This window comes from Phenylobacterium sp., assembly GCF_013911965.1.
Lineage (GTDB): Bacteria > Pseudomonadota > Alphaproteobacteria > Caulobacterales > Caulobacteraceae > Phenylobacterium.
In genome coordinates this window covers 1-205,976 of sequence record NZ_JACESE010000007.1, presented here as the reverse complement: position 1 = coordinate 205,976, position 205,976 = coordinate 1, and the positions used below count along the sequence as shown (strand labels likewise).

Here is a 205,976-nt window from a genome sequence, read left to right as displayed (position 1 = left end):
AGCGGCTCAATCAGCCGCCACTCCGCTTCACTCAGGTCGTAGCGCGCCATCTCAAGCTCCTTTCGGAAGCCTTGAATCAGCGTCGCCCTCAACCAGCAAGCTTTATGGGTTCAGAACCTAGAGCGCAGCCTTCACCGCCGAAACCACCTCCGGATCCTGCGGTTCGGTCCGGGGGCCGAAGGCGCCGATGAGGGCGCCGTCCTTGCCCACCAGGATCTTGTGGAAGTTCCAGGCCGGATCGGCCGCCTCGCCGAGTTCCGCCTTGGCCCACTTATAGAAGGGGTGGGCGCCCTCGCCCTTCACGTCGGTCTTGGCCGTCAGCGGAAAATCGACGGAGAAGCGCGTCTCGCAGAAGTCCTTGATCTCGGCCTCGGTCCCGGGCTCCTGCCCCATGAACTGGTTGCAGGGTACGCCGAGCACCACGAGCCCCTGGTCGCGGTAATCGGAGTAGAGCTTCTCCAGCCCCTCGTACTGCGGGGTCAGGCCGCATTTCGAGGCCGTATTCACCACCAGCACGACCTTGTCCTTGAAGGTCGCCAGCGGCAGTTCGCCGCCCTCGATGGACTGAAAAGAATAGTCGTAGGCGTTGGTCATGGCGCGCTCCCTCGGTTCAGGTCCAGTCTAGCCCAAGCCTGCGCCCCTCGGGACGCCGAATCCGACCGCGGCGCCGGGCGCTTGGCCCGGCGGCCCGCCAGCTATATCTTGTCACTGACTGACAGTTGTTCCGCATCCCGCCATGCCTTCCGCTCCGAATCCTTCCATCGAGCCCCTGGGCGTCCGCGCCCTGGCCAAGCAGCGGACGGCTGAAGCGATCGTCGACGCTGCGCTGCCGCTCTTCCAGGCCTGCGGCTACGACGCCGTGACCACCGAGCAGATCGCCCGGGCGGCCGGCGTCACCCAGCGCACCCTGTTCCGCTACTTCCCCCGCAAGGAGCTGATCCTTTACGCGCGGCGCTACGACTATGTGGACCGCTACGAGGCCTTCCTGAACGAGGCCATGTCCATCTGGCCGAGGCCCTATGATGCGGTGCGCTCCGCCTTCCAGTCTCTGACCGGCTTCTATGAGGCGAACCGCGCTTCGGTTTCGCAGGTCTACGCCATCATCCAGGGCTCCGATCAGCTGCAGGCCATCGAACGCGGCCACCAGATGCGCATCGACGAGCTGACCGCCTTCGCCCTCGACGGAGCCGAGGCCTATTTCGCGCGGCAAGGGCGGCCGACGCTCGAGTCGCGCATCGTCGCCTCGGTGCTCTTCGGGACCATCCGGCCGATGTTCCGGGAGTGGCTGCGGGGCGAACTCCCCGGCGAACTGCGCCTCTATGCGGAGATCGGCTGGGCGAACGTGGAGCCCACGATCCTGGCCGCCCAGGCCTATGCGGACACCGCCGTCGCCGCCTTTCGACGCGTTCCGCCGCGCTGAGTCCGCCAAGCCGCCGTCCCTTCACCGAACCGTCAGACGAACGTCACTTCCGCCGATTATGACAGCGACTGACGGATTTTTCCGTCGTCGGGGATAGGCCGGCGCGACGCCAGGGCGCGCGCCAGTCCGCTCGCATGCGGACCTCAGATCGGGGATGTTGGAGATGAAGCTGAAGCTGGCGGCGTGCGCGTCCGTGGCCGCCCTTTGCGCGGGCCTGTCCACCGGCGCCGCAGCCCAGGAGGCCGCGGCGACCACGCAGGTGGACGAGATCATCGTCACCGGAGAGAAGTTCGGCCGGAACATGCAGGAGACGGCGACCAGCGTCGGCTACGTCTCCGCCGAGGATATCGAAACCTCCTCCATGATCTCCGGCCGCGACGTGTTCGAGCGGCTGGTGAACGTGAACACCGCCGGGGCGAACGGACGGTTCGCCATCCGCGGCGTGGCCTTCGACAACATCACCGGCGCGGGCTTCGGCGCCCTCGGCACCCTCTATGTCGACAATGTCCGGATGAGCGACAAGTCGACCCGCTTCGGCCCGGACCTGCTGTGGGACGTCCAGTCGATCGAGGTGCTGCGCGGCGCCCAATCGACCCTGCAGGGGCGCAACGCCCTGGCCGGCGCCATCTACATCAAGTCCGTCGACCCCAGCTATGACTGGCAGGCCAAGGGCCGGGTGATCGCATCGGATGGCGGCGGCCAGGACTATGCGGTCGCGCTCGGCGGTCCCCTGATCGCCGACACGCTCGCCTTCCGGCTCTCGGCCGAACGGCGCCTCAGTGACGGCTTCCTCGAGAACCCGGTCCTTGGGACCGACAAGGTGGACTATGCCGACGACCTCCAGGTTCGCGGCAAGCTGCTGTTCGAGCCGACCGACGACCTGACCGTCCGCCTGGCGGTCAACTATGCCGACATCGACCGCCGCGATGCGCCGTCCGACACTCGCATCCTGGGCGCGAACGGCTATCTCGACGCGGGGCAGAAGGGCCCCGGCTTCGAGGCGGGGGTCGCCGGGCAGGACGGCGCCGAGCGCCGCCTGAGCTTCGTCAACGTGCCGGAGTTCGATACGACCGAGACGTGGGCCGGCGCCCTGACGGCGGAGTGGCGCCTCAATCCGGCCCTCACCCTCATTTCCGAGACGGCCGGCCAGCACTCGGAGAACTACAAGCAGCGCGACGGCGACGGCGGCGTCTTCGCCTACGGCTACGCCCAGCCGGTGACGCTGCAGAACCCCTACGGCATCGGCGATTTCGGCTATCTGGGCGACGGAACCCTTCCTGTCGATCCTGTCGAGCTGCAGGAGGAGACGGTCGAGATCTTCAGCCAGGAGCTGCGCCTGAAGTACGACGCCGGCGGCCGGCTGAAGGCGCTGGGCGGCCTCTACTTCACCCGCGAGCACGAGTCGGAGGACAACTTCACCTTCCTCGTCTTCCGCAATGTCCGTCCGCTGGTGGTTCAGACGGCCGCCGGCTTCGGCCTGACCGGCGCCACGGCGAACCTGCTGGCCAGCTTCTATTCCAACGATGCGCCGCTCTACACCTTCAACGCCCAGCCGGTCAGCGTGACCAACTACGCCGCCTATGGCGAGGGCGAGTTCGAGGCCACCGAGCGCCTGACCCTGGCCTTCGGCCTGCGCTACGACCACGAGGAGAACACCTCGCGGATCACCAATTCCGGCCTGGTGTTGGGCTTGGCCAATCCGGCCCAGCTCGCCCCGATCAGCCCGCAGCTTGCGGCGCTCGCGGCGGGCATCAACGCCGCCCTCGACCCCTTCGCCGAGGCCGAGAGAGAGGCCACGCAGACCTTCCACGCCTGGCTGCCCAAGGCCTCCGTCCGCTACGACCTGACCGAGGACGTCTCGGTCGGCGCCGTCGCCCAGCGCGCCTATCGCGCCGGCGGGGTCAGCGTGAACGTCGTGCGCCAGCTGGTGACCCCGCTGAAGCCGGAATACACGTGGAACTACGAGCTCTTCCTGCGCTCGGAGCTGTTCGACAAGCGCGCCCGCTTCAACGCCAATCTCTACTATGTCGACTGGAAGGACCTGCAGGTCACCATCGACCTCTCCGACCAGGAGACCGACAGCATCGGTGCAAACGCCGGCCAGGCGGAGCTCTACGGTTTCGAACTGCAGGGCGACTTCGATGTGAGCCGGAACCTGAAGCTCTATGGCGGCCTGGGCTACAGCCACACCGAGTTCACCGAGTTCGACGTCACCGTGCCGGAGGCCGCCGCGGCGCTCGGCATCACCGTCGACCCCACCCGGCTGGACGGCCTGGAGGGCAACAGCTTCGCCTATGCGCCGGAATGGACCGCCGTGCTGGGCGGCGCCTGGCAGGGCGAGGACGGCTTCTTCGCCAGCGCCAACGCCAACTACCAGAGCACGAGTTTCGCCGACACGGGCAATACGCGGAAGAACGAGGCCCGCACCCTGGTGAACGTGAAGGCGGGCTACGACTTCGGCCGGGTCACGGGCGCTGTCTTCGTGCGCAATCTCTTCGACGTGGACTACGTGAAGGACGCCAACGCCGCCCGGCCGCTGCTGGGCGAACCGCGGGTGTTCGGCGTCTCCCTCGAAGCGCGCTACTAGGACGGGACCTTGGACCCCTACGTGCTCCAGCCGCTGCTGCTCGCCGCCGCCTTCCTGGCCGCGGCGAGCGGTTGCCTGGTCCTCCTGCGGCGGCGGCCGAACGTGCGGCGGGGACGACTGGGCGCGGCCGTTTCGGCAGCCGGCTTCGTCATGCTCGCGGCCGCCTCCGGCTTCGTCGGCCTCTTCCATGCGGTGACCGGATGAAGCTCTCCAGGATCGCCGCCGGCCTCTGCGCCGCCCTCGCCCTGCTTCCAGCGGCGCCGGCCTGCGCCTGGGACGGCGTCACCCACGGCCACATCACCGATCTGGCCGTCGAGCAGGTCCAGACGCCGGAGCTCCGTCGCTTCCTGCAGACGCACCGCGACGCCGTGCAGTCGGGCGTCGCCTTCCCCGACTGGGGCCATGGGCTGAAGCCGCACGGCGAAGCCCTGCACGCCCATTATCTCGACGCCGCCTGGAGCGATCTGCAGCGGCCGCAGACGCAGGCCCAGCCGAACCACGACGAGCTCTTCGCCCACTATCTCGGCGCCTACGCCCACGTGGTGGAGGACCGCGTCCTCGACGCCACGCTGAAGAAGCACGCCAAGGCGGTCGGGGAGCCGGACCGCGACGACATGGAAAACGCGATGCTGGGCATCGCCGGCGAGGGCCTGCTGCGCTGGACCTACCGTCCCTTCGTGCCCGACGCCGACTTCGCACGGATCTATGAGCGTTCGGCCTATTTCGGCGAGACGCGGCTGAACGCCGACAACCTCGCCGAGGTCATGCGCGACACCATGGGGCGAAGCGCCGACCTGGAGCGGCAGCTGAAGCTGCTCTCCTTCCTTTCGGCGGGCTATTCACGGCGCGCCTGGCCGTGGGGTGCGGCCAATCTCGCCAAGGCCCCCGGCGGCTACGAGTCCAACGCCCGGGCGGTGGCGGCCGGCTGGGAGGCGATCTGGGCGCAGGCCCATGGTCGACCCGCGCCCTTCTTCGTCTTCAGCATCCCTGCCGACGGCGGCCGTCTGCCCAGCGCCGAGGCCCTCGACGGCTACGGCCGGATCACGGTGGTGACGGCGCAGCGGTTCGACGTCCGCGACCTCACGCCCGACATGGTGACGCTGACCGGCCCGGCCGGGCCGGCGCCGGTCCGGATCTGGCCCTATATCGACATCCCCGGACACGACGTCGATCTGGCCTTCCAGATCGAGGCGGAGAGGCCCTGGATCGCAGGCGCCGGCTACCGGCTGCGGATCGCCCCGGGTCCCGGCGCCGGCGCGCCCCTGGCCGACGCCCCCGCTTACGAGATCGCCTTCCAGGCTCCGACCGAGCCGCAGTTCCAGGACCGCGCGCACGCGCGCCGCCCCTGGGCCATGGGGTTCTTCCTCTTCGCCATCGTGGGCGGCGCCGCCGGCGTTCTGTTCGGCCTCGGCGACCTCGCCATGCTCGCCGTCGGCGCCGAACGGCGGCCGCCGGCGCTCGAGGCCCTCGACATCGGGCTGAAGGCGGTCGCCGTCCTGATCTTCGCCGGCGGCCTGTGGCTGCTCGTCACCGACGGCGCGGCCTTCATCGAGTTCCTGCGCCGCCACCACTGAGGCGCGGCCGGCTCAGCCGATCTGTTCGAGGCCCTGTTCGACGGCGAGCGCCAGGTCCAGCGCCCGGATCGCCTCCGCGGCGGTGACGATCGGACGCGGCGCCTCGCCGCGCACGGCGGCGAGGAAGCCCTCGATGCTGGCGCCCAGGGTGTCCCTGGCCGCCGGCGTCTCGGCGAAGTCGGGATCGAGGGTGAAGCCCGTGGTGTTGCGGAAGGCCCGCGTCAGGAAATCGATCTCCAGCTCGCCGCTGGGATAGACCACCTTCATCGTCCGCTCGCGGGCCTCGGCCTGGCGGGAGACGTCGAAGATCGCGGTGAAGCCGTCGTCGAAGGTGACTTCCGAACGGGCCGTGTCCCACGACCCGCTGCGCACGATGGTCCCCTCCCCCTCGGCGGTGACCGGCTCGGCGGCCGACAGCGAAAGCGCCAGATCGAGATCGTGGATCATCAGGTCCAGCACCACCGAGACGTCGAGGCTGCGCTCGGACGGCGTGCCATGGCGCACGGCCTCCAGCCGCAGGGGGCGAGCGGGGATGTCGAACAGGCCCATGACCTGGAAGAGGACGCGCTCCTGATGGCCGCAGGCGACCACGGCGCCGCGTCGGGCCGCCTCGTCGGCCACCGCCTGAGCCTTGGCCACGTCGATGGCGATCGGCTTTTCGATATAGACGGACTTGCCGGCCTTCACGGCCGCCAGGGCCTGCTCGGCGTGGAAGGGCGCAGGCGAGGCCACGGTGACCACGTCCACCGCCTCCAGGAACTCGTCCATCTGGGCGAAGGCGCGGCCGCCGAGCGGCATGGCGAGGCCCGCCGCGCGTTCCGGATGCGGGTCGAGGACGCCGATGAAATCGACGCCCTCCAGGCGCGCATACTGCCGGGCGTGGTAGGTCCCGAAGACGCCGGCGCCGATCACGCCGCCGCGCAAGGTCTTGCTCATGTGGCCTCCGCTGTCCGCGCCGCGCCTAGCATGATCCGTGCGCGGCGCGCCACTGCGGCGGAAGGCTCCTAGCGGGCGGACAGCTCGGTCAGGACCGGCATGGGCTCGGCCGCCTGATAGCTGAAGGCCACCCGCGAACCCGGCTCCAGCGGGGCTTCGGCCAGGACGGTCGCGTAGGCGCGGAACTCGTGCCGGCCGGCGGGCAGGCCGCCCTCCACCGCCTCGTGGTCGATGGCCATGGTGCGGCCCTCGAGGCTGGCCACCGTGCCCACGCCGCTGAGGACCGGGCCGGTGGGGACCGGCTCGACGTCGCCGCCGCCGACCGCGGCCGGCGCGGCGCCCTGGGTCTCCGAAGACTGCCCGCAGCTGGCGAGCGCGAGGGTGGAGACCAGGGCGGCGGCGAGGACGAAAGCTCTCATCAGGGATTCTCCGGATCCGAACGAAGGCGCACCATAGCGATCTTGTGTGTCTTGTGAACGACCACGCCATTGGCCCGCGAGGGTCAAAGCGGCTACAACCGGCTCACCCCCACCCCCGGAGTTCAGACCCGTGACGCGCCTCTTCAGCGCCTATGTGATCGTCGACTGGAGCGCGGCCGCCAAGCCCGCCACCGGCGCGGACTCCGTCTGGATCGGCGTGCTCAAGCGCGACGTGCGCTTCCGCATGTCCTTCGAGTCCCACAATCCCGCCACGCGTCAGGAGGCCGAGAAGGTCCTGGCTACGGTGCTGGACGACCTGAAGAAGCGTGGCGAGCGCGCCCTGCTCGGCTTTGATTTTCCTCTGGGATTCCCCCGCGGCTTCGCAGACGCCCTGAAGCTGACGGGCGATCCGCCCTGGCGGGCGGTCTGGGACCAGGTCGACAAGATGGTCAAGGACAAGGCCGACAACACCAACAACCGTTTCGGCGTCGGCTCCGAGCTCAATCGGCGGATCACCGGCGGCCCCTTCCCGTTCTGGGGCTGTCCGCCGAAGGATGCGCTGACCACTCTGCAGCCCAAGCGCACCCGCGCCCACGGGCCGGGCGACCTGCCGGAATTCCGGCACACGGACCTGGCGGCCAAGGGCGCGGCCTCGATCTGGAAGCTCTACTACAATGGCTCGGTCGGCGGTCAGGCCCTGCTCGGCATCCCGGCGATCAAGCGGCTGAAGGCCGCTCGCGGCGAGGCGGTGCGGGTCTGGCCCTTCGAGACGGGGTTCAAGGCGCTGAACGAGGCCGATCTGGAGGGTGTCGAGGCCGTGGTGGCCGAGGTCTACCCTTCGCTTCTGAAGATCAAGGCCGCGCCGGGCGAGGTGAAGGATCTCGTCCAGGTTCGTGAGACCGCCGAGCACTTCGCCCGCCTGGACGAAGCCGGCAAGCTCGCCGAGCAGTTCGGTCCCGCCGCCGACATGGATCCTGCGGTGGTGGTCGACGCCGAGCGCGAGGAAGGCTGGATCCTCGGGGCCGGACGCTAGATCGGCCGTCGCGCCAGGATCCAGAAGCGTCCCGCCAGCAGGCCCGCCGAGATCAGGCTGGCGATGATGACCGCCCAGACGATGCCGGCGACCCCCAGGCCGCGCGGCAGGGCCAGCCACCAGGCGAGCGGCATCATGATCAGGATGTAGCTGGTCAGGTGGGTGAAGGTCGGAAGCCAGATGTCGCCGCGGGCTCGCAGGGCATGGGCGATCACCACCTGCATCCCGTCGGCCAGCAGGAAGAGGCACGACAGGACGAGCGCGCCCGTCGCCACCGCCAGCACTTCGGGATTGGTGGTGTAGGCCGCCGCGATCCATGGCGCTGCGGGCCAGACGATCAGCGAGACCGCGACGCCGAAGACGGCCGTCACCCCGAAGCCGACCAGGCCGGCGCGGACCACGCCCTCCCGCTCGCGGGCGCCATAGGCGCTGCTGACCAGCACGGCGGTCGCCGCGGCGATGCCCAGCGGGGCCATGAAGACGATGGCGACGACGTTGAGGACCACGGTCCAGGCGGCGAGCGCCAGGGCGCCGATCCACCCAGCGACCACGTTCAGCGAGGCGAAGGCCGCCACCTCGAAGAAGTTGGAGGCGCCGGCGCCGTAGCCGACCCTGCGCTGCTCGGCCTCGGCCACGCGGTCACGGACGGGTTTGTCGAAGACGCCGAGGCTGCGCGCCTCAGCCATGTTGGCGATGTAGGCCAGCAGCGCGATCAGCAGGAAGCCGCGCGCGGCGAAGGTCGCCCAGGCCGCCCCCACCGCGCCGAGCGCCGGCAGGCCGAAGGCGCCGGGCACCAGCAGCAGCAGGAAGGCCAGGTTGACGATGTTGGCCAGCCACATGGCGACGGTCGCCGGCCCCGGCCGCGACAGACCCTCCAGCCAGAACGAGGCGACACAGGAGAGCACATAGGTCGGCAGCGACAATGCGAAGACGATGACCGGCACGACGGCGCCGTTCGCCAGGCTCGCCTCCAGGCCCATGCGCGGCAGGCCAAGGGGGCCGAGGATGGCCAGGGCCACGGCCGAGGCGATCCCGATCCAGGCGCCATAGACCATGCCCCGGCGCAGGACCGCCCCGCTCTCCTGGCGCCGTCCTTCGCCGACGGCGCGCGCCGTCATCACCTGCACGCCGGTGAGCAGGCCGATGGCCATGGTCAGCACGACCGAGGTCGGGGCCCAGGCCAGGGCGTGGAATCCCAGCTGCTCGGCCGAGAAGCGCCCGACCACGATGGCGTCCATCAGCCCCATGGTCATGATGCCCAGGCGCGCCAGAACCACCGGCCCCGCGAGCTTCAGGAGCTTGGCGAGGTCGGCGCGAACGAGACTGGGGCGTCCGGCGGGCGCCGGCGCCGTGGGGGCCGACAGACCGGCCATGGGAGCACCTGGAATGAGAAATAGGGCGCGGAAAGTGAGCGCGCTCCCCTCGCCGCGCAAGCCCCCGGCTCCGCCTCCGCGCCGGTTCCGCGGCGGGGGTGGCTGGAAGGGCACAGCGGAGATTGCGCTCCCTCAATGGCGGCCGCCGGGCGGTCGATAGAATTCGCTCGATCCGGAGAGAGAGATGCGCCCCGCCGAAGCCCTGTTCCTGGCCTCTCTCGCGGCGGCCTTCCTGCTCGGGTTCACCTCGCTCGCTGGGCTCGGCCGACTCGCCGCCAGCGTACTGCTCGTCGGCGGGCTGCTTCTCGTCCATCTGACGGTCGACGGCGCGCGGTGGCAGATGATCCCGGCCTACGCCTCCGCCTTCGGGCTCGCAGCCCTCGTGGCGGGGCGCCTCTTCGGTCCCGCGCCGACCCTTTGGCCGTACGGCGCCGCCCTCGGCCTTGTCGGCGTCCTCGCCGCAGCGGCGGCCGGACTGGCCGTCCCAGTGTTTCGTCTTCCAGCCCCGCCTGGACCATATCCGATCGGGACCAGCAGCATCGCCCTGACCGACTGGGACCGGGCCGACCCCTTCACGGGCGAACCGGGCCGGCGGCTGGTCGCTCAGATCTGGTATCCGGCGCAAGCCGGGACGGGCGTCGGCGCGGCGCCTTACATGGAGGACGGCGCAGCCCTCGCGCCCCTTGCGCGGCTCCTCGGCCTGCCGGGCTGGGCGTTGGGCCATCTCGCCCTGGTGCGAACCCATGCCCGCAGCGAGGCGGCTATGGCGGCTTCGTCCGAACGCTGGCCGGTCGTGATCTTCGCCCATGGGCGCGGCGGCTTTCGCCAGCACAACACCGGCCTTGTGGAGGCGCTGGCCTCGCATGGCTATGTCGTCGTCGCTCTCGATCAGCCCGGCGCGGCGGCCGGCGTGCGGTTGCCCGACGGGCGAAGGCTGGACTTCGATCCGCGCATGGCCGACCGCGCCTTCGCGCACGCCATGGCGCCGGCCCTGGCCGAAGACATCACCTTTCTCATCGACGCATTGCAGAGGCTGAATGCTGGCGACCTGCACGAACGGTGGAAGGCGCGCTTCGATCTGACCCGCCTCGGGGCGGCCGGAGTCTCGCTGGGCGGGGCGGTGATCGCCCAGGCCTGCGTTCTTGACCAGCGAATCCGAGCCTGTCTTCCGATCGACGTCTATATGCCGCCGGCGGCGGCCGCGGGCGGCCTTTCGCAGCCGACGCTCTGGATCACGCGGGACGCCGAGACCATGCGGCGCGAGGGCTGGGCGGAAATCGACGTCGCCGAAACGCAGGAGACCATCGCTTCGGCCTGGTCTGGAATGGCGGCGCCGGGATACGTCCTGCGCGCCCCGGGGGCCTACCACGTGGACTTCTCGGACGCCGCCCTGATGGCGCCGGGGCCTGTCGGACGGAGGCTCGGCCTGATCGGTCCGGCGAAGCCGGGCGTCGTGGGCCAGCTCACGACGAGCGCGGCGATCGCCTTCTTCGATCACGCCCTGCGGGGCGCCTCCATCGAGCCGCTCAAGGCTGCGGCCCGCAGGGCCGGGGCAAGCCTCGAACTCAACGCCGCAGCGCGTCTCAGCTCGCCGCCCGCTGGGCCACCTCGGTCCGCTCTTCCTTGAGCTTCTCGGCCACCAGGAAGGCCAGCTCCAGCGCCTGCTCCCCGTTCAGGCGCGGGTCGCAGTGGGTGTGGTAGCGGTCCGCCAGGTCGCCCTCCGTCAGCGCCCGGGCGCCGCCCAGGCACTCGGTGACATTCTGGCCGGTCATCTCCAGGTGGACCCCGCCGGGATGGACGCCCTCGGCCTTGGCGATCTCCACGAAGGACTTCACCTCCGACAGGATGCGGTCGAAGGGCCGAGTCTTGTAGCCCGTGGCCGCCGTCAGCGTGTTGCCGTGCATCGGGTCGATCGCCCAGACCACGTTGCGGCCGCCGGCCTTGGTCGCCTGCATCAGGCGCGGCAGCCGGTCGGCAATCTTGTCGTGGCCGAAGCGCCCGTAGAGGGTCAGGCGGCCGGGCTCGTTGCGGGGGCTCAGCACGTCGATCAGGCGCAGCAGTTCGTCGGGCTCGACGGTCGGGCCCACCTTCACCCCGATGGGATTCTTCACGCCGCGGCAGAACTCCACGTGCGCGCCGTCGAGCTGGCGGGTCCGCTCGCCGATCCAGAGCAGGTGGGCCGAGGTGTCGTACCAGTCGCCGGAGGTGGAATCGACGCGGGTCATGGCCTCCTCGAAGCCCAGCAGCAGGGCCTCGTGAGAGGTGAAGAACTCCACCCGGTGCAGGTCCGGCTGGCTCTCCGGCGTCACGCCGATGGCGGCCATGAAGGTCAGGGCTTCGCTGATCTTCTCCGACAGCTCGCGGTAGCGGGCGCCCTGCGGGCTGTCCTGCACGAAGCCCAGGGTCCAGCGATGGATGTTGTAGAGGTCGGCATAGCCGCCGCCGGCGAAGGCGCGGAGCAGGTTCAGCGTGGCCGAGGACTGGGCGTAGGCCTTCAGCAGGCGCTCCGGATCGGGCGTGCGCGCCTCGGCCGTGAACTCCATGCCGTTGATGTTGTCGCCGCGGTAGGAGGGCAGCTCGACATCGCCCACCTTCTCCACCGGCGAGGAGCGCGGCTTGGCGAACTGGCCGGCCATGCGGCCCACCTTCACCACCGGCTTTCCGCCCGCAAAGGTCAGGACCACCGCCATCTGCAGGATCAGGCGGAAGGTGTCGCGGATGTTGTCGGCGTGGAATTCCTTGAAGCTCTCGGCGCAATCGCCGCCCTGCAGCAGAAAGGCGCGACCCTGCGCCACATCGCCCAGCAGGGTCTTCAGCCGCCGCGCCTCGCCCGCGAAGACCAGGGGCGGCATGCCGCGCAGGGTCTGCTCCACCCGCTCGACCGCCGCGGGGTCCGGATAGTCCTGCGGGATGTGCTTGGCGGGCTTGGCCCGCCAGGCGGAGGGCTTCCAGTTCTCGCTCATGGCTCAACGCTCCGGGCCGCCGGCGACCAGCGGCGGAAGAAAGACGGGGTTTCTACTCCGACAGATGGGGATAGGTCGATGCCTTCGCACGCACGGAAGAGGCCGCGGGGGCGCCCGCGCCCGCCGCCAGCCGCTGCGCGCCGAGGCTCGCCACGACGGCCAGAGCGCCCAGCGCCAGCCACCATTCCTGCCACACGCCGAAGCTGACGGCCGCAAAGGTGAGATAGGCCACGGCCGCGGCGGCGCCGGCCATGGCGCCGGGATCCGGGGCGCGGCGCTCCAGCCGGTGGAACAGGCTCGCCCAGAAGACCGCCGCCGCAGCCGCGCCTATCAGGCCGAGCTCGAGCCAGATCTGCAGGGCGCCGTTGTGCGGGTGCAGGCGGATGCCCGGCCCGAACATGCGGCTGGCGTCCAGGCCCCAGCCGCGGAACGGCTTGTCGCCGATCCAGCCGAGCGCATAGCTCCAGTAGTCCATCCGCATGCTCCAGGAGAGCGACACCGCCGCCTGCAGGCGGGCGTAGAGCCCCGACTGCTGCAGACCCCAGACGATCAGCGGCGCGGCGAGGAAGAAGACCGCCGCGCCGGCGGCCATCACCCGCGGCGCGCCGAGGGGCCAGCGCCATACGGCGGCCGCGGCGGTCACGCCGGCGGCGAGCGCGATGATCGGCGCATCGGCGGCCAGGCCGATGCTGCCCGCGGCGACGGCCGCCGCCAGCAGGACGGCGAGCTGCCACCAGCCCAGCCGGATCGCCGCGAGCGCCGCCGGCGCCCACAGGACGGCGAGGACGAAGACGCCCTGGGCGACGTTCTTCACCGCCAGGTCGGGCCGGATCGGATCGCCGATGGCCGCACGGACGGCCTGGTAGAGCCGTGCGCCTGTCGCCGCTTCGAAGATGACGACGGCCGACAGCAGGCTCATGCCGGCCAGGAAGACCCACAGGGCCTGCCGCAGGATCGCGGGGTCAGCCCGGCGCACGGCGCACCAGGCGGCCCAGTAGAGAAGCCCCTGCGCGGCGAGTTTCGCCGCCGTGCCGCTCCAGATCACGTCCGGCTGGAACGGGCTCCAGATCATCGAGCTCGCCGCCCAGAGCACCGTGACCAGCAGGGCGATGGCCGCCGGCCGGTCGGCTTCGCGCACCTCGAAGGCCGGCAGGGTGAGCAGGCCGACGATCGCCATCAGCGGCGCAAAACCCAGCGGCCCCAGCCAGCCGAGCAGCGGCGTCATCACGGCCGCGAAGACGAGGACCCAGCCGCACCAACGGGCGAAGAAGGGGCCGAACCGGCCCTCGCTCGCCGTCACGCCGCCGCGCCCAGTTCCTGCGGCACGTGCTTCTCCCGCATGGTCACCAGCTCCTCGGCGAGCGTCGGATGGACGGCGCAGGTGGCGTCCCACTGCGGCTTGGTCACGCCCATCTTGAGCGCGATGGCCGCCATCTGGATGATCTCCGGGCCGTCGGGGGCCACCACATGGCAGCCGAGGATGCGCTCGCTCCCCTGCTCCACCACCAGCTTGATCAGCGCCCGCTCGTCGCCGCCGGCGAAGGTGTTCTTCATGGCCCGGAAGCGGGACAGATAGATGTCCACCTTATGGCCGGCGTGGCGCGCCTCGGCCTCGCTCATGCCCACGGCTCCGATCGCCGGCTGCGAAAAGACCGCCGAGGCGACCATCTCGTGGTCGAAGGTGGTGGGGTTGCCGTAGAATTCCGTCTGGGCGAAGGCGGCGCCCTCGCGGATGGCCACCGGCGTCAGGTTGATCCGGTTGGTGACGTCCCCGACGGCCCAGATGTTCGCCACATTCGTGCGGGAATAGGCGTCGACGGCGATGGCTCCGTCCGTCAGCTCCACGCCCGCCTTCTCCAGGCCCAGCCCCTCCACATAGGCCTCCCGACCCAGGGCGAAGAGCACCACGTCGGCCTCCACCCTGGCGCCGCCGGTCAGGTGGCTGACCAAGCCCGAGGCCGTCTTCTCCACCTTCTCGTGCTGGCTGCCCAGCAGGACGTTGATCCCCTTCTTCTCCATCTCCTCGGCGAGGTGGGCGCGCACGTGGTCGTCGAAGCCGCGCAGGATGTTCGGCCCCCGATGCACCAGCGTCACATCCACGCCCAGCCCTTTGAAGATGCAGGCGAATTCCACGGCGATGTAACCCCCGCCGGCGATCACCATGCGTTTGGGCAGGCGCTCCAGATGGAAGGCCTCGTCGGAGGTGATGACGTGCTCGATCCCCTCCAGGCCCCGCGGCAGCCAGGGCCGGCCGCCGGTGGCGATCAGGATCTTTTCGGCCGTCACCGTCCTGTCCTTGCCGACCAGTTCGACGGTGTGGGCGTCGAGAAGCCGCGCCTTGGCGTGGACGAGCTCGGCGCCGGCGTTCTGCAGGTTGGTGACGTAGATCCCCGAGAGGCGGGCGATCTCCTTGTCCTTCTCGGCCAGGAAGGCGCTCCAGTCGAAGCTCGGCTCGCCCAGCGTCCAGCCGTAGGCCTTCGCCGTCTTGAAATGGCTGGCGTACTCCGAGGCGTAGACCATGAACTTCTTGGGGACGCAGCCGCGGATCACGCAGGTCCCGCCGACGCGGTGTTCCTCGGCCACCGCAACGCGGGCGCCGCTGATCGCCGCCAGGCGCGCCGCGCGCACCCCGCCGGAGCCGGCGCCGATGACGAAGAGGTCGTAGTCGTACTCAGCCACGGGGGCGCGCTCCTTACGGTTCCAGGGTGATCACGCCGTCGGGCGTTCCCACCAGGGCCATGTCGGCCAGGTCGAGGAAGAGGCCGTGATCGACCACGCCGGTGACGCTCTTCAGCGCATCGGCCAGCGCCGCGGGTTCCTCGATCCGGCCGCAGGCCGCGTCATAGATGAGGTTTCCGCCGTCGGTCCGCACCGGGGCGCCGTCCTTCATGCGCAGGCGCGGCGCGACGCCGAGGTCGCACTCGGCCAGGGCGTCGCAGATCCGCAGGGCGGTGGTCTCGTGGCCGAAGGCGACCACTTCGATGGGCAGGGGGAACTTGCCGAGCGTCTTCACCTGCTTGGCGGCGTCGGCGATGACGACGCACCGCTTCGAGGCCTCCCAGACCAGTTTCTCGCGCAGCAGGGCCGCGCCGCCCCCCTTGATGAGGGAAAGGGCGGGTCCGATCTCGTCGGCGCCGTCCACGGTCAGGTCGATGGACTTCACCTGGCCCAGTTCGCCCAGCCGCACGCCGAGGCCCTGCGCCAGCTCGGCCGTGGCGAGCGAGGTCGGCACGCCCAGGACGTCGATCCCGCGCGCCGCCAGCGCCTTCACGAACCAGGCGGCCGTGGAGCCGGTGCCCAGGCCCACCGTCATGCCCGGCTCCACCAGGGCGGCGGCGGCCTCGCCCGCGGCTCTCTTCTGTGCGTCAGCGTCCATCGCGCTCTCTCGATGCTCCTGGTCCGGACAAGGGTCCGTTCATAGGCGCCCGCCGCGCCGCCGTCAGCCCTTGGCCTTGGACTTCTTCGCCATCTTGGCGGCGCGGAAGCGGGCGGCCCAGCCGGGCTTCTCGGCCTGAACCGCGCGCTCCAGGGCCAAGGCGTCGGGCTCCACGTCGCGGGTGATCACCGAGCCCGAGCCCGTATAGGCGCCTGCGCCCACGCGCACGGGGGCGACGAGCGCGGTGTTGGAGCCGATGAAGGCCCCCTCGCCCACATGCGTCTCGTGCTTGTCGAAGCCGTCATAGTTGCAGAAGATCGTGCCGGCCCCGATGTTGGCGCCCGCGCCGACCGTGCCGTCGCCCAGATAGGTCAGGTGATTGGCCTTGGCGCCTTCGCCCACCTTGACCTTCTTCACCTCGACGAAGTTGCCGATGTGCGCCTGCGGCCCGATCTCGGCGCCCGGCCGCAGCCGCGCATAGGGACCGACCAGCGCGCCCTCGGCCACGCTTGCGCCCTCCAGGTGGCTGAAGGCGCGGATGACGGCGCCGGTCGCCACCTTCACGCCTGGCGCGAAGACGACGAATTGTTCGACCGTCGCGCCCGGCTCGATCTGCGTGTCCCAGGAAAAGTGCACGGTGTCCGGCGCCGGCATGGCCACGCCGGCGCCGAGGAAGTGGGCGCGGCGGCGCTGCTGGAAGATGGCTTCGGCGGCCGAGAGCTGGGCCTGCGAGTCCGCCCCCATCACGGCCGTCTCGGGGGCGAACACCGCCCGCACCTGCGCCTCCTCGGCCACGGCGTGGGCGACCACCTCGGTCAGGTAGTATTCGCCCTTGGCGTTGTCGTTGCCGACCTTGGCGAGCCAGCCGAACAGCCGGTCGCGGTCGGCGACCATCATGCCCGAATAGCAGGCGCGGACGTTCCGCTCCTCCTGGCTGGCGTCGCGCGCCTCGACGATGCGGATCACGTGGCCGTCGGCGCCGCGGATCAGCCGGCCATAGAGCGCCGGATCGGCCGGTTCGAACCCCAGCAGGGCCAGCGTCGCCCCCTTCTGGCGCAGTTCGAACAGGGGCTCGAGGTCCCTGCCCTCCAGCAGCGGGCAGTCGGCGTTGGTGACCAGCACGTCGCCATGGAAGGCCGCCAGCGCCCCTTGGGCGGCGAGCACCGCATGGCCGGTGCCGAGCGGCGGGTCCTGCACGGCGATGGCGTTTTCGCCGAGGCGGGCGACGGCGGCGGCCCGCACCTGAGCGCCCGTCTCATGCGCGCCCACGACGACCACCACCTTCTCGCAGCCGGCCGCCTGAACCGCATCGATGGCGCGGTCGAGCATGGTGCGCCCGCCGACCTTGTGCAGCACCTTCGGAAGGGGCGACTTCATCCGCGTGCCCTGTCCGGCGGCGAGGATGACGGCGGCGCGTTCGGTCATGGGCGACAGGCTCCCGAGTCGGCGGCGAGGTTTGCAATCTTGCGGCGTTTAGCCGAAACCGCGACAGGTTTCGACGCAGGAGGCGCCTCGCCTTGTCCGCCCATCCGCACTTCGCCGCCCTCGACCTCTCGCCGCTGGCCGGCGCCACGCTCGCCTTCGACCTCGACGGCACCCTGGTCGACACCGCCCCGGACCTGGTCGGCACGCTCAACCACATCCTGCAGGAGGAAGGCCACGCCCCCCTGCCTGTGGACGACGCCCGCCCCTTCATCGGCCGCGGCGCCCGCTTCCTGCTGCAGCGCGGCTTCACCGCCGCCGGCGCGCCGATAGAAGAGACCTTGATGCCCGGCCTCTTCGAACGCTTCATCGCCCGCTACAACGCCCACATCGCCGACGAAAGCCGCCCCTTCGACGGCGTGATCGAGACGCTGGAGGCGCTCTCCGAGGCCGGCGCGCGCCTGGTGGTCTGTACGAACAAGCGCACGGACCTCTCCACCAACCTCCTCGACACCCTGGGCATGACCCGCCACTTCGCCGCCATCGTCGGCGCCGACGCCGCCCCGGCCCAGAAGCCCGACCGCCGCCACCTGGAGACCGCCATCGCCAAGGCCGGCGGGGCGCCCGATCGCGCCCTGATGGTCGGCGACGCCGCCCCGGACGCCGGCGCGGCGCGCAACGCCGGGGTGCCGCTGGTGCTCGTCAGCTTCGGCTACACCGAGATCCCCGTGGCCGAGCTGGAGCCCGACGAACTGATCCACAGCTATCTCGACCTGCCGGCCGCCGCCTTGCGGCTTCTGACCGCTTGCCCTGCGCGAAGCGACGCGTTATAGGCGCACCCCTTCCGGCGGATGCGTAGCTCAGCGGGAGAGCACCTCGTTCACACCGAGGGGGTCACAGGTTCAATCCCTGTCGCATCCACCATTCCTTCCGATTGAATTGGCGTTGCGGGCTGAGCGCCGCCTTGGAATTCGCCTCAGGGCCTGAAGGTCTCGGCGCACGGCGCGAAACCGAGGCGCGGGTGATCCGTTGAACGCCTCCGCATGGATGATCTCAGACGGTACTTCGTTCCGGCGCCCCACGGCGAGGTGAGCCTCGTCTTCGATCGCCTGGCGCGCGCCGAGGTGCTCGCCATCATCCACGGCGCGGCCCGGCGATCGCTGCAGCTCAAGCCGTGGGCGGAGCGGAGCGCTGTGCTCGTCGAGCTGCCGGGGCATGGACAGGCGCCGATGATCGAGGCCAAGGTCGAGGTCTGGGCCGCGGCGTTTCAGGCCGCGTTGCGGCAGCTCTGGGCGGCCCAGCCGATAACTCTCGTCGGCGAGAGCCTGGGCGGCGTCATCGCCCTCCATATGGAAGCCGAGCGCCGGATCCTCCTCGATCCCCCCATGGAACCGACCCCGGCCGTGGCGCACGAGATCCGCTGCGGCAATGTCGCGCCCTGGCTCCAGCCCCTGATCACGAGCGACTACTGGTCCCTGCTCGACAGCCAGGACCAGCGGGTCGAGGCGGTCTGCGCATCGAATGGCATCCTTCCCCAGGCCGCCCGCGACCGCCTGTCCGCCCACCCGAACGTCGACTACGGCGAGATAGCCGGCGGGCACGTCTTGCTGGATGACAATCCGCAGGCGGTGCTCCAATTGATCCAAAAGAGGTCTCCGGGCCGCGATTGACCGGCGAGCCGACCCGCGATCATCGCCCGCAATTTTTCTGATGCCGCCGCACGCCAAGGTGGCGCTGTCGTGGTAAGGCACGCCCGCGATCGGGTTTCGCGCCTCCGGCGAAGGCCGGCGGGGTGTTCAGGAGTGTCTCAGTGGCCAGTGGCGTTGTTGTCGGAGCAAGTGGCTCCTCGTCGATCGATTCCCTGCTTTACGGTACGAAGTGGGACGGGACCGCCCTCACCTACGGCTTCCCTGCCCTGGCGAGCGAGGTCACCGGCTATACGACGCCGCCCGATCCGTCCCACTTCCAGGCTCTGACGGCAACAGAGATAGCCGCCTTCCGGGCGGCCCTGCGGGAATGGGCGGACGTGGCGAACATCACGTTCACCGAGACCACGGCCGAGACGTCGGACCTCCGCCTCTATCGCTATGACGACGGCGGCAACCTGACCGCCCGGGTGGTGAGCTATCCGGGCGCGTCGCCCGAGGGCGGCGACATCCAGATCGGCGCCGCCGTCGCCGGCGACTTCACCCCGGGACGGTTCCAGTTCTTCACGCTCGTCCACGAGATCGGCCACGCGCTGGGCCTGAAGCACCCGAACATGACGGCGAACGGCTTCCCGGCCGCCGACGCCGCCACCGACGGCGTCGAGAACTCCGTCATGAGCTATCGGAGCGTCCTGGGCGGGTCGACCGGAGCCTATACGATCGCGTCCGGCTCCTACCCGACCAGTCCGATGGCCGACGACATCGCCGCGATCCAGTACCTCTACGGGGCCAACTGGACCACCAACGCCGGCGACACGACCTACAGCTTCGATCCTTCGGCGTCGGTCATCTTCCTGACGCTATGGGACGGCGGCGGCGTCGACACCCTCAACTTCGCCAGCTTCACGACGGACCTGGAGATCGACCTTCGGCCCGGCGCATGGAGCGACCTGGGCGGACAGTTCGCCGTTCTCGACAATGTCGCCCCGACCTACGCCAGCGGCAATGTCCGCATGTCCCACCTCTATCAGGACGACGTGCGCTCGCTGATCGAGAACGCCAACGGGGGGAGCGGCGACGACCTGTTGCAGGGCAACCAGGCCGACAACCGGCTGCAAGGCGCCGGCGGCGACGACACGCTGCAGGGCGCGGCCGGAGCCGACACCCTGCTGGGGGGTGCGGGCCAGGACAGCCTCGCGGGCGGGGACGGCGCGGACGAGCTTTCGGGCGGCGACGACGCCGACACCCTGCAGGGCGATGCCGGCGCCGACAGCCTGACCGGCGGCGCCGGCGTCGACAGCCTCAGCGGCGGAGCCGACGCGGACACCCTTGATGGGAGCGCAGGCGCCGACACCCTCAGCGGCGGATCGGGCGCGGACCAGCTGACCGGCGGTCTCGGCGCGGACCGGCTGGAGGGCGGCGACGGCGACGACGACCTGACGGGCGGCGGCGACGCCGACACGCTCGCAGGCGGCGCGGGCGCGGACACCTTGCGCGTCGGCGATGGAGACGTGATCATCGGGTTTGAAGCCGGCGACCGCATCCTCGTGACCGGTCTCGATCCGGCGACCGCCACCGCGACCTACGCCGCCTCGGTCCTGACCATCGACGCCGACGGTCCGGCCGCGGGGGCCGCCATCTCCGTCACCCTGGACGGCGGCGTCCCGGCCGGGCTCCAGGTGAGCCTCAAGGCCGGCGGAGAGATCATTCTGGAGCCGATTCCCAGCCCGCCGGCGCCGCCGGCGCCGACGGCGGGCGCCGACAACCTGACCGCGGGTCCGGAGCCCCTGTCCGCAGGCCCGGGCGGCGACGTCGTGATCGCCTTCAGCGAAGCCAACTGGCTCCACGGCAATCAGGGGAACGACACCCTGCACGGCGGCGGCGGATCGGACACCGTGCTCGGCGGCCAGGACAACGACCGCCTGCTGGGCGAGGACGGCGACGACAACCTGTTCGGCGACCAGGGGGCCGACAGCCTCGAAGGCGGCGGCGGGGTCGATCTGCTGTACGGCGGGATCGGCGACGACTTCCTGCAGGGCAACAGCGGCGACGACTGGGCCTCGGCCGGCGACGGGGCCGACACCGCCCATGGGGGTCAGGGCGATGACTTCGTCCACGGCAACGCCGGCGACGACATCGTGTCCGGCGACCTGGGGGCCGATACGGTTCACGGCGGCCAGGGCGCGGACCGCCTGCTCGGCGGCGAGGGCGCCGACTGGCTCTCCGGCGACATGGGCGACGACGTCCTGACCGGCGGCGCCGAGGCCGACGTCTTCAACTTCGTCGGCGGCCAGGGCCGCGACGTGGTCACCGACTTCGACGTCGCCGGCGGGGACCGCCTGAGGATTGCGATCGCCGACGCGCCGGACTTCGCCGCCCTGATGCAGAACGCCGCCACCGTGGGCGCCGACACGGTCATTACGCTGGACGACCAGACGATCGTCCTCGTCGACGTCCAGTTGGGCAGCCTCACCGCCACCGATTTCGTGTTCGCCTGACGCCGGACGCGAACCGCTGCGGGAGGCGCGCCTCCCGCCTCCTCCGATGGGAAACGCCATGGGCCCCGAAGACGAAGATGCCGAAGACGGCGGCGGGTTCGACGCCGACGACTGGGCGCGGCTGAAGCCGTTCGCCGGGGCGGTGGCGGACCTGGCGGACGTGCAGGCCAGGCGCGCCGTCTTCGCCCTCGCCGACACGCACGACCCGCGTCCGATGGCGCTGCCCCTGCCGCAGCCTGTGATCTGGTGGGAGGATGACGGCGAGCAGGCGGCGGTCGCGGTCCAGGCCGAGGTCCACGTCAATTCCGACGGCGAGGAGATGGAGGTCCTGGGCCTCATCCTGCCGGACGGCGGCGCGGCGGTGGCCCTGATGGAGGACGTCGACCTGGTCGACGACACCGATCCCACCTGGCGGGCGCTGGTCGAAAGCGCGATCGAGCCTGGCGCGGAGGAGGACGGCGTCTGAGGGCGCCGAGGCTCACCCGCCCGCGTCCGGTCCCTCCGCCGGCAGGGCGAAGGCGATGAGCTGGTCGCTGACCTCCGGCTTGAGGATCGAGTTGCCGCCGACGACGAAGGCCACGTACTGGCGGCCGCGATAGGTGTAGACGGCGGGATTGGCGACGGCCGGCGCGTCGACCTGCGCCTTCCACAGGACCTCTCCGTTGCGGATGTCGAGCGCCCTCACCCGGGCGTCCATGGACGCGCCGATGAAGATGAGGCCCGAGGCGGTGACGGCGGGACCGCCGATGGTCACCGAGCCCCACGACTTGGGCATGTAGAAGCCCCACTTCTGGACGACGCCGAAGGGCTTGCGCCACAGAAGCTCGCCCGTATCCATGTCGTAGGCCGAGATCGAGCCGTAGGGCGGCTTCCAGCAGGGCATGCCCAGCGGATTGAGGAAGTTGGTCAGCCGCAGGCCGTAGGGCGACCCTGTCTGGGGGTGATAGCCGGTCAGCTTCTCCTGTCCGCTCGTCTCGCGCTCGTAGTCCTCCCGCGTGAGCAGGCGATAGATCATCGCCACGTGCGAACTGTTGACCACATAGGTGTTGGTGCGCGGGTCGAGCGCTCCGCCGCCCCATTCCACCCCGCCCGGCGTGCCCGGAAAGACGAGGCTCCCCTCCCCCAGGCTCGGCGGCGTGAAAAGGCCGTCATGGCGCAGGGCTTCAGCCTTCCGGCTGCAGTAGCCGAGGCTCAGTATGTCGGCGAGCCTCGAGACGCCCGGCCAGCGGTCGGCGATCACCGGTTCCGGGCGCGGGACGTAGGGCTGGGTCGGATAGGCCCGCTCGCCCGGCACGTCGGAGGCCGGAACCGGGCGCTCCTCGATCGGGTAGATGGGCTCGCCGGTCAGGCGGTTGAGGACGAAGAAATGGCCCTGCTTCGTCGCCTCGATCAGGGCCGGGATCGTCTCCCCGCCGCGGCGGATGTCCACCAGCGTGGGCGCGCTGGTGCCGTCATAGTCCCAGATGTCGTGGTGGACCATCTGGTAGGCCCAGACCTCTTCCCCCGTCTCGGCGTCGAGGGCGGTGATCGAGGTGGCGTGCGGGGCCCGCTCCAGACGGTTTCCGCCATAGAAGTTGGGGCTGGGCGAGGAGACCGGCAGGTAGACGAGCCCGGCCTCCTCGTCGACCGACATGGCGGTCCACACGTTGGCCGTTCCCGACGTCGCCGCCACCTCCGGCGGCAGGGTGTGGAAGGTCCACTTGCGCTCGCCCGTGCGGGCGTCGACCCCGAAGACGCTGCCCGGAGGCGTCTCCTGGCTTTCCCAGTCCTTGCCCGCCCAGCCGAGGATCAGGGTGTCGCGATAGACGGTGGGCGGCTGGAGCTGAGACAGCGGCCACTTGGCGTCGGGGGCGTTCCACTGATTGACGTCGAGGACGCCGTTCACGCCGAACTCGGCGCACGGTCGGCCGGTGTCGGCGTCGACGGCATGCAGTTCGCCCATCATGGTGCCGAGGTAGAGGCGCTTCTGACACGCCGCCCCGGCCACGGGCTCGGCGGCCTGCCAGTAGGCGAGACCGCGGTTCTTGAGCGAGGGCTGGGTGACGGCCTTGAGCTCGGCCTTGGAGTCGTAGATCCACTTCACCTCGCCCGTGTCCGGGGTGACGGCGAAGATGCGGTAGAAGGGCGTGCCCACATAGACCGTGTCATTGACGAAGAGCGGCGTGGCCGACCAGACGGTCGACGGCAGGTCGCCCTCGCCGTCGGAAACGTCGCCGGTGTGCAGTTCCCAGGCGACCTCCAGTTCGTCCACATTGTCGGGCGTGATCTGTGCGGCGGGTGAGTACTTCTGTCCGTTCGGCTGGCCGTTGAAGCTCGCCCAGGCGCCTTCGGGAGTCCGGTTGGCCGCCGATGTGGCAGCCTGCGGCGACGGACCGGACGGGGGCGCCTGCGACTGCGCCAGGGCGGCGACGCCGACGAGGGCCGCCGCCACGGGGGCGGCGATCAGGGCGGCGCGGGCGATCATGCGAAGGCTCCTTCCCGTCGAGCCCCGCCGCCGAAGGCGAGAACCAGCCAAGCCAGGAGCGCCAGGGCCATGGCGGCCAGCAGCACCCAGGCCTGAAGGAAATAGGCCGCCAGGCCCGTGCCCAGCACGTCCAGCAGGCAGAGCGCCAGCAGCGTGACCCAGCCCCAGCCCGGCAGGGCCGCGACGAAGCCGATCAGGAGCGCTGCGCCGGCCAGGAGCGTCGTGGAGACGATCACCAGGAGCGCGCCGGGCGTGCCGTCGATGCCGGTCGCGGGTGTGAAATAGCTGTAGACCGCCGCCGCCAGGCCGACGACCGCCAAGGCCGCCAGCCCGAGGGCGGCGGCCGGGGCCGCGCTGCGCCTCATCTTCCTAGTCCCCTGTCCTCCGGCCCGGCCGTCGGATGCGCCGGGCGCTGAGCAAGCCGGCAACTTGTCAGTCGCCGATGCTGTTCCCAGGGAGGACGGAAGAGATCAGGCCGTCGCTGCGGCGCCCCGCCCCTTGCGGGTGGTCCAGGCGTACCAGAGCAGGCCGATCACCAGCCAGGCGAGCAGCAGGGCGTAGGGCCGCCTGTCCGTCTCCAGCCCAAGGGCGGCGATGCCGACGGCCGCCAGGACGCCGAGGGCGGAGAGGACCTGCACGGTCGCCCGGCTGAACCGCAGGCGCGCCTCGGCGTGAACCTCCGGATGGTTCCGCGCCACGCTGAAGGCGGCCAGGCAGGTGCCCATGTACTTCATCATGGTCGGCACGTTCACCGCCAGCAGCAGGAAGAGCAGGCTCGACGGCAGGAAAACCGCCGCCACGCAGGCGCAGAAGGCGACGATGGTGGCCACGTGCGGCGTGCCGAAGCGCGGGTGCACCGCGCCCAGCGCCGACGGCAGCACGCCGGTCCGGCCCATGGCGAACAGGAAGCGCGCATAGACCAGGAAGACCGCGTTCATCGACTTGGCGAGCGCGAAGACGGCCGCGGTGACGATCAGCGGCGTGGCGAACGGGCCGAGCGCGACCTTGGCGGCGTCGAGCAGGGGCGCGGTGCTGCCGGCCAGCACCTGCGGCCCCACCAGGCTGAGCGCCGCGAAGGTGACGGTCAGATAGACGAAGACGGTCAGCGCCAGGGCGCCCGCCATGCCGAGCGGGACCACGCGCTTGGCGTCGGCCACCTCCTCGCCGACCTCGGTGGCGGTCTCGATGCCGAGGAAGAGCTGGATCATCAGCGGCAGGGCCGCGACGATGGGCAGGAGCCCCCCTTCCGCCGCCTCGACGAACAGGGCTGGCCGGAAGGACGGCGCAGCGGCCGCCACGAAGACGGCGAGCGCCCCGAGCAGCAGGAACATCAGGATGGTCTGAGCGCGGGCGGCGACCGCGACGCCCACATAGTTCAGGGCGAAGATGGCGGCGAACATGGCCAGGATGGCCGGCGTGGCCGGGAAGTCGACGACCATGGAGAGGTAGTTGGTCAGGACCCGGGCCAGCACGATCATCACCACCGCATTGGACAGGACCCGCATCCAGACGATGGCGAAGGCCAGCGACGGGCTGGTGAACTGCCGCTGCCACTCGTAGGAGGCCGCCGTCCGGGGCGCGGTCGAGGAGAGGTAGGCGTAGACGAGCGCGAAGAGCCCCATCGGCACGGCGGCGAGCGCGGTGGCGATGAGGATGCCCGACCCGCCGACCTGGGCCGCCGGGCCCAGCACTGTGAAGATGGCCGCGCCGATCGCGGTGCCGGCCCCCAGCATGATGACGTCGATCAGTCGGACGCCGCGCTTCAGCCCGGCCGCGGTGACGGAGGGTTCGGTCATGGCCCTGCCCTTCCTAGTCGGCCTGCGCCGGACGCACCGGCGGCGGCGGCGCGAAGGGCTCGATGCTGAAATGCTCGTAGATCTCGGCCGGGAAGTAGGCGACGCCGCCCACCATGGTCATGCGCGTCTTGCGGATGTCGCTGATGTCGGCGGTCGGATCGCCGGCGACGAGGATCAGGTCGGCGAGCTTGCCCGCCTCGATGGAGCCGAGCTCGTCCTCACGGCCGAAATAGGCCTCCATGTCGTAGGTGGCCAGCCGCAGGGTCTTGCCCGCCGGAATACCGGCCTTCACGTAGAGCTCCAGCTCGCGCAGCAGGGTGAAGCCGGTGCCGTCGTCGGTGCCCGGAAGCAGCAGCACGCCCTCGTCGTCCAGCAGCTTCAGGGTGTCGAGCACCTTTTGGAATCCCTGACGATAGGCGCGGTCGTCGTCCGGACCGTAGAGCGAGACGAAACCCCGCTTGCGGTAGCGCTGATAGCCGATCGGCACGTGCGACAGGTAGGGCGCGTCGCCGGGGTTCACCTCGCCCGAACGCGACAGCATCAGGCGCTCCAGGATGACCGCGGTGGTGTCGAGCGCGACCTCGTTAGCCTTCATCGCCTCCACCGTCTCGCGCACGCGCGGCGAAGACAGGTCGAGGTTCGCGCCGCGGGCCATACCGGTCAGGCGCAGGGGCGTACGGGTGTCCTCCCCCGCCTCCAGGATCCAGCCCAGCATCAGCTGGTTGACGTGGGCGATGTCGTCATAGCCCTCGAAGATCACCCGGTCGGGGCTGGAGAAGGCCGGCACGTGGCCGGTGACGCCCATGCCCAGGGCGTGCGCCTTCTCGATGACCGGGGCCACCCAGTCGGGATTGAAGGAGTTATAGATCTTGATCTGCCAGTAGCCGTGGTCGTGGTACCACTCCACGTCCTTCAACGCCTCCTCCAGGCTGTCGGCGATGAAGCCGTGCCGCGCGGAGTAAGGGCTGCGCCCCTCCAGGAAGCCGTTGCGGACGATCCGCGGGCCGGCGATCTCGCCCGCCTCCAAGAGCTTCGTCCATTCCAGCAGGGCCTCGTTCTCATTGCCCTGGTCGCGCACGGCGGTGACGCCGGCCGCAAGGTTGAAGAGGGCCGAGGACAGGCTCGTATGGTGGTGCATGTCGTGCAGGCCGGGCAGCAGCGCCCCGCCCTGCCCGTCGATCACCGTCTCGCCGGCGGCGGGCCTGGCCGCGCCGTGGGCGGTGACGGAGACGATCCTGTCGCCTTCGATCAGCACGTCCGAAGGCGCGCCGAGCTTCATGGTCAGGGGATCGAAGACCCGGACATCGGCGATGCGCACCGGCCCGTCGAAGCTGTGGGCCAGCTTGTCGCGCGCGGCCTTGGCGCGGTCCATCGCCAGGTCCCGGTTCATGTCGCGAAGCGCCTGCAGCTCGGCCTCGTAGCCCTCGCGCACGACGCCGGCGCCCGGCAGGGCGAAGAGGTCGCCGTCCGCCTCCAGCACCACATAGCCGGGCTCCAGGTCGATGCCGCTCATCTCGTAGATGGTCAGCGCCTTCGCGCGGCTCCCCTCCCCCAGGGTCACGTCGCGCACCTTCTCGAGCTTCAGCGAGCCGGACGGCAGGACCGGCAGGGTCTGGCCCGGCGCCTTGAGCAGCACGCGGGCGAACTGCCCCTCGATCCAGGGGCTGGCGTCGGCGGGCACGTAGAAGATGGGCGCCGCGGCCTCCACCTCGCCTTCGTCCGGCGCGCTCTTCCAGGCGGCCTCGCCATCCTTCCAGGCGTAGCGTTCGTCCACCGCATTGCCGAACAGAGACGAGCCCTTGATCGACCACTCGACGGGAACGCCGTCCGGACCGAGCGTGATCCTCTCCTGCGCCTTGGGGCCGCGCCCGTTGTTGCTGACCGCGTAGTCGATCTCGACCTGCGAACCTTCGACCTCGGCGGTCAGATGGCCGACGCGCTCGCCATTGGCGATGACGACGTAGCTCTCCGTCTCGGCGGCGGCCGGACCGGCCAGGCTGATCAGGGCGGCGAGGCTCGCGCCCAGGAGGGACATGCGCATGGGATACTCCTTCACGGCCGCACGAAGGCGCGGACGGCGTCGGCCAGGGCTTTTCGGTTGGTCTCCTCCGTGAAGACCGAATGCCCGCCGGGAAACTGGGCGGCGACCAGGCGCTCGGGCGGGACGCCCGACTGGTCGAGGATGTAGCGGCCCCGATAGGAGGGCGTGGTCAGGTCGTAGAGGCCCGAGACCCAGAAGAGGCGCAGGTTCGGATCGGCCTGCATGGCCTGGCCCAGGAAGCCGTTGGCGTCGCCCCCGCCCTCGAAGTCCCAGGCCGAGTTCACGTCCAGGTTCAGGGAGTTGTAGGTCTCGGCGCTCTCGAAACCGAGCGTCTGGCGGTAGTAGGCCTCCAGCGCCGGCGGCTCGTCGCTGGTCGCCGCCACGCCCTCGACCTTCGGCGGCGCCGGCGGTGCGGCCGGCGGCGGTTCCAGGCTGAAGTTGAGGCCGGGGTCGTCATAGGGCGGGCGCTGGGCCGGCGCATCCAGGCGACGCGTGGCGCGGCCGTCGAGCTGGCCCGTGCGCAGCCCCTGGTCGGCCAGAAGCTGGAACATGAAGTCCTCGTTCTTCAGCCGCAGATCCTTGGACTCGATATAGTCGGCGGGCAGGCCGATCAGGTCCGACATGCGCTGCGCGATCCGGCGCTTCTCCGCCGCAGGCAGGCTGGCGCCGCGGATCAGCGCGCTGACATAGTCGGTTCGCGCGAACTCCACCGCCTCGTCATAGATCTGCTGAGCGGTGCGGCCGTCGCGGTCGATCTTCCGGTGCCACCAGGCGACCGCCGCATAGCTCGGCAGGCTGGTGACATAGGGCATCTCCAGTCCCTCGGGGCTCGCCACCAGGGCGAACAGCAGGACGCCGTCGAACTTCACCTCACCCAGCTTCACGATCAGGGCGGCGCGGGTGGTGCCGTAGCTCTGGCCGAGCAGGTAGCGCGGCGAGGCCTCGCGGCCGTTGGCGGCGAGCCAGGTCTCGATGACTTTGGACACCGAGGCCGCGTCGCCTGAGCGGCTCCAGTACGGCTGGCCCTCATGCCCCGGCAGCGGCCGGCTGTAGCCGGTGCCGACGGGATCGATGAAGACGAGGTCGACGGCGTCCAGCGGACTGTCGGGATTGTCGACCATCACCTGGGCCGCCCCCTCGCCCAGCCGCCGTTTCGGGCCGAAGGCGCCGAAGTGCAGCGGCGTGGTCGAGGCGCCGGGACCGCCGTTGAAGATGAACATGATCGGGCGGGAGGCGGCGTCCGCGCCTTCGCGCAGATAGGCCGTCGTCACCACCGAGGCGGCCGGCGCGCCGGCCTCATCGGTCAGGAAGGTCTCCGAGACGAGCGCGCGGTAGCGCACCTCCTTGCCGTTGAAGCGGCCGGTATGACGCGTTTCGGCGACCTGCGGCGCGCGAGCGGCCACGGCGGCCGCGGGCTCGGCGGATGCGATGGCCCCCGGTCCGACCAGGACAAGCGCCGCGGCCAGGGCGAAACTGCGCATCGACATGGTTCGAACTTCCCCCGCCCGAGACGACAACCCACTGCGCATCATCCTACCTTCCAGACCAGGCATTTCTATTCGAACTGCCAGCGGCGCCTCCGATCGGCCGCATGGCTGATGCACGACTGCGCGAGGGTCCGGCATAGGCTATGCGAGCCCCGCCGATGCGACGCGGCTGTTCGAAAAGAAATGCCGGGCCGCCGCCGCTAATCTGGCGCAGACGGACAGAATTGGGGGCGGATATGGCGTTGATCACCAAGCGGCAAGTGCTCACCGCGGCCACGGCGGCCGCAGGCCTGGCGGCGGCGGGAAGGGTCATGGCCCAGCCGGCCGCACCGCCCTTCGTGACGCGTCATCAGGGCGTCTTCAACGGCGAGCGCGTGCGCTACGTCGCCACGGTGGCCGAGACCGTAGTGACGAACCCGGCCGGTGCGCCGGCGGTGCGTTTCGTCACCACCTCCTATGTCCGCGAGGGCGTGGACAAGGCCCGTCGCCCGGTCCTGTTCGCCTTCAACGGCGGGCCCAGCAGTTCCTCGGCCACCCTGCACATGGTCGCGCTCGGACCGAAGCGGATCCTGGTAGCTCAAGACCTCGACGCGCCCGAACCCCCGCCGCAGACGGTGGACAACGCCGAGTGCGTTCTGGACGTGGCGGACATCGTCATGATCGACCCGCCCGAGACGGGCTTCTCCCGCGTCCTGGCCGGCGGCAGCCGGGAAGATGTCTATTCCGTCAATGGCGACGCGCGAGCGGTGTCGGATTTCGTCCTCGCCTGGAGCAGGGCCAACGGCCGCGAGGCCTCGCCGAAATACGTGCTGGGCGAGAGCTACGGCACCATCCGGGCGGCGATGATGGCGGGCCTGCTGGCCGAGACTGCGCCGCTCGACGGCGTCTTCCTGTTCGGCCAGGCGGTCAACATGATCGAGACCAGCCAGCGGGCGAAGAACGCCCTGGCCTACGCCACCAACCTCACCGCGCTCGCCGCCATCGCCGCCTATCACGGCCGGGCCGAACGCAGCGACCGGCCGGTGGGCGAGATCATCGACGAGGCCTGGACCTGGGGCATGGGCCCCTATCTGATGGCCCTGGTGCGCGGCTACGACCTGCCGCAGGCCGAACGGGCGCAGATCGCGGCCCGGCTGCAAGCTCTGACCGGCGTCGGCGCCGACTACTACCTGGCCAACGATCTCGCCATCACCAAGATCGCCTTCGCCCGCGAGCTCCTGAAGGACAAGGGCTTGCGGCTGGGGACATACGACGCCCGCTATGTGGGGCCCGTCCCGGCGGACGGAGAGCGGATCCCAGATCCTTCGGCCAAGCCCATGCAGGCCATCCAGCCGATGATGCTGGAGCACTACGCCCGGTTCCTGAACGTCCCCTGGTCGGCGGCCGAGTATCGCCCCTCGGCCCCGGAGACCGGCGACTGGGAATGGAACGGCACGCTCGGCCCCGGCGGACCGTTCCTCGACTTCGACTATCCGGCCGAGATCTCCAAGGCGTTCGCGGCCAATCCGGACTTCCGGCTCATGATCGGAACCGGCGTCTACGACCTGACCACCACGGTGGGACCGGCCCGCTACATGGTCGCCCGCAGCGACTATCCCCGCGACCGGGTGATCCAGCGCGAATATGTCGGCGGCCACATGGCCTATACCGACGAGCGGACGCTGAAGGCCTTCAACGGCGACATCCGCGTCTTCGTGACCGGCGGCAAGCCGGCCTGAGGCCGGCCCGTCTCACCCCGCCTGAACGAAGGTCCGCAGGTCGGCGCTCGCCTGGCGCCGGCCGACGGGGTCGGAGAAGATGGAGTGGCCCGCCTCGAACAGGCGGTGGGCGAACCGGTCGCTCGGCAGGTCGGCCGCCAGATACTCGTTCAGCGGCCCGGCATAGGGAATGTTGAGGTCGTAGCAGCCCAGCATCAGGCTGACCCGCAGGTCCGGGTCGGCCGCCATCAGCTCCTTGAAGACGAGCGGCATGGCGCGGGGGCCGCCTTCGACCTCGTGGTTCCAGCCGCCGTTGGCCTCGTAGGAGAGCCGCACATAGGGGCCCAGCGGCCTGTAGCCGAAGACCTGACGATAGAGATGCTCCACCGCCTCGGTCAGGTTGTAGGTCAGCGTATAGGGCGAGGTGGACGGATCGTCATAGGGCGGCCGCTGCACGTCGGTGACGAAGTACGGCGCGTGGGCGCGGGCGTCCGACAGGCCGATACGCGCCTCCCGTTCGGCCAGGAGTTCGCGGATGAAGCGGTCCATGGGAATCCGCAGATCTGCGGCGAGGATCTGGGCCTCCGGCAGGCCCAGATAGCCGGAGAGTTCGCGCGCCACCTTGGCGCTCAGAGCCGGGGAGATCGTTTCGCCTTTCGCAAGCGCGCGGGCGTAGTCGCCCTCGGCCCAGCCGCGCGCAGCCTCGGCCAGGACGGCCGGCTCTGCGCCCGCATGGGCCGACTTGCCGTAGTAGAGCGCCGTCGCCGCCTGGCTCGGCAGGGCGCGGACGGCCGGATCGGCGGCGGCGGCGAGATCCTTCGCGCCCCGCGTGCCGGTGGAGGGCGAAACCAGGACGACGCCGTCGAAACGGACCGGTTCCGGCAGCCGCGCCATCCGCTCGGCGACCATGCCGACGCGGATCCCGGCATAGCTCTCGCCCACCAGGTACTTCGGCGAGGCCTCGCGGCCGTTGGCCTTCAGCCAGATGGCGATGAAATCGGCCACGGCGCGGGCGTCCTCGTCGACGCCCCAGTAGCGGGCGGCGACGCCAGGCTTCAGAAAGCGGCTGTAGCCGATGCCGCCGGGATCGACGAAGACGAGGTCGCTGGCGTCGATCAGGGTGTCGGGATTGTCGGCCAGCCGGAAGCCCCGGCCCGCAGCGTTGCGGGTGTGGACCGGCGCCAGGCCCTCGCGCAGGTCGATGGTGGCGGCGCCCGGACCGCCGTTGAAGAAGAAGGTCACCGGCCGCGCCGCCGCATCCTCGCCCTCGGCGAAATAGGCGGTGGAGAAGAGGGTCGCCTCCGGCGCTCCGTCCGGACCGGGCAGCACCGTCTCGGCGGCCACGGCGCGGTAGGCCACCGTCCGGCCGCCGGCCTTCGCCTCGCCTCGGATCACGGCCGGTTCAGGCGCCAGGGGCTCGGCCGACCAGGCGCGCCCGACGGCGAGGCTCGTGGTCGCCAGGCCGAGCGTCAGGCCGCCTGTGAGGGCGCGGCGGGTCAGTCTCATGATGCAGGTCCCTCTAACGTGCGGCGGCGGCTGCGCGCACATCCTCGATGTAGCGGTCACGCAGCAGGCGGCTGCGCGAGGTCAGAGGCTGGACTTCGCCGCCGATGACGACGTGGCGGGCCACCGTGCGGGTCTCCAGCGGATCGCCGCTCCAGACGACGAGGTCGGCGGCCTTGCCCACCTCCAGGGTTCCGGCTTCGTCGGCATAGCCGAACATCTCCGCCGGGTTGCGGGTGATCGCCGCCAGGGCGGCCTCCCACGGCAGGCCGTAGCGGACGGTGCGGCCGGCCAGGAACCGCGGCGTGCGGATCAGGAAGACGATGCGGGCGATGCCGGGCTTGAAGGCGATCTTGACGCCGGCGGCGTGCAGGATGGCGGCGTTCTCGTAGGTCGCGTTGACCGTCTCGAAGGTGAAGGCCTGGTTCTCCTCGGCGTCGAGCACGACGGGAACGCCGGCGGCGGCGATTTCGTCGGCCAGCCGCCAGGCGTCTGCGGCGCCCGACAGGATCACCCGGACCTTCTCGGCGCGCGCCAGGTCCAGCACCATGGCGATGTCCGCCGCGCGGTTGGCCTCCACGAGCAAGGGCGCGCGACCGGCGACGACGGGCCTGAGCGCTTCCAGATCGGCCTGCGAGAGGGAGAGCGCCTCCAGCCTGTCGGGGGTGACGGCGCCCGGCGTGCGGGCGTGGAGCCGGGCGAGCGCGAGCTGTTCGGACACCAGGGTGCGCCAGGCCCCTCGCCCGCCCCCGGCCGCAGCTGCGCCGGCGTCCCCGCCGGAAGCGACGACGGCGACGGCGGCGTCCAGGATCGGCGGCCGCCCCTCGCCCAGGCTGACCAGGGCGGCCTGGCCGGCGAACGCCTTGCGGCCGCCGCTCTTGGAGGCCGGCGGCGGATTTGGCGTGACGACGGCGCGGGTGACGCCCTCCACCCGCGCCTCGGGGATCTGGACGTTGTCGGGGTTGTAGTCGGCCGCAATGCTGAAACCCGCGCTGAGGCGGTCGGCGCTGGAGGTCAGGCCCGGCCAGCCGCTGCCGATCAGGTCGTTCAGGCCGAGCGGCGTGACGGTCGCGACGAGGCCGGGGGTGACGGTCAGACCTGCGCCCTCGATGATCCTCGCCCCCGCCGGCGGCCGCACGTCGCGCCCCAGGGCGGCGATGCGCCCGTCGCGCAGGACGATCGTCCCCTTGGCGATGTCGCCGGCCGGCCCGAGGGTGACGAGGCGCGCATCGACGATGGCCAGGGTCTCGGCGGCGGCCGGCGCCGCGACGGCGAGGATCAGTACAGCCAGCAGGCGGGCGATCACGGCTGGAACTCCGGCGGCTTGCGGACGCCGAGCTCGAAGTCCGAACGCGGCGTCTCGGGCGCGGCGCTGCGGTCGTAGAGCAGAACGCCGTCGATGAAGACCAGATCGGCGCGCGAATAGACGCTGAGCGGATCCTTGTCCCACAGCACGAGGTCCGCCGCCTTGCCGGGTTCCAGCGAGCCGGTTTCGCCGTCGACGCCGAGGATCTTGGCCGGCTGGGAGGTCACCCAGGCGATGGCGTCTTCCTCGGTCACCGGCAGGCCCGCCGCCTGCCCGGCGGCGAGCGCGCGGGCAGCCTCCTGGTTCAGATGCTGCATCAGGGCGACATTGTCGGAGTGCATGGCCACGACCCCGCCCGCGGCCTCGACGAAGGCGGCGTTCTCCACGATGGAGTCGAAGGCCTCCATCTTGTAGCCGAACCAGTCGCCGGCCCAGGTGACGACGGCGATGTCCTCCTCGACCAGCCTGGGCGCGATCTTGAAGGCCTCCAGCGCGTGGTGGAAGGCCGCGATCTTGAAGCCGAACTCGTGGGAGAGCTCGATCATCTGCAGCATCTCGTCGGCGCGGTAGCAGTGGATGTGGACCTTGATATCGCCCTTGAGCGCACCGGCCAGGGTCTCCATCGCCGGATCCTCGGCGCCGGGCTTGGCGGCGTAGGCGCGCGCCGCGGCCCACGTCTTTCGATAGGCCTGCATGGAGCCGGCGCGGGTGCTGGGCTTGCCCGGACCGCCGGTGGGGTTCTCGCCGCAGGCGATCTTCACGCCGTAGGGCGCCCCGGGGAACTTCATCTGCTGGGGCGAAAGCGCCGGCACGTTCTTCACGACCACCGTCCGGCCGTTGAACAGATTGGCCGAGCCCGGGAGAATCTGGATGGTGGTGACGCCCGCCTGCAGGGCGCGTTCGAACATCGGATCCTGCGGCCAGACCGAATGCTCCACCCAGACGCCGCCAGGATTGGGGCCGGACTCGTTGGAGCCGTCGCCATTGGCCTCGGTCGGGCTGGAGCCGACGCCGATATGGGCGTGGGGGTCGACGATGCCCGGCGTCAGAAAGCGTCCGCCGGCGTCGATCACCCGCATGCCGGCCGGCGGCGTCACGTCCGCGCCGACCTCGGCGATGCGCCCGTCGCGCACGATCAGGGCGCCCCTGGCGATCTTCTCACCCGCGCCGGTCAGGATGACGGCGTTGACGATGGCCACCGGCGGCGCGTCGGCCGGCCTGTAGCTGGAGGCGAACGGCGGGTCGCTCTGGGTCAGCGCCTTGGGCGGCTCGCCGGCCGCGGCGGCCGGCGCCGGCGCCGGACCTTGCGTGGCGCAGGCGCAGAGGGACAGGGCGGCCAGCGACAGGGCCAGGGGCGATAGGCGGAGCACTCAGCTCTCCCCGCTGCGATAGAGGGCCTCGGCGGCCGCCAGGTCCTGAACGATGTGGCCGAGTGACTTGTAGACGGTGATCTCCTCCGCCGAACGCCGACCGGCAAGGTCGCCCGCCAGGACCTGACCGATTTCGCCGACGACATGGTCGTCGTCCACCCGGCCGCTCGCCTTGGCGTTCAGGAACTCCGCCCCCTGGGCCAGGACGCCCTCGCGGCTGTCGGCGATGAAGCGCGAGCCCGCCACCAGGTCTTCGTCGGCCTCCGCCGGTCCGGCATAGCTGGAGCCGACGAGATTCACATGCGCGCCGGGCCTCACCCAGCGCCCCATCAGGATCGGCTCGGCGGCGCCGGTGACGGTGCAGATGATGTCGGCGTCCGCGACCGCTTCCTGCGCGGTCACATAGGGCCGCGTACAGACGCCAAGCTCGTGCCAGAGTCGCGCGGCGAAGGCCGAGGCGCGATCGGGCGAGCGCCCCCAGACGGTGATGGACGACAGCGGCCGCACCTTGGCGATGGCGTGGGCGTGGGTGTGGGCCTGCTCGCCATAGCCGAGAATGGCCAGCCGTGTGGCGTCCGGGCGGGCGAGCGCGTCGGTGGCCACGGCGCTGGCGGCCGCGGTGCGGATGGCGGTGATCTCGCCCGCATGGGCGACGCAGACGGGGCGACCGTGCTCGCCGTCGAACAGGACCACCACCCCCTGGTGCGACTGCCGCCCCTTCGCGAAGTTCTCCGGATAGACGCTGACCAGCTTGGCGCCGAAGACGGCGCGCTCCCCGAGCGCGCCCGGCATGACGCCGAAGGCGCGCCCCTCGCCCAGGGGGATGATCGAACGCAGCAGCTGGCGCGTCTGGCCGCGCGAGAAGGCGATCATCGCCTGGCGCACGAGCGGGATGCAGACCTCATAGGTCAGGCGCGCACGCACCTCGTCGCGATCGATGACGCGCATCAGTCCCTCCGCCCGTCGAGCCATGCCACGCAGGCCAGGTCCTGCACGGCGTGACCCAGCGACTTGTAGACCGTGATCTCCTCGGCCGAGGTGCGGCCAGGGAGCCGGCGGGCATAGACCTCGCCGATCTCACCCGCGATGTGGGCGTCGTCCACCCGACCGGCGGCCTTGGCGCGAAGGAACTCGCCGCCATGGACCAGGACGTGCTCGCGATGGTCGACGATGAAGCGGGACATCGCCACCAGCTCGGCATCCGCCTCGGCCTGGGCCGGACCGCTGGAGCCGACCAGGTTGACGTGGGCGCCGGGCGAGACCCAGCCGCCTTCCAGGATCGGATCGGCCGCAGCGCTGACCGTGCAGACGATGTCGGCCCCGGCCACGGCCTCGCGGGCGCCGGCATAGGCGGTCACCGAAAGGCCGGTGCGGCTGCGGACGGCGTCTGCGAAGGCGCCGGCGCGGGCGGCGTCGCGCCCCCAGACGCGCACCTCGCGCAGATCGCGGACCTTGGAGATGGCCTCGATGTGGGCCTCGGCCTGGCGACCGAGCCCGAGAATGGCCAGACGCGCCGCGCCCGTGCGAGCCAGGGCGTCGGTCGCCGCCGCGCTGGCCGCGGCCGTGCGGATGGCGGTCACCTCGCCGGCGTCGGCCAGGCAGAAGAGCACGACCAGCCCCTCATGGCTCTTCCGGCCGCGACCGTCGGCGAAGACGGAGACCAGCTTGGCGCCGAAGACGGCCGGACGGTCGAGGGCGGCAGGCATGATGGCGAAGGTCCGCCCCTCGCCCAGCCCGATGAAGCTGCGCAGAAGCTGGCGCACCTCGCCCGAGGAGAGCGCCGCCATGGCCTGGCGCACAACCGGGATGGCCGCGTCGTAGGTCAGGGCCGAGCGGACCGCCTGGGCGTCCCAGATCCGCAGGCCGGCCGTGGTCACGGCGCCGGTCATCGAGGCCCCCTCTCAAAAAAGACGTGGGCGGCGCCGCCGTGGGGTGGAGGCGCCGCCCTGCGGGAAGCCGGGCGCGAACGGACCCGGCTCCTGCGTTCCTTCTTAGAACCGCGCGGTCACACCCATGAAGTAGTAGCGACCGATGATGTCGCCGTGGGTGCGGGTCGGGTAGGACGGCTCCTCGTCGGTGAAGTTGTTCACCCCGCCGCGCAGCACGTAGGTCCCGAAGTCGTAGGAGGCCGACAGGCTGTGGCGGATGTTGGCGTCGATCAGCCAGTGCTCGCGCTGTTCGATGGTGTCGCCCTGGGCGCTGAGCACCTCGGAGAGGTAGTTCAGCGTGTAGGTCGCCCGCAGCGGACCGCGGCGGTAGCGGGCGTCGAAGCGGCCGCTCCAGTCCGGGATCGCCACCGTATTGTCGGTCCGCGTCAGGTCGAAGCCCGTGACGGAGGTCTCGAGCTTGGCCGTGTGGGTGGCCTCGGCGTTGAGCTCGATCGAGCCCAGGTCGCGATCGCCGAAGAACTGGCCCAGCGGGAAGGCGTAGTTGATGTTGTAGACCTCACCCCGATAGGTGATCTGGCCGGCGTTGAAGGTGGTGTTCAGGGCCGAGATCACATCGCCTTGCGCATTGCGGGTGAAGGTGGCGCAGATCTCGTCCGGACGAACCGTGGAGTCATAGCAGGTCGCCATGAAGTTCTCCGGCGCGAAGGCCGAGAGACCGTCGGTCAGATCCACCTCGACCCGGTCGATGACGATCGTCAGGCCCGGAACGAAGCTCGGCTGGAAGACGACGCCGTAGGTGACCGTGTCGGAGACCTCGTTCTGCAGGTCCCGGTTGCCGCCGGTGGTGACGTTGGCCGAAGAGAAGTTGGTCGAGTCGTTCTGGTGCTGCGTCAGGTCGCCATAGCCGTTCGCCGTCCATTCGGCCTGGCAGTTGGCCTGCCGCACCGAAGGCGCCGGGCCGGCGTTGATATAGCGGAAGTCGCAGGGATCCTGGCCGACGGAGCCCAGGGCCACGCGGGTGGGTGCGAACAGCTGCTCGAGCGTCGGCGCACGGAAGTTGCGGCTCTTCGAGGCGCGGAAGGTCAGGCCGTCGACGACCTCCCACTTCAGGCCCGCGCCCCAGACGGTCTCTTCGCCGGCGATGGAGTGATCGACCCAGCGATAGGCGCCGTTCAGTTCGACCGACTGCGCGAACGGCAGGCTGAAGTCGCCGCCGAGGACGGGCACCAGCACCTCGGCCGACCATTCGTTGGTGTTGTAGCTGGCCGACTGGGCGACCGTGGCCACACCCGAACCCGTGAGGCCGCGCTGCTCGGCTTCCGACGGCGTGAACTTGGCCGACTCTTCGCGGCGCTCGAAGGCCACGCTGAACTGGGCCGGGCCGGCCGGCAGGTCGAACAGTTCGCCGCCCAGGGTGGCGAGATAGTCATCCTGGGTGTTCAGGAACTCTTCGCCGATCGGCGTGGTCACGTAGTTGCGCGCTTCGAAGCTGGCGTTGCCCACCCCGAACGGGTTCAGCGGCGCGCAGGCGGCGTCGTTGTTGGTCGGATCGGCGTCGGCGTTGACCGCGCAGACGATGTTGCCGGCGCTGTCGCGCACGGCGTTGACCGCCTTGTTGAAGTTGGCCGTGATGACGCCCCAGCCTTCTTCCTTGCCCTCGGTCTGGCCGCGGCTGGCCGAGACGCTCCAGTAGAAGTTGCGTTCGCCGATGTCGAAGTCGCCCTCGACGCCGGCCAGGACGCGATAGGTCTCGGTGTTGGTGAGGACTTCCCGCGTCGGCAGCAGGTCATCGCCCCAGACCTTGGAAAGGTACAGCGGCGGACCGCCCGGGCCGAGCGCCGCACGGACCGAGTCGGAGAGGTAGGGGTTGGTGCGGCTGATCGGGATGGCGCCGAAGCCGGTGGCCGCGCCGTTCAAGATCGTGGTGCTGAAGTAGGTCCCGTACGGATTTCGCCCCTCGACCTCGGCGTACATGGCCTCGCCGAAGAGGCGGATGCGGTCGGTCAGGTCGACATGCCCGATGACATTGCCGCTCCAGCGCTCGACGCCCGTGCGCAACGAGGAGATCTCGCGATAGTCCCAGCCCTCTCCGCCGGACGCGAAGGGCACGCCAAACCGCGTCCCGATGTCGTAGGGGATCAGCGACTGGCCATCGGCGCTGAACTGCTGCGGCACGCCGGCCCGGCTGAAGATGAAATCCGGACGGGGCGCCGGCGCGGGCGTGAACAGCAGGCCGTTGTAGTTGAACTCCCAGAAGCGGGCGTTGAACACCTCGGTCACCGCCGGGATGCCGTCGTTCGGCCCCGTGTTCGCCGGATTGGTCGCCGTCAGGCGGCCCAGGTTGGAGATCGGGCGATCGTAGTTCAGCAGGGAGTCGGTCTTCGACCACTCCAGGTTCACCGCGACGTTGGCGCGGTCGTCCAGGAAGTTCTTGCCGCCGGTGACGCGCAGGCTGCCCTGCGGATAGTCCTCACGCGAGGAGATGCCGTAGTAGGCGTCGAGTTCCAGCCCCTCGAAGTTGTCCTTCAGGACGTAGTTGATCACGCCGGCGATGGCGTCGGAGCCGTAGACGGCGGCGCCGCCGGCCTGCACCACGTCGATCCGCTCGATCAGGCCGGTCGGGATGATGTTGGTGTCCACCACCCGGTCGCCCAGCCCTTGCGAGGACGTCACGAAGCGGCGGCCGTTCACCAGGGTCAGCGTCCGGCCCGGGCCGAGGCCGAAGAGGTTGGGGAACTGCTGACCGCTGCCCGAGCTCGCCCCCGAACCGTCAGCCTGCGGATAGGACGGGACGACCGCGGTCATTTCGTTCAGCGCCTGACCCGGGGAGACGAAGCCGCGCTCGGAAATCGACTGGGCGTCGATGACCGTCACCGGAGCCTCGGTGGTCGTCTCGGCGCGCCGGATGCGCGAACCGGTGACGACGATCTCGTCCACCACCTGCGGCTCGGCCGCCGCCGGCGTCTGGGCGCTGGCCGGAGCCGCGGCGAAGGTCGCCATCAGGGCCGCCCCGCCAATCACGCTGGAGGCGAACAGGCGCCCCTTCACTGAACTTCCAACCATCTGATCCCCCAACTGCTCTGTCGATGACTGCCCAAAACCCCAATAGCCGCCCGACTCCGCGGGCTTGGCTTGCCTGAAAGGCTAGTCATGTCCGACCGGCATTTCTTTGCGTAGTCACGCCCTTGGCCTGCCCGACACAGATTGGTCATGCAATGGTCGTGATGCAGACGCATCAGCTATGCGCCGAACGCGGCCGCCGCGAAGCCAGGGCGGCGTGCAACCGGGCAAGGCCGGCATCGAGTTCCCCGGCGTCGCCCCCGAAGCCGACGCGGATGTGGCCCGGAAGGCCGAAGTATTCGCCCGGGGCGACCACCAGTCCGTGCTTGGACCAAAGCTCTTCAGCCAGTGACCGGGTGTCGGAGACGCCGACCACCTGCGGAAAGTACATGCAGCCATAGGGCGGGAGATCGCCGGCCAGCAGGCCGTCGTCGATCATCGCCTGGGCGTGGCGCGCCATGACGGGGCGCGTCTCGGCCAGCACGCCGCGCCAGTGGGCTTCGAACGGCTCGGGCGCCTCCAGCACCAGGGCGGCGACGGCATGGGCCAGCTTGGAGACCCCCAGATCGCCCTGCGGATTGGCCGCCTCGATGCGCGCGACATGCTCCGGCGCGGCCACGAGCCAGCCGCAGCGCAGGGCGAACAGCCCCTGGACCTTGGTCAGGCTGCCGGCGACGATGAATTCCGGCGCCACACGCAGGGCGCTCGCCCCGCCGCCGATGAAGTCGGCATAGACCTCGTCCACCAGGATCGGCGTGCGCGCCTGGCGGGCCACGCGCGCCAGCGCCTCCAGAGCGCCCTCGTCGAGCGCGGCGCCCGAGGGGTTGTGCAACTGGGTCAGGATGATCAGCCGGGTGTCCGGGCCGATGGCCGCGGCCAGCTCGCCAGGGTCGACCCCGAAGGCGGGCGGACGGCGGCTGACATAGGAAATTCGCGCCCCGGCGTCCTGCGCCAGTTGCGGCAGCAGGTCGAAGCATGGCGTCTCGACCACCACGTGGTCGCCTGGCCGCACGAAGGCGCGGATGGCCATGGCCATGGCCGAGGTCGCGCCGGTGGCGGCGATGACCTGGCCCGGCGACACGCCGTGGCGCGACGCGACCGCGCGGGCGACATAGCGGTTGCCGGCCGAGAAGACGCTCTCGTACCGGTCCGTCACCGGACCGGCGAAGGCCTTGCGGACGACCTGCGCCAGGAGCTCGGTGGGCTCGCGAATGGTGGAGTCGAAGAGAAGGGCCGCCTTGGGCTCGGCGGCGACCCGCGCCAGCACCGAGCGCACCCAGCGAGGATAGCTGTCGGCCGGACGGGGGGATGCTTCGCGGCCCTGCGCCGCGCTGGAAAATGTCACGCCGTCCCCCGTCCCTACTGCATGCCTCGCAGCGCAGAACGCCCGCTGGAGAGCATAGGCGATGCTAATCCGGGCTCAGGGTTTTTCTTGTCTTTGTGGTGCTTGACACCGGCGGGGCGCGCATTCGCTATGCATCTCTAAGCTGGGAGGCACATAAGGTATGCCGTTCACTCTCGACGCGATCGACATCAAGATCCTCGACCTGATGCAGCGCGACGCTTCGCTGTCGACCGCCGAGCTCGCCGAGCGCGTCGGCCTGTCGCAATCGCCCTGCTGGCGGCGCATCCAGCGCCTGCGCGAGGAAGGGTACATCAAGGCCGTGGTGGCCATCGTCGACCACCAGAAGCTCGGCTTCACCATGCAGATCTTCGCCCAGGTGAAGATGACGACCCTGACCGAGGAGGAGCGGGAAAACTTCTACAAGGCGATCCACAACATCCCGGAGATCCTGGAATGCTGGACCGTGTTCGGCGAGATGGACGCCATGCTGAAGATCATGGCCCCGGACGTCTCCTGGTATCAGGACTTCATCTTCGCGGTGCTGCTGAAGCTGCCCGGTGTTGTCGACGTGCGCTCGATCGTGACCCTGGCCGAGTCCAAGAGCACGACGGCCGTACCGCTGCGGGCGCGTCAATTCCGATAGACGCCGATCGCCAGATCATACGCCGCGGCGCCTTCCGGGCTGGCGCATAAACAATGCCGGCTGCGGACGCCGCGCGATCCACTCCGCAAGGATAATCCCGTGGCCGGCGGCTAAGCTGCCGCCGTCCGAGGAGGTGTGATGGACTTCACCCGACGCGCCCTGGTCGCCGCTGCGGCCGCCACGCCGGCCCTGGGCGCCGGCGCCGCCCGCGCCGAGACGGCGTCGCCGCCGCCCCTGCCGACGGAGCTTCCCGCCAGGTCGGCCTTCGCCGAGATGCCCTTCGTCTATCTGGATTCCGGCGCCACGCATCCGATGCCATTGGCGGCGAAGGCGGCGCTTTCCGACTACCTCGCCTACAAGACCCGGGCGAAGGGTGCGCCCGACCTCGACATGGGCGAACTCCAAAAGACCATGGTGGAGAACTTCGCCGCCCTGGTGGGCGGGACGGCCGACGAGATCGCCGTCATCCAGTCCACGACCATGGGCGAGAACCTGGTCCTGCAGGCGCTCGGCATCCCGGCCTCGGGCGGTCGGATCGTCACCGACGCCCTGCACTTCTTCGGCTCCTACTACACCTATGGCCGCCTCGGCGAAGCCGGCATGGACGTCGTCACCCTACCCATGACGCCTGAGGGCAAGACCGACATGGACGCCATGGCCGCGGCCATCGACGGCAAGACGAAGCTGGTGGCGATCAGCGCCGTCTCCACGGTCAACGGCTTTCAGCACGACCTCAAGGCGGTCTGCGACCTGGCTCACGCCCACGGGGCCTACGTCTATGTCGACCTGGCCCACGCCGCCGGGACTGTGCCGCTGGACCTGCGGGCGGCGGGCGTCGATTTCGCGGCGACCTCTTCCTACAAGTGGCTGATGGGCGACTTCGGCCTGGGCTTCCTCTATGCGCGCAAGGAGGTGCTCTCCGAAATCGCGCGGCCGTGGTGGGGCTATCATCAGGTCTCGCGCTTCACCTCCCACGTCCTGCCCTACGATCCGCCCGGCGAGACGGTGGCCGACTACGCCGCTTCGGAGACGGCGGAGGGCTACTTCGCCATGGGCACGACCTCGTGGACGGGCGTGGTGCAGCTCGCCACCACCCTGCCCTGGATCCGCCAGCTCGACGTCGCCCGCATCCAGGCCTGGCGGCAGCCCCTGGCGGACGCCGTGCAGACCGAGCTGCGCGGCCGCGGCTACGAACCGCTGACGCCGATGGGAAGCCCAACGCCGCTCGTCGCCTTCGCGCTGAAGGACGCCTACGGCAAGCTCGGCCCGCTCCTGCGCGAGAAGGACGTGCGGATCACCGTCTCGCGCAATCGGTTCCGCGTCTCGCTGTCCGTCTTCAACGACATGAACGACCTCGACCGGCTGTTCGCCGCCCTGCCCAAGGCGCCGCCGGCGTGATGCGCAGGCTCCTTCTCGCCGCAGCCCTCATCTGCGCCGCCCCGCCCTCAGTCGCCCAGGACATGACGCTGGTGACCTCTCCGGACGGCGCGGCGCGATCGCAGGCGCCGGTTCCCGCGCCGCAGCGCTTCGTCACCCGCCACCGCACGACGATCCGCGGAAAGACGATCGACTATGTGGCCACGGCCGGCGAGACGCACCTGTTCAACGCCGCGGGCGATCCCGTCGCCAGCCTCTTCGCCTTCTCCTATGTGAAGGACGGCCCCCGCGAGCCCGACCGCCCGGTGATGTTCGTCTTCAACGGAGGTCCCGGCTCATCGTCCCTCTGGCTGCACATGGGCGCCGTCGGACCGCGCCGCGTCGTGCTGGACCAGGAGGTGAACCCCGCCAACGTCCCGCCGTTCGGCGTGGCGGACAATCCCGACAGCCTGCTGGACGTCGCCGACCTGGTCTTCATCGACCCTGTCGGCACGGGCTACAGCCGCGCCATCGGGGCCGGAAGGCCGGAGGACTTCTGGGGGGTCGATCAGGACGCCGACTCCGTCGCCCAGTTCATCGAGCTCTGGCTGTCCGAAAACGGCCGCTGGACCTCGCCCAAGTTCCTGATGGGCGAGAGCTATGGCAGCGTCCGCGCCGCCCTCCTGCCCCGCGCCCTGATGGGCGGGCCCACCTATGTGGGCGTCATGCGCGGGATCACCGTCAACGGCGTCGTGCTGCTGGGCACGACGCTGGGCGGGCGAGGCGGACCGCCGGATCCGGACCGCGCCGTATCCTCGGCGGCGAGCGATCTGACCGCCCAGGCCGCCACCGCCTGGGCGCACGGGCGAACCGCGCATCAGGCGAGCGCCCTGCCCGCCTTCCAGGCCGAGGTGGAGGCGTTCGCCCGCGGCGCCTATTCGGACGCCCTGCGCGCCGAGCGGTCCGGCGCGCTGAGCCCCGGCGCGCGCGCCGCCGTCGTTCGGACGCTGACCGGCTATACGGGGCTGCCGGCCACCGCCTACGCCGAAAGCCTGGCCGTGCCGAGCGGCGCCTTCGCCCGTACCCTGCTGGCCGACCAGGGGCTGGCGCTCGGCCTCTACGACGGCCGCTACACCCTGCCGCTGGAGCCGACAGGCGGCGAGCCGGTCGCCGACGATCCGGCCATGACCCGCTATGTCCCCGGCTTCGTCGCCGCGTTTCACCAGATGCTCCGCGACGACCTGAAGGTTGTGATGAAGCGGCCCTATGGCGCCATCGTCTGGAAGGACCTGCTGGCCAACTGGAAATGGGACCGCGCCCAGGTCGCGCCGGGCCAGAGCTTCGCCCAGGACCTGGCCATCGCCATGCGCCGCAATCCGGACCTGCGGGTGCTGGTGGCCTCCGGCCACTACGACCTCGTCACCACGCCAGCGGCCGCGCGGCGGCAGATCGAGGAGGCCGGCCTTCCGTCCGACCGCGTGACCTTCAAGGACTACCCGTCGGGCCACATGCTCTATCTGGGCGACACGGCCGCGGCCTTCTCCGACGACGTGCGGGCCCTGATCGCGGCGGCGAAGTAGCGGCTCAGACCGGCAGGGCCGTGGTGTACTTCACCTGGCTCATGGCGAAGTGCGAGGCCGAGGTCGCCACATTCGGGTGGTTCAGCAGCTCGCGCATCAGGAACCGCTCGTAGCCGGCCACATCGGCGACGACGATGCGCATCAGATAGTCCCACTCGCCGGACATGGAGTAGCACTCCATGATCTCCGGCCGGCCGCGCAGATAGGTCTCCAGCTCGCGCCGGGCCTCCGGGTCGTGCGACTTGGCGCGGATCTGCAGCATGACGCTGACGCCCCGGGCCACGGCCTGCGGATCGACCAGCCGCACGGGCTTCATCAGCACACCGGCCTCCTCCAGCGCCTTGATCCGTCGCCAGCAGGAGGTGGGCGAGGCGCCGACCCGCTCGGCCAGGGCCGCGTGGCTGAGAGTCGCGTCCTCCTGCAGGGCGCGCACCAGCTTGCGGTCGATCTCGTCCATGGCGACCATCGTTTCGCCCCTCGCGGAATTTGAGAAATCTCATTCCGAATATCATCGAGTTCGCCTAAAGTCTGAAACCCCTTTTCGCTCGTTTGCGCGCAAACTTGTCGCATGAGCGATGGCAGCGCACATCCTTTGACGACTCCGCCCGCTGGCGCGGCGGCGGACTGGACCATCCCGCAGGGCTGGGCCGACTACACGGCGGATGAACACGCCATGTGGGACCGGCTGTTCGCGCGCCAGTCGCAGATGCTGCCGGGCCGCGCGAGCGAGGCCTTCCTGAAGGGCCTCGACGTCCTTCGCCTGTCCAAGCCCGGCATTCCCGACTTCGACGAGTTGTCGGAGCGCCTGACCAAGGCCACCGGCTGGCGGGTGGTCGCCGTGCCGGGCCTCGTGCCCGACGACGTCTTCTTCCGGCACCTGGCCAATCGCACCTTCGTCGCCGGCCGCTTCATCCGGCGTCCCGACCAGATGGACTATCTGCAGGAGCCGGACGTCTTCCACGACGTCTTCGGCCATGTGCCCCTGCTCGCAGACCCCGTCTTCGCCGACTACATGCAGGCCTATGGCGAGGGCGGCCTGAAGTCCCTGGGCCTGGGGGCCCTGCACCGACTGGCGCGCCTCTACTGGTACACGGTCGAATTCGGCCTCGTGCGCGAGGCCGGGGCCTTGCGCATCTATGGCGCCGGCATCGTCTCCAGCTATGGCGAGTCCGTCTTCGCCCTGGACGATCCCTCGCCCAACCGGGTGGGCTTCGACATCGGCCGTGTGATGCGCACGCCCTACCGCATCGACGACTACCAGCAGACCTATTTCGTCATCGAGAGCTTCGAAGACCTCCTGCGCCAGACGCTGGAGGCCGACCTCGCCCCGCTCTACCGCCAGCTGGAAACCGCCCCGGACCTCGACCTCGCCACGCTGCAGCCGGGCGATGCGGTGCTGACCCGGGGGACCCAGCACTACGCCCGATCCAAACAGGAGACCGCGAGATGACCACCGCTGTCGCGGCCCGTTCCGACGCCCTCTTCGAAGGCCTGACGCCGCAACCGCCGGACGTTGTGCTGTCGCTGATCCGCGCCTTCGCCGAGGACCCGCGCGAAGGCAAGATCGACCTCGGCGTCGGCGTATACAGGGACGCGGCCGGCCGCACCCCCGTCTTCGCCGCCATGAAGGCCGCCGAGGCGCGGCTGCTGGCGACGCAGGAGACCAAGTCTTACCTGGGGCCGGAGGGCGACTTCGGCTTCCTTGAGGCCATCGCTCCGATCGCCTTTGGCCAGAGCCTTTCGGCCGTCTGCATGTTCGGCGTGCAGACGCCCGGCGGCACCGGCGCTCTGCGCCTGGCCGCGGAGCTGGCCAATGCGGGCCGCCCCGGCGCACGCATCTGGCTCGGAACGCCGAGCTGGCCCATCCACAGCCAGATCTTCGCCGAGGCCGGCCTGACCGTCCGCACCTTCGAGCAGTACGACGCCTTCGAGCAGCGTCTGATGTTCGAAGAGATGATGACGGCGCTCGGCCGGGCCGAGGCCGGCGACGTCGTCCTGCTGCACGGCTGCTGCCACAACCCCTCGGGCGCCGATCCCAGCGCCGAACAGTGGCGGCAGATCGCGACCCTGGTCGCCGAGCGCGGCCTCGTCCCCCTGATCGATCTCGCCTACCAGGGGCTGGGCGACGGGCTCGAACCCGACGCCGCAGGCTTGCGCGCCGTGCTGGCCGCCTGCGAGACGGCCATGGTCGCCTATTCCTGCGACAAGAGCTTCGGCCTCTATCGCGAGCGGACCGGCGCCCTCTTCGTCCGCGCCGGCCGTCACCAGGAAGCGGCGCGCACCAATGTGCTGAAGTTCGCCCGATGCGCCTGGTCCATGCCGCCCGACCACGGCGCTGCGGCCGCCCGCATCATCCTGGAGGACGAGGCGCTGTCCGCCGAGTGGCGCGCGGAGCTGGAGACCTGCCGGCGGCGCCTGGCCTCGGTGCGCCAGGCCCTCGCCGAGGCCGAGCCGCGCCTGGCGGCCATCGGCGAGCAGAAGGGCATGTTCTCCATCCTGCCGCTCACGCCCGACCAGGTCGGCCGGATGCGCCAGGACTTCGGCGTCTACATGCTCGGCAACGGCCGCATCAACCTGGCCGGTCTCACCCCTTCCAACATCCCCGCCTTCGTCCGCGCCTTCCGCGCCTGCGCAGAGGAGTAGTCCGTCATGACCATCACCCCTGAGAACCCGCTCGGCCTGGACGGCTTCGAGTTCGTCGAATTCACCAGCCCCGATCCGGCGCGCATGAAGGCGCTGATCGAGCAGATGGGCTTCACCGCCTATTCCAGGCACAAGACCAAGGACGTGGTCCGCTACAAGCAGGGCCGCATCAACCTGCTGGTCAACCAGGAGCAGGCGGGCCAGGTCGCCGAGTTCCGCGCCGCCCACGGCCCCTCAGCCAACGGCATGGCCTTCCGCGTGGCCAATGCGAAGAGCGCCTATGAGACCGCGCTCGCGCGCGGCGCCAAGGCGGCCGATGCCTCCCAGGGCGTCCTGGGCGAGGGTTCCTATGCGCTGGAAGGCATCGGCGGCTCGCTGCTCTATCTGGTCGACGCGGCCGACCTCTACGCCGACTGGGAGGCCGTTCCCGGCGCGGCCGAGGCCGAGCGGGTCAACAGCGTCGGCCTCGACCTGCTCGACCACCTGACCCACAATGTGCGCCGCGGCCAGATGCGCACCTGGTCGAGCTTCTACAATCAGATCTTCGGTTTCGAGGAGCAGAAGTACTTCGACATCAAGGGCCAGGCGACCGGCCTCTTCAGCCAGGCGATGATCGCGCCCGACAAGGCCATCCGCATCCCGCTGAACGAAAGCCAGGACGACAAGAGCCAGATCGAGGAGTTCATCCGCGAGTACAATGGCGAAGGCATCCAGCACCTGGCGCTGACCACCGACGACATCTTCGAGACGGTGGAGAAGCTGCGCGCCCGCGGCGTGAAGCTTCAGGACACCATCGAGACCTATTACGAGCTGGTCGACAAGCGCGTGCCCGGCCATGGCGAGGACCTGGAGCGGCTGAAGAAGAACCGCATCCTGATCGACGGCGACGTGGAGAAGGAGGGCATCCTCCTGCAGATCTTCACCGAGAACCTGTTCGGGCCGATCTTCTTCGAGATCATCCAGCGCAAGGGCAACGAGGGCTTCGGGAACGGCAACTTCCAGGCGCTGTTCGAGTCCATCGAGCTGGACCAGATCCGGCGCGGCGTCATCAAGGTCGAGGCGTAGAGACGAACGTGAGCACCACGCGCGGGGCGAACGCCCCCCTGGCCTACCAGAGCGGCTTCGGGAACAGCTTTTCCACCGAGGCCGTCGCCGGCGCCCTGCCCGAAGGCCGCAACTCGCCCCAGCGGCCGGCCTTCGGCCTCTACGCCGAGCAGCTCTCGGGCGCGGCCTTCACCGCGCCGCGGTGCGAGAACCGCCGTTCGTGGCTCTATCGCCTGCGCCCCTCGGCCGGCCATCCGCCCTATCGCCCCTACCGAGGCGCCGGCCTCCTGCGGTCGGGTCCGTTCGACGAGGTCCCGCCCTCGCCCAACCGGCTGCGGTGGGATCCGCCGGAGATCGCCGAGGGCGTCGATTTCGTGGACGGTCTGGTGACCTATGCCGGCGCGGGCGATCCGGCGGCCCAGGCCGGGATCGCGGTCCACCTCTACGCCGCCGACCGGTCCATGACGGACCGCGTCTTCTATGACGCCGACGGCGAGCTGCTGATCGCGCCGCAGCAAGGGCTGCTCCGGCTGGCGACCGAGCTTGGACGCCTGGAGGTGTCGCCGGGCGAGATCGCCCTGGTCCCCCGCGGCGTCCGCTTCCGCGTCGAGCTCTCCGGCCCCTCGCGCGGCTATGTCTGCGAGAACTACGGCGCGCCCTTCCGCCTGCCGGAGCTCGGCCCCATCGGCGCCAACGGCCTGGCCAATGCGCGGGACTTCCTCTCACCCGTCGCCTGGTACGAGGACCGCGAAGCGCCCGTCGAGGTGGTCCAGAAGTTCCAGGGCGGCCTCTGGACGACCACGCTCGACCATTCGCCGCTCGACGTGGTCGCCTGGCACGGCAACCTGGCGCCGGTGAAGTACGACCTGGCCCGGTTCAACACCATGGGCACGGTCAGCTTCGATCATCCGGACCCGTCCATCTTCACCGTCCTGACCTCGCCGTCCGAGGTTCCGGGCACGGCCAACTGCGACTTCGTCATCTTCCCGCCGCGCTGGATGGTGGCGGAGGACACCTTCCGGCCGCCCTGGTTCCACCGCAACGTCATGAGCGAGTTCATGGGGCTGATCCATGGCCAGTACGACGCCAAGGCCGGCGGCTTCGCGCCCGGCGGGGCCTCCCTGCACAACTGCATGAGCGCGCACGGTCCCGACCGCGAGAGCCACGCCAAGGCCACGGCCGCCGAACTCGCCCCCCACAAGATCACAGACACCATGGCCTTCATGTTCGAGAGCCGCTTCGTCTTCCGCCCGACCCGCTTCGCCATGGAGACGCCCCTGCTGCAGGCCGACTACGACGCCTGCTGGGACGGCTTCGAAAAGGCGGAGGTCCGCCCGTGAGCGTCCAGATCGACGAAACCCACGATCCGTCCCGCCGAAGCTGGGTCGCCTCGGCGCAGGGCTCGGACTTCCCGATCCAGAACCTGCCGTTCGGCGTCTTCAGTCCCAAGGGCGGCCGTCCGCGCGGCGGCGTCGCCATCGGCGACCGCATCCTCGACCTGTCTCTGGCCGCCCGTTCGGGCCTGCTCAGCGGAGAGGCCCGGGCCGCGGCCGAGGCCGCCGCGGGCGAGACGCTGAACGCCCTGCTCGGCCTGGGCGCCGGACCGCGCCGGGCCCTGCGCCGCCGGCTCTCGGACCTGCTGACCGAAGGCGCGCCGGACCGGGCGGAGGTGGAGACCTGGCTCTACGCCGCCGCCGACTGCGAGTTGCGCCTGCCCTGCGCCATCGGCGACTACACCGACTTCTACGCCGGCATCCATCACGCCCTGAACGTCGGCCGGCAGTTCCGCCCCGACAATCCGCTGCTGCCCAACTACAAGCACGTGCCCATCGGCTATCACGGCCGCGCCTCCTCGGTCCGCGTCTCTGGCGCAGCCGTGCGCAGGCCCAACGGCCAGCAGAAGGCGCCCGAGGCCGACGCCCCCGTGTTCGGCCCGGCCAGGCGCCTCGACCTGGAGCTGGAGCTCGGCGTTTGGATCGGCCCCGGCAATGCGCTGGGCGAGCCCGTCCCCATCGGCGAGGCCGACGCCCACATCGCCGGCCTCTGCCTGCTCAACGACTGGTCGGCGCGGGACCTTCAGGCCTGGGAGTACCAGCCTCTCGGCCCCTTCCTGGCCAAGAACTTCATGACCACGGTCTCGCCCTGGATCATCACCGCCGAAGCGCTGGCCCCGTTCCGTACGGCCCAGCCGAAGCGGCCCGAGGGCGATCCGGCGCCCCTGCCCTATCTGATGGACGAGGCCGACCAGGCGAGCGGCGCCTACGCCCTGGAGCTGGAGGCGCTGATCCGCACCCGCGCCATGCGCGAGGCCGGAGTGCCGGCGCATCGGCTGGGCAAGGGACCGGCCACCAACCTCTACTGGACTATGGCCCAGCTCGTGACCCACCACACGGTCGGCGGCTGCGACCTGCGCCCCGGCGACCTCTTCGGCTCGGGCACCATCTCCACGCCCGACGACAGCGGCCTGGGCAGCCTGCTGGAGCTGACCCGCGGCGGCAAGGAACCGCTCACCCTGCCGAACGGCGAGACGCGAACCTTCCTGGAGGACGGCGACGAGCTGATCCTGGCCGGCCGCGCTGTGGCCGAGGGCCTTGTCGCCATCGGCTTTGGTCCCTGCTCAGGCGTGGTCGCGCCGGCCCCGAAGGCGTGAACGCGCCCGCCCGCATCCACAAGACGCCCGCAGGCGTGACGCTCGGCCCCCTCGACCTGATCGCCGAGGGGGCGGCGCGCAACTTCGTCCTGCAGATCGGCGAGGCCTATTTCCACGGCTTCGCCGTGCGCCTGGGCGAGGAGGTTCGCGGCTATGTCGACCGCTGCCCCCACGCCGGCCTGCCGCTGGCCCAGACGCTCGACGAGTATCTGACGCCCTCCGGCGACCTCATCGCCTGCAGCTGGCACGGCGCCCTCTTCGACCCCGAAACCGGCGCCTGCGTCGGTGGGCCGTGCGTGGGCGCCAGGCTCACGCCCTGGCCGCTCGAGGTGCGTGGGGGGATGATCGTCACCGCCTGATCAGGCGCCCTGCAGATCCACCCACTCCAGGGGACGGCGCGCGGCATGCGGCACGGCCTTGAGCGGGCGGCCGAAGCGGAAGGCGAAGGTGAGCCGGCCCCCGCCGCCGGCGAGTTCCGCCACCCGCTTCCCCCAAGGGCCGTCCCGGCCGAGCTGGCGGTCGCGATCCGCCATTTCCGGAACCTGGTTCAGGGGCTGAGCGGCCAGCCCCTCGGCCGTGAAAGCCAGGTGCAGCCGCTGCCAAAGCCGCCCGGCGGCGATCTGCCCCGCACGGTCGTCGAGGTCGTCCACCAGGATCCAGCCGAAGCCGCCCGCGCCGGCCAGCTGGTCCTTCGTCGAGGCCAGCCAGTAGCGCCCGGACGTTGCGGCGTCGACCGGAGGCAGCATCTGGCCAAGCGCCGTCATCACCGGCGAGAGCCCTGCCGTGGCCACCGAGACGCCGTCCCGGTGTTCGGCCACCTCGCGCGCCGTGTTGCGGAACCACACGTGGCCGTCCCGGCTCATCTGCGCGTCGGCGTTGATCGCCTCCGTCGCCTCCAGCGTCATGGCGGCCAGGCGACGCCCCGCCTCGGTCTCCCGCCCGGTCAGCACGATCCGGGCGCCGGCCACAGGCCCGGTCAGGGCCAGAACACGCTCGATCTGATCCGGCGCGACGGGCGCCGGATCGTAGGGCGCGCGGTTGGTCCGCCGCTCCGCCAGGGCCGCCGCCAGCGGGTGCGGGGCCACGGCGGCGCGCGCGATCGACGCCTCGATCCGCCCCGCCCCGGCGGCGCCCGACCAGGCGATCTGCGGCTCGGCCAGCGCAAGGCCCAGCCCGGGCGCGGCGACTTCCGCCGCCCCGAAGGCGCCGCCAAGGCCGATCCACATTTCGCGCCGGAAGGGGTCGAAGGCGCCGAGGTGACGCGCCTCGTCCGCCTCGACGACCAGCGCGGCGTCGGACAGGCCGACGCGCCACGGCTGGGTGTTGTGCGGATTGGAGGCCAGGATCGCCGCGGCGCACAGGCCCTCGCGCTCGCCAGGGCCGTACTGACCCAAGCTGAACCAGGGCGCAAAGGGCGCGGGGTCCTGATAGATCAGACCGGCCTCATGGGCCCGCCACCCCGCACCGGCCGCGCCGATGGCGGCGGCGCCGCCGCCGACGGCCGTGGCCGTCACCAGAAACCGCCTGCGATCCATGGTCGCCTCCCTCGATGGGTCGACGGTATGGCCGCGCGCCAGCCATGCCAATTGACTGTCTGCGGTCTCAATGCATGCATGGATGCATGCAAAGCGCCGAGATCGACGAAGCCGACTGGCGACTCGTTCGCGCCTTCGTCGCCGTCATGGAGACGGGCAGCCTCAGCGCTGCGGCCCATCGCACGGGCGCGACGCAGCCGACGCTGGGCCGACAGATTCGCGAACTCGAGCGTCGGTCCGGCGTGACGCTCTTCTTCCGACGCGGACAAAGGCTCACGCCCACCGAGCGGGCCCTGGCCCTCTTTCCCCGCGCGCTTGACGTCTCGCGCGCCGTCTCGGGCCTGGTGCGCGAGTTCGGCCGTGCGGAGGACCCGGGCGAGGCGCGGCCCGTCCGGCTGACCCTGCCCACACTGCTGGCCGACGAAATGCTGCCGAGCTTGCTGCCGGCCCTGCAGGTCGCGGCGCCGCAGGCGGCGTTGGAGGTCCTGCCCAGCGATGGGGTCCAGGACCTGCTGAGGCGCGACGCCGACATCGCCCTTCGCATGATCGAGCCGCGCCAGCCCGAGCTGGTGGCCCGGCGGATCGGCGAGGTGACGCTGGGCCTCTACGCCGCCCGCGCCTATCTGGCCGAGCATGGGACGCCGCAGACCCGACGCGAGCTTCTCGGCCATCGGTGGATCGCGCCGCTGGACCAGGCGGTCCTGGAGGCCGGCGCCGCCGCAGCCGGCCTGGACGACGCGCTTGCGAACCTCAGGGCGCTTCGCTCGGACGACCTGCGCCACCGCCTGGCCCTGTTGCGGGCGGGGCTCGGCCTCGGCCCGTGCCACACCTGGATCGGCGACCGCGACCCGAACCTTATCCGCCTCCTGCCGCAGGCGGACTTCGGCCGCATGGGCGTGTGGATCGTGGCCAATGACGACCTGCGCCGCAGCCCAACCCTGCGGGCGGTGTTCGACGCCCTGGCGCGGGAGACGTCGCGCCGCCTGCGCGCGGCGGTCTAGAAGCGGCAGGCGCTTTCCGGCGTCGCCGGATCGCGCGCCCATCCGTACGCCTCGACCGCCGCGCCGCGGGGCAGGAAGGTGATCGTCTGGCGCCCGCCCTCGCGCTCGACCACCAGGGTGACCGTCCCGTCCTGCGTCTTTCGGGCGGTGTTCAGGTCCTTCACCTCGGCGATCCGGTCGCCTTCGCGCAGGCCCGCCTTGGCCGCCTCGGAGGCCGGATCGAGCTCACGGACGATACGCTCGTCGTTCAGGGAGGCGCGCGCGAAGCCGAGCTCGAACACCCGCACCGGCCGCTTCACCACCTTCAGGCACGGCGCATAGAGCTCCTCCGGCGGGATCAGCAGGCCGCCGGAGACCATGTGGTCGTACATGGCCTTCGCCTCGTCCTCGCCGAGCCGCGCGCCCACGAGCCGCAGCCAGTCGGCGATCCCGTAGGACTCGCCCGCGACCTGACGCCGGCGCATCTCCTTGACCACGTCGTCCAGGCTCTCGGCGCCGTCGGTGGCCGCGCGGATCGCCGCATCGGTCTGCAGCAGGTACATCCAGCCGCGGCCATAGGGGACCGTCTGGGCCACCGGATCGGTCCAGAAGATCTTGGCGGCCTCCGGATTGGTCAGGCCGCGATAGGGATTGGAATAGTAGGCGTCCGCCCGCTCGTTCATCGTCTCGACGACGCGGTCGAGACCGATGGCGCCGGAGCGCCAGGAGAGCGCCAGCGAGTAGAACTCGGCATTGCCCTCGCTGTACCAGGCGGTGTCGCCGTGCTCGCCCTCCATGGAGGGCCAGGTGTGGGCGATCTCGTGCGACAGCAGGCCCTGCAGGTCATCGACCGTCGGCTCGGACGGCGCGTGGTAGCCGAACATGAAGGACCGGGCGAGGCCCGTGCCGCCCGTGCCCACATAGGGGTTTGAGCGCATGAAGACGCGGTACTGGCCGGCCGCCTCGCCGAAGAAGGCGGACATGGCCTCGTAGAGCTTGCGCACGCCCTCGCCCAGCACCTGGGGATCGAACGGCGGGTCGCTCATCCAGAAGAGGCCGAAGTGCGGATCCGCCTCCGGATACCGCTTCAGCGGGCCGCTGGCGTAATAGCTGAAACCGAGGAGCTGGGACGGCCCGACGGTTTCGACCGTTCCTTCGCCCATGGACCAGACGCCGCGGGCGCCGGCGGGCTCGGCCGAATGGTCCCATTCCAGACGGATGCGCCACGGTCCGGGCGCGACGGGCGTGGCGATGAAGCCGTTGCCGGCGCCCAGGAAGGCCTGCCCCTCGGCGCGGAGGTCGAAGAGCGGGCCATTGTTGGTGGCCGCCGTGACGTGGCGGGGCGTGGCGCGATAGGTGACGATCACATCCCCCCGGGTGGCGCGGCCGACGCTCCAGCGGCGATAGACGCCCTGCGGCGTCGGCGGCTCCTCGTCCTGCGTCAGCGGCAGGGGCCCGGCGTCGTCGCGGGCCTGCAGGGCTTCGCCGTCGTAGCGGGCGCTGGGAATGCCGACGAGCGTCAGCGGCAGGCGGACCAGGCCCTCGCCCTTCGCCAGCCTGGGCGCCTCCATGCGCATCTCGACGGCGATATAGCCTTCGTCCGGCGTGGCGGCCGGATGGGGCGCCAGCTTCAGTTCGAGCCTCGGCGGCGGCCCCTGGGCGGCTGAGGGTGAGGTGATCGCAATGGCGATGGCCGCGATGGCGCAGAGCAAGGTCGTCTTCATGGGCCCCTCCCGTTCGGAGCCCACTCTATCTGCTGGGGGCGGAAAATCCCTTTCGATCGAGGAGGCCTTCGCCCAACTCCTGCATGACTTATGCGCGAGCTGCGGCGGTCGAGGCGCCGGCGTTCGCCGCCACGCCCCCCTTCAGCCCGAACAGGGGGCGCAGCGGCCCCAGCCGCCGAACGATCTCGTAGCTGGCGAAGCAGGCGGCGAAGGTGACGGCGATCAGGACGGCCGCCTCCAGGGCCTGCGGCAGCCCCGCCCTCGCCAGGTGATGGCCCGCGACCACGATCACCGTCTGGTGGACGATGTAGAAGGGGAAGACCCCGACCGTCAGGTAGCGGAGCGCCGGACCGCCCCGGTTCAGATGCCTGGCGCCGAACCCCAGGGCCGCGGCGATGAAGGCCCACTGGTCCAGGCCATAGGCGACGCGGCCCGCCCACCGCAGCGCCTCCGGCGGAACGGCGCCCTCCCCGCGATAGACCCAGGCGTAGCCGGCCCAGCATCCATAGGCGGCGAGCGCCACGGCCAGGGCCGGCCAGCGCCAGGCGACGAAGCCCGCCTTCAGCCGCTCCGACTTGGCGATCAGGAAGCCGAACAGGAAGGCGCTGAACGAGAGCGCGTGGTTGTACCAGTCGTCCACAAGCGCGTGGGTGATCTCGAAGAGCGGGGCCAGGGTGAGCCGCAGCAGGATCAGGAAGGCGGCCGGCCAGATCAGCACGCCCGGCCCCGCCAGCGCCTGCTCCAACCCCTTCTGCACGGCCGCGATCCGTCCGCGCGCCAGGGCCAGAAGACCGCCGAGGGCCAGGCTGTAGACCAGCAGATAGGCCACGAACCACATGTGGTTCCAGGTGGGCGTGATCAGGCAGCCGTCGGCGTCGCACCAGTGGCCGCTGGAGGTCGCATATCTGGGATAGAAGTCGGCGAAGGTCCCCGCATAGCCGATCTGCTCGACGATCTCGTAATAGCTCTGCGGCGGCACGATCACGAACATGGCGAAGACCAGCGGCGGCAGGAGCCGGGCCACGCGCGAGCGGGTGAGCGCGCCTGCGCTCATCTTGTCCGCCATGAATCGGGTGGCCGCGCCCGAGACGAGGAACAGCAGGGTCAGGCGCCAGGGATTGGTGAACACCATCACCGGCTCGAGCCACTCGACCGGCTGCGGCGACTTCACGTGCCAGTCCCAGGGCACGTAGAACATGCCCACGTGATAGAGAATCAGCAGGCCGAAGGCGATGACCCGGATCCAGTCGAGGTCGTAGCGGCGGTCGGTGGAAGCGGCGGCGGGCAAGGTCGGGGTCCCATGGAGATGCGTTTGGCCGTGACGGTGCGCACCGGAGCGTCCGCCGCAAGGCGGCCGGGGCCGTTCGGCCGGCCGCCGGTGACGAACGGCGGGCGGCTGTGACGAACGGCGGCCTGATGGGGACCAGCGGCGAGCGGCGCGTCCTGTGGCAGGGGCTGACGGCGCTCAGCGCCTATGTGCTGCTGCTCAACACCGTGAACATCTTCTCCATCCTGCGGGACGCGCCCGGAACCGATCCGGTCGTGCCGGTGGTGCTGGAGATCACCAGCTTCCTCGCCGCGCCGCCGGCCATACTGGTGGGCTGGTTCGCCTTCCGCCTGGCGCCGCCGGACCGCACCCCGATCTGGCGCAGTCTGCTGGTCCACGCCGTGGGCGCGGTGACCCTGTCGGCGCTCCACGTGAGCCTGTTCGTGATCCTGCGGAAGCTGGTCTTCGGCGCCCTGGGCCGCAGCTACGAGTTCGGCTCCCTGGCCAACTTCCCGTACGAGTTCCGCAAGGACCTGGTCGGCTACGCCGTGGGGGTGGCGACCTTCTGGGCGCTGACCCGCCTGGCCGAGCGGAACGACACCGCCCGGGCGCCGGCGGAGGCGACGCAGGAGCCGCCGCGCTTCGACATCCGCGACGGCGCCAAGCTGATCCGCACGCCGGTTTCGGAGATCCTCGCCGCCACCTCCGCCGGCAACTATGTGGAGTTCCACCTGGCCGACGGCCGGCGACCGATGATGCGAATCTCGCTCTCGGCCCTGGAGGCCGAACTGGGGCCCCACGGCTTCGTCCGCACGCACCGCTCGTGGCTGGTCAACGCCGGCCAGGTGCGCGAACTGCGGCCGGAGTCCTCCGGGGACTACCGGGTCGTGCTGGGCCCGGTCGAGGCGCCGATCTCGCGGCGCTTCCCCGAGGCGCTCAGCCGGTTGCGGGCCGGCCTCTAGCCGGTCGCCGGCGGCCGGTGGGCCAGACGGCGGTCCAGAGCGGACAGGATGTGGTCGGCCAGCGCCTCGGCGGCCGGGGGCACCGCCGAGCGGCTGCGCAGCAGGGCGATCTCGGCGTCGGCCAGGGGCGGCAGGCCCGCCTCCTCCGGCAGGATCTCCAGATCCGGCGGAGTCATGTCCCGCGGCAGGACCGTCGCCCCCAGACCTGCGCGCAGGGCCGCGTGCTGCCCGGCCAGGGACGGACTGGTATAGGCCGCCCGCCAGCCGACATTGCGGCTCTCCAAGGCCGCGATGGCGCGCTTGCGATAGACGCAGGGCGACGGCGCAAGCACCAGCGGCACCTGGGCGGCCTGATCGAGCACGCCGCGGTCGGCCGCCACCCAGACCAGCGGCTCGCGCCAGACCCGCACGCCCATGTCGGGCCCCAGCGGCTCGCGCTTGACCAGCACGAGGTCGAAGGCGCCGTCGCGCAAGCCGTCCAGCAGCCGCAGGGTGAGGTCGCAGGTGACCGTCAGCGCCACGTGCGGGTGGGCGCGCGCGAAGGCGCCGAGAATCTCCGGCAGGTAAAGGGTGGCGAAGTCCTCGGGCGCGCCGAGGCGGACCTCGCCCTGCAGTTCGTCGCCGCGAAGGCCGGCGATGATCTCGTCGTTAAGGCGCAGCAGGCGCCGCGCCTGCGGCAGCAGGGCCTCGCCCTCCGCCGTCAGGACCACCCGCCGCGGATCGCGCAGGAAGAGCGTCGCGCCCAGGCGCTCCTCCAGCCGCCGCAATTGCAGGCTCACCGCCGACTGGGTGCGGCCCAATCGCTCGCCGGCCCGCGTGAAATTCTGCGCCTCGGCGATGGTGACGAAGGTGCGGACGAGGTCGAGGTCGAGATTGTCGAAGCGTTCAGCGGCCGGCATGATTTGAGTTCATTATCTATGAGATGGCGACAATCAAGGAAGCAGATTGTCGAGCGAGACCGGGGCGGGACGATCCGGCTCTTCTGAGCACCTCCACGCCCGCCCTCGCCACCATCCCAGGACCGTCAGGCTCGGCGACGGCGTCGACCCCGGGTTGATGACGGCCAGCCTGCCGGTTTTGGCCGGTTCTGGAAGCCGCCACGACACGCTCCAGGCCAAGAAGCGACGCGGCTATTTCTGAGGGGGGCATGGCGCAGGCCGGGGCGGCGCAAGGCGGCCGCCCCGGACAACCGTCTCAGAAGCGGACGGGCGAAAGCCCGGCCTCGGCCAGGAAGATCTGGTCCCGCAGGTTGAGCTTGCGCCGCTTCAGTTCCTGGATCCGCAGTTCGTCGCGGTTCGGCCGCCTTTCCTCCCGGCGGATCTCGCGATCCAGCCAGCGGTGCTCGTTCCGAAGGCGATAGAGGCGGATGTGATGCATGTGGGCTCCTCCAAGAATGGAGGGCGCGCCCGGCCCGAAACGGAGGGGCTGTTGGGGGAGAGATCTCCGCTCCGCAGCCGGACGCGCCCGCTGCGGTCCGACATCGCGATCACCATGATCGCCAGAGGGGCCCGGCCCGCACTGGAGAATTTCGGGGTCCGGACGCGTCGGTTCAAGGCGAACCGTCATTGGCGGCCGCAATGGCCATGATGAATCGTCCGTGAGACCCGGGCGCATCATCAGCGGCGCTCATGACGACCATGGCCGCCGCGGGGGGCGCGAAAGCCGCGCCCGCCTCCAATCTCGAACCTCACGACACCGCCATCTGAGGCGGAGAAGGGAGGACTGAGATGTTGAACAAGATGTGGAGCCTGACCAGCGCGGTCATCCTGGCCCTGCTGATGGTCTGGGTCTGGGCCTATCCCAAGTTCTGGGCCGGCTACGAGGTGCATCCGGTGTTCGGCTGGAGCGAGCTTCTGAGCGGGTTCTCCGCCATGGACCCCTATGTCCGCTGGGCGGCCGGCGCCGTCACCCTGGCGAGCATCGTGATGCTGTTCATCGCCCGGACCCGGATGCTGGGCGCGTTGCTGGCCGCGGCCCTGTCGGTCTTTTACCTGGCGCTGCACAGCACGCCCTGGCTGGGCCTGGCCATCCCGAGCCATGAGGCCCTCGTCAACGGCCTGGCCGCCGGCCTGAGCGCCGAGCAGATCAGGGCCATGAGCCGCGGCGAGGACCTGCACCTCGTCATGACCCTGGTGAACGGCCTGATGGCCGCCGTGGTCATCGCCGCGGAGTACGCCCTGCGGCACGAGGCGCGCGAGGCCAAGCAGCCGCGCACGACCCTCGTCTTCGGCTGAGGACCGGCGAAGGCGCGCCCCGCCCCCGGACACCCCACGCGCCTTCGCCCGGGCGCCGCGGCTCCCCCCGCGGCGCCCTTTTCCTTCCAGCCGTCCCGCCCATGGCGCCACCGTCTTCTAGAGCCCGCTCGCCCCTTTCCAGGGCCTGGAACCTGCGGCCGGCGGAGCCTCTCCGCCGGCCGTTTGCGTGGTGGCCCGGCCGCGACAGCATCCGGCCCCGCTTGGCGAGCCCGCGTCACAGGACCGTCATAGCCTCCCTGCCTGTGACCGGCGGAAGGTCCGGCACGAGTTGGGACAACCAAAAAGGGGGATTGTCATGACGCGTCTCAAGTCGTTCCGCGGCCTGCTTCTGGCCGGGGCCGCCTGCCTGGTGGCCGTTCCGGCCGCCGCCCAGACCGCGCAGCAGTCGCGCGGCTCCACCCTGGTGGAGGAGATCATCGTCACCGCCACCAAGCGCGAGGAGAGCGTGCGCGAAATCTCCGGCTCGGTCAGCGCCGTCAGCGGCGCGCAGCTGGAGGCGCTCGGCGCCCAGTCCTACGCCGACTACATCGCCCGCACCCCGGGCGTGGTGTTCAACGAGTTCCAGCCCGGCACCTCGCACGTGGTGATCCGCGGCGTCGCCACCAGCTCGGGCAACGTCCAGGGCCAGGGCACGACCGGCTACTACATCAACGAAGTCCCGCTGACCGAACCGGGCTGGACCATCGTCATCCCCGACATCGACGCCTTCGATGTCGATCACGTCGAAATCCTCCGCGGTCCGCAGGGTTCGCTGTTCGGCTCGGCCTCCATGGGCGGCGCCGTCAACTACGTGGCCAACAAGGCCGACGCCTCGGGCTATGACGCCGAGGTCGAGGGCACGCTCTCCCAGACCAAGAACGCCGACCTGGGCGGCGGTCTGAAGGGGATGATCAACATCCCGATCATCGAAGACACCCTGGCGGTGCGTGCGGTCGGGACCTACCGCAACGATCCCGGCTATCTCGACAATGTCGGCATCGGCGAGGACGGGTCGAGCGACATCACCATCTCCGGCGGCCGGCTCTCCGTCGTGTGGACGCCCAGCGACGCCACCGAACTCTCGTGGATGAGCCTCTATCAGAAGACCGAGGCCGACGACGCGCCTTACCGCAACCCGGCGATCGGCGACCTGGCGCGCTCCACGGCGCTCGCCGAGCCCAACGACACCGACGTCACGCTGCACAGCCTTCGCCTCGACCAGGACTTCGGCTTCGCCACCCTGACGGCGCTGGCCGCCTATCAGGAGAAGTCGCAGGACTTCCTGTTCGACTACACGCCCTGGCGCAGCGCCTACAACGCCGACCTGGGCCTCAACCTCACCTCGCCCCTCTATATCGAGAGCGGCGGCGAGTCGGAGGGCAAGAGCCTGGAAGTCCGCCTGGCCTCCAACGGCGAGGGCCGCTTCGAGTGGCTGTTCGGCGGCATGTACTATGAGAGCGACAAGTTCCTCTACGAACAGATCGGCGCGGCCGGCGCGGCCGCGGCCTTCGACGCCTCGCCCCTCTACGGGCCGGGATCGGGCGCGGTGATCTCGCCCGACGGGGAGATCTTCAACGCCTACTTCACGGACCTGAAGGCCAAGGAGACCGCCCTCTTCGGCGAGGCGAGCTTCAACTTCACGCCGGAGCTGAAGCTCATGGTCGGCGGCCGCCTCTTCAAGACCGAGATCGACAGCGTCTCGACCCGGGTCGGCTTCTCCACCTATCCCGGCGCGCCGGTCGTGGAAGCGACCGTCGACGAGCAGGACGGCTTCTCGCCCAAGGTGTCGCTGACCTACGCGCCCAATGACGACTTCATGGTCTACGGCCTCTACTCCGAAGGCTTCCGCTTCGGGACGCCGAACATGCAGGGCCTGTCGTCCTATCCGGTGCCGTCGGGTTCGGAGAGCGACAGCCTGAAGAACTACGAGGTGGGCGTCCGGTCCAACCTGCTGAACGACGCCCTGCTGCTCGATGCGACGGCCTTCTACATCGACTGGTCGGACATCCAGCTGCGCCTGCTGACGCCGGACAACTACAACTACGCGGCCAATGGCGGCGCGGCGAAGATCAAGGGCCTGGAGGTGTCGGCCAGCTACAGCCCGACGCCCCAGCTCGACCTGCAGTCCACCGTCACCTGGATGGAGGCGCGTCTGGACGAGCCGCTGTTCATCCTCTGGTACGGCACGGCGCCCGAGGGCTCGCGCCTGCCAGGGTCGGCGGACTGGTCGGTGTCGAACACGCTCTCCTACCGGTTCGAGACGGCCTACGACCCGACGCTGATCCTGTCGCACCGCTACCTGTCCTCGGGCATCAGCGACCTGAACTCCGCCGTTCCGGGCATCACGCCGAACACCCAGGGCGACTACAACCTGATCGATCTGCGTCTGCGGGCGAACTTCGGCCAGACGACGGTGACCCTGTTCGGCTCCAATCTCGGCGACGAGCGGGGCGTCACGCGGACCCTGCCGGAGGCCAATGGCCTGAGCCAGGGCCTTGTGCGGCCCCGCACCTTCGGCATCACTCTGAACTGGGCCCTGTAAGAGAGCAGGACGGACGGGCGTAAGGGAGGCGTACGGCATGGACCGCAGACGGCTGTTGCTGCTGGCGGGGAGCGCCGCCCTTGCGCCCGGACTTTCCTGGGGCGCCGATCCGGCGGCGCCCCAGCCGCCGATCCCGCCGCGGCGGGACCGTTGGATCGAGCAGCTGGGCCGGCGGCGCAACGACCCCTATGCCTGGCTCCGCGACCCCAACTGGGCCGAGGTCTCCCGCGACACGAGCCTGATGCAGCCGGAGATCCGGGCGCATCTGGAAGCGGAGAACCGCTATGCCGAGGCCCTGCTGGCGCCGGTCCGGCCCCGTCAGGACGCCTATGCCGAGCGGATGATGGCCCTGGCCGCCGGCGACGACGCCGAGCCGCCCGTGCCGGACGGCCCCTGGGCCTACTACACCTATGTCCGCCCCGGCGAAGATCATGCCGTCCATGCGCGCCGTCCGGTCGCCGGCGGGCCGGAAGAGATCCTGCTGGACGAACAGGAACGCGCGGCGGGCCGCGACTACTTCCGCACCGAGGGCGCGGCCCACAGCCCCGACCACAGCCTCTTCGTCTGGGCCGAGGACCTGTCGGGCGGCGACCGCTATCGGGTCTGCGTCCGCGACCTGAAGACCGGCGAGATCCGCACCACCGGCGAGGCCGAGGCCTACGGGTGGGAGGGGCTGACCGTCTCGCCCTGCTCGCAATGGGTGTTCTGGATCTGGCGCGACCCGCTGGGCCGGCCGGCCAAGGTCTATCGCCGGCCCGCACGCGGCGAGACCGACGAGCTGGTCTATGAGGAGCGCGACCCGGCGCTCTTCATGTCGCTGATGCGCATGGCCTCGAACGCCTATGCCGCCATCCATATCCAGGGGCCCGACGTCGACGAATTCCGCCTGATCCCGGCGGAGGCGCCGACCGCCGAACCCATCCTGGTCGAGCCGCGCCAGCCCGGCCTGCACTATCAGGTGCAGGCGTGGAACGGCCAGCTGGTCATCCTGACCAACGCCGACGGCGCGATCGACGGCAAGATCATGACCGCACCGCCGCAGACGCCGGGCCGGGCGAACTGGCAGGACTGGATTCCGCATCAGCCCGGCCGCCACATCCTGGGCCTGCGTCCGTTGCGCGACCATCTGGTCCGGCTGCAGCGGCGGGACGGCCGGCTGGAGGTCGTGGCCGTCGACCGCCAGGGCGCGCAGACCGAAGTCGCCTTCGACGAGCCGGCCTACGCCGTCGCGCTGGAGCCGCAGCAGGAATACGACACCGCCGTGCTGCGACTGACCTATCAGTCGCCGCGCACCCCGACGCAGTGGCTGGCCTGCGACCTGGCGACCGGCGCCCGCGAGGTGGTGAAGCAGCGCCGCATCGGCGGCGGCTATTCGGCGGAGGCCTTCGAGGTCCGCCGCCTTTCCGCCCCGACAGAGGACGGCCAGCAGGTCCCGATCACCCTTCTGATGCGCAAGGGGACCAGGCTCGACGGCTCAAGCCCTCTCCTCCTCTACGCCTACGGCGCCTACGGCGTCTCCAGCGAGGCGGAGTTCTCGATCCCCGCCATCGCGCTCGTCGAGCAAGGCTTCGTCTACGCCATCGCCCATGTGCGCGGCGGTTCGGAGAAGGGGCGGCGCTGGTTCCTGGAGGGGCGGCGCTTCCAGAAGGCCAACACCTTCACCGACTACATCGCCTGCGCCGAGCACCTGATCGCTCAGGGCTATACGGCCAAGACGCGCATCGTCGGCTACGGACTCTCGGCCGGCGGCCTGCTCATGGGCGCGGCGGCCAACATGCGCCCGGACCTGTGGGGCGGGATCATCGCCCAGGTGCCTTTCGTCGACATGCTGAACACGATGAGCGACGCCGACCATCCTCTGGTCCCAGCCTTCCGCCCCGACTGGGGCGATCCGCTGGCCGATCCGCAGGCCTACGACTACATCGCCGCCATCTCGCCCTATGAGAACGTCAAGGCGCAGGCCTATCCGCCGATCCTGGCCACCGCCGGCGTGCGCGACCCGCGCGTCAGCTACTGGGAGCCGGCCAAGTGGGTCTCGGAGATCCGCCACCGCATGACCGGCGGCGGGCCGGTCCTCTTCCTGACCGACATGGCGGCCGGCCACCAGGCGAGCGGCGGGCTGTCGTCGCAGTTCGCCCAGATGGGACTCTTCTGGGCCTTCGCCGAGCAAAGCCTGGCGTGGTCGGCATGAAGCTCTCCGACGCGCTCGCGCTCGGCCGCCTCGACGCCCACGACCAGTCCGCCCTCGCCCGCCGGGGCGAGCTGAGCGCGACCGAACTGGTCGAGGCCGCCATCCTGCGCATCGAGGCGCTGGACCCGGACATCGCCGCCGTGAGCTGGCGCGCCTATGACCTCGCCCGGGCCCGTGCGGCCGGGCCCCTGCCCGATCATCCGCTGGCCGGCGCCCCCTATCTGCTGAAGGATTCGCTGGACTATCCGGGCCTGCCCAGCCGCGGCGGGTCGGCCAGCCGGGACGAGCAGCCGAAGGCTGCGGCCTTCGCCTATGTCGAACGGCTGGACGCCGCGGGCCTGATCCCGCTCGGCAAGTCGGCCATGCCGGAGTTCGGCCTCCTGCCGGTGACGGAGCCGAAGATCGGACCAGTGACCCGGAACCCCTGGAACCTCGCCCGCTCGCCCGGCGGCTCCAGCGGCGGCGCGGGCGCGGCGGTGGCCGCCGGACTTGTGCCGCTGGCCCACGGCAGCGACGGCGCCGGCTCGATCCGCATCCCCTCCTCCGCCTGCGGCCTCCCCGGCCTGAAGCCCGGGCGCGGGACGACGGTGCGGGTCCGCGCCCGTCATGTGGTGGAGGACCTGCTGGTGGGCGACGCCCTGATGGCCCGCAGCGTCCGCGACGTGGCCGCCGGCTTCGCCCTGGCGCGGCCGGATCGGGCCCCGCCGGTGACGGCCGCCAGTCCGCGGCGCCTGCGCATCGCCTACGCCGCCCGCACGCTCGCCGGCGCAGAGCCGCATCCGAGCCTGAAGGCCGCCCTCGAGCAGGCCGTGGCGCTGTGCCGTGGACTGGGCCATGAGGTCGTCGAGGCCTGGCCCGACATCGACGGCCCCGCCGCCGACCGGGCCGAGCGCGTGCTGTGGAGCCATATCGGCGCCGACTGCGTCGACGCCGTGCGCGCCAGCGGCCGCGACCCGGCCGCCTGCCTGGAGCCCTGGACCTGCGCGCTCGGCGACATCGCCGCCGGGCTGACGGGCGCGGATCTGGAAGCCGCGCTGGGCCAGCTCGCCGTCCTGCCGCGCCAGCTCGCCGCCTTCTACGGCAGGTTCGACGTGCTGCTGACGCCAACGCTCTCGGCCCCGCCGCCGCCCATCGGCGAGATGGCGCCCGACCAGCCCGCGGACCTCCTGATGGAGCGCATGTTCGGCTGGTGCGGCTACACGCCCCTGCAGAACCTCTCCGGCACGCCGGCCATAACCCTGCCGCTCGCCTGGGACGCCGACGGGCTGCCGCTGGGGGTCATGTTCGCCGCCGACCGTGGGCAGGAGGACCGGCTGCTGGCCCTGGCCTTCGAACTGGAGGCTGCGGCGCCCTGGCGGGACCGCTGGCCGGCGGCCTCCGTCGCGGGGGGCGCCTGATGGACGCGCCCCCGGAAAAGTTCGCGCCCCGGTCCGAGGCCGACGTGCTCGACCTCGTCCGCCGCCACCCCTTCGCCTGGGTGGTCAGCGCGGGCAAGGCGTTCGGCGCCACGCCCCTGCCCCTGCGCCCTGGCCTGGACGCGGACGGGCGGCTCGTCGCCCTGGTCGGCCATTTCGGCCGTTCCAACCCGCAGATCGCCCGCCTGCGCGCCGATCCGCGGGCGCTCGTGCTGTTCATGGGGGAGCACGGCTATGTCTCCCCCTCCTGGATGGCCGACCGCACCCAGGCGCCGTCCTGGAACTATGCCTGCGCGGCCTTCGACTGCCAGCTCACCTTCACCGAGACGCCTGAGGAGACGGCGGCGCTGCTGACCGACCTGGTCGGGGCCATGGAGGCCGGCCGGCCCAGGGCCTGGACGGTGGCGGAGATGGGGGCCCGTTACGCCGGCCTGTCCCGCGGGGTGGTGGGGTTCCGCGCCGATATTCGCGCCAGCCGGGCCGTCTTCAAGCTCGGCCAGGACGAGCGCGACGACGTCTTCGCCGACATTCTCGAGGGGCTCCGCGGCGAGGGACAGTCTCCGCTCGCCGATCTCATGGCCCGCCACGGCGCGGGGCGCTGAGGTCAGTGCGCGGCGTCGAAATACTGGCTGGGCGCCACGCCGAAGGCGCGATGGAACATGGCGGTGAAGGCGCTGGGGCTGTTGTAGCCCACCTCGAAGGCCACCGTGGTGACCGACCCGCCCAGGGACAGCAGCGAAAGGGCGTGGGCCAGGCGCACCTGCTGGCGCCACTCGCTGAAGCTGATGCCCGTCTCGCGCCGGAAGCTGCGGGTGAAGGTGCGACGCCCCATGCCGGACAGGTCGGCATAGTGGTCGAGGTCTCGCTCCTCGCCCGGCGCGTCCATCACCTCCCGGCAGGTGCGAAGCAGGCGGGCGTCGCGCGGCATGGGCACCTGCAGGGCGGAGACCGGGTGTTCCGTGGCGACGGCGATCTCGTCCAGGATCAGAGCCATGATCCGCGCCTCGCGCCCGTCCAGGGCGTATTCCACCGGCAGCTCCGAGGCCTCCAGGATCAGCTCGCGCAGAAGGTTGCTAACCTTCAGCACCTGGCACCGCTTGGGCAGGCGCGCATCGGCGCCGGGCTCGACATAGAGGGTCCGCAGCGACACGTGGCCCCGGCAAAGCGCCTGGTGGCGCACGCCCGCCGGCATCCAGACCGCACGCTGCGGCGGAATGGTGAAGCTGGTCTCGTCGGTCATCACCGACATCACCCCCGCGCTGCCGTAGAGCAGCTGCGCCCGCTCGTGGCTGTGGGGCGGGTCGATGAAGTGCGGCGGGTACTCGTCGACCAGCACCGCGATGGGTCGCGGCACGTGCTGGTAGTCCTCGCCGCGCGTGCTCCTCTGCATGTGGCCCACGCTAGACAGTCGTGGGCCGATAGTCGATGGCGAGCCACCGCGCATCCGGATAGCAGCGCCGGACGCACGCTTCGCGGGCGCCTTGCCTGCGCCTTGGGCGCCGGTCGCCACCATCTCCTTCTCCAGGACGTCTCATGACCCCGATCCTCAGCCAGGCCGGTCGCGATCTCGATGCGGCGGTGCGCGAATTCATCGCCCGCACCGGGGCGGACCACGCGCGCTACGCGGCAGGCCGGACACTCTCCCCCGCCGAGGCGCGAGAGGTGGCGGAGAAGGTGCGCGCGCCCTGGCGCGCCGGCGGGCCGAAGATGCGCGCCAGCGACGATCGCATGATCCGCACCGCCCAGGGGCCGTTGCGTGTGCGCATCCACGACCCCGACCCCCGGCCGGGCAAGCCGGTCCTGGTCTATATCCATGGCGGCGGCTGGATCCTGTTCAGCCTGGAGACGCACGACCGCGTAATGCGGGAGTACGCGGCGCGGGCGGGCGTGGTGGTGGTCGGCGTCGACTATGACCGCTCGCCCGAAGCTAAGTTTCCCCGCGCCCTCAACCAGTGCGTCGCGGCCATCGAATGGGTGGCGGCCGGCGGCGTCGGCCCGGCGGCCGATCCGGCGCGGATCGCCGTCGGCGGCGACTCGGTCGGCGGGAACATGTCCCTGGCCGCAGCGGTGAAGCTGCGGGACGAGGGGCGGCCCGACGTGATCTCGGCCCTGCTGCTGAACTACGGCGCCTTCGACGTGGACCTGGATCCGCAGGACGTCGCCCGCTACGGCGGCGACGGCTACATGCTGCTGGCCGAGGAGATGCCCGTCTACTGGAACGCCTATCTGGCGCGGCCGGAAGATGCGCAGAACCCCCTCGCCGTTCCGGCTCGGGCCGAACTGGCCGGTCTTCCGCCCGTCTTCCTGACCATCCCGGAGTGCGACGTGCTGGCCGGCCAGAGTCACACGCTGGCCGCCCGCCTCCGCGCCGAGAAGGTAGCAGCGCAGGCGCAGGTCTATGCCGGCGCGTCGCACAGTTTTCTGGAGGCGGTCTCCATATCCGACCTCGCGGCGCGCGCCCTTCAGGACGGCGCCCGGTGGCTTGGCGAGACTCTGAGCCATACGCAGGCCGCCGCCCGCTGAGCGCGGCGGGCGAGGCGTCGCACGGGTCCGCCACCGGAAATTGCGCCACAGAATCGCTCTACCGAAGCCTGCGGAGAACGCACGGAGTAGGCATATGCGGACGGGCTGGCGGAAAGTCGCACATCGGGCGCTCGAGCTCAGCGGTCTGATCGGGCCCCTGCACCGCGCGCAGGAGCGCCGGCTGGCTCAGGCGGACGTCGAGGCCTTCGATGACGGCCGCCCCCTGCCCCCGGCGGAGCTGCGGGTGCTGGTCGGCGGGGCCGCCGATCCGAAATGGTTCTCCCATCGCGGACGCGCCGATGCGGAACGTTTCATGGACCTGGCGCGCCGGCACGGCTCGCCCTTCGAGTCGGGGCTTTCGGTCTGGGATCTCGGCTGCGGCTGCGGCCGGATCGCCCGGTGGACCGCGCCCGTGGTGCTGAACGGCGGCGGCGCGTTCCGAGGCACGGACATAAACCCCCGCCTCGTGGAATGGTGTGCGGCCCATCTGCCCGGGAGCTACCGCCGCAATCCCTTGAAGCCGCCTTCGGACCTGGCGCCGGAATCGATCGAGGTCATCTACGCCTATTCGGTCCTGACCCATCTGCGCGAAGGCGTCGCCCGCGCCTGGCTGGCGGAGATGGCGCGGGTCCTCAAGCCCGGCGGCCTCGCCATGGTCACCTTCCATGACGATGACTATGCCCGCGCCTGGGGGCCGCCCGAAGCGCAGGCGCAGATCGCCCTGGACGGCTACTTCGTTCTCAACGACGCGCTGGAGGGCTCCAACTACATGTCGAGCTGGACCACGCGGCAGGGCTTCCGCGCGCTGCTTCCGGCCCAGCTCGAGGTCTGCGAAATCCGTCCAGGCCAGCTCGACGCGCCCGTCCAGGCCATCGCCGTCCTGCGTCGCCGGACAGTCTGACGTTCAGCCGCCCGCCGAGGCCGCCTCGCCCGTCTCCTGCTCCGCCGCGAACGGGAATGACCGCGGCTCGCGCTGCACGGTGATCCACTGGTCGGTGGTGAAGGCCTCCACCGCCCATGCCCCGTTGAACCGGCCAAGGCCGGAATTCTTCTCGCCGCCGAAGGGGTTGAACGGCAGGTCGTTGACCGGCTGATCGTTCACGTGGGCCATGCCGCTCTCGATCTGTTCGGCGAAGCGGACGCCCCGCTCCACGTCGCGCGTGAAGACCGCCGCCGAGAGGCCGCGATCCGTCGCGTTGGCGATCCGCAGAGCGTCGGCTTCGTCGCGAGCGCGGATGATGGGCGCCACAGGGCCGAAGATCTCCGACTGGGCGAGCTCGCGATGATCCTCCGGCACGTCGGCGAAGACGTGGGGCGGCAGAACGCGGCCCTCGGCGTCCCCGCCGACCACCTCGCGAAGACCGTCGGCCCGGGCCGCTTCGATCGTCTTGCGGATGCTCTCCAGTTGGCTGTCGTTGATGATCGGGCCGATGAAGGTGGAGGATCTGGCCGGATCGCCCACCCCGAGAGTGCGGACCTTGGCGGCGAAACGCTCGACGAAGTCCTCATAGATGGCGTCCTCCACCACCAGCCGGTTGGCGATCATGCAGATCTGGCCCTGGTGCAGGAACTTGCCCCAGGCGGCGGCCTCCACGGCGTAGTCCAGGTCGGCGTCCGCCAGGACCACGAGCGGGCTGTTGCCGCCCAGTTCGAGCTCGAGCTGCTTGATGATCTCGGCGTCGGCCACCTTCCGCGCCACGCCGCGTCCCACCTCGGTCGAGCCGGTGAAGGAGATCACCCGCGGCGCCGGATGGGCGATGAAGGCGTCGCCGATCTCGCTGCCGGGGCCCGGAACCACGTTCAGCACGCCCGCCGGAAGGCCCGCCTCCTCGAAGATGCTGGCGAGCAGCAGGCCGCCGGTCACCGGCGTATCGCTGGCGGGCTTCAGCACCACCGCATTGCCCACGGCGAGCGCCGGGGCGACGGAACGGTTGGAGAGCTGCAGCGGCCAGTTCCAGGGGCTGATGACGCCCACCACGCCGACCGGCTTTCGCAGGACGCGGGCCGCCTTGCCCGGGAAGGTCGGCGGCGGAATGCGACCCTCGACCATGTGCGGCAGGGCGGCGGCCTCGAGCATGCCGCCCTGGACGGCGGTCCATTCCAGGGTCGCCTTCAGCCGGGTGGAGCCGCTTTCCTCGATCAGCCAGTCGATGATCTCCTCGCGGCGGGCTTCCATGACGGCGGCGGCCTTGCTCATGATCGCCGCCCGCTCGCGCGGCAGGCGCGCGGCCCAGTCCTTCTGGGCGCGGCTCGCCGCCGCGTAGGCCGCGTCGAGGTCGGCGGCGTCGGCCTGCGCGATCTCGGCGATCACCTCGCCGTTGTAGGGATTGTGGTCCGGGCGCCGTCTGGCGCGCCCTTCGCGCCATGCGCCGTCCACGAAGATGCGGTCGAGAGGGGATCGGGCGCGCCCGGGGCGGCCGCGGCTGGCGGCGTCGTCCATGTGTGTCTCCTGGCGAAAGGCTCGTCCAGGGAACCCGCAACCCCGCCGACCGGTTCGCGGCCAAAGTCCCGCAAGCCAGGAGCGTCAGATGAAAGCGGTGCGGATCCACGAGTTCGGCGGCCCCGAAGCCCTGAGGATCGAAGACCAGCCCCTGCCCGAACCCGCCGCCGGCGAGATCCTGGTCCGCGTGCAGGCGTCCAGCGTCAATCCGGTCGACTTCAAGATGCGGAACGGCGGCTATGTGGAGAAGGACAAGCTGCCGCTCACCCTGGGGCGGGACATGGCCGGAACGGTCGACCGCGTGGGCCACGGCGTCTCCGACTTCGCACCCGGCGACGCCGTCTACGCCCTCCTGCCCTGGGACCGCGGCGGACATGCCGAGTTCGTCAGCGCGCCTGCGAGAATCTGCGCCCGAAAGCCGGAACGTTGCGACTTCGTGCAGGCCGCCGCGGCGCCGCTGGCCGCGCTCACCGCCTGGCAGGGTCTCTTCGACCACGGCGGCCTGAAGGAAGGGCAGACCGTCCTGATCCACGGCGCCAACGGCGGCGTCGGCCATTTCGCCGTGCAGTTCGCCGCCGTCGCCGGCGCCACGGTGGCGGCGACCTGCCGCGGCGAGGACCGGGACTTCGTCCGCAGTCTCGGCGCAACCCACGTGGTGGACTACAGGGCCGAACGGTTCGAGGCGGCCGTGCCGCGCGTCGACCTGGTGCTGGACCTGGTCGGCGGGGAAACCCAGCGCCGTTCGTTCGAGGTGCTCGGCCCCGGGGGGATGCTCGTCTCCACGCTGGGCGAACCGGACGCGGAGGCCGCCGCCGGCTCCGGAGCCAAGGGCGTCGGCTTCCTCGTCGAACCCAACGGCGAGCAGCTGGCCATGATCGCTCGCCTCATCGATCTCGGGCGCGTCATGCCGACCATCGACCAGGTCTTTCCCCTTGAGCAGGCCGCCGCGGCCGAACGGCGGCTGGAGACCGAGCATGTCCGCGGCAAGATCGTCGTGCGCCTGCCCTGAGCCCGATGGGCTAGGCTCCGCCCATGCCGCAGACGATTCGCCCCCGCCCATGAGCAAGCCCCCCGAACTGAAGTACCGCCAGCTGCCCGACGGCCGGTTCGAGATCTGGCTGCACGCCGTGGTCAGCCAGGACGCCCTGCTCGGCGTCCATGGGGTTCTGGCCCAGTATGGCGCGGAGGGTCCGCCGGAGGACGAGGACGAGGAAGCCGAGGACGGCGGTCTCGCCCACTAGGTCCGCTTCGTCGCCTCCAGGAGTTCGCGCCGGCGGAGCCAGGTGACCGCGAAGTCGTAGGGATAGGCCAGGCGTTCACGCGCCACCATGCGGCGCCACTCGCCAGGGGCCATGCCGCGGCCGGCCGGCATGACCGGCCCGGCCTCCGCCTCCAGGCCCAGCTGGCCAAAGATCATGCGAGCCCGCGGCACGTGATAGGCGTCCGTGCAGACCACGGCGCGAGAGAGTCCGCTGCGGCGCATGAAGGTCGCGGCGGCGACCACGTTCTCCAGGGTGTCGCGGCTGTCTTCGTCCAGGACGATCCGTTCAGACGCAATCCCGCAACGGCCGAGGTGAGCCGCCATGACGGCGGCCTCCGACGGCGGGTGGTCGCCGACTCCGCCGGAGCAGAAGATGGGCGCATCCGGCCAACGGCCGGCCGCCTCCAGGCCATAGCCGATCCGCCGCGCGAGGGCGGGACTTGCCGCTCCGCCCGGCCAGACGGCCGCGCCCAGGATCACGATGGCGACGCTCATCTCACCAGGATGACGCCCGCCGCCGACCGGGCAAGCCTCAGGCTTCCGGCGACGCCAGGCTGTCCTCGCCTTCCGTGCGGCGGCTGGGCTCGGGATTCAGCGGCGGCCGATAGGCTTCCACCAGATCGTTCTGTTCGGCCTCGCGGATGGCGCGGAGCACGTTGAGCCGCAGGAGCATCTCCGCGTTCGACCAGTGCTGGCGGGCCGTCTCCAGCGGATCGCGCCAGTCGGCGTTGATCACGCTTTCGGTCTCCCCGGCATAGAATATGCGGGTCTCGCCGTCCTCGCCGAAACCGGCGATGACATAGTTGGCGCCCGAGGTTGGGAGGATCCGATCCTCCTCCACGGTGGTGTAGCGGTAGACGGTTCCGGACTTGCCGACGAGATCGAGTTGGCGGGCCAAACGCACGCTCCCAGCCTGTTGTACGCACTTGCTGTGTCCGCGCCCGTCGCGGAGACCTCTCTCTACACGGTCAAATCGGGCGAAAGCGAGGCTAGACCATTGTTAAGCTTCCCATTTCGGGGCCGAAGCTGTGGACGGAACAACCTGCGCCATAAGGCGTTCGGCCCAGACGCGCCCTCTGCTAGGGTCTGGCGCAGCGGCGAGTCTGGCCGCCGTTGAAATGGAGCCGGGTCATCCGTACCGCCACCGCACAGGACCAAAGCGCCGCCGAATTCGAGATCGTCGGCGACGGCGCTGAGCGGACCGTCCGCCTGACCGGCGACTGGACCCTCCAGGCCCTGGGCGGGACCGGCCGGCGGCTGCGCCAGATGCTCGAGCGCGAACCGGCGCAGCGCTTCGACCTGACGGGCGTGGAGCGGCTCGACACCGCCGGCGCCTTCGCCCTGGTCCGGGCGGCCGGCGACGGGTTCGACCCCGAGCAGGTGACGGCCCGGCCCGAATCCGAACGCCTGATCGGCCTCGTGACCGAGGCCGCGCGCAAGAAGCCCAAGGTCAAGCGCGAGCCTCGCGGCTGGCACGAGATGACGGTGCGGATCGGCAAGGGCGTGGTGAGCACCGGCTACGACGCCTTCGACACCCTGGTCTTCGCCGGCCACCTGCTGATCGTCTTCGGCAAGAGCCTGGTCAATCCGGCGCGGATCCGCTGGGCGTCCGTCTTCTCCCTGGCCGAACGCGCGGGTCTCGACGCCATTCCCATCGTGGCGACGACCTCCTTCTTCATCGGCGCCGTCGTCGGCCTGCTCGGCGCCAACATGCTGCGGGAGTTCGGGGCTCAGGTCTTCGCCGTCGAGCTGATCGGCATCGCGGTCCTGCGCGAGTTCAACATCCTCATCACGGCCATCCTGCTGGCGGGCCGCTCCGCCTCGGCCTTCGCCGCCGAGATCGGCTCGATGAAGATGAACCAGGAGGTCGACGCCATGCGCGTGCTGGGCGTCGATCCCTTCGAGGCCCTGGTCTTTCCCCGCTTCATGGCCCTTCTGGTGACCATTCCGCTGCTCACCTTCGTGGCCACGCTGGCGGGGCTGGTGGGCGGCCTGGCGGTAACCTGGAGCGTCCTCGACATCGGGCCGAACTTCTTCTTCCAGCGGATCCTGGAATATGTCGGGCCCACCCACTTCTGGGTCGGCCTTTCGAAGGCGCCCGTCATGGCCGCGGTGATCGCCGGCGTCGGCTGCCGCCAGGGCATGGAGGTCGGCGGCGACGTCGAATCCCTGGGCCGGCGCGTCACCGCCGCCGTGGTCCACGCCATCTTCGCCATCATCATGATCGATGCGGCCTTCGCCCTCCTCTACATGGAGCTGGACATTTGACGGGCCAGGCGCAGGAAACCCCCGTCATCGAGGTGCGCGGCCTGAGGTCCCAGTTCGGCGACCACGTGGTCCACGACGACCTCGAGCTGACCGTCCGCCAGGGCGAGATCGTCGGCCTGGTCGGCGGCTCGGGCTCGGGCAAGTCGGTGCTGCTCAACACCATCATCGGCCTGAAGGAGCCCGAGGGCGGAAGCGTCCGGGTCTTCGGCCAGGACGTCACCGAAGCCACGGGGCGCGGCGCCGAGCAGCTCGAGCGCCGCTGGGGCGTGCTGTTCCAGAGCGGCGCCCTGTTCTCCAACCTGACCGTGCGGGAAAACGTCGAAGCGCCGATGCGCGAGCATACGAGCCTGACGCCCAAGGAGATGGAGGAGCTGGCGGACCTGAAGATCGCCCTGGTGGGCTTGCGGCCCGACGCCGGCGCCCTGAAGCCTGCGGAGCTCTCCGGCGGGATGCGAAAGCGCGCGGCCCTGGCCCGGGCGCTTGCGCTGGACCCCGAACTCCTCTTCCTCGACGAGCCCACCGCCGGGCTGGACCCGATCGGCGCCGGCGCCTTCGACGAGCTCATCCGCGACCTGTCCGACAGCCTTCACCTGACCGTGTTCATGATCACCCACGACCTCGACAGCCTGTACGCCATCACCGACCGGGTGGCCGTGATCGCCGACAAGAAGGTTGTCGCCCAGGCTCCGGTCGCCGAACTGGAGCGATCGGAACATCCCTGGATCCGGGAGTATTTCCTGGGACCGAGAGGGCGGGCCGCGGCGAGAACCGCGCGCACGCCGAGCGAGGCCTGACCATGGAGAAGAACGCCAACTACGCCCTCGTGGGGCTCTCGACGCTGATCCTGTTCATCGGCCTTGTGATCTTCAGCGTCTGGCTGGCGCGGGTGGCCTTCGCCCGGGACTTCGACGTCTACGACATCCTCTTCCAGGGCCCCGTCCGGGGCCTGACCGAGGGCGGCGAGGTGCACTTCAACGGCATCAAGGTGGGCGAGGTGACCGAGATCTCGCTCGACCGGACCAATCCCAGCCGGGTCCTGGCGCGCGTCCGCGTCGGTTCCGACGTGCCGATCCGCGTGGATTCCTACGCCACCCTGGAGCCCCAGGGGATCACCGGCCTCAACTATGTGCAGATCACCGCCGGCACGCCGACCAAGCCTCTGCTCAAGGAGGTCGCCCCGGAGGGCAAGATCCCCATCATCCAGAGCCAGCGGAGCACCCTCTCCGACCTGCTCGAAGGCGGCGGCACGGTCCTTTCCCGCACCGTGGAGGCCTTGGATCGCGTCAACCGCGTGCTCTCCGACGAGAATATCCAGACCTTCAGCGCGGCCGTCTCCGACGCTCAGGCGGTTACGGCCGAACTGCGCGAGCGCAAGGAGATCATCGCCGACGCCCAGACGGCTCTGCAGAACATCGGCGCGGCGGCCGAGGAGATCCGCGCCCTGGCCGAGTCCACCAACACCATCGTCGACACCGACGGACGTCAGGCCATGGCCAGCCTGAGCGACGCCGCTTCCGAGGCCGAGGCGGCCGCAGCCGACCTGCGCAAGATGCTGGCGAGCCTGGAAGGCCCCACCGCCGACTTCGCCACCAATGGCCTGCCGCAGATCGCCAACGCTGCGACGGCGCTGCAGGAGGCCGCCACCTCCCTGTCGCGCCTGGCCGACGAGGTGAACACCAATCCGCGAGGCGTTGTCGGCAAGGGCCCCGCCAAGGAAATCGAGGTGCAGCCATGATCGCCCGCCAACTTCTGCGCCTGACGGCCGTCGCCGGGGCCGCCAGCCTGCTGGCGGGCTGCATTTCGGTGTTCCCGGACGCCGATCCGTCCCAGCTCTACAGGTTCGAGGGCGCCTTGCAGGGCGAGCGCGCCACGGCGCGGGCGGGCACCACCTTCGGCGTCTTCCTGCCGAGCAGCGGCTTCACCGAGGCGAGCAGCGGCGACCGCCTCCTCACCACGACAGGGACGGAGGCCGCCTATATCGCCAACGCCCGCTGGGTGGCGCCGGCCGAGGTGCTGTTCCAGGAGGCTGTGGAGCGGGCTTTCGACGCCAATCCCGGCCCTGCGCGTCTGGTCGGCCGCGGCGGCCTGCGCCAATCGGAGCGGACGCTGCGCCTCGACGTCCGGCGTTTCGAGGCGAACTACGACAACGGCCAGAAGGCGCCGCCGGAAATCATCGTCCGGGTGCAGGCGATCCTGGTCAGCCGCAACGACCGCAGCTTCGTGGGCGAACAGACCTTCGAGGCGCGCGTCCGGGCCGACGACAATCGGGTCAGCGAAATCGTCGAGGCCTTCGATGAGGCGACCGCGGAGGTCCTGACCGAACTCGTCGACTGGACGAACCGGACCGCCGCTCCGGCGTCCTAGTCCAGGCCGTTCAACCGCTTGGCGGCGGTGACCGTGTTCTGCAGCAGGCAGGCGACGGTCATCAGCCCGACCCCGCCGGGCACCGGCGTGATCCAGCCGGCCACCTTGCGGGCGGCCTTGTAGTCGACGTCGCCGACCAGCTTGGTCTTGCCCTGGGCGGCCTTTTCCGGATCGCTGAACGGCACCCGGTTGATGCCGACGTCGATGACCGCGGCGCCCGGCTTGATCCAGTCCCCCTTGATCATCTGCGGCCGGCCGACGGCGGCCACCAGGATGTCGGCCTGGCGGCAGACTTCGGGCAGGTCGCGGGTGCGCGAATGGGCGATGGTGACGGTGCAGTCGGCCTGCAGCAGCAGGTTGGCCACCGGCCGGCCCACAAGGACCGAGCGCCCGACCACGACCGCGTTCTTGCCCGACAGGTCGCCCAGGCTCTCGCGCAGCATGATCATGCAGCCGAGCGGCGTGCAGGGCACCATGCCCGGCTCGCCATTGGCCAGGCGTCCGGCGTTGACCACATGCAGCCCGTCCACGTCCTTGTCCGGATGGATGGCCGCCAGCGCCGGCCGCTGATCGAGGTGGGCCGGCAGAGGCAGCTGCAGCAGGATGCCGTGGATGCGCGAGTCCTCGTTCAGGCCGGCGATCAGCAGCAGGAGCTCGTCGAGGCTGGTGTCGGCCGGCAGGCGGTGGGTCACCGAGTGCATGCCTGCGGCCAGCGACTGCTCGCCCTTGGAACGGACATAGACCTGGCTCGCCGGATCCTCGCCCACCAGGATCACCGCCAGACCCGGCTGCAGGTCGTGCTCGGCGCGCAGGCGGGCGACCTCCTGGGCCACCTCGGCGCGGACGCGCTCGGAAAAGACCTTGCCGTCGATGATCTGGGCTTCGGACATGGCGGCTCCTGGCGACTCCGGTCTGGAGCGCCTGCCACTAGCCCCTGCCCGCCCGCGAGGCAACGGAGGCGATGAGGCGGACGCTCAGCGTCGCAGCCAGTTCACCAGGGCCCAGACGTGGCTGTCGCGGCTGAGCAGGCGCAGAGCCTCGTGAGGCTCGCGCCACATCAGCTCGTGGTCGGCCTCGACCTTAGCCTCCGGCCGCTCCTCCAGCACCTCGGCTGCGAAGAAGACGCCACGGGTGTTGAAACGCTCGCCCTTGCCGTTCTCGAAGTAGTGGTCGGCGCGGACCAGTTCGGCGCGGGCGCGCACCACCAGGCCGCTCTCCTCCAGGAATTCCCGGGCCATGGCCTCGCCGGCGCTCTCCCCCGGATCGATGCCGCCGCCGGGGAGGTCGATGCGCGGCGGCCCCTCCGGAGGGTCGACATGAACGAGTGCGATCAGCCCCGCCCGCTCGGCGACGCCGAACGCCACCGGCCGATCGGGATAGGCCAGGCCCGGCTTGGGCTCGCCGAACTGCGGAACGGCGGCGGCCATCAGTCGACCGAGTAGAGGGCGTCGAAGGGATCGACCCGGCCGGCCTCCACGTCGGACACCTTCACCGGCTTCCAGCCGACCTGGGAATCGGCGCTGTCGCGCCAGGCCTCGACGATCAGGTCACGCAGCTCCGAAGCGCCGGCCGCGGCCCGCTCGGTCGCGAAGGCGACGCCGCGGGGATCGGCCGCCTCCAGGCCGCCCGCCTTCTCCAGGGCGTAGAGCGGCTCGATCTGTTCGAAGGTCGTCAGGATGTAGTCCACCGTACGCTCTTCGACGGGGCAGCCGCAGCTCTCGAACGGACGCATCTGCGCCTTCAGCCCCGGCAAGGTGACGTTGGCGCGGGTGAATTCGCTCTCGAACGGGCCGTGGATGCGGGCGGTCGTGTAGCCCTTCGGGTTCGGATAGTCGCCCCAGCCATTGTAGTGCACCGAGACGTGCAGCGGCTGCGAGCCGTCCGCGACGAAATGCGAGAGATAGCCGAGGGTGCGCTTCAGAAGCGCCTCGCGCCGCGCGCGGTCCTCGGCGAACCAGGCGCGCCGGCCGGGATCGGCGGCGTGCTTCTCGGCCGCCTTCAGCACCCGCCAATAGGCGAAGTCGAGCGTCAGCTGCTGGTACTCCTCGACGATGGAGTACTGCAGATAGCCGGCCTTCCAGCTGTCCGTGCCGGCGGCGCGCAGGCCGGTCTCGTAATCGGCGCGAGTCGGCGGCAGCGGCGCCTGGAACACGGGGCCGCCCATGACGCGGCGGGCGTCGTCCAGATCGACGAAGTGGCCCGGATCGCGATTGCTGTCGTGGATCTTGCCGGCGCCCTTGGAGCGGTCCGGCTCCCGCGACAACTCGCCCACGTCGGCGATGACGGTCGGATCGCGCAGGAAGGCCGGGACTTCCTCCGGCAGGGCCTCCATCGCCGCCACGCCGACGATCCGGTGGCCGTGACCGCCCCAGGCGAGCGCCTGGGCCGGCAGGGCGAGGCTGAGCGCCGCTGCGAGGGATAGCCGGATGATCCGCATCTGAACCGAACTCCTAGTCCGTGATGGCCAGCGCCGTCTCCACGCGCGCGACCCACGCCTGAACCCTGGGATAGCGGGCAAGGTCGAACCCGCCCTCGCCCGCCCAGCGGGTATAGGCCACGAGCGCGACGTCGGCGAGGCTGACGCCGGAACTGGCCAGGAAGTCGCGGCCCGCCAGGCCGTCCTCCAGCCGCTGAAGGGCGCCGTAGCCGCGCTCGACCAGCCTGGCCTCGAGTTCCTCGGGCGAGCGGCCCTGGTAGCGGACCAGGAAGCGGGCCACGGCCACATAGGGCTCGTGGCTGTACTGCTCCCAGAACATCCATTCGAGCATCCTGGCCCGCTCATAGGCGTCGGCCGGGACCAGGTCGGATCCCTCCGCCAGATGCAGGATGATGGCGTTGGACTGGGCCAGGGGCCGGCCGTCCGGAAGGACCACGGCGGGGACCTGGCCGGCCGGATTCATGGCCAGGAAATCCGCCGTTCGGGTCTCGCCCTTGAGGATGTCGATTTCGATCCACTCGTAGTCGAGGCCGAGGTGGTCGGCGACCCACTTCACCTTCAGGCAGTTGCCGGAAATCGAATCGCCGAAGATGCGCAGGACCATGATCGCCTCCGATTGATGCCGTCACGCCTCTAGCGGAAGCAGCGCCGCCGCCAAGACAGTTCGTCTGCGGGCGCCCCAAGAAGGCCTAAATTGAACGGGTTGTCGAACGCCGATCGCCCGGTTAGAGGACGGACACACCAGACCCACGACGCAGGATGACGCCGCGATGCGACGCACCCTCGCCGCCCTGGCGGCGCTTCCCATGCTGGCCCTCGCCTCGAGTTCGCAGGCGGCGGCCACCGATCCCATCGGCGATCTGATCGTCTCGGCCCTGACCGGTTCTCCGCTCGGGACCCCGGCCTACAAGCTCAAGGCGACGCTCTATCACGCCGGCGCGGCGGGTGTGGGCGCGCTCGACTCGCTGGGCTGCAAGGTCGTGGCGATGCGCACCGCCGCCATCGACAAGAACGTCATTCCGCGCAGAACGATCCTTTTCATCCAGGAAACGGTCGGCATGCCCCTGCCCGACGGCGGCACGCACGACGGCTACTGGTACGCCTCCGACGTGGGCGGCGCGATCAAGGGCGAGAAGATCGACCTGTTCACCGGCGCCGGCCGTTCGTCCATGAAGCCGATGATGCCGCTGAACCTGTCGGAGCTGACCGTGACCAAGGTCGGCCAGTTCAAGGGCTGCCCGCCGGCCGAGTAAGGCCCTCTCCTGCGTCAGAATCAGAAACGGCCGGGCGTGCGCCCGGCCGTTCTTGTTTGCGCGCCCGCGAGAGGCGCCGATCAGGTCTCGACGAAGGCCTTTTCCAGGACGAAGTCGCCGGGGCTGGCGATCGAGCCCTCTTCGTAGCCCCGCTCCACCAGCATGGCCTTGAGATCGGCCAGGACGGAGGGGCCGCCGCAGAGCATCAGGCGGTCCACCGCCGGGTCCAGCGGCGGCACGCCGAGGTCCTCGAAGATCTTGCCCGAGGCGATCAGGTCGGTGATCCGCCCTTGGGTCTTGAACGGCTCCCGCGTCACCGTCGGATAGTAGCGGAGCTTGCCGCCGATCACTTCCGACAGGATCTCGTCCTTGGGCAGTTCTTCCTCGAACAGCTCGCGGTAGTTCAGGTCGGCGATCTCGCGGACCGTATGGGTGACGATCACCTCGTCGAAGCGCTCATAGACTTCCGGGTCGCGGGCCAGCGACAGCCAGGGCGCCAGACCCGTGCCGGTGCCGATCATGTAGAGCCGCTTGCCCGGCCGCAGGCCGTCCAGCACGAGCGTGCCGGTGGGCTTGCGCCCGACCAGAACCTGATCGCCGACCTTGATCTTCTGCAGGCGCGAGGTCAGCGGACCATCCGGCACCTTGATGGAGTAGAACTCCAGCTCCTCGTGCCAGGCCGGGCTGGCGATGGAATAGGCGCGGACCAGCGGCTTGCCGTCCACCTCCAGCCCCACCATCACGAACTGGCCGCTCTGGAAGCGCAGGCCCGGATCGCGGGTGGTGCGGAAGGAGAACAGACTGTCGGTCCAGTGCTGGACCCAGGTCACGGTCTCGAGGTTGAAGGCGCCGGACGCCTTCTTGGCCGGCGCGGCCACGGTCACGTCAGTCATGATCAGGTCTACTCTTTGCGTTCGCGCGGGTCAGATGTCGCCGCCGACATTGGCCGGCGACCCTGCGACGCCGACGCCGGGCGCCCGCGTCAGATGTATGCCGCATTCGCTCTTTTGCGAGCCCTTCCAACGGCCCGCACGCACATCTTCGCCCTCTTCCACCGGCGAGGTGCACGGCCAGCAGCCGATGGAGGGGAAACCCTGGGCGACCAGCGGATGGGCCGGCAGGGCGTGCTTCGCCGCATAGGCGTCCAGGTCGTCCTTGGTCCAGTTGGCCAGGGGATTGAACTTCACCTGGTGCTCGGCCGCCTCGACCACCGGCAGGGACAGGCGGTCCCCGCCATGGAACCGCTTGCGGCCGGTGATCCAGGCGTCGAAATCGGCCAGGGCGCGGTCCAGCGGCAGCACCTTGCGGATGTGGCAGCAGGCGTCGGTGTCGGTCTGCCACAGCTTGGCGTCCGGGTCCGACACGGCCAGGTCCTGATAGTGCGGACGCAGGTCGCGCACGTCGGTCAGGCCCAGGCGCTGGGCCAGGTTCTTCCGATAGTCCAGGGTCTGGCCGAAGAGCATGCCGGTGTCGAGGAAGAGGACCGGAATGTCCGGCTTCACCTGGGCGGCCAGGTGCAGAAGCACCGCGGACTCCGCCCCGAAGGACGAGACCATGGCCAGCTTGTCCCCGAACGCGCGCACGGCCGCCTCGAGAATGGCGGCGGGCTCGGCGTGGCGCAGTTCGGCGTCGAGCCGGGCGGCCAGGCCCGGCTGGTCCGCCGGCCGATCGGTCTGGTCGTAGGCCATGCTCACCCTCCTTCGCGCTCCAGCCAGGCCGGCGCGCGGACGTCGGCGGCGCGTTGATAGACGTGGCGGTGACGGGCGACGGCGTGAGCCCAGTCCTGCGGGCCCGATCCGTCGGCCGGGGCGAAGGTGTCGATCCCGCAGCGGACCATGAAGCCGGCCTGCTCGCGCAGAACCTCGCCCACGGCGCGGATCTCGCCCTTGAAGCCGAAGCGCTCGCGCAGGAGCCGCGCCGAGGTGTAGCCGCGGCCGTCGCGGTACTTGGGGAAGACCAGCGCGACCAGAGCCAGGCGGGGCAGGTCGTAGGCCAGGGCCTCCACCTCCTCGGCCGGCTCCAGGCGCACGCCCACGGCGCGACCCTCGGAGAGCAGGTGCTCGCCCTCGGACTGGAAGCGGGTGACGGAGATGATCAGGTCGCCCTGCGGCAGCATCTCGTCGTCGGCCACTGAGGTGAACGGATCTTCGGCGAGGACGAAGCCCTCGCCTTCGCGCTTAATGAGCGTCGGCATAGACGGCCTCCTTGAAGGGTTCGACGCCGGTGCGGCGATAGGTGTCGAGGAAGCGCTCCCCGTCCTTGCGTTCCCGCAAATAGACGTCGACCAGGGTGTCGATGGCGGCGGCGACCTTGTCGTAAGGCAGGGCCGGGCCCAGGATCTTGCCCACCGCGGCGTCTTCGGCGCCCGAGCCGCCCAGGGTGAGCTGGTAGAACTCCTCGCCCTTCTTATCGACGCCCAGAATGCCGATGTGGCCGACGTGGTGGTGGCCGCAGGCGTTGATGCAGCCGCTGATCTTGATCTTCAGCTCGCCGATGGCCTCGGCCTTGTCCTGGTCGGCGAAGGTCTCGGCGATCTGCTGGGCGACCGGGATGGCCCGCGCATTGGCCAGAGCGCAGTAGTCCAGGCCCGGGCAGGCGATGATGTCGGAGATCAGGTTGACGTTGGCCGAGGCCAGGCCGGCGGCCTTCAGCCGCTCATAGACGGCCGGGACGTCGTCCAGCTTGATGTGCGGCAGGACGAGGTTCTGCTCGTGCGTCACCCGCACATCGTCCTGGCCGTACTGCTCGGCGAGGTCGGCCATCACGTCCATCTGGTCGGAGGTGGCGTCGCCGGGCGTTTCGCCGACGGTCTTCAGCGAGACCTCGACGATGGCGTAGCCCGGCTTCTTGTGCGGCCGCAGGTTGTTGCGCACGAATCGCGCAAAGCCGGGATCGGCGGCCCTGGCGGCCTCGAAGGCGTCCGAGGTCGCCGGCAGGCTCTCGAAAGCCACCGGCGCGAAGGCGGCGCGGATGCGGGCGAGTTCGGTGTCGGGCAGGTCGCCGGCGGGGCCGATCTTCTCCCACTCCTCCTCGACCTGGCGGGCGAACTCGTCGGCGCCGAGGGCTGCGACCAGGATCTTGATCCGGGCCTTGTAGAGATTGTCCCGCCGTCCGTGGCGGTTATAGACCCGCAGAATCGCCTCCAGATAGGAGAAGAGGCGCGCGGCGGGCAGGAACTCCTTGATCGTCGGGCCGACATAGGGCGTGCGCCCCAGACCGCCGCCGACGATCACCTCGAAGCCCAGCTGGCCGTCGCGGCCGCGGCGGACCATCAGGCCGATGTCGTGCACCTTGGCCGCCGTGCGGTCCTTGGGCGCGGCGGTGACGGCGATCTTGAACTTGCGCGGCAGGAAGGAGAATTCCGGGTGCAGGCTCGACCACTGGCGGATGGCCTCGGACCAGACGCGCGGGTCGTCCAGCTCCTCGGCCGTCGCGCCCGCATAGGGATCCGACGTCACGTTGCGGATGCAGTTGCCGCTGGTCTGGATGGCGTGCATGTCCACCTCGGCCAGATGGTCGAGGATGTCGGGCGCGTCGCGCAGCTTGATCCAGTGGAACTGCAGGTTCTGGCGCGTCGTGAAGTGGCCGTAGCCGCGGTCGTAGGTCCGGCCGATGAAGGCGAGCTTGCGCAGTTGGCGCGAGTTCAGCGAGCCATAGGGGACGGCGATCCGCAGCATATAGGCGTGCAGCTGCAGATAGAGGCCGTTCATCAGGCGCAGCGTCTTGAACTGGTCCTCGCTGAGCTCGCCCGAAAGGCGGCGGGCGACCTGCTCGCGGAACTCCCGCGAACGGTCGGCGACGAACTCCTTGTCGAGGGTGTCGTACTGATACATCCCCGCTCTCCTACTTGCGCTTGATCAGGTTGACCCGGCCGCTGGACCGGGCCGCGCCGGCGGCGTGCTGCAGCGCCTCGACGACCTCGCCGCCCTCGGCCTGCTTGCCGTGGGCCAGATGATTGGTGGGGCCGAGCGCGCGGATGCGTTCGCGATAGCTCAGCGGCGCCCAGATCCCGTCTGCGTCCATCAGCTCGATCAGATAGGGGTCGATCACCACGGTCGGCTGCGACTTGGCGTGGGCCTCGGCCGCTTCGCCGGCGGCGTCGTCCTCGAAGAGGTCGGCGTCGGCGAACCGCTCCACCCACTTGCCGCCCTTCCAGAAGACGACCTCGCCGTCGATCAGGCGATTGGCGGTCAGAGCTTTCATCCTACTTGCCTCCCAGCTCGGCGATGCGAGCCGCAAAAACCTCGACTTCGGCCGGCGCGTCGGCCCGCGCCAGGGCCATGGACTCGCCGACGATCAGCAGGGCCGGGCCGGAAAGCTCGGCGGCGGCGTCCGCCAGGCCGGCGAGCGTGGTGGTCCGCCTGCGTTCGTCCGCGCGGCTGGCGTTCTCCACGATAAGGGCCGGTGTGGCGGGCGAACGGCCGGCCTGAGTCAGCCGTCGGGCGATTTCGGGGGCCATGGACAGGCCCATATAGATGACCACGGTCTGGTTCGGGCGCGCCAGGCTCTCCCAGTCGAGATCGGGCTCAGAACCCTTGGCCGCGTGGCCGGTGACGAAGGTGACCGCCTGGGCCGCCCCGCGGTGGGTGAGCGGCGCGCCGGCGCCGGCGCTGGCCGCCAAGGCCGCCGTCACGCCCGGCACCACCAGGCATTCGACGCCGGCCTCGCGGCAGGCTTCCAGCTCCTCGCCGCCGCGGCCGAAGATGAAGGGGTCGCCGCCCTTCAGGCGCACCACCTCCAGCCCCTGCAGGGCGAAGGCGACCAGCATGCGGTTGATCTCGTCCTGGGCGTAGGAATGACGCGACTTGCGCTTGGCGACGCTGATCCGCTGGGCGGCGGCCGGGGCGAGCGCCAGGATCTCGTCGGACACCAGGCCGTCGTGGACGACGACCTGCGCGCCCTGCAGCGCCCTCAGCGCCTTGAGGGTCAGAAGCTCGGGGTCGCCGGGACCTGCGCCCACCAGCCAGACGCGGCCGGCGGCCGGGCGCGCGCCGGCGCCGTCCAGGACCACCAGCCCTGCAGCCGCCTTGGCGCCGGTCTTGGCCCCCGCCTTCGAATGTCGCGTTTCGCCCGCCATCGGTTTTAGCTTCTCTATACGCCACGGCCCCGGATGGCGATGGGGCGGACTTTCGCCCGCCCCACCGGTTATCCGCCGACGAAAAGGGCCGATACATCGCCGGATGCTTGCAAACTGGGGAAATGAGCCCCACTTCGCAACCCAAGGAGTTCTGCCCGGGGGTTCAGGAATTCTCATGGAACGAAACGCCGAGCGAACCGGCGATCGCCGCCGCCTTCCGCCGCTCAACGCGCTGCGCGCCTTCGAGGCCGCCGCCCGCCACCTGAACTTCAGCCGCGCCGCCGACGAGCTTTCCGTGACGCCCGGCGCGGTCAGCCAGCAGATCCAGAACCTGGAAGACTATGTGGGCGCGGCCCTCTTCAAGCGAACGCCCAAGGGCCTGCTGCTGACCGACGCGGCCCAGACCGCCCTGCCCGCCCTGCGCGAGGCCTTCGACCGCCTGGCCGAGGCCGCCTCCCTGCTGACCGCGGCCGTGGACGGCCGGCGCCTGACCATCACCGCCGCCCCCTCCTTCGCCGCCAAATGGCTGGTGCCGCGCCTGGGCAAGTTCGAAGAGGCCCATCCGCAGGTGGACGTCTGGCTGTCGGCCGGCATCGAGGTCGTCGACCTGACGGCCGGGGAGGTCGACCTCGCCATCCGCTACGGCTCCGGCCGCTATCCGGGGCTGGAGGTGGCGCGGCTGATGAGCGAGGCGGTGCTGCCGGTGGCCAGCCCCGACCTGCTGGCGCGCCAGCCGCTGGCCGAGCCCGCCGACCTGGTGAACCACGTCCTGCTGCACGACGGCTCGCCCGAGCTCGACGATTCCTGCCCCGACTGGTCCATGTGGCTGGCCGCCCGCGGCTTGAAGAATGTCGACGGCGCGCGGGGGCCTCGGTTCAACCAGTCCAGCCTGGTGATCGAGGCCGCCGTCAACGGCCGCGGCGTGGCTCTGGCCAAGCGGACGCTCGCCCAGGCCGACCTCGACGCCGGGCGGCTGGTGGCGCCATTACAGATCGCCACGGCGGTGGACTTCGCCTATTACCTCGTCCATCCCAAGGCCAAGGGACGGCTGCCCCAGGTCAAGGCGTTCGTCGCCTGGATCAAGGCCGAGGCCGAGGCCCACGAGGCCGCCCTTCGCGCCATCGACAATGGGGCCGGCATCTGAGGATCGCCGGCGCCGCCAAGCTTAGAGCGCCGCATGCGAATTGAGATCGACGACCACAAGGATCCCGCCGACTGCACCACCATGGCCGAGGTGCGGCAGGGGGTGGACGCGCTGGACCGGGCGCTGGTCGCCCTGCTGGTCCGCCGCCAGGGCTTCATGGACGCCGCCGCCCGCATCAAGCCGCACCGCGGCGTGGTGCGCGACGAGGCGCGAATCGAGGACGTGGTCGCCAAGGTCCGCGCCGCCGCCCGCGAGGCCGGCCTGTCCGAAGCCATCGCCGAGCCCGTCTGGCGCACCCTGATCGACCGCTGCATCGCCTATGAGTTCGGCTCCTGGGACCGCAGCCGCACGCCCGAGGGTCAGCCCCTGGAAGGGGTCTTGAGGGACTGAAGCGCCAGCTCGTGCAAGTACGCGGCCACGTCGGCGAGGGCGAGGTCGAGGGCGTAGTGCACATCGGCCAGCCGCCCCTCCCCCTCCCGCTCGGCGGCTTCGCAGGCCGCAGCCAGGGCGCCGGCCCCGATCCCGCGGGCGGTTCCCTTGACCGTGTGGACGGCGTCCGGCCAGGTCTCGCCCCCCTCGGCGATCAGGGGCCGCCAGATCTGGGCCTGCTGGCGGAAGAGCTCCAGCACCTCCTGGACGACGGCGAGGTCGCCGGCGGCGTAGGATTCCAGATAGGCGAAGTCCACCGCCCCGGTCAGATCGCGCCTGGCCATAATTCTTTCGCGCCCCCGCTTGCCATCGGCCGAAATCTGGCTATGTTCCGCGCCCTCGCCAAGGCCCCGCATACGAGGCCTGACGCGACGGGTGTATAGCTCAGTTGGTAGAGCAGCTGACTCTTAATCAGCGGGTCCAAGGTTCGAATCCTTGTACACCCACCATTCTTTCAAAGACTTAGATCGACGCTGACGGCCGCTTAGGCGGCCGCCTCGACGTCTGCGCCGACCCAGCGGGCCAGACAGGCCTGCAGGGTCTCCAGGTCGATGGGCTTGCCGACGCTGTCGACCATGCCGGCCTCACGGGTGCGGGCCACCTGTTCGGGCAGGACGTCGGCGCTCATGGCGATGATCGGCACGGCGCCCGCCGGCCCGTCCATGGCGCGGATGGCCCGGGTGGCGGCCAGGCCGTCGACGCCCGGCATGTGGACGTCCATCAGGATCGCGTCATAGACGCCGCTGCGGGCGGCTTCGATGGCTTCCCGGCCGTCGCAGGCCAGGTCCACCTCGCACCCCACCAGCCCCAGCATCAGCTGACCAAGCTCGCGGTTCATCGGGTGGTCGTCGACGAGCAGGATCCGCGCGGCCAGGGCGCCCCCCCGCCCGTCCTGCGGCGCTTGGACAGGGACCGCTTCGGCCCGCGGCAGCCTCAGCTCCAGCCAGAAGGTGGACCCCGCGCCCGGCGCCGAGGTCACGCCGACGCGGCCGCCCATGGTCTCGATCAGGCCCTTGCAGATGGCGAGGCCCAGCCCCGTGCCGCCGTGGGTCCGGCTGACGGAGGAATCGACCTGGCTGAACCGCTCGAAGAGGCCGGGCTGCGCCTCGGGCGCAATGCCCACGCCGGTGTCGGTTACGGCGATCCGGACCTGATCGGCCGCCCCGCCGGGAACGACCTCGAGACTGAGGGTGATCTGGCCGGCGTCGGTGAACTTCACCGCGTTGTTCAGATAGTTCAGCAGGACCTGGCAGAGCCTGTGATCGTCGCAGACATGGCCGCTGGCGACCGGTCCTTCGGTCTGCAGGGCGAGGGAGAGGCCCTTGGCCTCCGCCGCCTCCGCCACGATGGCCAGGGCGTCGCCGCAGACGTTGCGCAGGTCCACGGCCTTGGGGTCCAGCTCGATGCGCCCCGCCTCGACCTTCGAGAAGTCGAGGATGTCGTTGACGACGGTCAGCAGCGCGTCGCCCGAGCGGCGCACCAGGGAGACATGGCCGCGCAGATGGCCGGGCAGGTCGTCGCTGCGTTCCAGGAGCTGGGAAAAGCCGATGATGGAATTGAGCGGCGTGCGGATTTCGTGGCTCATCGTGGCCAGGAAGTCGGTCTTGGCGACCGAGGCCGCCTCGGCGCGCCGCCGGGCCCGTTCATGGCTGACGGCGCGCCGCTGCATGAGATCCTTCAGCCGCTGCTGGTGGGTGGCCGTCAGCGACGAGAGGATGCCGGTGGCGAAGACGAGCCCGAAAAAGGTCTGGAACAGGGCCACCCGCTGCGGCAGTCCGCCGGCCCCGCTGAGCAGCGGCGCCTGCCCCCAGAGGAATCCGGCCGCCAGGATGGTGAGGCAGGCCATGGCCACCGACCAGGTCACCGCCTGGGGGCCGGCCCTCAGGCCGAGCACCGTGACCGCCGGAAACAGCGCCAGGAGCGACATCGCGCCGAGCGGCGAGAAGGCGAGGCCCGTCAGGGCGACGACGGTCAGGAAGCCCAGCACCACCTGCCAGGCGGGCGCCGGAAGGGCGGCGCGGAAACGCCTTTGGCCGAGAAACAGGAGCGCCGGCAGCAGGATTCCCATGCCGAGGAACTTGGCCGAGAGACGGCTGGCGAGCATGGACAGGGCCACCTCGCCCTCGATCAGCCGGATGCCGATCCCCAACAGCACGGTCGCGCCCACCAGGGTCGGCGCCAGGGCGTAGAAGATGAGGCGGGCGAACCGGTCGGGCGTGGTCAGGCGTACGGCGTTGAAGCGGCGGGCCAGGCCGACGACGGCGATCGCCTCGACCACATTGAGCAGGGAATAGCCGACGGCGCCGTAGGCCGGGTGCCCGAAGCCGAGGATCACGGCGCACTGGATGACGAAACCCGCGGCCAGGCATGCGCCCGACCAGCGGCGGGGCAGCAGCAGAATGGCGGCGACGACGAAGGCGTTGGCGGTCCAGATCGTGTCGACGCCGGCCCAGTTGCTGACCACGTTCGTGATCCACAGGTTGGCCGCATAGAGGACCGCCAGGGTCGTGGCGACGATGATGTGGTGCTTACCCAAGGCCAGATTCCCCCACCTCGTTCCCCGCTCGACCTGCGGCAGGCTGACGCTAGGGGCTGCATCTCAAGCAAAGCTTAACCTTGAGACGCGCGCGGCGCCGAAGCGGGCCGGCGCGCTCGAATCGCGACAAGAGTCCGGCATGTCCCGCCCGCCCGCCGCCCCGGTCCTGCACGCGCTGAAGGCGCGCGGCAGCCGGCTTGAGCGCCAGGGCGACCTGCCAGGCGCCCTGGAGGCCTATCGGCAGGCGCTGGCTGCGGCGCCGGGCGACCCTGAGATCCTCGCCAGCCTGGCCGGCGTCGCCGAACGCCTGGACATGGCCGAAGCCGCCGAAGCGCTCTGGCGCCAGGCCCGGGCCTCGGCCCCGGCGAGCGCCGAAGCCGTGGACGGCCACGCCCGCGCGCTGGGGGTCCTCGGGCGGTTCGACGAGGCCGTGAGCCTCCTGCAATCGGTCCTCAGGGCCGATCCGGCGGATGCGCGGCTGTGGAACACCCTGGGCGTCACGCTCACCCGCCAGGGCCGGGCCGACGAAGCCCTGCCCTTCTTCGACGAGGCCCTGCGGCTCGACCCCCGCTCGGCGACCGCCGCCTACAACCGCGCTTCGGCCCATTTCGACCTGGAGGGCTATGAGGCCGCCGAGATCGATTTCGCCGCCGCCCGCAAGCTGGCGCGCCGGCCGGCCGACGCCGCCATGATCGACTTCGCCGCCGCGACCCTGGCCCTGGCCCGCGGCGATCTGGCCGCCGGCTGGGCCGGCTACGAGTCCCGACTGTCGCCCCACGCGCCGCGGCCGGTGAGCTTCGAGGCGCCCGGCCGCAGATGGACGCCGAACCTGCCCCTGGAGGGCCGGCGGCTGCTCGTCTTCGCCGAGCAGGGCCTGGGCGACGAGATCCTGTTCGCCAGCCTCGTTCCCGATCTCCTGGCCACCCTCGGCCCAGACGGGCGGCTGAGCCTGGCGATGGAGCCCAGGCTGGTTCGGCTTCTGGCCCGGAGTTTTCCCGAGGCGGAGGTCGTGGCCCATCACACAGAGACGCGGGACGGCAGGCTCCGCCGCAGCGCGCCGGACCTCGCGGCGCCTCGCGCGGTCGAACTGTGGACCACGCTGGGCTCCCTGCCGCAGCGATTCCGACGGCGGATCGCCGACTTTCCCGCAGCGCCGCCTCCCCTGCGGCCCGACCCGGCGCGGGTGGCTCACTGGCGCGCCTGGCTCGGCGACGGCCCGCCCGCGGTGGGCCTGAGCTGGCGCAGCGGCAAGCTCGGCGGCGACCGGCGCCGGCACTATCCGCCGCTGGAAGCCTGGCGTCCCGTCCTGCGCGAACAGGGCATCCGCCTGGTGAACCTCCAGTACGGCGCGGAGGTCGAGGAAGTTGGCGCCCTGAGCGCGATCGCGGGGCGGGCCCTGATGCAGCCGCCGGGGCTCGATCTCAAGGCCGACATCGACGACCTGGCCGCGCTCTGCGCCGCACTGTCGGGAATCGTCGCCGTCAACAACGCCACGGCGCAACTCGCCGGCGCCTGCGACGCGCCGACCGTGATGCTCTGCGGCGCCGGCGCCTGGCTGACCCTGGGCCAGGACCGCTATCCCTGGCGGCCCAGCGTGCGCCCTGTGGCGCCGAAGCGTTTCGGCGACTGGAGCCAGGCCATGGACGGCGCCCTCGCAAAGCTGCGGGAACTCCTGGCGGCGGACCGGCGCCGCCCCGCTTCCTAGACAAGTGCGACCACCGTCCCGGAAGCTTCACGCTTCAGCCGACAAGCCGTCTTGGAATCATCGCGGAACTGAGGCGCCGAGGCCGTAGCAGACCCTGTCAGGAAGCCGGCCCCAGACGAGGCGCCGGACGGAGACGGGGGTCCTCCAGATGAAGCGTTCCAACATTGGGGTCCGCACGACCCTGCTGCTGTCGTCCAGCGCCGTGGCGCTCGCCATGATCGCCGGACCGGCGATGGCCCAGAGCGCCGACAACGAAGTCTCGGAACTGGTCGTCGTGGGCTATCGCGCCCAGAACGCCCAGGCGATCGAAGAAAAGCGCGAGGATGCGCGCGTCGCCGAATACCTGTCGGCCGACGACATCGGCGCCCAGCCCGACTACAACATCGCCGACGCCCTGCGCCGCCTGCCCGGCGTCCAGACCCAGTTCGACGAGGACGAGGGCCGCTACGTCTCCATCCGCGGCCTGAACCCCAGCTACACCCTGGGCGCCATGGACGGCGCGACGCTCGCCACCGCCGAGCGCCAGAACCGCCAGCTGAACATGGAGGCCATTCCCTCCGGCGCCGTGCGCCAGGTGGTGGTGGCCAAGTCGCGCACGCCCGACATGGACGGCAACGCCATCGGCGGCACGCTGAACCTGGTCACCCGCTCGGCCTTCGATGTGTCCGACTTCTACGCCGCCGGCACGGCCATGATCGGGACCTCGGACTCCCAGGCCGTTCCCGGGGAAGGCTTCAACCGCGACACCGACGACGGCCTGAACTACCGCCTGGACGCCACGGTCTCCAGGCGCTTCGGGGCCGAGGGTCAGTTCGGCGTGCTGTTCGGCGTCAACTTCATGGAGCGTAACCGCGACCAGGAGCGCCTGCTGCCGCAGACCGTTCCGGCCGGGATCAGCGCCACGCCGACCCCGGTCGCGACCCTGGGGACCACCGACCTGCTGTGGTCCAACTACCCCAACACGATCACGCGCTATGGCGGCATCCTGAAGCTGGAATGGGAGCCGATGGCCGACCTGCGCACGGCGCTGACGCTCGCCCACTATAAGCAGGACGACAACGAACTGCGCCACAGCCAGCGGCTGCGCAACCAGACGGGCGGCAACGCCAGCTTCGTGCGCTTCAACGACTTCCCGCTGGAGAAGCCGCTCACCGTCGTCCAGTGGAAGGCCAACTGGGATCTCGACGACAACCAGAGCCTGGAAGCCCGCGCCTCCTATTCCGAGGCGACCTTCCTGGAGCCGTCGAACCAGATCCAGTTCAACCTGACCGGACCGGCGCTCGCCTTCGATCTGGCCCTCAACGGCGACGGCGTGCCGGTGGCCTCGAACATCGATCCGCGGGCCTTCAACCCGGCCAACTATGCGCTGGCGAACAACACCTTCTCGCCCTACGAGGACGACAGCGACGAGTACGTCCAGGAATTCGGTATCGACTACGGCTTCAACATCGGTCCCGGCGATCGCGGCTGGGGCTTCGGCCTGGGCGCCAAGTGGCGCGAGATCACCCGCGACAACGATCGCACCACCTGGAGCTGGACCTATACGGGCGCCCCGCTGACCCTGGACCAGTTCGACGTCGCCCACGGCTACACGCCGATCTATGCCGACTTCAACCAGCTCTTCATCGACTTCGACGCCTTCAACACCTTCTTTGAGCAGAACCGGGCGAGCTTCACCGGCGGCCGTAACGAGGCGGTCACCTCCGACTGGGTGTTCGAGGAGCAGGTCGGCGCCCTCTACGCCCTCGCCCGCCACGCCGGCGAGCGTCACAGCGTGATCTTCGGGGGCCGCTTCGAGGACACCCAGACGACCGTCGAGCGGGCCCGCACCGAGGGCGCCAACGTCACCCGCGTGACCCGCGACGGGTCCTATGACGACTTCCTGCCTTCGATCACCCTGACCTATGATCTGACGGACCGGCTGAAGCTGCGCGCGGCGGCCTTCCAGGCGATCGGCCGCCCGAACCCGAGCCAACTGGCGTCCGGCGAGACCGTCAATCAGACGACCGGCGCCATCAGCCGCGGCAATCCGGACCTGCAGGCCCGCAAGGGCGACAGCTACGAAGCCTCGCTGGAATACTACCTGCCGGGCGACCAGGGCCTCTTCGCCGTGGGCGTCTTCCGCAAGGAGATCGAGAACGAGATCATCACGCGCCTGACGCCGGGCGCCGGCCCCAACGGCGAGGACGTGACCCAGCCGGTCAACGTCACCACGGCCGAGGTCAACGGCCTGGAGCTGAACGCCGTGGTGAACAGCCTTCCCCTGCCCGGCCTTCTGTCCAACTTCGGCGTCTCGGCCAACGCCACCTTCCTGGACGGCAGCTTCGACACCGGCGGGACGCGCGGCACGGTGGACATGCTGCAGGGCCAGTCGGACTTCCTGTTCAACCTGGCGCTCTTCTACGAACAGGGACCATTCCGCGCCCGCGCCAGCTACGCCCGCATCGGCGAGGCGACCACCTCGGTCAGCTCCACCGACGCCACCGGCGCGTCGGACCGGATCGACGAGGCGACCGACACCGTCGACATGCAGGCCCGCTACACCCTGTCGAACGGCGTCGAGCTGATCGCCGAGGTGCGCAACGTGACCGACGAGAACAAGGTCAATACGACGGGCGACGGCGTCTATCGCGACGTCTCCTTCTACGGCCGCCAGTTCTGGATCGGCGCCTCGGCCAAGTTCTGAGGATGAGGACGCGCGCGATGAACCGCAGGTCGACACTCGCTGGCGTCTGTCTCCTGACGCTTGCCCTGACGGCCTGCGCGACGCCGCGTGCGCAACACCCGTCCGACGCCGGCGTCCGCGGGGAAGCCCTGTTCCCGGGCGGGCGCTACTGGCGCGAGAGCCGGACCGATCCGGCGGCGATGCAGGTCCATGTCCTGGAGCTGGACCTGCGGCGGGTGCGTCTGGAGCTCACCGCCGGCGACACCTCCGGCGGGCGTGAGCATGTGGCCCAGACGACGTCCGACTACGCCCGCCGCAACGGCCTCGCCGCAGCGGTGAACGCCAGCTACTTCACCCCCTTCAAGGGCGGCTCGAAGGGCGGCGAGGACTACTATCCCCACGCCGGCGACGGCGCCGACGTGTCCGGCGCGGCCATCGCCTTCGGCCAGGTGGTCTCGCCCGTCGAGCCGGACGAGGATGAACGCGTCAACGCCATCGTCTGCATCCGCGCCGCCGCCGTGACGATCCGCGACGGGCAGGACTGCGGCGGACCGGTCGATCATGCGGTTTCGGCCGGCCCGCGTCTGCTGGCCGACGGCCAGGCCCGCAGCTTCGAGGCCTTCGGCCAGGCCTATGGCGAGAACCGCCACCCGCGCACGGCGCTCGGCCTGGACGACGACGCGCCGCGGGCCTGGCTGGTCGTGGTCGACGGACGGCAGGCGGGCTACAGCGAAGGCGCCTCCCTCGCCGAGCTCATCGCCATCTTCCGAGCCCTGGGCGCCGAGCAGGCGATCAATCTCGACGGCGGCGGCTCGTCCACCCTGGCGGCCCGGCGCGACGGCGAGGTGGTGGTGCTCAACTCGCCCATCCATACGGGCGTGCCCGGGCGGGAAAGGCCGTCCGCCAACCATATCGGCGTCCGCGTGCGCCCCTGACCCTCTCGTGGAGATCGACATGACCCCGCTTGTCCGCGCCGCGCTCGCCGCCGCCCTGTTCGCCGCCGCGGGGTCTGCGCTCGCCCAGCCCGTCGCCTCGGAGCGCCCGCCGGTCTATGCGCCGCCGCCGGTGGTCGAGCTGCAGGCGAAGATGATCCGCGAATACGCCGCGCCGGAGGCCCGGCAGGGCGTGGCCGTCGACGCCGACCACGTCTACGCCATCGTCAACACCGTGATCGGCAAGTACGACAAGGCGACCGGCGCGCGCGTCGGCCGCTGGGCCGCGCCGCGGGAGGGCCTGATCCGCCACATCAATTCCTGCTTCGCCGAGGCGGGGAAGCTGTGGTGCGCCAACTCCAACTTCCCGCTCGTGCCGATGGCGAGTTCGGTCGAGGTGTTCGACACCGCCACCATGACCCATGCCGCGAGCCACAGCCTGGGCATACTCGACGAGGGATCGCTGACCTTCTTCGAGCGCTTCGGCCAGGGCTGGATCGCCGGCTACGCCCACTACAACGAGGACGGCGGCCTGCCATACAAGGACGCCGCCTATGCCGGCGTGGTCTTCTACGACGCCCAGTGGCGGCGGACCGGCGGCTACGCCCTGCCGGCGAGCGTGCTGGCGCGGATGGCGCCGCACGCGGCCTCGGGCGGGGTGCTCGGTCCCGACGGCCTCCTCTACGTCTTCGGCCATGACCGCCCGGAACTCTATGTGCTGGCCAGGCCGGTGATGGGCCCGACCCTCATCCATGTGGCCACGATCGCCATAGACGCCGCGGGCCAGGCCATCGCCTGGGACCGCACCGCACCGGGCCGCGTGATGTACGCCATCAACCGGCCCACCGGCGTGATCCGCGCCTTCGAGCTTCCGCCCGTCAGCCTCGACCACAGCCCGGACGCGCGTCCGCTGAAACCCGAATAGGCTTCCGTCACGTCCGGCTTCCCCTCCCCCGCCCCCCTCCTCTATGTCCGCAAGACAAGCGACGGGAGGCGGCGATGGAGCGGGACCAACTGGACGGCGTACTCGACACGGTGCGCAGGCTCTGCGCCCGCTTCCCCGGCGAGTACTGGCGTGCGCGTGACCGCGAACGCGCCTATCCGGCCGAGTTCGTGCAGGCCCTGACCGAGGCCGGCCTGCTGGGCGTCCTGATCCCCGAAGCCTATGGCGGCAGCGGCCTTGGCCTGTCGGCGGCCGCGGCGATCCTGGAGGAGATCCACGCGAGCGGCTGCAACGCCGCGGCGGTTCACGCCCAGATGTACACCATGGGCACCCTTCTGCGGCATGGGAGCGAAGCGCAAAAGCGCCAGTGGCTGCCGGGGATCGCCTCGGGCGAGCTGCGCCTGCAGGCCTTCGGCGTCACAGAGCCGACGGCGGGCACCGACACCACCTCCATCGCCACACAGGCTGTCCGCAAGGGCGATGTCTATGTCGTCAACGGCCAGAAGGTCTGGACCAGCCGGGCCGAGCATTCCGACCTGATGGTGCTGCTGGCCCGCACGACCCCGAAGGACCAGGCGGCGAAGAAGACGGAGGGCCTTTCCGTTTTCCTGGTGGACATGCGCCAGGCCGTCGGCCGCGGCCTGACGATCAAGCCGATCCGCACCATGTTCAACCACGCCACGACCGAGGTCTTCTTCGACGACCTGGAGATCCCCGCCGCCTCCCTGATCGGCGAGGAAGGCAAGGGCTTCCGCTACATCCTCGACGGCATGAACGCCGAGCGCATCCTGATCGCCGCCGAGTGTGTCGGCGACGGTCGCTGGTTCGTGGAGAAGGCCCGGGACTACGCCAGGGCCCGCGTCGTTTTCGGTCGGCCCATCGGCCAGAACCAGGGCGTCCAGTTCCCCATCGCCCGCGCCTACGCCCAGGTCCGCGCCGCCAAGCTGATGACCTATGAGGCCGCCGCCCGCTACGAGGCCGGCGAGCCGGCCGGGGAAGAGGCCAACATGGCCAAGATGCTGGCCTCGGAGGCGTCCTGGGCGGCGGCCGACATGTGCGTCCAGACCCACGGCGGCTTCGGCTTCGCCGAGGAGTACGATGTCGAGCGCAAGTTTCGCGAGACGCGGCTCTATCAGGTGGCCCCAATCTCGACGAACCTGATCCTGGCCTATCTCGCCGAGCACGTCCTGGGTCTGCCACGGTCGTACTGAGGATCGGCGCAAGACTGTCTCGGAACCTGAGCCGCTCTGCCCGGTTGTGGCCGAGGGTTATTCAGGAGACCGACATGAAATCTATGATCCTCACCGCCTCGGCGACCGCGGCCCTGCTGTTGGCTGGATGTCAGGACAACGAGGACCTCGGCCAGACGCCGCCGGTGAACGCCGTCCAGGACGTCGCCTCGACGGGCGTCGGCATGGCCTCGGCCGTGGTCGGCGGACTGCAGGCCGAGACCTATGTGCCGGCGGCCCACATCGCCGACATGTACGAAATCCGCGCCGCCGAGATCGCTCTGGAGAAGGGGCAGGACGCACGGGTCCGCGAACTGGCCCAGATGATCATCAGCGATCACCGGACCATGGCCTCGCAGATGGAGGCCGCCCTACCTCAGGCTCAGCTGGAGGAGAACGTCACCCTGCCCGAGCAGATGGACGAGCGGCGCCAGGGCATGATCGACAACCTGCAGGCCGCCAGCGCCGACACCTTCGACCTGGCCTATCTTCACCAGCAGCTGGCCGCGCACCTCGAAGCGCTCACCCTGCACAGCGAGTACGCCGAGGCCGGCGACAGCGAGGTGCTGAAGCCGATCGCCGCGCAAGCCGCCGAGAAGATCGAGAAGCACCTGGCCATGGTGCGCGAGGTTGGCGGCGAGGAACTGGAAGCCATGGCCAACTGATCGACCGGCGGCGCGGAGCGGAACCGGCAGGTCGGCTGCGGCATTGCTTGGCTGTAGCAGGAGGACATCCATGACCGATCGACGTCTCAACCGCGCCGCCGCCTTCGCCGCCGTCCTGGCCCTTGGCGGGGCCCTGGCCGCCTGTGGCGGACAGGACCAGACCGAGGCCGGCGACCGGCTGGACGGCGGGGCCGCGCCCACCTATCCCGGCGAAGGCGCCGCGGGTCTGGTCACGACCGATGACGCCGGGGCCGCCGAAACGCCGACGACGCCCGCCCTGCCCGGCGGACCGGCCGGCCAGACGCCCGACTATGACGAGGTGGGCGGCGTCGGCTCTCAGATCGAGACCGACCAGTCGACTCAGCCGAGCGGCGCCGCCCACAACACCTCGACCGACGGCGCGCGCTAGCCTTTCCGGCTACGGCGTGGCGAAGAAGCCGTGTTCGCCGCTGACGCGGACCTGGCAGGGGCGGCCCTGATCCTGGGCCGCTCGGGCCCGCTTGTTGGCGGCGGCCTTGGCTTCTTCCTTGTCGCGGCTGTGGTCCGAATAGGCGCCGTCATGCTCCACGGCCCACTGCCCGTCGTGGCGCGCCACGGTGAAGACCATGCGATCGGGGGTCTCGCGCATATGCTGCTCCCTTGAGTGTCCGCGCGAAGTCGCCGGCGGCGATTTCAGCAGCGGAAATGACGATTGAGCGAACAAAATAGAGGTATTTTCACCGCGCGTCCGGCGCCATCTGGAAATATTTCTTGCATCGTCGACGCGCTTCGTGCGAAAAAGCAGGCATCGAATATCGTTTTGGCTCGCCTAAGCTCCAGCACCGCCTTCGGGCCATATGCCACTGGACATCTCGACCTCTCCGAAAATTTGATCTTTCGCCCATTCGCGGGCGTTTGAATACTCGACCCGGAAAGGGATCAAGACATGGCTACCGGCACCGTTAAGTGGTTCAACGGCCAAAAGGGCTTCGGCTTCATTCAACCCGACGACGGCGGCGCTGATGTGTTCGTGCACATCTCGGCCGTCGAGCGCGCGGGCATGGCCTCGCTCCACGAAGGTCAGAAGATCGACTTCGAGCTGCAGCGCGACGCGCGCAACGGCAAGATGTCGGCTGCGAACCTGCAAGCCGCCTAAGGGCGAGCCTCAGACGCAATGACGAGAAGGGCCGGCGCTTGCGCCGGCCCTTTTTCTTTGGGCGAAGATCGGGCGCTCACCGCCCGTAGATGCGGTCCAGCACCTGGGCGGCGGCCAGCACGTCTTCCATCGCCGGATCGAACCGAGCCCCAGCCGCCAGGCGGCGCGCCCAGTGGGCGGCGGCCCGCCCGCCCCAGGCGTCCGGCGGAAGGGCCAACGTCTCACGCGCGGTGCCGCGAAAGCGTTCGGCGGTGAAGTCGTAGAAGGAGCCGTTCACGTTGCGGAACGCCGCCCCGCCCTCAGGGCCGTAAAACGCGGCGCCGATCACCGCATCCTGGCCCGCCGGCAGCCGCCAGGAACAGGCCAGCCGCACCACCGCCCCGGTGTCGAGCCTCAGGGTGGCCAGCGCGAAATCCTCGGTGCGGCCCTCAGAATCGATGAGCGGACGCCCCTCGGCGAAGAGGTCGGCGGAGACGTCGACCACCCTCGCCGGCGCCAGCGTCCACAGCGCCAGATCCACGAGATGGACGCCCAGATCCATCACGCAGCCGCCGCCTGAGAGCGCCGGATCGTAGAACCACGGCTTGTCCGGGCCATAGGCGTTGTGGAAGGTCAGATCCACGGCGTGAACGGCCCCCAGCTCGCCCGAGCCGACCAGGTCGCGGATCTTGGCCATCCCTTCGGTGAACCGATAGGACATGTCGACGCCCAGCAGGCGGTCGGCCCGACGCGCGGCGGCGAGCACGGCCTCGACCTCGGCGGCCGTGCGTCCCAGCGGCTTCTGACAGAACACCGCCTTGCCGGCCTGCAGCGCGCCGATGGCCTGCTCGGCATGCAGGGCGCTGGGGGTGGCGATGACCACGCCGTCCAGATCCATGGCCAGGAGCTCGTCGAAACCGCCGGCGCGGCGGGCGTCCGGCGCAAGGCGGCAGGCCTCCGCGGCCGTCGCATCGTCGGCGTCGAGTATGGCGACCGCCTCGGCGAGGCCTGTCGCCAGCATGGCCTCCATTCGGTTGCGGCCGATCCAGCCCACGCCGACGAAGCCGAGACGGGCCGTCCGTGCGCCCGCGGCCGGGGGCCGCCGTTCGCGCGGCTCCGGGGGTGCAAGCTCGCTCATGGGAAGGTCACCAGAGCCTTGAGGAAATCGCCGGGCCGGTCGCGCGTGGCGTCCAGCGCCTGGTCCAGCTCCTCGAGGCCGTAGGTGTGGCTGTAGAGCGGACGCGGGTCGAGGCGGCCGGAGACGATGGCCGCCACCGCGTCGCGCACGCCTTGGGCATAGACGGCGGGGTCGCGCTCGTGGGCGTTGACCACGTCGAGGCCGCGCCAGTTCCAGAGCTGCATGTTCACCTGCCGAGGGCCGTCCTGGTGGTAACCTGCGATGATGAGGCGACCCCGTTCCCGCGTGAGTTCGGCGGCGAGGTCGAGCGGCCACTGCTTGCCGACCGCCTCGATCACCCGGTCGCAGAAGAGGCCGCCGGTGAGGTCCTTCACCTGGCCGATGATCCGATAGTGGTCGTCCATGGGGATGGTCTCGGCCGCGCCCATGCGCCGCGCAAGATCGAGAGAGAAGTCCCGGCGCGAGATGGCGATGACCCGCGCCCCGGCCTCCGCCGCCAGCCGCGTGAGGATGGCGCCCAGGAAGCCGATCCCGACGATGGCGACCGTCTGCCCGGCCTCGATCTCACAACGGCGGAAGATGTTCATGGCGCAGCCCAGGGGCTCGCCCGGAAAGGGCTGGCCGTCGAGTTCGGGCGGCAGGCGCACCACGGCGCCCTGATCGGCGACGTCGAACTCGGCATAGGAATTGTGGGAGAGCGCGGCGACGCGGTCGCCGACCTTCAGGCCCTTCACCCTCTGCCCCACCTGGTCGATCACGCCCCAGCCTTCGTGGCCCAGGCCGCCCGGCGGCGTGGGGAACTGCATCCATTCCGGGCCTTCCCAGGGCGTCAGGTTGGAGGCGCAGACACCGCAGCCCTCCAGGCGGATGCGGACCTGGCCGGGCCCGGCCTGCGGCGTCTCGACCTCCCGCACCTCCAGACGGCCCGGTCCGGTCAGGACGGCGGCGCGCATGGTCTTCTGCGTCACGTGGACGGTCATGGCGTCTCCTTCTGCGGTCAGGCGCTGAGCGCGGCGGAGTCTTCGGCTTCCGCGGGCTTGGCCGGCAGGCTGTCGAACCAGGCGATGGTCGCCTTCAGGCCCTGCTCCAGGGGCGTGGTGGGCTTCCAGCCGAGCACATCGGCGGCCTTGGAGATGTCGGGGCGGCGGCGCCTGGGATCGTCCACCGGCAGCGGCCGGAAGACGACTTCGGATTCCGAGCCGGTGATGGCCAGGATCACCTCGACCAGTTCGCGCACGGTCAGCTCGGTGGGATTGCCCAGATTGACCGGACCCGGCTGCGGACCGTCGTGCTCCATCAGGGCGATCAGACCGCCCACCAGGTCGTCGACATAGCAGAAGGAGCGCGTCTGGCTGCCGTCGCCGAAGACGGTGATGTCCGCCTCGGCGAGCGCCTGGCTCACCAGGTTCGACACCACCCGGCCGTCGGCGGCCGAGAGACGCGGGCCATAGGTGTTGAAGATGCGGGCCACCCGCACCTCGCCGCGGCCGGCGCGGTCGAAATCGAAGCTCAGCGTCTCGGCGCAGCGCTTGCCCTCGTCGTAGCAGGCGCGGGGGCCGGTGGAGTTGACGTTGCCCCAGTAGGTCTCCGGCTGCGGGTGGACTTCCGGATCGCCGTAGATCTCGCTGGTGGAGGCCAGCAGGAAGCGGGCGCCGCAGGTCTCGGCCAGTTGCAGCAGGTGGCGCGTGCCGACCACGCTGGTCAGCAGGGTGTGCTCGGGATCGGCCTGATAGAGCGGCGGCGACGCCGCGCAGGCCAGATTGTAGATGCGGTCGAACCTCCGCCTCGCGAGGCGGCTCGGCAGCGGGTCGACGATGTCGGCCTTGACGAACTCGAAGTCAGGATGGGCGAGCGCCCGTTCCAGATTGTCGAGGCTGCCGGTCTGCAGGTTGTCGAGGCAGACGACCTGGGCGCCCTCCGACAGGAGACGGTCGCAGAGGTGCGAACCGAGGAAGCCGGCGCCGCCGGCGACAAGAACCCGTTGCTGCTTCTTCTTCATGGTGGTGAGCGTCTCACTGGTGCTGACGGGGGTGTGGGAAGCCGCGGCGGCGCTGGGTCGGCTCACGCGCCGCTCGATGGCGGCGAGGAGCTCGGTCTCCAGGGTCTCGGCGCGGTGGTGGGAGGTGTGGGCGTCGAGCACGCGTCGTCGGGCGCCTTCAGCCAGGCCGGCGCGGACGTCGTCGCCGGCCCGCAGGGCGGCCAGCGTGTCCTCGGCCGTTTCGGCGAGAACGATCTCCTCCTCCGGCCGGAACAGGGTGTCGAGCCCAGTCCAGACGTCGGAGATGATCGGACAGCCGCAGGCGCCGGCCTCGAACAGGCGCACGCTGGGCGCATAGCCGGCGGCGACCATGTCGGCGCGCGTCACGTTCAGGGTGAAGCGGCTGGCCGAATAGAAGTCGGGGTGATCGGCCGGGGCGACATGCTCCAGCCGCTCGACATTGGCCGGCCAGTCGATGTCGCGGGGATACTGCGGACCGGCGACGCAGAAGTTGAGCTCCGGCGCCGCCCGGGCCGCCTGCAGGAGCAGCCGGTCGAGCACGGGCTGGCGGTCGGGGCTGTAGGTGCCGAGGTAGGACAGATCCCATCGCCTCGCGGCGCCCGTCGGCTGGTAGATCTCGGCGTCGGCCGAGCAGTAGAGGGCCCGTGCGGCCGGCGAGCCGTAGTCCCGCTCCAGCCGCGTGAGCGTCGGGCCGCCCGTGAAGGAGAGATAGAGGTCGTACTGGGCGACCTGCTCGGGCGAGAGATACTCGACATCGCCGCGGAGGAGCTTACCGAGGGTGACGGGCGTGTCGATGTCGTAGAAGGCCACCGGCCCGCTCGCGGCCTCCATGGCCCAGCGGCCGACGGCCACGCCCTCGGGCGTGAAGGAACCGACGATCACCGCATCGGCCGAGGCCACCTCGCGGCGCCACCGCTCCAGACCCGCCAGGTCCTCGTAGAAGGCGAGCCAGCAGTAGTCCGGATTGGTCAGGTCGCGGTTCTCCGCGTACCAGGGGACGTTCCGCTCGAGGAACAGGATCTCGTGCCCGCGGGCGGCCAAGGCCTTGAGAAGGCTCCGATAGGTGGTGGCGTGGCCGTTGCCCCAGGACGAGGAGAGGCTGAGCCCCAGGACCACGATTTTCAGACGGCGGCTCATGCGGCGCTCCTTTCGGCGCGGACGGCGCGCAGTCTTCGCAGCAGGGCGTCGACCTCCACGGCGCGCTGCGCATAGGTGTGGCCGTCGAGGATGCGGGCGCGGGCCGCCTCGCCGATCTGCGCCGCCCGCTCCGCCGTCAGACCGGACAGGTGATCGGCCACGTCCTGCCCGTCGCGGGCGACCAGCACCTCGCGGCCCGGCTCGAGAAAGAGCTCGATCCCTTCCCAGGCGTCGGTGATCAGGCAGGCGCCGGCGCCGGCGGCCTCGAAGACCCGGGTGGCCGGCGAGAAGCCGACCTCGGCCATGCTGTCGCGGGCGACGTTCAGGACCGCGCGCGGCGTGCAGTTGAAGGCGTTGTGGTCGCCCGTCCCCACATGGCCGATGGCGCGTACGTTCGCCGGCAGGGATTTGTCGCCCCAGCCGTTGCCGCCCAGCAGGAACTTCTGCAGCGGCAGGCGGCGGGCGGGCTCCAGGAAGAACTGCTCGATGCGTGTTTCGCGGTCGGGCAGCCGGTTGGCCAGGAGGGCGAGGTCGCTCTCGAACCGGCGATCGGCCGGCGCCGGATGGTGCGTCGCCGGATCCAGCGCGTTGTAGATCGGGCGGCAGAGACGCGCGCCGAGGCTCTCATAGGCGTTCACGACCGGCGGCCCGCCGCCATAGGTGAGCACCGCATCGAGGTCCGGCAGGACCTGGCGCAGCGGGCGCTCCGGGTTCGCCTTGAGGTCCGCCAGGGTCGCGGGCGCGTCCACGTCCCAGAAGATGCGCACGGCATGGGGCGGGGCGATCTGGAAGACCTCCAGCAGTTCGTCGTCGAACACGCCGACGCCGCTCGCCTTCACCACCACATCGGCCTGCGCGGCCTCGGCCATGACCCGGGCGCAGGCCTCGGGCGCGGCGTCGTAGACCACCACCCTCGCCCACTCCGGCGGCTCCATGTCCCGATGGCTCTGACGCTCGAAGGCGTCGGGCTCGTAGAAGGTCACCTCCCAGCCATGCCGGGCCAGTTCCGACAACATGCCGCGGTAGTAGGTGGCCGCGCCGTTCCAGTAGGCCGACAGCAGGCTCGATCCGTAGAAGGCCAGTTTCACAGGGCGTGCTCCAGATCAGGTTGGGGGTTGGCGATGGGACCGCCGAGACGCTCCGCCACCGCCAGCAGCTCATCGACTCTGTGGGCGCAGGTGTGCCGCGCCCGGATGGCGGCGAGGCCCTTGGCGGCGAGCGCCCGGCGCAGGTCGACATCCTCGCGCAGGTCGCGCAGGCGGGCGGTCATCTCCGCGCCGTCCCGGGCCGTCAGGAAATCCTCGCCCGGGCGGAACAGGTCTTCGCTGTCCTCCCAGGGCGCGGAGACCAGCGGAATGCCGCAGGCCAGGGCCTCGAAGACGCGGATGGTGGGAATGCCGGGCAGCTTCGTCGAATAGAACCGACGCGGCACGTGCACGGTCGCCATGTGGCTCGCGAACACCTCCGGCGCGCGCGCATTGGCGATCCAGCCGCGGTGGCGGGCGCCGTAGCGCCGCAGCATGGTCAGCGCCTCGGGCGGATAGCGGACGCCGTGGATGTCGAGCGTGAGGCCCGCTTCGCGCGCCGGCGCGAGCAGGAAGTCCTCGATCTCGCGGGTGCGCTCGCCGTCGCCCCAGTTGCCGATCCAGACGAGGCCCTGGCGCTCGCGCTCGACCTCCGGCGGATGGAACAGCCGAATGTCCGCCGCCTCGTGCCAGACGAAGACGCGGTCGCCCCAGCCCCAGCGGCGGTAGACCTCGGCCAGGGTTTCGCCGAAGGCGAGCACGCCGTCATAGTCGGCGAGGTCGAAGGCCTTGATCCCCTCCGGCTCGCTGACCGCGCGGTGATGGGTGTCGTGGAAGAGCAGCGTGAACCGCGCGCCGCGACGGCGCAGGCGCCCCACGGCCGCAACGAGCGCCGGATCGTTCCACTCGTGCACGATGACGAGGTCGGCGTCCTGGCAGGCCGCGGCGACGTCGAAGCCCTGCGCGGCGTAGCGGCGGGTGTTCAACTCCGGATAGCTGTTGAGCCAGGGTTGCAGGCCCGCCCCGCCGTGATCGGCCAGAAGGTTGGAGAGGCTCCAGGCGTCCTCCGGCTCATAGGCGGCGACCTCATGCCCCCGGGCGATCAGTTCGCGCAGGACGCCGCGCAGGAAGTGGGCGTTGCCGTGGTTCCAGCAGGAGGCGAGCGAATGGGTGAAGTAGACGACCTTCATGCCGCCGCTCCCGCCAATCGCGGCGCCAGCGCCTGGGCGTAGGCGGCGAGCGTCCCCTGGGTCATGGCCTCGACCGTGCAGGCCGCCGCCCGCTCGGCGGCGAGCGCGCCAAGGCGACGGGCTTCGTCCGGATCGGCCAGCAGGGCGTCCATGACGGCGGCGGCCTCGGCGGTGTCGTCCGGACGAACGAAGATCGCAGCCCCGCGCCAGAGTTCACGGAAACTGGGAATGTCCGAAAGCACCAGCGCACAGCCGGCCTGGGCGGCCTCGAGCACGCCGAGGCCGAAGGGCTCGTATCGGGCCAGGGAGGCGAAGACCTGGGCGGCGTTCAGCGCCTCCGTCATCGCCTCGGCGTCGAGCGCGCCCAGCGTGCGGACGGAACCGACCGCCGCGGCGGCCCCGCCCGGCCCGGTCAGCGGACCAGCGGCGCGGACCTCGCCCCGCATGCGCGCGGCCGCCGCGTCCAGGGCGGCGAGGTTCTTCCCCTCGTCCCACAGCCGGCCGGAAGTGAGGACGTGGGCGCGCTTCTGGCCGCCGGCGAGGCGGCCCCCGCGGGAGCGACCGTTGCGGACCGAGGCGACGTCGACGCCATAGCCGGCCGACGTCGCCTCTGCGAAGGCGGCGCTGGGCGCGATCAGCCGGTCGCAGGCGCGGTAGCCCTCGGCCAGGACGCGGGTCCGCCAGCGGAAGTCGTCAGGCATCGCGCCGCCCTTCACGGCCGCCCACCAGGTGGCGAGGCAGGAGTGACAGGCGCCGACCACCGGCAGGTCGAAGGCGCCGGCGGAGGCGAAGGCCGGGCTGTTGAGGTGGACGAGATCGGCGCTGCTGGCCCGCGCCAGTTCGGCCAGGCGGCGACCGCCGGCGGCGATCGCCGTCGGCTCGTCCTCCATCCAGTCCAGCGTCAGTCCCGTCTCGACCAGCGAGAGGCCCGGAACGCCGGCGCACAGGGCGAGCTGGCCGGGCGACGGCGCAGGCCCGATGACGGCGAGCGTGGTGCGAACGCCCGCCTGCGCCAGGCCGGCGGCGAGGTCGGCGACATAGGTCCAGACGCCGCCGACCGCGTCGGCGATCATGAAGACGTGACGGGGCGCCGGGCGACTGGGCGGCGTGCTCATGCCGCCACCCCGGTGCGGGCGCGGGCGGCGCCCTCTTCCGACAGCCAGCGGGCGAGCTCGACCACGCCCTGGCGCCAGCCGAGCGGGTCCGGCAGGCCCAAGGTGCGACGAACGTCCCGGGTGTCGGCCACGAAGTAGCGCTGGTCGCCGGTCCGCCAGTCCTCGAAGACGAGGTCCACCCGGCGGCCGACCACCTCCTCGATATAGGCGAGGATCCGCCGCAGGCTCACCGTATTGGCCGGCCCGCCGCCGAGGTTGAAGGCGCGGCCCTTCACCGCCTCGATCTGCCGCCAGGCGGCCACATAGGCCTCGACGGCGTCGCCGACGTTGAGGATGTCGCGCACCTGCAGGCCGTCTCCGAAGATGGTGATCGGCTGGCCGGCCAGGGCGCGGATCAGGAAGTGGGCGACCCATCCCTGGTCCTCGGTCCCCATCTGGCGCGGACCATAGATGCAGCTCATGCGCAGCACGCAGGTCGGCAGGTCGAAGCTGCGCGCATAGTCCAGCACGTACTGGTCGGCGCCGCCCTTGGAGCAGCCATAGGGCGTGTGGAAGTCGAGGGGCCGGGACTCGCCCACCCCGGTCGCGCGCAGCGCCGGATCGGCCGGCAGATACCCGTCGTCGGTCAGTTCAAGCGGAATGTCGGAAAGATCGCCGTAGACCTTGTTCGTGCTGGCGAAAATCACCGGCGCCTTTTCTTGCCGAGCCGCCTCCAGCACGTTCAGTCCGCCGAGTAGGTTGACCTCGAAATCCTCGCGCGGGTCGACCAGGCTGGAGGTGACCGCCACCTGGGCGGCCATGTGGAAGACGCCGTCGACGCCCTGGGCGGCGCGGCGCACCGCGGCGGCGTCGCGCACGTCCTCGGTCATCCGCACGATCCGGTCGCCGTGCCGGCCTTCCAGCCATTCCAGGTTCTTCGCAACACCCGGACGGGCGAGCGTGTCGAGGATCACCACCTCACAGCCGTCGCGCGCGAGGCGGTCGGCCAGGTTGCTGCCGATGAAGCCGGCGCCGCCGGTGACGAGCACACGCGAGCCGGTCATGCCACCAGTCCCCGCGCCTCGAGCTCGCGCCGCGCCTCGGCGACCCGATCCTTCGACTCCTGCCGGGCCACCCATTCGGCCAGCTCCTCCAGGCCCTCGGCGAAGTCCTGCCGCGCCGCGTAGCCGAGCTGCTCGCGGGCCTTGGTCAGGTCGGGGACGTTGTGGCGGATGTCGCCCGCACGCGCCTTGCCGGTGATTTCGGGCTCGAGATCCGGCCGGCCCATGGCCGCGGCCTGGAGCCGGGCCACCTGCTCCACCGTGCGGTTCTCGCCCGAGCCGATGTTGAACACCTCGCCGTCGGCGGCGTCGTTCTCCAGCGCCAGCATGAAGGCCCGCGCCACGTCGGAGACGTGAACGAAGTCGCGCTGCTGCTGACCGTCCTCGAAAATCATCGGCGGCTGCCCGTTGGCGATCCGCGAGGCGAAGATGGCGAGCACGCCCGTATAGGGGTTCGAAAGCGCCTGGCCCGGACCGTAGATGTTCCACAGCCGAAGGGCGCTGCCCTTCATTCCGTACTGTGCGGTCAGGGTCAGCGTCAGGCGCTCCTGCACGTACTTGTTGATGGCGTAGACGCTGCGCAGGGCCGGCGTCTTGGATTCCGGCGTCGGCGCCGGCGACATGGGCCGGCCGTCCGCGTCCAGCGGGTCCCAGGAGCCATCCGGGTTGCGGCCCTTGCGGACGACGTCGGCGACCAGCTCTCCGTCGGCGGTGCGGTAGAGGCCTTCGCCGTAGATGCTCATGGACGAGGCCACCACGACGCGCTCCACCGGCCGGTCGATCAACTGCTGGAAGAGGACGGCGGTGCCGAGGTCGTTAACCGAGGTGTAGCGGTCGACCGCGTACATGCTCTGGCCGACGCCCACCTCGGCCGCGAGGTGGACCACCTGGTCGACCCCCTTCAGCGCCTGGCGTACGGCGACCTCGTCGCGAATATCCCCCACCTGCAGTTCGACCGCCCCGTCGAGTTCCGCAGGACGGACGCGATCGGGGTGCACCTGCTCGATGAGGCTGTCGAACACGCGAACGCTGCAGCCCTCGTCAAGCAAGGCGCGGGCGAGGTGGCGGCCGACGAAGCCGGCGCCGCCGGTGATCAGTACGGATTTTGTCATGCGGGCTCCGACCGTCAGCGGTCGATGAACTTGGAGAAGCGGCTCGTCTCGCCGCCGGCGGTCTCGTCCTGCTCAAGCAGGGCCAGCTTCCGATCCTCGAAGATGTCGAAGAACTCCTCCCAGGAGATCTCCTCCAGGGACTCGTCGCGCTCGCCGAAGTCGAACCGCAGGATTCCGCCGCCCTGTTCTCCTTGAGTGTCCTTCACCTTCGCCGGGCGACCACCTCGCTCCTCGGCCCAGGTCCGGATCTCATCATGGTTTGTGAGGGTCTTGGCTTCTGACATCTCACCACTCCCGGTTGCCACTTCGCAGCAGCAACATCTTCATCAACCGGTCAGTTCCTGCCCCCCATCAACAATTCTGAACGGAGCCATGAAGTTCCTTTGACTGATAAAGGGAAACCGCTCGCCGAAATGGTGAAGCTTATAACTTGGTTGTATCGGAGTTATTCACATTTGTTTCTAGCTTCGCTGGAACCGCGAGCTTTGTAGATGGCTTTAGGGCCTTGTCGGCCCTCCGTCGGGGGCCACGACGGGAGCTTGCTATGCCTCAGGGAAAAGTTCGGGTCGGGCTCGTCGGGGTGGGAAACTGCGCCTCTTCCTTCGTGCAGGGCGTCAGCCACTATGCCGGCGCCTCGACCAATGAGCCGCCGCCCGGCCTGATGTCCGTCGAGCTCGGCGGCTATCACGTCGGCGACGTGGAGATCGCCTCCGCCTTCGACATCCACGCCGGAAAGGTGGGGCGGGACGTCTCCGAAGCGATCTTCACCCGGCCCAACAACACCATGCGTTTCGCTGAGCCGGAGGCGACGGGCGTGCGTGTGGCGCGCGGGCCGACGCTGGATGGCCTTGGCAAGTACCTGGCCGGAGACATCGAGGAGTCGGATGCGCCGGCGGAGGACGTCGCCGAGGTGCTCCGCCGCACCGGAACGGATGTCCTCGTCTCCTACCTTCCCGTCGGGTCGCAGTGGGCCACGGAGTACTACGCCGAGCAGGCGCTGGCCGCCGGCTGCGCCTTCGTCAACTGCATCCCCGTCTTCATCGCCTCGGACCCGAAGTGGGCGCGTCGGTTCGCCGAGCGCGGCCTGCCCATCGTCGGCGACGACATCAAGAGCCAGGTCGGGGCCACGATCCTGCATCGCACCATCGCCAACCTGATGCGCGAGCGCGGCGTGCGGGTCGACCGCACCTATCAGCTCAACTTCGGGGGCAACACCGACTTCAAGAACATGCTCGAGCGCGAGCGGCTGGAGTCGAAGAAGATCTCCAAGACCCGCGCCGTGACCAGCCAGATGGACCAGTTGCTGGACACCGACCAGGTCCACATCGGCCCGAGCGACTTCGTTCCCTGGCTGGACGACCGCAAGTGGGCGCACATCCGGGTGGAGGCCACCACCTTCGGCGGCGCGCCCCTGAACATCGAGCTGAAGCTGGAGGTCTGGGACAGCCCCAACAGCGCCGGCGTGGTGGTCGACGCCGTCCGCTGCGCCAAGCTCGCCCTGGATCGCGGGGAGTCCGGGCCGCTGGTGGGCCCCTCCTCCTACTTCATGAAGTCGCCGCCCGAGCAGTTCACCGACCAGGAGGCGCGCGAGCGCACCCTGCGCTTCATCGCAGGTCTCGACGCCGTCCCGCCGCGCCTGGTCTCGTGAGGCCCCGCACGGTGAGACTGGTGCGCCACGCCGCTCACGGCGCGCTGGGCCACCGGCTCTGCGGACGCCAGCCCGGCGTGCGGCTGAGCGACCAGGGCCGGGCCGAGGCGCAGGCGCTGGCGCGGCGTCTGGCCGGCCTGGGCGTGACCCGCGTGCTGGCGAGCCCCATGGAGCGGGCCCGCGAGACCGCCGAGCCCATAGCCGAGGCCTGCGGCGCGGCGGTCGAGACCGAGCCGGCGCTGAACGAGATCGACTTCGGCGAGTGGACCGGCGCGGCCTTCGAAGCGCTTGACGCCGATCCGCGCTGGCGCGCCTGGAACGCCGACCGAGGCCGGACCCGCCCGCCCGGCGGCGAGGCCATGACGCAGGCGCAGGCCCGAATGGCCGCCTGGCTCGCCCGCTGCGCGACGGACGAGGACGAGGCCCCCCTCGCGGCGGTGAGCCACGCCGACGTCATCCGCGCCGCCGTCGCCCACGTCCTGGGCCTGCCCCTGCACTTCTACGACCGCTTCGACATCGCCCCGGCCTCCATCACGACGCTGGAGCTGACGGACGCGGGGCCCCGCCTTCTGAGACTGAACGAGGTTGTCCATGACTGACCTGTCCGCCGACCAGATCCGCGCCCGGGTGGCCGAACTGGGCCAGTGGTTCCACAACATGGACCTGAACGGCGTGCAGACGGCGCCGGATCACTTCCTGCACGACTATCCGCGCAACAAGTTCCGCGCCTTCGAGCACGCCATACCGGCCGACCTGGCCGGCAAGAGCGTGCTCGATATCGGCTGCAACGCCGGCTTCTACTCCCTGGAGATGAAGCGTCGCGGCGCCGACCGGGTCCTGGGGATCGACTTCGACGACCGCTATCTCGACCAGGCGCGGCTGGCGGCGGAGGTGGCCGACGTCGAGATCGAGTTCCGCAAGCTATCGGTCTACGACCTCGCCAGGCTGGGCGAGCGCTTCGATCTGGTGATCTTCATGGGCGTGCTCTACCACCTGCGCCACCCTCTGCTGGCGCTCGACCTCATCCACGAGCACGTGGCGGACGATCTGCTGGTCTTCCAGTCGATGCAGCGCGGCTCCGATCAGGTCGAGCCGGTGGCGGCCGACTACGACTTCTTCGAGACCGACCACTTCGACCGGCCCGGCTATCCGAAGATGCACTTCATCGAGCACCAGTACGCCGGCGACTGGACGAACTGGTGGGCGCCGAACGCGGCCTGCTCCGAGGCCATGCTGCGCAGCGCCGGCTTCCGGGTCGTCGATCACCCGGAGGCCGAGGTCTTCATCTGCCGCCGGACTGAGCGCCCCACCGAGGCCGGCGCTGTCTATCCCGCGCGTCCCTGAACAACGAACGGAGGGTCCCGAACATGATCGAAGCCGTGAAGATCTGGAACGAGCCCAACAACAAGTCCCACTGGGATCCGAGCCTCGACCCCGAATGGGACCAGTTCGCCCGGATGACCCGACTGGCCGGCCAGGCCGTCGCCGCGGAGAACAGCGGGCTCGCCCGCGTGCTGGGCGGCATGTCCCCGATCGATCCGAGCTTCCTGCAGCGTCTGGAGGGCAAGGGCGCGCTGGAGGAGATCGACGTCGTCGCGGTCCACGGCTTTCCGCTCGACTGGAACCTCTGGCAGATCGACGAGTGGCCGGCCAAGGTCGCCGAGATCCGCGCCGTCACCGACAAGCCGGTCTGGGTGACCGAGGTGGGCGTCTCCGCCTTCGGGTCCGAGGAGGTGCAGGCCTGGGGCGTGGAAAAGACCGCCCGGCTGCTGATCGGCCAGGCCCCGCGCATCCACTGGTACAGCCTCTACGACCTGCCCAAGGCGTGGGAGGCCACGACCCGGCACAGGGAGGCCGAGGGCTCGTCCTACTACCGCCACTTCCACATGGGGCTCCTGCGCGAGGACGGGTCGCCGAAGCCGGCCCTGGACGCCTTCGCCCCCTTCGCCGGCGAGCTTGGGCTCTGCCAGTGGTTCCACTTCGAGGATCACCGGCTGGACGAGGCGGTCGCCTGGCTGAAGCGCCTGGGCGTGCGCCATGTGCGCACCGGCCTGTCCTGGGCCGACAGCTACCGGCCCGACTATCTTCGCTGGTTCGACCGTCAGATGGAGGCGTTGGAGGACTTCGAAACCACCATCACCTTCTGCTTCACGCCCGAACACAGGGGCATCGAGCCGCACCACACAAGTCCGCCGCAAGTGGCGGAAGAATATGCCGAATTCTGCGCCGCAATGGTGCGGCGGTACGCCCCCGCCCGCGGCGGCGCGGCCGCTGGCCGGCCGATGGCCCTGCCGCAGGGGGTGGCGTGAACGGGGCTCAGCCCCGCCGCTCGCGCGCCTTCTCCTCCGAGGAGGCCTGACCCGCATGCTTCATCCCCGGCGCATGGCCATGATGGACGTCGCGCTCGCCGCCTCCGCCGGAGACCTGGCTGTGCGCCGCCAGGTGATCGGGATCCTCGGCGTCCTTCACCGTCGGGTCCGGCGGCGGCTTGGTGCGGTCTTCGTGACTGGCGCCGGGCCCGCCCCAGCGCAGGGTGTTGGGATGCTTCTCAGGCATGGTGGTTCCTCCGTTGCGTCCCTGGCCAACAGGCGCCCGATGCTGTGGGTTCCGACAGCCAGGCTTGGCGGGGCCGGGAGATGAGCCCCAGCGGTCGGATGCCCAGACCGCCGGCCGGCGCGCTTTCGCCGGCCATCGCAAAGCTTTCGCGCCTGTCGCCCCTCGAGGACGAAGCCGTGAGCCTGCTGAACCGGCTGGACCGCCTGAGCCGCCACCCGGGCGGCGCCGCCCTGGCCCGGGAAGGCGAGGCGCCGCCGCCCGGATTCCTGATCAGCGGCTGGGCCGCCCGTGTGCGCCGCCTGCCGGACGGACGCCGGCAGATCCTGGGCCTGCTGGTGCCGGGCGACGCGCTGGGCCTGTCGGCCCGGATCCGGCCCCTCGACCTGTGCGACGTGGTGGCGTTGACGCCGGCCGAACTGGTCGGGGCGGGAGCGATGATCGCAACGCTGAACGACGAGGCGAGACCCCTGCCCGGCCTCGCCGAAGCCGTGCACCTGAGCCTGGCCCTGGATGAACAGCGCCTGCTGGACCAGATCATGCGGCTGGGACGCCGCAACGCCGCCGAGCGGATCTGCGACCTGCTGCTGGAACTGCGCGACAGGCTGGCGTTCGCCGGCCAGGGAGACGAACGCCGCTTCCCCATGCCGCTCACCCAGGAAGCGGTCGCCGACGTCACGGCCCTGAGCATCGTCCACGTAAACCGCGTCCTCCAGCAGCTTCGCCGGGAAGGATTGCTGGAGCTGCGCAACGGCGAGGCGCAGCTCCGCAGGCCCGAACTGCTGGCCGAACGCGCCGGCCGGCCGCCGCCTCGCGGCGCTCCGGCGCCTCGACGGCCAGAACCTCGGACGCCCTGAGCCGTTGAACCCCCGCCGAGCCTGTGAGGAGCCGATCATGCCGACGCAGTGGGTCATTGAGGTCCGCCTGGGCGAGCGAGCCGACGCCCGCCCGCTGAGACGCGCCGTTGTCACGGCGGCGACGGAGTTGGACGCCCTGCGCCTCGTCCTCGCCCAGGCGGAAGACGAAGCCGCGCCGTCGCGGGACGAACTCGAAATGGACGGCCAGGAGGAGGTCTTCTCCCACGAGGAGGTCGCGCTTGGCCGAGTCGAACACCACAGCGGAGAGGATGACGGCCGCTAGGGCCGGCCCTCGACCGCGAAACAAGAAAGGTCCGTCACATGTCCGATCCCCTGGCCCCCAAGGGCCGAGATGCGAACGCCGCCGAACCGGCCTTCGACCCCGGCGCAGCCTCCGCCTCCGCCGACGCCGAGGCGGCGGGCGCGCCTCGCCAGGCGCCGGAGGGGCGGGCGTCCAACATTCCGCCGGACGGGAACCGCGACCCCAGCTCGCCCGCCCGGCCCGGGGTCAAGCTGCCGCCCGTCTTCTGGGTCGCCGCGGCCGGCGTCCTGCTGCTGGCGCTCATCCTGGCGGGCATGGCGAGCTTCTGAGCGTCCAGGCGGCGAAACGGCCCCGCCGGTCGGAGAACCCGCGGGGCCGCGTCGGGGCGGCGCGCGATCAGGGGTTGGTGCGGCCCCGCTGGTTGGGATCGACCCCGCCCGCCGGATTGGCGTCGTTGCCGACATCGCCTTCGACCGTGTGGTCGCCGGATATGATGTGGGGATCCTCCCCCGCCCGGGTCGTTCCCTTGGAGCGGCCGATCCCCGGATCACAATCCAGATCGTTGGCGGGAAGCGGGTTGGGCTCGCGCCCGGACTGCGGATGCTTGCTGGTCATTCGACCTCTCCTCTGGCGGTGGATGTCTCCCTTCCCAACCGACAGGCCGGCTCTGCCGTTGCCGCCTTTCGGGACGTCCGCGCGATTTCTTTGCGGCCCAGTTCGAACCCACGTCCGTGCGCCGGGTTGTCTGCACGGGGCTGAAAACACATGACGATTCAAGGAGGCGACGACATGAACGTCAGCCAATGCATGAGCACCGACGTGCGGGTCTGCGCGCCGGAGGATACGGTCCGCCAGGCCGCGCAGACCATGGCCGAGATCGACGCCGGCATACTTCCCGTGGGCGAGAACGACCGGCTGATCGGCATGGTCACCGACCGGGACATCGCCGTCCGCGGCGTCGGCGAAGGCCGAGGGCCCGAGACCGAGGTGCGCGAGGTGATGAGCCAGGATGTGCTCTACTGCTACGACGACGCCGACCTCGACGACGTGGCCCTCCAGATGAGCGACCTGCAGGTGCGCCGCTTGCCGGTGGTCAATCGCGACAAGCGGCTGGTCGGCATGATCTCCATCGGCGACATCAGCAAGGCGGGCGACGGCCACGCTCAGCGCGCCTCGGCCGCCCTTTCGGGCATCGCCCAGCCCAGCGAACGGCACAGCCAGCACTGAGGGCTGCGCCGCCCTCAGTCGGCCGCGACGTGCAACGTCCCGGCCGGCGAGGGCGAAAGGAGGGCCTTGCCCGGTCCGTCCAACCGCAGCCAGTCGACAGCCTGCCGGCCGGTCAGGATCACCGGCTGTCTCGGATGGTGGGGGGCCATGTCGGCGCCGGCGGCGCAGGTCGCCAGGGCGAAGCTCTCCAGCGCCCCCTCGTGTCCCGCCGGCCGGGCGCGGTCCCAAAGCCCGGCGAAGAAGAAGATCTCCTCGCCGGCGGCCGTGACCCGCCACCGTGTCTTGGGGCCCTTCGGCCTGGCCGGGTCCAGCGGCGACCACTCGAAGAAGTGGGTGGCCGGCACGAGGCAGCGGCGTCGGCGGTACGGTTCGCGGAAGGTGGCGGTCGTATCGATGGATTCGCTGCGGGCGTTGGTGGTCAGGGCCTTCCAGTCCTTGACGCCGCCCTTGTGGAAGAACGGCACGAGCCACCACCGCATTTCCGAGAAGACGACGCCTTCGCCCGCCGCCGCCGGCGCCAGGGGGCGCAGAACCGGCGCCGGATCGGTCGGACGGATCAGGTCCCGAGGCGGCAGGTTCGGCACGGAGCCCTCAGCCCAGGTCATGGGCAGGTCGAGTTGCCGGAACACGTCGATCAGACGGCTGATCGGCGCATTGAAGCCATAGGCGTTGCACATGCCACGGGCTTAGGCGACGGCGGAGCGACAGCCTAGGGGTGGTCTACGCCGCTTCGCCTCAGCTGCGGGGGCCGGGACGCTCGCCCTCGGTCAGCCGCACAACGGCCGCGCCCGGCCCGTCGAGCTGCGCGACCGGCTCGAGCGACTCGACGAAGGCCACGAGATCCTCGATCTCCGCCGAGGTGATGTAGATCGGCGGCATTTCTCCATGCCCCTCGCGCGCGATGCGTTCGAGCGTCCGCTCCAGAGCGACCTCGTTGTGGCGAAGGCGGATTACGGCGAACGACGGCGCGGCGGTGTTGGGGCTCCGCGCCGGCGCGGCGAAGGCGTGGCATCCGGCGCAGGCGCGTGCGGCGAACTGCTGGCCGCGCTCCGCCGCCGGCGACAGGGGCGCGGGCGCAAGATCTCCGCCGCCGGCGCAGGCGGCCAGGCTCAAGCCGCAGATCAGCATCGCAAGGCTTCTTCGCACCACGTCAGTCCCTCCGCTCCGCCGCTGTGCGGGGCCTGGCCGAAGCCTAAGGCGCCCAGGCCGCCGCACCGACTCCGTAGCCCTACTTAGGCGTCGTTCCGGAATATGCCCCCAGAGCGATTGTGGGAATTCTGCGCCGCAGATCCATCTCTCATGGGGGAATTCTGATGACCGCTCACGACCTCATGCTCGGCCTGATCGTCGCCACGTTCGCCACCTTCGCCGTCGTTCTGCTCGGCGTGAGCCTCTGGGCCGGCGGCTCCAAGAACTGAGGCTCTGCGCCGCCGGTCGCGCCAGACTAGGCTTGCCAATCCGTGGAGTGGCTTCTACCGCATCTATCGATGCAGTGGTTGAGTAGGCTCGCTCAGAACGATCGTGCGCCGGTCTGGCAGGGCTATGCCTGGGCGGCTGCGGCCGTCGCCCTCTGCATCCTCGCCTACATCGCCGCCCTCCCCGTCATCGGCGCCCGGACCCTGTTCGTGGTCCTGCTGCCGGCCGCGGTCGTCGGGGGCCTGGCGGGGGGCTTCGGTCCGGCGATGATGGCGACGCTCGCAGGGCTGGCCGCCGTGGGAGCCCTCAACGGCGCAGCCCTTGTGGCCGATCGCGCCAACCTGCTGGAGGCCGCCCTTTTCCTGTTCGCCGGCCTCGGCATCGCGGCCGCCGGACATTTCCACCAGAAGCGCGCCGAGGACGGCGCCCGGGCCGTCGTCCATCTGGCCGAGAGCGAGGCGCGGCTGCGCTCCATCCTGGAGACCGTCCCCGACGCCATGATCGTCATCGACGAGCGCGGAATCATGCGCTCGTTCAGCGTCGCGGCCGAACGGCTCTTCGGCTGGACGGCGTCCGAGGCGGTCGGACGCAACGTCTCCATCCTGATGCCGAGCCCCTATCGCGAGCAGCACGACGCCTATCTGGAGCGCTACTACCAGACCGGCGAGCGCCGCATCATCGGCATCGGACGCGTGGTGGTCGGCGAGCGGAAGGACGGCTCCACCTTTCCCATGGAACTGGCCGTGGGGGAGATGGAGACCATGGGGCACCGCTTCTTCACCGGCTTCGTGCGCGACCTGACCGAGCGGCAGACGGCCGAGCGGCGGGTTCAGGACCTGCAGTCGGAGCTGGTGCACGTCTCGCGTCTCACCGCGCTTGGCGAAATGGCCTCCGCCCTGGCGCACGAGCTGAACCAGCCGCTCTCGGCGATCGCCAACTACATGAAGGGATCGGAGCGCCTGCTGGAGGCGCCCGAGCCCGATCGCGCCAAGATCAAGGGCGCCCTGTCCAACGCCGCCGAGCAGGCCCTGCGCGCGGGCCAGATCATCCGCCGCCTGCGCGACTTCGTGGCCAAGGGCGAGGCTGACCGGCGCATCGAGAACCTGCCGCAGCTGCTCGAGGAGGCCGGCGCCCTGGCCATGATCGGGGCCAAGGAGCGCGGCGTCCGCCTGCGCTTCAACCTCGACCACAAGCTGGACCTGGTGCTGGCCGACAAGGTGCAGGTCCAGCAGGTGGTCCTGAACCTGATGCGCAACGCCATCGACGCCATGGAGGACGCGCCCCGCCGGGAGCTTGTCGTCTCCACGGCGCCCGCCGAGGGCGACATGGTCGAGGTCGCGGTGGCCGACACGGGCCCCGGCATCGACCCCGGCATGGCTCAGCAGCTCTTCCAGCCTTTCGTCACCACCAAGGCTCACGGTATGGGGGTGGGTCTGTCGATCTCGAGAACGATCGTCGAGGCGCATGGCGGCCGGATCTGGGCCGAGCCGAATGAAGGCGGCGGCACGGTGTTCCGGTTCACCCTGCGCGCGGTTCGAAGGGAGGAGCTGGATGGCTGAACCTGTGGTGCACGTGATCGACGACGACGAGGCCATGCGCCAGTCGCTCGCCTTCCTCCTCGACACCGCCGGCCTCGCCGCCCGCACCTATGAATCGGCGCCGCAGTTTCTGGAGGTCCTCTCGCAGGTCGAAGCCGGCGTTGTGGTCACCGACATCCGCATGCCCGAGATGACGGGGCTGGAGCTCGTCCGGCGCCTCCGGTCCGTCGGCGCGCCGCACCCCGTGATCGTCATCACCGGCCACGGCGACGTGCCGCTGGCGGTGGAGGCGATGAAAGCCGGCGTGGTCGATTTCCTGGAGAAGCCGTTCGAAGAGGACGCCCTGCTGGCGGCCATCCAGAGCGCCCTTGCGAACTCGCCGCAGGCGACGGAGGAGGATCCGGAGCGCGAACGCATCCGCTCGGTGCTGGACGGCCTCTCCCCCCGGGAGACCGAAGTGCTCGAAGGCGTCGTCGAGGGCAAGCTCAACAAGGTCATCGCCCATGAGCTGGGGATCAGCCCCCGGACGGTGGAGGTCTACCGCGCCAATGTCATGTCCAAGACCGGCGCCCGCGGACTGTCGGAACTGATCCGGATGGTGCTTCTCGCCCGCGGTTGAGCCTGCGGCGAGAATTTGCGTTGCATCAAGGATGCCGCCGCGCCGGCCGCTAGCTTCTGCAGCTGTCGACACTGCGCTCAGAAACCGTTGAATGCCCCCCACCCCCGACTACGCCGGCAGGATCGTCCTGGTGGACGATGACGCGGCCCTGCGCCAGGCCCTGAAGTTCTCTCTGGAAATCGAGGGATTCCAGGTGGAAACCTGCGAAACCGGCGAGGAACTGGTCGCCCACAGGCTGCCCGAGGGCGAGGCGTGCCTCGTGCTGGACTACAAGCTGGGCGGGATGAGCGGTCTGGACGCGCTGGAAACCCTGCGCGCCCGCGGCGTGGACCTGCCGGCCATCCTCATCACAAGCAACCCGAAGCCGGGCACGCGGGCTCGCGCCCAGCGCATGGGGGCCGCCATCGTCGAGAAGCCGCTGCTCGGCGACCTGCTGATCGCCAAGATCCGCGCCGCCCTGACCCACTGACGGCTCAGCGGCCGGCCTCGCCCAGGGCCTTCATCCGCGACAGCCACCTGAGCCGGTGGCCGAGATCGCCGCCCTCGACATTGCCGATGATGCTTTCCCGGATGGGGGCCATGCCGGAAATCCAGAGGATGCCGCGGCTCACCGCCTTCAGGCCGTGGGCGAAGAAGACGAAGCGGAAGAAGGCCGCGGGCATGCCCATGGTGACCACCACCCGCGCCGAGCGGCCGGAAAGCAGGCCCTTCACCCCCCGCGCGTCTCCCGGCGCGGCCAGAGCGAAACCGTAGCGGAACACCTGCTCCAGCCAGGCCTTCAGAAGCGCCGGCGGTCCGCCGAGCCAGAGCGGATAGATGATCACCAGATGATCGGCGTCCACGATCACCTTCTGCACGTCGGCGATCGCCGGGTCAGGCGGCGCCATGAAGGCGTCCCGGCTGCGCACCAGCGGCGCGTCGGAGCTGGCGACGTCGATGCGGCGGATGTCGTGCCCCGCCTTGGCCGCCCCCTCCACATAGGCCTGGGCGAGAGCGGCGCAGAAGCGCTCCGGCCGCGGATCCGGATGGCCGTTGATCAGCACGATCCTTTTGCGGACTTGCGGCGCGGCGGTCATGGGCGTCTCCTTGGCGGGCCAGTGGGGCCGCGCTGGGACGAAGGCGCCTTGACCTCCGTCAAGCCGGGGCCGCGACAGCCATGACCGGGGTCAATGCAGGCGCGCCCAGGCCTGACTTTGATCCTCCCAGGAGAGCCCGCCATGAAGCACGCCGTGATCGTCGCCCATCCGAACCGGAACAGCCTGACCTGCGCCGCCGCGGAGGCCTATGCGGCCTGCGCCACGGCCCTCGGGCACCAGACGCAGGTGCGCGATCTCTACCGGCTGAACTTCGACCCCTGCCTGAAGGCGGGCGAGATCCCGGGCCCGGAGGGCTACGAACCCGCTCCGGACGCGGCGGCCGAGCGCCAGAAGCTGCAGGACATCGACGTCTTCGCCTTCGTCTATCCCCTCTGGTTCAACGCCCCGCCGGCGATCCTCAAGGGCTATGTGGACCGCATCTTCAGCGCCGGCTTCGGCTTCGAGCCCGGCTCGGCCGGCGCACGCCCCCTGTTGAGCGGGCGGCGCATGATCAGCTTCACCTTCTCGGGCGCGCCGGACGCCTGGGTGAAGGAGACGGGGGCCCTGGACGCGCTCGCGACGCTCTTCGACCGGCACGTGGCCCAGATGTGCGGGCTTCGGCTCATCGACCACGTGCACGTGGGCGGGATCGTTCCGGGCATCACCCAGGAGGCCTTCGAGGAGGTGATGGACACGGTGCGCCGCTCGGTGCGCGGCCGCTTCGGCGACGCTGCGGCGCACTGACACATCCGTAGGGTTACTTAGGGATACGACCCGAATACCGAGGGCCGGGCGGCTGGGAGAGTATGCCTCATCGGCTCAAGGAACCCCGCCATGACCCTCGCCTACGCCACCGACACTCACCACGCCACGCCCGCGATCGCCGACGTGATGTCGCGCCTGGGTCTGCGAATGACCTTCGCCAAGGACGAGGAGATCTTCTGCCAGGACGAGGACGCCGACCTCATCTACATCGTGGTGTCCGGCGCGGTCCGCACCACCCGCCTGCTGAGCGACGGCCGTCGCCAGGTGGGCAGCTTCTACTACCCCGGCGACCTCGTGGGCCTGGAGACGGGCGACACCCACCGGTTTTCCGCCGAGGCGCTTTCCGAGAGCACGCTGCTGGTGATCAAGCGCTCGGCGCTGAAGGCCTTCGCCGGCGACGAGGAAATCGACCGCGCGATCTGGGAAGCCACCCGCCGCGAGCTGGAGCGGGCTCAGGAACATCTGCTGGTGCTGGGCCGCAAGACGGCCTGCGAAAAGGTCGCCAGCTTCCTCATGGATCTGGCCGAGCGCGAGGGCGCCGACGAAGTCGCCCTGCCGATGGGCCGCCAGGACATGGCCGACTATCTCGGCCTCACGATCGAAACCGTCTCGCGGATGCTGACCCAACTCCAGGGCGCCTCCGTGGTCGAGTTCGAAGGATGCCGCCGCTTCCGTGTGAAGCGGTGGGATGCGCTGGAACGTCTCGCCGAATAACCCCCCGGCGCCAGCGCCTGCCGGCGCGGCTATCCCCCTGCCCAGGACCCCGCCCTCACGGATCCGGGCGTGGCCGCGCCGGCGACCTACTTCTCCTACCCGTGTCACTTGCCGCCCGGCGCTCCCCCGCGCCGGGCGTTTTCTTCGCGCGGATCCGGCTCAGGCGCCGCGCGCGGCGGTCCCGGCCGGATGCGGGTGCGGGCGTTCAGGGCGTGAGGACGGCGGCGCCGGCGAACCGGCCTGCGCGAAGGTCGTCCAGCGCCCGATTGGCCTCGGCCAGGGCGTAGGGCGTGACCTGCGGCCGCACTCCGGCCCGGGCGGCGAGCGGCAGGTACTCGACGGCGTCCTTCCGGGTCAGGTTGGCCACCGAGACGAGGCGGCGCTCCTCCCACAGCCAGGCATAGGGAAAGGACGGAATATCGCTCATGTGGATGCCGCCGCAGACGACCGTTCCCCCCTTCCGCACCGCCCGCAGGGCGACGGGGACGAGGGCGCCGACGGGGGCGAAGATCACCGCGGCGTCGAGGGGCTCGGGCGGGGCCTCGTCCGACCCGCCCGCCCAGCCGCACCCCAGAGCCCGCGCCAGGTCCTGGGCGGCCTGGTCCCCGGGTCGGGTGAAGGCGCAGACGGCCTGCCCCTCGCTCAGCGCCAACTGGGCCAGCAGATGGGCGGCCGCCCCGAATCCGTAGAGGCCGAGACGGCGCACAGGCCGCGCCTCGCAGGCCTTGCGCCAGCTGCGGTAGCCGATCAGGCCGGCGCACATCAGCGGCGCGGCCTCGACGTCGCCATAGAGGTCCGGGATCGGGAAGCAGAAGTCCGCTCGGACCACCACCTTTTCGGCATAGCCTCCGTCCCGCGTCCAGCCGTGGAATTCCGGCGCGTCGCAGAGATTCTCCTCGGCCGTGCGGCAATAGGGGCAGCGGCCGCACACCCCGCCCAGCCAGGCCGCCCCGACCCGCTGGCCGGTCTTCAGGCCGCCGACGCCGGGGCCCAGGGCTTCCACCACCCCGACGATCTCGTGGCCCGGCACTAGGTCCGCCCGCCGCTGCGGCAGATCTCCGTCAGCCACATGGAGGTCGGTGCGGCAGACGCCGCAGGCGCGCACGGCGAGACGGACCTCGCCGGGGCCCGGGCTGGGATCGGGCCGCTCGACCGCCCGCAGGAGCTGGCCCGGCCCAGGAAGGATCATGGCGCGCATCAAAACCTCCTGAACCGGGCCGCGCCGAGCTTACGCAGACTGCACAGGCACAGTCTTCTTCTCGATGTCGGGCCGCTTCGGGGCGACGATCTTCAGGACGCCGTGGCTCATGCTCGCCTTCAGCGCGCTCCCGTCGATGCTGCGCGGCAGGACGAAGGAGCGGGCGAACTCGCCATAGCTGCGCTCGAGGATGCGATAGTCGCTCTCCTTGCGCTCGCTCTCGGACTTCTTCTCGCCGGTGATGGTCAGGACGTCGCCCTCGACGGTGACCTTGACGTCCTCCTCCTTGAGGCCCGGCAGCTCCACGGAGATCTCCAGGCCCGCCTCGGTGTCGACGACGTCCATCCGCGGCGTCAGGCGCGTGTCGGAAAAGGACTCCCAGCCTTCGCCGAGTTCATCGAAGAGGCGGTTCATCTCGCGCTGGAGCGGACCGAAGGCCTGGCGGGTCAGGCGGGGAAACAACGATCTGGATTGCGACTGCGCGTTCATGACGGTTCCCTTTTGTGAAAGGCCGGCCATGCCGGCCGCCCCTACTCCTCGCCTGACGCCGCCGGCGCGCCTTGAGCTGCGTCAACCTGGGGCTGCGCGCCGCCGAGCCGCAGCGTCCGCGCGCAGAGGCGCAGCGGCGCGGGTCGATGGCTGATCAGGATCAGGCCCTGACCGGTGCGTTCGAGTCGGGCCGCCAGGCGGCCCACCACCAGCGCCTCGGCGGCCGGATCGAGCCCCTCGGTCGGCTCGTCCAGCACGAGGAAGGGCGCGGGACGCAGCAGGGCGCGGGCCAGCGACAGCCGACGGCGCTCCCCGCCCGACAGGCGCGCCCCGCCCTCCCCGATCCAGGAGTCGAGGCCCCGCGGCAGGGCCGCCACGCGATCCTCCAGCCCGGCGTCGGCCAGGGCCAGCCAGAACTCGGCGTCCCCGGCGCGCGGCGAGGCGAGCGCGAGGTTCTCGCGAACCGTGCCGGTCAGCAGCCGTGCGTCCTGCGGCGCATAGGCGAACTGGCTGCGGACAAAGGCGACATCCAGGCGGGCGAGCGGGGCGCCGGCGATGGCGAAGCCGTCGAGATCGGCGGTGCGCAGGCCCAGGAGCCGCTCGATCAGCCGCGTCTTGCCCGCCCCCGAGGCGCCCAGGATCGCCAGCCGCTCGCCCGGCCTCAGCTCCTCGCCCCCGGGCAGCCGGATGCGCCGCTCGCCGAACGGGTCGGCCATGGGGCTGGACGATCGTGCGACGTCGAGGATCTCGTCCAGGCGGCGCTCGGCCCCTTCGGCGGCGCCGGAACGCTCGAAGGCCTTGAGCACGCCTGCGGCGCCCTCGAGGGCGACCGAAGCGGCGAGGCCGGCCAGGGCGGCCAGCGGCGCGCCGGCTCCGGCGGCCGCCAGGATGACGGCCGCCACCGTCAAGCCGGTGATCGCCGCCTGCAGCGCGCCGAGCACGGCTTCGGCGTCGAGCGCGGCGAGCTGGGCCTCGCCCAGGGCCTCGTCCCGGTCGAGCACGGCGGCCAGAGCGGCGGCCTCCAGGTCGTAGCAGACGAGCTCCGGCCCTGCGGCCAGGTAGGCCGCCACGGCGTCCTTCAGGCGCCCGACCCCGGCCTGAGCCGCGCGGCCCGGTTCTTCGGCCAGCCGTCGCGCAAGCCCGCGTCCGAGGCCGATCAGGGCGACGAAGGCGGTCAGCAGGACCGCCGCGGCGATCGGGCTGGCCAGCGCCGTCAGGGCCAGGCCCGCAAGCATGGCCGCGCCCGCCGCCCAAGGGGCGGACAGGCGCACGAACATCGTCTCGACCGCATCGACGTCCTGCACCAGCCGCGCCGAGGCCTCCCCGGAGGACAGGGCGAGCGCGGTCTCCGGCCGCCCGGCGGCCAGCGCCCTGAAGAGGGCCGGCCGGATCTCCGCCAGGGCGTTGAGGGCCGCGGCGTGCCCGGCCAGCCGCTCGCCGTAGCGGGCGACCGTGCGCAGGATGGCCAGGAGCCGCACGCCGGCGCTGGGCAGCAGGTAGTTGAAGGCGAGCGCGGCGGCCTTGCCCGCGGCGCCGGCCGCCGCCGCCGCGGCGATGAACCAGCCCGAGAGGCCGAGCAGGAGGACCGAGGCCAGGGCGACGGCCGCCGCCGCCAAAGCCGCCTGGGCCAGCGCCGTTCCCTGGGCGCGGCGCTGCTGGCGGACGAGAGATCTGAGGGAACCCGTCATGCCAGGCGCACCACGTGATCGGCCTGTGCGGCCAGGCGTTCGGAGTGGGTGGCCAAGAGCACGGTGCGCCCCTTGGCCAGGTCGCGCAGGCGGGCGATGACCTCGTGCTCGGCGGCCTCATCCAGGTCTGCGGTGGGCTCGTCCAGCAGCAGGATGGGCGCCGGCTTGAGCCAGGCGCGCGCCAGACCGATCCGCCGCCGCTCGCCCCCCGAGAGCCCCGAGCCGCGCTCGTCGAGTTCCGTCGCCAGGCCGTCGGTCCGCTGGCGCAGCGCCGGCTCCAGGCCGGCCAGGCGCGCCGCCTGCGCCACCTCGCCGGGCGGCGCATCCGTCCGCCCGAGCCCGATGTTGTAGGCGATGGAGCCGGGGGCGAGGGCGGGCGTCTGGCCCGCCCATGCGACCGATCGGGCGACGGAGCGCACCTTCGAGATCGGGTGTTCGCCGACGAAAACCTCGCCGTCCGCCAGCGGCGCGGCGCCCACCAGCAGGGACAGAAGCGAGGTCTTGCCGGACCCGCTCGGCCCCAGGATCGCGGTGACCGCTCCGGCCGGGGCGGTGAAGCTGACGGGGCCGATCAGCGGTCCCTCCGGATGACGCACCGCAGCGCCCTCGAAGCGGATGGCGGGGGCCGCCTCGATGGCCGCGCTCGACGGCTCCGGCGCGCTCGGCCCGTCCAGCACGCCGGCCAGGCGCTCGGCCGCGGCCTGCCCCAGCTGCTTGTCGTGATAGGCCGCCGCCAGGCGCCGAAGCGGCAGATAGAGCTCCGGCGCCAGGGCGAGCACGAAAAGGGCGCGCGGCAGGTCGAGCTGCTCGGGCACGGGAAAGGGCAGCAGGCCCAGCAGGTTGAAGCCGCAATAGACCGCCACCAGCGCCACCGACAGGGCGGCGAAGAACTCCAGCCCCGCCGAGGAGAGGAAGGCGAACTTGAGCACCGCCAGGGTGCGGCGCGCGACGCCGCGCGCGGCGCCTTCGACCTTGGCCGCCTCGGCCTGTTCGGCCTGGAAGGCGAGCACCACCGGCAACGCCCGGACGCGGTCGACGAACAGGCCCGACAGATGGGCGAGCGCATCGAACTGTCGGCGCGAGGCCTCGGCTGCGGCCATGCCGGCCAGAGCCATGACGAGGGCGAAAGGCACGAGGGCGCTGATCAGGATCAGGGCGACGACCGGACTGGCGACGGCGATGGCCCCCAGGATCAGAACGGGCGTCAGGCGCGAGGCGAAGCCCAGCGGCTCGAAGCGGGCGAACCAGCCGTCCAGCGCCTCCACCTCGTCGACGACGGCGGCCACGCGCTCGCCCAGGCTGGCCGCCTGTCCCGGCGGCGTGCGCAGGGCCGCCCGCATCAACCGCTCGCGCAGGAAGCGCTTCAGCCGCCGGGCGCGCACGGCGCCCAGGCGCGAGGCGGCGAAGACCGCGCCGGCCCGGATCAAGGCTCCGCCGACGATGAGGGCGTACCACGGCCACTGCGCCGCGCCGGCCGCCGGCAAGGCGCCGACGGCGAGCGCCAGGCCGAGCGCGAAGGCGACCGCCCCGGCGCCGTCGGCGACCCACAGGAACCCGGCGAAGGCGAGCGGCGGGGCGGTCGCCTCCTTAAGCTGCGCTTTCAAGGGGAAAACCATGATCAGCCGTCCCCTACAGCCTGGCCGTCGGGTTGATTGTGATCTGCATCAAGGCGGGGAAGGCTCCGGAAACATAGCGATCAGCGAATATACAAGGAGTCCCTCCCCATGGACCTCGCCGTCGTCGAGCTCTCGCGGCTCCAGTTCGCCCTGACCGCGATGTATCACTTCCTCTTCGTGCCCCTCACCCTCGGTCTCTCCTTCATGCTGGTCATCATGGAGAGCATCTACGTGATGACCGGCCGCCAGATCTGGCGGACCATCACGCGGTTCTGGGCCACCATCTTCGGCATCAACTTCGTGCTCGGTGTCGCCACCGGCATCACAATGGAGTTCGAGTTCGGGACCAACTGGTCCTACTTCTCGCACTATGTGGGCGACATCTTCGGCGCCCCCCTGGCCATCGAAGGCCTGATGGCCTTCTTCCTCGAAGCCACCTTCGTCGGCCTGATGTTCTTCGGCTGGGACAAGCTTTCGAAGCTCGCCCACCTGGGCGTCACCTTCATGGTGGCCCTGGGCTCGAACCTCTCGGCCCTGTGGATCCTGGTGGCCAACGGCTGGATGCAGAACCCGGTGGGTTCGGCCTTCAATCCTGAGACCATGCGGATGGAGATCGTCAACTTCCAGGAGGTGATCTTCAATCCGGTCGCCCAGGCCAAGTTCGTCCACACGGTCAGCGCCGGCTATGTGCTGGCCTCGGTCGTCGTGCTGGGCATCTCGGCCTTCTACCTGCTGAAGGAACGCCATCGGGCCTTCGCGATCCGCTCGTTCACGGTGGCCGCGGCCTTCGGCCTGGCCTCCTCGCTCTCGGTGGTCGTCCTGGGCGATGAGTCGGGCTACGCCCTTACCGACAACCAGAAGATGAAGCTGGCCGCCCTGGAAGCCATGTGGGAGACCGAGGCTGCGCCGGCCGGCCTGACCCTCTTCGGCCTGCCCAACCTTGAAGACCGCCAGACCCACGCGGAGTTCAAGGTGCCCTATGTCCTGGGCCTGATCGCCACGCGGAGCATCGACCGGCCGGTGGAGGGCATCCTCGACCTGGTGGCGGTGGCCGAAAGCCGCATCGAGTCGGGCGTCATCGCCTATGACGCGGTGGAGACGCTCAAGACCGATCCGACCAACCTGGCCGCGCGCGAGCAGTTCGAGCGCCACAAGCGGGACCTGGGCTACGCCCTGCTGCTGAAGCGCTACACCGACGACCCCCGCGAGGCCGACGCCGCGATGATCTCCACGGCCGCCTGGGACACGGTGCCGGATGTGCCGGTGATGTTCTGGTCGTTCCGCATCATGGCCGGCATCGGCTTCCTGATGATCGCCTTCTTCGCCACGGCCTTCATCCTGGCCTCCATGCGCCGGCACGAGACCCGCTGGTTCCTGCGTCTGGCGGTGGCGATCATCCCCCTGCCCTGGATCGCCGCCGAGCTCGGCTGGGTCCTGGCCGAGGTCGGCCGCCAGCCCTGGGCCATCGAGGGCGTCCTGCCGACCTTCCTGGGCGCCTCCAGCCTGACCGTGCCGCAGCTGTGGACGACGATCGCGGGCTTCACCCTCTTCTACGGCGTGCTCGCCGTCATCGAGGTCGGCCTGATCCTCCACACCGTCAAGAAGGGTCCCTACGCCAGGAGCGAGGACCAGCATCCCGCCGACGAGCCCGTGGGCCCCGTGCCCATGGCCGCCGAGTAAAGGAGCCTCACCATGGATCTTCCGATCGACTACGCGACGCTCCGCGTCATCTGGTGGGGCCTGATGGGCGTCCTGCTCATCGGCTTCGCCCTCACCGACGGCTTCGACCTCGGGGTCGCCGCCCTCCTGCCCTTCGTCGGCCGCAACGACGCCGAGCGCCGGCAGGTGATCAACACCATCGGCCCGACCTGGGAAGGCAACCAGGTGTGGTTCATCCTCGGCGGCGGCGCGATCTTCGCCGCCTGGCCCTTCGTCTACGCCGTCAGCTTCTCGGGCTTCTACCTCGCCATGTTCCTGGTGCTCTCGGCGCTGATCCTGCGCCCGGTGGGCTTCAAGTACCGCTCCAAGCGGCCGAGCCGAGCCTGGCGCGCCTTCTGGGACTGGGGCCTGTTCGTCGGCGGCTTCGTCCCGGCGCTGGTCTTCGGCGTGGCCGTGGGCAACGTGCTGCAGGGCGTGCCCTTCCGGCTCGACGGCGATCTGCGCTCCTTCTACGAGGGCCCCTTCCTCGGCCTCTTCACCCCCTTCACCCTGGTGTGCGGACTCCTGTCGGTCGCCATGCTGCTGACGCACGGCGCGGCCTGGCTGACCATCAAGGCCGACCATGGGCCCGTGCGTGACCGGGCCCGGACCATCGGCTCCGTCACGGCGCTGGCCTCGGTCGCGCTGTTCGCGGTGGGCTTCGCCTTCGTGAAGTTCGGCGGCCTCGGCTTCCGCCTCGAAGGCGCGGCGGACATGGCCGGTCCGTCAAACCCGCTCCGGTCGAACACCGTGGCCGCCGCCGGCGCATGGCTCGACAACTTCGCCGCCTACCCCTGGATGATCGCGGCTCCGGCGCTGGGCTTCCTCGGCGCCTTGGCGGCCTTCCTCGGGATCCGCGCAGGCAAGGAGCCGCTGGCCTTCGGCGGCTCGTCCCTCGCCGCAGTGGGCATCATCTCGACCGTCGGGCTGTCGATGTTCCCCTTCATCCTGCCCTCGAGCATCGATCCCAAGTCGAGCCTGACGGTCTGGAACGCCTCCTCCAGCCACACGACGCTCTTCCTGATGCTGATCGTCACGGCGATCTTCCTGCCGATCGTGCTCGCCTACACGGCCTGGGTCTTCAAGGTGCTGTGGGGCCGGGTCTCGCTTGGCGAACTGCGCACCAATCCCGACCTCTACTGAACCGAAGGAGCCTTCCCATGTGGTACTTCGCCTGGATTCTCGGGGTCGGCCTCGCCGTCGCCTTCGGCATCCTCAACGGACTGTGGCACGAATTCGGACTGCCGATCGACGACGACGCCGAATAGGCCTGATCGGACGCATCGCCACGTTTCGGCCCGGCGCCTCGGAAGGGCGGCGCCGGGCCGCTTCGTCGTTCAAGAGACTGGATCTGTGAGACGCCTCGACCGCCGCGCCCGCCTCTTCGCCATCGTGCTCGCCGCGGCCGCCGGCTATGTGGACGCCGCCGGCTTCCTGATGACGGGCGGCTTCTTCGTCTCCTTCATGAGCGGCAACTCGACGCGGCTGGGCGTGGGGCTTTTCCGGGGCGCCGAGGAGGCCCTGATCGCCGGCGGCCTGATCGCCGCGTTCGTCTCCGGCGTGGTGATCGGGGGCGTCCTGCGCCGCGTCGTCGCCGGCCGCCCGGAAGCCGCGATCCTGTCCGTTCTGGCCGGGGCGCTGGCGGGGGCCGGCGTCCTGGCGGCGCAAGGCTGGCCCCTGCCCGCGGCCCTGCTCCTGGCCTGCGCCATGGGAGCGGAGAACCTGATCTTCGCCCAGGGCGGCGAGGTCCGGGTCGGGCTGACCTATATGACCGGGGCCCTGGTGAAGGTCGGCAAGGGGCTTGCCGCGGCGATCTTCGGCGAGGATCGCGGGCCCTGGCTGCCCGACCTGATGCTCTGGGCCGGGCTGGTGGCGGGCGCCGCCGGCGGAGCGGTCGCCTACGACCGACTCGGCGCGCCGGCCCTGTGGCCCGCAGCGGGCGCGATGGCGGTGCTGGCCGCGCTGTCATTCTCGGTCTTCCCCCGCGGCGCCGCGGCGGAGCCGTCGCGGGTTTGATCTGCGTCACGGCGGCGGCGGGCGGTCCGCGCAATCTGCGCCCATGACCGTCGTCTACAATCCCCAAGCCCCCGCCGACGCGCACCTGATCGCCAAGTACGATGGGCGCGCGCCCCGCTACACCAGCTACCCGACTGCGGTGCAGTTCACGCCGGAGGTCGACGAGAAGACCTATCGCGCCTGGCTGGCGCAGTTGCCGGTCACGGCGCCGGTCTCGGTCTATCTGCACATCCCCTTCTGCACGCGGCTGTGCTGGTACTGCGGCTGCAACACCCGCGCGGTCAGCCGGCATGAGCCGGTGCGCGACTATGTGGACCTGATGATGCGGGAGCTCGCCACGCTCGAGCAGGCCCTGCCCGGCAAGCTCGCGGTCGGTGACATCCACCTGGGCGGCGGCACGCCCAACATGCTGAATGTCGAAGAGCTGGGGATCATCTTCGGCAACCTGCGCCACGTCTTCCACGTGGCCGAGGACGCCGAGATCGCCGCCGAGCTCGACCCGGCCGTCCTGTCGCGGGACTGGATCAAGGCCGCGGCCTGGCACGGCCTGTCGCGCGCCAGCCTGGGGGTGCAGAACCTCAGCCCCGAGGTGCAGCAGGCGGTCAATCGCCAGGAGTCCTTCGAGGACATCGCCGACTGCGTCGCCGCCCTGCGCGAAGCCGGCGTGCGTTCGGTCAATCTCGACCTGATGTATGGCCTGCCGAACCAGACCACGCGCAACACGCTGTCGACCATCGACGCGGTCCTGACCCTGCGGCCGGAGCGGCTGGCCCTCTTCGGCTACGCCCACGTGCCGTGGATGAAGGCTCACCAGCAGCTGATCGACGAGGCCGCCCTGCCCGGGCCGGCCGAACGCCTGGAGCAGAGCGAGGCCGCCGCCGAGCGGCTGCAGGCCGAGGGCTATGTCCGCATCGGCCTCGACCACTTCGCCCTGCCCGAGGACGAGCTGGCCAAGGCCGCCGTGGAGAAGCGGCTGCACCGCAACTTCCAGGGCTACACCACCGATGCGGCCCGCACCCTGCTCGGACTTGGCGCTTCGGCCATCGGCACGACGCCCGGCGGCTTCGTGCAGAACATCGCCCAGGAGCTCGGCTGGCGCCACGCGGTGGCCGACGGCAAGCTGCCCATCGCCCGCGGCGTCGCCGTCACCGACGAGGACCGCTTCCGCGCCGACATCATCGAGCGGCTCATGTGCGACCTCGAAGTCGTGCTGCCGGAGGTGTGCGAACGGCACGGCCGCGGCATGACCGAGCTTCGCGCCGCCATCGCCCGCTTCGAGGACTTCCGCCAGGACGGCCTGCTGGAGTGGGACGGCCGCACCCTGAAGGTGACCCCGCGCGGGCGCCTGCTGGTGCGCTCCATCTGCGCCCTGTTCGACGCCTATCTGGCGCCGGACGCCCAACGACACGCCAAGGCCATCTGAGCCGCTGACATTTCACCGCCGGCGCCCTAGGCCTGCCCGCAGTCGAAGCGGGGGAAGCCATGAGCGTCTGCGTCCTGGGCGGCATCAATCTGGACCATGTGGCCTCGGTGGCCGAACTGCCCCGCTGGGGCGAGACGGTGGCGAGCCATGAACTGGCGCAGTTCCCAGGCGGCAAGGGCGCCAATCAGGCCGTGGCGGCCGCGAAGCTCGGGGCCCAGGTGCGCCTGCTCGGCGCCGTCGGCCAGGATGCGGCCGGCGACTTCATGCTGGGGGTGCTGGAAGAGGCCGGCGTCCAGACCGCAGGCGTCCTGCGCGCCAGGGACCACCCGACGGGCCAGGCCTTCATCACCCTGGATCGTGCCGCGCGGAACATGATCGTGGTGGCGGCCGGCGCCAACGCCCTCTTCGGGCCGGAGCTGGCGGGCGCCGCCGACCTGGGCGGCGCAGGCGTGATCCTCACCCAGTTCGAGGCGACCCTTGACGCCATCGAGGCGGTCTTCGCCCGCGACGAGGCCAGGGGCGCGGTCAAGATCCTCAACACCGCCCCGGCCCTGGCGGAGGGCGCCCGCCTCCTGGCGCTCGCCGACATCCTGATCCTGAACGAGAGCGAGCTCGCCCGCTTCGCCGGCCTGGAGGCCGAACCGGCCGACGCCGACCAGGCCGCTGCGGCGGCCCGGCGGCTGGCGGCGCCGCATCAGACGGTGATCGCCACCCTGGGCGCGGCTGGCGCGGTGGCGGTGCGCGGCGACGAGGTCTTCCGCGCCGCCGGAGTCAAGCAGCCGGCCGTCGACACCACCGGCGCCGGGGACTGCTTCTGCGGGGCGCTCGCCGCCGCCCTGGACGAAGGGGTCGACTTGGCGAAGGCCATGCGGTTCGCCAACGCCGCAGCGGCGCTTTCGGTGACACGGCGGGGCGCGGCGGCCTCGATGCCGACGCGGGCGGAGGTGGAGGCGATTCTAGCCGCCTAAGCCGCTTCCGCCTCGCCGCCCGCCGCCGCGCGACGGTATTCTCGCGGGGTCACCCCGTAGGCGCTGCGGAAGGCGCGGCTGAAATGGGCCGAGCCGTTGAAGCCCCAGCGGAAACAGATCTCTGAGATCGAGAGTTGGGCGCAGGCCGGGCTCGCCAGGTCCGCGCGGCAGCGCTCCAGCCGCCGGGCGCGGACATAGCCGGTGAAGCTCTGCCCTTGGCTGGCGAACAGCTTCTGCAGGTAGCGAGGCGAGACGCCGTCCTCGTCGGCGACGCGGCGCAAGGTCAGGTCCGGTTCGGCGAGCAGGATCTCGATGGTCTGGCGCACCCGCCGCATCTGCACCGCCCGCGCGCCCTCGGCCCCGCCGCGCGCGGCGGGATCGCCGTCCTGGGCCAGGCAGGCGACGAGGAACTCGGTCAGCGCCAGCTCCACGGGGCGCAGCTGGTCGCTGCTCAGTTCGTCCAGAGCCTCGGCCGTGGCCCGCAGCAGGCCGGAGAAGACATGGTTCACCCCCTCGCCCGCCGCCAGGTGGCCGATCCGCAGCGCCGAGGGCGCCAGCAGGCGGTGGTCCAGCGCCAACCTGGGCGCGGTGATGAAGAGCAGCTTGAAGCGCGTCGTCAGGCGCAGGCCCGCCGTCTGGCCCGTCGGGCCATAGACGATGTCCCCCGCCGCGACGGGCATCTCCCGCACGCCGTCGGAGAGGATCGCCTCGCCCTCCAGCAGGACGGCGAGCCAGACCGCGGCCGGCTGGTCGGGATTGCGGCCGGAGATCTCCTGCGGCGTGGAGGCGACGACGGCGAACTCCACCCCCATGGGCGAGGTCAGGCTGGAGACCTGGGCGTGGAAGGCGCCTTCGGCCGGCAGATCGCCGACGGGCAGGCGCAGGCGCTCCATGGCCTCGCGCCAGGCGGCCCGGCGCTCAGGCTTCAGATAGGCGTCGGTGGTGAACTGCCAGGCCTTCAAGCGTCCTCGCTCTAGCTCGGGTCCTTGACGCTCCCCTTGGCCGGGAAGATGCCGCGCGGCATGCGCACGTGGATGCCCTGGGTCCCGTCCACCACCTGGGTGATGGCGAAGTCCGAGGCCACGCTCATCAGCGAATAGGCGTCGTTGCGCGACAGGCCCTGATGCTCGTGGAGCAGGTGGAGCATGTCCAGCGACGCATTCTTCATGGCCTGGTTCAGGTCCGGGTCGAAGCCGTGGACGATCCAGTAGTTGGGGGTCTCCAGCAAGGGCGAAGGGAAGCTGAAGTCCTTGCGCAGGATGATCTGCATCAGGACGTTCAGCGAGGCCTCGATGGCCGTGCCCGAAATCTCCCCGTCGCCCTGGCTGACATGCGGGTCGCCGATGGAGAAGAGCGCGCCTTCGACCTGGACCGGATAGTACATCGTGGCGCCGGCCCCGATGCGCCAGTTGTCGATATTGCCCCCGTGCAGGCCAGGCGGAATGGTGCTGACCCGGCCCTTCACGTCCGGGGCGACGCCGGCGGTGCCCAGGTGCGGACGGACGGGCACGCGCACGCCCGGCAGGGCCGACTGGCGGTCGCAGACGGGGCAGCTGGTGATGGTCCCGGGGACCAGATACTTGCCGGGAAAATCGTAGGCGTAGAGGGCGCTGGCCGTATTGGCGTTGGGGTCCAGCTCGTAGATGGTCACCCGCTCCTTCTGGCCGAACTCCTCGTAGAGGTGGCCCCAATTGGCCGCCAGGTTCGAGCCGTAGTTGCAGCGCGGCGTCATCTTCAGATAGCGCACCTCGAGCATGTCGCCGGGCTGCGCGCCCTCCACGAAGATCGGGCCGGTCATGATGTGGACGCCGGGATTGCGGTCGGCCTCCGGGATCTCGCGGAAGATGGCGGTCACCGCCTCGTCCATCATCAGCTCGGGATCGTCGCCCGCGTGATGGGTGATGGCCTCGGCCTGGACGAGGTCGCCGCTCTTGATCCTTAGGGACGGGCCGCGGGCCGGGTCGAAATAGCCCCAGTGCACCGTCTTGGGCGTCGCATTCAGGGTGTGCAGCGCGGTCGGCAGGGTGTCGGCGCGGGTCTCGGCCGGTTCGCAGATGAAGGCCATCGGGTCCCCCTTGGAATACGGATCAGGCGGCCTGGGCGGCCGGCGCGCGGCTGTCGAGCATGAGGCTGGTCATGCTGAGCGAGCCGTGTTCGATGTGGTCGGGGCCGAAGACCGCCCGGTCGCCGGGCAGGCGCGCGCCCAGCACATAGAGCAGCGGCCAGTAGTGGTCCGGCGTCGGCACGGACTTGGCCGCAGCCTCCCCCAGGGCCTCGAAGCCCACCACCTTTTCCGGCTCGTCATGGGCGATGGCGCTGCGGATCGCGTCGTTGAAGGCTTTGGCCCAGTCATAGGGCGCGCAGTTCCGGTCGCCCCAGTCCATGGCCGGCAGGTTGTGGACGATGTTGCCGGTGCCGACGATCAGGATGCCCTCGTCGCGCAAGGGCGCGAGCTTTCGGCCCATCTCGTAGTGCCAGGCCGGCGGCTTGGCGGCGTCCATGGAAAGCTGGACGACGGGCACGTCGGCCTTGGGATAGGCCTTGCAGAGCACCGACCACGTCCCGTGGTCGAGACCCCAGTTCTGGTCCTGAACGACCGGCAGGGGCGCCAGCGCCTCGGCCACCCGGCGGGCCAGCGCCGGATCGCCCGGCGCCGGGTACTGCACGTTGAACAGGGCCTGCGGGAACGAGGCGCCGAAGTCGTGGATCGTCCTCGGCCGGTCCATGGCCGTGACGCCGACGCCGCGGGTCAGCCAGTGGGCGGAGACGCAGAGGATGCCGCGCGGCTTGCCGATGGACTCCCCCATCGCCTCCCAGGCCGCGGTTGTGGCGTTGGTCTCCAGCGCGATCATCGGGCTGCCGTGCCCGAAGAAGACCACCGGCAGGCGTTCGCTCCCGCCGCTCATGCCGGAACGCCTTGACCGGCGTCGGCGCGCATCGCCTTCCAGGTCTGCTGATAGCGCGGCGTCAGCCAGCGATTGAAGGCGATCTGGGCGCCTTCCTGCCAGGAATAGCGGCCGCGGATGGCGAAGCGGGAACGCAGGCCCGCCTGGACGAGGCCGTCGACGTGCAGGTCCTGGCTGATGATGGCCCCGGCGGCGGCCATGTTCATGGCCAGCTTGTGCTCGAAGGCCGGGTCCTCCATGGCGCCCGGGGCGAACAGCAGGCCGGTGTCCATCTCGTGGCTCTCGGGCCCGTCGGCGCGGACGATCAGATAGATGACCATGTCGCTCGTCACCACCAGCGACAGGGTCGGCGGGATGTTGGCGAAGGTCATCCGGTTGCGCTCCACGTCGCTGAGGCCCGGAAAGACCGGCAGCAGGGCGCGCTGCGTGGCGTTGAAGCTGGCGTCGGGATGCAGCGTGCCGTTGAAGCGGAGATATCCCGCCGCCCCTTCCGGCGGATCGGGGAAGACGGATTGGGCGCTGGGCACGAAGTCGTGCAGCGGCCCCTGGTGCAGGCGGCTGGCGTGATAGCCGTCGTTGTTGTTCTCGAACATCACCTTCCAGTTCCAGGGGAACTTGGCGGCGGGGTCCGGGCGGGGGCCGACCGCGTTGGCGAGATCGTAGCCGGCCAGGGCCTCGGCGATGTCGGCGACGCGGGGCGCCAGCGGGGCGGCGTTCTCGTCGAAATTGACGAAGATGAAGCCCAGCCAGACCTCCACCTTGAAGCGCGGCAGGGCGATCTTCGTCTTGTCGAAGCCGCAGGTCTTCTCCATGGCCGGCGCGTTCACCAGCTTGCCGTCCAGGCCGTAGGTCCAGTGGTGGTAGGGGCAGACGAAGCCGCGAGCGTTGCCGTGGCCCTCGGCCACCAGCATCGCCCGGTGCTGGCAGACCGAGCTCATGGCCACCAGTTCGTTCTGGCGCGTGCGGGCCACCACGATGGGCTCGCCGATGATCGAGGTGGTGAAGTAGTCGCCGGGCTCGGCCACCCAGGACTCGCGGCCCACGCAGAGCCATTCGTGATTGAACACCGCCTCCTTCTCGAACTCGTAGAAGCCGGCGTCCACATAGCAGGCGGGCGGCAGGGTCTCGGCGGTCTCGAACCCCTCCATGGAGGTCGAAAGGCCGTCGAAGAAGGCGTCGGTGAGTATCGGCTTGGTCATGGTCTTGACCCTCGGCTCTGCGGTCGGTCGAGGCCTTCACGCTATGGGCGGCGGCAAGGGCGGTCTTGCTCCTGCGCGCACGACAACTTGGCCGGCGCAGGGTCGGTGGGCCCCGTCGCCCGGTTTGCAGGCGCTGGTGGTCAGAGCCTGGTCAGGCCGCGTGCGACCGCCCGCCTCCGGGGCAAGCAAACGTGCGCGGACGGACAAGACGGGGCGCGCCCCCGGCCCTAGGGTGGCGGCAGACCTTCGGGAGCTGCGCCATGACCACCGCCGTCCAGACCAAGCCGGGCCAGATCGAGACGAGAGAGCTGAAGCCGGGCTTCGGCGCCGAGTTGCTCGACGTCGACCTCGCCACCGCCGACGCGGCGACCCTGGCCGGCGTGGTGGACGCCTTCCACCGCCACGGCGCCATCCTGCTGCGCGACCAGACGCTGGATCCGGGCCAGCTCACCGCCTTCGTGGCCAATTTCGGCGAGCCGGAGGATCACACCCAGCGGCAGTTCACCCTGCCCGGTTATCCGAAGGTCTTCGTGCTCTCCAACCGGGTCGTCGACGGCAAGCCCATCGGCGCCCACAACGACGGCGTCGGCTGGCACACCGACTATTCCTACAAACCCGAGCCGGTCATGTGCACCATGCTCTATGCGGTCGAGGTTCCGGACGAAGGTTCCGACACCCTGATCGCCGACGGCTGCGCGGCCTGGAACGCGCTGTCGCCCGAGCAGCAGGCCAGGCTGGACGGGCTGAAGCTGCATCACAGCTACCAGTACTTCATGGCCACCCGCGAATTCGGCCGCCAGGAGCTGTCGGAGGAGATGAAGGCGGCCAATCCCGACGTGGAGCACCCGCTGATCCGCACCCATCCGGCCGACGGGCGCAAGGCGCTGTGGCCCTCCACCGGCACGGTCACCCACGTGGTCGGCATGGACAAGGACGAGGCGGAGAAGGCGCAGGGGCTGAAGCTGGTCGACGAGCTGGTGGAGTTCCTGACCCAGGACCAGTTCGTCTATCGCCACAAGTGGCGGGTGGGCGACGTGCTCATGTGGGACAACCGCTGCACCCTGCACACCGGCACCCTCTACGACGACACCAAGTACTTCCGGACCATGCACCGCCTGTGGGCCAAGGGCGACGCGCCCTACTGACATGGCGCGCACCTGGTTCATCACCGGCGTCAGCGGCGGCCTGGGCCGCGCGCTGGCGCAAGCCGCGCTCGAGGCCGGCGACATCGTGGCGGGCACGGTCCGCAAGGCGGCCGACGCCGGCGCCTTCGAGGGCCTCTCGCCCAACGCCCACGCCTATCTCGCCGACGTCACCGACGAAGCCGCGGTGCAGGCCGCCGTCGCGGGGGCCGAGGCCCTGGCGGGCGGCATCGACATCCTGGTCAACAACGCCGGGTACGGCCTGACCGGCGCGATCGAGGAAGTCAGCCTCGCCGAGGCCCGCGCCCAGTTCGAGGCCAATGTCTTCGGCCCGCTGGCCGTCCTGCGCGCCGCCCTGCCCGGCCTGCGCGCGCGGCGGTCGGGCCATGTGATCAACATCACCTCGGTCAGCGGCCTGGCCGCCTGGGCCGGCACGGGGATCTACTGCGCCAGCAAGTTCGCCCTGGAAGGCATCGGCGAGACCCTGGCCCAGGAGGTCGCGCCCCTGGGGATCAAGGTGACCAATGTGGCGCCCGGCGGCCTGCGCACGGCCTATGCCGGCGCCTCCCTCACCCGCGCCGGACAGGTGATCGAGGACTATGCCGAGACCGCCCACCTGGCGCCCCGGCTTCTCGCCGAGCACGCCGGCCAGGAAAGCGGCGACCCGGCCCGCGCGGCCGCCGCCATCCTGAAGATCGCCGGCGCCGAAAACGCCCCGCTGCACCTGCTGCTCGGCCAAGACGCCCTACACTACGCGATGCGGAAGATGGGCCAGATGACCACCGAAATCGGCGACTGGGCCGGCCTCTCCACCAGCATCGCCTTCCCGGACGCGTGACGGCTAACCCCTTGTCCGTCTCGCCCCCCGCCGCGGCGCCTGACGGCGTCGCGGCGGAGCTCTTCGGGGCCGGCCGCGATCGACATTCTTGAGACCTTGTCGGGCGGTGCTGAGTTGTAGCGTCCTTGTTTCACACGGCCCGGCGGGCGGCGAACAGGGAGGCGCGGCCCATGAGCGAACTGACCATCTGGACGTATGATTGGGTTCCCGAGGGCCCGCGCGGCTTTGTGCGCGACCTGCGGCTGCGATGGGCCTGCGAAGAGGCGGGACTGGCCTACACGGTCCGCACCGTTCCCTTTGAAGGCAGGGGGCCACAGCATCTCGAGCGCCAGCCGTTCGGCCAGGTTCCGTTTCTGGACGACGGCGGACTTCAGATCTTCGAAAGCGGCGCCGGCCTGTTGCATCTCGCCCGGAAGAGCGAGGCGCTGTCGCCCGCCGACCCTGCCGGGGCAGCTGAAACGCTTCAGTGGACGGTCGCAGCGCTGAACTCGGTCGAGATGGTCAGTGTGCCCTGGTGGTTCCTGAGCATTTCCGGCGTCGAGGACAACAGGCTGGCCGGTTGGCTCGGCCAGCGGCTCGACCGCCTGGAGGAGATCCTGAAGGACCGGGAATGGCTCGTCGCGGGCCGCTTCACAGTCGCAGACCTGTTGATGGCCGATGTGCTGAGGGTTCCGCTCGTCCGTGGCTTCGGCGACAGGCCGGCGAGCGAAGCCTATGTCGACCGCGCGACGCGCCGCCCCGCCTTCCGGAAGGCTCTGGCAGACCAGATCGCGCATTTCGAAGCCGCCGACGCCGAACGCAAGCCCAAGGGCGCGGGTCCAGCGGCATAGCCTGTGACCCTGCTCGCGCTCGTGGGCCTCGTGCTCAGCTGCTTCGGTTGGCGTCCTGCGCGCTGAGTTTTCTCAGAACGGCTTATCCCCCGCCACCGTGACCCGGAAGCCTGACCGGGTGTCCGGGAAGTAGTCCCAGATGGCCTGGTGCCAGGTGCAGCGGTTGTCCCAGAAGGCGACCGAGTTGGGGCGCCAGCGGAAGCGGACCTGGTAGTTCGGGTTCATGCAGTGGACGTAGAGGAATTTCAGGATGGCCTCGCTCTCGTCGTCCGGCAGGCCCACGATGTGGGTCGTGTAGGACGGGTTCACGAAGACCAGCTTCTTGCCCGTCACCGGATGGGTGCGGATCACCGGGTGGATCGAGCGGTTGTACTTGCGGTCCAGGTCCGGGAAGAGGCGCTGATAGACCGGGTTGGCGTCGTGGACGGCCTCCAGCCCCTCCAGATAGACCTTCATCTTCTCCGACAGGCTGTCATAGGCGTCGTACATCGAGGCGAAGACGGTGTCGCCGCCGCTGTCGGGCACGACCCGCATGTAGAGGATGGAGCCCAGCGGCGGCTCCGGATCGCAGGTCAGGTCCGAATGCCAGTTCTCGCCGGCCACGAACTTGGACTCGGCGTCGGCGTGGATGGCGACGATCTCCGGATGGCCCTCGATGCCGGGAATGGCCGAGTGGATGGCCAGCTCGCCGAACAGGCGCCCGAAGGACTTGTGCGCGTCGTGGTCCATCTCCTGGTCGCGGAAGAAGAGGACCTGGTGGCGGGCCAGCGCCTCGCGCAGCTCGGCCGTCTGTCGGTTGGAGAGCGGCTTGCCCAGGTCGATGCCGAACACCTCGGCGCCGATGCGCCGGGTCACGGGCTTCACGTCGAGGACTTCGTATCCCATGGCTTGTCGTCCTATTGGCCGAGGAAGCGGCCCTGGCAGTAGATCAGCGGCTCCCCGGGCTGGCTGCGGATGGAAAGCCCCCGCCCGATGAGGATGTCGTGGTCGCCGGCCGCGTGCAGCGAGTGCAGCCGGCAGTCGATATTGGCCAGCGCGCCCGGGATGTGCGGCGCGCCCAGGCCGCCGGGCTCGCACTCCAGATCCTGGAAGCGGTCGACGGCGCCGGGACCGGCGAAGGTCTTGGCCAGGTCGCCCTGCCCCGCGGCCAGGATGTTGATGCAGAAGTTGCCCGCCTTGCGCACCGCGGCCCGCGTGCGGCTCTTGTGGTCCAGGCAGACCAGCAGCAGCGGCGGATGCAGGGAGACCGAGGAGAAGGCGCTGACCGTGGTGCCCACGGGGCGGCCCTCGTCCAGGGTGGTGACGATGACCACGCCGCTGGCGAAGGCGCCCATGGCCTGTTTCCAGTCGTCGGGCGCAAAGCCGCCGCCGACCTCCACGTCGCCGAATGCGAGGGGACCCGCCATCAGTCGTTCCCGAAGGGGTTGTCGCCATAGACGGGCGCGCGGTGAGCCTTGGCCGCGACATTGTCGGCCCTGCCGCAGACGGCGAGCGCGGTCAGCGCATAGACGAGCGCGCTGTCGGTGAGGTCCTTCGGCGAGGGACGCCAGCGCTTGAAGCCGGTGGTGATGGCGGGAATGCGTTGCATGTTGAAGACGTTATGGTCCCGCCACATGCTTGAATAGACCGGCGCGGCCCGCTGCACCGGATGGCCCAGCGACAGGCGGGTGGCCGCGTCCACCGCGCCGACCAGGGGCGCCACCTCGGCGGCGTCGGCCTCGAAGCCGTGGCGGACGACCACAGGCTCGATGTCCACCTCGCCCACGCCCGCCGCGCGCGCCATGCGCTCGAGCGAATGCTGGACCTCGGCGATGCGCTGGCGAGGGTTCAGGCCCACCTCCAGATAGAGGTTCACCAGCTCCGTCCCCGCGCCGAAGGCGTAGGGAATGCCGCCGCGGACCGAGGCGATCTGGGCCTTGGGCAGGGCGACGCCGCCGGCGCTCTCATAGGCGCTCTCGGCCTCGTACCTGCGGCTCCACTCGTGGATGGCGTCGGTGAGCGCGCCCAGGCGGTAGATCGGGTTGGGGTGGTCGGCCGACGTCTCCGGCTGGCTCAGCAGCGGGGTGAAGACCCCCTCCCCCCACAACCGGATGCGGAAGACGGCGTAGCCGCAGCCCACCCAGGTGAGGCCGTAGTCGCAGCCCTCGGCGGCGATGGCGTAGTCGGGCGCGACCCCGCCGTGATGGAACAGGTAATGGGCGCCGATATCCTTGCCCATATAGTCGACGCCGCGATGCTCCTCGATCGGCTCGGGCCCGATCTCGCCGGGACAGGCGGTCAGGTAGAGCTTGCCGGCCAGGTCGTAGCCCGCGGTCTTCAGCGCCTTGGCGGCGATGAGGAAGCAGGTCATCGGCCCGCGGTCGTTGGCGATGGGATAGCCGTAGAGGACGCCGTCCTCGAGCCAGCACTTCTCCCACTCCGGATTGGCCAGGGTCTCGGCGCGGTACTTGTAGGCGTCGAGGTCGGGGTTCCAGGTCGGCGCCTCGGTGTCCAGGTGGGCGGTGAAGAGCAGGTTCTTGCCCTCGCCTGCGCCGCCATAGGTCCCGATGATGTTGTTGCGCTGCGGCGTCGCCCCGACCTTGCGGGGATTGAACCCCTCCCTGGCCATCCAGTCGTAGACGAAGTTGCCCGCCTCGAACTCGTGCCCCGCCGGGCTCGGAATATTGCCCAGCGCCAGGGCCAGCTCGACGGCCTCGGTCTCGTCGATGGCCGCGGCGATGGCGGCCCGGTCGGCGTCGGTGACGGCGAAGGGCGCCTGCGCGCCGGGCAGTTGGACTCCGTCGGCCATTACGCGGCCTCCTCCCAGGCGGCGACCACCTGGTCGGTGTCGACCAGGATCGCGCAGTTGAGTTCGAGCGACTTGAGCGCCGCTTCGTGGACGTCGGGCTCGTAGGCGGCGCAGGCGTCGCGGGCTACGAACACGTGGTAGTCGAGGTGGAACGCGTCGCGGACCGTGCAGTCCACGCAGCATTCGGTGGTCAGGCCGGCCACCACCAGGGTGTCCACCTTCAGCCCCTTCAGCACCCCGTCGAGATCGGCCTGGTGGAAGCCGCTGTAGCGCGCCTTTTCCACCACAGGCTCGCCCGGCAGAGGCTGGGGGCCGTAGAAGTCGACGCCGCGCGTACCGGCGCGGCACAGGCCGGAGTCGCTCTCCGCATCCCCGCCGCGACGGCGCATCCGCTCGCGCCAGGCGACGGAGTCGGTCTCCTTGCGCGTCACCAGGGCGACGAAGACGACCGGCGTCCCCGCCTTCCGCGCCGCGGCCGCCAGGGCCTGCGCCTTCTCCAGGGCCGGCGGAACGGCGGACAGGTCCACGCCCCACTGGCCGATCTGGCCGTCCGGCGCGGCGAAGTCGACCTGCATGTCGATGATGACGAGGGCCGTCCGCGCGGGCGCGATCCAGGCGCTCAGCCCGTCTCGCGCGCCGGCCCCGGCTTGGGCCGCGGCGTTCATGCGAAGGCCGAGCGCAGGCCGGGCAGGATCTCCGCGCCGAACATCTTCAGGCCCTCCACATAGTCGGGGAAGATCAGCATCAGCCCGTCGAGCTGAGCGAATTCCACATACTCCTGCACCTGCTCGGCGCAGGTGGAAGGCGAGCCCACGGCGGTGTGGGTCATGAAGGCGCCCTGCTGTTTGGCGACCACGTCGAGCTTGTCGGCCGGCACGCCCCAGCTGCGCAGCATCTCCAGGATGGCGCCCATGTCGGTCCCGGTCTTGTAGTGCTCGACCATGGCCTCGGCTTTCGCGTCGGTCTCGCCGTGGACGATGGTGCACATGGCGTAGGTCTTGATCGACTTGCCGAGCTCCTCGGCCACCTTCTTGGCGCGCAGGGAGTTGTCGCGGCGCTCTTCCGGCGTGCGGCCGCCGATGAAGCAGATGTCGGCCTCGCGCACGGAGAACTGGAAGCCGCGATCGGACTGGCCGGCGCAGATCAGCTCGGGCCGCGGCCGCGACAGCGGCTTGGGGTTCGACTGGGCGTCCTTCATGGTGAAGAAGCGCCCCGCGTGATCGACGCTCTCCTCCTTCCACAGGCGCTTGACGATCGCCGTCCATTCCTCGGTGAGCGCGTAGCGGGCGTCGTGGTCGAGGCTGTCGTCCCACATGCCCATCTGGTCGAACTCGGCGCGATAGGCGCCCGCCACGATGTTGAGGCCCGCGCGCCCGCCGCTGATGTGGTCGAGCGTGGCGATCATCTTGGCCGTCACCGCGGGGTTCTGCAGCAGCGGATGGACGGTGGCCCAGATCTTCACGTTCTTGGTGGCCTCGGCGATGCCGGCCATCATGGTCACCGACTCCAGCGAGTGGCCCCAGTGGTTGGTCTCGCCGCCGAAGCCGCGCCACTTGCCCATGGACATGACGAAGTCCATGCCCACCTCGTCGGCGGTGATCGCCGCCGCACGGTTCTGGGTCCACAGGTCGTCGAGCGGCGGCGAGGTCTTGGAGATGATCCAACCGCCGTTGGCCACCGGCAGGAAGACGCCGAATTCCTTGTTGGGGGAGGGCTTCTGATACATGGCGCGCGCCTTTAGACAGGATCGTTGATCAGGCCGGCCGGGACCGCGGCGCCCTCGCCCGCCCTCTTCATCTGCGGCGGGCGCATGAAGAGCGAGGCGACGAAGACGCCGGCGGCCACCAGGCCGAAGAGCTGGAAGGTGGGCGAGAAGCTGCCCAGCAGGTCGCGCAGCGAGCCGCCGATCAGCGGACCGAGCGCGGAGACCGCTCCGACGAGGCAGACCGTGGAGAAGATCTCCAGATTGTTCTGCCGGCCGTAGTAGTTGAGCAGGAGGATGGTCACGGCGAGCGCGGTCAGGCCGAAGCCGACGCCTGTGCCGATGGCGTAGACGATCATCAGGGCGTAGCTGTCGGCCACGCTGAGGGCCAAGGACCCCATGCCAAGCGCCCCGACCGCCAGGATCAGCAGCCACTTCGGATCGATCCGATCCCCGATAAAGCCCCCGCCCAATCGGGCGACGGTGGCCATAAGGCCTTCCAGGCTCAGCATGCCGGCCGCCACGCCGGCGGCGACGCCCCGCTCGGTCAGGTGCGCCACCGAAAGGCTCGACACCGTCACGCCGGACAGCAGGTGGACGAAGTAGGCCGCCACCAGGATGTAGAACTGCACCGTCCCCATGGCCTGCTTCAGCGTCCAGTCCTGGACCGTGCGGTACACCGCCAGAGGCGCGGTCTGGGGCGCGGCCGCAGCCGCTTCGGCCTCGGCCTTCACAGCCGCGTCGATCCTTTCCGAGGAGGCGCGCAGCCAGGCGCTGCTCGGGATCAGCAGGGAGCAGAGGACGCCGATGGCGAGCGCGGCGATCGCCTGCAGCGCCCAGAAGGGCCGCCATGCGCCGCCGGTCAGCTCCATGACGGCCAGCGCCATCATCGGGCCGGCCACGCCGCCCAGGCCGCCAAGGGTGAAGTAGAGGCCAAACGCCATGGCCCGCTTCTGGAACACCGCCGCCAGGACATGCGTGCCCGGGATCAGGGCCATCAACTGGTAGGCCACGCCGCACAGCGCCGTGCCGAGGAAGTAGATCCAGACGTTGGGCGTCGCATAGAGGCAGAGGAAGCCCGCCGCCATGACCGCCGTGCCCAGCAGCAGGGCTGCACGGACGCCGAACCTGCGGATGACGATGGGCGGGAACCAGGCCGAGCCGCCGCAGCAGGCGCCCAGCAGGGTGAAGCCCAGGCCCGCCTGGGCCCAGCTCCATTTCTGGTCGGCGACCATGGCCGGCAGGACGACGCCCAGAGACGAAAAGGTCGCGCCCGAGATCAGGAACAGGAGCAGGCTGAAGACGCCCAGGAGCACCCAGGGACGCAGCGATTCCAGTCGGGGCATGTCATGCCTCCTCGAAACTCACAGAGCGGTCCGCCGGCCGGCCCGGCCGGCGGACGCATGGATCAGAACGACCGCTTCAGGGTCACCCGCCATTCGCGGCCCTTGCCCGGAAGGGCCGCGAGGTTGGCGTAGGAGTCCGCGGCGGGCGTGAAATAAAGCTCGTCGAAGACGTTATCGACGTTCAGCGAGGCCTGGAACGGACCGCGCTGGTAGAACATGGACAGGCTGGCGGTGGTGTAGGACGGATAGGTGATCGGGTTCTCCACCGTCTGCGCGGTCTCGCTCACATAGGTGGCGCCGAACGTTCCGCCCACCTGGCCCCAGGCGTACTCGTCGCTGGTGTAGCTGCCATAGAGGCTGAGCACGGTTTCGGGGATCAGGGTGTAGTCGTAGTCGCCGCCCCGGCCCGGAAGGTCGGAGAAGGCCCACACCACATAGGTCCCGCCGAAGGCGTTCACCGGATCGACGCCCGTCACATAGTAGGGGATATAGGCGAAGCTCGCGTCCGGTCCCTTAATGGTCGTGCTCTGGTTGTTGCCGGCGAAGGTGAAGCTGAGATTCTCGCTAGCGAGATAGCGCACCTCGAGCTCGACGCCCTTGGAGCGGCTGCCCCGCACCGTCGGGTTCGGTCCGCCGGTCAGCTGGGTCCGGTTCTGCCGGTAGGCGGCGATGGAGCCGACCAGCGTGCCCTGCAGGAGCTGGAACTTCACGCCCGCCTCGGCGAGGTCGGAGTCCGACAGCCAGGACTGGTTGGCGATCAGCGAGGGGGCGATGTCGCCGGCCTGGCTCATCTCGAGCGCCGCGGCCTCGGCATAGGTGATGTAGGGCATCAGGCCGAAGTCGAACTGGTAGGACAGCGAGGCGGTGTAGGTGCCCTTCCCCTTGCCGTCCTTCTTTTCGCCGGCCGGCTGATAGCTGACCAGGCCCGTATCCTCGGACTCGACCTTGTAGTCGTCATAGCGGCCGCCGATCATCAGGTTCAGCCGCTCGCCGAAATAGATGTCGGAGGTGAAGAACACGCCCGCCTGGCTCCAGGTGGAGGCGTTGTCGTTCTCCCACTGCAGGCCGTAGGGCTCGACGGAATAGGGCTCGTCGATGATGTCGTTAGGCGTGGCGCCGAAGGCGATGTCGCGGCGGTCGAGCGCGATCAGGCCGGAGTTGTAGCTCTCCTTCCGATTGCCGTCGAACTTGCGATAGGAGGCGCCGACGAAGGACTGCGACGTCATGAAGGCGAGGTCGTAGTCGAAGTTGTAGGTGACCCGCGCCTCACCCACCCAGGAGTCGAAATAGGCCGGATAGCCGTAGGACACGAAGCGCTTGTTCTTCAGGTCGTCGTAGAAGAGCTGGAACTTCAGCGCCGAGCCGTTGTCGAAGTCCTTGACCAGGTCGAAGTACGCCGTCCGCGTCCAGGTGTGCGAGAAGTCGGCGTCGCTGATGTAGACCGTTCGCGGGTCGAGCTTGGTCGTGCCCACGCCGGTGTCCAGCGTGTGGTTCGCGTCCGACTGCGGGAAGCCGTAGTAGGCGAGATAGAGCGCCGAGGCGTACGGGTAGAAGCCGATCTCGTTCGGCGTGAGCTTGCCGTCGCCATTGGCGTCCGTCAGCGTGGTGTCCCGGCCGGTGATGTAGGTCTGGTCGTCGATCAGTTCCTGGGTCAGGCGGTTCCAGCCCGGCGTCTGGACGTCGCCGTCGGAGTGGTAGGCCATGCCGCCGAAGGCCGTGCTCCAGCCGTCGCCGAGCTCGAAGTCGACGGAGGCTTCGATGATCTCCTTCCGGGGCGTGATCCCCCGATAGAAGCTCTCGGAGTTCTCCGCCTCGGCGAACAGGTGGAAGCCGCCCTCCGTGCCGCCGAAGTTGAGCGGGATGCTGATCTGCCCGTTGGCCAGCTTCTTCTGGTACGAGCCGACGGTCAGCGAGACGTCGCCGCCGATCTCGGAGATGTACTCGCCCTCCATCTTCCCGGACTTGGGGATGAAGTTGAGCATGCCGCCCACCTTGCCCGCGCCATAGATGGGCGTGGGCGGGCCGCGGACGATCTCGATCTGCGCCGCGTCGGCGATCGGCGTCGAATAGGTGCCGCGGTTCTCGATGCGCTTGAAGCCGCGGAAGTAGTTCTCCGCCAGGGTGCCGCGAATGTTCAGGGCGCCGGGCACGCCATAGAAGCTGGCGGTATAGGTGCCGGGCGAGACCGCCGTCAGGTCGTCGATGGACTGGATGCCATAGCGCTCCAGCGTCACGTCGCTGGCGAAGCTGGCCGAGCGCGGCGTCTCGATAAGGGCCTTGTCCAGGCCGAACACGCTGTCGCTGGGATCCTTCTCCAGAAGGCCCGTCTTGTCGCGCGCCGTCACCACCACTTCGTCGACCAGGTCGGCCTGGGCCCAGGCGAACCCAGGGCTTGCAATCAGTGCGGACAGGGAGGCGCCCGCCACCAGCAGAAGTCTCTTTGACATTTCGCCCTCATCCGAGAGCGCGGACCCTCCGCCGGGTGGCGGTTATCCCCGCGTCCGCGCTGCTCTTGGACACAAGCTCGCCCGCCGCGCCCGGCAGGTCAAAAATGTCACGTGAAATGTCAGACGGAATTTCAGAGGCGCCCGCCTGACGCTCAGTTTCGGCGATGCGGCGCCCGCCCGTGGATCACCCCCGGGCCGGGGATCAACCAGAAGGTGGTCAGGCCGCACCCGCGCTCGCCGATTGCGCGTCCTCCTCGCCGAAGCCGGTGAGAGAGCGCCGCACGGTCTGGGGCATGGAGCCGAGGACGAGGATCATGGCCGCGCGGGCGCCCTCGGCGTCGCGGGCGGCGATCCGCTGGGCGATGGCGCGGTGGTGGCAGATGTCGGCCAGCCGCTCCTCCTCCGTGGTCGCGCCCATGGAATAGACCCAGAAGCGCGCCGCCTTGTGCTGCAGCGGAATGAGGATGCGGGCGAGCGCGGCGTTGCGGCTGGCCCGCGCGATCAGCGCATGGAAGCGCTGGTCCATGGCCACGAGGGCGCGGCGGTCATAGTCGCGCGTCGCCCGCTCGGCGTCGTCGAAGGCGGCGAGGATCTGGGCGATCTCGTCCTCGTTGGCGTTGCGCGCGGCCATGGCCGCGCAGTGCGGCTCGATCAGGGCGCGGGCCTCGTAGCCTTCGCGGAGATCGACGAGGTCGAGCGGCGAAACCGTGGTGCCCGCGCGGGAGCGGCGGACCACCATGCCTTCCAGGGCCAGGCGACCGAGGGCGTCACGCACCCCGGCCAGGCCCGTATTGTAGCGGCGGGTGAGCGCCTGCTCGTCGAGGCGCGCCCCAGGCGCCAGTTCGCCCAGGATGATGTCCAGCAGGATCTGCTCGTAGGCGCGCGCCTTCTGCAGTTCCGGCGACCACTCTCCGGTGGCGGCGATGATTCCCTCGCCCTGGGTCTCTCTGCCTGCCGCAGCCGGGTTCACGCTGACACTCCGTCCCACTCTTCTTCCTTCCTCCGGACGCCGGGCTCTTCGGCCTGGTCACCCCAAGTGCTTAGTCTGAAATGTCAGGACCGGCCAGCGCCGCGGCGATTCCGCGGCCCGCCGTCAGAGGATCTGGCAGGCCTCCTCGAAGGCCAGCCTCGGATTTCGCGGATAGACGCCTTCGGGCTTGCCGCGGCCCAGGGCCACGAGGAAGTTGGACCGCCAGCTCGTGCCGGCGAAGAAGGCCTCGTCCACGCCGGCGTTGTCGAAGCCCGACATCGGGCCGCAGTCGAGGCCGAGCGCCCGGGCCGCCATGATCAGATAGGCGCCCTGGAGGCTCGAATTTCGCAGGGCGGTCTCGAAACGGACCTGAGGATCGGCGAACCAGTCCTTGGCCTTGGGGTCGTGAGGGAAGAGATAGGGCAGCTTCTCGGCGAAGTTCAGGTCGTAGGCGACGATCACGCACACCGGGGCGGCCATGGTCTTGGCCCGGTTGCCGCGCGACAGGTGCGGCGAGAGCTTCTCCTTGGCCTCGGCCGAACGCAGGAAGACGAAGCGGCCGGGGCCGCAGTTTCCGGAGGTGGGCCCCCACTTCAGAAGCTCGTAGAGCGCGTGGAGGGTCGCCTCGGAGATCGGCTCGTCGGACCACACATTGTGCGTGCGCGCCTGGCGGAAGAGCTGGTCGAGCGTACGGTCGGCGAGGTCCTGCACGTGAACTCCTGGGATCGAGGAACTGCGATGCCGCCCAGGGTGGCGGCTGCGGCGCCGGTTTGACCAGTCCTTTTGCACATTTTCAGTAAAATTTCAGAAGAGCGCTCAGAGCTTGTTCTTTGCGCGCTCAGGCAAGGTCCTCGGCGCGGACGGACAAGAAGCCGAGGCCCGCCCTCCCCTAGGTTCCGCGTGCGCCGCGCAGGCGGCCTGTGAGCCAAGAGGAGTTCCCGTGGGCTATCCCAACACCCTGATCTTCGTCGACCTCGCCGCCGACGACCCCGCCGCCGCCGGCCAGTTCTATGCCGAGGTCTTCGGCTGGCAGGACGATCCCCGGCCCAAGGGGCTCTATCACCGGCTGGTTCCGGGCGGCCAGTTCCGCAATCCGGACGGCAGCGACAGCGAGATCGGCAATCTGCACATCGGCATCCACAAGACGGCCAACGCCCGGCCGCATCCGAACCCCGAGGGCGTCGAACCCCGCACCGTCAGCGACGGCCGCAAGCCGCGGGTCTGGATCCTGATCAGCGACGACGACACGCCCGAACGCATCCTCTCGGCCGCCGAGGCCCGAGGCGCGACCATCCTGTGGAAGAACCACTACTGGGCCGAGTTCAACGGCTTCAACCACGCCTTCCGCGACCCCTGGGGCAACGAGATCGTCCTGTGGGGCAAGGCGGGCAAGGAGCCGAAGATCCCGGACCACTACACGCGGGAATAGCGGCCCGAAGGGGCTGGGGCGGCGTCAGTCGCCGCCCTTCTTCCCGAACATCTTGAGGCCGCCGGTGGCGACGAAGCCGATGAGGCAGGCCACGACGAGGAAGCCGGCGATAAAGCGCACCGCCTCCACCAGAAAGCCGACAATCGCCGCAGCGATCATCACCAGCAGGAAAATTCCGGCCCACTTCAGCATTCGACGCCTCCAAGCTTGAGCTTGGCAAACGCGTCCGGCGGCGGGCCGTTCCGGGCGATCAGTTGCGGGTCTGGCTCCAGGCGACGAATTCCGGCCCGTTGATCACGCCGTCGCCGTCCGTATCGGCCTTGTCGAACTCCGCGGCGGGAAGCTTGTAGGCCACCCATTCCTCCCGACTGATGCGGTCGTCGCGGTCCGTGTCGGCCGGGTGGATGAAGCGGCCCTCGGCGGCCGAAGCCGATCCGGCGGCGAACAGGCCGCAGAGGGACAGGGCGGTCACGACGAGGCGGCGAGGCATGGCGGAGATCTCCTGCGGTTCAACGGCCGGCCCCTGCTCCCACGGGCTCGTGGCGGAAATGGGTCGCCCCCCGCCTCAATGGAGCGTCGCCCCCGCCGGGCGGGCGGCGCCCGGCCGGATCTGCGGCTTCGGATCGGAGAGCCTGACGGGCAGGTCCAGACCTTCGTGGGCCAGCACCATGTTCACGGCGCGGGCGAAGACCACCACCGGCTCGGGCTGGTGCACCAGGGGCGTCAGGAGGGCGCGCGCGGTCTGCATGTCGATGCGGCTGATCCCGCAGGCGACGACCAGGCGCTGCTCGTCGGGGGAATAGCCGGCGCAGCCGCCGCACCGGAAGTCGAGGGGCCGCCGCGTCTGCTTCTCGAGGCTCTCCATCATGGCCACGAACAGGGCCGCGGCACGGTCGCTCGCCCGGGCCGCAACCAGACTGCGGACCGGCCCCTGCGGCTCCTGCCCCGCAAGGCGCAGGCTCGCCCAGTACCGGCAGCCGGCGAGCACGAGCTGCTCGCCGCAGGTCAGGCCCTGCGGCCCCTCGTGTTGGGGAAGTGCGGTCCACGCCTCGACGCCCGCCATGGCGACTCTCCATTTGCGAATGGTTCTCAATATCGATACTGGCGGAGAGATGGGTCGTCAATGCGGCGGCATGCGACCCATTCTGCGGCGACACGTTTCTGCGCTAACGTGAAGCTGATCGGAGGAGCCCGCCGCATGTCCCAGACCCGCCGCGCCATGACCCCTGCCCGCCGCCTGACCGCGCCAGCCCTGGCCATGGCGCTGGCCGCCTGTTCCTACAATTCGGATCTCGGTCGCCAGCAGGTGCTGCTGGTCGACCCGGCCGCGCTCTCGCAGCAGGGCGCCCAGGCCTGGGCGCAGATGAAGCAGACCGAACGGCTCTCCAACGACCCGGCGGCCAATGCGCGGGTGCGGCGCGTCGGCGGCCAGATCGTCCAGGCCGCGGCCCTCGGCGGACAGGCCTGGGAATACGCCGTCTTCCAGGACGACGCGATCAACGCCTTCGTCCTGCCGGGCGGCAAGGTCGGCGTGACCACCGGCATGATGAAGTTCGTGGCCAATGACGACGAACTGGCCGCCGTGCTGGGTCACGAGGTGGCGCACGTGACCGCCAACCACGCCGCAGAGCGCTACTCGCAGACGGCCCTGGCCCAGGTCGGCGCCGGGCTCGTCGGCGCCGCCACGCAGAACGCCGAGAGCGGCCTGGCCCAGGCGCTCGGGCGCTACGCCGGCCCCGCCCTGCAGGTGGCGGTTCTGATGCCCTATTCGCGCCAGCATGAGCTGGAGGCGGACCGGCTGGGCCTGGACCTGATGGTCCGCGCGGGCTTCAGCGCCCGCCGCGGGGTGGACCTTTGGCGGCGCATGGCCGCCCGGGCGAGCGGGTCCAGCGGACCGGCGATCCTGTCGACCCACCCCTCGGACGCCGCGCGCGTCCAGCAGCTGGACGCCTACATCGCCGCGCGCGGCTATCCTTAAGCCGGATCAGACCTCGGCGGAGCCGCCGTCGCAGGGGATGGTGGCGCCGGTCGTGTAGGCCGAGGCGCGGCTGCCCAGGAAGATGGCGACGCCGGCGATGTCCTCCGGCTGGCCGATGCGGCCGCGGGGATTGTTCTTGGCGATGGCGTCGCCCGCCTGGGCGAGCGTCGCGGCCATCATCTTCGACGGGAAGGGCCCCGGCGCGATGGCGTTGACCAGTATGTGCTCCGGCGCCAGCCGCTTGGCCAGGTGGCGGGTCAGCATGATGCAGCCGGCCTTGGAGGTCGAATAGGCATAGGTCTCCAGGGCCGGCGGCTCGATGCCGTTCACCGAGGCGATGTTGATCACGCGCGCGGGCTCGTCGGCGCTGGCCGCGGCCCGCAGCAGGGGCAGCAGCTTCTGGGTCAGGAAGAAGATCGATTTGACGTTCAGGTCGACGGTCTTGTCCCAGCCGTCCTCGGGATACTCGTCGATGGGCGCGCCCCAGGTGGCGCCGGCGTTGTTCACCAGCACGTCCAGGCGGGACTCGCGTTCCTTGACCGCATTGGCCAGGCCCTCGATCCCGTCCATGCCGCCCAGGTCGAAGGGCAGAGAAATGCAGGTCCCGTATTCCGACAGCTCCTCGGCCACCCGGTCGCAGACCTCGGCCTTGCGCGAGGAGATGTAGACCTTGGCGCCGTTCTCCACATAGCCGCGGGCGATCATCTCGCCGATGCCGCGGCTGCCGCCGGTGATGAGGACGACCTTGCCCTCGACGCTGAACAGGTTCTTCAAAGCAATCTCCTGAATGAAAATGGTTTTCAGCCGATGCGGCTGGACATGCCGCCGTCGACCGGCAGCAGCACGCCGGTGACGAAGCGGCTCTCGTCGCACGCCAGGAACAGGGCGGCATAGGCCGTATCCCAGGCCGTGCCCATCTTTCCGCCCAGAGGCACTCGGGCGCTGCGCGCCTCTCGGACGGCCTGCGGCGTCTGGCCGGTGGCGCGGGCGATCCCGTCCACCGCCATGGGCGTGTCCATCAGCCCCGGCAGGACGGCGTTGCAGCGAATCCCGTACTTGGCGTTCGACTGGGCGACGCTTGTGGTCAGCCGGTTCATCGCCGCCTTCGACACTTCGTAGGCCACCTGGATGCCGCCGGCGATGGAGGCCAGGGACGAGATGTTCACGATCGCTCCGCCGCCCTGTTCGCGCATCACCGGAATGGCCGCCTTCGACGTCAGCCAGGCGCCCTTCAGGTTCACCGACAGGATGCGGTCGAAGGCCTGCTCCTCCACCAGGTGCGCGGGCGCGTCGCCGCCCCCGATGCCGACATTGTTGACCAGGACGTCCAGCGCCCCGAACTTCTCCCGCGCCGCAGCCACCGCCGCCGCAGCGCCTTCGGCCTTGGAGATGTCGGCCTCGAGCCACTCGGCCGCCCCGCCTTCGTCGGCGGTCATCCGGGCGGTTTCGGCGGCGCGCTCTCCCACCCGGTCGACGCAGAGGACCTTCGCCCCCTCGCGGGCGAACAGCAGCGCCATGGCCCGCCCGTTGCCGAGCGTCTCGCCCGGCGTCTGGCCGGCGCCGCAGATGACCGCGGCCTTGCCGTCCAGCCGGCCCATCAGAAGGCCTTCAGGTCGGGATCGAGCGTCTGCCCCTCGTCCAGCTGCACGCCGAAGGTGTTCAGCATCATGGAGACCTGGGTGTACTGGCCGGCGGTGAAGACCACGTCCATCCGCTGCTTGTCGCTGAAATGCTCGCCCAGGGCCCGCCAGGTCGGCTCGGTGACGAACTGGTCCTGGTGAAGCTCGTCAGCGGCGCGGATCAGGGCGGCGTCGGCCGCGCTCCAGCCCGGCGCGTCGGGGCCGGCCTTGAGGCGCGCCACCTCCTCGTCGGTCAGGCCGGCCTGCTTTCCGATCGGGACGTGTTGGGTCCACTCATAGCCCGAGCGGCAGAGATAGCCTGTCCGCAGGATGACGATCTCCCGCTCCCGCGCCGGCAGATCGTTGCGGCGGGACATGACGTAGTTGCCCCAGCCCATGAAGCCCTTCATCGCCTTCGGCGCGCGCGCCAGGGTGCGGAAGATGTTCAGGACCCGGCCGCGGTCGGCCATGGGCGCCAGGAGCTCCTTCTGGTCGGCGTCGAGCTCCCCGTCGGCGAGGGGGGCGATCCTTGGCTTGGCCAGGCGCATGGCTGGGGTCTCCGCTTCCGTTCAGGGCCCGCAGATCTCGCATCCTCGCCGAATTCTAGGGTTCGGTGTGGGACAGGGAGCGCGGGCCGCAACTCCTCCGGCGGAGAGTCATGCGTCGGAGTGCGGCGTCGGGTCAATCTCCGCCGGTCAAGAACCGGGCGCCGGGGCCGCCGTCTCCGGCGCGCCGCCGGCCGCCCGCCCGGCCCCCACGGGCCGGCTGAGCGCAAAGCCGACGAGCGTCGGGATCAGAATGCCCGGCAGGCCTTCATAGACCTGCCCTTCCCAGCCCATCATCCGCCACCAGAGCGCGATGCCGACGCCGCCCAGCATGAGGCCGATGGCGACCGGCTGGTTCACCCGCCGCCCCAGAGCCTGGATGATCATCAGCGGGCCGAAGGCGCAGGCGAGCGTCGACCAGGCCAGGATGACGAGGCTGAAGACGCTGCGCGATCCGCTCAGGGCGAAGCCGAGCGCCAGCAGCGTCACCGCGGCGGTGACCGACTTCATGATCCAGGGCCGCTGGATGCGGTTCTCGGCGAGGTCGCTGGTGATCGCCGCCGAGCACGCCAGGACGAGGGAGTCGGCCGTCGACATGGTGGCGGCGAAGATGCCGGCCAGGATGACTCCGACCAGCACCGGCGGCAGCAGTTCCACGGCCATGGTCGGCAGGGCGAGTTCGGGGTGAGGGCGGCGAGATCGGGCAGATAGAGGCGCGACATCATGCCGACGCCGGTGGCCAGCAGGTAGAAGAGGGTGAAATAGCCGTAGTACCAGCCGCGCGCGGCGGCCATGTCGTCGGCTTCCTTCAGCGCCATGAAGCGCACCATGACGTGCGGCTGGCCGATGACGGAGAGGCCGGCGGCCATCCAGCCGAGCACGAACAGCGCCATGCCCAGGAATCCCGGGAACAGAAGGTCGTCGGGGAAGAGGTTCAGGAAGCCGGGTATGGCCGCCATCTCGGCGTGGGTGGCGTCCAGTCCGCCGCGGCCGGCGACGGCGACGAACAGCAGCAGGCTCATGGCGAAGACCATGACGATGGACTGCGCCGCATCGGTCCAGATCGAGGCGCGGATGCCCCCGAAGGCGCTGTAGGCCAGGATGAGGATGGCCGAGATGATGGCGCCCGACTGCGGGGTCCAGCCGAGCACGCCCTGCAGGGCCTTGCCGCCGGCGGCGATCTGGGCGGCGGCATAGGCGCCGAGGAAGATCACGGCGATGACCGCGGCGATCTTGCGCCAGACGCCGAAGTCCTGCCCCGACCACTTGGCCACGACGGCGGCGAACGAGACCTGACCGGAAACTTCCGTCACCTCGCGCAGGCGACGGTGGATGAAGAGCGAGGCCAGGAAGTCCCCGAGGATCCAGCCAATCATCAGCCAGATGGCCGCCAGTCCCGTGGCGTAGGTGAAGCCGATCACCCCGATGAACATGTAGCCGGAGTTGTTCGTGGCCACCGCCGAAAGCCCGGCGAAGGCGGGATGTACGCTGCTGCTGGCGAGGTAGTAGTCCTTCTTCGAGGCCTTGGCCTTGCGGACCGAGGCAAGGCCGATGGCGACGAAGGCCGCCAGGCACAGCAGGAATACGAACATCGTCACGGGTCGCCCTCCTCCGGGTCTTGTTCTTGGCCGTCAGCAAGAAGCCCGCGGCGCCGGGGCCGCGGGCTTCCGCCGGATCAGGCGGCGCTGCGCATCGGCCTCGCCAGGGAGGCCTCCTCCTCGACGAGCCGTCGGTGGAGCGCCGTCACGGCGGCGGCATAGTCGTCTTCGGCGACGGTGAACTGGATGTCCACGCGACGGGAGAGCTGCTGCATCCCCAGGACCTCCACGCCGGCCTCTCCGAGCGCGACGGTGGCGCGGCTGGTCAGGCCCGGCACGTTCAGGTCGCTGCCGATGGCCGCCACGATGGCCACCTTCTGGGTGGAGATGGCCGCATTGGGGAATCGCTCCTCCAGTTCGGCGATGACCCGCTTCACCTGCTTGGGGTTGGCGTCCAGATGGTGGGTGATGGTGTTGGCGTTCGACGCCTTGGAGACGATCCGCACCTTGTGGCGCGTCAGAACCTCCAGGATGCCGGCGTCGTAGCCCTTCACCCCCACCATGTCCTGCTCGAGCAGTTCGAGCGCCGTCACGCCCTTCATGCCGGCGATGATCTCCACCCGCGGCGTCTCGGAGACGAAGTCGCCGCAGATGGACGTGCCTCGGTCTTCCGGCTCGAAGGTGTTCTTGACGATCAGCGGGATGTTGGCGTGGCGCAGGCCGCGCGCCGCGCGGGGGTGGATGGCCTCCATGCCCAGGTTCGCCAGCTGGTCGGCCACGTCGTAGTTGGTGCGGCCGATCTTGCGGACGGCGTTCTCGCCCACGAGCTTGGGATCGGCGCTCGAAAGGTGGAACTCCTTGTGGATGATGGCTTCGCTGGCGCCGGTGATCACGCCGATGCGGCTGAAGACCACCTCGCTATAGCCCCGCCCGAACTCCTTCATCAGGCCGTCCTTGCGCTGGGCGAAGCCGGTGACGATGGGCAGCTCGCTGGTCACGTCGACCCCGGCGAAGGCGTCGGCGATGCGCTCGTCCAGGCTCAGCGCCCGCTTGTCCTCCCAGGCCGTCAGGTCGACGAAGCGGGCGTTCACGCCGCGGGCCTTCAGCTCCAGCGTCAGGTTATGCGCGCTGTGGGCCTCGCCCATGGACGCCAGCATCTCGCGCACGACGCCCAGCTGGGTGTCGAGGCGGAAGTGGCCGTGGGCGCACAGGCGCTGCAGATCGGTCAGCGCCGAGCGGGCGTCTTCGATGCGGGCCAGGATGAACTCGTCGGCCGTCCTGCGATCGGGGCCGTCGCCGAACCGGTCGGCGTTGATGCGGAGCATCTCGGCCTGCAGCTTGGCCAGCGAATCCAGCCAGGCCGACGCCTCCAGCGCCGAGGCCGAGGCGAACAGGGCGTAAACGCCCGGCTCGCCGGTCTTCTTGTGCTCGAGCAGGTGGTTGGTGATGCCGGCATAGGCCGAAACCACGAAGATGCGGTTGTACAGGTCATCGCCCTTGCGATCGGCGATGAGGATGTTGGCGAGCACCGCGTCCGTATTGGAGATCGAAGTCCCGCCGATCTTTTCGACCGTATGTCCCATCAGGCCGCCCTCACCTGCTCGGCCAGGCTGCCGCGGACGGGAACCAGGCGCTCTGTGTGTTCGCGCGCGCCGATGAATTCGGGGCGCGGCGTCTGGGCCGCGAACGGCGCCTGCAGGGCGTTGCTCTCGGCGTTGTAGACCATGAAGGCGTTGGCCCGGGGATACGGCGTGATGTTGCCGTTCGAGCCGTGCATGGTGTTGCAGTCGAAGATCACGACCGAGCCCGCCGGGCCCGTCGGCGCGGCGATGCCGTGCTGCTCGGCCAGCTTGGCCAGGCTCTCACGGTCCGGCACGCCGTACTCCTGCTTGCGCAGGGACTGCTTGTAGTGGTCCTCCGGCGTCTCGCCGACGCAGGTGACATAGGTCTTGTGCGAGCCGGGCATCAGCATCAGCGGCCCGTTGAACTCGAAATTGTCCACGAGTTGCACCGACATCGAGATGGCGCGCATGCGCGGCATGCCGTCCTCGGTGTGCCAGGTCTCGAAGTCGGAGTGCCAGTAGAACTCCTTGCCGTCGAAGCCGGGCTTATAGTTCAGGCGCGACTGGTGGATGTAGACCTCGTCGCCCAGGATGTGCTTGGCGATCGACACCAGGCGCTCGTCCGAGGCGAGCCGCCCGATCAGGGCGCTCTGCCGGTGGATGGCGAAGATCGAGCGCAGGGCGCCCGAGGCGGGCTCGGCGACGATGGTCTCGGCGTCGAGCGTGGGCGGCATGCCGCGCAGGCGGTTCATCTCCGCCTGCAGGGCGGCGATTTCGTCTTCCTCGAACACGTTCTGCAGCACCAGGAAGCCGTCGCGCTCGAAGGCCTCGTGCTGGGCCTGGCTCAGCGGCGATTCCGAGTGCCACGGGCTGTGGACCACCGGGTCCTTGCGCTCCAGCCAGGTCGGCTGGTCGGCCACGCGTGATGGATAAAGATCGGTCATGGAAGGCGTCCTCCTGCCTCGCATCCCGCCCGGCGGCCGTCGGGCGCCACGGCGGGTCGGAAAGTCAAAGGGTGATGCGGGCCGGCCCCGCGATCGGGGCCGGCGATCCTGCCTCAGACGGTCTCGGCCTCCAGGGGATAGGCGCCGGTGTCGTCATGGACTTCCAGGCCGTTGAGCGGCGGATTGAAGACGCAGGCCATCTTCATCTCGGTCTTGCCGCGCAGGATGTGCTTGTCGTGCTTGTCCAGCGCGTACATGACGCCCGGCTTGATCTCATGGACTTCGCCCGTGGCGGTGTCCTCGATCGAGCCCTCGCCGGAGATGCAGTAAACCGACTCCAGATGGTTCTGGTAATGCATCGGCAGTTCCGCGCCGGCGTAGATGGTCGTGATGTGGAACGAGAAGCCCATCTGGTCGTCCTTCAGAAGAAGGCGGGTGCTCTCCCACCCCTTCGAGACGACGCGGCGTCGGGTCTGGTTGGCTTCGTTCAGGTCGCGGACGATCATAAGCTTACTCCCTTAGGCCGCCGAACCGAGCGCCTGGCGCTCCGCGGCTTCGGCCACACAGTTGGAAAGGATCTCCAGGCCGGCATCGAGGTCGGCGTCGGAGATGTTGAGGGGCGCCAGGACCTTCAGGATCTGGTCGTGGGCGCCGCTGGTTTCGATGATCAGGCCCTTCTTGAAGGCCGCATCGACGACGGGATCGGAAATCTCGCTCGAGCCCACGTCCAGGCCGCGCATCATGCCGCGGCCCTTCAGGCCCTTGACCACGCCGCGGTTGGCCATGGCGATTTCCTGCAGGCCCTTGCGCAGGCGCTCGCCCTTGCGCTGAACCTCGGCGGCGAAATCGTCGTCCGACCAGAAGGTGTCGATCGCCGCCTTGGCGGTGACGAAGGCGTGGCAGTTGCCGCGGAAGGTGCCGTTGTGCTCGCCCGGCTTCCACTGGTCGAGCTCGGGCTTCACCAGAACCAGCGCCATCGGCAGGCCCATGCCCGACAGGGACTTGGCCATGGTGATGATGTCGGGCTTCAGGCCCATGCCTTCGAACGAGAAGAAGGTCCCGGTGCGGCCGCAGCCGGCCTGGATGTCGTCGACGATGAAGAGCGCGCCGTGCTTGCGGGCGATCTTCTCCACCTTCTGCAGCCACTCGGCCGAGGCGACGTTGAGGCCGCCCTCGCCCTGCACGACCTCGACGATGATGGCGGCCGGCTTGTCCACGCCGCCCGACGGGTCGCTGAGCATCTTGTCCAGCTGGGCGGCGGTGTCGACGCCCTCCCCGAAGTAGCCGTCATAGGGCATCCGGGTCACGCCGCTGAGCGGGATGTGGGCGCCGCCGCGGTGGTGGCTGTTGCCGGTGGCCGCCAGGGCGCCGAGCGTGACGCCGTGGAAGCCGTTGGTGAAGGCGATGACGTTGGTCCGGCCCGTCACCTTGCGCGCCAGCTTCAGCGCCGCCTCGACGGCGTTGGCGCCCGTGGGGCCGGTGAACTGGGCGAGATAGTTCATCCCGCGCGGCTTGAGGATCTTGCTCTCCAGCGCTTCGAGGAACTCGCCCTTGGCCTTGGAGTGCATGTCCAGGCTGTGCACCACGCCGTCGGACTGGATGTAGTCGATCAGCGCCTGCTTCATGGCCGGGTGGTTGTGGCCGTAGTTCAGCACCGAACAGCCGGTCAGGAAGTCGATATAGCCCTTGCCGTCCTTGTCGTACTGCCAGGAGCCCTCGGCCCGCTCGAAGACGGCGGGGAAGCTGCGGCAGTAGGAGCGGACCTTGGATTCCATCCGCTCGAAGGTGGCGAAGGGGCGCGGCTCGCGCGCCGTGGGGGTTTCGGCGTCGTACATGTGATTTTCCCTCCCGGGTGGTTGGGTCGAAGTCGTGGGGTGAAGGGGTTCAGGGCCGCCGATCGGCGGCGAAGGGTCCGATCGTGACGAGGTGCTCCGTCTCGTGGCCGTTCGGGAAATGCTTGTCCTTCAGGAACCAGGGCGCGTCGGAGATGTCCGCCTCCAGCCCCTTGGCGAGCCCCTTGAACAGCGCCCAGGAGGCGCCGTTGTCGGGGGTGATCGTGGTCTTGATGCGCGCCACGCCCGCGCACGAAGCGCGGTCCAGGATGTGGCGGATCATGCGCTTGGCGAGGCCTAAGCCGCGCGCCTCCTCGGCGACGGCCACCTGCCAGACGAAGAGGACGTCCGGCTCCTGCGGCGGGATGTAGCCGGAGACCCAGCCCACCAGCCGGCCCTCGCGCTTCACCGCCACGCAGGTGTCGGCGAAGTGGGTGCATTGCAGCAGGTTGGCGTAGACCGAATTCTGATCGAGCGGCGGGCACGCCGCGATCAGCGCGTGGACGGCTGGACCATCCTCGGCGCCCGGCGCCGAAAAGCCCAAATCCCCCCCCGAGCGCTCTCCGGCCTCGGGCGAGCGCGCCGGAACCGTCTGAAGGCTCTCCATATCCATGCCTCGTATTTGGTTCGTCGATCTAACTATGTCAACCCTTGGCGCCCAGCGTTTACGCACAATCGCCCGGTGGGTTCCCGGAAATCGCGGGAAAAACGTGCACCGACATGAGAATTCGTCAGATCAATTGTTTTGTTACTCGAATGATCGTGAAAACGGAACTTCGAGGCGCTTGCGCGGCTGCCGTCGGCGCGTCATGAGGGGAATCGCAATGACTCGGTCGGGAGGCGCGGTCGGCGGATGGAATCTCGCGTCAGTGACGCCCTGGTGGCGATCCGCCGGATCGTGCGGGCGGCGGAGTTCGCTTCGCGCGACCTGACGCGGGCGACGGGCCTGACGCCCTCCCAGCTGATCGTGCTTCAGATCGTGGCCCGCGCGGGCGAGCCCGGCGCCGGCGCCATCGCCGAGGCCGCGCGGCTCAGCCAGGCCACGGTCACCGCCCTTCTCGACAAGCTGGAAGCGCGCGGCTTCATCGTGCGCCAAAAGACCAGCGCCGACCGCCGGCGCATCTCCGTCGTCCTGACGCCGGAGGGCCGCAAGGCGCTCGCCGAGACCCCGGACCTGCTGCAGGACCGCTTCGCCGCCCGCTTCTCAAAACTGGCCGACTGGGAGCAGGCCTCCATCATCGCCGCCCTGGAACGCGTCTCCGCCCTCATGGACGCCGAAGGCATCGACGCCTCGCCGGTGCTGGACGTGGGGCGGCTGGACTAGAGGCTCCGCCCCTCCCCGTCATTCTCGGCCTTGCGCCGAGAATCCCTCGCGCTGCCCGCGCCCGCCCTCGACAGGGATGCTCGCCACAGGGGCGAGCATGACTTGGGTGGCGGTGGCATCCTGGGAGCGGGGGATGCTCAGCGCGGCGATGGGTGGCTAGAGGACCGAGGCTGGCGACTCGTTTGGGCCTTCCGCTGCAGCGCCCACGATGTTGGTATCTGGCGAGATCAGCGGGACCTGCCATGAGAATTCGGACTGCCCAATGCGCCTGTGGCGCATGCTTGGTCGAGGTTCAGGGCGAGCCGGTCAGCAGCGGACTATGTAGCTGCGACAACTGCAAACGGCGTACGGGCGCTCCGGTCGGCTGGTCAGTCTACTTTCAAGATGAGCAGGTCAGGAGAGTGGAGGGTCCGCTGGCTGTTCTCGAGGGCTTTGGCAAACGCTGGTTCTGCTCGAAGTGCGGTTCAACCATCTATTGGCGGTCGTTCGGAGCGTGGAGGCCCGGACAGACCGGATTTGCCGGAGGCTGCTTCGCCGATCCGACGCTGCCGGTTCCCACCATCGCGGTGCGCTGCGCACAGGGCATGCCGTGGATCGCGTACCCTGATGGCTGCGCAGTGTTCGACGATATGCCTCCCGTCGCTCCACCTTCGCCAATCTGAGCTTGCACAAAGGGTTGTGAGCGGAGGTTCGTCCACGCCCACCGACCCTCAGCCCTTCAGCTTCTCCGCATGAAACGCCACGTGGTCGGCGATGAAGCTGGCCATGAAGAAGTAGGAGTGGTCGTAGCCTTCCTGGCGGCGCAGGGTCAGCTTCTGGCCGGCGGCGGCGCAGGCGGCTTCCAGCAGGTCCGGCTTCAGCTGGCCTTCCAGGAAATTGTCGGCCAGACCCTGGTCCACCAGGATGTCGTCGAACCGCCCCTTGGCCGCGCCCGCCTCGATCAGGCGTGCGGCGTCGTGCTCCGCCCAGGCCGCGCGATCCTCGCCCAGATAGGCGGAGAAGGCCTTCTCGCCCCACGGGCAGCGGGTGGGCGAGCAGATGGGCGCGAAGGCTGAGACGCTGCGGAACAGGTCCGGATGGCGCAGGGCGAGCGTCAGGGCGCCATGGCCGCCCATGGAGTGGCCGGAGACGCCGGTGCGGGCGCGGTCGACGGGAAACGCGGCGAACACGGTCTCCAGCAGATCGCCGGTGACATAGGTCTCCATGCGGAAGTGCGGGGCCCAGGGGGCCTGCGTGGCGTCCACATAGAAGCCTGCGCCCTGGCCGAGGTCATAGGCCTCGTCATCAGCCACGCCCTCGCCGCGGGGGCTCGTGTCGGGCGCGAGGATGGCCACGCCATGCGCCGCGGCCGGGCCATAGGCGCCGGCCTTGGTGGTGAAGTTGTCCTCGGTGCAGGTGAGCCCTGAGAGCCAGACCAGCAGGGGGAACGGTCCCTCCCCTTCCGGCAGGAAGAGGGAGAAGCGCATGGGCGTGCCGGTGGCGGCGCTGTCGTGGCGGACGTAGCGCAGGGTCCCGCCGTGGACGCGATGCTGCTGCAGGATTTCGACGCTCATCGCCCGCGGCCTCAGTAGACGATGACCGAGCGGATCGACTTGCCCGCGTGCATCAGGTCGAAGGCCTCGTTGATGCGCTCCAGCGGCAGGGTGTGGGTGATCATCGGGTCGATCTCGATCTTCCCGTTCATGTACCAGTCGACGATGGTCGGCACGTCGGTGCGCCCGCGCGCCCCCCCGAAGGCCGTGCCGCGCCAGACTCGGCCGGTGACCAGCTGGAACGGCCGCGTGGCGATCTCGCGGCCGGCCTCGGCCACGCCGATGATGATGCTCTCGCCCCAGCCGCGATGGCAGGCCTCCAGCGCCTGGCGCATCACCTCCACATTGCCGGTGCAGTCGAAGGTGTAGTCGGCCCCGCCGCCGGTCAGCTCCACCAGATGGGCGACCACGTCGCCGCTGATGGTCTTCGGGTTCACGAAGTGGGTCATGCCGAAGCGGCGGCCCCATTCCTCGCGGTCGGGATTGATGTCGACGCCGACGATCATCGAGGCGCCGACCATCTTCAGCCCCTGGATGACGTTCAGCCCGATGCCGCCCAGGCCGAAGACGATGCAGTTGGCACCCGGCTCCACCTTGGCCGTGTTGGTCACCGCGCCGACGCCGGTGGTGACGCCGCAGCCGATGTAGCAGGCCTTGTCGAAGGGGGCGTCGGGCCGGATCTTGGCCACCGCGATCTCGGGCAGGACGGTATAGTTCGAGAAGGTCGAGCAGCCCATGTAGTGATGAATCGCCTGGCCCTTGTAGGAGAAGCGGCTCGTTCCATCCGGCATGACGCCCTTGCCCTGCGTTCCGCGGATGGCGGTGCAGAGGTTGGTCTTGCGCGACAGACAGCTTTTGCACTGGCGGCATTCGGGCGTGTAGAGCGGGATCACGTGATCGCCCACCGCCACGCTGGTCACGCCCGGCCCCACCTCGACCACGACGCCCGCGCCCTCATGGCCCAGGATCGAGGGGAAGAGGCCTTCGGAGTCCAGGCCGTCCAGGGTGTAGGCGTCGGTGTGGCAGACGCCGGTGGCCTTGATCTCCACCAGGACCTCGCCGGCCTTGGGGCCTTCCAGGTCCACCTCCACGATCTCGAGCGGCTTCTTGGCTTCGAAGGCGACGGCGGCGCGGGTCTTCATGGGAGGCTCCTTGGACTGTGCGCCCTGGGTGGCGCCTCCGCGCGGCGGGATCAAGAGTCCTGCAAGGCAAGACGCGGCCGCCTGGCCTGTGCCATGGTGGGCGCCGCTACGAGGGAGGTCCGACCATGAAAGGCCGCGCTGCCCCGGCCGTCCTGACCCTGCTGGCCGCCATCCTGGCCATCTGGACGATGCTGGCCGCTCCGGCGGCGGCCCAGACGCCGGCGGCGAACGGCCCGGTCATCGCGCTGGACCTCGACGGCGCGGTCGGCCCGGCGACGCGGGAGTACATCGCCCAGGGCCTGGAGGAAGCCGCCGAGCGCGACGCGGCCCTGGTGGTCATCCGCATGGACACGCCGGGCGGCCTCGACTCCTCCACCCGCGACATCATCTCCGACATGCTGGACTCGCCCGTCCCCGTGGCGGTCTTCGTGACGCCGGCGGGCGCGCGGGCGGCGAGCGCGGGCACCTACATCCTCTATGCGAGCCACCTGGCGGCCATGACGCCCGGCGCGCACCTGGGCGCGGCGACGCCCGTCCAGATGGGCGGCTCCAACCCGCTGGCGCCCGATCCCGAACCGGGCGAAGGCGAGGAAGAGAAGGCCGCGTCGCAGGACGCCATGACCGCCAAGGTCACCAATGATGCGGCGGCCTATATCCGTTCGCTCGCCGGCCTGCAGGACCGCAACGCCGAATGGGCCGAGGCCGCCGTGCGGCGGGCCGAGACGCTGACGGCGCGCGAGGCGCTGGACCAGAACGTGATCGAACTGCTGGCGCGCGACATGGACGATCTGGTGACCCAGGCCGATGGCCGCGCGGTGATGCTGGACGGCGAACCCTTCACGCTGCGCACGGCCGGCGCGGAGGTGGTGGAGATCGCCCCCGACTGGCGGGCGAGGCTTCTCGCCATCATCACCAATCCCAACATCGCCTACCTCCTGCTGATGGTCGGGGTGTACGGCCTCATCTTCGAGTTCATGTCGCCGGGCGCGGTGGGGCCGGGCGTGGTGGGCGCGGTCTGCCTGGTCGTCGGCCTGTTCGCTCTCAACATGCTGCCGGTGAACTATGCCGGCGCGGCCCTGCTGCTGCTGGGGATCGGCCTCCTGACCGCCGAGGCGCTCGTGCCGGGCGTCGGCGTCTTCGGCCTGGGCGGCGTCGTCGCCCTGGCCATCGGCTCGATCCTGCTGTTCCGGGACGCGCCGGGCTTCCGCCTGTCGCCCTGGGTCATCTTCCTGACCATCGCGCTCAGCGTCGGCTTCTTCCTCATCGCCCTTCGTGCGGCCGTGCGCGCCGCACGGCGCAAGGTGGTGACCGGCGCCGCCTCCCTCATCGGCGCAGCCGGAAAGGTGAAGAGCTGGAGCGCCGGCCGCGGCTTCGTCCACGCCCAGGGCGAGAGCTGGCAGGCCCGCTCCGAAGCCGCCCTCATCCCGGGCCAGGCGGTGCGCGTCACCGGCCGCGACGGCCTCACCCTCATCGTCGAACCCGATCCGTCCGCCTGAACCCGGAGAGTCCCATGATCGACCTCGCCAGCTATCTCGCTCTCGCAGTCCTCGCCATCATCATCCTGATGCAGGCCGTGAAGATCCTGCGCGAATACGAGCGCGCCGTCGTCTTCACCCTGGGCCGCTATTCCGGCGTCAAGGGGCCGGGCCTGATCCTGCTGATCCCCATCGTCCAGCAGATGGTGAAGGTGGATCTGCGGACCATCGTGCTCGACGTGCCGAGCCAGGACGTCATCAGCCGCGACAACGTCTCGGTGAAGGTGTCGGCGGTCCTCTACTTCCGAGTCATCGATCCCGACCGGGCGGTGATCCAGGTGGAGGACTATATGGGCGCCACCAGCCAGCTCGCCCAGACGACGCTGCGTTCGGTGCTGGGCAAGCACGACCTCGACGAGATGCTGGGCGAGCGCGACAAGCTCAACCGCGACATCGAGGAGATCCTCGACGCCCAGACCGAGGCCTGGGGCATCAAGGTGGCCAATGTGGAGATCAAGCACGTCGACATCGACGAGAGCATGGTCCGCGCCATCGCCCGCCAGGCCGAGGCCGAGCGGAACCGCCGCGCCCGCATCATCAACGCCGACGGCGAAAAGCAGGCCGCCCAGGCCATGCTGGAGGCCGCCCAGACCCTGGCCGGCCAGCCGGAGGCCATGCAGCTGCGCTACCTCTCGACCCTCTACGACATCGGCGCCGACAAGAACTCCACCATCGTCTTCCCGATGCCGGTGGAGCTGGGGACGCTGCTGAGCAAGATGGCCAAGGCCGACTAGCTCCGCACGCCAAATCCGTCATCGCCGGCCCTGCGCCGGGAATCCCGGACGAGGCTCGCGCCTGCCCCTGCAAGGGATGCTCGCCACACGGGCGAGCATGACGGGCGGAGTTTGAGTCTCACCCCGAGGCCACCACCCCCGCATCGTGCAGGCGGGCGATCTCGCCGCCGCTCAGACCGAGCAGCCCCGCCAGCACCTCCTCGGTATGCTGACCCAGGCGCGAGGCCGGAAGCGCCGGCCGCCGCGCGTCCTGCGGCAGGGTCGCGGCGTAGCCCGGAACCGGATAGGTCTCGCCCGACGGCTGGGTGAGCTCGGAAAAGATCGGGTTGCCGGCGAAGAGGCGCGGATCCTCCAGCGCCTCCTCCAGCCGCTGATAGGGCCCCCAGCAGACGCCGAGTTCGTCGAAACGCGGCAGGATGTCGGCGCTGTCGGCGCGGGCGAAGCCATCCTCGAAGATCGGCATGAGCACGTCCTTGTGCGCGAACCGCAGCCCCTCGTCCTTGCGGAAGTCGACATCGCGCGTGCGCTCCACCGCGGCCACGGCCTCGCCCACGCCGAGGACCTCGATGAGCCCCGTCCACTGGCGCGGCGTGATCGCCACCACCATCAGCCGCTTGCCGTCGCGGGTGACGAAATCGCGACCGAAGGCGCCGAAGAGTTCGTTGCCCAGGCGCGGCCGCAGGCCCCCGCCGGCCAGGATCTCGGCTGTCATGCCCATATTGGCGAGGCTGGCGGCGGCGACGTCGGACAAAGGGATGCGGATCTCCCGCCCCTGGCCGGTCCGATGACGGGCCAGCAGGGCCGCGACGAGGTTGAAGGCCGCGAAGGCGCCGGTCAGCAGGTCCCAGGCCGGCAGGACGTGGTTCACCGGCCGCGGATCGTCCGGATGGCCGGTCATCAGGGGCACGCCGACGGCGCTGTTGATCGTGTAGTCGACGCCCGGGCCGCCGTCGGCCCAGCCCATGACGCGCACGCAGATGACGTCCTCGCGCAGGGCCTTCAGCCTCTCGTAGGCGAGGAACCCTTCGACAGGGAAGTTGGTGACGAAGAGGCCGGCGTCCTCGCCCGGCGCGGCGGCCAGACGCTGGGCGAGCTCCCGCCCCTCGGGCCGGGAGAGGTCGATGGCCACCGACTTCTTGCCCTTATTCAGCCCCTCCCAATAGAGGCTCGCCCCGCTGGCGGCCAGCGGCCAGCGCCGGAAGTCCGGCCCGCCGCCGATATTGTCGAAACGGATCACCTGGGCGCCCAGCTGGGCGAGATAGAGGCCGCAGGTGGGACCGGCGATGAAGGCCGAACCCTCGACCACCGTCAGGCCCTTCAGAAGGTCGTACATGGCGTCTCTCCCTTGCGAGCCGCTTAGCACGTGCGCGCCTTGACGCTAGGGGCGCCCTGGCCCGGCGCGGCGCTTGGGTGTTCTATCGCGCTCTCAGCGACTCAGCCCCGCCCCGGAGGACGCTTGGACCAGTTCCGATCCCTGCTCTTCACACCCGCCACGCGGCCGAACCGCTTCGAACGCGCCCTGACCAGCGGCGCGGACGCCGTCTGCCTCGACCTCGAAGACGCGGTGGCGCCCCAGGACAAGGACCGCGCCCGCGACGAGGCGGTCCGCTTCCTGGCCGCACGCGCGAAGTCGCCGGTGAAGGTGGGCCTGCGGCTGAACGGGCGCGGCACGCCCTGGTTCGACGCCGACCTGCAGGCCGCCGCACGCGCAGAGGCCGACTTCTTCATGATCCCCAAGGCCTCCGGCGCGCAGGAATTCGCCATGCTGCACCGTGCGCTCGGCGAGGACCGGCCCTTCTGGCCGCTGATCGAGACGCCCGAGGGCCTGATGCGCTGCTGGGACATCGCCGGCGCCACAGCCGTGGCCGGCGTGCTGTTCGGCGCTTTCGACTATTCGGCCGAGGTCGGCTGCGACATGGCCTGGGAGCCCCTGCTCTTCGCCCGCAGCCAGCTGGCCGCCGCCTGCGCGCGCGCCGGCGTGCAGCTTCTGGACGCCCCGCCGGCCGCTGTCGGCGAGCCGGAGGTCCTGACCGCGGAAACCGACCGGTCGCGCCGGCTGGGCTTCACCGGCCGGGCCTGCATCCATCCCGACCAGGTGGGACCGGTGAACGCCATCTACACGCCCGCCGAGGCCGAGGTGGCGCACGCCCACCAGGTGATCGCGGCCTTCGAGGCGGCCGCCGGCGGACCGGTGCTGATGGACGGCAAACTGATCGAACTGCCCGTGGTGCGGACCGCCCAGCGGGTTCTGGAACGGGCGAAGGGAGGCCAGAGGTGAAGACGGTCAAGGAGGTGGCCCCCGGCCGCTATCGCGAAACCTTCGGGCGCTACTACGACGACTTCGTCGTGGGCGACGTCTACGAGCACCGGCCGGGCAAGACGGTGACCGAGGCCGACAACCACCTCTTCACCCTGCTGACGCTGAACACCCACCCGCTGCACTTCGACGCCGAATACGGCAAGCAGACGGAGTTCGGGCGCAACCTCGTCGTCTCCACCTACACGCTCGCCCTGCTGATCGGCATGAGCGTCAGTGACTGCTCCCAGAAGGCCATCGCCAATCTGGGCATGGACGAGGTGAAGTTCCCCGCCCCCGTCTTCGCTGGCGACACCATCTATGGCGAGAGCGAGGTGCTGGCCAAACGCGAGAGCCAGTCGCGGCCGGGCCAGGGCATCGTCACCATCCGCACCATCGGCAAGAATCAGGACGGCAAGGTCATCGCCACCTTCCGGCGCGACATGCTGATCCCGGCCCGCGGCCACGCCGTCGAGGACAAGCCCGGCAGCCTCTACTGACCGGCGCAGACAATCAGGGGGAAACGAAAGCCATGACCGCGCCCAAGGACGCCACCGAAGCCACCCTGCGGGCGCACGAGACCCTGCGCGCCGAACTGCCCGCCGACGACGGCCAGGATTTCGCCGATGCGCGCCGCGGCTTCATCGGAACCATCCCCGACGCCAGGATCGAGAACGCCTCCGGCGGGGTCGTCTGGAACATGGGCGCCTTCGCCTTCGAGGAGGCCGAGGCGGCGCCGCCAACGGTCAATCCGAGCCTCTGGCGGCAGGCGCGGCTGAACGCCCTGCACGGCCTCTTCGAGGTGACCAAGGGCGTCTACCAGGTCCGCGGCTTCGACCTCTCCAACATCACCTTCATCGAGGGCGAGCGGGGCTACATCGTCATCGACCCGCTGATCTCCGCCGAGCCGGCGGCCGCCGCGCTCGCCCTCATGCGCAGGCATCGTGGCGACAAGCCGGTGAGCGCGGTGATCTACACCCACAGTCACGTCGACCACTACGGCGGCGTCCGCGGCGTCCTCTCCGACGCCGACATCGAAGCCGGCATGCGCATCATCGCGCCGGAAGGCTTCCTGGAGGAGGCGGTCAGCGAGAACGTGCTGGCCGGCAACGCCATGGGCCGACGCGCCACCTACATGTACGGCGCCCTGCTGCCCCGCGACCCGCGCGGCCATGTGGACTCCGGCCTCGGCAAGACCACCTCCATGGGCGCGGTCAGCCTGATCCCGCCGACGGAGAGCATCTCCAAGACCGGCACGCGGCTCACCGTCGACGGCGTGGAGATCGAGTTCCAGGTGACGCCCGACACCGAGGCGCCGGCGGAGATGAACTTCTTCTTCCCGCAGTTCGGCGCGCTCTGCATGGCCGAGAACTGCACCTGCCACCTGCACAACATCTACACCCCGCGCGGCGCCCAGGTGCGCGACGCCAAGCGGTGGGCCTGGTACATCGACGAGGCGAGCGAGATGTTCAGCGCCCGGACCGAGGTGCTGTTCGCCAGCCACCACTGGCCGCGCTGGGGCCGCGAGCGCGCCGTCGATTTCCTGAAGAAGCAGCGCGACCTCTACAAGTTCATCCACGACCAGACGCTGCGCATGGCCAACCACGGCCTGACGCCGCTGGAGATCGGCGAGGCCCTGAAGCTGCCGCCGACGCTGGCGGCCGAGTGGCACACCCGCGGCTACTACGGAACGCTCAACCACAACGCCAAGGCCGTCTACCAGCGCTATCTCGGCTGGTTCGACGGCAATCCGGCCAATCTGCATCCCCACCCGCCGGTCGAGGCGGGCAAGCGCTATGTCGAGCTGGCCGGCGGACCGGACGCCCTGCTGGCCAAGGCGCGCGAGGCGTTTGCGGCCGGGGACTACCGCTGGACCGCCCAGCTGGTGAACCACCTGGTCTTCGCCGATCCCGGCCATACGGAGGCCCGCGAGCTGCAGGCCGACGCCCTGGAACAGCTCGGCTACCAGGCCGAGTCCGGGCCCTGGCGGGCCTTCTACCTGACCGGCGCCCAGGAGCTGCGCAATCCGCGCCCGCCCTCCCCCACGCCTCGCCAGGGCGCGGCGGGCCAGATCCGCAACCTTCCGCCCGAGCAGCTTCTCGACTCCCTCTCTGTCCGCCTGAACGGCGACAAGGCCGGCGCGCAGGAGATCGCGCTCGACCTCACCTTCTCCGATACGGGCGAGCGCTACGGTCTGAGCGTGGAGAACGCCGTCCTGCACCATGGGCGGGACCGCATCGCCCCCGGCGCAACGGCCGTGACGCTGACCCGCGCCGCGCTGGTGGGCCTCGTGCTCGGGGAGACGGAGCTGGACGCCGCCATCGAACAGGGCGCGGTGACGACGGCGGATCCGACACCCCTTCGGACCCTTCTCGCCCTCCTCGACCGCTTCGACTTCTGGTTCGAGATCGTCATGCCGTGAGGCGGGGATCAGAGCGCGCATGTCCCTGATCATCGACGACGTGGCCAAGAGCTTCGGCCGCCATGCCGCGCTTGGGGGCGTCTCCCTTGAGGCGCGCGAGGGCGAGTTCCTCGCCCTGCTCGGTCCCTCGGGCTCGGGCAAGACCACCCTGCTCCGCGTCCTGGCGGGCCTGGAGCGGCCCGACCGCGGCGCCGTCCGTTTCCAGGGCGAGGACCTGCTGGCCGTGGACGCCCGCGAGCGGCGGGTGGGCATGGTCTTCCAGCACTACGCCCTCTTCCGCCACATGACAGTGGCCCGGAACATCGCCTTCGGCCTGGAGGTGAAGGCGCGCAAGGCGCGGCTGCGCCCTGACGAGATCGCCGCCCGCGTGGAGGAGCTTCTGAAGCTCGTCCAGCTGGAGGGCCTGGGCGGCCGCTATCCGGCGCAGCTGTCCGGCGGCCAGCGGCAGCGTGTGGCGCTCGCCCGGGCGCTGGCGATCGGCCCGCGCATGCTGCTGCTGGACGAGCCCTTCGGCGCGCTCGACGCCAAGGTCCGCCGAGAGCTTCGGGTCTGGCTGCGAAAGATCCACGACGAGACGGGTCTGACGACGATCTTCGTGACCCATGACCAGGAGGAGGCGCTCGATCTCGCCGACCGGGTGGCCATACTGAAGGACGGTCGCCTGGAGCAGGTCGATACGCCCCAGGGGGTCTATGAGACGCCAGCCTCCGACTTCGTGTTCGCCTTCGTCGGCGAAGGGGTGCAACTGCCCGGCCAGGTCCGGGACGGCGTCCTCGCCGTGGCCGGATGGAGGACCCCGGCGCCGGCCGGCGCCCCCTCCGGCGAGGTGACGGTCAGCTTCCGCGCCGAGGCCGCCGATTTCCTGCCCGCGCACGGAGACGGTGCGCCAGCCCGCATCCTCAACCTCAGCAAGCGCGGCGGATCGTCGCGAGCGACCCTGCAGATCGGCGGACGGGTTTTCGACCTCCAGGTCCCGCAAACCCTTGTAGAGCTTGGCCCTGACATCCGGGTGGCGCCCCGCCGGCTGCTGATCCACGGCCGACAGCCTTAAGTTCCACGCAACCTTTGCCGTCTAGCCGACGACACCGGATGCCCGACGAACACGGGTGTCCGAACGGAGAGATTCGACCGTCATGACGCTTCGTCACACCCTCGCCGCCGGCGCCTCCCTGCTCGCCGCCAGCCTCGCCTTCGCCGCGCCCGCCGCCGCCCAGACGAAACCCTGGACGCTGCACGACGCGGTCGGCGCGCCGGACAACCTGACGCTCTCGGGCACGTTCCGCGCCCGCTACGAGAGCCTGGACGGCCAGTTCCGCCCCGCCTATGGCGACAGTTCCGACCAGGCGCTCGCCTTCCGCACCACTCTCTTCGCCGAACTCGACCTCGCGCCCGTCCGCATCGGCGGCGAGATCATCGACGCGCGGGTCTATCTGAACGACAGCGGCTCCCCCACCGGCACAGGCGACGTCAATGCGCTGGAGCTGATCCAGGGCTATGTGGCGCTCGACGCTGGGGACCTGCTGGTCGAAGGCTCGGAAGCCGCCCTGACCGCCGGGCGCTTCACCATGGACCTCGGATCGCGCCGCCTGGTCGGCCGCTCGTCCTACGGCAACGCCACCAACGCCTTCGCCGGCCTGCGCGCCGACTGGAGCGCCGAGGCCGTGGGCGAAGCGACGCTCTTCTACACCTACCCGCTTCAGAAGCTGCCCAGCGACCGGGCCGGCATCCTGGACAACGAGATCGAAGCCGACCGCCAGAACGACAATCTGGTCTTCTGGGGCGGCATGTTCACCACGCCCAAGGTCCTGCCGGCGGGCGGTCAGCTGGAGGTGTTCGCCTTCCGCCTGGAGGAGGAAGACTCCGCCGAGCTCGCCACGCGGAACCGCCGCTTCACCACCTTCGGCGGCCGGGCCATCCGCGAGCCCTCGAAGGGTGCCTTCGACTACGAGATCGAGGGCGGCTGGCAGACCGGCAAGGCGCGCAATTCGTCCAGCGCCACCGATCGCCGCGACCTGGATGTCGACGCCAGCTACCTCCACGCCGAGGTCGGCAAGACCTTCGACGCCGCCTGGTCCCCGCGCGTGGCCTTCGAATACGACTTCGCCAGCGGCGACGAGAGCTCGGCCGACGGCGACTACAACCGCTTCGACGGCCTCTTCGGCCCCCGTCGTCCGGACTTCGGTCCGCCCGGCGCCTATGGCCCGCTCGGCCGGTCCAACTTCGTCTCTCCGGGCGTGCGCCTGGAGGTGAAGCCCAACAGCCGCTGGGACGCCATGGTCTTCTACCGCGCCCTCTATCTCGACGAGGCGACGGACTCCTTCGCCAGCACCGGCGTGCGCGACGCGACCGGCGCGTCGGGCGATTTCGCCGGCCACCAGATCGAGGCCCGCGCCCGCTACTGGGTGATCCCGAAGTCCACCCGCCTGGAGTTCGGCTTCGCCAAGCTGGCCACCGGCGAGTTCCTGGAGGATGCGCCCAACGCCACCGGCGGCGAGCCTCTCTTGGGCTACGTCGAGATCAACCAGAGCTTCTAGAGCTTCCTCCCCCGAAGGCCCGAGGCAGGGTTGGGCGGTTCTGCGGAATCGTCCGACCCTGCGGCCTTTCAGGATGGTGGGGAGCCGGTCGTGCGGTTCGTTCTCTTCAAGGGCCAGGGGCAGTACGGATCGCTGCGGCTCCACGCCGACCAGCTGGCCGCCGCCCTTGTCGAACTCGGCCACGAGGCGCGCCGGATCGATCTGGCGGCCGACGGCTGGGTGGACGAGGTGAACAGCGCCCTCGCCGACCCGCCCGACTGCTTCTTCGGCTTCAGCGGCATGGGCGTGGGCCTGCAGACGCCCGACAATCCCGTCTTCGACCGCTCCGGCGCCGTCTTCGCCTCCATCTATGTGGACCATCCCCTGCACCACGTGCAGCGGCTGACGACGCCAGTGAAGAAGAAGGTGGCCTTCTTCCTCGACCGCACCCACGTGCAGTTCATGACCGCCTGGGGCCAGGCGCCGGCCTTTCGCCAGATCGGCTTCCTGCCCTGCGGCGCCAACGAACTCGGGTCGCCGCCGGACACCTCCGACGAAGCCTTCGCCGCCCGCGACATCCCGCTGCTGTTCACCGGCACCTACAGAGGCGATCCAGTCCGCGCCTGGGCCGACTGGCCCGACAGCCCGGCCCGCACCCTGATCGAGCAGACCGCCGAGCGCATGGCCGCCGACGGGCGCCTGCCCGCGCTGGACGCCCTGAAGCAGACCCTTTCCCAACTGGGCGTCGAACTGAACGCCGAGACCTTCGAGCAGCTGCTGCCCCTGCTGCAGACCGTCCAGTCCTTCGCCGAGGCCTATCACCGCGACCGGCTGCTGCACGTGCTGGGCGCGGCGGGGACGCCGGTCCGGGTCTATGGCCTCGGCTGGCAGGCCATGGCCGACCGCTATCCCGGCTTCGACTATGGCGGCGAAGGCAGCTTCCAGGAGACGCTGCACCTGCTGCGCCAGGCGCGGCTGGTGCTGAACACCAACAACGGCTTCGTGGCCGGCGGCCATGAGCGGGTCTTCACCGCCATGTGCGCGGGCGCCGGCGTGATCTCCGACCAGAGCCGCTACTATGCCGAGGCCTTCAAGGAGGGGCGCGAGATCGCGACCTTCACATGGAGCGAACTCGACAAGGTCCCCGGCCAGATCGAGGGCCTGCTCGCCGACGAGGCCGCGCTCGCCGCCATGGCCCGGGCCGGAGCGAAAAAGGCCATGGCCGAGCATCGCTGGACCGATCGGGCGGCCAAGCTCGCCAAGGCGGTCAGGCAGGCGAAGTGAGCGCCGCGTACTCGGCCGGCGTGCCGCAGAAGATGACCTCCTTGCGCGCGATCAGCCGGTAGCCGACCTCCGCGCCGGCCGCGATCAGATGGTTGTAGAGCGGCGCGACATAGAGCTCCGGCGCCTGCGGCGCCTCGCGCTCGGCGGCCAGGGCCCGGCGGAAGTCGCCGGCCCGGGCGAAGTGGTAGAGGCCGGTGCAGCAGAGGTCGGAGATCGGCTTCTTCTCTGCGGTCTCAAGCGCCACGGGCCGATCCCCTCGCCCCGGACGCACATAGGACCAGTTGGCGCCCTCGCCGCGAAAGACCTCCAGCCAGCCCGCCATGCCGTCCAGCGGCGGCCCGGGGAAGACGAAGCCCGGCCGGAAGGTGTCGATGTTGAAGATGGTGAGCGGCGTCGGATCGCTGACGCCGAGGGCCCCCAGGCCCAGCTCCACCGTCTCCGCCTGGCCGGCGGTGGGGCCATCCAGGCTGACGAAGTCGGCGCGCCCGACGCCGAGCGCCAGGCACTCGGCGCGGACGAAGTCGGCCGCCGCCTGGCCCGGCGGCAGGATGAACAGGAAGGGCCGCGTCGCGAAGTCCGCCGCGAAGCTCCCCACCGCATGGGCGAAGACGCTGCGGCCCTCGAGCGGCAGCATGAACTTCGGCCGGTCGTAGCCGGCGTCGTAGAACCTCTGGGAACGCCCGGCCATGGGGATGACGATCACGCGTCCAGCTCCCGGAAGAGGCGCAGGGCGTTGGCGATGAAGGCCTGCTGACGCTCCGGGCGGTCGGCGTGCAGGGGCGGCATGGAGAGGAAGAGGCTGGTCATGACCGCCCGAACCTCGGACGAACCGCCGGACACCCCGCCCACCTGGAGATCCCCCAGGGCCGCCTCCAGCCAGGCCTGCGCGGCCAGCGGCTCGAACTCGATCTGGAAGTCGTCGCCGACGACGCTCGTCCGGCAGCGCCCGGCGATGATCTGGTCGTAGCGGCCGACGATGGAGTGGGCGAGCTTGGCGAGGTCGTAGCGGCTGTCGCCATAGATGGTGGAGCGGGCGCCCACCAGGCCGCGCGGATCGATGGCTTTGATCCGCCTCACCCGCGAGTCGTAGAGGATGTTGGAGAAGCAGAAGTCGCCGTGCATCACGCACTCGCGCCGCCCGCCGCCGAGGCCGTAGGCCGGCACGAGACGCTCGGCGATCTCCAGCAGCGAGGGACAGGGCTGTCCGCCGTAGCGCAGCGGGCGGTCGATGGGAAAGCCCGTCGCCCGGGCATAGGCTTCCAGCCGCTCGCGGGTCTTGTCGCCGGCCAGCGCCAGCAGGGCGTCGTCGGCTGCGCCCCTGCCCTCCTCGGCCGCGCAGGCGGCCAGGAAGGCCTCGCAGGAGGCCATGATGCGCAGCCATGGCCGGCGGGCCACGGCGCCGAAGACGAAGAGCTCCGAGAGGACCGGCAGGAACTCGTACTCGGTCTCGTAGAAGACGCGGCCGTCCTGGGCGCCGAAGCCGAGCAGCCGGGCGCAGTGGATCTGGACCGCCGGTGGGATCTCCTGCAGCCAATGGGCCTCGGCCCAGATCTTGGCTTCGTCGGCGCTGGACTTGCGCGCCGTCTGGCCGTCGATCCGCACCGTGTTGAAGGCGCGCGCCGTGGTCACCGCCAGCTTGGATTGGAAGAAGGTCTGAAGGTGGCCGAAGTCCAGCCAGACCTTGGCCGGCGCCAGCCGCACCGGCCGCTCGGCGACATAGTGGTTGAGGCCGGCGATGAAGTCGCCGCGCATCCGCGTCAGGGCGCGCAGCAGGTCGAGGCTCGAAGAGAAGGCGAAATAGCCCGCCGCGATCGCCCGCCCCTCGCCGCCCGCCTGCCCGGCCGAGGTGGTCTCCAGGCGGGCGATGGCGCCGTCCTCGTCCAGCACGACCTCGGCCCAGGCGTATTCGTTGGTGCGCGCGCCGCTCACGAAGACGTCGCTCTGCGCCACCGGCGCCCCTTCGATCAGGGTGTCGCCGTGCAGGATGTGGACCGGGACGTCGCCGGCGCCGATGGAGTTGAGCGCATAGACCACCGCCTCGCCCAGCGTCAGGCCCTCGGGCGCCTCGACGACCGTGACCCCCAGCCCCGCCAGCCGGCCGCGGTCGTAGTCCGACAGGACGTAGCTCTCCGGCAGCACCATGTGCAGCGGCCCTGCGCCCTCCAGCGCGGCCACCTGCAGCTCGTAGAGCCGCTGGACCCCGACCGGCAGGAGCGAGGGCGGCAAGGGGCCGAACTCCGCGGCCAGCTCCTGCCCCACCGCTGCGCCCGACATGATCAGCCGGACCGGCGTCATCGCGCCTGACCGGCCTCGCGCGCCAGCAGGTCGGCGATCTCCTGCAGGCTCAGCCGGGCGAACTCGCTCGGCCGGACGGCCTTGTCGTCGATGTAGAAGCCCTCGGTCCCGCACCAGGGCTTGCCCACATGGAGCTCGTCATAGGGGACGTCGTGCCGCGCCAGCCAGTCGAGGATGACCGGCAGGGTGTGGGCGTTGATCTTGCCGAGCTGGCCGCCGAAGGTGCGCATGTTGCGGGCCGAGCAGATGACGATCTCGAAGCCCAGGGCGCGATACTCGCGCAGCTTCTCCACGACCTCCAGATTGGGCCGCCGCTCGGCGTAGTCGACCTGCGGATCGTCGATGGTCAGGGTGCCGTCGAGGTCGAAGACGAGCCGCTTCATGGGTTGGATCCGGGGTTCAACGCCCCAGGTTTAGGACGATTCTGAAACCGCCGCCGAACCGCCGTCTGGCGCATCACCCCGCGCCTCCCCATCTGCGGCCGAGCTTGAAGCCCTGAGGAGACGCCCGTGCCCATCACGCTCTACGACGCCTCGATCCCCGTCTATCTCCAGATGCTCCGGAATCTGGCCGCCCTGCTGGACAAGGCCGAGACGCACGCCAGCGCGAGCGGCATGGCGCTGAGCGAGCTGACGGAGGCGCGCCTGGCGCCCGACATGCATACCCTGATCGGACAGGTGCAGCTGGCGAGCGACGCCGCCAAGGGGGGCGCGGCGCGGCTGTCGGGCCAGACGCCGCCCTCCATGCCGGACACCGAGACCACCTATGAGGAGCTGAAGGCCCGGATCGCCAGGACCATCGCCTTCGTGGAGACGATCACGCCCGAACAGGTGAACGGCGACGAGGACCGGATCATCGAGCTGCCGACGCCGAGCCGGACGCTGACCTTCACCGCCAGGGACTTCGTGCTGAAGTTCTCCCTGCCGAACTTCTTCTTCCATGTGACGACGGCCTACGGCCTGCTTCGCCACAAGGGCGCGCCCATCGGCAAGCTGGACTTCCTGGCCGGCGCGGCCCAGGTCTAGAGGTCGCCCCACATCCGCAGCAGGTTGTGATAGGCGCCGGTCAGCGACACCAGCTCCGGCGCCCCGGCCCCCACCTTTCCGGCGAGCTGCTGGATGGCGATGTCCATCTGGAACAGCAGGGTCCGCTGCGCATCTTCACGGATCATGCTCTGGATCCAGAAGAAGCTGGAGACCCGCGCGCCCCGCGTCACCGGGCGGACCTGGTGCAGGCTCGACGCCGGATAGAGGATCATGTCGCCCGCCGGCAGCTTCACCTCGTGGACGCCGTAGGTGTCCTCGACCAGGAGCTCGCCGCCATCATAATCCTCGGGCTCGGTCAGGAAGAGGGTCGCCGACAGGTCGCTGCGGATGCGCACCCGGCCGTCGGGGCTCTGGCGCACGGCGTTGTCCACGTGGAGGCCGAAGGTCTGGCCGCCGGCGTAGCGGTTGAAGAGCGGCGGGAAGACCGTCTGCGGCAGGGCGGCGGTGACGAAGAGCGGATTGCGCGACAGGGCGTCGAGGATCCGCTCGCCCGCCTCCCGAGCCGCCGGCGAGGCTTCGGGCAACTGCTCGTTGCGCTTGGCGAGCGCCGACTGCGTGCCCGAGGTGACGTTGCCGTCGACCCAGTCGGCGGCGTCGATCAGGCGGCGAAGGTCGGCGACCTCGGCCTTGGTCAGGACTTCAGGGATTTGCAGCATCATCGCAGGTCGGGCCTCGTCGCCGTGATCTAAGCCGAACAGGCCCTGCGGCGGAAACCGCAGGGCCTGCCGAACGCCAGTTTCCGGTTGGGATCAGAACTTGGCGTTCAGGGTCAGGATGGCCTGTCGCGCCGGCCCGTAGTCGGCGTGGTGGACGCCGTTGGTGCGGGCGATGTAGTCCTCGTCCGTCACGTTCTGGACGTTGAGCTGAAGGCTCAGCCGCTCGTTGATCTGGTAGCTGGCGAAGGCGTCGAACCGCCAGTACTCGGGCGCGTAGACGCCGTTGGAGCCCCCGCCGGCGCCGCCCTGATTGCCGCCGAAGCTGTCGGAGACGTAGTAGGCGCCGCCCCCGAGGCTGAAGGCGTCGGTGAGCGCATAGGTCGAGAACAGGCTGAAGCTGTGTTCCGGCGTATTGGCCAGCGGGTCGCCGACATTGACGTTGTTGTAGGCGCCCTTCACCAGCTCGCTGTCCATATAGGTGTAGCCGCCGAAGGCCGACCACTTGGGCGTGACCTGGCCGCTGACGCCGAGTTCCAGGCCCTTGACCTCCGTCTCGCCGGCCTGGGCGTAGACGCCCGGTTCGATCTGGATCTGAGCGTTCTCCCGCTTGAGCTGGAAGATCGCCGCGGAGGTGGTCAGGCGTTCGCCGAAGAAGGCCCACTTCACGCCGGCCTCGATCGAGGTCGTCTCCTCAGGATCGAGGACCTCGACGCCGTTGCCGCCGACGCTGGAGCCGTTCTGGTCGCCGCCGGAGATGGTCGGCGGCGTGGAGGCGGTGCCGTAGGAGACGTAGACGCTGCTGCTCGGCGTCGGCTTGAAGACGAGGCCCGCCTGATAGTTGGTGAAGCTCCAGTCGGCGTCCGACACCGTGATCTCGCCGGTGCTGGAGGCGTTGCGGCCCTCGACCTCGTACTGGTCATGACGGACGCCGAGGTTGAGCATCCAGCGTTCGCCGAAGGAGAGGGTGTCGAAGAAGTAGACCGCGGCGGTTCGCGTACGGGTGCTTGAGAGCGGATTGCGCGTCAGCGTCCCTTCCCACGGGTCCGAGGGGTTCGGCGCATAGACGAGGGTGCAGTCGCCTGTCCCCGGATTGGAGAAGCCGGCCGGGCAAGGCGAGCCTGCGATCGTCGTGACCGTGTAGCTCGCGTTCTCGTTCAGCTCGCGGGACAGTTCGAGACCCACGTCGTAGTCGTGGGTCACGGCGCCCGTCCGGAAGCGGCCATAGATGTCGGCGACGGCCGCGGTCGTGGTCGCGGGGTTGTAGCGGGACTTCGTGCCTCGCTTCATCCACCACTGGCCGTCGACGAGCTGGGCCGAACCGCCGTCGCCGGGATTGGTCACCACATAGTCGTTGACCGTCTTGGCGTAGCGGAAGACGCCGCGGAAGGTCATGGCGTCGTTGATGTCATGTTCGCCGGTCAGGGTGGCGATGTCGGCCCGGGTCTCCTGGAAGTCGCGGGCGGTCAGGCCATAGAAGGACTCCCGCGGCACGTCGAGGACGCCGGTCTCGGTGGGCGTGACCCCGGGAAGCTTGCGCGACAGGGGCACGCCATAGTCGGGCATGTCGTTGCGGGTGAGGTGATAGTAGCTCACGCTCAGCCGGCTGTCGGTCCCCAGGCCCATGGCGGCGGCGACCGCAGCCCCCCAGGTGTCGAAGTCCACCGCATCGCGCTTCGGAACATCGCCCTGGGAGCCCATCAGGTTCAGGCGAACCGCGCTCGTCGCGCCCAGCACATAGTTGGCGTCGGCGGTGGCGCGGACATAGCTGTCGGTTCCCACCCGCACGGTCGCAGAGGTCGCGTCGACCAGCTTGGGCTGTTTGGTGGTGAGGTTGATGCTGCCGCCGCCGGAGCCGCGGCCGTTATAGGCCGAATCCGGCCCCTTGATGACCTCGACCTGCTCCAGGTTGAAGACGTCCCGCACCTGCCCGCCGGTGTCGCGGACGCCGTCGACGAAGACGTTGTTGCCCGAGGACTGGCCGCGGATGAAGGGCCGGTCGGCCAGCGGCTGGCCGCCCTCCCCCGCCCCGAAGGTGATGCCCGGCGAGTTGCGCAGGATGTCCTGCAGCGATGTGGCCGCCGTCTGGTCGATCACCGTCTCGGGGATCACGGTCACGCTGCGCGGGGTGTTCACGAGATCGGCCGTGAATTTCGGCGAAGCCGGCTCGGCGGCGAAATGGCCCTCCACCTCGACGCCGCGCACCTCGTGCGGCGCGTCGTCGGCCAGGGCCGCCGGGGCGACCATCAGCCCCGCCAGACCGGCCACGGCGGCCGGCGTCAGTCTGCCGTGCGCATAGGCGCGCACGCCCGTCTTCACCTTCATCATGAAAAGCCCCCAAACACGCGAATGCTATTGCGAGGCGTTCTTACGACTCCGCGCGGGAACTCACAATGAGAATCTTTCGCAATTACGTTCCAGATCTTGAAGGCGCGCCAGGGCCCTGAAACGCAAGACGCCGCCCCCGACGGGGGCGGCGTCGCGTCGGCTTTCCGAGAAGCCGAAGGAGCGTCGGCGGCCTAACGCGGCAGGCGGCTTGCGCCCATCAGATAGGCGTCCACGGCCTGGGCGGCCTGGCGGCCTTCGCGGATCGCCCAGACCACCAGGGACTGGCCGCGCCGCATGTCGCCGCAGGCGAAGATGCGCGGCTCGGTGGTGCGGTAGTCCTGGACGTTGGCCTTCACATTGCCGCGCGGGTCGAGGTCGACGCCGGCCTGCTCGACGAAGCCTTCGTGGCGCGGGCTGACGAAGCCCATGGCCAGCAGGACGAGGTCGGCCTTCAGCTCGAACTCGCTGCCCGGGACCTCCTTCATGACCATGCGGCCGTCCTCGCCCTTCACCCACTCCAGGCGGGCGCAGACGAGGGCTTCGATCTTGCCGTTGGAGCCGATGGCGCGCTTGGTGGCGACGGCGAACTCGCGCTCGCAGCCCTCCTCGTGCGAGGAGGAGGTGCGCAGCTTCAGCGGCCAGTCCGGCCAGGTCATCAGCTTGTTCTCGCGCTCCGGCGGCTGGGGCATGATCTCCAGCTGGGTGACCGAGGCCGCGCCGTGGCGGTTCGAGGTGCCGATGCAGTCGGAGCCGGTGTCGCCGCCGCCGATGACGACCACGTGCTTGCCTTTGGCCGACAGGGTCCCGGTGGGCGCAGCCACGTCCTCCGGGTCGCCCGCCACGCGGCGGTTCTGCTGGGTCAGGAACTCCATGGCGAAATGGATGCCGTCGAGTTCGCGGCCCTCGATCTCCAGGTCGCGCGGCTTCTCGGCGCCGCCCGCCATGACCAGCACGTCGTAGTCGTCCAGCAGGCGCTGGACCGAGACGTTGACGCCGACCTCGAAGTTGGTGCGGAAGATGACGCCCTCGGCTTCCATCTGGCGCACCCGGCGATCGATCAGGTGCTTCTCCATCTTGAAGTCCGGGATGCCGTAGCGGAGCAGGCCGCCGACGCGGTCGTTCTTTTCGAACACCGTCGGAGCGTGGCCGGCGCGGGCCAGCTGCTGGGCGCAGGCGAGACCCGCAGGCCCCGACCCCACCACCGCGACGCGCTTGCCCGTGCCGCGCGGCGAAGGCTGCGGGGTGATCCAGCCTTCTTCCCAACCCTTGTCGACGATCTGGCATTCGATCGTCTTGATGGTCACCGGGGTGTCGATGATGTTGAGCGTGCAGGACGCCTCGCAGGGCGCCGGGCACACCCGGCCGGTGAACTCCGGGAAGTTGTTGGTCGACTGGAGGTTTTCCAGCGCCGCCAACCACTGCTCGCGATAGACGAGGTTGTTGAAGTCCGGGATCTGGTTGTTCACCGGACAGCCGTTGTGACAGTACGGAATCCCGCAGTCCATGCAGCGGGCGGCCTGCTGGGTCAGCTCGCCCTGCGGCAGCGGATGGACGAATTCCTTCCAGGTCTTCAGGCGGGCTTCCGGCTTGTCGTACCCGCGATCCTGACGCTCGATTTCAAGGAAGCCAGTGGGCTTTCCCATGTCCTGTACTCCGATCTCGGGTCTTATTCAGCGGCGACGGCGGCGGCGGCCTTGCGCTCTTCCGCCAGCTCGAGCAGCGCCCGACGATAGTCCTTGGGCATCACCTTCACGAACTTGCCGAGCTCGGCGTCCCAATTCTCCAGGATCGCCTTGGCGCGGGCGCTGCCCGTGTAGAGGTGATGACGTTCGATGAGGATGCGCAGACGTTCGGCGTCGAAACGCAGAACATCGCCCATGCCGTTGTCGTGCACCGACGGCGACTTCTGCTTGGGCCGGTCGCCCTCCTCGTCGGAGGCCGACTGCGGGCCGACCTTTTCGAGGTCGACCATGGCCATGTTGCAGAGATCGCCGAAGCGGCCCTTCGGGTCGTAGACATAGGCGACGCCGCCCGACATGCCGGCCGCGAAGTTGCGCCCGGTGTCGCCGAGAACCACCACTACGCCGCCGGTCATGTATTCGCAGCCGTGGTCGCCCACGCCTTCGACCACCGCCACGGCGCCGGAGTTGCGCACGGCGAAGCGTTCGCCGCCGACACCCTCGAAATAGGCCTCGCCGGCGATGGCGCCGTAGAGGACCGTATTGCCGATGATGATGTTCTCGGTCGGCTCGCGCTTGGAGCCTTCCGGCTGGCGCACGATGACGCGGCCGCCCGACAGGCCCTTGCCCACATAGTCGTTGGAGTCGCCGATCAGCTCGAGCGTCATCCCCCGGGCCGAGAAGGCGCCGAAGCTCTGGCCGCCGGTGCCGCGGAAGGTCAGCGAGATCGTGCCGTCCGGCAGGCCGGCATGGCCGTGCTTCTTGGCCACCTCACCGGCCAGCATGGCGCCGACGGTGCGGTTGATGTTGCGGATCTCGAACTCGCCGCGCACCGCCTCGCCCTTCTCGATGGCCGGGCGGGCCGTCTCGATCAGCTTATGGTCGAGCGCCATCTCCAGACCGTGATCCTGCGTGTCGGTGTTCCACAGACCGCCCGGCTCCTTCAGCGGCGCCTGGTAGAGCAGACGGGACAGGTCGACGCCGCGGGCCTTCCAGTGGTCCACGGCGGGCGCGACGTCGAGCCGGTCGACCCGGCCGATCATCTCGTTCAGCGTGCGGAAGCCGAGCTGCGCCATGATCTCCCGCAGCTCTTCGGCCACGAAGAAGAAGTAGTTGATGACGTGCTCGGGCTGGCCGGTGAAGCGGGCGCGCAGCACCGGATCCTGCGTCGCCACCCCCACGGGGCAGGTGTTCAGGTGGCACTTGCGCATCATGATGCAGCCGGCCGCGATCAGCGGAGCCGTCGCGAAGCCGAACTCGTCGGCGCCCAGCAGGGCCCCGATGGCCACGTCGCGGCCCGTGCGCAGGCCGCCGTCCACCTGCACGGCGATGCGCGTGCGCAGGCCGTTCAGCAGCAGGGTCTGCTGGGTCTCGGCCAGGCCGATCTCCCAGGGCGAACCGGCGTGGGTGAGCGAGGTCAGCGGCGAGGCGCCCGTGCCGCCCTCGAAGCCCGAGATGGTCACGTGATCGGCGCGCGCCTTTGAGACGCCCGCGGCCACGGTGCCGACGCCCACCTCCGAGACCAGCTTCACCGAGATGCGGGCCTTCGGATTGACGTTCTTCAGGTCGTGGATCAGCTGGGCCAGATCCTCGATCGAATAGATGTCGTGGTGCGGCGGCGGGCTGATCAGGCCAACGCCCGGCGTGGAGTGACGCACGCGGGCGATGTTCTTGTCGACCTTGTGGCCGGGCAGCTGGCCGCCCTCCCCGGGCTTGGCGCCCTGGGCCATCTTGATCTGGATGTCGTCGGCGTTGACCAGGTACTCGGCGGTGACGCCGAACCGGCCCGAAGCCACCTGCTTGATCCGCGAGCGCATGGAATCGCCGTTGGGCAGGGGCTGGAAGCGGTCAGGCTCCTCGCCGCCCTCGCCGGTGTTGGACCGGCCGCCGATGCGGTTCATGGCCAGGGCCAGGGTGGTGTGAGCCTCACGGCTGATGGAGCCGAAGCTCATCGCGCCGGTGGAGAAGCGCTTGACGATCTCGCTCGCCGGCTCGACCTCCTCGACCGGAATGGCCTTGTCGGCGTAGCGGAACCGCATGAGGCCACGGATGGTCAGCAGCCGCTCGCTCTGCTCGTTGATGCTCTGAGCGAAGGCCTTGTAGTCGTCGGGCAGGTTGCCGCGGACGGCGTGCTGCAGCTTGGCCACCGATTCCGGCGTCCAGGCGTGCGCCTCCCCGCGCAGGCGATAGGCGTAGCTGCCGCCCACGTCGAGCATGTGCCGGTAGATCGGGTTGTCGCCATAGGCGTCGCGGTGACGCCGAACGCTCTCCTCGGCGATCTCGGCCAGGCCGATGCCTTCGATGGTGGAGGCGGTGCCGGTGAAGTACTTCTCGATCAGCGAGGAGTTCAGGCCCACGGCGTCGAAGATCTGGGCGCCGCAATAGGACTGGTAGGTCGAGATGCCCATCTTGGACATGACCTTCAGAATGCCCTTGCCGACCGCCTTGATGTAGTTCTTCCGCGCTTCCTTGGCCGTCACCTTCATGCCGTCGCGCACGCGCAGGTGCTCGATGGTCTCGAAGGCCAGATAGGGGTTCACGGCCTCGGCGCCATAGCCCGCCAGGACGCAGAAGTGGTGCACCTCCCGCGCCTCGCCCGTCTCCACGACCAGACCGGTCTGCATGCGCAGTCCCTGGCGGATCAGGTGGTGGTGCACGGCCGCGGTGGCCAGAGCCGCCGGGATCGGAATGCGGTCGGCGCTGACGGCCCGATCCGACAGGATCAGGATGTTCATGCCGGCCAGGACCTCGTCGGTGGCTTCGCGGCACAGGCGTTCCAGGGCCCGCTCCAGGCCCGCCGCGCCCTCCTCGGCCGCCCAGGTGGCGTCGAGGGTGGCGGTGCGGAAGGCGCCGTCGAGCAGCTCGTTAATCGAGCGGATCTTCGCGAGGGCCTCGTTGGTCAGGATCGGCTGGGCCACCTCGAGCCGCTTGTGCGTGCCCGCCTGGCGTCCGAGCAGGTTCGGCCGCGGCCCGATCATGGAGACCAGGCTCATGACCAGTTCCTCGCGGATCGGGTCGATCGGCGGGTTCGTGACCTGGGCGAAGTTCTGCTTGAAGTACTCGTAGAGCAGCTTCGAGCGTTGCGAGAGCACGGCGATCGGGGTGTCGGCGCCCATCGAGCCGATGGGGTCGTCGCCCAGCTGGGCCATGGGCTCCAGGAAGAAGTGCTCGTCCTCCTGCGTGTAGCCGAAGGCCTGCTGGCGATCGAGCAGCACCGCCGGGTCCTCGACCGTCACCGGCTCGACGTCCTCGGCCTCGTCGACGTCCTCCAGCTTGAACTGGGTCTCCGAGAGCCACTCCTCATAGGGCTTGGCGCTGGCCAGCGAGGCCTTGATCTCCTCGTCCTCGATGATGCGTCCCTCTTCCATGTCGATGAGGAGCATCTTGCCGGGCTGCAGGCGCCACTTGCGGACGATCCGCTCGTCCTCGACGGGCAGCACGCCGACTTCGGAGGCCATGATCACATGGTCCTGGTCGGTGATGACGAAGCGGGCCGGACGCAGGCCGTTGCGGTCCAGGGTGGCGCCGATCTGGCGGCCGTCGGTGAAGGCCACCGCGGCGGGGCCGTCCCACGGCTCCATCAGGGCCGCATGGTACTCGTAGAAGGCCTTGCGCTTCGGATCCATGAGCGGATTGCCCGCCCAGGCCTCGGGGATCAGCATCATCACCGCATGGGCCAGCGAATAGCCGCCGGCCACCAGCAGCTCGAGCGCATTGTCGAGGCAGGCCGTGTCCGACTGCCCGTGCGGGATCAGCGGCCACATCTTGTCGAGATCGGCGCCCAGCAGGTCGGATTCCATGCTCCGGCGGCGGGCGTTCATCCAGTTGACGTTGCCGCGGACGGTGTTGATCTCGCCGTTGTGGGCCACGAACCGATAGGGGTGGGCCAGCCGCCAGGACGGGAAGGTGTTGGTCGAGAACCGCTGGTGCACCAGGGCCAGGGCCGACTCCGCCAGCGGGTTGGCGAGATCCTCGTAGAAGGTCCCCACCTGACCGGCCAGCAGCAGGCCCTTATAGACCACCGTGCGCGTCGACAGCGACGGCAGGTAGAGCTCCTTCAGCCCCGGCAGGCCCTTCTTTTCGGCGAGCTGGGCGATCGGGTTCTGGATCTGCTTGCGGACCGCCAGAAGCTTCCGCTCATGCGCGTCCTGGTCCTTGATATTGGGGCCCCGGCCGATGAAGGCCTGACGGATGACCGGCATGGAGTCGAGCACGGCCTGGCCGATGCCCTCCAGGTTCACCGGCACGTCGCGCCAGCCGAGCACGGGCTGCTTCTCGACCTTCATGAAGTGCTCGAACTGGGCGCAGGCGACCTCGCGCGCGGCCTCGTCGGCCGGCAGGAAGCACATGGCCACGGCGTACTCGCCGGGCGGCGGCAGATCGACGCCGTTGTCCTCGGCCCAGGCGCGATAAAGGCGGTCGGGAATCTGAATCAGAATCCCCGCCCCGTCGCCGACCAGCGGGTCGGCGCCCACCGCGCCGCGGTGGTCCAGATTGACCAGGATCTGCAGGCCCGCCTGTACGACCTCGTGCGATTTGCGGCCTTTGATATTGGCCACGAAGCCAACGCCGCACGCATCATGTTCGTTACGCGGATCGTACAATCCTTGCCGGTCTGGCGCCCCCATGAGGACTCCCTTCACTTGCTACGGGCGCGCGCCCGCGCGGCCCCGAAGGGCCGTGGCGGACGTGCGGTGGAACCGCGCATTTACCCGGCATGAACAGTGCTTGTCGATGGGGCAGACGCCGCGCTTTTGAAATGATCTTCCACGCTGCGGCGTTCTGAAGCGATTTGGGGGCGCAATTCGCCCGCTTGCGCCGCTTCGGCGGGTGAGTTGTTGCGAACGGTTCGCGAAGCGGGCCCGGCTCACCGTCCTGCCGCGGACGGCGGCGGATCCGGATGGCCCCTGCGCCTCCTCGCGCAGGCGCGCCAAGGCCGCAGGAGAGGTCACCTCGCAGCGCCGCGCGCCTGAGCCAGCCGCCCTGTCCGCAACCGTGGGGGGCGACGGCGGGCTCGCCGGCCCTGGCCGCTGTTCGTCCTGGCGGCGGAATTGCGGACAGGGTAACGGACCGCGATCACAATCGGGCGAGCGCGGGCGGCCAAGGGTTCCTGGCCCAGGATCGTCAAATCGCGCGCGCTGCCGATTGGAGCCGGACGCGTCCCGCGCTAGTTTCGCGCCACTGGAATCGAGGAGTGCCTGATGACCGACCAGATCGAACGGCCCTGGGCCCTGATGCGCCACCACGCGGGCTGGGCCGATGTGTTCCACATCGAAAAGGAGTCGGGCGACTCGGTGACGGGATTCTATCCGGATCGCGAGTCGGTGGGACCGCCGGTCAGCTATTCGGTTCGCGCCGTCCTGGCCCGCTTCCCGACCATGGAGGCGGCCCGCGCGGCGCGCGAGAGCGCCGTGGCCGAGTGGCGCAAGCACGACGCCGCCGTCCAGGAGGCCGAGGCCAAGCTGCGCGAAGCCGAGAAGGCGCGCGAGGACGCCTGGATCGCCTTCCTGCGCGAGTCGGCCGACCGCTCCGCCGGCGCCTGATCTAGAACCGCAGCCCTTTGGCGATCGCCCAGGCCAGGCCTGCGGCGATCGCAACGCCCAGGGCCAGGCGCCACAGGGGCGCGCCCTTCAGCGGCTCGGCCCCCTCGCCCAACCGGCGGCGGCCATGGATCATGGCCCCGATCAGGTTCTGCCGCTTATAGAGGTGGTAGTAGGCCACCGCGGCCAGATGCAGCCCGATCAGGACCAGCAGTCCGCGGAAGCCCCATTCGTGAGCGCCGGCGATCGTCCGGCCCGTCTCGAAGCTGACCCAGTGCGACAGCGGCCCTGACTCGAACCCGTCCACGTCGACCGCGAACAGGCCCATCCCCACCTGGGCGGCGAGAAGGACGATCATCGCCACCACGCTCCACGCGCCCAGGGGGTTGTGCCCGGCCACGGCCACAGAGTCGCGCCGCGGCAGGGTGCGGGCGTAGGCGAGCGTGGCGCCTGGCCCGCGGACGAAGCTTGCGAAGCGCGCCGTCGAGCCGCCGGCCACGCCCCAGTACAACCGGAAGACCACCAGCCCCAGGATGACGTAGCCGGAGATCCGGTGCGCGCCCATCAGGTGGTTGTCGGCCGTGTACCAGGAGACGCCGAAGGCGACGGCGATCGCCCAGTGCGTCAGGCGCGTCGGCAGATCCCAAAGCGGAATGGCGCGGCTGCCCCCCTCGCCCACCGGGTCAGTCCTTCTCGCGATACTTCGAGTGGCAGGCCTGGCAGGCCGCGCCCACCTGACGCACCTGCGCCTTGGTGGCGTCCACGTTCCCCGCCGCGGCCAGCTGCTGGAGCTTGTTGGCCTGGGCCTGGAAGTTCGCCGAAGCGCTCGCGAAGCCGGCGGCGTCGCTCCAGATCTCGGCCTTGGCGCCGGTCTTGGCGCCGGATTCGACGCCGCTGCCCTTCGGGAACCAGGTCGGCACCTGGGCGGCGTGGGTCTTCAGCTTGGCCGCCGCGGCGGCGATGGCGGCCATGTCAGGCTTGCCGGCCCGGGCTTCGTCATTGATCGTCTTGAACGCCGCGCCGATCTGCTTGAAGCCCGCCTGGCGCGCGCCGACGGCCTTTTCCGCCGCCGTCTGGGCCAGAGCCGCCCCGGCCAGGGTCAGCGCCAGGATCGCGCCGGCCGCCAGGCCGAGGGTTCGAGGCTTGCGAATAGGGCTCATCAGGCGGAATCCCGGACTGGTCATTGAAGCCTTGAGTGTGAAACGCCCTTGGCGGCGCCGTCAATCGGCCGGCGCCCCCTGGCGGCGGGCCTCGGCGATGAGGGCGCCGCAGGCGGCGTCCTCGGCCAGACCCGGATCGACGAAGGGCAGCAGGGCGGCGAGCGGCGCGGCCACCGCGCCCAGCGCTGCGGCCAGTCCCGCCTGGGCGATAGCTCCGCCCGCCTCGACCCCGAGGCTCGGCTTGCGCAGGGGGCCGCTCACCGTCACCGGCGCCATCAGACGGATGAGGCGCGGCTCCTTGGCCTCCCCGTCGATCCTCACGCTCATCCGCTCCCGTCCCAGATCGATCCGGCCCTCCCCGTGGCCCAGCACCGGCTCGGTGTCGAAGACGATCTGATTGGAGCGCAGCACGCCGTTACGGGCCCGGAAGTGTCCGACGGCGCAGCGGATCGGGACCTGGCTCTGGTCGCCGGAGAGCAGGAGCCCCAGCCCCTTTACGACATTGACGCCGAGCAGCTCGGCGAAGGCCTCGCGCACCTCCCCCTGCGGTATGACCACCACCACCTCGCCGTCGGCGGTGGACATGGTGTCATGCACCGACAGCCCCCGTCCGCGCAGCTGCACGCGGCCGACAAGATCGCCCCGCAGCGGCTGGGCGCCGCCGCTCTGGACGGGGATTAGCTGTTCGAGGCGGGCGCCGCTCAGGCGCATGTCCATGGTGGTCACCGGCACGTCCTGACGCGCGTCGAGCTGGATCGCCCCGGAGAAGTCGCCCTGCGGCAGGCTGAAGACGACGCGGTCGGCGTTCAGCAGGCCCTTGTCCAGGGTCAGGTGCAGATCGGCGCCGCGCAGCGGCAGGTGCGGCGCCTCGATGGCCTCGGCGCGATAGGACAGCTCGGCGTCCATCGCCCGGATGCGCTCCACCTGAAGCGGGGAATCCGGGAAGATGCGGGCGTTGACCTGCATCTGACGGGCGACGGCCTGCTGACCTTGCGAGGCGGTCTCGCCCTCCCCCGTCGCCGGCGCGCCGCCGAAGAGGGTGGCCAGGTCGTCGAAGTCGAGCCTGCGCGAACGCAGGTCGGCGTGAAGGAACGGCCGTTCCTCGCGGGTGTCGACGCGCAGATCTCCGCGGATGTCGCTGTCGCCCAGCCGGCCGCCGAGATCGTCGAGCGAATAGACGCGGCCTTCGCGCACCAGCCGGCCCTTCAGCTCGTAGGGCGGGGTGTTGGGCAGGGCCAGGCCGGTCAGGCGATAGAGATCGGCGAGGTCCGGGCCCTCCGCCGTCAGGTCGAGGTGGAAGCGGCCGAGATCGAAGGGCTCGGGCAGCGCCCCCTTCGCCGTGATCCGGGTGGCTCCGGCGCGGACCTCGCCGTCGAAGGGATAGGGATCGCCGGGATCGATATTGATCAGCGGCCCGCCGCCGACCCGCAGGCGAAACGGCTCGCCGTTCAGGCGTCCGTCGCCGGCCAGACGGAAGCCCTGCGCCCCGCCGGCCTCCTCCTGGGCCGAGATCGTGCCGGAGAAGGTCAGGTCGCGCTGGCGGTCATCGAAGCGGAGTTCGCCTTCCTCGATGACGAACCGCCGGATGAGCGGCATCTCCAGCGGCTCCCCGGAGGGCTTGTCGTCCTTGGAGAAGTCCCAGGTGTGGCGGCCGTCGGCGGCGCGCAGCAGGCGCACATCGGGATGTCGCACCTCCAGCCGCGTCAGGATTCTGTGTCCGCGCAGAAGCGGCAGCAGCTCCATCTGCACGGTGAGGCGTTCGACCTGCGCGGTCTTGCCCTCTCCCGCCCATTCAGGATCGTCCACGACGACGCCGTTGAAGGCGGCCGCGGGCTTGAGCGACCAGGGCCGGACCTCGAGGTCCCCGGTGATGGCGATCTGCCGCCCCGTCTGCGCCGAAGCGAAGCGCGAGATCGGCCCCCGCAGCATGTTCCAGTCGAAGAGCAGCAGGAACAGGACGAAGACGAGCGCGAGGCTGGCCAGGACGCCCGCAGCGATCTGCAGCCCCCGGCGGCGGCGGCGTTCGGTCTCCGGCCCCCGCGCCGGCGCGTAGGGATCGGCCATGCCGGCGCGAAGCTGGCGCCAGCGCGCCGCGCCCCAGGCGCGTGCGCGGCGGAGCGGGTCGTGGGCATCGGAGGAGGAAGGGGGCACGGACGTGAACTCCTGGGGGCGAGTTCACAAACGCGCGAGCCGCCCGGCGGTGTCCGTCAGTGCGAGACCCCCTGCGCCGCAACCGCAGCGCGCGCCGTCACCAGAATGATGCGCAGGTCGAACAGGAAGCTCCGCTTCGTGAGATACTCGGCGTCCAGCCGCACCTTCTCGTCGATGGGCAGGTCGTCGCGGCCGTTGATCTGCGCCCAGCCGGTGACCCCGGGGCGCAGGCGGTGCACCCCGGCCTCCGTCCGCAGCGCGATCAGGTCGTCCTGGTTGAAGAGCGCCGGGCGCGGGCCCACCAGGCTCATCTGTCCGACCAGCACGCTCCACAACTGCGGAAGCTCGTCCAGGCTCGAACGCCGCAGCCAGCGGCCGAGCGGCGTGATCCATCGCTCCGGCTCGGTCAGCAGATGGGTCGCCACGTCGGGCGTATCGGTCCGCATGGTGCGGAACTTCGGCATGGCGAAGATCTGATTGTCCCGCCCCACGCGGCGCGACCAGTGGATGGCGGGCCCGGGGCTGTCCAGGCGGACCGCGAGGCCGAGAGCCAGGAGAACCGGCCACAGGACCAGCAGCCCGGCGCTTGCCGCCGCAATGTCGAACAGGCGCTTGATCACGCCGACGCCGCTCCCCGCCCCGCTACGAAGCGCGGAGACTTACGACGGGCCGCCGCCGGAGGCTAGTCGCCGCCGGCGTTCGCCCCCTTGGCCGCCGCAGCGCCGTCCGCGGCGGCGCGCGCGGCCTTCGGCCTGGCCGGCTTCGGCGCGTCGGGGGGCGAGGGCTTCGAAGCCTGCGCCGCGGGCGCCGGCTCGGCCTCGGCCGGCGGCGGCGAGGCGGTCGCGGCGGCCGCGACCGCTCCGGCGGCCGCCGTCGGCGGTTCCGCGGCGAGCGGCACAGGCGGGGACTCGGGCGCGGTCGGCTGGCCGGCGCCGGGCGGCGGCAGGGGTCGCCGCAGCGGGGACGAGAGCGTGGCCTCTCCCCACAGGGCTTCCAGGTTCACAGGCTGCATCCAGCGGGTCATCCACCAGGCGGTCGCCCCGGCGGCGGCGGCGCTGGCGTAGAAGAACCACAGGGGGGAGACGGCGCCGAGCGGCACGCGCAGATGGGCTTCAAGGCTGGCGGGCGGGACGCGAGCGGCGTCCGACCCGGTAGGCGACTCGATCATGACGACCTCCGGCGCGAAGCGTTTGTGCGCCGCAACATAACACGGGTCGTCCAGCCCGTCTGCCCCGGCCTTCAGTCGATCCGCCAGACCCGCCCTGCGCCGCCCTCCCCGGCCCCGCTCACCCAGGCGGCGACGTCGGCCAACGGGGCTTCCAGGCCCGCGGGCGGGTTCAGGAGCACGACCGCGCAGCCGTTCATCTTCATCGGGTCGTCCAGCGGCCGCAGCCGCGTCTCGGCGACCAGGACCGGGGCCTCGACGGCGTCCTCCAGGTCGCGCAGGAAGGCGTCGAAGGTCTCCAGGTCCTTGAGCGGCAGCCAGACCAGCGCCGTCGCCGCCGGCGAACGGGCCAGGGCGGCGGCGACCGTCTCGACGATGCGGCCATAGTCGTCGGCCTTTTCGAAGGGCGGGTCGATCAGCAGGAGCGCGCCTGCGTCGGTGGGGATGCGGGCGGAGGCTTCGGCGAACCCGTCGCCCAGCCTCATGTCGAGGTTCCGTCGACCGGCCAGGTTCTCACGCAGGCGTCTGTGCTCGTCCGGCTGCAGCTCGAAGCCCACATACCGGTCCGCCGGCCGCAGCGCGTCGGTCACGAGCCGCGGCGAGCCGGGATAGAGCACCGTCTCGCCGCCCTCGTTCAGGGCGGCCACCTGGCGCTTCAGCGGCTCCAGCGCCGCGGGGGCCGGCCCGGCCATCAGCCGCAGCACGCCGGCCTGAGCCTCGTTCGACTTCCGTGCGGCGGGGCCGCGCAGATCATAGACGCCGGAACCGGCATGGGTGTCGATGACCGTCAGCCTCGGCTGCCGCGCCTGGAGCGCCGAGAGGGTCATCAGGATGGCCGCATGCTTCAGGATGTCGGCGAAATTCCCGGCATGGAAGGCGTGGCGATAGTTCAAGTCGGCGACTCTTGGGCTCAGCGGAACTGCGTCTCCTCCTAGCACGTTGCTGCCCGGCGCCCGCCCCCGGTTCGCCTCAAGTTCAGCGTTCATGCCCCGCGACATCGCCACGTTCGAAACCGATCCCGCCGAGGCGGGCCTGACCTATGTGAACGCCGACGATCCCGGGCTCCGGCGCAGCGCCGGGTCGAGCGGCTTCTCCTATTTCGACCCTGAGGGCCGGCCGGTGCGGGACGAGGACACCCTCGACCGGATCCGCAAGCTGGCCATTCCGCCGGCCTGGACCGAGGTCTGGATCTGCCCCGATCCCGACGGCCACATCCAGGCCATGGGGCGCGACCAGCGGGGCCGCCGGCAGTACCGCTATCATGCGCGATGGCGCGAAGCCCGGGACCTCGCCAAGTTCGACCGGCTGACCGCCTTCGGCCGCGCCCTGCCGCGCCTGCGCCGCAAGGTCGAGGCCGACCTTGGCCGGCGCGGCCTCCCCCGCGAAAAGGTGCTGGCCGCCGTCGTCCGGCTCCTGGAGGTGACGCTGATCCGCGTCGGGAACGACGAATATGCCCGCACGAACAAGAGCTTCGGCCTGACGACGCTGCGCGACCGGCACGCGCGCATCAACAGCCGAGGCGCCACCTTCCGGTTCCGCGGCAAGGCCGGCAAGGATCACGAGACCGGCTTCCAGGACCGTCGCCTGGCGCGCGTGGTGAAGTCCTGCCAGGACATTCCCGGCCAGCGGCTCTTCCAATACCTGGACGAGGACGGCGAGCGCCACGCGGTGGAATCGGCCGACGTCAACGCCTACCTGCGCGAGGCGATGGGCCTGGACGTGTCGGCCAAGGACTTCCGCACCTGGGCGGCGACGGTGTCGGCGGCCCGCGCCCTGGCGGACGCCGGCGATTGCGAGACGGCGACCGCCGCCAAGCGGAACGTGAACACCTGTGTGAAGGCCGTTGCGGGCCTGCTGGGCAATACGCCCACGGTCTGCCGCAAGGCCTATATCCACCCCTTCGTCCTGGACGCCTACGCCGAAGGCGCGCTGCCGCTGAAGGGGTCCACGTCCGATCGATCCTTTGAGCTGGCGGTGATCAGGTTCCTGGAGACCGCCCAGCAGACCCTGGCGAAGCCCTAGTCGAGCTGGAAGATGCGGACCCGCACCACGGTCCGCTCGGCGTTGGCGACGGAGAGCGTGCCGACGAAGATGGCGCGGTTCAGCCAGTCGTGCGGTCCCTTCGGCGCTTCGAACTGAGCCACGGTGCGGACATAGGGCGTTCCACCTTCCACCGGCGCGACAAGCCCGCGGTTGCGGACCGCCACCACGGCGCCGTCGTCCGCCCGGATCGCGTAGATGGCCTCGATCTCCGTGCAGCCGTCGGGCCGCAGGGTCTGCCAGTCCGCGCCGCCCGGCAGGACCTCGCCCGACAGCTCCGGCCCCTCGAGCCGGCCGCCGGTGATGGGGATGAAGCGGCGCACGCCCGAGGCCGTCTCGCCCTGCACGATCGCGGGGGCGATGTCGACGAGCGCCTCGAAGACGAAGCGGGCGAAGGGCGTTTCCATCGGCGTTTCTCCCAGCCGCTTCAGCGGCGCAGCCTGTAGCCGACGCGGAAGGTGCGCGGCGCGGCGAAGGTCTCCAGGCCGTCGCCATCCTCATCCACCTCCACCTCGGCGTCGAAGAGGTTGTCGGCCGCCACGTAGAATTCTCCGCCCGACGTCGTGCGCCAGGCGGCCTGGAGGTCGAGCGTTGCGGCGGGCGACAGCGTGCGGCTGTTGAGGTCGTCTTCGTAGCGCTCGCCCTCGTAGCGCAGGCCGGCGGACAGGTTCAGGCGCTCGCTGGCCCGCCAGCCCAGCTGGGCGGTGGCCGAGACCTCCGGCGTCTGGGCCGGGCGAAGGCCGGTGAGCTGCGGCGCGGCGGAGCCGCCGTCCACCTCGGCCCGCACGGCGGCCAGGGCGGCGCGGGCGGAGATCGGGCCAAAGCTGCGGGCGGCCGAGAGTTCGACCCCCACAGCGTCGATGGCCCCGGCGTTCCGCCGCTGACGCAGGCTGCCGCCCGCCGGCACGAAGCCGGCGATGGGGAAGGTCCCCGGGCCCTGGGCGAGCGTGACATTGGTGATGGGGTCTTCGAGCCGGTTGTAGAAGACAGTGGCGTCCCAGCTCACGGCTCCCTCGCCGGACAGGCCGAACTCCGCGCCATAGAGCCGTTCGGGTTCGAGTTCGGGATTGGCCTCGGTGATGTCGGCGCCCACGCGGAACGGCCGATGCAGTTCGTTGAGGGTGGGCGTGCGGAAACCCGAATAGGCCGCGCCGCGCAGCCAGACCGCGTCCGTCAGGCGCACCCGCCCGCCCAGCCGCGCCGTGGGCGTCACGCCGTCGGAATCCGGGGCGCGGGAATCGAGCAGCACGGCGCCGCCGGCGAGATCCCGTTCCTGGCGGACCGCGTCCCGCGCAGCCCAGGCGTCGACGCGGACCGCGCCGGTGAACAGGCGGTCCCCGCCATCATAGACGCCCTCCGCATAGAGGCCGCCCACCTCGGTCCGGCCGCCGGCGATGCGGCCGCGGGTGAAGCCCGCCCCCAGATTGCGGAAGCGTTCCTGGGTTTCGCCCTCGGCGATGCGCAGGTCGCCGCCGGCCTCCCAGGTCCAGGCGCCGCGGCGCCAGCGATAGGCCGCGTTGAGACCGTACCCGACAGCCGGCGTCGCATACTGTTCGGCCGCCGGACGGCCGCCCGACCGGTCGTCCTCGATGGCGGCGAAGCGGTTCTTCATGTCGCTGGAGCGCAGCCACGCCTGCAGCCGCCAACCCCCGGCGTCGGGCCCTGCGGCCTCCGCCAGGGTGAGGGTCGCTGAGCCGCCGCTCGTCTCCGAACCGACGCCCTGGACGCCGCCCTCGCGGTCCTCCTGGTAGGCCGAGAGCCGGAAGGCGGCCGTGACGCCGGCGACCTCCCCCTGCAGGCGCGCCGCCACCGAGGCGGCGTCGAGTCCCGCAGGCTCGTCCACCGCGCCGCGGCCGGGGCCGCGGACCGGGACATAGCCGTCTCGGGTGGAGGCGCTGACCACCGTCAGCAGGTGCGGCGCGCCGAGCACGGCCACGCCGCGGAGCTCGCCCCGCGAGGCGGCCGAGACGTCGAGCCCCAGGACGCCGTCCCGCGCAGCCCGCTCCGTCAGGTTGACGACGCCGGTCAGCGCGCCGGCGCCGTAGGGGCCGGCGCCGGCGCCCTTGATGATCTCGACCTCGGCCAGGGACTCCGGCGGCAGGGCCGACCAGATCACCCAGCCTCCGAACGGATCGTTCTGGGGGGCGCCGTCGAGGGTGACCAGGGCGCGGCCGGCTCCGGAAGGCGCGAAATTGCGCAGCGAAAGGCCCTGGATCGTCGGATTGGCCACGTCGCTGGCGGTGCGCCGGAAAAGCTCCACGCCCGGCACGCGCCGCAGGGCCTCGTCCAGGCGCGGGCTGCCCTCCAGCGTCTCAGGCGTCAGCCGGATCACCGAGAAGGCCCCCATGGCGGGGCTGGGCGGCAGGCGCGGCGCCGTCACCTGGACTTCGGCCACAGTCGGGGCGGGGGCGAGCAACGGACTGGGCGTCGCCGGCGGCAGATCGGCCATCGGATCTCCGGACTACTGAAGTTTCAATCACTTGTGGGTGATCTTTGAGGGGTGCGTCAATGTGTGGACGGTTCGTTCAGATCACATCGGGTAAGAGCCAGGACCACCCTTTGCGAGAACTGCCATGGTCCTGCCCTCCCTGAGCGCAATCACGTCGGCCCTCCTCGTCCCGACCCATTGGATCGGAGGGAGCACGATCACCTACAGCGTCGCCCGCGCCGGCTCGGCCTGGCCGGACTACGGCCCGGGGGAAGAGTCGAGCGATCCCGCCTACAGCGTCCTGAACGCAACCCAGGCCCAGCGGTTCGCCGCGGCGGCCGACGCCTGGGACAAGGTGATGGCGGCGACCTTCGTCCAGACCGACGATGTCTCCGCGCCGGGCGCGATCCGGGTGGCCTTCACCGATGTCAGCGGAGACGACGGCGAAGACACCTGGGGCTACGCCTACTATCCCCCCTACGCCGGGGGCGTCGGGTCGGCCTATATGAGCGACATCTGGATCAGCGCCGAGCACACAGGGTCGGACTTTGCCGCCGGCCGCTACGACTTCAGCGCCATGATTCACGAGATCGGGCACGCGATCGGCCTCAAGCACAGCTTCGAGGACGGCGCGACCCTGCCGGCCGAGTTCGACACCACCCGCTACACGGTGATGTCCTACACCGCGCCCGAGGACCTTCTCTTCTGGCGCGCCGAGGCGACGGCGACCGGCGTGAGGATCGTGCCTCAGTCGGTCTATCCCGAGACGCCGATGGTGTTCGACATCGCCGCCATCCAGCAGCGCTATGGCGCCGATCCCACGACGGCGGCGGGGAACACCACCTATAGCTGGGACGAGAACCGCCCCTTCTTCCAGAGCATCTACGACGCCGGCGGCGTCGACACCTTCGACCTCTCCGGCAATCTCCGCGGCTCGAGCGTCGACCTGGCGCCGGGCGCCTACTCCTCGATCGCCTACTTCTCCGCGGCCGAACAGATCGCCCAGCTGCTGGTCCGCTTTCCCTGGGCCGGCGACTTCTTCCAGGAGAACATCGCCACGCCCGAGACCTACACCTTCTCGGACAATCTCGGCATCGCCTTCAACACGGTCATCGAGAACGTCGTCGGCGGCCCCGACGCCGACACGGTGCTGGGCAACGCCGCGGAGAACCAGATCTGGGGCGGCGGCGGGCTCGACTTCCTGCGCGGGATGGATGGGAACGACCAGCTCTGGGGCGGCGCGGCCTTCGACGACGTGCACGGCAACGCCGGCGACGACACGGTGCGCGGCGAAGACGGCGCCGACTGGGTCGTCGGGGGCAAGGATCAGGACCTGCTCTACGGCGACGCCGGCGGCGACATCGTCTACGGCAATCTGGGGAACGACACCTGCGAGGGCGGCGCGGGAGACGACCTGGTCCGCGGCGGCAAGGACAACGACACGCTGAGCGGCGGCGACGGAAACGACTGGCTCTCCGGCGACCGCGGCGACGACACCCTGGCGGGCGGCGCCGGGGCCGATATCTTCCACTCTTCCGGCGATGCGGGCCTCGACCGGATCCTCGACTTCAACAGCGCCGAGGGGGACCGGCTCCTGCTCGATCCGGGCACGACCTACGCCCTGCGCTACGAGGGCGGCGACACCATCCTCGACCTGGCCTGGACCGGCCAGCCCACCGCCGGCCAGATCGTCCTGGTGGGCGTGACGGCGACGAACCCGGGCGACTGGCTGATCGCCTGACCCACGGCGGGGCGCCGCCGACGCATTGGCCGACGGCGCCCGCGATCAGAACTTCAGGTTGAGGCCCATCCACACCGCCCGTCCGTAACGGACCTTCTCGTACCAGTTGGGAAGGCCCGCCACGAAGTCGGCGTTGGTGAAGGTCTGCTCGTCCTCGAACAGGTTCCAGACCTCGCCGAACAGTTCGAGGCGCTTGTTGACCCGGTAGGCCAGGTGCAGATCGGTCTGCTGGTAGTCGTCCAGGATGAGATCGGCCGAACCGTCGACGCTGAGTTGCTGGGTCTGTTCGCTGGCGTAGCGCCACGCCAGACGGGCCGAGAGCCGCTCGCCCTCATAGAAGAGGGTGGCGTTGGCCAGCCGCTCCGACAGCCCCTCGGGATCGACGGTGCGCACCACCGCGCCGCCGGCGTCTACCAGGTCCATCTCGCCTCGGTTGAGGGTGAGATTGGCGCTGAGCCCAAGCCGGTTGAACGGCGCTGGAAGGAAGCTGAACCGGTCCTTGGTCAGGCCGATCTCGATCCCCGACACCCGCGCCCCGCCGGCGTTGTCCGGCTGCACGAAGTAGGAGTTGATCTGCGCGCCGGTATCGTCGGTGAAGAGATAGGGCGTCTGGAGATCGTAGATCTCGTTGTCGATGTCCTTGTGAAACAGGCTGATCGAGACGAGGCTCGCCCCGCCGTCGAAGTCGTATTCCAGGGCCGCGTCGAGATTGGTGGCGCGGCGCGGTTCTAGGTCGGGATTGCCGCGCTCATAGACGCCATTGTCGTTGGGCGGCGTCTCCCCGCGGGCCAGGTCGCGAACGTCGGGGCGGCCGATGGCGCGGCTGGCGGCCAGCCGCAGGCGGAAGCCTTCGGCCAGGTCATAGGTCATGACCGCCGAGGGCAGCCAGTCGCCATAGTCGCCGCTCGTCTCGACGAAGGCCTCGTCCTCGGCGTGGTTGAAGCGGTTGCGGGCCTCCACCTCGGTCCTTTCGTAGCGCAGTCCCCCCACGATCCGCAGGCGCTCGGTCCGCAGGTCCGCCAGACCGTAGGCGGCGAGGACCGCCTCCTTGGCCGTATAGTCGTTGGCGTTGTCGTAACCCTCCGTGCGCCGGAAGCCGCCGGGGCCGATCGCTTCGGCATAGGCGCTCAGGGCGCCGATGTCGGCCAGCACGACGGCCGGGTTCGACGTGCCGGGGAAGGTCCAGTCGGCGCGGCTCACGAACTGAGCGAAATCGACGGGCACGGTGGGATTGCGCCAGCGGAGGTAGCTGGCCGTGTAGTCGAGGTCGGTGGACTTCCACTTGGCCCCGAACTGGAAGCCGAGCCCCGTCTCGCCCTGGCGTTCGTGGGCAAGGTCCAGCCGGACCACGTCGACGCCCTTTTCCAGCCGTTCGCGGAACCGACGATAGCCGTTGAATCCGTAGGCCGCGGGGTTGAGGAAGACCGCTTGGCTCGCCGCGTCGAGATCGTAGAGAAAGCGCTCGCCGTCGGTCGAATAGGTCCCGCTCAGCGGGCCGCCATTGTACCAGTCGACGCGCGGGTCATCCTGATAGGAGGCGCTCTGCGAGGTCGAGGCCTTGAGGGCGAGGTCGGTCTGGGGCCCCACCCGCCAGTCGACTTCCGCGGCGAAGGTCAGCGCCCCGTCCACGCCATAGTCGACATCGTCGTTGCGCGCCGTACCGACGGCGCGCGTAAAGCTCATGGCGGCGGGATTGGAGACCGCGCCGTAGAGCGCGTTCTTGTTCTTGGCCACATGGGTGTCGGAGTCCGAATAGCTCGCCGACACGAAGCCGCTCAGCTCAGCCGTGGGCCGGAACTCCAGCTTTCCGACGAGGCCATAGCTGGTCTCCTCGCGCTCGTAGAAATAGCCGCCGACCTCCTCGGGCAGCTCGTCGGCGGCCTTGGCGCCGAACCAGGCGTCCGGCTTGAGGTTGTCGCGCTCCACCGAGCGGAAGTTGGCGTCCAGCACCACGCCCAGGGCGCCGTCGGCGAAGGCGCGGCCGAAGGAAAGGGAGCCCTTCCCCGACAGCCCCGTCTCGGAGTCGGGCACGTCCTCTTCGTACTGGCCCGCCGCCAGGCCCGCCGAGAACCACGGGCGCGCGTCGAGCGCGCTGCGGGTGACGAGATTGACCGTGCCGGCGATGGCGTCGCCGTCCAGGTCCGGCGTCATCGCCTTCAGAACCTCCACCTGCCGCACGAAGGTGGAAGGCACGGCCTCCAGATTGGCGCCGCGCAGGTTGGGGTCCCAGGTCCGCGAGGCCGAGGACACCTCCACCCCGTCGATGGTCAGGTTGACGAATTCCTGGCTGAGGCCACGCACGCCGACATAGAGGCCGGCGCCCTCGTCCTGGAAGGCCGTCACGCCGGGCACGCGGCCGAGCGCCTCGGCCAGGTTCTGGTCCGGGAGGCGGTTGAGGTCGTCGGCGGCGAGCACGTCGCTGATGGTCGCCGACTCCCGCTTGGCCTCCACCGCGCGGCGGTTGGCCAGGCGCTGACCGGTGACGATCAGCTCGCCCACCGCGGTGGGCGCCGCCTGCCCCTCCGCCTGGGCCAAGGCCGGGCTGGCGGCCAGCGCCGCCGCCAGAGCCAGAAGCGAAATCCCGCCGATGCGAGACGTTGTGCCGGACATGGTCATGATCCCCACCCTTTCTGAGCTTGTCGCCCTCGGGCCCTCCATACGCCCCGATCATAACGATTTCATAACGTCATGTTATTTAGTTGCCGGCTTTCGATTTCGTTCGTTCCGAATTACGAGGGCGAGCGAAGGACACGACCGCAAATGCCGATCCCACACGATCTCAGCCCGAGCGAACGGCGCGTGCTGGACGTCATCTGGCGTCACGGGCCCATTGCGCGGGTCGACATCAGCCCGCTGACCGAGCTGTCGACCATGTCGGTGACCCGCATCACACGCGAGCTGACGGACAGGGGCCTGCTGGTCGAGGAAGTCCTGCGCACCGGCCTTCGCGGTCAGCCGTCGCGGCCGCTGATGGTGCGCCCCGACGCGGCCTATTCCGCCGGCGTCTACTTCACCACCAAGGACGTCCAGGTCGGCATGATCGACCTGTCCGGCGCCCTTCTCGAACGTGAGACGCTGGATCTCGGGACGGGCACGCCGGCCGAGGTGGCCGCGGCGGCCGAAACCGCTATCGCGGGCTTCTGCGAGCGGCGCGGGCTGGCGCGAAGCCTGCTCGCCGGCGTCGGTTTCGCCCTGCCGGGCGACTTCATCGACGACCGCAAGCAGCTCAATCCCCATCCCCGCTTTCCCCTGTTCCACGGCGCGGACCTGCAGGCCGAGCTGCAGGCCCACCTCGGCAACGAGGTCTTCGTTGAAAACGACGCGGCGAGCGCCGCCCTGGGTGAGCGGCTGCTGGGCGTCGGGCAGTCGATCGACAACTACTTCTTCGCCCACATCGGCCACGGAATCGGCGGCGGCCTCATCCTGGGCGGACGGCTTCACCGTGGCGTGCACGGCAACGCCGGGCTGATCGGGGTGCAGTTCCCCAATGACGAGCCGCGGCCCTCGGGACAGGATCTCTTCGACCATCTGCGGCGCTCGGGCTTCGCGGCCGAGGACTTCACCGACCTGCAGGACCTGCTTCCCCAGACCTGCCCGCCCCTCAAGGCTTGGCTCAACGGGGCGGCCAGCCAGCTTCAGCGCGGCCTCTCGGTCACCGCCCGGATCCTCGACCCCGAGGCGGTGGTGATCGGCGGGCGAATGCCGCACCACCTGCTGCAGGAGCTCGCCGCACGGATCGATGGGCCGGGCTTCTGCGACGAGGGCGTCGGACTGCCGCGCCCGCGCGTGCTGGCTTCGGCGCTCGGACCTCTGGCCGGGGTCATCGGGGCTGCGGCCCAGCCCCTCTATGTCCGCTTTCTCGAGAAGGCCTGATCGCCTCGCAGGCGCCGGCCGCCGTCGCCGAGGCGCGCGGCCGCACATAGGCGCCGTCGAAGGAGACCTCGTAGTCGGAATGGCGGAGGTCGGGCGTGGGGCGGTCCGTGGCGATCATCTGTGCGCCGGACTCCACGGCCCGACGGCAACGCGATCGGTCGCCCGTCCGCGTCTCCAGGCCGTCGGCGTCGGCGCGGGTGTAGACGAGGAAGCCCTGGTCGACGAAAGCGGCGATCGCCGCCACGTCCGGCTCCGGCCGGATGAGCCATCCGGTCTCCGGATCCTCCGGACTGCGGGAGACGAACAGCAGCGCGCCCCCGGCGCGCCGGGCGAAGGCGGCGTACTCGTCCTGCTTCTCCGGCGCGTCCAGGAGCAGGAAGATGATGCGGCCGCGAAGCCGGTCGACCGGCGGCCATCCGACGGCGCGGACCGCGGCGTTGACGCTGTCGAAGTCGCCCCGCACCTCCGCCGGACGGAACAGGCGCTCCTCGGGGAAGACCGACAGGATCTCTGCGTGCAGGCGCGCGAAGGCCGCCTCCCCGAACGGCGGGGAGCCGACCGGCCGATAGGCGTCCGCCAACGGCGGCTTCACGCCTTCCTTCGTCTCCAGCTGGATGATGATCGGCTCGTGGTCCGGATGGGCGTCGGACCAGGCGCGAATGGACTGGAGACAGGCGACGAACCGCAGACAGCGGCTGCGGACATCGGTGTCGGCGGCGTGGAAGACCTTCAGGCCCGGCCGCGACAGCTCCCCTGCCGGATCCACCGGCGCCAGGGCGCGGCGCGCCTCCGGCGTCAGGGCTCTAAGGAACCCCGGCGCGACGAAACGTCCGCCGTCGGGGTCGTCGTGCAGATCGAATTCGAAGACGCGCAAGCCGAGCTCGAGCTGCTCTGCGATGGGGGCGTGGGTATAGCTGAGCGCCGGCGCCAGGCGGGCGGCGGTCCAGGATTCGCTTTCCCGGTAGTTTGTGCGGCGCATCACCTCGAAGACGGCCGCGTCCGGCGCGACGTGATAGGAGTTGTGCGTTCCGATGTACTGCAGCTCGTTGAGCCGAAGGGGAGCCGCCAGGGCGTCAGGCGTCCCGCCCGCGACGGCGGTAAGGCCGGCCAGGACCGCCAGGGCCCGGTTGAAACAGTGCCGCAAGCCACACTCTCCATATTAAATCTCACATCGGTACTTAACATGCCGATTATGACAACGCGATGCTGAAGCCGGGTCCCACGCCTGCGGAGCCGACCCGCCTCGGCGGCCTGCGCTACGGCGTCTACGCGAGCGGCAATTTCGGCAAGAACCTGCTGTGGGGCGCCCTGGAGGTGGCCCTGCTCTTCATCCTCACCGACCTCCTGGGCCTCTCCCCCGCCCTCGCCGGCGGCATGGTGCTGGCCTCGCTGCTGCTGGACGCCGTTCTCGATCCCCTGATCGCGCGCCAGTCCGACCGCAGCCGCGGCCGGCTGGGCCGGTACGGCGCCTACATCGTCCTCGGCGCGCCGGCGGCCGGCCTGAGCTTCGCCCTCTTGCTCGCCCTGCCGCAGCTCGGGATTTCCCATCCGGCGGTCGTCATGGCCGCCCTGATGCTCTTCCGGGCGAGCTACGCCCTGGTCGATCTTCCGCACAACGCCCTCCTGGCGCGGGTGACGTCCCACAGCCGCGTGCGGGCGCGGGTCGCCGGCGCCCGCTTCTTCTTCAGTTCGCTGGCCAGTCTGACGGTCGCCCTCTCCATCGCGCCCCTGGCGCGCCAGGGCGGCCTGTCGGCGCCGCTCCTGGCCCTCTATGGCGGCCTGGCCGGAACCGCATCGGCCGGCGTCCTGATCCTGGCCTGGGCGGCGGTTCGCCGCCGCGACCAGCCTCCGCCCGCCGCCCGGATGCTCAGCTTCACACGCGGGCTCGGCGCCTTGCTCCGTCACCCGCCCTATCTCCTGGCCGTCGGCGCCGGCGTGGTGGCGGTGGCGGCCCTGCCGCTCTTCGGCAAGACCCTGCTCTATCTGACCACGCACGTGCTCGGCGACCCGGCCCTCGCCTCGCCCGTCCTGGCCGTCGGCGTGGCCGGGCAATTCGCGGGCCTGCCCCTGTGGACGTGGCTGTCGGGCCGCTGGGAGAAGGCGCGGGTGCTGCAGGCGGCCCACCTGACCTGCGCCGGCGCCTTCGCCGCCCTGCTCCTGCTCGGCCCCGCGCCTCAGCACCTGGTCCTGGCGGCCTTCCTCGCCGGAATCGGCGCCAGCGGGGTCTACAGCATCGTCTGGGGCATGGTCGCCGACTGCGCCGACGATGTGGAACGCCGGACGGGCGAGCGGCCCGAGGCCCTGGCCTTCGCCCTCGCCATCCTCCTGCAGAAGGTGGCCATCGCCCTGGCCGCGGCCGGGCTGGGCCTGCTCCTGCAGATGGCGGGCTATGCCGACGCCCCCTCCGGCGCGGCGGCCCGCACGGCCATCGTGGCGACCAACGCCGCCGCGCCCCTCATCGGCGCGCTCGCCTGCGCGGCCCTTCTGTCGGGCTACGGCCTGACCCATGCGCGGCACGCCGTCGTGATCCGCAGCCTCGCCCGCCGCCGCGCCCGCACCTCCTAGCGGCCGCGAGCCCCTGGCGCGTTTAATTATCGTTGTGATATTAAATTGTCGCGGAGCGCTGCTATTCGACGGCGATGCGGCTTGCACGAACCCCGACGCGGACGCTGCGAAGCCGGTCCCGAACTGGAGGAGTGTCCATATGACCGACCGTCACCAGGCGGCCCCGCCCGGAAACCGCCGTTCCGCCCCCCGCCTGCGGCGGCGCCTCGGCCGGATGGCGGACCTCGCGGCCGGCGCCGGCCTGTGGCGTTCGACCGCCGCGCTCGCCGAGTTCGACGTCGAGAAGGTGGTCGCGGCCGCCCGCTCGCCAAGCCCGATCTCGTCCTCCTGTCCGCCCACCGCGGCCCAGGGGCGATCGGTGCGCCCGGCGCCGCTCAAGGTTGACCTCGGTCAAGGCGGACCCTGGCCGGACTGACAGGGTGCGAGCCGGTT

General features: G+C 70.2%; 194 protein-coding genes, 2 tRNA genes and 1 pseudogene. 89 read left to right on the top strand and 108 right to left on the bottom strand.

Features of this window, described 5'->3' with window-relative positions:
* Positions 1–117: 117 nt before the first annotated feature.
* Positions 118–594 (bottom strand): glutathione peroxidase, encoded by a 477-nt coding sequence (locus H2041_RS09515; RefSeq protein WP_293411963.1) that lies wholly within the window; start codon positions 592–594, stop codon positions 118–120.
* 142 nt (positions 595–736) lie between these two features.
* On the opposite strand from H2041_RS09515, the gene H2041_RS09510 reads away from it, so the two are divergent.
* The 4 genes from H2041_RS09510 (at position 737) to H2041_RS09495 (ending at position 5,581) form a co-directional block, all read left to right on the top strand.
* A complete protein-coding gene (locus H2041_RS09510; RefSeq protein WP_293411961.1) occupies positions 737–1,420 on the top strand; it encodes a TetR/AcrR family transcriptional regulator in 684 nt (227 codons plus the stop codon).
* Positions 1,421–1,583: 163 nt separating this feature from the next.
* Complete coding sequence (locus tag H2041_RS09505) at positions 1,584–4,007, top strand: TonB-dependent receptor (protein WP_293411959.1); 2,424 nt, start codon at positions 1,584–1,586, stop codon at positions 4,005–4,007.
* Positions 4,008–4,016: 9 nt separating this feature from the next.
* A complete protein-coding gene (locus tag H2041_RS09500) occupies positions 4,017–4,211 on the top strand; it encodes a hypothetical protein (protein WP_293411957.1) in 195 nt (64 codons plus the stop codon).
* Complete coding sequence (locus H2041_RS09495; protein ID WP_293411955.1) at positions 4,208–5,581, top strand: hypothetical protein; 1,374 nt, start codon at positions 4,208–4,210, stop codon at positions 5,579–5,581. The genes H2041_RS09500 and H2041_RS09495 overlap by 4 nt, the downstream gene beginning before the upstream one ends.
* A 12-nt stretch (positions 5,582–5,593) precedes the next feature.
* On the opposite strand, the gene H2041_RS09490 is transcribed toward H2041_RS09495, so the two are convergent.
* Positions 5,594–6,517: a Gfo/Idh/MocA family oxidoreductase gene (locus H2041_RS09490; protein ID WP_293411953.1), complete on the bottom strand. Its 924-nt coding sequence runs from the start codon at positions 6,515–6,517 to the stop codon at positions 5,594–5,596.
* A gap of 68 nt (positions 6,518–6,585) precedes the next feature.
* Positions 6,586–6,936 carry a copper-binding protein gene (locus H2041_RS09485; protein WP_293411951.1) on the bottom strand — a complete coding sequence of 117 codons (351 nt, stop codon included), beginning with the start codon at positions 6,934–6,936 and terminating at the stop codon, positions 6,586–6,588.
* Between the two features lie 130 nt (positions 6,937–7,066).
* Between H2041_RS09485 and H2041_RS09480 the strand changes: the two genes are divergently transcribed.
* Positions 7,067–7,969: a cobalamin biosynthesis protein CbiG gene (locus tag H2041_RS09480; protein ID WP_293411949.1), complete on the top strand. Its 903-nt coding sequence runs from the start codon at positions 7,067–7,069 to the stop codon at positions 7,967–7,969.
* Here the strand turns inward: H2041_RS09480 and H2041_RS09475 are convergent.
* On the bottom strand, positions 7,966–9,342 hold the full coding sequence (locus tag H2041_RS09475) for an MATE family efflux transporter (protein ID WP_293411947.1): 1,377 nt from the start codon (positions 9,340–9,342) through the stop codon (positions 7,966–7,968). The genes H2041_RS09480 and H2041_RS09475 overlap by 4 nt on opposite strands.
* A gap of 184 nt (positions 9,343–9,526) precedes the next feature.
* On the opposite strand from H2041_RS09475, the gene H2041_RS09470 reads away from it, so the two are divergent.
* Complete coding sequence (locus H2041_RS09470; RefSeq protein ID WP_293411945.1) at positions 9,527–10,969, top strand: hypothetical protein; 1,443 nt, start codon at positions 9,527–9,529, stop codon at positions 10,967–10,969.
* Here H2041_RS09470 and H2041_RS09465 read toward each other — a convergent pair.
* From H2041_RS09465 to glmU, 5 genes are all read right to left on the bottom strand, one after another.
* On the bottom strand, positions 10,926–12,305 hold the full coding sequence (locus H2041_RS09465; RefSeq protein ID WP_293411943.1) for a class II 3-deoxy-7-phosphoheptulonate synthase: 1,380 nt from the start codon (positions 12,303–12,305) through the stop codon (positions 10,926–10,928). The two genes, H2041_RS09470 and H2041_RS09465, sit on opposite strands and share 44 nt — an antisense overlap.
* A gap of 52 nt (positions 12,306–12,357) precedes the next feature.
* Entirely contained in the window at positions 12,358–13,605 is a 1,248-nt protein-coding gene (locus H2041_RS09460) for an O-antigen ligase (RefSeq protein WP_293411941.1), read from the bottom strand.
* Positions 13,602–14,984, bottom strand: a complete 1,383-nt coding sequence (gor, locus tag H2041_RS09455; protein WP_293411939.1) for a glutathione-disulfide reductase — start codon at positions 14,982–14,984, stop codon at positions 13,602–13,604. Before gor ends, H2041_RS09460 begins: the two co-directional genes overlap by 4 nt.
* A gap of 13 nt (positions 14,985–14,997) precedes the next feature.
* Positions 14,998–15,681: a ribose-5-phosphate isomerase RpiA gene (rpiA, locus tag H2041_RS09450; protein ID WP_293411937.1), complete on the bottom strand. Its 684-nt coding sequence runs from the start codon at positions 15,679–15,681 to the stop codon at positions 14,998–15,000.
* A 63-nt stretch (positions 15,682–15,744) separates the two neighbouring features.
* Positions 15,745–17,106 carry a bifunctional UDP-N-acetylglucosamine diphosphorylase/glucosamine-1-phosphate N-acetyltransferase GlmU gene (gene glmU / locus H2041_RS09445; RefSeq protein ID WP_293411935.1) on the bottom strand — a complete coding sequence of 454 codons (1,362 nt, stop codon included), beginning with the start codon at positions 17,104–17,106 and terminating at the stop codon, positions 15,745–15,747.
* Positions 17,107–17,198: 92 nt separating this feature from the next.
* Between glmU and H2041_RS09440 the strand changes: the two genes are divergently transcribed.
* The 5 genes from H2041_RS09440 (at position 17,199) to H2041_RS09420 (ending at position 21,713) form a co-directional block, all read left to right on the top strand.
* The gene (locus H2041_RS09440) at positions 17,199–17,936 is read left to right on the top strand and encodes an HAD-IA family hydrolase (protein WP_293411933.1); all 738 of its coding nucleotides are present in this window, start codon (positions 17,199–17,201) and stop codon (positions 17,934–17,936) included.
* 16 nt (positions 17,937–17,952) lie between these two features.
* Positions 17,953–18,027, top strand: a tRNA-Val gene (locus H2041_RS09435).
* A gap of 164 nt (positions 18,028–18,191) precedes the next feature.
* A complete protein-coding gene (locus tag H2041_RS09430) occupies positions 18,192–18,773 on the top strand; it encodes an alpha/beta hydrolase (RefSeq protein ID WP_293411931.1) in 582 nt (193 codons plus the stop codon).
* 140 nt (positions 18,774–18,913) lie between these two features.
* Positions 18,914–21,247, top strand: coding sequence for a M10 family metallopeptidase (locus H2041_RS09425; protein WP_293411929.1), 2,334 nt, complete (start codon positions 18,914–18,916; stop codon positions 21,245–21,247).
* A 58-nt stretch (positions 21,248–21,305) separates the two neighbouring features.
* Positions 21,306–21,713, top strand: coding sequence for a hypothetical protein (locus H2041_RS09420; protein ID WP_293411927.1), 408 nt, complete (start codon positions 21,306–21,308; stop codon positions 21,711–21,713).
* 12 nt (positions 21,714–21,725) lie between these two features.
* Here H2041_RS09420 and H2041_RS09415 read toward each other — a convergent pair whose 3' ends face one another.
* From H2041_RS09415 to H2041_RS09395, 5 genes are all read right to left on the bottom strand, one after another.
* Entirely contained in the window at positions 21,726–23,711 is a 1,986-nt protein-coding gene (locus H2041_RS09415; RefSeq protein ID WP_293411925.1) for a pyrroloquinoline quinone-dependent dehydrogenase, read from the bottom strand.
* Positions 23,708–24,076: a hypothetical protein gene (locus H2041_RS09410; RefSeq protein ID WP_293411923.1), complete on the bottom strand. Its 369-nt coding sequence runs from the start codon at positions 24,074–24,076 to the stop codon at positions 23,708–23,710. The genes H2041_RS09415 and H2041_RS09410 overlap by 4 nt, the downstream gene beginning before the upstream one ends.
* 105 nt (positions 24,077–24,181) lie before the next feature.
* Positions 24,182–25,507 carry an APC family permease gene (locus H2041_RS09405; RefSeq protein WP_293411921.1) on the bottom strand — a complete coding sequence of 442 codons (1,326 nt, stop codon included), beginning with the start codon at positions 25,505–25,507 and terminating at the stop codon, positions 24,182–24,184.
* A 13-nt stretch (positions 25,508–25,520) separates the two neighbouring features.
* Positions 25,521–27,548: an amidohydrolase family protein gene (locus H2041_RS09400; RefSeq protein ID WP_293411919.1), complete on the bottom strand. Its 2,028-nt coding sequence runs from the start codon at positions 27,546–27,548 to the stop codon at positions 25,521–25,523.
* 11 nt (positions 27,549–27,559) lie between these two features.
* Entirely contained in the window at positions 27,560–29,035 is a 1,476-nt protein-coding gene (locus H2041_RS09395) for a peptidase S10 (RefSeq protein ID WP_293411917.1), read from the bottom strand.
* Between the two features lie 236 nt (positions 29,036–29,271).
* Between H2041_RS09395 and H2041_RS09390 the strand changes: the two genes are divergently transcribed.
* Positions 29,272–30,753, top strand: coding sequence for a peptidase S10 (locus tag H2041_RS09390; protein WP_293411915.1), 1,482 nt, complete (start codon positions 29,272–29,274; stop codon positions 30,751–30,753).
* 12 nt (positions 30,754–30,765) lie between these two features.
* On the opposite strand, the gene H2041_RS09385 is transcribed toward H2041_RS09390, so the two are convergent.
* From H2041_RS09385 to H2041_RS09355, 7 genes are all read right to left on the bottom strand, one after another.
* Entirely contained in the window at positions 30,766–32,238 is a 1,473-nt protein-coding gene (locus H2041_RS09385; protein WP_293411913.1) for a hypothetical protein, read from the bottom strand.
* Positions 32,239–32,251: 13 nt separating this feature from the next.
* Positions 32,252–33,541 carry an amidohydrolase family protein gene (locus H2041_RS09380; RefSeq protein WP_293411911.1) on the bottom strand — a complete coding sequence of 430 codons (1,290 nt, stop codon included), beginning with the start codon at positions 33,539–33,541 and terminating at the stop codon, positions 32,252–32,254.
* A complete protein-coding gene (locus tag H2041_RS09375) occupies positions 33,538–34,911 on the bottom strand; it encodes an amidohydrolase family protein (RefSeq protein WP_293411909.1) in 1,374 nt (457 codons plus the stop codon). Before H2041_RS09375 ends, H2041_RS09380 begins: the two co-directional genes overlap by 4 nt.
* The gene (locus tag H2041_RS09370) at positions 34,912–35,859 is read right to left on the bottom strand and encodes an ornithine cyclodeaminase family protein (protein WP_293411907.1); all 948 of its coding nucleotides are present in this window, start codon (positions 35,857–35,859) and stop codon (positions 34,912–34,914) included. It abuts the gene before it with no gap.
* Positions 35,859–36,800 carry a hypothetical protein gene (locus H2041_RS09365; RefSeq protein ID WP_293411905.1) on the bottom strand — a complete coding sequence of 314 codons (942 nt, stop codon included), beginning with the start codon at positions 36,798–36,800 and terminating at the stop codon, positions 35,859–35,861. Before H2041_RS09365 ends, H2041_RS09370 begins: the two co-directional genes overlap by 1 nt.
* Before the next feature lie 102 nt (positions 36,801–36,902).
* Positions 36,903–39,848, bottom strand: coding sequence for a TonB-dependent receptor (locus H2041_RS09360; RefSeq protein WP_293411903.1), 2,946 nt, complete (start codon positions 39,846–39,848; stop codon positions 36,903–36,905).
* A gap of 187 nt (positions 39,849–40,035) precedes the next feature.
* Entirely contained in the window at positions 40,036–41,205 is a 1,170-nt protein-coding gene (locus H2041_RS09355) for a pyridoxal phosphate-dependent aminotransferase (RefSeq protein WP_293411901.1), read from the bottom strand.
* A gap of 160 nt (positions 41,206–41,365) precedes the next feature.
* Between H2041_RS09355 and H2041_RS09350 the strand changes: the two genes are divergently transcribed.
* From H2041_RS09350 to H2041_RS09340, 3 genes are all read left to right on the top strand, one after another.
* Positions 41,366–41,848, top strand: coding sequence for an Lrp/AsnC family transcriptional regulator (locus tag H2041_RS09350; RefSeq protein ID WP_293411899.1), 483 nt, complete (start codon positions 41,366–41,368; stop codon positions 41,846–41,848).
* A gap of 138 nt (positions 41,849–41,986) precedes the next feature.
* A complete protein-coding gene (locus H2041_RS09345) occupies positions 41,987–43,246 on the top strand; it encodes an aminotransferase class V-fold PLP-dependent enzyme (RefSeq protein WP_293411897.1) in 1,260 nt (419 codons plus the stop codon).
* A complete protein-coding gene (locus H2041_RS09340) occupies positions 43,246–44,784 on the top strand; it encodes a hypothetical protein (RefSeq protein WP_293411895.1) in 1,539 nt (512 codons plus the stop codon). Before H2041_RS09345 ends, H2041_RS09340 begins: the two co-directional genes overlap by 1 nt.
* 4 nt (positions 44,785–44,788) lie before the next feature.
* Here the strand turns inward: H2041_RS09340 and H2041_RS09335 are convergent, their stop codons facing one another.
* Positions 44,789–45,241, bottom strand: a complete 453-nt coding sequence (locus tag H2041_RS09335; protein WP_293411893.1) for an Lrp/AsnC family transcriptional regulator — start codon at positions 45,239–45,241, stop codon at positions 44,789–44,791.
* A 111-nt stretch (positions 45,242–45,352) separates the two neighbouring features.
* Between H2041_RS09335 and phhA the strand changes: the two genes are divergently transcribed.
* From phhA to H2041_RS09305, 6 genes are read left to right on the top strand one after another with little or no spacing between them, the layout of a single operon-like run.
* Complete coding sequence (gene phhA / locus H2041_RS09330; RefSeq protein ID WP_293411891.1) at positions 45,353–46,234, top strand: phenylalanine 4-monooxygenase; 882 nt, start codon at positions 45,353–45,355, stop codon at positions 46,232–46,234.
* Complete coding sequence (locus H2041_RS09325; RefSeq protein ID WP_293411889.1) at positions 46,231–47,427, top strand: amino acid aminotransferase; 1,197 nt, start codon at positions 46,231–46,233, stop codon at positions 47,425–47,427. The genes phhA and H2041_RS09325 overlap by 4 nt, the downstream gene beginning before the upstream one ends.
* Before the next feature lie 6 nt (positions 47,428–47,433).
* Positions 47,434–48,492, top strand: a complete 1,059-nt coding sequence (hppD, locus tag H2041_RS09320) for a 4-hydroxyphenylpyruvate dioxygenase (RefSeq protein ID WP_293411887.1) — start codon at positions 47,434–47,436, stop codon at positions 48,490–48,492.
* Between the two features lie 38 nt (positions 48,493–48,530).
* Positions 48,531–49,811 carry a homogentisate 1,2-dioxygenase gene (hmgA, locus tag H2041_RS09315; RefSeq protein ID WP_293412000.1) on the top strand — a complete coding sequence of 427 codons (1,281 nt, stop codon included), beginning with the start codon at positions 48,531–48,533 and terminating at the stop codon, positions 49,809–49,811.
* Complete coding sequence (gene fahA / locus H2041_RS09310; RefSeq protein WP_293411885.1) at positions 49,808–51,121, top strand: fumarylacetoacetase; 1,314 nt, start codon at positions 49,808–49,810, stop codon at positions 51,119–51,121. Before hmgA ends, fahA begins: the two co-directional genes overlap by 4 nt.
* Positions 51,118–51,480, top strand: a complete 363-nt coding sequence (locus H2041_RS09305) for a Rieske (2Fe-2S) protein (protein ID WP_293411883.1) — start codon at positions 51,118–51,120, stop codon at positions 51,478–51,480. The genes fahA and H2041_RS09305 overlap by 4 nt, the downstream gene beginning before the upstream one ends.
* On the opposite strand, the gene H2041_RS09300 is transcribed toward H2041_RS09305, so the two are convergent.
* Positions 51,481–52,656 carry a nitroreductase family protein gene (locus H2041_RS09300; RefSeq protein WP_293411881.1) on the bottom strand — a complete coding sequence of 392 codons (1,176 nt, stop codon included), beginning with the start codon at positions 52,654–52,656 and terminating at the stop codon, positions 51,481–51,483.
* An 86-nt stretch (positions 52,657–52,742) separates the two neighbouring features.
* Here H2041_RS09300 and H2041_RS09295 point away from each other — a divergent pair, with 86 nt between their 5' ends.
* A complete protein-coding gene (locus H2041_RS09295; RefSeq protein WP_293411879.1) occupies positions 52,743–53,657 on the top strand; it encodes a LysR family transcriptional regulator in 915 nt (304 codons plus the stop codon).
* Here H2041_RS09295 and H2041_RS09290 read toward each other — a convergent pair.
* Together H2041_RS09290 and H2041_RS09285 are read right to left on the bottom strand one after the other, a co-directional pair.
* Complete coding sequence (locus H2041_RS09290) at positions 53,654–55,360, bottom strand: hypothetical protein (RefSeq protein ID WP_293411877.1); 1,707 nt, start codon at positions 55,358–55,360, stop codon at positions 53,654–53,656. The two genes, H2041_RS09295 and H2041_RS09290, sit on opposite strands and share 4 nt — an antisense overlap.
* 88 nt (positions 55,361–55,448) lie before the next feature.
* Positions 55,449–56,648 (bottom strand): acyltransferase family protein, encoded by a 1,200-nt coding sequence (locus tag H2041_RS09285; RefSeq protein ID WP_293411875.1) that lies wholly within the window; start codon positions 56,646–56,648, stop codon positions 55,449–55,451.
* Positions 56,649–56,776: 128 nt separating this feature from the next.
* On the opposite strand from H2041_RS09285, the gene H2041_RS09280 reads away from it, so the two are divergent.
* Positions 56,777–57,589: a LytTR family DNA-binding domain-containing protein gene (locus H2041_RS09280; protein ID WP_293411873.1), complete on the top strand. Its 813-nt coding sequence runs from the start codon at positions 56,777–56,779 to the stop codon at positions 57,587–57,589.
* Here the strand turns inward: H2041_RS09280 and H2041_RS09275 are convergent.
* Positions 57,586–58,488: a LysR substrate-binding domain-containing protein gene (locus H2041_RS09275; RefSeq protein WP_293411871.1), complete on the bottom strand. Its 903-nt coding sequence runs from the start codon at positions 58,486–58,488 to the stop codon at positions 57,586–57,588. The genes H2041_RS09280 and H2041_RS09275 overlap by 4 nt on opposite strands.
* 295 nt (positions 58,489–58,783) lie before the next feature.
* The gene (locus H2041_RS09270; protein WP_293411869.1) at positions 58,784–58,966 is read right to left on the bottom strand and encodes a DUF465 domain-containing protein; all 183 of its coding nucleotides are present in this window, start codon (positions 58,964–58,966) and stop codon (positions 58,784–58,786) included.
* A gap of 350 nt (positions 58,967–59,316) precedes the next feature.
* Between H2041_RS09270 and H2041_RS09265 the strand changes: the two genes are divergently transcribed.
* The 5 genes from H2041_RS09265 (at position 59,317) to H2041_RS09245 (ending at position 66,573) form a co-directional block, all read left to right on the top strand.
* Positions 59,317–59,823 carry a hypothetical protein gene (locus H2041_RS09265; protein WP_293411867.1) on the top strand — a complete coding sequence of 169 codons (507 nt, stop codon included), beginning with the start codon at positions 59,317–59,319 and terminating at the stop codon, positions 59,821–59,823.
* A 316-nt stretch (positions 59,824–60,139) separates the two neighbouring features.
* Positions 60,140–62,365, top strand: a complete 2,226-nt coding sequence (locus H2041_RS09260; protein WP_293411865.1) for a TonB-dependent receptor — start codon at positions 60,140–60,142, stop codon at positions 62,363–62,365.
* Between the two features lie 37 nt (positions 62,366–62,402).
* Positions 62,403–64,556, top strand: a complete 2,154-nt coding sequence (locus tag H2041_RS09255) for a S9 family peptidase (protein ID WP_293411863.1) — start codon at positions 62,403–62,405, stop codon at positions 64,554–64,556.
* A complete protein-coding gene (locus H2041_RS09250) occupies positions 64,553–65,953 on the top strand; it encodes an amidase (protein ID WP_293411861.1) in 1,401 nt (466 codons plus the stop codon). The genes H2041_RS09255 and H2041_RS09250 overlap by 4 nt, the downstream gene beginning before the upstream one ends.
* Entirely contained in the window at positions 65,953–66,573 is a 621-nt protein-coding gene (locus tag H2041_RS09245; protein WP_293411859.1) for an FMN-binding negative transcriptional regulator, read from the top strand. The genes H2041_RS09250 and H2041_RS09245 overlap by 1 nt, the downstream gene beginning before the upstream one ends.
* A gap of 2 nt (positions 66,574–66,575) precedes the next feature.
* Here H2041_RS09245 and H2041_RS09240 read toward each other — a convergent pair whose 3' ends face one another.
* Positions 66,576–67,361, bottom strand: a complete 786-nt coding sequence (locus H2041_RS09240) for a helix-turn-helix transcriptional regulator (RefSeq protein ID WP_293411857.1) — start codon at positions 67,359–67,361, stop codon at positions 66,576–66,578.
* A 143-nt stretch (positions 67,362–67,504) separates the two neighbouring features.
* On the opposite strand from H2041_RS09240, the gene H2041_RS09235 reads away from it, so the two are divergent.
* Together H2041_RS09235 and H2041_RS09230 are read left to right on the top strand one after the other, a co-directional pair.
* Entirely contained in the window at positions 67,505–68,494 is a 990-nt protein-coding gene (locus H2041_RS09235; protein WP_293411855.1) for an alpha/beta hydrolase fold domain-containing protein, read from the top strand.
* A 94-nt stretch (positions 68,495–68,588) separates the two neighbouring features.
* Positions 68,589–69,395, top strand: coding sequence for a class I SAM-dependent methyltransferase (locus H2041_RS09230; RefSeq protein WP_293411853.1), 807 nt, complete (start codon positions 68,589–68,591; stop codon positions 69,393–69,395).
* A 3-nt stretch (positions 69,396–69,398) separates the two neighbouring features.
* Here the strand turns inward: H2041_RS09230 and H2041_RS09225 are convergent, their stop codons facing one another.
* On the bottom strand, positions 69,399–70,934 hold the full coding sequence (locus H2041_RS09225; protein WP_293411852.1) for an aldehyde dehydrogenase family protein: 1,536 nt from the start codon (positions 70,932–70,934) through the stop codon (positions 69,399–69,401).
* Positions 70,935–71,022: 88 nt separating this feature from the next.
* Between H2041_RS09225 and H2041_RS09220 the strand changes: the two genes are divergently transcribed.
* On the top strand, positions 71,023–71,943 hold the full coding sequence (locus H2041_RS09220; RefSeq protein WP_293411850.1) for an NADP-dependent oxidoreductase: 921 nt from the start codon (positions 71,023–71,025) through the stop codon (positions 71,941–71,943).
* Between the two features lie 49 nt (positions 71,944–71,992).
* A complete protein-coding gene (locus H2041_RS09215; protein ID WP_293411849.1) occupies positions 71,993–72,175 on the top strand; it encodes a hypothetical protein in 183 nt (60 codons plus the stop codon).
* Here H2041_RS09215 and H2041_RS09210 read toward each other — a convergent pair.
* Together H2041_RS09210 and H2041_RS09205 are read right to left on the bottom strand one after the other, a co-directional pair.
* A complete protein-coding gene (locus tag H2041_RS09210; protein WP_293411848.1) occupies positions 72,172–72,690 on the bottom strand; it encodes a YdcF family protein in 519 nt (172 codons plus the stop codon). The two genes, H2041_RS09215 and H2041_RS09210, sit on opposite strands and share 4 nt — an antisense overlap.
* Before the next feature lie 37 nt (positions 72,691–72,727).
* Complete coding sequence (locus H2041_RS09205) at positions 72,728–73,093, bottom strand: hypothetical protein (protein ID WP_293411847.1); 366 nt, start codon at positions 73,091–73,093, stop codon at positions 72,728–72,730.
* Positions 73,094–73,371: 278 nt separating this feature from the next.
* Here H2041_RS09205 and H2041_RS09200 point away from each other — a divergent pair, with 278 nt between their 5' ends.
* Genes H2041_RS09200 through H2041_RS09185 form a run of 4 tightly spaced genes read left to right on the top strand, consistent with a single transcriptional unit; the run spans position 73,372 to position 76,827 of the window.
* Positions 73,372–74,463, top strand: a complete 1,092-nt coding sequence (locus H2041_RS09200; protein WP_293411998.1) for an ABC transporter permease — start codon at positions 73,372–73,374, stop codon at positions 74,461–74,463.
* The gene (locus tag H2041_RS09195) at positions 74,460–75,257 is read left to right on the top strand and encodes an ABC transporter ATP-binding protein (RefSeq protein WP_293411846.1); all 798 of its coding nucleotides are present in this window, start codon (positions 74,460–74,462) and stop codon (positions 75,255–75,257) included. Before H2041_RS09200 ends, H2041_RS09195 begins: the two co-directional genes overlap by 4 nt.
* Positions 75,258–75,259: 2 nt before the next feature.
* Positions 75,260–76,198: an MlaD family protein gene (locus H2041_RS09190; RefSeq protein WP_293411845.1), complete on the top strand. Its 939-nt coding sequence runs from the start codon at positions 75,260–75,262 to the stop codon at positions 76,196–76,198.
* Positions 76,195–76,827 carry an ABC-type transport auxiliary lipoprotein family protein gene (locus H2041_RS09185; RefSeq protein ID WP_293411844.1) on the top strand — a complete coding sequence of 211 codons (633 nt, stop codon included), beginning with the start codon at positions 76,195–76,197 and terminating at the stop codon, positions 76,825–76,827. The genes H2041_RS09190 and H2041_RS09185 overlap by 4 nt, the downstream gene beginning before the upstream one ends.
* Here H2041_RS09185 and folD read toward each other — a convergent pair.
* From folD to H2041_RS09165, 4 genes are all read right to left on the bottom strand, one after another.
* The gene (gene folD, locus H2041_RS09180) at positions 76,824–77,717 is read right to left on the bottom strand and encodes a bifunctional methylenetetrahydrofolate dehydrogenase/methenyltetrahydrofolate cyclohydrolase FolD (RefSeq protein ID WP_293411843.1); all 894 of its coding nucleotides are present in this window, start codon (positions 77,715–77,717) and stop codon (positions 76,824–76,826) included. The two genes, H2041_RS09185 and folD, sit on opposite strands and share 4 nt — an antisense overlap.
* An 84-nt stretch (positions 77,718–77,801) precedes the next feature.
* Positions 77,802–78,254: an NUDIX domain-containing protein gene (locus H2041_RS09175; protein ID WP_293411842.1), complete on the bottom strand. Its 453-nt coding sequence runs from the start codon at positions 78,252–78,254 to the stop codon at positions 77,802–77,804.
* The gene (locus H2041_RS09170; RefSeq protein WP_293411841.1) at positions 78,254–79,264 is read right to left on the bottom strand and encodes a S1/P1 Nuclease; all 1,011 of its coding nucleotides are present in this window, start codon (positions 79,262–79,264) and stop codon (positions 78,254–78,256) included. Before H2041_RS09170 ends, H2041_RS09175 begins: the two co-directional genes overlap by 1 nt.
* 13 nt (positions 79,265–79,277) lie before the next feature.
* Entirely contained in the window at positions 79,278–79,868 is a 591-nt protein-coding gene (locus H2041_RS09165; protein ID WP_293411840.1) for a glutathione S-transferase family protein, read from the bottom strand.
* A 166-nt stretch (positions 79,869–80,034) separates the two neighbouring features.
* Here H2041_RS09165 and H2041_RS09160 point away from each other — a divergent pair, with 166 nt between their 5' ends.
* The gene (locus tag H2041_RS09160; RefSeq protein ID WP_293411839.1) at positions 80,035–80,517 is read left to right on the top strand and encodes a 3D domain-containing protein; all 483 of its coding nucleotides are present in this window, start codon (positions 80,035–80,037) and stop codon (positions 80,515–80,517) included.
* Positions 80,518–80,597: 80 nt separating this feature from the next.
* On the opposite strand, the gene H2041_RS09155 is transcribed toward H2041_RS09160, so the two are convergent.
* From H2041_RS09155 to cobA, 6 genes are read right to left on the bottom strand one after another with little or no spacing between them, the layout of a single operon-like run.
* Positions 80,598–81,410 (bottom strand): ferredoxin--NADP reductase, encoded by an 813-nt coding sequence (locus tag H2041_RS09155; RefSeq protein WP_293411838.1) that lies wholly within the window; start codon positions 81,408–81,410, stop codon positions 80,598–80,600.
* A 30-nt stretch (positions 81,411–81,440) separates the two neighbouring features.
* Positions 81,441–82,205: a phosphoadenylyl-sulfate reductase gene (locus H2041_RS09150; protein WP_293411837.1), complete on the bottom strand. Its 765-nt coding sequence runs from the start codon at positions 82,203–82,205 to the stop codon at positions 81,441–81,443.
* Positions 82,206–82,207: 2 nt separating this feature from the next.
* Positions 82,208–82,711 carry a DUF934 domain-containing protein gene (locus tag H2041_RS09145; RefSeq protein WP_293411836.1) on the bottom strand — a complete coding sequence of 168 codons (504 nt, stop codon included), beginning with the start codon at positions 82,709–82,711 and terminating at the stop codon, positions 82,208–82,210.
* The gene (locus H2041_RS09140; RefSeq protein ID WP_293411835.1) at positions 82,695–84,350 is read right to left on the bottom strand and encodes a nitrite/sulfite reductase; all 1,656 of its coding nucleotides are present in this window, start codon (positions 84,348–84,350) and stop codon (positions 82,695–82,697) included. The genes H2041_RS09145 and H2041_RS09140 overlap by 17 nt, the downstream gene beginning before the upstream one ends.
* Positions 84,351–84,360: 10 nt before the next feature.
* Positions 84,361–84,720 (bottom strand): DUF2849 domain-containing protein, encoded by a 360-nt coding sequence (locus H2041_RS09135; RefSeq protein ID WP_293411834.1) that lies wholly within the window; start codon positions 84,718–84,720, stop codon positions 84,361–84,363.
* A gap of 1 nt (position 84,721) precedes the next feature.
* On the bottom strand, positions 84,722–85,594 hold the full coding sequence (gene cobA, locus H2041_RS09130) for a uroporphyrinogen-III C-methyltransferase (protein ID WP_293411833.1): 873 nt from the start codon (positions 85,592–85,594) through the stop codon (positions 84,722–84,724).
* Positions 85,595–85,769: 175 nt separating this feature from the next.
* On the opposite strand from cobA, the gene gcvA reads away from it, so the two are divergent.
* Together gcvA and H2041_RS09120 are read left to right on the top strand one after the other, a co-directional pair.
* Entirely contained in the window at positions 85,770–86,738 is a 969-nt protein-coding gene (gene gcvA / locus H2041_RS09125) for a transcriptional regulator GcvA (protein ID WP_293411832.1), read from the top strand.
* Positions 86,739–86,771: 33 nt separating this feature from the next.
* On the top strand, positions 86,772–87,128 hold the full coding sequence (locus H2041_RS09120; RefSeq protein ID WP_293411831.1) for a chorismate mutase: 357 nt from the start codon (positions 86,772–86,774) through the stop codon (positions 87,126–87,128).
* On the opposite strand, the gene H2041_RS09115 is transcribed toward H2041_RS09120, so the two are convergent.
* The gene (locus tag H2041_RS09115) at positions 87,098–87,451 is read right to left on the bottom strand and encodes an Hpt domain-containing protein (protein ID WP_293411830.1); all 354 of its coding nucleotides are present in this window, start codon (positions 87,449–87,451) and stop codon (positions 87,098–87,100) included. The two genes, H2041_RS09120 and H2041_RS09115, sit on opposite strands and share 31 nt — an antisense overlap.
* A gap of 89 nt (positions 87,452–87,540) precedes the next feature.
* Between H2041_RS09115 and H2041_RS09110 the strand changes: the two genes are divergently transcribed.
* Positions 87,541–87,616 (top strand) — tRNA-Lys (locus H2041_RS09110).
* Between the two features lie 35 nt (positions 87,617–87,651).
* On the opposite strand, the gene H2041_RS09105 is transcribed toward H2041_RS09110, so the two are convergent.
* Positions 87,652–89,703 carry an ATP-binding protein gene (locus H2041_RS09105; protein ID WP_293411829.1) on the bottom strand — a complete coding sequence of 684 codons (2,052 nt, stop codon included), beginning with the start codon at positions 89,701–89,703 and terminating at the stop codon, positions 87,652–87,654.
* Positions 89,704–89,842: 139 nt separating this feature from the next.
* Between H2041_RS09105 and H2041_RS09100 the strand changes: the two genes are divergently transcribed.
* The 7 genes from H2041_RS09100 (at position 89,843) to H2041_RS09070 (ending at position 98,251) form a co-directional block, all read left to right on the top strand.
* Positions 89,843–91,408 (top strand): tetratricopeptide repeat protein, encoded by a 1,566-nt coding sequence (locus tag H2041_RS09100; protein ID WP_293411828.1) that lies wholly within the window; start codon positions 89,843–89,845, stop codon positions 91,406–91,408.
* A 148-nt stretch (positions 91,409–91,556) separates the two neighbouring features.
* On the top strand, positions 91,557–94,094 hold the full coding sequence (locus H2041_RS09095) for a TonB-dependent receptor (RefSeq protein ID WP_293411827.1): 2,538 nt from the start codon (positions 91,557–91,559) through the stop codon (positions 94,092–94,094).
* A 17-nt stretch (positions 94,095–94,111) separates the two neighbouring features.
* A complete protein-coding gene (locus tag H2041_RS09090) occupies positions 94,112–95,008 on the top strand; it encodes a phosphodiester glycosidase family protein (protein ID WP_293411826.1) in 897 nt (298 codons plus the stop codon).
* A 19-nt stretch (positions 95,009–95,027) separates the two neighbouring features.
* On the top strand, positions 95,028–95,930 hold the full coding sequence (locus tag H2041_RS09085; protein ID WP_293411825.1) for a hypothetical protein: 903 nt from the start codon (positions 95,028–95,030) through the stop codon (positions 95,928–95,930).
* 74 nt (positions 95,931–96,004) lie between these two features.
* Positions 96,005–97,159 (top strand): acyl-CoA dehydrogenase family protein, encoded by a 1,155-nt coding sequence (locus H2041_RS09080; RefSeq protein ID WP_293411824.1) that lies wholly within the window; start codon positions 96,005–96,007, stop codon positions 97,157–97,159.
* Positions 97,160–97,233: 74 nt separating this feature from the next.
* Positions 97,234–97,842: a DUF4142 domain-containing protein gene (locus H2041_RS09075; RefSeq protein ID WP_293411823.1), complete on the top strand. Its 609-nt coding sequence runs from the start codon at positions 97,234–97,236 to the stop codon at positions 97,840–97,842.
* Between the two features lie 70 nt (positions 97,843–97,912).
* Positions 97,913–98,251, top strand: coding sequence for a hypothetical protein (locus tag H2041_RS09070; protein ID WP_293411822.1), 339 nt, complete (start codon positions 97,913–97,915; stop codon positions 98,249–98,251).
* A gap of 9 nt (positions 98,252–98,260) precedes the next feature.
* Here the strand turns inward: H2041_RS09070 and H2041_RS09065 are convergent, their stop codons facing one another.
* Positions 98,261–98,470: a DUF2188 domain-containing protein gene (locus tag H2041_RS09065; RefSeq protein WP_293411821.1), complete on the bottom strand. Its 210-nt coding sequence runs from the start codon at positions 98,468–98,470 to the stop codon at positions 98,261–98,263.
* Between the two features lie 297 nt (positions 98,471–98,767).
* Between H2041_RS09065 and H2041_RS09060 the strand changes: the two genes are divergently transcribed.
* Positions 98,768–98,977, top strand: a complete 210-nt coding sequence (locus tag H2041_RS09060) for a cold-shock protein (protein WP_293411820.1) — start codon at positions 98,768–98,770, stop codon at positions 98,975–98,977.
* 76 nt (positions 98,978–99,053) lie between these two features.
* On the opposite strand, the gene H2041_RS09055 is transcribed toward H2041_RS09060, so the two are convergent.
* Genes H2041_RS09055 through H2041_RS09015 form a run of 9 tightly spaced genes read right to left on the bottom strand, consistent with a single transcriptional unit; the run spans position 99,054 to position 108,996 of the window.
* The gene (locus H2041_RS09055) at positions 99,054–100,094 is read right to left on the bottom strand and encodes a Gfo/Idh/MocA family oxidoreductase (RefSeq protein WP_293411819.1); all 1,041 of its coding nucleotides are present in this window, start codon (positions 100,092–100,094) and stop codon (positions 99,054–99,056) included.
* On the bottom strand, positions 100,091–101,074 hold the full coding sequence (locus tag H2041_RS09050; protein ID WP_293411818.1) for a zinc-binding dehydrogenase: 984 nt from the start codon (positions 101,072–101,074) through the stop codon (positions 100,091–100,093). The genes H2041_RS09055 and H2041_RS09050 overlap by 4 nt, the downstream gene beginning before the upstream one ends.
* A gap of 17 nt (positions 101,075–101,091) precedes the next feature.
* On the bottom strand, positions 101,092–103,230 hold the full coding sequence (locus H2041_RS09045; protein ID WP_293411817.1) for a bifunctional glycosyltransferase/UDP-glucuronate decarboxylase: 2,139 nt from the start codon (positions 103,228–103,230) through the stop codon (positions 101,092–101,094).
* Positions 103,227–104,318 carry a glycosyltransferase gene (locus tag H2041_RS09040; protein ID WP_293411816.1) on the bottom strand — a complete coding sequence of 364 codons (1,092 nt, stop codon included), beginning with the start codon at positions 104,316–104,318 and terminating at the stop codon, positions 103,227–103,229. The genes H2041_RS09045 and H2041_RS09040 overlap by 4 nt, the downstream gene beginning before the upstream one ends.
* Positions 104,315–105,445 (bottom strand): glycosyltransferase, encoded by a 1,131-nt coding sequence (locus tag H2041_RS09035; protein WP_293411815.1) that lies wholly within the window; start codon positions 105,443–105,445, stop codon positions 104,315–104,317. Before H2041_RS09035 ends, H2041_RS09040 begins: the two co-directional genes overlap by 4 nt.
* Positions 105,442–106,560 carry a glycosyltransferase family 4 protein gene (locus H2041_RS09030; RefSeq protein WP_293411814.1) on the bottom strand — a complete coding sequence of 373 codons (1,119 nt, stop codon included), beginning with the start codon at positions 106,558–106,560 and terminating at the stop codon, positions 105,442–105,444. Before H2041_RS09030 ends, H2041_RS09035 begins: the two co-directional genes overlap by 4 nt.
* On the bottom strand, positions 106,557–107,603 hold the full coding sequence (locus tag H2041_RS09025) for an SDR family NAD(P)-dependent oxidoreductase (protein ID WP_293411812.1): 1,047 nt from the start codon (positions 107,601–107,603) through the stop codon (positions 106,557–106,559). Before H2041_RS09025 ends, H2041_RS09030 begins: the two co-directional genes overlap by 4 nt.
* Complete coding sequence (locus tag H2041_RS09020; RefSeq protein ID WP_293411810.1) at positions 107,600–108,712, bottom strand: NAD(P)-dependent oxidoreductase; 1,113 nt, start codon at positions 108,710–108,712, stop codon at positions 107,600–107,602. Before H2041_RS09020 ends, H2041_RS09025 begins: the two co-directional genes overlap by 4 nt.
* A 14-nt stretch (positions 108,713–108,726) precedes the next feature.
* Positions 108,727–108,996, bottom strand: a complete 270-nt coding sequence (locus H2041_RS09015; protein ID WP_293411808.1) for a hypothetical protein — start codon at positions 108,994–108,996, stop codon at positions 108,727–108,729.
* A gap of 260 nt (positions 108,997–109,256) precedes the next feature.
* Between H2041_RS09015 and H2041_RS09010 the strand changes: the two genes are divergently transcribed.
* The 4 genes from H2041_RS09010 to H2041_RS08995 are packed head-to-tail and all read left to right on the top strand — an operon-like array spanning position 109,257 to position 112,669.
* Positions 109,257–110,360 carry an inositol-3-phosphate synthase gene (locus tag H2041_RS09010; RefSeq protein ID WP_293411806.1) on the top strand — a complete coding sequence of 368 codons (1,104 nt, stop codon included), beginning with the start codon at positions 109,257–109,259 and terminating at the stop codon, positions 110,358–110,360.
* A gap of 20 nt (positions 110,361–110,380) precedes the next feature.
* Positions 110,381–110,959, top strand: coding sequence for a histidine phosphatase family protein (locus tag H2041_RS09005; RefSeq protein WP_293411804.1), 579 nt, complete (start codon positions 110,381–110,383; stop codon positions 110,957–110,959).
* A complete protein-coding gene (locus H2041_RS09000) occupies positions 110,952–111,704 on the top strand; it encodes a TIGR04290 family methyltransferase (protein WP_293411802.1) in 753 nt (250 codons plus the stop codon). Before H2041_RS09005 ends, H2041_RS09000 begins: the two co-directional genes overlap by 8 nt.
* A gap of 23 nt (positions 111,705–111,727) precedes the next feature.
* Positions 111,728–112,669 (top strand): beta-xylosidase, encoded by a 942-nt coding sequence (locus H2041_RS08995; protein ID WP_293411800.1) that lies wholly within the window; start codon positions 111,728–111,730, stop codon positions 112,667–112,669.
* Positions 112,670–112,676: 7 nt separating this feature from the next.
* Here H2041_RS08995 and H2041_RS08990 read toward each other — a convergent pair whose 3' ends face one another.
* Complete coding sequence (locus H2041_RS08990) at positions 112,677–112,916, bottom strand: hypothetical protein (RefSeq protein WP_293411798.1); 240 nt, start codon at positions 112,914–112,916, stop codon at positions 112,677–112,679.
* A 98-nt stretch (positions 112,917–113,014) separates the two neighbouring features.
* On the opposite strand from H2041_RS08990, the gene H2041_RS08985 reads away from it, so the two are divergent.
* Genes H2041_RS08985 through H2041_RS08975 form a run of 3 tightly spaced genes read left to right on the top strand, consistent with a single transcriptional unit; the run spans position 113,015 to position 114,361 of the window.
* Positions 113,015–113,770, top strand: coding sequence for a Crp/Fnr family transcriptional regulator (locus tag H2041_RS08985; RefSeq protein ID WP_293411796.1), 756 nt, complete (start codon positions 113,015–113,017; stop codon positions 113,768–113,770).
* Between the two features lie 37 nt (positions 113,771–113,807).
* Entirely contained in the window at positions 113,808–114,053 is a 246-nt protein-coding gene (locus H2041_RS08980; RefSeq protein ID WP_293411794.1) for a hypothetical protein, read from the top strand.
* Positions 114,054–114,091: 38 nt separating this feature from the next.
* On the top strand, positions 114,092–114,361 hold the full coding sequence (locus H2041_RS08975; protein ID WP_293411792.1) for a hypothetical protein: 270 nt from the start codon (positions 114,092–114,094) through the stop codon (positions 114,359–114,361).
* A 67-nt stretch (positions 114,362–114,428) separates the two neighbouring features.
* Here H2041_RS08975 and H2041_RS08970 read toward each other — a convergent pair whose 3' ends face one another.
* The gene (locus H2041_RS08970; protein WP_293411790.1) at positions 114,429–114,647 is read right to left on the bottom strand and encodes a hypothetical protein; all 219 of its coding nucleotides are present in this window, start codon (positions 114,645–114,647) and stop codon (positions 114,429–114,431) included.
* A gap of 174 nt (positions 114,648–114,821) precedes the next feature.
* Between H2041_RS08970 and H2041_RS08965 the strand changes: the two genes are divergently transcribed.
* On the top strand, positions 114,822–115,259 hold the full coding sequence (locus H2041_RS08965; protein ID WP_293411788.1) for a CBS domain-containing protein: 438 nt from the start codon (positions 114,822–114,824) through the stop codon (positions 115,257–115,259).
* A 14-nt stretch (positions 115,260–115,273) separates the two neighbouring features.
* On the opposite strand, the gene H2041_RS08960 is transcribed toward H2041_RS08965, so the two are convergent.
* Positions 115,274–115,936 carry an SOS response-associated peptidase gene (locus tag H2041_RS08960; RefSeq protein WP_293411786.1) on the bottom strand — a complete coding sequence of 221 codons (663 nt, stop codon included), beginning with the start codon at positions 115,934–115,936 and terminating at the stop codon, positions 115,274–115,276.
* A gap of 58 nt (positions 115,937–115,994) precedes the next feature.
* Positions 115,995–116,387: a cytochrome c gene (locus H2041_RS08955; protein ID WP_293411785.1), complete on the bottom strand. Its 393-nt coding sequence runs from the start codon at positions 116,385–116,387 to the stop codon at positions 115,995–115,997.
* A gap of 554 nt (positions 116,388–116,941) precedes the next feature.
* Between H2041_RS08955 and H2041_RS08950 the strand changes: the two genes are divergently transcribed.
* The 3 genes from H2041_RS08950 to H2041_RS08940 all read left to right on the top strand — a co-directional run bounded on the left by H2041_RS08950 (position 116,942) and on the right by H2041_RS08940 (position 119,301).
* Complete coding sequence (locus H2041_RS08950; protein WP_293411996.1) at positions 116,942–118,234, top strand: PAS domain-containing sensor histidine kinase; 1,293 nt, start codon at positions 116,942–116,944, stop codon at positions 118,232–118,234.
* Positions 118,227–118,832 carry a response regulator FixJ gene (fixJ, locus tag H2041_RS08945; protein WP_293411784.1) on the top strand — a complete coding sequence of 202 codons (606 nt, stop codon included), beginning with the start codon at positions 118,227–118,229 and terminating at the stop codon, positions 118,830–118,832. The genes H2041_RS08950 and fixJ overlap by 8 nt, the downstream gene beginning before the upstream one ends.
* A 91-nt stretch (positions 118,833–118,923) precedes the next feature.
* On the top strand, positions 118,924–119,301 hold the full coding sequence (locus tag H2041_RS08940) for a response regulator (protein ID WP_293411783.1): 378 nt from the start codon (positions 118,924–118,926) through the stop codon (positions 119,299–119,301).
* Positions 119,302–119,305: 4 nt separating this feature from the next.
* Here H2041_RS08940 and H2041_RS08935 read toward each other — a convergent pair whose 3' ends face one another.
* The gene (locus H2041_RS08935) at positions 119,306–119,908 is read right to left on the bottom strand and encodes an NAD(P)H-dependent oxidoreductase (RefSeq protein ID WP_293411782.1); all 603 of its coding nucleotides are present in this window, start codon (positions 119,906–119,908) and stop codon (positions 119,306–119,308) included.
* Positions 119,909–120,049: 141 nt separating this feature from the next.
* Here H2041_RS08935 and H2041_RS08930 point away from each other — a divergent pair, with 141 nt between their 5' ends.
* The gene (locus H2041_RS08930; protein ID WP_293411780.1) at positions 120,050–120,652 is read left to right on the top strand and encodes an NAD(P)H-dependent oxidoreductase; all 603 of its coding nucleotides are present in this window, start codon (positions 120,050–120,052) and stop codon (positions 120,650–120,652) included.
* Positions 120,653–120,742: 90 nt separating this feature from the next.
* Entirely contained in the window at positions 120,743–121,387 is a 645-nt protein-coding gene (locus H2041_RS08925) for a helix-turn-helix domain-containing protein (protein WP_293411778.1), read from the top strand.
* Between the two features lie 205 nt (positions 121,388–121,592).
* On the opposite strand, the gene H2041_RS08920 is transcribed toward H2041_RS08925, so the two are convergent.
* From H2041_RS08920 to cydD, 4 genes are read right to left on the bottom strand one after another with little or no spacing between them, the layout of a single operon-like run.
* Entirely contained in the window at positions 121,593–122,585 is a 993-nt protein-coding gene (locus H2041_RS08920) for a zinc-dependent alcohol dehydrogenase family protein (RefSeq protein WP_293411776.1), read from the bottom strand.
* A 30-nt stretch (positions 122,586–122,615) separates the two neighbouring features.
* Positions 122,616–123,074: an Hsp20/alpha crystallin family protein gene (locus tag H2041_RS08915; protein WP_293411774.1), complete on the bottom strand. Its 459-nt coding sequence runs from the start codon at positions 123,072–123,074 to the stop codon at positions 122,616–122,618.
* A 41-nt stretch (positions 123,075–123,115) separates the two neighbouring features.
* Positions 123,116–124,762, bottom strand: a complete 1,647-nt coding sequence (locus tag H2041_RS08910; RefSeq protein ID WP_293411772.1) for an amino acid ABC transporter ATP-binding/permease protein — start codon at positions 124,760–124,762, stop codon at positions 123,116–123,118.
* Positions 124,759–126,366 carry a thiol reductant ABC exporter subunit CydD gene (cydD, locus tag H2041_RS08905; protein ID WP_293411770.1) on the bottom strand — a complete coding sequence of 536 codons (1,608 nt, stop codon included), beginning with the start codon at positions 126,364–126,366 and terminating at the stop codon, positions 124,759–124,761. The genes H2041_RS08910 and cydD overlap by 4 nt, the downstream gene beginning before the upstream one ends.
* A gap of 120 nt (positions 126,367–126,486) precedes the next feature.
* Between cydD and H2041_RS08900 the strand changes: the two genes are divergently transcribed.
* The 6 genes from H2041_RS08900 to H2041_RS08875 all read left to right on the top strand — a co-directional run bounded on the left by H2041_RS08900 (position 126,487) and on the right by H2041_RS08875 (position 132,483).
* Positions 126,487–128,058 carry a cytochrome ubiquinol oxidase subunit I gene (locus H2041_RS08900; protein WP_293411769.1) on the top strand — a complete coding sequence of 524 codons (1,572 nt, stop codon included), beginning with the start codon at positions 126,487–126,489 and terminating at the stop codon, positions 128,056–128,058.
* A 12-nt stretch (positions 128,059–128,070) separates the two neighbouring features.
* Positions 128,071–129,219 (top strand): cytochrome d ubiquinol oxidase subunit II, encoded by a 1,149-nt coding sequence (cydB, locus tag H2041_RS08895; protein ID WP_293411767.1) that lies wholly within the window; start codon positions 128,071–128,073, stop codon positions 129,217–129,219.
* 17 nt (positions 129,220–129,236) lie between these two features.
* Positions 129,237–129,344, top strand: a complete 108-nt coding sequence (cydX, locus tag H2041_RS08890) for a cytochrome bd-I oxidase subunit CydX (protein WP_293411765.1) — start codon at positions 129,237–129,239, stop codon at positions 129,342–129,344.
* An 85-nt stretch (positions 129,345–129,429) separates the two neighbouring features.
* Positions 129,430–130,092 carry a DUF1275 family protein gene (locus tag H2041_RS08885; protein ID WP_293411763.1) on the top strand — a complete coding sequence of 221 codons (663 nt, stop codon included), beginning with the start codon at positions 129,430–129,432 and terminating at the stop codon, positions 130,090–130,092.
* A gap of 43 nt (positions 130,093–130,135) precedes the next feature.
* A complete protein-coding gene (gene hemN, locus H2041_RS08880) occupies positions 130,136–131,515 on the top strand; it encodes an oxygen-independent coproporphyrinogen III oxidase (protein ID WP_293411761.1) in 1,380 nt (459 codons plus the stop codon).
* Positions 131,516–131,574: 59 nt separating this feature from the next.
* Entirely contained in the window at positions 131,575–132,483 is a 909-nt protein-coding gene (locus tag H2041_RS08875) for a ribokinase (RefSeq protein ID WP_293411759.1), read from the top strand.
* Here H2041_RS08875 and H2041_RS08870 read toward each other — a convergent pair.
* Genes H2041_RS08870 through H2041_RS08855 form a run of 4 tightly spaced genes read right to left on the bottom strand, consistent with a single transcriptional unit; the run spans position 132,480 to position 136,588 of the window.
* Positions 132,480–133,445 (bottom strand): AraC family transcriptional regulator, encoded by a 966-nt coding sequence (locus tag H2041_RS08870; RefSeq protein WP_293411757.1) that lies wholly within the window; start codon positions 133,443–133,445, stop codon positions 132,480–132,482. The two genes, H2041_RS08875 and H2041_RS08870, sit on opposite strands and share 4 nt — an antisense overlap.
* A gap of 11 nt (positions 133,446–133,456) precedes the next feature.
* A complete protein-coding gene (locus tag H2041_RS08865; protein ID WP_293411755.1) occupies positions 133,457–134,548 on the bottom strand; it encodes an acetamidase/formamidase family protein in 1,092 nt (363 codons plus the stop codon).
* A gap of 22 nt (positions 134,549–134,570) precedes the next feature.
* Positions 134,571–135,389, bottom strand: coding sequence for a 4,5-DOPA dioxygenase extradiol (gene ygiD, locus H2041_RS08860; RefSeq protein WP_293411753.1), 819 nt, complete (start codon positions 135,387–135,389; stop codon positions 134,571–134,573).
* Positions 135,386–136,588 carry an SRPBCC family protein gene (locus tag H2041_RS08855; RefSeq protein WP_293411751.1) on the bottom strand — a complete coding sequence of 401 codons (1,203 nt, stop codon included), beginning with the start codon at positions 136,586–136,588 and terminating at the stop codon, positions 135,386–135,388. The genes ygiD and H2041_RS08855 overlap by 4 nt, the downstream gene beginning before the upstream one ends.
* Before the next feature lie 260 nt (positions 136,589–136,848).
* Between H2041_RS08855 and H2041_RS08850 the strand changes: the two genes are divergently transcribed.
* The 3 genes from H2041_RS08850 (at position 136,849) to H2041_RS08840 (ending at position 139,398) form a co-directional block, all read left to right on the top strand.
* A complete protein-coding gene (locus H2041_RS08850; protein WP_293411749.1) occupies positions 136,849–137,733 on the top strand; it encodes a TauD/TfdA family dioxygenase in 885 nt (294 codons plus the stop codon).
* A 1-nt stretch (position 137,734) separates the two neighbouring features.
* On the top strand, positions 137,735–138,568 hold the full coding sequence (locus H2041_RS08845; RefSeq protein ID WP_293411747.1) for an oxidoreductase: 834 nt from the start codon (positions 137,735–137,737) through the stop codon (positions 138,566–138,568).
* Between the two features lie 170 nt (positions 138,569–138,738).
* Complete coding sequence (locus tag H2041_RS08840; protein WP_293411745.1) at positions 138,739–139,398, top strand: glutathione S-transferase family protein; 660 nt, start codon at positions 138,739–138,741, stop codon at positions 139,396–139,398.
* A 72-nt stretch (positions 139,399–139,470) separates the two neighbouring features.
* Here the strand turns inward: H2041_RS08840 and H2041_RS08835 are convergent, their stop codons facing one another.
* From H2041_RS08835 to H2041_RS08795, 9 genes are all read right to left on the bottom strand, one after another.
* On the bottom strand, positions 139,471–140,283 hold the full coding sequence (locus H2041_RS08835; protein ID WP_293411743.1) for a TauD/TfdA family dioxygenase: 813 nt from the start codon (positions 140,281–140,283) through the stop codon (positions 139,471–139,473).
* A gap of 11 nt (positions 140,284–140,294) precedes the next feature.
* On the bottom strand, positions 140,295–140,804 hold the full coding sequence (locus H2041_RS08830) for a flavin reductase family protein (RefSeq protein WP_293411741.1): 510 nt from the start codon (positions 140,802–140,804) through the stop codon (positions 140,295–140,297).
* The gene (locus tag H2041_RS08825) at positions 140,804–142,186 is read right to left on the bottom strand and encodes a peptidase M20 (RefSeq protein WP_293411739.1); all 1,383 of its coding nucleotides are present in this window, start codon (positions 142,184–142,186) and stop codon (positions 140,804–140,806) included. Before H2041_RS08825 ends, H2041_RS08830 begins: the two co-directional genes overlap by 1 nt.
* Positions 142,186–142,851 carry a cysteine hydrolase gene (locus tag H2041_RS08820; protein ID WP_293411737.1) on the bottom strand — a complete coding sequence of 222 codons (666 nt, stop codon included), beginning with the start codon at positions 142,849–142,851 and terminating at the stop codon, positions 142,186–142,188. Before H2041_RS08820 ends, H2041_RS08825 begins: the two co-directional genes overlap by 1 nt.
* Complete coding sequence (locus H2041_RS08815; RefSeq protein ID WP_293411735.1) at positions 142,848–143,912, bottom strand: LLM class flavin-dependent oxidoreductase; 1,065 nt, start codon at positions 143,910–143,912, stop codon at positions 142,848–142,850. Before H2041_RS08815 ends, H2041_RS08820 begins: the two co-directional genes overlap by 4 nt.
* A gap of 11 nt (positions 143,913–143,923) precedes the next feature.
* A complete protein-coding gene (locus tag H2041_RS08810) occupies positions 143,924–145,234 on the bottom strand; it encodes a CynX/NimT family MFS transporter (RefSeq protein ID WP_293411733.1) in 1,311 nt (436 codons plus the stop codon).
* A gap of 62 nt (positions 145,235–145,296) precedes the next feature.
* Positions 145,297–147,681 (bottom strand): TonB-dependent siderophore receptor, encoded by a 2,385-nt coding sequence (locus tag H2041_RS08805; RefSeq protein ID WP_293411731.1) that lies wholly within the window; start codon positions 147,679–147,681, stop codon positions 145,297–145,299.
* Between the two features lie 217 nt (positions 147,682–147,898).
* Entirely contained in the window at positions 147,899–148,651 is a 753-nt protein-coding gene (locus H2041_RS08800; RefSeq protein ID WP_293411729.1) for a GntR family transcriptional regulator, read from the bottom strand.
* A gap of 123 nt (positions 148,652–148,774) precedes the next feature.
* Complete coding sequence (locus H2041_RS08795; RefSeq protein WP_293411727.1) at positions 148,775–149,362, bottom strand: malonic semialdehyde reductase; 588 nt, start codon at positions 149,360–149,362, stop codon at positions 148,775–148,777.
* 229 nt (positions 149,363–149,591) lie between these two features.
* On the opposite strand from H2041_RS08795, the gene H2041_RS08790 reads away from it, so the two are divergent.
* Positions 149,592–150,080, top strand: coding sequence for a VOC family protein (locus H2041_RS08790; protein ID WP_293411725.1), 489 nt, complete (start codon positions 149,592–149,594; stop codon positions 150,078–150,080).
* 24 nt (positions 150,081–150,104) lie between these two features.
* Here H2041_RS08790 and H2041_RS08785 read toward each other — a convergent pair whose 3' ends face one another.
* The 3 genes from H2041_RS08785 to H2041_RS08775 all read right to left on the bottom strand — a co-directional run bounded on the left by H2041_RS08785 (position 150,105) and on the right by H2041_RS08775 (position 151,143).
* A complete protein-coding gene (locus H2041_RS08785; protein ID WP_293411723.1) occupies positions 150,105–150,272 on the bottom strand; it encodes a hypothetical protein in 168 nt (55 codons plus the stop codon).
* A gap of 58 nt (positions 150,273–150,330) precedes the next feature.
* On the bottom strand, positions 150,331–150,570 hold the full coding sequence (locus tag H2041_RS08780) for a hypothetical protein (protein ID WP_293411721.1): 240 nt from the start codon (positions 150,568–150,570) through the stop codon (positions 150,331–150,333).
* A gap of 75 nt (positions 150,571–150,645) precedes the next feature.
* On the bottom strand, positions 150,646–151,143 hold the full coding sequence (locus H2041_RS08775) for a hypothetical protein (protein WP_293411719.1): 498 nt from the start codon (positions 151,141–151,143) through the stop codon (positions 150,646–150,648).
* A gap of 135 nt (positions 151,144–151,278) precedes the next feature.
* Here H2041_RS08775 and H2041_RS08770 point away from each other — a divergent pair, with 135 nt between their 5' ends.
* Positions 151,279–152,058 carry a M48 family metallopeptidase gene (locus H2041_RS08770; protein WP_293411717.1) on the top strand — a complete coding sequence of 260 codons (780 nt, stop codon included), beginning with the start codon at positions 151,279–151,281 and terminating at the stop codon, positions 152,056–152,058.
* A 6-nt stretch (positions 152,059–152,064) separates the two neighbouring features.
* Here the strand turns inward: H2041_RS08770 and H2041_RS08765 are convergent, their stop codons facing one another.
* The 10 genes and pseudogenes from H2041_RS08765 to ectA all read right to left on the bottom strand — a co-directional run bounded on the left by H2041_RS08765 (position 152,065) and on the right by ectA (position 160,705).
* Positions 152,065–152,832: an SDR family oxidoreductase gene (locus tag H2041_RS08765; protein WP_293411715.1), complete on the bottom strand. Its 768-nt coding sequence runs from the start codon at positions 152,830–152,832 to the stop codon at positions 152,065–152,067.
* Between the two features lie 26 nt (positions 152,833–152,858).
* Positions 152,859–153,656 (bottom strand): SDR family NAD(P)-dependent oxidoreductase, encoded by a 798-nt coding sequence (locus tag H2041_RS08760; RefSeq protein WP_293411713.1) that lies wholly within the window; start codon positions 153,654–153,656, stop codon positions 152,859–152,861.
* Entirely contained in the window at positions 153,656–154,225 is a 570-nt protein-coding gene (locus H2041_RS08755; protein ID WP_293411711.1) for a carboxymuconolactone decarboxylase family protein, read from the bottom strand. The genes H2041_RS08760 and H2041_RS08755 overlap by 1 nt, the downstream gene beginning before the upstream one ends.
* A 147-nt stretch (positions 154,226–154,372) precedes the next feature.
* Positions 154,373–154,885 (bottom strand): hypothetical protein, encoded by a 513-nt coding sequence (locus H2041_RS08750; RefSeq protein ID WP_293411709.1) that lies wholly within the window; start codon positions 154,883–154,885, stop codon positions 154,373–154,375.
* Between the two features lie 65 nt (positions 154,886–154,950).
* Positions 154,951–155,814, bottom strand: a pseudogene (locus tag H2041_RS08745) (hypothetical protein); the annotation flags it as partial.
* Positions 155,815–155,897: 83 nt separating this feature from the next.
* A complete protein-coding gene (locus H2041_RS08740; RefSeq protein WP_293411707.1) occupies positions 155,898–157,343 on the bottom strand; it encodes an aspartate kinase in 1,446 nt (481 codons plus the stop codon).
* Positions 157,343–158,266, bottom strand: a complete 924-nt coding sequence (thpD, locus tag H2041_RS08735; protein ID WP_293411705.1) for an ectoine hydroxylase — start codon at positions 158,264–158,266, stop codon at positions 157,343–157,345. The genes H2041_RS08740 and thpD overlap by 1 nt, the downstream gene beginning before the upstream one ends.
* A gap of 113 nt (positions 158,267–158,379) precedes the next feature.
* Entirely contained in the window at positions 158,380–158,772 is a 393-nt protein-coding gene (locus tag H2041_RS08730) for an ectoine synthase (RefSeq protein ID WP_293411703.1), read from the bottom strand.
* A 12-nt stretch (positions 158,773–158,784) separates the two neighbouring features.
* A complete protein-coding gene (ectB, locus tag H2041_RS08725; protein WP_293411701.1) occupies positions 158,785–160,101 on the bottom strand; it encodes a diaminobutyrate--2-oxoglutarate transaminase in 1,317 nt (438 codons plus the stop codon).
* 49 nt (positions 160,102–160,150) lie between these two features.
* Positions 160,151–160,705: a diaminobutyrate acetyltransferase gene (ectA, locus tag H2041_RS08720; RefSeq protein WP_293411699.1), complete on the bottom strand. Its 555-nt coding sequence runs from the start codon at positions 160,703–160,705 to the stop codon at positions 160,151–160,153.
* A gap of 246 nt (positions 160,706–160,951) precedes the next feature.
* On the opposite strand from ectA, the gene H2041_RS08715 reads away from it, so the two are divergent.
* Together H2041_RS08715 and H2041_RS19105 are read left to right on the top strand one after the other, a co-directional pair.
* The gene (locus H2041_RS08715; RefSeq protein WP_293411697.1) at positions 160,952–161,422 is read left to right on the top strand and encodes a MarR family transcriptional regulator; all 471 of its coding nucleotides are present in this window, start codon (positions 160,952–160,954) and stop codon (positions 161,420–161,422) included.
* 242 nt (positions 161,423–161,664) lie between these two features.
* Positions 161,665–162,084, top strand: coding sequence for a GFA family protein (locus H2041_RS19105; RefSeq protein ID WP_367133289.1), 420 nt, complete (start codon positions 161,665–161,667; stop codon positions 162,082–162,084).
* Positions 162,085–162,132: 48 nt separating this feature from the next.
* On the opposite strand, the gene fghA is transcribed toward H2041_RS19105, so the two are convergent.
* Positions 162,133–162,975: an S-formylglutathione hydrolase gene (gene fghA, locus H2041_RS08710; RefSeq protein ID WP_293411695.1), complete on the bottom strand. Its 843-nt coding sequence runs from the start codon at positions 162,973–162,975 to the stop codon at positions 162,133–162,135.
* A gap of 11 nt (positions 162,976–162,986) precedes the next feature.
* Positions 162,987–164,096 (bottom strand): S-(hydroxymethyl)glutathione dehydrogenase/class III alcohol dehydrogenase, encoded by a 1,110-nt coding sequence (locus tag H2041_RS08705; protein ID WP_293411693.1) that lies wholly within the window; start codon positions 164,094–164,096, stop codon positions 162,987–162,989.
* A gap of 125 nt (positions 164,097–164,221) precedes the next feature.
* Here H2041_RS08705 and H2041_RS08700 point away from each other — a divergent pair, with 125 nt between their 5' ends.
* Positions 164,222–165,592, top strand: coding sequence for a nodulation protein NfeD (locus tag H2041_RS08700; RefSeq protein WP_293411691.1), 1,371 nt, complete (start codon positions 164,222–164,224; stop codon positions 165,590–165,592).
* A gap of 14 nt (positions 165,593–165,606) precedes the next feature.
* A complete protein-coding gene (locus H2041_RS08695; RefSeq protein ID WP_293411689.1) occupies positions 165,607–166,365 on the top strand; it encodes a slipin family protein in 759 nt (252 codons plus the stop codon).
* Between the two features lie 118 nt (positions 166,366–166,483).
* Here the strand turns inward: H2041_RS08695 and H2041_RS08690 are convergent, their stop codons facing one another.
* Positions 166,484–167,698: a CoA transferase gene (locus H2041_RS08690; protein WP_293411687.1), complete on the bottom strand. Its 1,215-nt coding sequence runs from the start codon at positions 167,696–167,698 to the stop codon at positions 166,484–166,486.
* A gap of 123 nt (positions 167,699–167,821) precedes the next feature.
* On the opposite strand from H2041_RS08690, the gene H2041_RS08685 reads away from it, so the two are divergent.
* From H2041_RS08685 to H2041_RS08660, 6 genes are all read left to right on the top strand, one after another.
* Positions 167,822–168,643: a CoA ester lyase gene (locus tag H2041_RS08685; RefSeq protein ID WP_293411685.1), complete on the top strand. Its 822-nt coding sequence runs from the start codon at positions 167,822–167,824 to the stop codon at positions 168,641–168,643.
* Positions 168,640–169,161: a MaoC family dehydratase gene (locus H2041_RS08680; RefSeq protein ID WP_293411683.1), complete on the top strand. Its 522-nt coding sequence runs from the start codon at positions 168,640–168,642 to the stop codon at positions 169,159–169,161. Before H2041_RS08685 ends, H2041_RS08680 begins: the two co-directional genes overlap by 4 nt.
* Before the next feature lie 32 nt (positions 169,162–169,193).
* Positions 169,194–171,083 (top strand): alkyl sulfatase dimerization domain-containing protein, encoded by a 1,890-nt coding sequence (locus tag H2041_RS08675; RefSeq protein ID WP_293411681.1) that lies wholly within the window; start codon positions 169,194–169,196, stop codon positions 171,081–171,083.
* A gap of 19 nt (positions 171,084–171,102) precedes the next feature.
* On the top strand, positions 171,103–172,134 hold the full coding sequence (locus H2041_RS08670) for a sulfate/molybdate ABC transporter ATP-binding protein (protein ID WP_293411679.1): 1,032 nt from the start codon (positions 171,103–171,105) through the stop codon (positions 172,132–172,134).
* Positions 172,135–172,216: 82 nt separating this feature from the next.
* Positions 172,217–173,617 carry an alginate export family protein gene (locus tag H2041_RS08665; RefSeq protein WP_293411677.1) on the top strand — a complete coding sequence of 467 codons (1,401 nt, stop codon included), beginning with the start codon at positions 172,217–172,219 and terminating at the stop codon, positions 173,615–173,617.
* A gap of 90 nt (positions 173,618–173,707) precedes the next feature.
* Positions 173,708–174,880: a glycosyltransferase gene (locus H2041_RS08660; RefSeq protein ID WP_293411675.1), complete on the top strand. Its 1,173-nt coding sequence runs from the start codon at positions 173,708–173,710 to the stop codon at positions 174,878–174,880.
* Here the strand turns inward: H2041_RS08660 and H2041_RS08655 are convergent.
* Genes H2041_RS08655 through H2041_RS08645 form a run of 3 tightly spaced genes read right to left on the bottom strand, consistent with a single transcriptional unit; the run spans position 174,864 to position 177,558 of the window.
* A complete protein-coding gene (locus tag H2041_RS08655; RefSeq protein ID WP_293411673.1) occupies positions 174,864–175,583 on the bottom strand; it encodes a glycosyltransferase family 2 protein in 720 nt (239 codons plus the stop codon). The genes H2041_RS08660 and H2041_RS08655 overlap by 17 nt on opposite strands.
* Entirely contained in the window at positions 175,580–177,175 is a 1,596-nt protein-coding gene (locus tag H2041_RS08650; protein ID WP_293411671.1) for a hypothetical protein, read from the bottom strand. The genes H2041_RS08655 and H2041_RS08650 overlap by 4 nt, the downstream gene beginning before the upstream one ends.
* Positions 177,172–177,558, bottom strand: a complete 387-nt coding sequence (locus tag H2041_RS08645) for an HAD-IIIC family phosphatase (protein ID WP_293411669.1) — start codon at positions 177,556–177,558, stop codon at positions 177,172–177,174. Before H2041_RS08645 ends, H2041_RS08650 begins: the two co-directional genes overlap by 4 nt.
* Positions 177,559–177,684: 126 nt before the next feature.
* On the opposite strand from H2041_RS08645, the gene H2041_RS08640 reads away from it, so the two are divergent.
* Positions 177,685–178,200 carry a DUF1993 family protein gene (locus H2041_RS08640; RefSeq protein WP_293411667.1) on the top strand — a complete coding sequence of 172 codons (516 nt, stop codon included), beginning with the start codon at positions 177,685–177,687 and terminating at the stop codon, positions 178,198–178,200.
* Here H2041_RS08640 and H2041_RS08635 read toward each other — a convergent pair.
* The 4 genes from H2041_RS08635 to gltB all read right to left on the bottom strand — a co-directional run bounded on the left by H2041_RS08635 (position 178,197) and on the right by gltB (position 187,509).
* On the bottom strand, positions 178,197–178,880 hold the full coding sequence (locus H2041_RS08635; RefSeq protein ID WP_293411665.1) for a Fe2+-dependent dioxygenase: 684 nt from the start codon (positions 178,878–178,880) through the stop codon (positions 178,197–178,199). The two genes, H2041_RS08640 and H2041_RS08635, sit on opposite strands and share 4 nt — an antisense overlap.
* A gap of 90 nt (positions 178,881–178,970) precedes the next feature.
* Positions 178,971–181,202, bottom strand: a complete 2,232-nt coding sequence (locus H2041_RS08630; RefSeq protein WP_293411663.1) for a TonB-dependent siderophore receptor — start codon at positions 181,200–181,202, stop codon at positions 178,971–178,973.
* 191 nt (positions 181,203–181,393) lie between these two features.
* A complete protein-coding gene (locus H2041_RS08625; protein ID WP_293411661.1) occupies positions 181,394–182,845 on the bottom strand; it encodes a glutamate synthase subunit beta in 1,452 nt (483 codons plus the stop codon).
* 23 nt (positions 182,846–182,868) lie between these two features.
* The gene (gltB, locus tag H2041_RS08620) at positions 182,869–187,509 is read right to left on the bottom strand and encodes a glutamate synthase large subunit (protein WP_293411659.1); all 4,641 of its coding nucleotides are present in this window, start codon (positions 187,507–187,509) and stop codon (positions 182,869–182,871) included.
* Positions 187,510–188,082: 573 nt separating this feature from the next.
* Between gltB and H2041_RS08615 the strand changes: the two genes are divergently transcribed.
* Entirely contained in the window at positions 188,083–188,424 is a 342-nt protein-coding gene (locus H2041_RS08615) for a hypothetical protein (protein WP_293411657.1), read from the top strand.
* A gap of 1 nt (position 188,425) precedes the next feature.
* Here the strand turns inward: H2041_RS08615 and H2041_RS08610 are convergent, their stop codons facing one another.
* From H2041_RS08610 to rlmJ, 6 genes are all read right to left on the bottom strand, one after another.
* Positions 188,426–189,100 (bottom strand): cytochrome b/b6 domain-containing protein, encoded by a 675-nt coding sequence (locus H2041_RS08610; protein WP_293411655.1) that lies wholly within the window; start codon positions 189,098–189,100, stop codon positions 188,426–188,428.
* Between the two features lie 4 nt (positions 189,101–189,104).
* The gene (locus H2041_RS08605) at positions 189,105–189,581 is read right to left on the bottom strand and encodes a cytochrome c (protein WP_293411653.1); all 477 of its coding nucleotides are present in this window, start codon (positions 189,579–189,581) and stop codon (positions 189,105–189,107) included.
* A gap of 60 nt (positions 189,582–189,641) precedes the next feature.
* Positions 189,642–191,732 carry an AsmA family protein gene (locus tag H2041_RS08600; RefSeq protein WP_293411651.1) on the bottom strand — a complete coding sequence of 697 codons (2,091 nt, stop codon included), beginning with the start codon at positions 191,730–191,732 and terminating at the stop codon, positions 189,642–189,644.
* Positions 191,733–191,788: 56 nt separating this feature from the next.
* Entirely contained in the window at positions 191,789–192,349 is a 561-nt protein-coding gene (locus H2041_RS08595; RefSeq protein WP_293411965.1) for a sugar transferase, read from the bottom strand.
* 65 nt (positions 192,350–192,414) lie between these two features.
* Positions 192,415–192,900 (bottom strand): hypothetical protein, encoded by a 486-nt coding sequence (locus H2041_RS08590; protein WP_293411649.1) that lies wholly within the window; start codon positions 192,898–192,900, stop codon positions 192,415–192,417.
* A 71-nt stretch (positions 192,901–192,971) separates the two neighbouring features.
* Positions 192,972–193,790 carry a 23S rRNA (adenine(2030)-N(6))-methyltransferase RlmJ gene (rlmJ, locus tag H2041_RS08585; protein ID WP_293411647.1) on the bottom strand — a complete coding sequence of 273 codons (819 nt, stop codon included), beginning with the start codon at positions 193,788–193,790 and terminating at the stop codon, positions 192,972–192,974.
* Positions 193,791–193,881: 91 nt separating this feature from the next.
* Here rlmJ and H2041_RS08580 point away from each other — a divergent pair, with 91 nt between their 5' ends.
* Positions 193,882–194,919, top strand: a complete 1,038-nt coding sequence (locus H2041_RS08580; protein ID WP_293411645.1) for a DNA topoisomerase IB — start codon at positions 193,882–193,884, stop codon at positions 194,917–194,919.
* On the opposite strand, the gene H2041_RS08575 is transcribed toward H2041_RS08580, so the two are convergent.
* Positions 194,916–195,344, bottom strand: a complete 429-nt coding sequence (locus tag H2041_RS08575) for a DUF3237 family protein (protein ID WP_293411643.1) — start codon at positions 195,342–195,344, stop codon at positions 194,916–194,918. The genes H2041_RS08580 and H2041_RS08575 overlap by 4 nt on opposite strands.
* 20 nt (positions 195,345–195,364) lie before the next feature.
* Positions 195,365–197,386, bottom strand: a complete 2,022-nt coding sequence (locus tag H2041_RS08570; protein ID WP_293411641.1) for a TonB-dependent receptor — start codon at positions 197,384–197,386, stop codon at positions 195,365–195,367.
* Positions 197,387–197,510: 124 nt separating this feature from the next.
* On the opposite strand from H2041_RS08570, the gene H2041_RS08565 reads away from it, so the two are divergent.
* Positions 197,511–199,106: a matrixin family metalloprotease gene (locus tag H2041_RS08565; protein ID WP_293411639.1), complete on the top strand. Its 1,596-nt coding sequence runs from the start codon at positions 197,511–197,513 to the stop codon at positions 199,104–199,106.
* Positions 199,107–199,151: 45 nt separating this feature from the next.
* Here H2041_RS08565 and H2041_RS08560 read toward each other — a convergent pair whose 3' ends face one another.
* Positions 199,152–201,716 (bottom strand): TonB-dependent receptor, encoded by a 2,565-nt coding sequence (locus tag H2041_RS08560; RefSeq protein ID WP_293411637.1) that lies wholly within the window; start codon positions 201,714–201,716, stop codon positions 199,152–199,154.
* Positions 201,717–201,866: 150 nt separating this feature from the next.
* Here H2041_RS08560 and H2041_RS08555 point away from each other — a divergent pair, with 150 nt between their 5' ends.
* The gene (locus H2041_RS08555) at positions 201,867–202,979 is read left to right on the top strand and encodes an ROK family transcriptional regulator (protein ID WP_293411635.1); all 1,113 of its coding nucleotides are present in this window, start codon (positions 201,867–201,869) and stop codon (positions 202,977–202,979) included.
* On the opposite strand, the gene H2041_RS08550 is transcribed toward H2041_RS08555, so the two are convergent.
* Positions 202,927–204,123, bottom strand: coding sequence for a Ca2+-dependent phosphoinositide-specific phospholipase C (locus H2041_RS08550; RefSeq protein WP_293411633.1), 1,197 nt, complete (start codon positions 204,121–204,123; stop codon positions 202,927–202,929). The genes H2041_RS08555 and H2041_RS08550 overlap by 53 nt on opposite strands.
* Before the next feature lie 59 nt (positions 204,124–204,182).
* Here H2041_RS08550 and H2041_RS08545 point away from each other — a divergent pair, with 59 nt between their 5' ends.
* Together H2041_RS08545 and H2041_RS08540 are read left to right on the top strand one after the other, a co-directional pair.
* Entirely contained in the window at positions 204,183–205,544 is a 1,362-nt protein-coding gene (locus tag H2041_RS08545) for an MFS transporter (RefSeq protein ID WP_293411631.1), read from the top strand.
* 139 nt (positions 205,545–205,683) lie between these two features.
* Positions 205,684–205,959: a hypothetical protein gene (locus H2041_RS08540; RefSeq protein WP_293411629.1), complete on the top strand. Its 276-nt coding sequence runs from the start codon at positions 205,684–205,686 to the stop codon at positions 205,957–205,959.
* Positions 205,960–205,976: the final 17 nt, after the last annotated feature.

Coding starts and splice junctions, on each gene's coding strand:
- H2041_RS09515 (WP_293411963.1), bottom strand. CDS start 594: ATGACCAACGCCTACGACTATTCTTTTCAGTCCATCGAGGGCGGCGAA.
- H2041_RS09510 (WP_293411961.1), top strand. CDS start 737: ATGCCTTCCGCTCCGAATCCTTCCATCGAGCCCCTGGGCGTCCGCGCC.
- H2041_RS09505 (WP_293411959.1), top strand. CDS start 1,584: ATGAAGCTGAAGCTGGCGGCGTGCGCGTCCGTGGCCGCCCTTTGCGCG.
- H2041_RS09495 (WP_293411955.1), top strand. CDS start 4,208: ATGAAGCTCTCCAGGATCGCCGCCGGCCTCTGCGCCGCCCTCGCCCTG.
- H2041_RS09490 (WP_293411953.1), bottom strand. CDS start 6,517: ATGAGCAAGACCTTGCGCGGCGGCGTGATCGGCGCCGGCGTCTTCGGG.
- H2041_RS09485 (WP_293411951.1), bottom strand. CDS start 6,936: ATGAGAGCTTTCGTCCTCGCCGCCGCCCTGGTCTCCACCCTCGCGCTC.
- H2041_RS09475 (WP_293411947.1), bottom strand. CDS start 9,342: ATGGCCGGTCTGTCGGCCCCCACGGCGCCGGCGCCCGCCGGACGCCCC.
- H2041_RS09470 (WP_293411945.1), top strand. CDS start 9,527: ATGCGCCCCGCCGAAGCCCTGTTCCTGGCCTCTCTCGCGGCGGCCTTC.
- H2041_RS09465 (WP_293411943.1), bottom strand. CDS start 12,305: ATGAGCGAGAACTGGAAGCCCTCCGCCTGGCGGGCCAAGCCCGCCAAG.
- rpiA (WP_293411937.1), bottom strand. CDS start 15,681: ATGGACGCTGACGCACAGAAGAGAGCCGCGGGCGAGGCCGCCGCCGCC.
- glmU (WP_293411935.1), bottom strand. CDS start 17,106: ATGACCGAACGCGCCGCCGTCATCCTCGCCGCCGGACAGGGCACGCGG.
- H2041_RS09420 (WP_293411927.1), top strand. CDS start 21,306: ATGGGCCCCGAAGACGAAGATGCCGAAGACGGCGGCGGGTTCGACGCC.
- H2041_RS09415 (WP_293411925.1), bottom strand. CDS start 23,711: ATGATCGCCCGCGCCGCCCTGATCGCCGCCCCCGTGGCGGCGGCCCTC.
- H2041_RS09410 (WP_293411923.1), bottom strand. CDS start 24,076: ATGAGGCGCAGCGCGGCCCCGGCCGCCGCCCTCGGGCTGGCGGCCTTG.
- H2041_RS09405 (WP_293411921.1), bottom strand. CDS start 25,507: ATGACCGAACCCTCCGTCACCGCGGCCGGGCTGAAGCGCGGCGTCCGA.
- H2041_RS09400 (WP_293411919.1), bottom strand. CDS start 27,548: ATGCGCATGTCCCTCCTGGGCGCGAGCCTCGCCGCCCTGATCAGCCTG.
- H2041_RS09395 (WP_293411917.1), bottom strand. CDS start 29,035: ATGTCGATGCGCAGTTTCGCCCTGGCCGCGGCGCTTGTCCTGGTCGGA.
- H2041_RS09390 (WP_293411915.1), top strand. CDS start 29,272: ATGGCGTTGATCACCAAGCGGCAAGTGCTCACCGCGGCCACGGCGGCC.
- H2041_RS09385 (WP_293411913.1), bottom strand. CDS start 32,238: ATGAGACTGACCCGCCGCGCCCTCACAGGCGGCCTGACGCTCGGCCTG.
- H2041_RS09370 (WP_293411907.1), bottom strand. CDS start 35,859: ATGCGCGTCATCGATCGCGACGAGGTGCGTGCGCGCCTGACCTATGAG.
- H2041_RS09365 (WP_293411905.1), bottom strand. CDS start 36,800: ATGACCGGCGCCGTGACCACGGCCGGCCTGCGGATCTGGGACGCCCAG.
- H2041_RS09350 (WP_293411899.1), top strand. CDS start 41,366: ATGCCGTTCACTCTCGACGCGATCGACATCAAGATCCTCGACCTGATG.
- H2041_RS09345 (WP_293411897.1), top strand. CDS start 41,987: ATGGACTTCACCCGACGCGCCCTGGTCGCCGCTGCGGCCGCCACGCCG.
- H2041_RS09340 (WP_293411895.1), top strand. CDS start 43,246: ATGCGCAGGCTCCTTCTCGCCGCAGCCCTCATCTGCGCCGCCCCGCCC.
- H2041_RS09335 (WP_293411893.1), bottom strand. CDS start 45,241: ATGGACGAGATCGACCGCAAGCTGGTGCGCGCCCTGCAGGAGGACGCG.
- phhA (WP_293411891.1), top strand. CDS start 45,353: ATGAGCGATGGCAGCGCACATCCTTTGACGACTCCGCCCGCTGGCGCG.
- H2041_RS09325 (WP_293411889.1), top strand. CDS start 46,231: ATGACCACCGCTGTCGCGGCCCGTTCCGACGCCCTCTTCGAAGGCCTG.
- hppD (WP_293411887.1), top strand. CDS start 47,434: ATGACCATCACCCCTGAGAACCCGCTCGGCCTGGACGGCTTCGAGTTC.
- H2041_RS09300 (WP_293411881.1), bottom strand. CDS start 52,656: ATGGATCGCAGGCGGTTTCTGGTGACGGCCACGGCCGTCGGCGGCGGC.
- H2041_RS09295 (WP_293411879.1), top strand. CDS start 52,743: ATGCAAAGCGCCGAGATCGACGAAGCCGACTGGCGACTCGTTCGCGCC.
- H2041_RS09290 (WP_293411877.1), bottom strand. CDS start 55,360: ATGAAGACGACCTTGCTCTGCGCCATCGCGGCCATCGCCATTGCGATC.
- H2041_RS09280 (WP_293411873.1), top strand. CDS start 56,777: ATGGGGACCAGCGGCGAGCGGCGCGTCCTGTGGCAGGGGCTGACGGCG.
- H2041_RS09275 (WP_293411871.1), bottom strand. CDS start 58,488: ATGCCGGCCGCTGAACGCTTCGACAATCTCGACCTCGACCTCGTCCGC.
- H2041_RS09270 (WP_293411869.1), bottom strand. CDS start 58,966: ATGCATCACATCCGCCTCTATCGCCTTCGGAACGAGCACCGCTGGCTG.
- H2041_RS09265 (WP_293411867.1), top strand. CDS start 59,317: ATGTTGAACAAGATGTGGAGCCTGACCAGCGCGGTCATCCTGGCCCTG.
- H2041_RS09260 (WP_293411865.1), top strand. CDS start 60,140: ATGACGCGTCTCAAGTCGTTCCGCGGCCTGCTTCTGGCCGGGGCCGCC.
- H2041_RS09255 (WP_293411863.1), top strand. CDS start 62,403: ATGGACCGCAGACGGCTGTTGCTGCTGGCGGGGAGCGCCGCCCTTGCG.
- H2041_RS09250 (WP_293411861.1), top strand. CDS start 64,553: ATGAAGCTCTCCGACGCGCTCGCGCTCGGCCGCCTCGACGCCCACGAC.
- H2041_RS09245 (WP_293411859.1), top strand. CDS start 65,953: ATGGACGCGCCCCCGGAAAAGTTCGCGCCCCGGTCCGAGGCCGACGTG.
- H2041_RS09240 (WP_293411857.1), bottom strand. CDS start 67,361: ATGCAGAGGAGCACGCGCGGCGAGGACTACCAGCACGTGCCGCGACCC.
- H2041_RS09235 (WP_293411855.1), top strand. CDS start 67,505: ATGACCCCGATCCTCAGCCAGGCCGGTCGCGATCTCGATGCGGCGGTG.
- H2041_RS09230 (WP_293411853.1), top strand. CDS start 68,589: ATGCGGACGGGCTGGCGGAAAGTCGCACATCGGGCGCTCGAGCTCAGC.
- H2041_RS09225 (WP_293411852.1), bottom strand. CDS start 70,934: ATGGACGACGCCGCCAGCCGCGGCCGCCCCGGGCGCGCCCGATCCCCT.
- H2041_RS09220 (WP_293411850.1), top strand. CDS start 71,023: ATGAAAGCGGTGCGGATCCACGAGTTCGGCGGCCCCGAAGCCCTGAGG.
- H2041_RS09215 (WP_293411849.1), top strand. CDS start 71,993: ATGAGCAAGCCCCCCGAACTGAAGTACCGCCAGCTGCCCGACGGCCGG.
- H2041_RS09210 (WP_293411848.1), bottom strand. CDS start 72,690: ATGAGCGTCGCCATCGTGATCCTGGGCGCGGCCGTCTGGCCGGGCGGA.
- H2041_RS09190 (WP_293411845.1), top strand. CDS start 75,260: ATGGAGAAGAACGCCAACTACGCCCTCGTGGGGCTCTCGACGCTGATC.
- H2041_RS09185 (WP_293411844.1), top strand. CDS start 76,195: ATGATCGCCCGCCAACTTCTGCGCCTGACGGCCGTCGCCGGGGCCGCC.
- folD (WP_293411843.1), bottom strand. CDS start 77,717: ATGTCCGAAGCCCAGATCATCGACGGCAAGGTCTTTTCCGAGCGCGTC.
- H2041_RS09175 (WP_293411842.1), bottom strand. CDS start 78,254: ATGGCCGCCGCCGTTCCGCAGTTCGGCGAGCCCAAGCCGGGCCTGGCC.
- H2041_RS09170 (WP_293411841.1), bottom strand. CDS start 79,264: ATGCGGATCATCCGGCTATCCCTCGCAGCGGCGCTCAGCCTCGCCCTG.
- H2041_RS09165 (WP_293411840.1), bottom strand. CDS start 79,868: ATGGTCCTGCGCATCTTCGGCGATTCGATTTCCGGCAACTGCCTGAAG.
- H2041_RS09160 (WP_293411839.1), top strand. CDS start 80,035: ATGCGACGCACCCTCGCCGCCCTGGCGGCGCTTCCCATGCTGGCCCTC.
- H2041_RS09155 (WP_293411838.1), bottom strand. CDS start 81,410: ATGACTGACGTGACCGTGGCCGCGCCGGCCAAGAAGGCGTCCGGCGCC.
- H2041_RS09150 (WP_293411837.1), bottom strand. CDS start 82,205: ATGGCCTACGACCAGACCGATCGGCCGGCGGACCAGCCGGGCCTGGCC.
- H2041_RS09145 (WP_293411836.1), bottom strand. CDS start 82,711: ATGCCGACGCTCATTAAGCGCGAAGGCGAGGGCTTCGTCCTCGCCGAA.
- H2041_RS09140 (WP_293411835.1), bottom strand. CDS start 84,350: ATGTATCAGTACGACACCCTCGACAAGGAGTTCGTCGCCGACCGTTCG.
- H2041_RS09135 (WP_293411834.1), bottom strand. CDS start 84,720: ATGAAAGCTCTGACCGCCAATCGCCTGATCGACGGCGAGGTCGTCTTC.
- cobA (WP_293411833.1), bottom strand. CDS start 85,594: ATGGCGGGCGAAACGCGACATTCGAAGGCGGGGGCCAAGACCGGCGCC.
- gcvA (WP_293411832.1), top strand. CDS start 85,770: ATGGAACGAAACGCCGAGCGAACCGGCGATCGCCGCCGCCTTCCGCCG.
- H2041_RS09120 (WP_293411831.1), top strand. CDS start 86,772: ATGCGAATTGAGATCGACGACCACAAGGATCCCGCCGACTGCACCACC.
- H2041_RS09115 (WP_293411830.1), bottom strand. CDS start 87,451: ATGGCCAGGCGCGATCTGACCGGGGCGGTGGACTTCGCCTATCTGGAA.
- H2041_RS09100 (WP_293411828.1), top strand. CDS start 89,843: ATGTCCCGCCCGCCCGCCGCCCCGGTCCTGCACGCGCTGAAGGCGCGC.
- H2041_RS09095 (WP_293411827.1), top strand. CDS start 91,557: ATGAAGCGTTCCAACATTGGGGTCCGCACGACCCTGCTGCTGTCGTCC.
- H2041_RS09090 (WP_293411826.1), top strand. CDS start 94,112: ATGAACCGCAGGTCGACACTCGCTGGCGTCTGTCTCCTGACGCTTGCC.
- H2041_RS09085 (WP_293411825.1), top strand. CDS start 95,028: ATGACCCCGCTTGTCCGCGCCGCGCTCGCCGCCGCCCTGTTCGCCGCC.
- H2041_RS09080 (WP_293411824.1), top strand. CDS start 96,005: ATGGAGCGGGACCAACTGGACGGCGTACTCGACACGGTGCGCAGGCTC.
- H2041_RS09075 (WP_293411823.1), top strand. CDS start 97,234: ATGAAATCTATGATCCTCACCGCCTCGGCGACCGCGGCCCTGCTGTTG.
- H2041_RS09070 (WP_293411822.1), top strand. CDS start 97,913: ATGACCGATCGACGTCTCAACCGCGCCGCCGCCTTCGCCGCCGTCCTG.
- H2041_RS09065 (WP_293411821.1), bottom strand. CDS start 98,470: ATGCGCGAGACCCCCGATCGCATGGTCTTCACCGTGGCGCGCCACGAC.
- H2041_RS09060 (WP_293411820.1), top strand. CDS start 98,768: ATGGCTACCGGCACCGTTAAGTGGTTCAACGGCCAAAAGGGCTTCGGC.
- H2041_RS09055 (WP_293411819.1), bottom strand. CDS start 100,094: ATGAGCGAGCTTGCACCCCCGGAGCCGCGCGAACGGCGGCCCCCGGCC.
- H2041_RS09050 (WP_293411818.1), bottom strand. CDS start 101,074: ATGACCGTCCACGTGACGCAGAAGACCATGCGCGCCGCCGTCCTGACC.
- H2041_RS09045 (WP_293411817.1), bottom strand. CDS start 103,230: ATGAGCCGCCGTCTGAAAATCGTGGTCCTGGGGCTCAGCCTCTCCTCG.
- H2041_RS09035 (WP_293411815.1), bottom strand. CDS start 105,445: ATGAAGGTCGTCTACTTCACCCATTCGCTCGCCTCCTGCTGGAACCAC.
- H2041_RS09030 (WP_293411814.1), bottom strand. CDS start 106,560: ATGAGCACGCCGCCCAGTCGCCCGGCGCCCCGTCACGTCTTCATGATC.
- H2041_RS09025 (WP_293411812.1), bottom strand. CDS start 107,603: ATGACCGGCTCGCGTGTGCTCGTCACCGGCGGCGCCGGCTTCATCGGC.
- H2041_RS09020 (WP_293411810.1), bottom strand. CDS start 108,712: ATGACAAAATCCGTACTGATCACCGGCGGCGCCGGCTTCGTCGGCCGC.
- H2041_RS09015 (WP_293411808.1), bottom strand. CDS start 108,996: ATGTCAGAAGCCAAGACCCTCACAAACCATGATGAGATCCGGACCTGG.
- H2041_RS09010 (WP_293411806.1), top strand. CDS start 109,257: ATGCCTCAGGGAAAAGTTCGGGTCGGGCTCGTCGGGGTGGGAAACTGC.
- H2041_RS09000 (WP_293411802.1), top strand. CDS start 110,952: ATGACTGACCTGTCCGCCGACCAGATCCGCGCCCGGGTGGCCGAACTG.
- H2041_RS08995 (WP_293411800.1), top strand. CDS start 111,728: ATGATCGAAGCCGTGAAGATCTGGAACGAGCCCAACAACAAGTCCCAC.
- H2041_RS08990 (WP_293411798.1), bottom strand. CDS start 112,916: ATGCCTGAGAAGCATCCCAACACCCTGCGCTGGGGCGGGCCCGGCGCC.
- H2041_RS08985 (WP_293411796.1), top strand. CDS start 113,015: ATGCCCAGACCGCCGGCCGGCGCGCTTTCGCCGGCCATCGCAAAGCTT.
- H2041_RS08980 (WP_293411794.1), top strand. CDS start 113,808: ATGCCGACGCAGTGGGTCATTGAGGTCCGCCTGGGCGAGCGAGCCGAC.
- H2041_RS08975 (WP_293411792.1), top strand. CDS start 114,092: ATGTCCGATCCCCTGGCCCCCAAGGGCCGAGATGCGAACGCCGCCGAA.
- H2041_RS08970 (WP_293411790.1), bottom strand. CDS start 114,647: ATGACCAGCAAGCATCCGCAGTCCGGGCGCGAGCCCAACCCGCTTCCC.
- H2041_RS08965 (WP_293411788.1), top strand. CDS start 114,822: ATGAACGTCAGCCAATGCATGAGCACCGACGTGCGGGTCTGCGCGCCG.
- H2041_RS08960 (WP_293411786.1), bottom strand. CDS start 115,936: ATGTGCAACGCCTATGGCTTCAATGCGCCGATCAGCCGTCTGATCGAC.
- H2041_RS08955 (WP_293411785.1), bottom strand. CDS start 116,387: ATGCTGATCTGCGGCTTGAGCCTGGCCGCCTGCGCCGGCGGCGGAGAT.
- H2041_RS08950 (WP_293411996.1), top strand. CDS start 116,942: ATGATGGCGACGCTCGCAGGGCTGGCCGCCGTGGGAGCCCTCAACGGC.
- fixJ (WP_293411784.1), top strand. CDS start 118,227: ATGGCTGAACCTGTGGTGCACGTGATCGACGACGACGAGGCCATGCGC.
- H2041_RS08940 (WP_293411783.1), top strand. CDS start 118,924: ATGCCCCCCACCCCCGACTACGCCGGCAGGATCGTCCTGGTGGACGAT.
- H2041_RS08935 (WP_293411782.1), bottom strand. CDS start 119,908: ATGACCGCCGCGCCGCAAGTCCGCAAAAGGATCGTGCTGATCAACGGC.
- H2041_RS08930 (WP_293411780.1), top strand. CDS start 120,050: ATGAAGCACGCCGTGATCGTCGCCCATCCGAACCGGAACAGCCTGACC.
- H2041_RS08925 (WP_293411778.1), top strand. CDS start 120,743: ATGACCCTCGCCTACGCCACCGACACTCACCACGCCACGCCCGCGATC.
- H2041_RS08920 (WP_293411776.1), bottom strand. CDS start 122,585: ATGCGCGCCATGATCCTTCCTGGGCCGGGCCAGCTCCTGCGGGCGGTC.
- H2041_RS08915 (WP_293411774.1), bottom strand. CDS start 123,074: ATGAACGCGCAGTCGCAATCCAGATCGTTGTTTCCCCGCCTGACCCGC.
- H2041_RS08910 (WP_293411772.1), bottom strand. CDS start 124,762: ATGACGGGTTCCCTCAGATCTCTCGTCCGCCAGCAGCGCCGCGCCCAG.
- H2041_RS08900 (WP_293411769.1), top strand. CDS start 126,487: ATGGACCTCGCCGTCGTCGAGCTCTCGCGGCTCCAGTTCGCCCTGACC.
- cydB (WP_293411767.1), top strand. CDS start 128,071: ATGGATCTTCCGATCGACTACGCGACGCTCCGCGTCATCTGGTGGGGC.
- cydX (WP_293411765.1), top strand. CDS start 129,237: ATGTGGTACTTCGCCTGGATTCTCGGGGTCGGCCTCGCCGTCGCCTTC.
- hemN (WP_293411761.1), top strand. CDS start 130,136: ATGACCGTCGTCTACAATCCCCAAGCCCCCGCCGACGCGCACCTGATC.
- H2041_RS08875 (WP_293411759.1), top strand. CDS start 131,575: ATGAGCGTCTGCGTCCTGGGCGGCATCAATCTGGACCATGTGGCCTCG.
- H2041_RS08865 (WP_293411755.1), bottom strand. CDS start 134,548: ATGGCCTTCATCTGCGAACCGGCCGAGACCCGCGCCGACACCCTGCCG.
- ygiD (WP_293411753.1), bottom strand. CDS start 135,389: ATGAGCGGCGGGAGCGAACGCCTGCCGGTGGTCTTCTTCGGGCACGGC.
- H2041_RS08855 (WP_293411751.1), bottom strand. CDS start 136,588: ATGACCAAGCCGATACTCACCGACGCCTTCTTCGACGGCCTTTCGACC.
- H2041_RS08850 (WP_293411749.1), top strand. CDS start 136,849: ATGACCACCGCCGTCCAGACCAAGCCGGGCCAGATCGAGACGAGAGAG.
- H2041_RS08845 (WP_293411747.1), top strand. CDS start 137,735: ATGGCGCGCACCTGGTTCATCACCGGCGTCAGCGGCGGCCTGGGCCGC.
- H2041_RS08840 (WP_293411745.1), top strand. CDS start 138,739: ATGAGCGAACTGACCATCTGGACGTATGATTGGGTTCCCGAGGGCCCG.
- H2041_RS08835 (WP_293411743.1), bottom strand. CDS start 140,283: ATGGGATACGAAGTCCTCGACGTGAAGCCCGTGACCCGGCGCATCGGC.
- H2041_RS08830 (WP_293411741.1), bottom strand. CDS start 140,804: ATGGCGGGTCCCCTCGCATTCGGCGACGTGGAGGTCGGCGGCGGCTTT.
- H2041_RS08825 (WP_293411739.1), bottom strand. CDS start 142,186: ATGGCCGACGGAGTCCAACTGCCCGGCGCGCAGGCGCCCTTCGCCGTC.
- H2041_RS08820 (WP_293411737.1), bottom strand. CDS start 142,851: ATGAACGCCGCGGCCCAAGCCGGGGCCGGCGCGCGAGACGGGCTGAGC.
- H2041_RS08815 (WP_293411735.1), bottom strand. CDS start 143,912: ATGTATCAGAAGCCCTCCCCCAACAAGGAATTCGGCGTCTTCCTGCCG.
- H2041_RS08810 (WP_293411733.1), bottom strand. CDS start 145,234: ATGCCCCGACTGGAATCGCTGCGTCCCTGGGTGCTCCTGGGCGTCTTC.
- H2041_RS08805 (WP_293411731.1), bottom strand. CDS start 147,681: ATGTCAAAGAGACTTCTGCTGGTGGCGGGCGCCTCCCTGTCCGCACTG.
- H2041_RS08785 (WP_293411723.1), bottom strand. CDS start 150,272: ATGCTGAAGTGGGCCGGAATTTTCCTGCTGGTGATGATCGCTGCGGCG.
- H2041_RS08780 (WP_293411721.1), bottom strand. CDS start 150,570: ATGCCTCGCCGCCTCGTCGTGACCGCCCTGTCCCTCTGCGGCCTGTTC.
- H2041_RS08775 (WP_293411719.1), bottom strand. CDS start 151,143: ATGGCGGGCGTCGAGGCGTGGACCGCACTTCCCCAACACGAGGGGCCG.
- H2041_RS08770 (WP_293411717.1), top strand. CDS start 151,279: ATGTCCCAGACCCGCCGCGCCATGACCCCTGCCCGCCGCCTGACCGCG.
- H2041_RS08760 (WP_293411713.1), bottom strand. CDS start 153,656: ATGGGCCGGCTGGACGGCAAGGCCGCGGTCATCTGCGGCGCCGGCCAG.
- H2041_RS08755 (WP_293411711.1), bottom strand. CDS start 154,225: ATGCGCCTGGCCAAGCCAAGGATCGCCCCCCTCGCCGACGGGGAGCTC.
- H2041_RS08750 (WP_293411709.1), bottom strand. CDS start 154,885: ATGGCCGTGGAACTGCTGCCGCCGGTGCTGGTCGGAGTCATCCTGGCC.
- H2041_RS08740 (WP_293411707.1), bottom strand. CDS start 157,343: ATGGGACATACGGTCGAAAAGATCGGCGGGACTTCGATCTCCAATACG.
- thpD (WP_293411705.1), bottom strand. CDS start 158,266: ATGACCGATCTTTATCCATCACGCGTGGCCGACCAGCCGACCTGGCTG.
- H2041_RS08730 (WP_293411703.1), bottom strand. CDS start 158,772: ATGATCGTCCGCGACCTGAACGAAGCCAACCAGACCCGACGCCGCGTC.
- ectB (WP_293411701.1), bottom strand. CDS start 160,101: ATGTACGACGCCGAAACCCCCACGGCGCGCGAGCCGCGCCCCTTCGCC.
- ectA (WP_293411699.1), bottom strand. CDS start 160,705: ATGGAGAGCCTTCAGACGGTTCCGGCGCGCTCGCCCGAGGCCGGAGAG.
- H2041_RS08715 (WP_293411697.1), top strand. CDS start 160,952: ATGGAATCTCGCGTCAGTGACGCCCTGGTGGCGATCCGCCGGATCGTG.
- H2041_RS19105 (WP_367133289.1), top strand. CDS start 161,665: ATGAGAATTCGGACTGCCCAATGCGCCTGTGGCGCATGCTTGGTCGAG.
- fghA (WP_293411695.1), bottom strand. CDS start 162,975: ATGAGCGTCGAAATCCTGCAGCAGCATCGCGTCCACGGCGGGACCCTG.
- H2041_RS08705 (WP_293411693.1), bottom strand. CDS start 164,096: ATGAAGACCCGCGCCGCCGTCGCCTTCGAAGCCAAGAAGCCGCTCGAG.
- H2041_RS08700 (WP_293411691.1), top strand. CDS start 164,222: ATGAAAGGCCGCGCTGCCCCGGCCGTCCTGACCCTGCTGGCCGCCATC.
- H2041_RS08695 (WP_293411689.1), top strand. CDS start 165,607: ATGATCGACCTCGCCAGCTATCTCGCTCTCGCAGTCCTCGCCATCATC.
- H2041_RS08690 (WP_293411687.1), bottom strand. CDS start 167,698: ATGTACGACCTTCTGAAGGGCCTGACGGTGGTCGAGGGTTCGGCCTTC.
- H2041_RS08675 (WP_293411681.1), top strand. CDS start 169,194: ATGACCGCGCCCAAGGACGCCACCGAAGCCACCCTGCGGGCGCACGAG.
- H2041_RS08670 (WP_293411679.1), top strand. CDS start 171,103: ATGTCCCTGATCATCGACGACGTGGCCAAGAGCTTCGGCCGCCATGCC.
- H2041_RS08665 (WP_293411677.1), top strand. CDS start 172,217: ATGACGCTTCGTCACACCCTCGCCGCCGGCGCCTCCCTGCTCGCCGCC.
- H2041_RS08650 (WP_293411671.1), bottom strand. CDS start 177,175: ATGACGCCGGTCCGGCTGATCATGTCGGGCGCAGCGGTGGGGCAGGAG.
- H2041_RS08645 (WP_293411669.1), bottom strand. CDS start 177,558: ATGAAGCGGCTCGTCTTCGACCTCGACGGCACCCTGACCATCGACGAT.
- H2041_RS08635 (WP_293411665.1), bottom strand. CDS start 178,880: ATGATGCTGCAAATCCCTGAAGTCCTGACCAAGGCCGAGGTCGCCGAC.
- H2041_RS08630 (WP_293411663.1), bottom strand. CDS start 181,202: ATGATGAAGGTGAAGACGGGCGTGCGCGCCTATGCGCACGGCAGACTG.
- H2041_RS08625 (WP_293411661.1), bottom strand. CDS start 182,845: ATGGGAAAGCCCACTGGCTTCCTTGAAATCGAGCGTCAGGATCGCGGG.
- gltB (WP_293411659.1), bottom strand. CDS start 187,509: ATGGGGGCGCCAGACCGGCAAGGATTGTACGATCCGCGTAACGAACAT.
- H2041_RS08615 (WP_293411657.1), top strand. CDS start 188,083: ATGACCGACCAGATCGAACGGCCCTGGGCCCTGATGCGCCACCACGCG.
- H2041_RS08605 (WP_293411653.1), bottom strand. CDS start 189,581: ATGAGCCCTATTCGCAAGCCTCGAACCCTCGGCCTGGCGGCCGGCGCG.
- H2041_RS08590 (WP_293411649.1), bottom strand. CDS start 192,900: ATGATCGAGTCGCCTACCGGGTCGGACGCCGCTCGCGTCCCGCCCGCC.
- H2041_RS08580 (WP_293411645.1), top strand. CDS start 193,882: ATGCCCCGCGACATCGCCACGTTCGAAACCGATCCCGCCGAGGCGGGC.
- H2041_RS08575 (WP_293411643.1), bottom strand. CDS start 195,344: ATGGAAACGCCCTTCGCCCGCTTCGTCTTCGAGGCGCTCGTCGACATC.
- H2041_RS08570 (WP_293411641.1), bottom strand. CDS start 197,386: ATGGCCGATCTGCCGCCGGCGACGCCCAGTCCGTTGCTCGCCCCCGCC.
- H2041_RS08565 (WP_293411639.1), top strand. CDS start 197,511: ATGGTCCTGCCCTCCCTGAGCGCAATCACGTCGGCCCTCCTCGTCCCG.
- H2041_RS08560 (WP_293411637.1), bottom strand. CDS start 201,716: ATGTCCGGCACAACGTCTCGCATCGGCGGGATTTCGCTTCTGGCTCTG.
- H2041_RS08555 (WP_293411635.1), top strand. CDS start 201,867: ATGCCGATCCCACACGATCTCAGCCCGAGCGAACGGCGCGTGCTGGAC.
- H2041_RS08545 (WP_293411631.1), top strand. CDS start 204,183: ATGCTGAAGCCGGGTCCCACGCCTGCGGAGCCGACCCGCCTCGGCGGC.
- H2041_RS08540 (WP_293411629.1), top strand. CDS start 205,684: ATGACCGACCGTCACCAGGCGGCCCCGCCCGGAAACCGCCGTTCCGCC.